At 28.1% G+C, this 230,686-nt stretch carries 228 protein-coding genes, 3 tRNA genes, 2 other RNA genes, 4 pseudogenes and 1 riboswitch (2 of these 238 only partly in view); of the genes and pseudogenes, 184 read left to right on the top strand and 53 right to left on the bottom strand.

Annotation, left to right across the window (positions count from 1 at the left end):
- The 4 genes and pseudogenes from FYJ26_RS01440 to FYJ26_RS01425 all read left to right on the top strand — a co-directional run.
- A pseudogene (locus FYJ26_RS01440) lies at positions 1-399 on the top strand (response regulator transcription factor); its annotated part reaches 3 nt to the left of the window's first position; the annotation flags it as partial.
- A 477-nt stretch (positions 400-876) separates the two neighbouring features.
- A complete protein-coding gene (locus FYJ26_RS01435) occupies positions 877-1,398 on the top strand; it encodes a ClbS/DfsB family four-helix bundle protein (RefSeq protein ID WP_154538948.1) in 522 nt (173 codons plus the stop codon).
- 117 nt (positions 1,399-1,515) lie between these two features.
- Positions 1,516-1,818 carry a DUF3784 domain-containing protein gene (locus FYJ26_RS01430; RefSeq protein WP_326831223.1) on the top strand — a complete coding sequence of 101 codons (303 nt, stop codon included), beginning with the start codon at positions 1,516-1,518 and terminating at the stop codon, positions 1,816-1,818.
- A 500-nt stretch (positions 1,819-2,318) separates the two neighbouring features.
- On the top strand, positions 2,319-3,158 hold the full coding sequence (locus FYJ26_RS01425; protein ID WP_154538947.1) for a PrsW family intramembrane metalloprotease: 840 nt from the start codon (positions 2,319-2,321) through the stop codon (positions 3,156-3,158).
- Positions 3,159-3,624: 466 nt separating this feature from the next.
- Here FYJ26_RS01425 and FYJ26_RS01420 read toward each other — a convergent pair whose 3' ends face one another.
- Entirely contained in the window at positions 3,625-4,083 is a 459-nt protein-coding gene (locus FYJ26_RS01420) for a MaoC/PaaZ C-terminal domain-containing protein (protein ID WP_154538946.1), read from the bottom strand.
- Positions 4,084-4,190: 107 nt separating this feature from the next.
- Here FYJ26_RS01420 and FYJ26_RS10955 point away from each other — a divergent pair, with 107 nt between their 5' ends.
- The 20 genes and pseudogenes from FYJ26_RS10955 (at position 4,191) to FYJ26_RS01340 (ending at position 20,296) form a co-directional block, all read left to right on the top strand.
- Entirely contained in the window at positions 4,191-4,385 is a 195-nt protein-coding gene (locus FYJ26_RS10955; RefSeq protein WP_229771191.1) for a hypothetical protein, read from the top strand.
- Between the two features lie 9 nt (positions 4,386-4,394).
- Entirely contained in the window at positions 4,395-4,964 is a 570-nt protein-coding gene (locus tag FYJ26_RS01415; protein ID WP_229771190.1) for a DODA-type extradiol aromatic ring-opening family dioxygenase, read from the top strand.
- 186 nt (positions 4,965-5,150) lie between these two features.
- Positions 5,151-5,816 (top strand): L-serine ammonia-lyase, iron-sulfur-dependent subunit beta, encoded by a 666-nt coding sequence (gene sdaAB / locus FYJ26_RS01410; RefSeq protein WP_154538945.1) that lies wholly within the window; start codon positions 5,151-5,153, stop codon positions 5,814-5,816.
- Positions 5,816-6,700, top strand: a complete 885-nt coding sequence (gene sdaAA, locus FYJ26_RS01405) for an L-serine ammonia-lyase, iron-sulfur-dependent, subunit alpha (RefSeq protein WP_154538944.1) — start codon at positions 5,816-5,818, stop codon at positions 6,698-6,700. Before sdaAB ends, sdaAA begins: the two co-directional genes overlap by 1 nt.
- A gap of 258 nt (positions 6,701-6,958) precedes the next feature.
- Positions 6,959-7,645, top strand: a complete 687-nt coding sequence (gene gloB / locus FYJ26_RS01400) for a hydroxyacylglutathione hydrolase (protein ID WP_154538943.1) — start codon at positions 6,959-6,961, stop codon at positions 7,643-7,645.
- Positions 7,646-7,828: 183 nt separating this feature from the next.
- Positions 7,829-7,900: riboswitch (Fluoride riboswitch) on the top strand.
- A 46-nt stretch (positions 7,901-7,946) separates the two neighbouring features.
- A complete protein-coding gene (locus FYJ26_RS01395; RefSeq protein ID WP_154538942.1) occupies positions 7,947-9,137 on the top strand; it encodes a cation:proton antiporter in 1,191 nt (396 codons plus the stop codon).
- A gap of 386 nt (positions 9,138-9,523) precedes the next feature.
- Positions 9,524-10,426 (top strand): alpha/beta fold hydrolase, encoded by a 903-nt coding sequence (locus tag FYJ26_RS01390; protein ID WP_154538941.1) that lies wholly within the window; start codon positions 9,524-9,526, stop codon positions 10,424-10,426.
- A 346-nt stretch (positions 10,427-10,772) separates the two neighbouring features.
- A complete protein-coding gene (locus tag FYJ26_RS01385; protein WP_154538940.1) occupies positions 10,773-12,077 on the top strand; it encodes a citrate transporter in 1,305 nt (434 codons plus the stop codon).
- 8 nt (positions 12,078-12,085) lie between these two features.
- The gene (locus FYJ26_RS01380) at positions 12,086-14,215 is read left to right on the top strand and encodes a hydantoinase/oxoprolinase family protein (RefSeq protein WP_154538939.1); all 2,130 of its coding nucleotides are present in this window, start codon (positions 12,086-12,088) and stop codon (positions 14,213-14,215) included.
- Positions 14,215-14,832: a hypothetical protein gene (locus FYJ26_RS01375; protein WP_154538938.1), complete on the top strand. Its 618-nt coding sequence runs from the start codon at positions 14,215-14,217 to the stop codon at positions 14,830-14,832. The genes FYJ26_RS01380 and FYJ26_RS01375 overlap by 1 nt, the downstream gene beginning before the upstream one ends.
- Positions 14,822-15,835 carry a 3-dehydro-L-gulonate 2-dehydrogenase gene (gene yiaK / locus FYJ26_RS01370; protein WP_154538937.1) on the top strand — a complete coding sequence of 338 codons (1,014 nt, stop codon included), beginning with the start codon at positions 14,822-14,824 and terminating at the stop codon, positions 15,833-15,835. Before FYJ26_RS01375 ends, yiaK begins: the two co-directional genes overlap by 11 nt.
- Entirely contained in the window at positions 15,828-16,109 is a 282-nt protein-coding gene (locus FYJ26_RS01365; protein WP_154538936.1) for a DUF1294 domain-containing protein, read from the top strand. The genes yiaK and FYJ26_RS01365 overlap by 8 nt, the downstream gene beginning before the upstream one ends.
- Before the next feature lie 513 nt (positions 16,110-16,622).
- Positions 16,623-16,826 carry a P-loop NTPase family protein gene (locus FYJ26_RS01360; protein ID WP_195837831.1) on the top strand — a complete coding sequence of 68 codons (204 nt, stop codon included), beginning with the start codon at positions 16,623-16,625 and terminating at the stop codon, positions 16,824-16,826.
- Positions 16,819-17,133 carry a hypothetical protein gene (locus FYJ26_RS10950; protein ID WP_229771189.1) on the top strand — a complete coding sequence of 105 codons (315 nt, stop codon included), beginning with the start codon at positions 16,819-16,821 and terminating at the stop codon, positions 17,131-17,133. The genes FYJ26_RS01360 and FYJ26_RS10950 overlap by 8 nt, the downstream gene beginning before the upstream one ends.
- Positions 17,027-17,683: an ABC transporter permease/substrate-binding protein gene (locus FYJ26_RS10945; RefSeq protein WP_229771188.1), complete on the top strand. Its 657-nt coding sequence runs from the start codon at positions 17,027-17,029 to the stop codon at positions 17,681-17,683. Before FYJ26_RS10950 ends, FYJ26_RS10945 begins: the two co-directional genes overlap by 107 nt.
- A gap of 47 nt (positions 17,684-17,730) precedes the next feature.
- Positions 17,731-17,874, top strand: coding sequence for a hypothetical protein (locus FYJ26_RS10940; RefSeq protein WP_229771187.1), 144 nt, complete (start codon positions 17,731-17,733; stop codon positions 17,872-17,874).
- A pseudogene (locus FYJ26_RS10935) lies at positions 17,817-18,326 on the top strand (glycine betaine ABC transporter substrate-binding protein). The gene FYJ26_RS10940 and the pseudogene FYJ26_RS10935 overlap by 58 nt, the downstream one beginning before the upstream one ends.
- A gap of 61 nt (positions 18,327-18,387) precedes the next feature.
- Positions 18,388-18,915 (top strand): NUDIX hydrolase, encoded by a 528-nt coding sequence (locus FYJ26_RS01350; protein ID WP_154538935.1) that lies wholly within the window; start codon positions 18,388-18,390, stop codon positions 18,913-18,915.
- Positions 18,916-18,993: 78 nt separating this feature from the next.
- On the top strand, positions 18,994-19,932 hold the full coding sequence (locus FYJ26_RS01345; RefSeq protein WP_154538934.1) for an L-lactate dehydrogenase: 939 nt from the start codon (positions 18,994-18,996) through the stop codon (positions 19,930-19,932).
- A gap of 61 nt (positions 19,933-19,993) precedes the next feature.
- Positions 19,994-20,296: a DUF4298 domain-containing protein gene (locus FYJ26_RS01340; RefSeq protein ID WP_154538933.1), complete on the top strand. Its 303-nt coding sequence runs from the start codon at positions 19,994-19,996 to the stop codon at positions 20,294-20,296.
- Positions 20,297-20,912: 616 nt separating this feature from the next.
- Here FYJ26_RS01340 and FYJ26_RS01335 read toward each other — a convergent pair.
- The 3 genes from FYJ26_RS01335 to FYJ26_RS01325 form a co-directional block, all read right to left on the bottom strand.
- On the bottom strand, positions 20,913-21,650 hold the full coding sequence (locus tag FYJ26_RS01335; RefSeq protein WP_154538932.1) for an ECF transporter S component: 738 nt from the start codon (positions 21,648-21,650) through the stop codon (positions 20,913-20,915).
- A 297-nt stretch (positions 21,651-21,947) separates the two neighbouring features.
- Positions 21,948-22,023, bottom strand: a tRNA-Lys gene (locus tag FYJ26_RS01330).
- 61 nt (positions 22,024-22,084) lie between these two features.
- A complete protein-coding gene (locus FYJ26_RS01325) occupies positions 22,085-22,975 on the bottom strand; it encodes a C39 family peptidase (protein ID WP_154538931.1) in 891 nt (296 codons plus the stop codon).
- Between the two features lie 630 nt (positions 22,976-23,605).
- Between FYJ26_RS01325 and FYJ26_RS01320 the strand changes: the two genes are divergently transcribed.
- Positions 23,606-24,106, top strand: a complete 501-nt coding sequence (locus FYJ26_RS01320; protein WP_154538930.1) for a QueT transporter family protein — start codon at positions 23,606-23,608, stop codon at positions 24,104-24,106.
- Positions 24,107-24,203: 97 nt separating this feature from the next.
- Here FYJ26_RS01320 and FYJ26_RS01315 read toward each other — a convergent pair whose 3' ends face one another.
- The 3 genes from FYJ26_RS01315 to FYJ26_RS01305 form a co-directional block, all read right to left on the bottom strand.
- Complete coding sequence (locus FYJ26_RS01315) at positions 24,204-24,626, bottom strand: Asp23/Gls24 family envelope stress response protein (protein WP_154538929.1); 423 nt, start codon at positions 24,624-24,626, stop codon at positions 24,204-24,206.
- A 64-nt stretch (positions 24,627-24,690) separates the two neighbouring features.
- A complete protein-coding gene (locus tag FYJ26_RS01310) occupies positions 24,691-24,963 on the bottom strand; it encodes a metal-sensing transcriptional repressor (protein WP_154538928.1) in 273 nt (90 codons plus the stop codon).
- Complete coding sequence (locus tag FYJ26_RS01305; protein WP_154538927.1) at positions 24,963-27,497, bottom strand: heavy metal translocating P-type ATPase; 2,535 nt, start codon at positions 27,495-27,497, stop codon at positions 24,963-24,965. Before FYJ26_RS01305 ends, FYJ26_RS01310 begins: the two co-directional genes overlap by 1 nt.
- Positions 27,498-27,609: 112 nt before the next feature.
- Here FYJ26_RS01305 and FYJ26_RS01300 point away from each other — a divergent pair, with 112 nt between their 5' ends.
- A complete protein-coding gene (locus tag FYJ26_RS01300) occupies positions 27,610-27,876 on the top strand; it encodes an acylphosphatase (RefSeq protein WP_154538926.1) in 267 nt (88 codons plus the stop codon).
- 165 nt (positions 27,877-28,041) lie between these two features.
- On the opposite strand, the gene FYJ26_RS01295 is transcribed toward FYJ26_RS01300, so the two are convergent.
- Complete coding sequence (locus FYJ26_RS01295) at positions 28,042-28,395, bottom strand: phage holin family protein (protein WP_154538925.1); 354 nt, start codon at positions 28,393-28,395, stop codon at positions 28,042-28,044.
- A gap of 120 nt (positions 28,396-28,515) precedes the next feature.
- Between FYJ26_RS01295 and FYJ26_RS01290 the strand changes: the two genes are divergently transcribed.
- From FYJ26_RS01290 to FYJ26_RS01240, 12 genes are all read left to right on the top strand, one after another.
- The gene (locus FYJ26_RS01290) at positions 28,516-29,223 is read left to right on the top strand and encodes a DeoR/GlpR family DNA-binding transcription regulator (protein ID WP_326831222.1); all 708 of its coding nucleotides are present in this window, start codon (positions 28,516-28,518) and stop codon (positions 29,221-29,223) included.
- Positions 29,220-30,134 (top strand): 1-phosphofructokinase, encoded by a 915-nt coding sequence (gene pfkB, locus FYJ26_RS01285; RefSeq protein WP_154538923.1) that lies wholly within the window; start codon positions 29,220-29,222, stop codon positions 30,132-30,134. Before FYJ26_RS01290 ends, pfkB begins: the two co-directional genes overlap by 4 nt.
- Complete coding sequence (locus FYJ26_RS01280) at positions 30,125-32,002, top strand: PTS fructose transporter subunit IIABC (RefSeq protein ID WP_154538922.1); 1,878 nt, start codon at positions 30,125-30,127, stop codon at positions 32,000-32,002. Before pfkB ends, FYJ26_RS01280 begins: the two co-directional genes overlap by 10 nt.
- Before the next feature lie 205 nt (positions 32,003-32,207).
- Entirely contained in the window at positions 32,208-33,002 is a 795-nt protein-coding gene (locus FYJ26_RS11315; RefSeq protein WP_326831221.1) for an aldehyde dehydrogenase family protein, read from the top strand.
- A complete protein-coding gene (locus FYJ26_RS11310) occupies positions 32,999-33,487 on the top strand; it encodes an aldehyde dehydrogenase family protein (protein ID WP_320595165.1) in 489 nt (162 codons plus the stop codon). Before FYJ26_RS11315 ends, FYJ26_RS11310 begins: the two co-directional genes overlap by 4 nt.
- 82 nt (positions 33,488-33,569) lie before the next feature.
- Positions 33,570-35,222, top strand: a complete 1,653-nt coding sequence (gene dnaG / locus FYJ26_RS01270; protein WP_154538921.1) for a DNA primase — start codon at positions 33,570-33,572, stop codon at positions 35,220-35,222.
- 26 nt (positions 35,223-35,248) lie between these two features.
- Positions 35,249-37,111 carry an RNA polymerase sigma factor RpoD gene (rpoD, locus tag FYJ26_RS01265; protein ID WP_154538920.1) on the top strand — a complete coding sequence of 621 codons (1,863 nt, stop codon included), beginning with the start codon at positions 35,249-35,251 and terminating at the stop codon, positions 37,109-37,111.
- Positions 37,112-37,819: a tRNA (adenine(22)-N(1))-methyltransferase gene (locus FYJ26_RS01260; RefSeq protein ID WP_154538919.1), complete on the top strand. Its 708-nt coding sequence runs from the start codon at positions 37,112-37,114 to the stop codon at positions 37,817-37,819.
- Positions 37,785-38,552, top strand: coding sequence for a Nif3-like dinuclear metal center hexameric protein (locus FYJ26_RS01255; RefSeq protein WP_154538918.1), 768 nt, complete (start codon positions 37,785-37,787; stop codon positions 38,550-38,552). Before FYJ26_RS01260 ends, FYJ26_RS01255 begins: the two co-directional genes overlap by 35 nt.
- A 36-nt stretch (positions 38,553-38,588) precedes the next feature.
- An RNA gene (rnpB, locus tag FYJ26_RS01250) (RNase P RNA component class A) lies at positions 38,589-38,922 on the top strand.
- A 265-nt stretch (positions 38,923-39,187) separates the two neighbouring features.
- Complete coding sequence (locus FYJ26_RS01245; protein ID WP_154538917.1) at positions 39,188-40,984, top strand: C40 family peptidase; 1,797 nt, start codon at positions 39,188-39,190, stop codon at positions 40,982-40,984.
- A gap of 47 nt (positions 40,985-41,031) precedes the next feature.
- On the top strand, positions 41,032-41,829 hold the full coding sequence (locus FYJ26_RS01240; protein ID WP_154538916.1) for a bifunctional 5,10-methylenetetrahydrofolate dehydrogenase/5,10-methenyltetrahydrofolate cyclohydrolase: 798 nt from the start codon (positions 41,032-41,034) through the stop codon (positions 41,827-41,829).
- A 284-nt stretch (positions 41,830-42,113) separates the two neighbouring features.
- On the opposite strand, the gene tpx is transcribed toward FYJ26_RS01240, so the two are convergent.
- On the bottom strand, positions 42,114-42,626 hold the full coding sequence (tpx, locus tag FYJ26_RS01235) for a thiol peroxidase (RefSeq protein WP_154538915.1): 513 nt from the start codon (positions 42,624-42,626) through the stop codon (positions 42,114-42,116).
- Between the two features lie 154 nt (positions 42,627-42,780).
- Between tpx and FYJ26_RS01230 the strand changes: the two genes are divergently transcribed.
- The 13 genes from FYJ26_RS01230 to FYJ26_RS01175 all read left to right on the top strand — a co-directional run bounded on the left by FYJ26_RS01230 (position 42,781) and on the right by FYJ26_RS01175 (position 50,984).
- Positions 42,781-43,428, top strand: a complete 648-nt coding sequence (locus tag FYJ26_RS01230) for a 50S ribosomal protein L25 (RefSeq protein ID WP_154538914.1) — start codon at positions 42,781-42,783, stop codon at positions 43,426-43,428.
- A gap of 112 nt (positions 43,429-43,540) precedes the next feature.
- Positions 43,541-44,170, top strand: a complete 630-nt coding sequence (gene tmk / locus FYJ26_RS01225) for a dTMP kinase (protein WP_154538913.1) — start codon at positions 43,541-43,543, stop codon at positions 44,168-44,170.
- The gene (locus FYJ26_RS01220) at positions 44,167-44,496 is read left to right on the top strand and encodes a cyclic-di-AMP receptor (RefSeq protein ID WP_154538912.1); all 330 of its coding nucleotides are present in this window, start codon (positions 44,167-44,169) and stop codon (positions 44,494-44,496) included. The genes tmk and FYJ26_RS01220 overlap by 4 nt, the downstream gene beginning before the upstream one ends.
- 3 nt (positions 44,497-44,499) lie before the next feature.
- Positions 44,500-45,327 carry a DNA polymerase III subunit delta' gene (locus FYJ26_RS01215; RefSeq protein WP_154538911.1) on the top strand — a complete coding sequence of 276 codons (828 nt, stop codon included), beginning with the start codon at positions 44,500-44,502 and terminating at the stop codon, positions 45,325-45,327.
- Positions 45,302-46,114 (top strand): PSP1 domain-containing protein, encoded by an 813-nt coding sequence (locus FYJ26_RS01210; RefSeq protein WP_154538910.1) that lies wholly within the window; start codon positions 45,302-45,304, stop codon positions 46,112-46,114. Before FYJ26_RS01215 ends, FYJ26_RS01210 begins: the two co-directional genes overlap by 26 nt.
- 79 nt (positions 46,115-46,193) lie before the next feature.
- Positions 46,194-46,370 (top strand): indolepyruvate ferredoxin oxidoreductase subunit alpha, encoded by a 177-nt coding sequence (locus FYJ26_RS01205; protein ID WP_154538909.1) that lies wholly within the window; start codon positions 46,194-46,196, stop codon positions 46,368-46,370.
- Positions 46,371-46,474: 104 nt separating this feature from the next.
- On the top strand, positions 46,475-47,752 hold the full coding sequence (gene uraA / locus FYJ26_RS01200; RefSeq protein ID WP_326831226.1) for a uracil permease: 1,278 nt from the start codon (positions 46,475-46,477) through the stop codon (positions 47,750-47,752).
- Between the two features lie 289 nt (positions 47,753-48,041).
- Entirely contained in the window at positions 48,042-48,281 is a 240-nt protein-coding gene (locus tag FYJ26_RS10930; RefSeq protein ID WP_229771186.1) for a hypothetical protein, read from the top strand.
- Complete coding sequence (locus FYJ26_RS01190; RefSeq protein ID WP_154538907.1) at positions 48,274-49,410, top strand: polymorphic toxin type 50 domain-containing protein; 1,137 nt, start codon at positions 48,274-48,276, stop codon at positions 49,408-49,410. Before FYJ26_RS10930 ends, FYJ26_RS01190 begins: the two co-directional genes overlap by 8 nt.
- Entirely contained in the window at positions 49,403-49,609 is a 207-nt protein-coding gene (locus FYJ26_RS01185) for a hypothetical protein (protein ID WP_154538906.1), read from the top strand. Before FYJ26_RS01190 ends, FYJ26_RS01185 begins: the two co-directional genes overlap by 8 nt.
- Positions 49,610-49,683: 74 nt before the next feature.
- Entirely contained in the window at positions 49,684-49,995 is a 312-nt protein-coding gene (locus FYJ26_RS01180; RefSeq protein ID WP_154538905.1) for a DUF6275 family protein, read from the top strand.
- Between the two features lie 24 nt (positions 49,996-50,019).
- Positions 50,020-50,187: a hypothetical protein gene (locus FYJ26_RS10760; RefSeq protein WP_176269269.1), complete on the top strand. Its 168-nt coding sequence runs from the start codon at positions 50,020-50,022 to the stop codon at positions 50,185-50,187.
- Between the two features lie 68 nt (positions 50,188-50,255).
- Entirely contained in the window at positions 50,256-50,984 is a 729-nt protein-coding gene (locus FYJ26_RS01175) for a hypothetical protein (protein ID WP_229771185.1), read from the top strand.
- Between the two features lie 208 nt (positions 50,985-51,192).
- Here FYJ26_RS01175 and FYJ26_RS11490 read toward each other — a convergent pair.
- Positions 51,193-51,485, bottom strand: a pseudogene (locus FYJ26_RS11490) (transposase); the annotation flags it as partial.
- 346 nt (positions 51,486-51,831) lie between these two features.
- Between FYJ26_RS11490 and FYJ26_RS01160 the strand changes: the two are divergent.
- The 7 genes from FYJ26_RS01160 (at position 51,832) to FYJ26_RS01130 (ending at position 59,161) form a co-directional block, all read left to right on the top strand.
- The gene (locus FYJ26_RS01160; RefSeq protein ID WP_154538904.1) at positions 51,832-53,274 is read left to right on the top strand and encodes a PucR family transcriptional regulator; all 1,443 of its coding nucleotides are present in this window, start codon (positions 51,832-51,834) and stop codon (positions 53,272-53,274) included.
- 61 nt (positions 53,275-53,335) lie between these two features.
- The gene (locus FYJ26_RS01155; protein WP_154538903.1) at positions 53,336-54,910 is read left to right on the top strand and encodes an OPT/YSL family transporter; all 1,575 of its coding nucleotides are present in this window, start codon (positions 53,336-53,338) and stop codon (positions 54,908-54,910) included.
- Positions 54,911-54,919: 9 nt separating this feature from the next.
- Positions 54,920-55,585, top strand: a complete 666-nt coding sequence (locus tag FYJ26_RS01150) for an aspartate/glutamate racemase family protein (RefSeq protein WP_154538902.1) — start codon at positions 54,920-54,922, stop codon at positions 55,583-55,585.
- The gene (locus FYJ26_RS01145; protein WP_176269271.1) at positions 55,569-56,618 is read left to right on the top strand and encodes an S-methyl thiohydantoin desulfurase domain-containing protein; all 1,050 of its coding nucleotides are present in this window, start codon (positions 55,569-55,571) and stop codon (positions 56,616-56,618) included. Before FYJ26_RS01150 ends, FYJ26_RS01145 begins: the two co-directional genes overlap by 17 nt.
- Positions 56,619-56,625: 7 nt before the next feature.
- On the top strand, positions 56,626-57,558 hold the full coding sequence (locus tag FYJ26_RS01140; protein WP_154538900.1) for a DUF1177 domain-containing protein: 933 nt from the start codon (positions 56,626-56,628) through the stop codon (positions 57,556-57,558).
- Positions 57,559-58,227, top strand: a complete 669-nt coding sequence (locus FYJ26_RS01135; RefSeq protein ID WP_154538899.1) for an AroM family protein — start codon at positions 57,559-57,561, stop codon at positions 58,225-58,227. It abuts the gene before it with no gap.
- Between the two features lie 4 nt (positions 58,228-58,231).
- A complete protein-coding gene (locus FYJ26_RS01130; RefSeq protein WP_229771184.1) occupies positions 58,232-59,161 on the top strand; it encodes an aminopeptidase in 930 nt (309 codons plus the stop codon).
- Between the two features lie 785 nt (positions 59,162-59,946).
- Here FYJ26_RS01130 and FYJ26_RS01125 read toward each other — a convergent pair.
- A tRNA-Thr gene (locus tag FYJ26_RS01125) sits at positions 59,947-60,022 on the bottom strand.
- 137 nt (positions 60,023-60,159) lie between these two features.
- Here FYJ26_RS01125 and tuf point away from each other — a divergent pair.
- From tuf to FYJ26_RS01110, 3 genes are all read left to right on the top strand, one after another.
- Positions 60,160-61,356, top strand: a complete 1,197-nt coding sequence (gene tuf / locus FYJ26_RS01120) for an elongation factor Tu (protein ID WP_154538898.1) — start codon at positions 60,160-60,162, stop codon at positions 61,354-61,356.
- Positions 61,357-61,418: 62 nt separating this feature from the next.
- Positions 61,419-62,681: a putative glycoside hydrolase gene (locus tag FYJ26_RS01115; RefSeq protein WP_154538897.1), complete on the top strand. Its 1,263-nt coding sequence runs from the start codon at positions 61,419-61,421 to the stop codon at positions 62,679-62,681.
- 9 nt (positions 62,682-62,690) lie between these two features.
- Positions 62,691-63,323: a transporter associated domain-containing protein gene (locus tag FYJ26_RS01110; protein ID WP_154538896.1), complete on the top strand. Its 633-nt coding sequence runs from the start codon at positions 62,691-62,693 to the stop codon at positions 63,321-63,323.
- 41 nt (positions 63,324-63,364) lie between these two features.
- Here FYJ26_RS01110 and FYJ26_RS01105 read toward each other — a convergent pair whose 3' ends face one another.
- Complete coding sequence (locus FYJ26_RS01105) at positions 63,365-64,219, bottom strand: AraC family transcriptional regulator (RefSeq protein ID WP_326831220.1); 855 nt, start codon at positions 64,217-64,219, stop codon at positions 63,365-63,367.
- 136 nt (positions 64,220-64,355) lie between these two features.
- Between FYJ26_RS01105 and FYJ26_RS01100 the strand changes: the two genes are divergently transcribed.
- Positions 64,356-66,008, top strand: coding sequence for a GlgB N-terminal domain-containing protein (locus FYJ26_RS01100; RefSeq protein ID WP_154538894.1), 1,653 nt, complete (start codon positions 64,356-64,358; stop codon positions 66,006-66,008).
- Positions 66,009-66,062: 54 nt separating this feature from the next.
- Here FYJ26_RS01100 and cbpB read toward each other — a convergent pair whose 3' ends face one another.
- The 3 genes from cbpB to FYJ26_RS01085 form a co-directional block, all read right to left on the bottom strand.
- A complete protein-coding gene (gene cbpB / locus FYJ26_RS01095) occupies positions 66,063-66,539 on the bottom strand; it encodes a cyclic-di-AMP-binding protein CbpB (RefSeq protein WP_154538893.1) in 477 nt (158 codons plus the stop codon).
- A 71-nt stretch (positions 66,540-66,610) separates the two neighbouring features.
- Positions 66,611-66,877: signal recognition particle sRNA large type (gene ffs / locus FYJ26_RS01090), an RNA gene on the bottom strand.
- Positions 66,877-66,967, bottom strand: a tRNA-Ser gene (locus FYJ26_RS01085). Before FYJ26_RS01085 ends, ffs begins: the two co-directional genes overlap by 1 nt.
- 111 nt (positions 66,968-67,078) lie before the next feature.
- Here FYJ26_RS01085 and dnaX point away from each other — a divergent pair.
- The 5 genes from dnaX to hydF all read left to right on the top strand — a co-directional run bounded on the left by dnaX (position 67,079) and on the right by hydF (position 72,831).
- Positions 67,079-68,800 carry a DNA polymerase III subunit gamma/tau gene (dnaX, locus tag FYJ26_RS01080; RefSeq protein ID WP_154538892.1) on the top strand — a complete coding sequence of 574 codons (1,722 nt, stop codon included), beginning with the start codon at positions 67,079-67,081 and terminating at the stop codon, positions 68,798-68,800.
- A gap of 11 nt (positions 68,801-68,811) precedes the next feature.
- Positions 68,812-69,147, top strand: coding sequence for a YbaB/EbfC family nucleoid-associated protein (locus FYJ26_RS01075; protein ID WP_154538891.1), 336 nt, complete (start codon positions 68,812-68,814; stop codon positions 69,145-69,147).
- A complete protein-coding gene (gene recR / locus FYJ26_RS01070; RefSeq protein WP_154538890.1) occupies positions 69,147-69,746 on the top strand; it encodes a recombination mediator RecR in 600 nt (199 codons plus the stop codon). The genes FYJ26_RS01075 and recR overlap by 1 nt, the downstream gene beginning before the upstream one ends.
- A 524-nt stretch (positions 69,747-70,270) precedes the next feature.
- Positions 70,271-71,695 (top strand): [FeFe] hydrogenase H-cluster radical SAM maturase HydG, encoded by a 1,425-nt coding sequence (gene hydG, locus FYJ26_RS01065; RefSeq protein WP_154538889.1) that lies wholly within the window; start codon positions 70,271-70,273, stop codon positions 71,693-71,695.
- Entirely contained in the window at positions 71,692-72,831 is a 1,140-nt protein-coding gene (gene hydF, locus FYJ26_RS01060; RefSeq protein ID WP_154538888.1) for a [FeFe] hydrogenase H-cluster maturation GTPase HydF, read from the top strand. Before hydG ends, hydF begins: the two co-directional genes overlap by 4 nt.
- 19 nt (positions 72,832-72,850) lie before the next feature.
- On the opposite strand, the gene FYJ26_RS01055 is transcribed toward hydF, so the two are convergent.
- Positions 72,851-74,659 (bottom strand): ATP-dependent helicase, encoded by a 1,809-nt coding sequence (locus tag FYJ26_RS01055; RefSeq protein ID WP_154538887.1) that lies wholly within the window; start codon positions 74,657-74,659, stop codon positions 72,851-72,853.
- A 99-nt stretch (positions 74,660-74,758) separates the two neighbouring features.
- Here FYJ26_RS01055 and FYJ26_RS01050 point away from each other — a divergent pair, with 99 nt between their 5' ends.
- Together FYJ26_RS01050 and map are read left to right on the top strand one after the other, a co-directional pair.
- A complete protein-coding gene (locus FYJ26_RS01050) occupies positions 74,759-75,556 on the top strand; it encodes a nitroreductase family protein (RefSeq protein WP_154538886.1) in 798 nt (265 codons plus the stop codon).
- Between the two features lie 17 nt (positions 75,557-75,573).
- Positions 75,574-76,374, top strand: coding sequence for a type I methionyl aminopeptidase (map, locus tag FYJ26_RS01045; RefSeq protein WP_154538885.1), 801 nt, complete (start codon positions 75,574-75,576; stop codon positions 76,372-76,374).
- 380 nt (positions 76,375-76,754) lie between these two features.
- Here the strand turns inward: map and FYJ26_RS10925 are convergent, their stop codons facing one another.
- A complete protein-coding gene (locus FYJ26_RS10925) occupies positions 76,755-77,159 on the bottom strand; it encodes a transposase (RefSeq protein WP_229771183.1) in 405 nt (134 codons plus the stop codon).
- Between the two features lie 210 nt (positions 77,160-77,369).
- Positions 77,370-77,924 carry an IS110 family transposase gene (locus FYJ26_RS10920; protein WP_229771182.1) on the bottom strand — a complete coding sequence of 185 codons (555 nt, stop codon included), beginning with the start codon at positions 77,922-77,924 and terminating at the stop codon, positions 77,370-77,372.
- A gap of 245 nt (positions 77,925-78,169) precedes the next feature.
- On the opposite strand from FYJ26_RS10920, the gene brnQ reads away from it, so the two are divergent.
- Both brnQ and FYJ26_RS01030 read left to right on the top strand, forming a co-directional pair.
- Positions 78,170-79,501 carry a branched-chain amino acid transport system II carrier protein gene (gene brnQ / locus FYJ26_RS01035; protein ID WP_154538884.1) on the top strand — a complete coding sequence of 444 codons (1,332 nt, stop codon included), beginning with the start codon at positions 78,170-78,172 and terminating at the stop codon, positions 79,499-79,501.
- Between the two features lie 185 nt (positions 79,502-79,686).
- Entirely contained in the window at positions 79,687-80,868 is a 1,182-nt protein-coding gene (locus FYJ26_RS01030) for an acetyl-CoA C-acetyltransferase (RefSeq protein ID WP_154538883.1), read from the top strand.
- A 34-nt stretch (positions 80,869-80,902) separates the two neighbouring features.
- Here the strand turns inward: FYJ26_RS01030 and FYJ26_RS01025 are convergent, their stop codons facing one another.
- Both FYJ26_RS01025 and ychF read right to left on the bottom strand, forming a co-directional pair.
- The gene (locus FYJ26_RS01025) at positions 80,903-81,520 is read right to left on the bottom strand and encodes a thymidine kinase (RefSeq protein ID WP_154538882.1); all 618 of its coding nucleotides are present in this window, start codon (positions 81,518-81,520) and stop codon (positions 80,903-80,905) included.
- Between the two features lie 7 nt (positions 81,521-81,527).
- Positions 81,528-82,625, bottom strand: a complete 1,098-nt coding sequence (gene ychF, locus FYJ26_RS01020; protein ID WP_154538881.1) for a redox-regulated ATPase YchF — start codon at positions 82,623-82,625, stop codon at positions 81,528-81,530.
- Positions 82,626-82,759: 134 nt separating this feature from the next.
- Here ychF and FYJ26_RS01015 point away from each other — a divergent pair, with 134 nt between their 5' ends.
- From FYJ26_RS01015 to FYJ26_RS11300, 16 genes are all read left to right on the top strand, one after another.
- The gene (locus FYJ26_RS01015; RefSeq protein WP_154538880.1) at positions 82,760-84,529 is read left to right on the top strand and encodes an aminopeptidase P family protein; all 1,770 of its coding nucleotides are present in this window, start codon (positions 82,760-82,762) and stop codon (positions 84,527-84,529) included.
- Positions 84,529-86,376 carry an excinuclease ABC subunit UvrC gene (gene uvrC / locus FYJ26_RS01010; RefSeq protein WP_176269397.1) on the top strand — a complete coding sequence of 616 codons (1,848 nt, stop codon included), beginning with the start codon at positions 84,529-84,531 and terminating at the stop codon, positions 86,374-86,376. The genes FYJ26_RS01015 and uvrC overlap by 1 nt, the downstream gene beginning before the upstream one ends.
- A 9-nt stretch (positions 86,377-86,385) precedes the next feature.
- Entirely contained in the window at positions 86,386-87,312 is a 927-nt protein-coding gene (gene hprK / locus FYJ26_RS01005) for an HPr(Ser) kinase/phosphatase (RefSeq protein ID WP_154538878.1), read from the top strand.
- Positions 87,313-87,414: 102 nt separating this feature from the next.
- The gene (gene nifJ, locus FYJ26_RS01000; RefSeq protein WP_154538877.1) at positions 87,415-90,945 is read left to right on the top strand and encodes a pyruvate:ferredoxin (flavodoxin) oxidoreductase; all 3,531 of its coding nucleotides are present in this window, start codon (positions 87,415-87,417) and stop codon (positions 90,943-90,945) included.
- 496 nt (positions 90,946-91,441) lie between these two features.
- Entirely contained in the window at positions 91,442-91,795 is a 354-nt protein-coding gene (locus FYJ26_RS00995; RefSeq protein ID WP_154538876.1) for an Asp23/Gls24 family envelope stress response protein, read from the top strand.
- Positions 91,796-91,802: 7 nt separating this feature from the next.
- Positions 91,803-93,368: a DAK2 domain-containing protein gene (locus FYJ26_RS00990; RefSeq protein ID WP_154538875.1), complete on the top strand. Its 1,566-nt coding sequence runs from the start codon at positions 91,803-91,805 to the stop codon at positions 93,366-93,368.
- Between the two features lie 3 nt (positions 93,369-93,371).
- A complete protein-coding gene (locus tag FYJ26_RS00985; RefSeq protein WP_154538874.1) occupies positions 93,372-95,351 on the top strand; it encodes an ATP-dependent DNA helicase RecG in 1,980 nt (659 codons plus the stop codon).
- Positions 95,351-95,911 (top strand): 16S rRNA (guanine(966)-N(2))-methyltransferase RsmD, encoded by a 561-nt coding sequence (rsmD, locus tag FYJ26_RS00980; RefSeq protein ID WP_154538873.1) that lies wholly within the window; start codon positions 95,351-95,353, stop codon positions 95,909-95,911. The genes FYJ26_RS00985 and rsmD overlap by 1 nt, the downstream gene beginning before the upstream one ends.
- A complete protein-coding gene (coaD, locus tag FYJ26_RS00975; protein ID WP_154538872.1) occupies positions 95,889-96,380 on the top strand; it encodes a pantetheine-phosphate adenylyltransferase in 492 nt (163 codons plus the stop codon). Before rsmD ends, coaD begins: the two co-directional genes overlap by 23 nt.
- A 2-nt stretch (positions 96,381-96,382) precedes the next feature.
- A complete protein-coding gene (locus FYJ26_RS00970; protein WP_154538871.1) occupies positions 96,383-96,865 on the top strand; it encodes an ATPase in 483 nt (160 codons plus the stop codon).
- 306 nt (positions 96,866-97,171) lie between these two features.
- Positions 97,172-97,540, top strand: a complete 369-nt coding sequence (locus FYJ26_RS00965) for an SPASM domain-containing protein (RefSeq protein WP_154538870.1) — start codon at positions 97,172-97,174, stop codon at positions 97,538-97,540.
- A complete protein-coding gene (locus FYJ26_RS00960; RefSeq protein ID WP_154538869.1) occupies positions 97,537-97,971 on the top strand; it encodes a hypothetical protein in 435 nt (144 codons plus the stop codon). Before FYJ26_RS00965 ends, FYJ26_RS00960 begins: the two co-directional genes overlap by 4 nt.
- A gap of 113 nt (positions 97,972-98,084) precedes the next feature.
- Positions 98,085-98,351, top strand: a complete 267-nt coding sequence (locus FYJ26_RS00955) for a hypothetical protein (RefSeq protein WP_154538868.1) — start codon at positions 98,085-98,087, stop codon at positions 98,349-98,351.
- A 168-nt stretch (positions 98,352-98,519) separates the two neighbouring features.
- On the top strand, positions 98,520-98,729 hold the full coding sequence (locus FYJ26_RS00950) for an ATP-binding cassette domain-containing protein (protein ID WP_326831225.1): 210 nt from the start codon (positions 98,520-98,522) through the stop codon (positions 98,727-98,729).
- A 37-nt stretch (positions 98,730-98,766) separates the two neighbouring features.
- Positions 98,767-98,919 carry a hypothetical protein gene (locus FYJ26_RS11305; protein ID WP_195837830.1) on the top strand — a complete coding sequence of 51 codons (153 nt, stop codon included), beginning with the start codon at positions 98,767-98,769 and terminating at the stop codon, positions 98,917-98,919.
- A complete protein-coding gene (locus FYJ26_RS11300; RefSeq protein WP_154538867.1) occupies positions 98,897-99,097 on the top strand; it encodes a hypothetical protein in 201 nt (66 codons plus the stop codon). The genes FYJ26_RS11305 and FYJ26_RS11300 overlap by 23 nt, the downstream gene beginning before the upstream one ends.
- Positions 99,098-99,188: 91 nt before the next feature.
- On the opposite strand, the gene FYJ26_RS00940 is transcribed toward FYJ26_RS11300, so the two are convergent.
- Positions 99,189-100,355 (bottom strand): nucleotidyltransferase family protein, encoded by a 1,167-nt coding sequence (locus tag FYJ26_RS00940; RefSeq protein WP_154538866.1) that lies wholly within the window; start codon positions 100,353-100,355, stop codon positions 99,189-99,191.
- 142 nt (positions 100,356-100,497) lie between these two features.
- Here FYJ26_RS00940 and efp point away from each other — a divergent pair, with 142 nt between their 5' ends.
- From efp to FYJ26_RS00805, 28 genes are all read left to right on the top strand, one after another.
- Positions 100,498-101,055 (top strand): elongation factor P, encoded by a 558-nt coding sequence (gene efp / locus FYJ26_RS00935; RefSeq protein ID WP_154538865.1) that lies wholly within the window; start codon positions 100,498-100,500, stop codon positions 101,053-101,055.
- Between the two features lie 23 nt (positions 101,056-101,078).
- Complete coding sequence (locus FYJ26_RS00930) at positions 101,079-101,393, top strand: Asp23/Gls24 family envelope stress response protein (RefSeq protein WP_154538864.1); 315 nt, start codon at positions 101,079-101,081, stop codon at positions 101,391-101,393.
- The gene (gene nusB, locus FYJ26_RS00925; RefSeq protein ID WP_154538863.1) at positions 101,393-101,782 is read left to right on the top strand and encodes a transcription antitermination factor NusB; all 390 of its coding nucleotides are present in this window, start codon (positions 101,393-101,395) and stop codon (positions 101,780-101,782) included. Before FYJ26_RS00930 ends, nusB begins: the two co-directional genes overlap by 1 nt.
- Positions 101,783-101,784: 2 nt before the next feature.
- The gene (xseA, locus tag FYJ26_RS00920) at positions 101,785-102,966 is read left to right on the top strand and encodes an exodeoxyribonuclease VII large subunit (RefSeq protein ID WP_154538862.1); all 1,182 of its coding nucleotides are present in this window, start codon (positions 101,785-101,787) and stop codon (positions 102,964-102,966) included.
- Positions 102,959-103,150, top strand: coding sequence for an exodeoxyribonuclease VII small subunit (xseB, locus tag FYJ26_RS00915; RefSeq protein WP_154538861.1), 192 nt, complete (start codon positions 102,959-102,961; stop codon positions 103,148-103,150). The genes xseA and xseB overlap by 8 nt, the downstream gene beginning before the upstream one ends.
- Positions 103,143-103,976 (top strand): polyprenyl synthetase family protein, encoded by an 834-nt coding sequence (locus FYJ26_RS00910; protein WP_154538860.1) that lies wholly within the window; start codon positions 103,143-103,145, stop codon positions 103,974-103,976. Before xseB ends, FYJ26_RS00910 begins: the two co-directional genes overlap by 8 nt.
- Positions 103,973-104,425, top strand: coding sequence for an arginine repressor (locus FYJ26_RS00905; protein WP_154538859.1), 453 nt, complete (start codon positions 103,973-103,975; stop codon positions 104,423-104,425). The genes FYJ26_RS00910 and FYJ26_RS00905 overlap by 4 nt, the downstream gene beginning before the upstream one ends.
- Positions 104,426-106,114 (top strand): DNA repair protein RecN, encoded by a 1,689-nt coding sequence (gene recN, locus FYJ26_RS00900; protein WP_326831219.1) that lies wholly within the window; start codon positions 104,426-104,428, stop codon positions 106,112-106,114.
- 4 nt (positions 106,115-106,118) lie between these two features.
- Positions 106,119-106,658 carry an NUDIX hydrolase gene (locus FYJ26_RS00895; protein ID WP_154538858.1) on the top strand — a complete coding sequence of 180 codons (540 nt, stop codon included), beginning with the start codon at positions 106,119-106,121 and terminating at the stop codon, positions 106,656-106,658.
- The gene (locus FYJ26_RS00890; protein WP_154538857.1) at positions 106,648-107,361 is read left to right on the top strand and encodes a segregation and condensation protein A; all 714 of its coding nucleotides are present in this window, start codon (positions 106,648-106,650) and stop codon (positions 107,359-107,361) included. Before FYJ26_RS00895 ends, FYJ26_RS00890 begins: the two co-directional genes overlap by 11 nt.
- A complete protein-coding gene (scpB, locus tag FYJ26_RS00885) occupies positions 107,361-107,894 on the top strand; it encodes an SMC-Scp complex subunit ScpB (RefSeq protein WP_154538856.1) in 534 nt (177 codons plus the stop codon). Before FYJ26_RS00890 ends, scpB begins: the two co-directional genes overlap by 1 nt.
- The gene (locus FYJ26_RS00880; RefSeq protein ID WP_154538855.1) at positions 107,881-108,570 is read left to right on the top strand and encodes a pseudouridine synthase; all 690 of its coding nucleotides are present in this window, start codon (positions 107,881-107,883) and stop codon (positions 108,568-108,570) included. Before scpB ends, FYJ26_RS00880 begins: the two co-directional genes overlap by 14 nt.
- Positions 108,571-108,578: 8 nt before the next feature.
- Positions 108,579-109,799: a BaiN/RdsA family NAD(P)/FAD-dependent oxidoreductase gene (locus tag FYJ26_RS00875; protein ID WP_154538854.1), complete on the top strand. Its 1,221-nt coding sequence runs from the start codon at positions 108,579-108,581 to the stop codon at positions 109,797-109,799.
- The gene (cmk, locus tag FYJ26_RS00870; protein WP_154538853.1) at positions 109,792-110,442 is read left to right on the top strand and encodes a (d)CMP kinase; all 651 of its coding nucleotides are present in this window, start codon (positions 109,792-109,794) and stop codon (positions 110,440-110,442) included. Before FYJ26_RS00875 ends, cmk begins: the two co-directional genes overlap by 8 nt.
- Complete coding sequence (locus FYJ26_RS00865; RefSeq protein ID WP_154538852.1) at positions 110,432-111,031, top strand: lysophospholipid acyltransferase family protein; 600 nt, start codon at positions 110,432-110,434, stop codon at positions 111,029-111,031. The genes cmk and FYJ26_RS00865 overlap by 11 nt, the downstream gene beginning before the upstream one ends.
- Complete coding sequence (locus tag FYJ26_RS00860; RefSeq protein WP_154538851.1) at positions 111,028-113,103, top strand: bifunctional 4-hydroxy-3-methylbut-2-enyl diphosphate reductase/30S ribosomal protein S1; 2,076 nt, start codon at positions 111,028-111,030, stop codon at positions 113,101-113,103. Before FYJ26_RS00865 ends, FYJ26_RS00860 begins: the two co-directional genes overlap by 4 nt.
- A 70-nt stretch (positions 113,104-113,173) precedes the next feature.
- Positions 113,174-114,529 (top strand): tRNA (N6-isopentenyl adenosine(37)-C2)-methylthiotransferase MiaB, encoded by a 1,356-nt coding sequence (gene miaB, locus FYJ26_RS00855; RefSeq protein WP_154538850.1) that lies wholly within the window; start codon positions 113,174-113,176, stop codon positions 114,527-114,529.
- A gap of 17 nt (positions 114,530-114,546) precedes the next feature.
- The gene (locus tag FYJ26_RS00850) at positions 114,547-115,524 is read left to right on the top strand and encodes a V0D/AC39 family V-type ATPase subunit (protein ID WP_154538849.1); all 978 of its coding nucleotides are present in this window, start codon (positions 114,547-114,549) and stop codon (positions 115,522-115,524) included.
- 3 nt (positions 115,525-115,527) lie between these two features.
- Entirely contained in the window at positions 115,528-116,400 is an 873-nt protein-coding gene (locus FYJ26_RS00845; protein ID WP_154538848.1) for a V-type ATP synthase subunit I domain-containing protein, read from the top strand.
- Positions 116,401-116,412: 12 nt separating this feature from the next.
- Complete coding sequence (locus FYJ26_RS00840) at positions 116,413-117,831, top strand: V-type ATP synthase subunit I (protein ID WP_154538847.1); 1,419 nt, start codon at positions 116,413-116,415, stop codon at positions 117,829-117,831.
- Between the two features lie 10 nt (positions 117,832-117,841).
- A complete protein-coding gene (locus tag FYJ26_RS00835; RefSeq protein ID WP_154538846.1) occupies positions 117,842-118,267 on the top strand; it encodes an ATP synthase subunit C in 426 nt (141 codons plus the stop codon).
- Position 118,268: 1 nt separating this feature from the next.
- The gene (locus tag FYJ26_RS00830; RefSeq protein ID WP_154538845.1) at positions 118,269-118,505 is read left to right on the top strand and encodes a V-type ATP synthase subunit F; all 237 of its coding nucleotides are present in this window, start codon (positions 118,269-118,271) and stop codon (positions 118,503-118,505) included.
- 13 nt (positions 118,506-118,518) lie between these two features.
- Positions 118,519-119,139, top strand: a complete 621-nt coding sequence (locus FYJ26_RS00825) for a hypothetical protein (RefSeq protein WP_154538844.1) — start codon at positions 118,519-118,521, stop codon at positions 119,137-119,139.
- Complete coding sequence (locus FYJ26_RS00820; protein WP_154538843.1) at positions 119,123-120,874, top strand: V-type ATP synthase subunit A; 1,752 nt, start codon at positions 119,123-119,125, stop codon at positions 120,872-120,874. The genes FYJ26_RS00825 and FYJ26_RS00820 overlap by 17 nt, the downstream gene beginning before the upstream one ends.
- Complete coding sequence (locus FYJ26_RS00815; protein WP_154538842.1) at positions 120,871-122,250, top strand: V-type ATP synthase subunit B; 1,380 nt, start codon at positions 120,871-120,873, stop codon at positions 122,248-122,250. Before FYJ26_RS00820 ends, FYJ26_RS00815 begins: the two co-directional genes overlap by 4 nt.
- Positions 122,237-122,863, top strand: a complete 627-nt coding sequence (locus FYJ26_RS00810; RefSeq protein WP_154538841.1) for a V-type ATP synthase subunit D — start codon at positions 122,237-122,239, stop codon at positions 122,861-122,863. Before FYJ26_RS00815 ends, FYJ26_RS00810 begins: the two co-directional genes overlap by 14 nt.
- Before the next feature lie 628 nt (positions 122,864-123,491).
- On the top strand, positions 123,492-123,617 hold the full coding sequence (locus tag FYJ26_RS11195) for a hypothetical protein (RefSeq protein ID WP_268234505.1): 126 nt from the start codon (positions 123,492-123,494) through the stop codon (positions 123,615-123,617).
- A 9-nt stretch (positions 123,618-123,626) separates the two neighbouring features.
- Positions 123,627-123,863 (top strand): hypothetical protein, encoded by a 237-nt coding sequence (locus FYJ26_RS00805; protein WP_154538840.1) that lies wholly within the window; start codon positions 123,627-123,629, stop codon positions 123,861-123,863.
- A gap of 696 nt (positions 123,864-124,559) precedes the next feature.
- Here the strand turns inward: FYJ26_RS00805 and rodA are convergent.
- A complete protein-coding gene (rodA, locus tag FYJ26_RS00800) occupies positions 124,560-125,699 on the bottom strand; it encodes a rod shape-determining protein RodA (protein ID WP_154538839.1) in 1,140 nt (379 codons plus the stop codon).
- Between the two features lie 95 nt (positions 125,700-125,794).
- Between rodA and nth the strand changes: the two genes are divergently transcribed.
- The 26 genes from nth (at position 125,795) to FYJ26_RS00675 (ending at position 151,391) form a co-directional block, all read left to right on the top strand.
- Positions 125,795-126,442: an endonuclease III gene (gene nth / locus FYJ26_RS00795; RefSeq protein WP_320595883.1), complete on the top strand. Its 648-nt coding sequence runs from the start codon at positions 125,795-125,797 to the stop codon at positions 126,440-126,442.
- Entirely contained in the window at positions 126,439-127,278 is an 840-nt protein-coding gene (locus tag FYJ26_RS00790) for an HAD family hydrolase (RefSeq protein ID WP_154538838.1), read from the top strand. The genes nth and FYJ26_RS00790 overlap by 4 nt, the downstream gene beginning before the upstream one ends.
- On the top strand, positions 127,271-127,729 hold the full coding sequence (locus FYJ26_RS00785; RefSeq protein WP_154538837.1) for a tRNA (cytidine(34)-2'-O)-methyltransferase: 459 nt from the start codon (positions 127,271-127,273) through the stop codon (positions 127,727-127,729). Before FYJ26_RS00790 ends, FYJ26_RS00785 begins: the two co-directional genes overlap by 8 nt.
- A gap of 12 nt (positions 127,730-127,741) precedes the next feature.
- Entirely contained in the window at positions 127,742-128,668 is a 927-nt protein-coding gene (gene trxB / locus FYJ26_RS00780) for a thioredoxin-disulfide reductase (RefSeq protein ID WP_154538836.1), read from the top strand.
- A 77-nt stretch (positions 128,669-128,745) separates the two neighbouring features.
- A complete protein-coding gene (gene gap, locus FYJ26_RS00775) occupies positions 128,746-129,753 on the top strand; it encodes a type I glyceraldehyde-3-phosphate dehydrogenase (RefSeq protein ID WP_154538835.1) in 1,008 nt (335 codons plus the stop codon).
- 47 nt (positions 129,754-129,800) lie between these two features.
- A complete protein-coding gene (locus FYJ26_RS00770) occupies positions 129,801-130,997 on the top strand; it encodes a phosphoglycerate kinase (RefSeq protein ID WP_154538834.1) in 1,197 nt (398 codons plus the stop codon).
- 9 nt (positions 130,998-131,006) lie between these two features.
- Positions 131,007-131,759, top strand: coding sequence for a triose-phosphate isomerase (tpiA, locus tag FYJ26_RS00765; protein ID WP_154538833.1), 753 nt, complete (start codon positions 131,007-131,009; stop codon positions 131,757-131,759).
- 21 nt (positions 131,760-131,780) lie between these two features.
- The gene (gene eno, locus FYJ26_RS00760) at positions 131,781-133,076 is read left to right on the top strand and encodes a phosphopyruvate hydratase (RefSeq protein ID WP_154538832.1); all 1,296 of its coding nucleotides are present in this window, start codon (positions 131,781-131,783) and stop codon (positions 133,074-133,076) included.
- Between the two features lie 105 nt (positions 133,077-133,181).
- A complete protein-coding gene (gene secG, locus FYJ26_RS00755; protein WP_154538831.1) occupies positions 133,182-133,409 on the top strand; it encodes a preprotein translocase subunit SecG in 228 nt (75 codons plus the stop codon).
- Between the two features lie 73 nt (positions 133,410-133,482).
- The gene (gene rnr / locus FYJ26_RS00750; RefSeq protein WP_195837829.1) at positions 133,483-135,588 is read left to right on the top strand and encodes a ribonuclease R; all 2,106 of its coding nucleotides are present in this window, start codon (positions 133,483-133,485) and stop codon (positions 135,586-135,588) included.
- Positions 135,589-136,032, top strand: coding sequence for an SsrA-binding protein SmpB (gene smpB, locus FYJ26_RS10750; protein ID WP_176269307.1), 444 nt, complete (start codon positions 135,589-135,591; stop codon positions 136,030-136,032).
- A gap of 1 nt (position 136,033) precedes the next feature.
- Complete coding sequence (locus FYJ26_RS00745; RefSeq protein ID WP_154538830.1) at positions 136,034-136,735, top strand: ABC transporter ATP-binding protein; 702 nt, start codon at positions 136,034-136,036, stop codon at positions 136,733-136,735.
- Position 136,736: 1 nt separating this feature from the next.
- Positions 136,737-140,216, top strand: a complete 3,480-nt coding sequence (locus FYJ26_RS00740; RefSeq protein ID WP_154538829.1) for an FtsX-like permease family protein — start codon at positions 136,737-136,739, stop codon at positions 140,214-140,216.
- A gap of 53 nt (positions 140,217-140,269) precedes the next feature.
- Positions 140,270-140,839: a histidine phosphatase family protein gene (locus tag FYJ26_RS00735; RefSeq protein ID WP_154538828.1), complete on the top strand. Its 570-nt coding sequence runs from the start codon at positions 140,270-140,272 to the stop codon at positions 140,837-140,839.
- Positions 140,836-141,867, top strand: coding sequence for a metallophosphoesterase family protein (locus tag FYJ26_RS00730; RefSeq protein WP_154538827.1), 1,032 nt, complete (start codon positions 140,836-140,838; stop codon positions 141,865-141,867). The genes FYJ26_RS00735 and FYJ26_RS00730 overlap by 4 nt, the downstream gene beginning before the upstream one ends.
- Entirely contained in the window at positions 141,860-143,770 is a 1,911-nt protein-coding gene (locus FYJ26_RS00725) for an ATP-binding protein (RefSeq protein WP_154538826.1), read from the top strand. Before FYJ26_RS00730 ends, FYJ26_RS00725 begins: the two co-directional genes overlap by 8 nt.
- A complete protein-coding gene (locus tag FYJ26_RS00720; RefSeq protein WP_154538825.1) occupies positions 143,767-144,459 on the top strand; it encodes a metallophosphoesterase in 693 nt (230 codons plus the stop codon). The genes FYJ26_RS00725 and FYJ26_RS00720 overlap by 4 nt, the downstream gene beginning before the upstream one ends.
- Complete coding sequence (locus tag FYJ26_RS00715; RefSeq protein WP_154538824.1) at positions 144,449-144,982, top strand: class IV adenylate cyclase; 534 nt, start codon at positions 144,449-144,451, stop codon at positions 144,980-144,982. Before FYJ26_RS00720 ends, FYJ26_RS00715 begins: the two co-directional genes overlap by 11 nt.
- Positions 144,983-145,042: 60 nt before the next feature.
- On the top strand, positions 145,043-145,972 hold the full coding sequence (gene pyrB / locus FYJ26_RS00710; protein ID WP_154538823.1) for an aspartate carbamoyltransferase: 930 nt from the start codon (positions 145,043-145,045) through the stop codon (positions 145,970-145,972).
- The gene (locus FYJ26_RS00705; protein ID WP_154538822.1) at positions 145,965-146,393 is read left to right on the top strand and encodes an aspartate carbamoyltransferase regulatory subunit; all 429 of its coding nucleotides are present in this window, start codon (positions 145,965-145,967) and stop codon (positions 146,391-146,393) included. Before pyrB ends, FYJ26_RS00705 begins: the two co-directional genes overlap by 8 nt.
- A complete protein-coding gene (locus FYJ26_RS00700; protein WP_154538821.1) occupies positions 146,393-147,589 on the top strand; it encodes a dihydroorotase in 1,197 nt (398 codons plus the stop codon). Before FYJ26_RS00705 ends, FYJ26_RS00700 begins: the two co-directional genes overlap by 1 nt.
- Entirely contained in the window at positions 147,564-148,430 is an 867-nt protein-coding gene (gene pyrF / locus FYJ26_RS00695; RefSeq protein WP_154538820.1) for an orotidine-5'-phosphate decarboxylase, read from the top strand. The genes FYJ26_RS00700 and pyrF overlap by 26 nt, the downstream gene beginning before the upstream one ends.
- On the top strand, positions 148,417-149,133 hold the full coding sequence (locus FYJ26_RS00690) for a dihydroorotate dehydrogenase electron transfer subunit (protein ID WP_154538819.1): 717 nt from the start codon (positions 148,417-148,419) through the stop codon (positions 149,131-149,133). Before pyrF ends, FYJ26_RS00690 begins: the two co-directional genes overlap by 14 nt.
- Complete coding sequence (locus FYJ26_RS00685; protein ID WP_154538818.1) at positions 149,133-150,032, top strand: dihydroorotate dehydrogenase; 900 nt, start codon at positions 149,133-149,135, stop codon at positions 150,030-150,032. Before FYJ26_RS00690 ends, FYJ26_RS00685 begins: the two co-directional genes overlap by 1 nt.
- Positions 150,033-150,040: 8 nt before the next feature.
- On the top strand, positions 150,041-150,610 hold the full coding sequence (gene pyrE, locus FYJ26_RS00680; RefSeq protein ID WP_154538817.1) for an orotate phosphoribosyltransferase: 570 nt from the start codon (positions 150,041-150,043) through the stop codon (positions 150,608-150,610).
- A 76-nt stretch (positions 150,611-150,686) separates the two neighbouring features.
- Complete coding sequence (locus FYJ26_RS00675; protein WP_320595876.1) at positions 150,687-151,391, top strand: glucosaminidase domain-containing protein; 705 nt, start codon at positions 150,687-150,689, stop codon at positions 151,389-151,391.
- Between the two features lie 159 nt (positions 151,392-151,550).
- Here FYJ26_RS00675 and thrB read toward each other — a convergent pair whose 3' ends face one another.
- Both thrB and FYJ26_RS00665 read right to left on the bottom strand, forming a co-directional pair.
- Positions 151,551-153,854, bottom strand: a complete 2,304-nt coding sequence (thrB, locus tag FYJ26_RS10745) for a homoserine kinase (protein ID WP_195837828.1) — start codon at positions 153,852-153,854, stop codon at positions 151,551-151,553.
- Positions 153,854-155,053: a homoserine dehydrogenase gene (locus FYJ26_RS00665; protein ID WP_154538816.1), complete on the bottom strand. Its 1,200-nt coding sequence runs from the start codon at positions 155,051-155,053 to the stop codon at positions 153,854-153,856. Before FYJ26_RS00665 ends, thrB begins: the two co-directional genes overlap by 1 nt.
- A 396-nt stretch (positions 155,054-155,449) precedes the next feature.
- Here FYJ26_RS00665 and FYJ26_RS00660 point away from each other — a divergent pair, with 396 nt between their 5' ends.
- From FYJ26_RS00660 to FYJ26_RS00600, 13 genes are all read left to right on the top strand, one after another.
- Positions 155,450-156,781, top strand: a complete 1,332-nt coding sequence (locus FYJ26_RS00660; RefSeq protein WP_154538815.1) for a Mur ligase family protein — start codon at positions 155,450-155,452, stop codon at positions 156,779-156,781.
- Positions 156,778-157,434 (top strand): type 1 glutamine amidotransferase, encoded by a 657-nt coding sequence (locus tag FYJ26_RS00655; protein ID WP_154538814.1) that lies wholly within the window; start codon positions 156,778-156,780, stop codon positions 157,432-157,434. The genes FYJ26_RS00660 and FYJ26_RS00655 overlap by 4 nt, the downstream gene beginning before the upstream one ends.
- Positions 157,435-157,526: 92 nt before the next feature.
- Positions 157,527-159,182 carry a formate--tetrahydrofolate ligase gene (locus FYJ26_RS00650; protein ID WP_154538813.1) on the top strand — a complete coding sequence of 552 codons (1,656 nt, stop codon included), beginning with the start codon at positions 157,527-157,529 and terminating at the stop codon, positions 159,180-159,182.
- 10 nt (positions 159,183-159,192) lie between these two features.
- Positions 159,193-159,516 (top strand): YerC/YecD family TrpR-related protein, encoded by a 324-nt coding sequence (locus FYJ26_RS00645; protein WP_154538812.1) that lies wholly within the window; start codon positions 159,193-159,195, stop codon positions 159,514-159,516.
- Positions 159,517-159,690: 174 nt separating this feature from the next.
- Positions 159,691-161,883 (top strand): ATP-dependent helicase, encoded by a 2,193-nt coding sequence (locus FYJ26_RS00640; protein ID WP_154538811.1) that lies wholly within the window; start codon positions 159,691-159,693, stop codon positions 161,881-161,883.
- 1 nt (position 161,884) lies between these two features.
- Positions 161,885-163,891, top strand: a complete 2,007-nt coding sequence (gene ligA / locus FYJ26_RS00635) for an NAD-dependent DNA ligase LigA (protein ID WP_154538810.1) — start codon at positions 161,885-161,887, stop codon at positions 163,889-163,891.
- Complete coding sequence (gatC, locus tag FYJ26_RS00630) at positions 163,884-164,162, top strand: Asp-tRNA(Asn)/Glu-tRNA(Gln) amidotransferase subunit GatC (protein WP_154538809.1); 279 nt, start codon at positions 163,884-163,886, stop codon at positions 164,160-164,162. The genes ligA and gatC overlap by 8 nt, the downstream gene beginning before the upstream one ends.
- A 10-nt stretch (positions 164,163-164,172) precedes the next feature.
- A complete protein-coding gene (gene gatA, locus FYJ26_RS00625; RefSeq protein WP_154538808.1) occupies positions 164,173-165,582 on the top strand; it encodes an Asp-tRNA(Asn)/Glu-tRNA(Gln) amidotransferase subunit GatA in 1,410 nt (469 codons plus the stop codon).
- Complete coding sequence (gene gatB, locus FYJ26_RS00620) at positions 165,572-166,993, top strand: Asp-tRNA(Asn)/Glu-tRNA(Gln) amidotransferase subunit GatB (protein WP_154538807.1); 1,422 nt, start codon at positions 165,572-165,574, stop codon at positions 166,991-166,993. The genes gatA and gatB overlap by 11 nt, the downstream gene beginning before the upstream one ends.
- A 19-nt stretch (positions 166,994-167,012) precedes the next feature.
- Positions 167,013-168,287 carry an amidohydrolase gene (locus FYJ26_RS00615; RefSeq protein WP_154538806.1) on the top strand — a complete coding sequence of 425 codons (1,275 nt, stop codon included), beginning with the start codon at positions 167,013-167,015 and terminating at the stop codon, positions 168,285-168,287.
- Entirely contained in the window at positions 168,287-169,477 is a 1,191-nt protein-coding gene (locus tag FYJ26_RS00610; RefSeq protein WP_154538805.1) for an NAD(P)H-hydrate dehydratase, read from the top strand. The genes FYJ26_RS00615 and FYJ26_RS00610 overlap by 1 nt, the downstream gene beginning before the upstream one ends.
- Positions 169,478-169,584: 107 nt before the next feature.
- Positions 169,585-169,929: a type II toxin-antitoxin system PemK/MazF family toxin gene (locus tag FYJ26_RS00605; protein WP_154538804.1), complete on the top strand. Its 345-nt coding sequence runs from the start codon at positions 169,585-169,587 to the stop codon at positions 169,927-169,929.
- Positions 169,929-170,780, top strand: coding sequence for a ComEC/Rec2 family competence protein (locus FYJ26_RS00600; RefSeq protein ID WP_154538803.1), 852 nt, complete (start codon positions 169,929-169,931; stop codon positions 170,778-170,780). Before FYJ26_RS00605 ends, FYJ26_RS00600 begins: the two co-directional genes overlap by 1 nt.
- Before the next feature lie 126 nt (positions 170,781-170,906).
- On the opposite strand, the gene murC is transcribed toward FYJ26_RS00600, so the two are convergent.
- Positions 170,907-172,295 (bottom strand): UDP-N-acetylmuramate--L-alanine ligase, encoded by a 1,389-nt coding sequence (gene murC, locus FYJ26_RS00595; RefSeq protein WP_154538802.1) that lies wholly within the window; start codon positions 172,293-172,295, stop codon positions 170,907-170,909.
- A gap of 165 nt (positions 172,296-172,460) precedes the next feature.
- On the opposite strand from murC, the gene rpiB reads away from it, so the two are divergent.
- The 10 genes from rpiB to FYJ26_RS00545 all read left to right on the top strand — a co-directional run bounded on the left by rpiB (position 172,461) and on the right by FYJ26_RS00545 (position 184,455).
- Positions 172,461-172,904 (top strand): ribose 5-phosphate isomerase B, encoded by a 444-nt coding sequence (gene rpiB / locus FYJ26_RS00590; RefSeq protein ID WP_154538801.1) that lies wholly within the window; start codon positions 172,461-172,463, stop codon positions 172,902-172,904.
- Positions 172,904-174,898: a transketolase gene (gene tkt, locus FYJ26_RS00585; protein WP_154538800.1), complete on the top strand. Its 1,995-nt coding sequence runs from the start codon at positions 172,904-172,906 to the stop codon at positions 174,896-174,898. The genes rpiB and tkt overlap by 1 nt, the downstream gene beginning before the upstream one ends.
- A 94-nt stretch (positions 174,899-174,992) precedes the next feature.
- On the top strand, positions 174,993-175,712 hold the full coding sequence (gene deoD / locus FYJ26_RS00580) for a purine-nucleoside phosphorylase (RefSeq protein WP_154538799.1): 720 nt from the start codon (positions 174,993-174,995) through the stop codon (positions 175,710-175,712).
- 9 nt (positions 175,713-175,721) lie between these two features.
- Entirely contained in the window at positions 175,722-177,113 is a 1,392-nt protein-coding gene (gene glmU / locus FYJ26_RS00575) for a bifunctional UDP-N-acetylglucosamine diphosphorylase/glucosamine-1-phosphate N-acetyltransferase GlmU (protein ID WP_154538798.1), read from the top strand.
- Position 177,114: 1 nt separating this feature from the next.
- A complete protein-coding gene (locus tag FYJ26_RS00570; protein WP_154538797.1) occupies positions 177,115-178,101 on the top strand; it encodes a ribose-phosphate diphosphokinase in 987 nt (328 codons plus the stop codon).
- A gap of 1 nt (position 178,102) precedes the next feature.
- Positions 178,103-178,687, top strand: coding sequence for an aminoacyl-tRNA hydrolase (pth, locus tag FYJ26_RS00565; RefSeq protein ID WP_154538796.1), 585 nt, complete (start codon positions 178,103-178,105; stop codon positions 178,685-178,687).
- Positions 178,680-182,177: a transcription-repair coupling factor gene (mfd, locus tag FYJ26_RS00560; protein ID WP_154538795.1), complete on the top strand. Its 3,498-nt coding sequence runs from the start codon at positions 178,680-178,682 to the stop codon at positions 182,175-182,177. The genes pth and mfd overlap by 8 nt, the downstream gene beginning before the upstream one ends.
- Complete coding sequence (locus tag FYJ26_RS00555; protein ID WP_154538794.1) at positions 182,174-183,220, top strand: foldase protein PrsA; 1,047 nt, start codon at positions 182,174-182,176, stop codon at positions 183,218-183,220. Before mfd ends, FYJ26_RS00555 begins: the two co-directional genes overlap by 4 nt.
- Positions 183,171-184,091, top strand: a complete 921-nt coding sequence (locus tag FYJ26_RS00550) for a SurA N-terminal domain-containing protein (RefSeq protein ID WP_154538793.1) — start codon at positions 183,171-183,173, stop codon at positions 184,089-184,091. The genes FYJ26_RS00555 and FYJ26_RS00550 overlap by 50 nt, the downstream gene beginning before the upstream one ends.
- Before the next feature lie 85 nt (positions 184,092-184,176).
- Entirely contained in the window at positions 184,177-184,455 is a 279-nt protein-coding gene (locus FYJ26_RS00545; protein WP_154538792.1) for an HU family DNA-binding protein, read from the top strand.
- Between the two features lie 428 nt (positions 184,456-184,883).
- Here the strand turns inward: FYJ26_RS00545 and FYJ26_RS00540 are convergent, their stop codons facing one another.
- The gene (locus tag FYJ26_RS00540; RefSeq protein ID WP_154538791.1) at positions 184,884-186,629 is read right to left on the bottom strand and encodes an Rqc2 family fibronectin-binding protein; all 1,746 of its coding nucleotides are present in this window, start codon (positions 186,627-186,629) and stop codon (positions 184,884-184,886) included.
- A gap of 89 nt (positions 186,630-186,718) precedes the next feature.
- Here FYJ26_RS00540 and gmk point away from each other — a divergent pair, with 89 nt between their 5' ends.
- The 12 genes from gmk to rny all read left to right on the top strand — a co-directional run bounded on the left by gmk (position 186,719) and on the right by rny (position 200,506).
- The gene (gene gmk / locus FYJ26_RS00535) at positions 186,719-187,315 is read left to right on the top strand and encodes a guanylate kinase (protein WP_154538790.1); all 597 of its coding nucleotides are present in this window, start codon (positions 186,719-186,721) and stop codon (positions 187,313-187,315) included.
- 1 nt (position 187,316) lies between these two features.
- On the top strand, positions 187,317-187,505 hold the full coding sequence (gene rpoZ / locus FYJ26_RS00530; RefSeq protein WP_154538789.1) for a DNA-directed RNA polymerase subunit omega: 189 nt from the start codon (positions 187,317-187,319) through the stop codon (positions 187,503-187,505).
- A complete protein-coding gene (gene coaBC, locus FYJ26_RS00525; RefSeq protein ID WP_154538788.1) occupies positions 187,498-188,670 on the top strand; it encodes a bifunctional phosphopantothenoylcysteine decarboxylase/phosphopantothenate--cysteine ligase CoaBC in 1,173 nt (390 codons plus the stop codon). The genes rpoZ and coaBC overlap by 8 nt, the downstream gene beginning before the upstream one ends.
- Positions 188,671-188,678: 8 nt before the next feature.
- Complete coding sequence (gene priA / locus FYJ26_RS00520) at positions 188,679-191,054, top strand: primosomal protein N' (RefSeq protein WP_154538787.1); 2,376 nt, start codon at positions 188,679-188,681, stop codon at positions 191,052-191,054.
- 9 nt (positions 191,055-191,063) lie between these two features.
- A complete protein-coding gene (gene ftsY, locus FYJ26_RS00515) occupies positions 191,064-192,158 on the top strand; it encodes a signal recognition particle-docking protein FtsY (RefSeq protein WP_154538786.1) in 1,095 nt (364 codons plus the stop codon).
- A gap of 130 nt (positions 192,159-192,288) precedes the next feature.
- On the top strand, positions 192,289-193,056 hold the full coding sequence (rpsB, locus tag FYJ26_RS00510; protein ID WP_154538785.1) for a 30S ribosomal protein S2: 768 nt from the start codon (positions 192,289-192,291) through the stop codon (positions 193,054-193,056).
- Between the two features lie 13 nt (positions 193,057-193,069).
- Positions 193,070-193,741, top strand: a complete 672-nt coding sequence (tsf, locus tag FYJ26_RS00505) for a translation elongation factor Ts (protein WP_176269322.1) — start codon at positions 193,070-193,072, stop codon at positions 193,739-193,741.
- 154 nt (positions 193,742-193,895) lie between these two features.
- Complete coding sequence (gene cysK, locus FYJ26_RS00500) at positions 193,896-194,807, top strand: cysteine synthase A (RefSeq protein WP_154538783.1); 912 nt, start codon at positions 193,896-193,898, stop codon at positions 194,805-194,807.
- The gene (epsC, locus tag FYJ26_RS00495) at positions 194,807-195,340 is read left to right on the top strand and encodes a serine O-acetyltransferase EpsC (RefSeq protein ID WP_154538782.1); all 534 of its coding nucleotides are present in this window, start codon (positions 194,807-194,809) and stop codon (positions 195,338-195,340) included. Before cysK ends, epsC begins: the two co-directional genes overlap by 1 nt.
- A gap of 78 nt (positions 195,341-195,418) precedes the next feature.
- The gene (locus tag FYJ26_RS00490; protein ID WP_154538781.1) at positions 195,419-197,167 is read left to right on the top strand and encodes an ABC transporter ATP-binding protein; all 1,749 of its coding nucleotides are present in this window, start codon (positions 195,419-195,421) and stop codon (positions 197,165-197,167) included.
- Positions 197,139-198,884, top strand: a complete 1,746-nt coding sequence (locus FYJ26_RS00485; RefSeq protein ID WP_154538780.1) for an ABC transporter ATP-binding protein — start codon at positions 197,139-197,141, stop codon at positions 198,882-198,884. The genes FYJ26_RS00490 and FYJ26_RS00485 overlap by 29 nt, the downstream gene beginning before the upstream one ends.
- An 83-nt stretch (positions 198,885-198,967) precedes the next feature.
- The gene (gene rny, locus FYJ26_RS00480; protein ID WP_154538779.1) at positions 198,968-200,506 is read left to right on the top strand and encodes a ribonuclease Y; all 1,539 of its coding nucleotides are present in this window, start codon (positions 198,968-198,970) and stop codon (positions 200,504-200,506) included.
- A 23-nt stretch (positions 200,507-200,529) separates the two neighbouring features.
- On the opposite strand, the gene FYJ26_RS11395 is transcribed toward rny, so the two are convergent.
- Positions 200,530-200,730 carry a transposase gene (locus FYJ26_RS11395; protein WP_176269399.1) on the bottom strand — a complete coding sequence of 67 codons (201 nt, stop codon included), beginning with the start codon at positions 200,728-200,730 and terminating at the stop codon, positions 200,530-200,532.
- A 379-nt stretch (positions 200,731-201,109) separates the two neighbouring features.
- Here FYJ26_RS11395 and FYJ26_RS00470 point away from each other — a divergent pair, with 379 nt between their 5' ends.
- The 6 genes from FYJ26_RS00470 (at position 201,110) to FYJ26_RS00445 (ending at position 206,058) form a co-directional block, all read left to right on the top strand.
- The gene (locus FYJ26_RS00470; protein ID WP_154538778.1) at positions 201,110-201,457 is read left to right on the top strand and encodes a hypothetical protein; all 348 of its coding nucleotides are present in this window, start codon (positions 201,110-201,112) and stop codon (positions 201,455-201,457) included.
- A 79-nt stretch (positions 201,458-201,536) separates the two neighbouring features.
- The gene (locus FYJ26_RS00465; protein WP_154538777.1) at positions 201,537-201,791 is read left to right on the top strand and encodes a hypothetical protein; all 255 of its coding nucleotides are present in this window, start codon (positions 201,537-201,539) and stop codon (positions 201,789-201,791) included.
- Complete coding sequence (locus tag FYJ26_RS00460) at positions 201,791-202,765, top strand: glucosaminidase domain-containing protein (RefSeq protein WP_154538776.1); 975 nt, start codon at positions 201,791-201,793, stop codon at positions 202,763-202,765. The genes FYJ26_RS00465 and FYJ26_RS00460 overlap by 1 nt, the downstream gene beginning before the upstream one ends.
- A 59-nt stretch (positions 202,766-202,824) precedes the next feature.
- Positions 202,825-204,027 carry a hypothetical protein gene (locus FYJ26_RS00455; RefSeq protein ID WP_154538775.1) on the top strand — a complete coding sequence of 401 codons (1,203 nt, stop codon included), beginning with the start codon at positions 202,825-202,827 and terminating at the stop codon, positions 204,025-204,027.
- Between the two features lie 48 nt (positions 204,028-204,075).
- Entirely contained in the window at positions 204,076-204,699 is a 624-nt protein-coding gene (locus tag FYJ26_RS00450) for a peptidoglycan amidohydrolase family protein (protein WP_154538774.1), read from the top strand.
- A gap of 366 nt (positions 204,700-205,065) precedes the next feature.
- The gene (locus FYJ26_RS00445; protein WP_154538773.1) at positions 205,066-206,058 is read left to right on the top strand and encodes a tyrosine recombinase XerC; all 993 of its coding nucleotides are present in this window, start codon (positions 205,066-205,068) and stop codon (positions 206,056-206,058) included.
- A 163-nt stretch (positions 206,059-206,221) separates the two neighbouring features.
- Here the strand turns inward: FYJ26_RS00445 and FYJ26_RS00440 are convergent, their stop codons facing one another.
- The 6 genes from FYJ26_RS00440 to dut all read right to left on the bottom strand — a co-directional run bounded on the left by FYJ26_RS00440 (position 206,222) and on the right by dut (position 213,902).
- On the bottom strand, positions 206,222-207,511 hold the full coding sequence (locus FYJ26_RS00440) for a methionine gamma-lyase family protein (protein WP_154538772.1): 1,290 nt from the start codon (positions 207,509-207,511) through the stop codon (positions 206,222-206,224).
- Positions 207,501-208,442: a tRNA (adenosine(37)-N6)-dimethylallyltransferase MiaA gene (gene miaA, locus FYJ26_RS00435; RefSeq protein ID WP_154538771.1), complete on the bottom strand. Its 942-nt coding sequence runs from the start codon at positions 208,440-208,442 to the stop codon at positions 207,501-207,503. Before miaA ends, FYJ26_RS00440 begins: the two co-directional genes overlap by 11 nt.
- Positions 208,432-210,243, bottom strand: coding sequence for a DNA mismatch repair endonuclease MutL (gene mutL / locus FYJ26_RS00430; RefSeq protein WP_154538770.1), 1,812 nt, complete (start codon positions 210,241-210,243; stop codon positions 208,432-208,434). Before mutL ends, miaA begins: the two co-directional genes overlap by 11 nt.
- Positions 210,243-212,861, bottom strand: a complete 2,619-nt coding sequence (gene mutS / locus FYJ26_RS00425) for a DNA mismatch repair protein MutS (protein ID WP_154538769.1) — start codon at positions 212,859-212,861, stop codon at positions 210,243-210,245. Before mutS ends, mutL begins: the two co-directional genes overlap by 1 nt.
- 73 nt (positions 212,862-212,934) lie before the next feature.
- A complete protein-coding gene (locus FYJ26_RS00420) occupies positions 212,935-213,474 on the bottom strand; it encodes an oxidoreductase (protein WP_154538768.1) in 540 nt (179 codons plus the stop codon).
- Positions 213,474-213,902: a dUTP diphosphatase gene (gene dut / locus FYJ26_RS00415; protein ID WP_154538767.1), complete on the bottom strand. Its 429-nt coding sequence runs from the start codon at positions 213,900-213,902 to the stop codon at positions 213,474-213,476. Before dut ends, FYJ26_RS00420 begins: the two co-directional genes overlap by 1 nt.
- Before the next feature lie 159 nt (positions 213,903-214,061).
- On the opposite strand from dut, the gene pepT reads away from it, so the two are divergent.
- Complete coding sequence (pepT, locus tag FYJ26_RS00410; protein WP_154538766.1) at positions 214,062-215,291, top strand: peptidase T; 1,230 nt, start codon at positions 214,062-214,064, stop codon at positions 215,289-215,291.
- Positions 215,292-215,357: 66 nt separating this feature from the next.
- Complete coding sequence (locus FYJ26_RS00405; RefSeq protein ID WP_154538765.1) at positions 215,358-215,594, top strand: elastin-binding protein EbpS; 237 nt, start codon at positions 215,358-215,360, stop codon at positions 215,592-215,594.
- Positions 215,595-215,848: 254 nt separating this feature from the next.
- On the opposite strand, the gene FYJ26_RS00400 is transcribed toward FYJ26_RS00405, so the two are convergent.
- The 20 genes and pseudogenes from FYJ26_RS00400 to FYJ26_RS00310 all read right to left on the bottom strand — a co-directional run.
- A complete protein-coding gene (locus FYJ26_RS00400; protein ID WP_154538764.1) occupies positions 215,849-217,075 on the bottom strand; it encodes a peptidase U32 family protein in 1,227 nt (408 codons plus the stop codon).
- Positions 217,068-217,700 (bottom strand): O-methyltransferase, encoded by a 633-nt coding sequence (locus tag FYJ26_RS00395; protein WP_154538763.1) that lies wholly within the window; start codon positions 217,698-217,700, stop codon positions 217,068-217,070. The genes FYJ26_RS00400 and FYJ26_RS00395 overlap by 8 nt, the downstream gene beginning before the upstream one ends.
- A complete protein-coding gene (locus FYJ26_RS00390; protein WP_154538762.1) occupies positions 217,690-219,366 on the bottom strand; it encodes a ribonuclease J in 1,677 nt (558 codons plus the stop codon). Before FYJ26_RS00390 ends, FYJ26_RS00395 begins: the two co-directional genes overlap by 11 nt.
- Positions 219,350-219,808, bottom strand: a complete 459-nt coding sequence (locus FYJ26_RS00385) for a Fur family transcriptional regulator (RefSeq protein WP_154538761.1) — start codon at positions 219,806-219,808, stop codon at positions 219,350-219,352. The genes FYJ26_RS00390 and FYJ26_RS00385 overlap by 17 nt, the downstream gene beginning before the upstream one ends.
- Position 219,809: 1 nt before the next feature.
- Positions 219,810-220,040, bottom strand: coding sequence for a DUF1292 domain-containing protein (locus FYJ26_RS10910; RefSeq protein WP_176269327.1), 231 nt, complete (start codon positions 220,038-220,040; stop codon positions 219,810-219,812).
- A gap of 3 nt (positions 220,041-220,043) precedes the next feature.
- A pseudogene (ruvX, locus tag FYJ26_RS10905) lies at positions 220,044-220,451 on the bottom strand (Holliday junction resolvase RuvX); the annotation flags it as partial.
- Positions 220,444-220,701, bottom strand: coding sequence for an IreB family regulatory phosphoprotein (locus tag FYJ26_RS00375; protein WP_154538760.1), 258 nt, complete (start codon positions 220,699-220,701; stop codon positions 220,444-220,446). The gene FYJ26_RS00375 and the pseudogene ruvX, both read right to left, overlap by 8 nt.
- Positions 220,702-220,710: 9 nt before the next feature.
- Complete coding sequence (gene alaS / locus FYJ26_RS00370; protein ID WP_154538759.1) at positions 220,711-223,323, bottom strand: alanine--tRNA ligase; 2,613 nt, start codon at positions 223,321-223,323, stop codon at positions 220,711-220,713.
- A gap of 16 nt (positions 223,324-223,339) precedes the next feature.
- Positions 223,340-223,747 carry an RrF2 family transcriptional regulator gene (locus FYJ26_RS00365; RefSeq protein ID WP_154538758.1) on the bottom strand — a complete coding sequence of 136 codons (408 nt, stop codon included), beginning with the start codon at positions 223,745-223,747 and terminating at the stop codon, positions 223,340-223,342.
- An 8-nt stretch (positions 223,748-223,755) separates the two neighbouring features.
- On the bottom strand, positions 223,756-224,403 hold the full coding sequence (locus tag FYJ26_RS00360; RefSeq protein ID WP_154538757.1) for a helix-hairpin-helix domain-containing protein: 648 nt from the start codon (positions 224,401-224,403) through the stop codon (positions 223,756-223,758).
- Between the two features lie 18 nt (positions 224,404-224,421).
- Positions 224,422-224,733, bottom strand: coding sequence for a ribosome silencing factor (rsfS, locus tag FYJ26_RS00355; RefSeq protein ID WP_154538756.1), 312 nt, complete (start codon positions 224,731-224,733; stop codon positions 224,422-224,424).
- Complete coding sequence (yqeK, locus tag FYJ26_RS00350) at positions 224,726-225,286, bottom strand: bis(5'-nucleosyl)-tetraphosphatase (symmetrical) YqeK (RefSeq protein ID WP_154538755.1); 561 nt, start codon at positions 225,284-225,286, stop codon at positions 224,726-224,728. The genes rsfS and yqeK overlap by 8 nt, the downstream gene beginning before the upstream one ends.
- Positions 225,279-225,872 carry a nicotinate (nicotinamide) nucleotide adenylyltransferase gene (gene nadD, locus FYJ26_RS00345; RefSeq protein WP_154538754.1) on the bottom strand — a complete coding sequence of 198 codons (594 nt, stop codon included), beginning with the start codon at positions 225,870-225,872 and terminating at the stop codon, positions 225,279-225,281. The genes yqeK and nadD overlap by 8 nt, the downstream gene beginning before the upstream one ends.
- A complete protein-coding gene (yhbY, locus tag FYJ26_RS00340) occupies positions 225,872-226,159 on the bottom strand; it encodes a ribosome assembly RNA-binding protein YhbY (RefSeq protein ID WP_154538753.1) in 288 nt (95 codons plus the stop codon). The genes nadD and yhbY overlap by 1 nt, the downstream gene beginning before the upstream one ends.
- Positions 226,160-226,168: 9 nt before the next feature.
- Complete coding sequence (gene obgE / locus FYJ26_RS00335; RefSeq protein WP_154538752.1) at positions 226,169-227,452, bottom strand: GTPase ObgE; 1,284 nt, start codon at positions 227,450-227,452, stop codon at positions 226,169-226,171.
- Between the two features lie 54 nt (positions 227,453-227,506).
- Positions 227,507-227,800: a 50S ribosomal protein L27 gene (gene rpmA / locus FYJ26_RS00330; RefSeq protein WP_154538751.1), complete on the bottom strand. Its 294-nt coding sequence runs from the start codon at positions 227,798-227,800 to the stop codon at positions 227,507-227,509.
- 1 nt (position 227,801) lies between these two features.
- Positions 227,802-228,113 carry a ribosomal-processing cysteine protease Prp gene (locus FYJ26_RS00325; RefSeq protein ID WP_154538750.1) on the bottom strand — a complete coding sequence of 104 codons (312 nt, stop codon included), beginning with the start codon at positions 228,111-228,113 and terminating at the stop codon, positions 227,802-227,804.
- The gene (gene rplU / locus FYJ26_RS00320; RefSeq protein ID WP_154538749.1) at positions 228,113-228,424 is read right to left on the bottom strand and encodes a 50S ribosomal protein L21; all 312 of its coding nucleotides are present in this window, start codon (positions 228,422-228,424) and stop codon (positions 228,113-228,115) included. The genes FYJ26_RS00325 and rplU overlap by 1 nt, the downstream gene beginning before the upstream one ends.
- 99 nt (positions 228,425-228,523) lie before the next feature.
- The gene (thiI, locus tag FYJ26_RS00315; RefSeq protein WP_154538748.1) at positions 228,524-229,690 is read right to left on the bottom strand and encodes a tRNA uracil 4-sulfurtransferase ThiI; all 1,167 of its coding nucleotides are present in this window, start codon (positions 229,688-229,690) and stop codon (positions 228,524-228,526) included.
- Positions 229,690-230,686: the 3' portion of a cysteine desulfurase family protein gene (locus FYJ26_RS00310; protein WP_154538747.1), read on the bottom strand. 122 nt of this gene lie beyond the right edge of the window; the window shows 997 of its 1,119 coding nt (coding positions 123-1,119); its start codon lies off the right edge, out of view — the gene reads right to left on this strand; its stop codon occupies positions 229,690-229,692. Before FYJ26_RS00310 ends, thiI begins: the two co-directional genes overlap by 1 nt.

Below are 230,686 nucleotides of genomic sequence, written 5' to 3'. Positions count from 1 at the left end.
AAAAGTATTTTAATTATAGAAGATAATAGAGAAATTGCTTTAGAAATGAAAAAATATTTAATGAATAATGGCTATGATGTGAATATTGCATCTTCATATTACGAAGCAATCTATAAGATGAATGTCGACATAGATGTAGCTCTTTTAGATATCAATCTTCCAGATAAAGATGGGTATAAGTTGATAGAAAAATTAAAGAAAAAGGATATTAGAGTAATAGTTACTACAGTAAAAAATGATGAAGACTTTATTATTCATTCCCTTGACCAAGGAGCAGATGATTATTTAGTCAAGCCCTTTTCTTTAGCTATACTTAGGGCAAGAATTGATGCTGTTCTTAGGACTATTGTCTTGGCTGAAGATAAAACTATTACATATAAAGACATAAAAATAGATTTAATTAGAATAATTTAATTTTAGAAAGCCTTAGGTTAGATATTGATTTGAAAGTATTATTAGTTAGTAAATTTTATCATATTCAGCCAATTAAGATAATTAAAGAAAGAAATACAAATCAAATTTTAGTTTTATAGATAAATCTAAAATCAAAAAGTGTGGAAATTATAATGATATATTGAAATATGAAAGTTTATATAATGATTAATTAAAATTAAATAAAAAATTTTCTTTAGTGCTGTCAAATATATAATAAGGCATTTCACACAATATATTTGACACTAAATCATAAATTACATGTCTACTTAATATATAAATAATAAGTCATCATAGATGTCTTATTACATTTAAATTGGGATAAGAGAATGGTATAATATTAATAATATGAATATTATTTTTTACAATTAGTTTAGGTATTGATATTAAGAATTGTATTTAATTTATATAAAAACTAATAATTAAAATTATGGAGGTGATTTTTTGAGAGTATATGAGAATAAAGATGAACTTAAAAATGAAATAAGTAAAGCATTTGAGAAATATATTTTAGAATTTGATAATATTCCAGAAACATTAAAAGATAAGAGAGTAAATGGAGTTGATAGAACTCCAGCAGAAAATCTTGCTTATCAGGTAGGATGGACAAGCTTAGTTCTTAAATGGGAGGAAGATGAAAAAAGGGGACTCCAAGTGAAAACACCATCAGATGAATTTAAATGGAATCAGCTTGGTGAATTATATCAGTACTTCACAGATACATATGCACATAAATCACTAAAAGAGTTGAAGGAACAACTGACAAATAATATTGAGGGTATTTATTTAATGATTGATTCATTGAGTGAGGAAGAATTATTTAAACCACATATGAGAAAATGGGCTGATGAAGCAACTAAAACAGTGGTATGGGAAGTATATAAATTTATTCATATAAATACTGTTGCACCATTTGGAACATTTAGAACAAAAATTAGAAAGTGGAAAAAGAATGCTCTAGCTTAGATTTTTAACTTATTGATAATAAAGGCGTTAGTTGAGGTGTTTTATAGTAAAATGTATACAAATATATCTATAAACAATCTGAGAGATAAAGTCATTTTATAACAAAGAAGCAGCTGTATGATATTTGCTTGTACCAATAATTCACTTAGTAGAAATGTAACATTTTTAAGAAATAAATTAGAATTTGGAGATATGTTTATGACAATATTAAAAATTATTATAATAATGCTAGGGGTTACTTTTTCAATATTCGGATATTTAATTTTTTTTAAGAAAAATTATAAGTTAATTAATAATTTTGAAGTTGACTATAAAGCAGGCAGAAAAACAGAATCCTATGCAAAAAAAGTTGGTATTATCGAATTAATAATTGGCATAGTTTTAACTTTAGTTGGTCTTTTTATTATCATAATTAAATAGATAAATTCAATATTGTACAATAAAAATAAAGGATTTTATAAATTTTTATTAAAGATGACAGAGAAAGAACTGTCGTCTTTTTCTTTGAAATTTTATATAAAACATGTAAATTATTGATTCTAACTATTTCTATTGGAAATAATAATTATCATATATTTTATTCTGCTTATAAGGAATAAGAATTTCCTTTAGGAATAAATCAAAAATAAGAAAAGCAGAATATTATTATTTGATAATTTAGTAAATTCTAAAATTAAGGATGTTTTTTAAACAACACTAAATAATTTAGTCATTTTAAATATCAAAAATAAGATGTAGGTTTAGAAGACAAATCTTATTTAGATGGTTGAAATAATATCTAAAAAATGATATAATTATCACGAAAATTTTATTATTTTAATGAATAATATAATTCTAAATAATATATTTTTTTACTATGAAATAAATTATATTATATTAAAAAATAATTCAATTATATTATTAAATATGGAGGATGATATATGAAAAAATTTATTAGTAAATATGGGCGTAATTTGTTAGTCGCGATAACTTTAGCATTAGTATTTGTGAGTTTTCGTGATTTTTTTATTCAGTTTTCAGAAAAAGATAAAGATGTAGCTTTATTTCCTAGCTTTTTAATTGCATCAAGTATAGTTTTATTATATGCTATACCAATTGCATTTTTAATATACTATTTAGTAAAAAAATTAAATGTTTCATGTAAAGTAGTTATGTTGAGCTTTATACTTGGATTTACATTGCCATTATATTTAGGAAGTCTAGGAAATTCCTTGATTTCAATGTTCTTATTTTTTATAAAAGCACCACAGACATTACTTGATGAGTGGGGAGCTGCTTTAACTGCTCCTTTTGCAGAAGAGATAGCTAAAGGTATAGTTGTACTTTTAGTATATTTATTGTGTAAAGGAATTTCATTGAAAGAAGCTTTTATATCTGGAATGATTTCAGGATTTGGATTTCAGGTTTTTGAAGATTGGGCATATATTTTTCAAAGTACTTTTGGGGAGACAAATAGTGGATTTACAATAGCTTTTGAGAGGGTTTCTAATGCCCTTGGTAGTCATATGGCTTTTGCAATAGTTTTTGGAGTTGGACTTATAGCTCTTATAAAAAAGAGTTCTGTAATTTCTAGACCTAAAGCTTTATGTTTTATTATAGCTCCAGTTATCTTGCATTTCATTTGGAATTCTCCACTTGAAGGTGATTGGGTATTTCTTTTGATTGGAAGTATAAATTTAAATCTTGCTTATTATGTATTTACAAATGTTAATAATTTAGATAATAATGATAAGCTAGCTAGGAATGTGTTGGTTGAATAAAATTGCAATTTAATTACAATTAATAACATAAGTATTATATTTATAATAATTATAGAAATAATAAAATGATTATTGATTATATATTAATAAATATATTTAATTAAGCAGATATCAATTTGATAAATGCTTATTCAAGAAACAGTAAATCAGATTAGTTTTACTGTTTTTTGTTGCTTAAAATTAACAAGATAGGAGAAGAAAATAGACATATTGTCAAAAATTAAATCTTTCAAAGACTATTTTATAAAGATAATAAATTTATAAAAGATTAATTTATTAACTTAGCACATTTTAAAAACTATAAAATGAGTAAATCTAAGATAGTTAAATCTTGAAATAGTAAGTATTGATGATAAGATTTCTAAGTTAAGGTTAGATAATTATTAAGATAATAATTATCTAGCTTATCTTAGATAAAATATGGATGGAATTTTAATAATATAATGACTTACCAAAATATTGATTTTTAAATAGAATCTTGATTATTTGTAGAAGTTTTACTTTTAACTAAAATATTTGCCTCAAAGTATAAAACTTTCTGATTATTTTGGTTTGTGGTAAGATAAGATAAATTTACTATACCTTGCTTCTTTGTCTTAGATTTTCTCTTATCTAAAACTGTAAGAATAGACTTTAGTCTATCATTTGCATAAACAGGATTATACCATACAAGATTATTTAATCCAGCACCTGCAATCATTCCCTCTTCGTCTTTTTTTGTCTTAACCCACTTAGACCAAGAAAAGGCTAATGTAAAAAAACCTGATGCAATTATATCATTAAATCTGGTTTCTTTTGCACTATTTTTATTAAGGTGAAATGGCCTAGGGTCATATTTTTTTGCAAAGTCAATCATTTCATCAAAGTCTACTATTTCTTCATCTAGTAGATATTTATCACCTATTTTATAATCTTCAAAATACATAATAACTCCTTTTAACTCTTATAACATTATTATCCATTTATAGATAATTTAAACATTTATATAATAATTTGATTTTAGGGTATCTATATTTTTGTAAAGGAGATTTTATGAAATTACCAACATTATTTGTAGGTCATGGCTCACCTATGATCGCACTTGAAAACACAGAGATAACAAAGAATTTTAAAAAAATAGGAAATTATATAATAGATGAATATGAAAGGCCTAAGGCAATATTAGCTATATCTGCACATTGGTTTACAAGAGGGAATTTTACTCAAAATGAAGATAATCCTAGATAGATTTATGATATGTATGGATTTCCAAAAGAATTATATGAGGTCAAATACCATGTAAATGGAGACCATGTATTGACAGATAAGATTCTTAATCTTTTAAAAAATGATGATATAAAACTAAATCAACAATGGGGGATAGATCATGGTACTTGGACAGTTTTAGTTCATATGTTTCCAGAAGCTGATATTCCTGTTGTTCAATTATCAGTAAATGCTAGTATAGGAGAAAGAGAAGTATTTAAGATTGGAAAAAAATTAAAAGATTTAAGAGATGAAGGATATCTAATACTTGGAAGTGGAAATATTGTCCACAATCTTAGGTATGTTGATTGGGAAAAAAAAGATGCAAGTTTAGAAAATAGGGAGTTTGATAAGTTCATAGTAGAAAATGTCTTATCTAAAAACTTTGAGAATGTCATAAACTATGATAAAAACCCTTATTCATCCTATGCAGTACCAAGCAAAGATCACTTTTATCCTCTTATTTATGTATTGGGAGCAAGTGATAATGATAAGGTAGAAGTTTTTAATCAAGTTGGAAGTTTAGCTTCTATTTCAATGACTTCTTTTATATTTAAATGATGATAAGTAAGACTTTTGTGCTTACTTTTTAAGTTATCTTAATTAGTCAAGTAAAGGTATGAATTAATAATATATCAATATTTAATTATAAAAATATAAGAGTATTATAATATTGTAGATGTATTAAAATGATAAGCTTGAAAAGGTTTTATTTATATTTAAATTATAGTAAATAAAGGAGAAAATATGAAAGAATATGGAGTATTTGACATAATAGGACCTGTTATGATAGGTCCATCGTCATCTCATACTGCAGGAGCTGCAAGAATTGCTCAAGTAGCTATATCTATTGTGAAAAAAGGCTTCTATAGAGTGGACTTTCATTTACATGGCTCTTTTGCCAAAACTTATAAGGGTCATGGTACTGATAAGGCACTTTTGGCTGGTGTTTTAGGTTTTAAACCAAATGATAAAAGGCTTAGGGATTCTTTTGCAATAGCTAAAAAAGAAGGTTTAGAATTTCACTTTATTAAAGATGACTTAGGTACTGTTCATCCAAATACAGCCAAGCTTGTATTTTATTATAAGGATGGAACTACATCATCTGTTACAGGATCATCAATTGGTGGTGGTAATATTGAAATTATTGAAATAAATGACGTATTAATCTCCTATAACGGAAAATTTCCTACAATTATACTTAAATATGGGGAACAGAAGGGTGTTATCTATGAAGTGTCTAAACTTCTTGCAACCAATAATTACAATATAGAAAGTATAAAGACCGTTAAACAAGATGAGGAAGTAACATTGATTGTCGAGCTTAATGAAAGGCTTAAAAAAGATTTGATTGATAAAATTATAAATGATAAAAGATATGACTATGCAAACTATATAGAAGGGGTTAAATAATGTTTAGAAAGGCTAAAGACGTAATTAAAGAATGTGAGGAAAGAGGACTTCACATCCACGATTTAGTATTGGAAGAAGAATTAAAATCATCGCAAATTGACAAAGATGATATTTTAAATAAATTAAGAAAAATGTTTAAGGTAATGGAAAGATCAGCTCAAGGCAATCTAAATAATGAAACTAAGACCACCATGGGTATGATTGATGGATTTGCAAAAAAAATGAATGCATATTCTAAAGAAGGCAAGTCAATTACAGGTGATTTTATAACAGAAGCTATGGCTATGGCTTTTTCAACTCTTGAAATATCAGCCGCTATGGGTGAGATTGTTGCAAGCCCTACAGCAGGTTCTTCAGGTATTCTACCTGCGATTTTATATTCTTTAAAGAAGAGAGAAGGATTTTCAGATGAAAAAATTGTAGAAGCAATGCTTACAGCAATAGGCATAGGTAAAATGATTGGTTATTATGGATCATTTGCTGGAGCTGAAGGTGGTTGTCAGGCTGAAACTGGCTCAGGCTCTGCAATGGGAGCAGCAGCCGCATGCTATCTCTATGACCAATCTCCAGAAGTATGTTTTCATGCTGCAAGTTTTGCTTTTCTTCATGTTTTAGGACTGGTTTGTGACCCCATAGCAGGACTTGTAGAGTATCCTTGTACTTTTAGAAATGCATCTGGTGTTGTAAATGCTTTTATTTCTGCTGATATGGCCATGGCAGGAATTACATCTATTGTACCATTTGATGAAGTTTGTAGGGCTGCTGGTGAAGTTGGATCAACACTTCCGGAAGCGTTAAGAGAAACAGGAATAGGTGGAATAGCAGGTACAGAAACAGGAAGAAGAATAAGAGAAAAATTCTTTGCACTTGGAAATGATGAATAAAAAATAAGACCTAGTTATATTTCTTACCTGTTACATTACTATATTAATAATATATTTTTGTAGACTTTATAGTACTAATATAAAAGTATTCTAAATATCGATTGTGATTTTTAGAATTTAGAAATGAAGAAAAAAAGACAATTAGCTATATTAAAACTTTAAAAACAAAATCCAAATGTATAAAAATACCTTTTTCTTTATTAAATAATTAAATTTGTGGTATAAATAATAATAACTACTAATAAGAAGGGATTGTGTATGAAAATTAAATATATAAAAGCTTTAAAAGATAATTATATATGGGCTATAGAAAAAGCTAATGATATTATTATAATAGATCCAGGGGAAACAAGACCTGTTTTAGAATATATCAAAGGTAAAAATCTTGTAGGAATTTTAATAACTCACAAGCATATGGATCATATTGGTGGAGTTTCGAGCTTGAAAGAAAAATATAAGAACTCTATTGTAATAGGACCAATTGAAACTGAAGATTTAAACGATAAGACAGTAAAAGATGGGGACGAGTTTGAGCTTTTGGGATTTAAATTTAAGGTAATAGAGACAGATGGGCACACTGAAGAGCATATATCATATCTTACTGAAAATAACCTATTTTGTGGAGATACTATTTTTTCATCAGGCTGTGGCAGGGTATTTACTAAAAAATATGATAGAGCATTTAATTCTGTTAAAAAAATTAAAAATCTAAGCATGGATACTCTAATATATCCTGCTCATGAATATACCATAGATTGTCTAAAATCATCAAAGAAAATTATAAAAGATAAGATTATTGATGATGCTATAAATGAAGCTCAAGAAAAAATTGATAAAGGACTTCCAAGCTTACCTACAAGTGTAGAAAAAGAATATCGTATTAATCCATTTTTTATGGCTAAAGATCTTAATGAGTTTAAAGAATATATTAGGATAAAGAATTAGTTAAGGATTTAAATAATGATTATGATAGTGAAGATATAAATATTTCTAAAATAATTATAAGTGGTAAAAATAAAAACAAAGCTAGTATTATTTTGATAAGGGCTTATTTTATATAAGAGCTATCAGTATATATTCTTAAATATAGACTTTAACTTCTTGACTTAAATTATAAATTTATATATAATAAATTTAGGGAATGAAGTTCTCCCTAAGATTAATCTTAAACCGCATTATGCTGATGACTTCTGTCTATATAAGGGACAGGATTCATCAGTTTTTTTGTCCCAAAAGGAGGATATATATGTTATTATCACTAGGCCTCATTATACTTATAGGTCTTTTTCTTGGGGAGATTTTAAAAAAATTAAAGCTTCCCTCTCTTATTGGAATGCTTCTTACAGGTATTATACTAGGAACTTTTGGACTAAACATACTAGACGATAAAATTCTTTTGATTTCAGAAGATTTAAGACAAATTGCTCTAATAATAATTTTATTAAAAGCAGGATTTTCCTTAGATATATCAGATTTAAAAAGGGTGGGAAAATCTGCCATTCTTTTATCTTTTCTACCTGCAAGCTTTGAAATTCTAGCTTATTTTTTATTTGCAAGATTATTTTTTAATATAAGTCCTATTGATTCGCTTTTAATGGGGTCAGTTCTTGCCGCAGTATCTCCTGCTGTTGTAGTACCTAGGATGGTTAAGTTAATAGAAGAAAAGAGGGGAGTAGGAAAGTCTATTCCACAAATGATTATGGCTGGCTCGTCTTGTGATGATATATTTGTTTTAGTTTTATTTTCGATTTTTCTATCTATGGCTAAGGGAGAAGGTACAAATTTCATATCTTTGCTAAATGTTCCTGTGTCTATTATTTTAGGAATATTACTTGGGTGTATAATAGGATATTTACTTGATAGGATATTTGAGTTTTTTTATAGTAGAGATTATCTAATAAGAAATTCTATTAAGTTACTTATATTTTTGGGTATTTCCTTTCTTCTAGTATCTTTTGAAAATATTTTGAAGGGAAAAATTCCAATATCTGGACTTTTGGCAATAATATCTATGGCAAGTTTTTATAGGCTTAAAGCAAAGGAAATTGTATCTAATAGGCTTTCAGAAAAGTTTGGAAAAATTTGGATTTTTGCAGAGATTCTTTTATTTGTTCTAGTAGGTGCAGAAGTTGATATAAGATATTTGTCAAATATTGGACTTTTAGGGATAGTTATGATATTTATTGCTCTTTTATTTAGATCTTTTGCTACTTTAATAGCTGTAAAAGATGCAAAACTTAATAAGAAAGAAAAGATATTTACTATTGTATCATATATGCCAAAGGCAACAGTTCAAGCGGCTATTGGTTCAATTCCCATGGCAAATGGATTATCATCTGGAAATGTAATTTTGTCTATTGCAGTCTTAGGTATTTTAATAACAGCACCTTTAGGAGCAATATTTATTGATAATCTTTATAATAAGTTATTGGATTAATTATAGTCTAAATAAAAAACTCGTATAAATCATTGGATTGCTTATACGAGTTTTTATATTTGAGAGAAATCTTTGCCTAGTATTTTATTTAAAAATTTTACATATGTATTTTCTTAAATTTATATCTATTGAATCTTAATATATCATTATAGATAACTTTTTATCTATTTTTTTAATATACAACAACTATAGGTTTTTATTAGTAAGAATACTACATTTATTATATTAAATAAGTTTTTTTCTTAATTGCTTTCTATATGAAAAAATATCTGTTTTTCTAAAATTTTTTATTAGATATAAATTAATAGACTTATCTATATAAATATATTATTTTTAGTATATAATAGAATTGTATAATTATATAAGAGTGAGATAGAAGGTGCAAAATGAAAGAAATTGAATTTAGTAAAATTAAATTAGAAAATGGCGAAATAATGGCTTATAGACATGTTGGTAACGGAGACAATGTGCTTATTCTTGTACATGGTTTTCAATCTTCATCTAGTTTTTTTGAAGATTTGCTAGAATCATTTGATCAAGATATAAATGTCTATGCACCTGATTTGATAGGTTATGGAGACTCAACATATAAAATTAAACATAAAGAGATGAAAGATTGGGCTTTTGATTTATATTATTTTTTAAATGCTTTAAAGATTAATAGGATAAGTCTTGCAGGTTGGTCTTTGGGAGGATTAGTCTGTATGGATTTTGCAGGATTATACCCAGATTTTGTTAAAAATCTTATCTTAATAGCATCTGTTGGAAATGAAGGTTTTATTATGCCTGATAAGAAAGAAAAAAAAGATGATCACTTTAAATTAAAGCTTCCAAACTTTTTAAAAGATTTTAGCTTAAGGCATGATGAATCTTTTACTATTCCAATTTTAAATGGGATAAAGGATAAGGATATTGACTTTTTTAAAGACCTTTTAAGTCAAACTATATTTAATGTTAATGATCCTGATCCTAATGATTTAAGAAAAATGGCAGAAGACTTTATAAAACAAAAATGTTTTCTAGAAGCCTTGCTTGCCATGGTTAAATATGATAATACTAAAAATGGTTCTGGTTTGATTAATAATATTATCATGCCAACAACTTGGATGCATGGGGATAAGGATATGGTTATTCCGATTGATAATGCTTATAAAAGTATAGAAAATTTTCCAAAAAAAGTTAATTTTATAGAGTTTAAAGATTCAGGTCATGCGATTTTTGTTGATGAAAAGGACAAATTTTTATTATCTTTATATAAAATTTTGGGAAAAGAGAATAAAAATAATTGACGAATTTTAAAATTAAGAATTCTATCTTTGCATAATACTCTAATATAATTATCTATTTTGCTTTGATAGATATGGGTAATAAATGGTTGTATTTTATTATAATCTATATTAGGATTTTTTAATGTAAAAGATTAGTAGCTAATTAATAATTTCATTTATCTTATATATTTTGATTAAGCTCTTATCATTCAATTTACTTAATGGTGTATAAAGTTTTATTTATAATAATTCTTATATTTAATTTATAAATAAAAATATTTTAATTGACTTTAGTAAAAAGTTTTCATATAATAGATCTTATGAATGTAAGCGATTACATTTTATTTTTTAAAATTAGGAGGTTAGTATGGAACTTGCTATTGGAATAGCACTTATTATTTCCTATATAGGTCTTGCGATTTATGCGGCAAGAGGAGGAAACCTAATGACTGGATTTTTTGTTATGGCAGTTATTTGGCTATTCTTTTGTATCTTAGGTGGTAAGCTTACTTGGGAAGATGGAATGAAAGATATTTTACAAGGTGGACCCGAATCATGGGGTGCCACAGCAGTTAATGTAATTTTTGGTTCTTGGTTTGGGAAAATCCTTGTTGATACAGGAATTGCATCAAAACTTATAAAATCTGTAACAGAGCTTGGTGGAGATGATCCTTTTATAGTTACTCTTTTACTTTCTATTGTTACAGGAATAATTTTCACAGCAACATTTGGAGCAGGAGCTGTAGTTGCTATAGGGGTAATTGTTTTACCTATATTATTATCACTAGGTGTACCTAAGTATTTAGCAGTAACTTCATATTTGATGAGTGTTGCAAGTGGTATGTATTTAAATCCTGTTTTATTTTCACAAATGCAAGCAATTTTTGAAGATATGACTTATAATAGTGAATATTTAAATTGGGCTTTTATTGCCATGGCTGTTCAACTTATAATTATTGGAATTATGCTTTTTGTTCATATGAAAGTTTTAAATAAAACAAAAAGAAGAAAATCTTGGGATCTTAATTTAAATGAAGAAAATGTGTCTTTAGATAATGTACCAGCTATAGCATTAATAACACCAATTATACCTACAACCTTATCAATAGCATTTTCGTGGGCATCTATTCCTGCTTTTATTGTAGGTTCAGTATTTGGTTTAGGAGTTTGTGGTAAATTAAAAGGTGGTTGGAATAATATTTCAAGAGTAGTATCCCAAACATTTTATGATGGGGTAATAGATGTAGCAAGCCTTTTAGGTTTCTTATTTATTCTACCTATGTTTAATAAAATAAGTGGTGTAGCAGCACCTTTCTTCGATCCTATTTTAGGAGATTTATTGCCAAAAACTACTTTGGGTTTAACAATTGCTTTTGTAATAATTGCTCCTTTGGGATTATTTAGAGGACCACTTACAATATTTGGTGCTGGTGCTGCAACTGTGGGTGTACTTTCACAACTTGGATCATATTCTACACCATTTTTATTTACTCTTATGTACGTACCAACTATAGCAATGAACCTTGCAGCTTGTCCTACTCAATCTTGGAATTTATGGGCTTTAAATTACAGTAAGGTTAGTGTAAAAAGTTTTATGAAAACTGGAGTTGTATGGGCATGGCTTATATCAGCCATTAATTTATTCTTAGTTTTCGTATTTTTTGGATCATAGGAGGTATTATGTCAAGAAAAATTCGCGTAGGTATAGATGTTGGCGGAACAAATACGAAGGCAGTAGCCATTGATAATGAAACATATGAAATAGTCGGAGTAGGAATTATACCAACAACTCACGATCATGAACTTGGTGTAAGCCAAGGGGTAATAGATTCGTTTAAAAAATGTTTAACTGAAAATAATATTTCACCAGATGAGGTTACATTTATTGCACACTCAACTACTCAAGCTACAAATGCTCTTGTAGAAGGTGATGTTGCAAAAGTTGGAGTAATAGCTGTATCAGATGGTGGAATTGTTGGATTTTTATCAAAAATTCAAGCTAAAATTAAAGATATAGATCTTGATGAAGAGGGTAAAAGAAAGATAACTACTGCTTTTAGATATATCAATAAAAAAAATTTTAATGAAAAAAATATATCAGATGCGATTGATAGTCTTATAAGTGAAGGATGTGGGGTTATAGCAGCTAGTAAAACTTTTGGTGTTGATGATATAGAAGAAGAACTTTTAATCAAAAAGATTGGCAAAGAAAAGAATATTGAAGTATGTGCTGCATCTGAAATTTCAAAATTATATGGTCTTACAAGAAGGACAAGAACTGCGGTTATAAACGGTTCAATTCTTCCTAGAATGATTCAAACAGCAAATTCAACTGAATCTGCCGTTAAAGCTGCTGGCATTAAGGCACCTCTTATGATAATGAGAGGTGATGGTGGAGTAATGGATATAGAAGAAATGAGAAATAGACCAGTTCTTACTATGCTTTCAGGCCCTGCCGCATCTACAGTAGGTGCTTTGATGTATCTTAAGGTTTCAAATGGTATATTTTTTGAAGTAGGTGGCACAACAACGGATATTGGAGTTATAAAAAATGGTAGACCTATGATAGATTATGCGGTTGTAGGTGGACAAAGAACGATGGTAAATTCTATGGACGTTCATACAGTAGGAGTTGCTGGAGGTTCTATGATTAGGGCAAATAATGGTAAAATTATAAAAGTAGGGCCTAGATCATGCCATATTGCAAATCTTGAATATGTTGTTTTTAATAAACCAGATTTATTCGATGGTGCAAAAATCAAGCAAATATCTCCAATAAAAAATGATCCAGAAGATTATATAGTTATTACTGCAAATAATGGCAAGGACTATGCATTAACAACTACTTGTGCAGCAAATGCCTTGGGAATTATAGAAGAAGGAGACTACTCATTTGGTTATGTAGAAAGTGCAAAAAAATGTTTTAATCTTCTAGGGGAATTCTTAAATATGTCTGGAAAAGATGCAGCCCAAGCTGTTCTTGATGATGCGGCCAATACAACTAATGAAGTTATTTATGAGCTAATGGATAAGTATAAAGTTGAAAAATCACAAACTACCATAGTAGGAGGTGGAGGAGGGGCAAAGGTGCTCCTACCAAATGCTAGCCGTAAGATGGATGTTAAATATAAATTAGCTGATAAGGCAGAGATAATTTCATCAATAGGGGTTGCACTTGCAATGGTAAGAGATGTTGTGGAAAGGGTAATACCACAACCAACTAATGATGATATAAGATTATTAAGAAATGAGGCAACAGATCAAGTAATAAAATCTGGTGCTACAGCTGAATCTGTAGAAATACAAATTGAAATTGACCAACAAACTTCAAAGGTTCGTGCTATAGCAACAGGATCTACAGAAATCGCAACTCAAGAACTATCAAAACATATAAGTGATGATGAGGCAAAAGAATTAGTAATAGATAGTTTTTCTGATACTAAGGGTGAGATAAAACTTGAAGCTAAAAATGATTATTTTAGAGTTTATACAAAAGAAGTAAATGGTAAGTCAGAGCTTAGGGCTATTGATAATAAAGGTTTTATAAAACTACAACGAGCTGATGCAAAGGCTTTAAAAACTTCTAGTGCAAGTATAAGATCTCTTGCAGATAAAATTTGGGAAAATTTATCAGTATTTAAATCAGATATTAAGCTAAACCCAGATCTTTATTTGTGTATTGGTGCAAAAATAGCAGATTTTGAAGGACTTACAAGTTTAGAACAGTTAAATATGTTGATAGATTCAGAACTATCAGTAAGGGATACAAATGAAGAGGTAATCTTAATTGGAGCTAAAAATGATTTATAATGGATATAATAAAAGATATTTTACTAATAGATGATAAAACTTTTGCATTATTTTTATTAGATCAAGATTTCTTATCAAGAAAAATTAAAAATAAAAAGGAAATCATAAGAAAATCCATGGAATGTGGGTTTTCTTTTGCTAATAAATATAAGAGTTATAGTATTAAAGATCTGTTAGAAAGATTTAATCTAAAAGTAGTTGAAGATTGTGGAAGTGAAAATTTTTCCTATTATGAGTTAGCCTTTTTTGAGAAACCTAACCAAATTCATCTATGCAAAAACAATATTAAAAAGGTAGAAGATAAGATTATATCTTTAGGCTTAAATATTAATGTAGAGGATATTGTGCTTGCTCATGAAATATTTCATAAAATAGAACAGGAAAATAAGTATGTATATACTGATAATATTTATATTGAAAGTTTTAAACTTGGTCCCATTAAGAAAAAAAATAAATTAAAATCATCAAGTGAGATAGGTGCAATGGCATTTTCAAAAGAATTTTTATCACTTTCTTTTAATCCAGTACTGATAGATTATTTTCTTTCCTTAGCATTTAATAAAGAAAATGTATTCTTAAAAAAAATTAATTATTACAGGAGTAAGAATGAAAGTTAAATATGATATTTTAAAAAATACTATAAAATTAGCCCTATTAAAAAATTGTGTATCAGAAGAAGATGCTGAAATAATGGCTAAAGTTCATGCAGATTCAACACTAATAGGAGTAAATTCACATGGTTTAAATAGGATTCCTAGACTTATTAATTTTATAAATGATGGTTTAATTAATATAAATGGAAAACTCAAACTCATTAAAAAATTTGGAGCTATAGAAAATTATGATGCAAACTTGGGTTTTGGAGTTATAAATTCTATAAAAGCTTCTAAAAGAGCTGCAGAACTAGCAATAGAAAATGGAATAGGAATGGTTAGCGTTAAAAACTCCACTCATTGGATGAGAGCTGGAACTTATGGTGAGCTTATAGCAGAAAGAGGGATGATTGCTTTATGCTTTACTAATACTGAATCACTTATGCCTTTATGGGGTTCGGATGAAAAATCCATAGGAAATAACCCAATGTGTATAGCAATACCATCAAAAAGTGGAAATATAATCCTTGATATGGCTATAAGCCAATATTCATATGGTAAACTTGATTCGTCAAAAATAAAAAATGAGTATCTTCCATATCCTGGTGGCTTTGATAGTGAAGGCAATCTAACTAATGATCCTAATAAAATCATTGAATCTCAAAGACTTCTTCCAATAGGTTATTGGAAAGGCTCAGGTCTAAGTTTATGTCTTGACGCTATGGCATCATTGTTATCAACCGGAAAGTCAACTTACGATATGGATGAAGACAAAGCTTTTAACTGTACAGGATGTTCCCAAATATTTATTGCTATGAATCCAGAAGTTTTCTCCACTGAGCAAGAAAATGAAAAAGTAATCGAGAAAATAAAACAAAAAGTTCACTCTGTAAGAACTCTTGAAGAAAATTCATCTGTACGTTTTCCTGGGGAAGGAAGCATAAAAAGAAAAGATAAGAATCTAAAAGAAGGAATTGAAGTTGATGACTTCTACTATGAGAAAGTTAAATCTTTTATAAATGTTTAATTTAGGAATTTTAATTTACCTATTGATAATAAATCTTTTTTCTATAAATTTAACTTGCTATGATAAAATAGCTTCAAAAAAAATAAAAAGAAAAAGAATTAAGGAAAGCAAGCTTTTAACAATAGCTTTTTTAGGTGGAGCTTTAAGTATGTATATTTTAATGAGACTAATTCATCATAAAACAAAGCATAAAAATTTTATGATACTTCTTCCTATATTTACGCTTATACATTTATTTATAATATTGATATTAAAAACCAATCATATATTATAAATAATATCATTATGGATAAAAAACATTACAGATATTTGAACTTATTTTGCCAAAAAGTTAAATAAGCCTGTGAGAGAAAGAACATTTACTCGAATTTAGTCCGATTAAATATATTCTAGATTAATTCTTGCAGGTATTTTTAACTATCATAAATAAAAATATTTTATTATATCAAATTGCTTATAATTATAAATTTTTAACTAATAAAGCTGTCTTTGTAGTTATGGCTTCTTATGTAGTTTATTTCAAAAGAAGAACATGTAATATCAAGATTATTTTTTAATTTGATTCAGTTAAGATAGGAATTATGGCTAAAAATTCATATATGAAAGTAAATTTTAATACCAAGAAGTACTAGAAATTATTTAGAAAAGTTTGGAGAAGATTGTATAAAAGAATTTTACAAAAAATAGATGGGGTATACTTAAGGCAGTTATTATTAAACCCAAAATACTTCTAAAGGATGAGCCGTTCTCTGCATTTGATCCAATTTCTAGAAATCAATTACAAGATTTGGTTAAAGATATTCATAAGGAGCTTTCCTTAACAACTATATTTGTAACTCATGATATGGATGAAGCACTTAAGCTAAGAGATAGGATATGTATAATGAAAGATGGAAAGATTGTTCAAATAGGTTCTCCTGAAGAGATTAAAAATAATCCTGAAAATAATTTTGTTAAGTTGTTTTTTAAAAAGGGGGAAGTAAATGAATAATTTCATTAATGTCCTTATAGAGAAAAAAGAAGATTTGATAAAGGCGATTTTTGAGCATTTACAAATATCCCTTATTGCCTTATTTATAGCTATGATTATAGCAATCCCTTTTGCTATATCCATAGCTAAAAACAAGAAAACGCCTGAATTTACACTCCAAGTAACAGGAAATATTACAAACTATACCATCTTTAGCCTTCTTGGGGCTTTTTATTCCAATTCTTGGTATAGGAAATATTCCTTATATTGTTGTCTTAGTAATTTATGGACTTTTTCAAATTCTACAATCTACTATTACAGGACTTAGGTCAATAGATCCTATTTTAAATGAAGCAGCTACAGCCTTTGGGATGACAAAGTGGGAGAAGTTAAAGAAGTTTGAACTTGCTATGCCTTCTATTGTAGGTGGCATAAGAACTTCATCAGTAATGCTGATTGGAACGGCAACTCTTGCAGTGTTTGTAGGTGCTGGAGGTCTGGGTTCTTTTATACTATTGGGCATAGATAGGAACGATTCTTCTTTAATTTTAATAGGAGCTATAGCATCTTCACTATTGGCAGTTATGATTAATGCTTTAATTAAATTACTTGAATATAAGAAGTTAAAGACTATTATTTTAAGTTTTTTAGCAATTTTATTCATACTTTTACTATCTCTTTTTAATTTTGGAAATAGTAGATCTGAAAAATTAATACTTGCAGGAGAGCCTGGTTCAGAACCAGAAATTTTAATAAATATGTACAAAGAAGTAATAGAGCACAACACAAACTTAGATGTTGAACTAAAACCTAGTTTTGGAAAGACTAGTTTCTTATATGAGGCTTTAAAATCAGGTTTTATAGATATATATCCTTAATTTACAGGGACTATTACTTCAGCACTTCTAGAAAAAAATCCGATTTCTTGTCAAATTATGAAAAAGAGGTTTATAAATTTGCAAGAGATGAGATAAAAAAGCAAGATAGATTAAGTTTTCTTAAACCAATGAAATTTCAAAATACTTATGCTCTTGCAGTAAAAAATACTTTGCAAATGAGTATAGTTTAAAAACAATTTCTGATTTAAGGAAAATTGAAGACAAAATAGTTGTAGGATTTTCTCTCGAGTTTAATGACAGACTTGATGGAAATAGGGGACTCAAATCTATATATAATCTTAATTTAGATGTTAAGACTATGGAGCCATCTTTAAAATATCAGGCAATTGAAAGTTGAGAGGTTAACTTAATTGAAGTTTATTCGACAGATTCTGAGATTATTTCACACAACCTAGTTTTACTAGAAGATAATTTAAATCTTTTTCCACCTTATCAGGCAATAGCCTTTATGAGGGAGGATACATCAAAAAAATATCCTGATTTAGTTAAATCTTTGGAAAAACTTTCATATAAAATCACAAATGAACAGATGCAGGAGATGAATTATAGAGTTGATGTAAAAAGAGAAAGAGCAAGTGATGTCTCAAAAGAATTTTTAGAGGAAAATAATATTTTAGATTAGCGGGTTTTAGTCCCGCTTTTTATTATTAATAGGGTATAAAAATAGATAAGAAGGAGTTTATATGATAGAATATGTAGATTTATATGATAATTTTAGAAATAAAACAGGAGATATTATTGAAAGAAGACAGAGGGTTCCAAATGGTTTATATAGACTTATAATCCATGTTTGTATATTTGATACAAAGGGTAAGATGTTAATTCAACAAAGAACCTCTAATAAAAGTTCTTGGGCGAATATGTGGGATTTGACCATATCAGGTGCAGTATCAAGTGGAGAAACATCTCAAATCGCAGCAAATAGGGAACTCTTTGAAGAACTTGGGATAGAATATGATTTCTCAAAAGATTATCCAAACCTTTCAGTTAAGACTAAGTTTAGAATAGATGATATATTTATAATAAATAATATGAAACTTGGACTTGATAGTCTGATTTTACAAAAAGAAGAAGTAAAGGATGCTTCATTTAAAACTCTTGATGAAATTCTTAGTTTGATAGATAAAAAAGAATTTGTACCTTATCAAAAAGATTACATAAAACTTTTGTTTTACTTAAAGGACAATAATAATTTATTTGATATGCGATAATATTTATCATTTCTCCTAAAAGTAGTATAATAAAATTAAAGTATAGTAAATTACTATAGATTAAATAGAGGAGGAAAGATGAAAGATAGTAAAGTTATTTTAGTTGGTGATGGTGCAGTTGGCTCATCATTTGCTTATGCCTCTACAATTCTCGGTATAGGAAGAGAATTGGGAATTATAGATATAAATGAGAAAAAGGCAGAAGGAGATGCGATGGATCTTTCAGATGTCTTATCTTTTACTAATCCAAAACAAATATATAAGGCTGATTACTCTGATTGTGAGGATGCTGAAGTTGTTGTAATAACAGCTGGTATGCCACAAAAACAAGGGGAGACTAGGCTTGATTTAATAGAAAAAAACCTTAAAATCTTTAAGGATATGATAGGACAAATTGTAGATAGTGGTTTTGATGGAATCTTTTTAGTAGCATCAAATCCTGTAGATGTCCTAACCTATGCAACATGGAAATATTCAGGTTTTCCTGCAAATAAGGTTATAGGAACTGGTACAACCCTAGATTCATCAAGGTTTAAAAAAGAAATAGCTTCTCTTATAGGAATTGACCCTAGAAGTGTAGATGCTTTTATTATGGGAGAGCATGGAGATAGCGAATTTGCAGTATGGTCCCACACAAATGTTGGTGGTCTTCCTTTGTATGAATGGGTTAAAAACCACTCAGACACTGATGAAGAAGCCCTATTAAATACATTTGATAAGGTTAAAAATGCAGCTTATGAAATAATAGATAAAAAGGGAGCTACATTTTATGGTATAGGAATGGCTTTAGCAAGACTAGTAGAAGCTATTATAAATGATACTAATAGTGTATTTTCAACTTCATCATACTTAAATGGGGAATATGGGCTTAAGGATATTTTCATAGGTGTACCGAGTGTTATTGGAAAAGATGGAGTGAAATGGGTTATTGAAGTACCTCTTACAGATACTGAAAACGAAAGAATGCAAAAAAGTGCTGAAATTCTTAAAGATATAATAAATAAATCAAAGCTGTAAAATAATCCTAGGTTTTAAAGCCTAGGTTTTTCTGTAGTAAGATTAAAAGGAGATTGTAATTATGAATATAAAAAAAATAAAGGATATGGAAGAAATTTTAGTTAGCCACAGAAAGATCATTGATGATTTTAATGATGCTTTAGATAAATTCAAAGAAAGTCAAAAATATTATGAAAAGCTTAGTAATTACTACTCATCTAGTGCCTATATGGATGATTTAGAAGAGTCAAACCAAACTGAAATTTCTCCTAATATAAGTCAGGGTATATATTCTGAAGACTTAGTATTTGACTTAATTGGAGACAATTATCAAACAGCAGTAAAAATGCTTGAGATTGGACTTGACATTATTAAAAAACATTAAAATAAAAATCCAAAAATTTACAAAATTAAAGTATACCAATTAAAATTCAATAATATTAATTTATTAGAACTGAACGCTATCCTACATTATTTAGGAGCTATCATTTTGTTTTTGATTGATTTTTTTCTCTATTATAATAATATATAGTCATATATTACTTGTGAGAGTCCATAAAAATATAGATTTATAATAGAATTCATTCTTTAATCTTGAAAATTAAGATCTAAGTTTTATTAACTTTTCTCTTTAAGATTAATTAAATTTTTTATCTTATGGCTATTATCATTTTTCATTCTTGCTTTTTCAATCTTACAGACTTAATCAAGTTGCCTATAATTATATTAGGCGTCATTAATAATTTTTACTTGGAACTTAAATTAATGTTGTTGACATACTTTAAAATCTCATGTATATTAAGTTCTTTAAACTATGCTCTAATCTAAAAATCTTATAAAAGCTCCCTTCCTAGACTCATTTAAGGGTTTACATTTCTATATAGTTTTATCCAATTTTTTGAACCCATAACTATATTTTATTAAAATACCCTCCTTACTGCTTATACAGTAAAGAGGGTATACATCGAAATAGAGTAACTTTTAGTAACTCTTTGGTTTTTTTATTTTTTCTTATAAGCTTTTATTATAGCTGATACCATAACTATTGACATAATAGCTTCAGGTAATCCATTTGTAATAATTGCTCCAAATATAGTACTTCTTGCTAGATCAGTTGAAATTCCTAAGGAAGTAACATATTTTTCTGCATAAAATAGGTATATAAGACCCATTACAAAAAGTGTATTGGTCATAGTACCAACAAATGATGTTATTGCTACTGAAAGGTTAGAATTTTTATTTTTAAAGGTTAAATATAGCATAATTATGGCTATTATTTCAAAAATAATAGATAAAACTATTTGTAAGATATTAGCCTTATTACTAATGTTACTGTAAACTAAGTAAAATAAAAAAACTGTAAGTAATATCCATAATCCTAAGGATACGTATCTTATATTTGAAGTTTTCTTATTTTTTAAATATCTAAAAGTAAGTCCTGAAAAAACACCTATTAATATTCTTGGAAAGATTGATATTAAAGGATTATAAAATACAAAAGATATAGGACCTGGTCTTAACATAGCGTTGGCAAGTGAAGATAGACCGAAAATAAGTCCAACTAGTCCTCCAACCACTGGACCTTCTAATATTGCTGCTATAATTACTGGTATGTGCATGGTAGTTATATTGATTAAACCAAGGGGGATATATCCCATAGGAGTCAATCCTAAAACTATAGTAATAGCTCCTAACATAGACACAGTAACCATTTGTCTTGTTTTTTCTTTGTTATTCATTTTTACCTCCTGATGCAACTTCTTTTATGAATGTCGCTCAATTTAATAATATTATATACCTATTTTATAAAAAGTAAAAAAATAATAAAAATTCGAAAATAATTATAGGAGAATAAAAGAGGATAAAGTTCAAATTATTTATTTACAAGATAATTTTTAAAAATCAAATTCTTTGTTAGTAAATTTTTCACATTGTTATTAAAATTTGTATGATTTTTATGTATTATAGAAATTAATAAAGCGTGGATTGTTGAAATCCACGCTTTAGACACCTTATAGATGTTTTTAAATATTCTATGGTGCGCCATCAGGGATTCGAACCCTGGACACCCTGATTAAGAGTCAGGTGCTCTACCAACTGAGCTAATGGCACTAACTTGCTGACTTAATTATAATACCATGAAATTATAATTAAGTCAACACTTTAAAAAAAATTATTTAGAAATAGCCCAAATCTTTAAAATTTGGCCAGAAATATCATCAAAAGACCAGGTAATATTAGTATTTTTTATAGAATTTGGATCATTTATTAAGAATTTATCACCATCATATGAATCTATTACTAAAATATGACCACTTGTTGTGAAATATCCTGGAGTTACCGAAACTATTAGGGGTCCTTTATCCAAGGCTTTTATTAAATCATCCTTATTATTAGCAATTTCATTTATACTTAACTTATATTTATTGGCTTCATGGAAAAAAAACTCCCAAGCAATACCATTTTCTGTCATAAATTCATTGGCATCATTTGCTATAGTTTTTGGGTTTATAGAATCATCATCTATGAATCTTCTTATAGCCATAGACATAGAAGTTGGACCACAGCCAGCTATAGCTATGCAAGTATCAGATAAATTATTATAGGCCCATCTATTATCCCATTGAAGAAAAAATGGCGTTTTTCTATTTAACTTTATACTTTCTCCATCTTTCATCTTAAAATCAGTCTTATTATTGTGCCTATTGTAAATAAATTCTCCAGTGTCAGTATCATTTCCAACGAGCCTTTGCTCAATTTCATCAATTTTATCGAAATTTTCATATATCCAATTTAGTTTAAGATCATTTTTCATATTTTCTTTAAGATAATTCTTTAGCTCTGTATAATCACTAGACTTGATTTTTGGTTTATATTCTTCATCTTGATAAGTTATATTTAAAATATCAGATTTAGCATTTGTATCATAATTTATGTATTTTTTTGTAATATATTCAATATCTTTTAAGGTAGTAGGTAAGTCTTTATCATCTATAGATTTTTTATCTTTTCCACATCCAGTAAGACTTAAACTTAAAAGAATTAAAACTAATATTTTTGTCATAATCCACCTTTATTCTCATATAATTATAGCAGAAATTTATAAAATAATTTAAAGCAAATAAGTATTTTTAAAATTTTGATAAAATAAAAAATCACCTTACCTTTACCTAACATCAATAAGAGAGAAAAATTAAAGGATAATGTAAGTCAGTTATGACCGTAAAGAACTTAATCTATTTGACTTGTTTTGAAAATATATTTTAACTATTCATATTATAAAATAGGAACTTTACTAGAAATGATTAAATTATACAAATTTAAACTTGAAAATTCTAATACATTAAATAGTTTATAAGTGTAAAAATTAATATGCTATTTTAATTATTGTTTGAGTACCTATATTAAGAAAAAGATGTGAATAATAAAGCAATCGAAAAACTTTTAGCTTTGTTCAATAGTTATATGTAATGGTAAGAAAGAGTTAAGTTTTTCTTTTATATTACAAAAAGTATTAAAAAGAGAGTTAAATAATTAAGCGAGAAGTTACAAACTCTTTATTTTATCCTTAATAAATCGTGTGATATTTTGTCTATTTTTAATTTTTGGATATTGCCACAAATGGCTAAATATGCTACAATAAGTAAAGGATGTTTACTTGGGACCCATCCTAAAAAATATCAAGGGGGTATATATGTCAAATCAAACATATAATTTTAAAGATACAAATTTTTTAGTTAAGTCATCTGCTATAGCTGCCATTTATGCAGTTATAACTCTAATATATCCGGCACTAGCATATGGACCTATACAGCTGAGATTTAGTGAAATCTTGGTACTTTTAGTTTTTTATAATAAAAGATTTATACCTGGTCTTGTCTTAGGATGCTTTTTGGCAAACCTTGCTTCGGATATGGTTGTTTTTGATCTTATTTTTGGTACACTTGCATCATATTTAGCGTTTTCATTGATTAGAAAGCAAAATAATTTATTTATTGCTTCATTATTTCCAGTGCTTTTTATGTTTATACCTGCCATAGGAACCTACATATTACTTGACTCATCAACTGCATTTTTTATAATTCTAATTCAGTTTATGATATCTGAGTTTATAGTGGTAAGTATAATAGGTGTAATTATTTTTAAGATTTTGGAAAAAAATGAAGGTCTTATGAAAATAATTAAAAATTTTTAAAAAAAAGAGCTATTGTAAAATGAACTAATTGTTAAATATCATATAAGCAATGATAGACAAAATAATTCATTATATTGCAATAACTCTTTTAAAATTTTTATTTTTCTTCTTTTTTGTTTTCGTTTTTAGCTTTCTTTTCTCTATACTCATCTTTTGTAAGGATATCAACGATTTCAGCTTTAACTGCTTTTACATTAATTCCTGTAAGATCATTTACTTCTTTCTTTATATTTCTATCTAATGAAGCAAATACTTCTTGAGCTTTTTTACCATATTCAATAATAATTTTAGTATTTACTACTGCATTTTTAGCATCATCAATGTCGATTGTAATGCCTGCTGTATTTTCTCCATCAGAAAAATTATCAGCAAATGAACTTAGGATATTGCCCTTAAGTGCTAATACTCCATCTGTATTGTTTAAAACTTTTTTGGCAATTTTAGCTATTACATTATCATTAATTTTGTATTCACTTACTTCATTGGCAAATTCGCTTTGTACTTGATTTTTTTCTGTCATTATTCCTCCTTGTTTTATATCTATACAGTATAATTAATACCCATAGATCAAGTTGGTAAACAAATCACTTTGAGAGCTTCTTTATTACTTGTTCGATTTCTTCAATCTTTTCTATCCCATCTTTTGTTGAACCTTTGTTTACAGCATCATATACACAGTGTTCAAGATGGGATGAGAGGACTTCAGTATTTATATTTTTAAGTATTGATATTGAAGCCATAATTTGGTTTGAAATATCTATGCAGTATCTATCGTCTTCGACCATCTTGATTATTCCATCAAGTTGTCCTCTAACAGTTTTTAATTTTCTTAAAGTTTTATCTTTATTAGCTTGCATTATTTATGTTCGATACCAACAAATTCGTATCCAGCATCTTCAATTGCTCTTTTTATTTCATCTTCATCAATAGAACCAAAGTAAGCAACGTTAGCTAACTTTTCATCTAAGTTTACTTCTGCCTTTTCAATTCCTGCTATTTTTTTGAGTGCTTCTTCTACATGATTTTTGCAGTGATTACAACTCATTCCATTTACCTTTACAATCATTTTATTTAAATCTGACATTTTATTCTCCTTTATATTTTCTTTGTTTTTTATTTCTTCTATTTTTTTACTATTTTTAAATTCTGGTTTAAATCCTCTTAACCTAAGTGAGTTTAAGCATACAAAGACTGATGAAAAACTCATTGCAAAGGCTCCAAACATCGGAGAAAGCTTAATACCAAAGAAAGGATATAATAAACCTGCAGCAAGAGGTATACCAATTATATTATAAAAGAAAGCCCAAAATAGGTTTTCTTTAATTGTTTTGATGGTTTTACTAGATAGCTTTATAGCACTTACGATATCAAGAATATTGTTTTTTATTAAGACAATATCGGCAGATTCAATGGCTACGTCTGTACCATTTCCTATAGCCATTGATACATTACTTCTTGCAAGAGCTGGAGCATCATTTATACCATCTCCAACCATCAATACTTTTTTACCCATATTTTGGAGGTTTTTAACTTCTTTTTCTTTATCTTGTGGCAACACTTCTGCATACTTTTCATCTATACCAAGTTTTTTTCTAATAGCTTCTGCAGTTTTTTCATTATCTCCAGTAATCATTATTACTTCATAGCCTAGACTTTTCATTTCATCTATAGCAATTTTAGATAAAGCTTTTGGTTTATCTTGTACTGCTATAAGTCCTATAACTTCATTTTCATCTGCAAAATACATTGAAGTTTTACCTTCATTAGATAAAATATCAGCTTTTTGATCATATTCTTTTAAGTTGATATTTAACTCTTTCATAAGTCTTGAATTTCCAGCATAATATGTCTTGTCATTAAATTTTGCCTTAATTCCTTTTCCGCTCAAGGCTTCAAAATCACTTACATTAATTGGATTGATTCCATTTTCTTTAGCATATTCATTAATAGCATTTGATAATGGATGCTCGCTTGCCATCTCCATAGAAGTAGATATTTTTATAAATTCATTTTTTTCTATTTCTGTAAAAATATCAGTTACTCTTGGTTTACCTTCAGTAATAGTACCTGTCTTATCAAGTAAGATTGTATCCACTTTGTGTAGGTTTTCTAAACTTTCTGCATTTTTAAATAGAAGACCGTACTCAGCACTTTTTCCAGTAGAAACCATTATTGCCATTGGTGTGGCAAGACCTAAGGCACATGGACAAGATATTACTAGAACTGAAATAGCAAGGTTTAGTGCGAATTCAAATCCATATCCTAAAATCATCCATATAATAAAAGTTATTATAGCTATGATAATAACAGCAGGTACAAATATAGAAGAAATTTTATCAGCCATTTTCGCTATTGGAGCTTTTGTTTCATTTGCCTCATTAACAAGTTCAATAATTTTGGCAAGGGTTGTATCTTCACCAACTTTAGTTGCTTTAAAAGTGAAAGTTCCTTGATTGTTTATTGTAGCTGAAATAACCTCATCACCAACCCCTTTATTAACTGGCATTGATTCGCCAGTTATAGCTGACTCATCAACTAAAGATGAACCTTTTTTTATAATTCCATCAACAGGGATTGATTCTCCTGGACGAACTATAATTAAATCTCCCTTGTTTAATTCATCTACTGAAACTTCTCTTTCTACTCCATTTACTATGACCCTTGCAGTTTTAGGAGCAAGATTCATAAGAGATTCTAAGGATTTTTTAGTTTCACCCTTTGATCTTTTTTCAAAGTATTTACCCAAAGTAATAAGAGTCAAAATCATTGCAGCTGATTCAAAGTAGAGATTATGTCTATACATTTCAACTATTTCTAAATTATCAAAACCTAATCCGTAAGACATTCTCATTATAGCAAATATACCATATGACAAAGCTGCACTTGAACCTAAAGCAACTAAAGAGTCCATATTGGGAGCCTTATTTATAAGACCCTTAAATCCTGATACATAAAATATTCTATTTACAAAAATTACCGGAATAGTCAGTAAAAATTGAATAAAAGCAAAGTTTACACTACCCTCAGCACCGTCTAAAAAATGTGGTAGGGGAAGATTTATCATATGTCCCATAGAAACGTACATAAGTGGAATCATAAATAAAAATGATACTATAAGTCTAAATCTTACACTTTTTTCTTCATCCTCATATTTATCTTCTAGAACGGAAGTTTTTGCTTTTTTATCCTTAAGCCTTGCTCCGTAACCAACTTTCTCTACAGCTTTTATAATATCATCTTCGGAAATTTTATCTTTATCAAAATCAACATTCATTGTTTCTGATACAAGATTTACATTAACATCATTTACACCTAGATTTTTAACGGCTCTAGTAACATTAGCTTGGCATGAAGCACAAGTCATTCCAGTAATATCAAATCGTTCTTTCATTATACCTCCTTACTAACACCGGGTGGGGGTGTATATTTATATTATAATACAAATTTTAAATATGTAAAGGAAAATCAATTGGGTATTAATATAAAAAGTTAGGAGTTAAAATATGAAAAGATATAATTTGATTTTTAAAGGAAGAGTCCAAGCGGTTGGTTTTAGATATAAGGCCTTGATGCTTGCAAATGAATTAAACTTAACAGGAAATGTCCATAATATGTACGATGGTGATGTTGAAGTAAATATTCAAGGAAGTAAGCAATATATAAATGTTTTTATAGAAAAACTTAATAAGGATAAGTTTATTAGAATTGATGATATATTAATAAAAGAAATTGATCTTATAGAGGGTGAAGAAGAATTTAATGTAATATAGGGGATTTTGCAAAATGAGTTAATCTTTGCAAGGTCATTACAAGTTTTCAAAATTTTATATGCTAATTCCCTATAAAAATCTATCCCAACGATATTAAGATGTGTTTTTAAAATGTTTAGGAATAACTTGTAATGATGCAAAGAAATACATAATTTGAAATAATACCTAATTTTTTTTGAATGAATTATCTAGTATTGGATTTATTATTGAAAGAATTATAGATGCAAAAATTGCTGTAGTAAATGAATCAATAAAAGCTCCACTAGATAGAGAAAAAGCTAGTTTTAATACAAATGCATTAACTATAAAAGAAAATAATCCAAAAGTTATTATAGTTAATGGCAAAGATAAGAGCTTTAAGATTGGTTTAATAAAGCTATTTACAATCATTAACATAAGAGCAGTGATAGCTAGTGATTTAATTTCTATAAATGATATGCCAGTAAATAATAAATCTATTATATATAGGCTTATGCTATTTGTTATCCAACTTAGAAATAATCGACCTATAAAAAACATGTTTTACTCCCCTTTCTTTTTGTTACATTATCTTTTATATTATATAAAAAAGCAAGTTTTAAGTCTTTTTGATTAAAAATGATAGATTTTGAAAGAAAATGATTGACTTTATTTTATTATGTGTTAAAATATATACAAATGATATTTGAAAAAAGGTTAGAGATTATTTTAGATACTCTAAAAGAGTTTAGACAAGTTTCTAATAAGATTTTGATAGATAAGCTTGATATAAGTGAATCCACCTTAAGAAGGGATTTAGATTTTCTTGAACAAAGAGGTGAGATTAAAAGGGTTCATGGTGGTGCGATTTTAACAAATGTAGAGTTTGAAGAAAAATCTTATGATAAAAATATTATATTAAATATTGATAAAAAGTGCAATATAGCCAAAAAAGCTTCAAATTTAATAGGTAATTCAAAATATATATTTCTTGATGCAGGAACTACAACTAATTTACTAATAGATTATCTAGATAAGGATATTAATGTTGTAACTAATGGAATTATGCATATAGATAAGCTAAATAAGAAAAAAATAAAAACCATATTATTAGGTGGATTAGTTAAGTCAAAGACAAATGTGACCATTGGAGAGAAAACTATTTTAGAGCTTTCGAGTTTTAACTTTGATATAGCTTTTATTGGAGCAAATGGTTATGCAAATGGTGAATTTACTACTCATGATCCAAGTGAGGCGAAAATAAAAAGGTTAGCTATAGAAAGATCCAGAAAAGCATATATTTTAGCTGATAGTTCTAAAAAAAATAGAATATACTTTTCAAAAATATGTAGTATAAACGAAGTTGACTTAATAAGGGAGGACTTATGATTTACACTTTAACTTTAAATCCGTCAATAGACTATATATTAGGTATTGATAAATTTGTTGATGGGGAAACTTTAAGGAGTACCTATGAAGAAAAATATCCAGGTGGGAAGGGAATTATGGTTTCTAAGCTTCTTAAAAATCTTGGAGAAAGTTCAATTAATATTGGATTTTTAGGAGGCTTTACAGGAGATTATATTAAAAAAGAGCTTGATAAATTAGATATATTTCACAACTTTACAGAAGTTTCAGATGATTCGAGAATAAATGTTAAATTAAAATATGGACAAGAAACTGAAATAAATGCCAAGGGTCCTAATATTAGTGAAGCTGAAATAGTTAGCTTCTTAGACTTTATAGATGAACTTAATGAAGATGATTTTGTAATTATTTCAGGTTCTATACCAAAGAGCTTGGGAGATGATTTTTATAGGATAATTATTAATATCTTAGATATAAACAATGTAAGGTTTGCACTTGACACTAGTGGGAAGAAACTTTATGAACTTTCAAGCTATAAACCATTCTTAGTAAAACCAAATAAAGATGAGCTAGCAGATGTTTTTGATACATCTATCGATAATGAAGAAGATATAATAAGGTATGCTAGAAAGCTTTCAGATAGAGGAGCTGAAAATGTAATAGTGTCTCTTGGTGCAAATGGATCAATTTTTATTGATGAAAATTTTGCTTATAAGGCAAATCCTATAAAAGGAAAGCTTATTAATTCAGTTGGTAGTGGAGATTCTATGGTTGGAGCCTATATTTATGGATATATGAGTGGACTTTCAAAAATAGATTCTTATAAGCTTGCAGTTGCAGCAGGCTCTGCTACAGCCTTTAGCCAAGATATAGCTGATAAAAAATTAATATATGAAATTTTAGACAAAGTTGAGGTGAAAGAATGGAAATAAAAGATTTATTAAAAAGAAATCTTATGATTATGGAGCTTAAAGCTTCTAATAAGATGGATGTTATTGATGAAATATCTCAAAAGTTTTTTGACGAAGGGATAGTTGAAAGTAAGGAAGAATTCAAGCAAGGACTTATAAAAAGAGAAGAGGAAACATCAACTGCCTTAGGTGAGGGAATTGCCATGCCTCACTCAAAAAATGATACTGTAAAAGAGCCTGCAGTTTTGTTTGCTAAAAAAGAAGAGGGGCTTGATTATGAGGCTCTTGATGGAGAAAAATCATATATATTCTTCTCAATAGCAGTACCAAATGGAGAAAACAATCTTCATGTTGAGACTTTGGCGCAATTATCTAAGATGATTCTTAAAGAAGGATTTATTGATAAATTAAAAGAAGCCAAAACTCCAGAAGATGTTTATAATGTAATTGACTGTTATAAAGAAAATATAAAAGAAGAAATAGAAGAAGATAAAGAAGAAAAAATAAAAACAGACCAGAAATTTATAATTGGAGTTACAGCTTGTCCTAATGGTGTAGCTCATACTTATATGGCTCAAGAAGCTTTAGAAAAAGCAGGCAAGATCAATAATGTAAGAGTAAAAATTGAAACTAATGGTTCTGATGGTGTTAAGAATAGACTTACAGATGAAGATATTAAAAATGCAGATGCTGTAATTATAGCTGCTGATAAAAAGGTAGAAATGAGTAGATTTGATGCTAAGAAACTAATCCAAAGGCCAGTATCTGATGGAATTAGAAAAAGTGATGAACTTATAAAAGAAGCTATATCAGGTTCTTTTCCAATTTATTATGCAGATAATCATGAAAAAGAATCAAATACCTCTTATAGTGAGAAAACAAATCTAAGATCTGAAATTTACAAAGATCTTATGAATGGAGTAAGTCATATGCTTCCGTTTGTCATTGGCGGTGGTATTTTAATGGCTATATCTTTTTTATTTGAAAGATTTTTTGGCGATTCATCAATTGCTTTCATCTTTTTAAATAAAATAGGAATAAGTGCATTTAACTTTCTCATTCCTGTTCTTGCAGGATATATTGCCTACTCAATAGCCGACAGACCAGCTTTAATGCCTGGTATGGTTGCAGGTCTTTTAGCTAGTGAGGGAGCTGGATTTTTAGGAGGACTTTTGGGAGGCTTTATAGCTGGTCTTGTGGTAAATATGCTTAAAAAAGTATGTAGAAACATGCCAAAGTCACTAGATTCTGTTAAACCAATGCTTATTTATCCTGTATTTGGTCTATTAATTACAGGAGTTATAATGTTCTTTATTGTAGATCCAATATTTACAGGAATTAACAACGGACTAAATAGCTGGCTTATGAATATGGGTACTACTAATAAGGTATTGATTGGTTCTCTTCTTGGAGCTATGATGGCAGCTGATATGGGTGGTCCTATAAATAAGGCGGCATATACTTTTGCAACAGGAGCTTTCATCGGAACAAATGATGGAGCCTTCATGGCAGCTGTTATGGCAGGCGGAATGGTTCCACCAATAGCAATAGCTTTAGCTTCAACATTATTTAAAAACAAATTCAATGAAAATGAAAGAAAGTCAGCCTTATCAAACTACCTACTTGGATTATCTTTCATAACAGAGGGAGCAATTCCATTTGCAGCAGCAAAACCACAACTTATAATTCCAATATCAGTTATAGGAGCTGGTATAGCTGGAGGATTAACTCAATTATTTAATGTATCAGTACCAGCACCACATGGTGGGGTATTTGTACTTCCAGCAATGAGCTCTTTAAATCAGGCTATATTTTTTATTCTATCCTTTGTAATAGGCTCAATAGTTTCTGCTATACTCCTTGGTATATTTAAGAAAAAAGAAGATTAGTTAAAATATTAATTATTTAACTGAACCCCCAAATCTAAAATACAGATTTAGGGGTTTTTTTAATTTCTAAAATTGGGTATTAATATCTTAAGGTATAAAGGAGAAAGTTATGAATGAATTTAAAAATATAATAAATGAACAAAAGATATTATTTAAATCTGATAGAACAAAAAATGAATAATTTAGGATAAATACACTAAAAATTTTGAAAAAATCCATTAAAAATAATGAAAGTGAAATTATTCTTGCTTTAAAAAAAGATTTAAGTAAATCAGAAACTGAATCATATATATCTGAGATAGGCCCTGTGTATAGTGAAATAAATTTTGCTATAGATAATTTAAAAAATCGGATAAAAAAGGAAAGAGTTCAGACAAATTCTATATCTATGCCTGCAAAAAGTTATATTATATATGAGCCTTTGGGACTTACTCTTATTATATCTCCTTGGAACTATCCTTTTATGCTTTCAATGGGACCTATTATTTTGGCTATATCTAGTGGAAATACTGTAATCTTAAAAACATCTAGAAAATCCAATCATACATCTTATATAATCAGAAAAATTATTAATGAAAGCTTCGATAGATCGTTTATATATTGTATTGATAATGAAAAAATAGATTATGATGAACTTTTAAGTTATAAATATTACCATATATTTTTTACGGGTTCATCAAAAGTTGGTAGGACTATAATGAAAAAAGCAAGTGAAAATCTTGCAAAAGTCACCTTAGAGCTTGGTGGAAAGAGTCCTTGCATAGTAGATGAAACAAGCAATCTAAGGCTTGTAGCTAAAAGGATAATTTGGGGGAAATTATTAAATGCAGGACAAACTTGTGTTGCACCAGACTACTTACTTGTGCATAAAGATGTTAAAGAAAAGCTTTTAATGTTAATGAAAGCTTATATTATAGAATTTTTTGGCGATTTTCCTTTAAATAATCCTGACTATCCCAAAATTATAGATACATATCTTTGGAAAGACTTGTTTCATTGATAAAAAATCAATATATTTATAGTGGTGGTTTATATGATTTAAATCTTTTAAAGATTGAACCTACTATTATAGAAAATGTAGATTTTAATAATAAAATAATGAAAGAAGAAATTTTTGGATCTATATTACCTGTGATAGCATATGAAGATATGTTCGATATTATAAATAAAGTAAAGAATATGGATAAGCCACTTAGTATGTATATTTTCTCTGAGGATAATGAACATATAAATAGTTTTGTAAATGGTATTTCAGCAGGTGGTGTCTGTATAAATGATACTATTATGCATATAACAAATCCTAATCTAGAATTTGGTGGAGTAGGAGAGTCTGGTATGGGAGGATATCATGGGAAATTTGGATTTATAAACTTTTCTAATAGAAAAGCTCTTATGCAGAGGTCAATAAATATTGATATTAAGGTAAAATATCCTCCATATTCTAATGGACAAAAAATTTTACTTAAGAAAATATTTGATAATTAGGATAACTACCTTATCCTTTTATTTTAATTATTGAAGAAAAAAATTATAAAAGTATAATAACTTAATATCAAGGGGTGGTTTAATGGTATTTATATCTGATGAAAAGAAGAATGAAATTTTAGACAATTCGGATATTGTAGCTATAATAGGAGAATATGTCGATTTAAAAAAAGCTGGTTCTTCCTATAAGGGTTTATGCCCGTTTCATCATGAAAAAACTCCATCTTTTATAGTTGATGACAAGAAACAATTATTTCATTGCTTCGGTTGCGGCCAAGGAGGAGATGTTGTTTCTTTTATTATGCAAAAAGAAGGTCTTTCTTATATTGATTCAATGAAATACTTGGCTAATAAGGCAGGTATTAAGATAGATAATAATGTTTCTTCTAAAAAGAACGCTATTTTGAATTCTTATTATGATATAAATAAAGAAATCATGATGTTTTTTTATAAAAATCTTTTAACAAATAAAGAAGCTCAAATTTATCTTAAAAATAGGGGATTTTCTTCTAGTGTCGTTAATACCTTTATGCTTGGATATGCCAAAAATTCTTGGGATGATTTATTAAATTTTGTAAAAAAGAAGGATTACCTACTTGAAGATATTCAAAAGCTAGGTTTAATAAAGAAAACTGAAAATGGAAGATATTATGATAAGTATAGAAATAGACTTATTTTTCCAATAATAAATCATTATGGGAAGGTAATAGGTTTTGGTGGAAGAAGTATAGATAATTCTATGCCTAAGTATCTTAATTCACCTGAAAGTGAGGTCTTTAAGAAAAGATATAATCTATATGGATTAAATATCTATAAAAAGCAAAATATTAAAGATATAATTTTAGTAGAAGGCTATATGGATGTTATGGGACTTAATAACCAAGGTATAGATATTGCAGTGGCAAGCCTAGGTACAGCTTTAACTCATGATCAAGCGAAGCTTTTGAAAAGATATGCTGATAATGTCTATATCTGCTATGATCAAGATAGTGCTGGAATAAAAGCTACAGATAGAGCTATTGAAATACTTTTAGATGAGGATATTAAGGCGAGGGTAATAAAACTTGAAGATGGTCTAGATCCTGATGATTTTGTAAAAAAATATGGAAAAGATGTTTTTAAAGAAAGAATGGAAGAAGCTGATGATGTATACAACTATAAGTATAATAAAATACTTGATATTTATGCTTCAAGTAACAAAAATGAAAAATTTGATAAATTAAACTTATTTATTGAGTTTTTGGCATCAATAAGATCTGATTTAACTAGAGAAATATTTATAAATAATGTTAGTAAGCTTTTTAATATTGAAAAACAAACTTTAAAACAATCCATATTAAAGTATAATGAGAACTACACAAATAAAACAAATTCTAGAAACTTGAAAGAAAAATCTTTCAAGAAAAATAGAATTATTGACTATAAAAAATATACCATATCTACAAATGAACTTGAAACACTTAGGTTATTTTTAAACCAAAGAGATGATTACAATGATGATGCGGAATTTTTTGATAAGGTTTTAAAGGATGAAAGAGTAGAAAAGCTGAAAGACTACATCAAAAGTCATGATGATATAGTAAATATAAGAGATGATTTTACAAAAGATTACTATTTTATAATAGATTATATAGAAAACAAAGCAAATAAAATTGAATCCTTCGAGTTAAAGGAAAAAATAAAACTTGAAAATAAAAGAAAATTACTTAAAAAACTTAGATCAAAGAAAGATTAATCACTTCAGAGCTGGAGGGGAGACTTATGACTAGTGATAATGATAAGATGCTGGAAGATGATCTTCTAAAGGAAATTATAGATGAATTTAAATCTATAAGTGAATCACAAGATGGAGTTGTAACTTATAAACAAATTTACACTTTTGAATCTATTAGTGAAATGGAAGATGAAGGCAAAAAGTATGTTATAGGCCAGATAATTTCTAATGGTATTGAGATTGTAGAAGAACAAAGAACTATACTAGATGAAGATGAAGATACAGAAGATGATTTGGAAGATGACTTAGATGATGATTTAGAAGATGAATTAGATGAAGATGAAGATTTTTCAGATGAGTTATTAGAAGATCATATGAAAAGGGCTAATGTAAAGGAAAAAATAGATAAAAAGGCTAGTCAAAATGATGTCGTCGGAATAAAGACTGATGATCCAGTTAAGATGTATTTAAAGGAAATTGGCAAGGTTAAGCTTTTGGATGCAAGAGAAGAAATTTATCTTGCTAAAAAAATGGAGTTAGGGGACATAGCTTTAAGATCAAAAGCTGGGAAAAAGCTAACTAAACAAAACAAAACAAAGCTTGCTCTAGATATATTTTATGGAGATTTATCTATAACTTTGCTCAAGGCAAATAGCCTTACAAAAGAGGGAAAAGAGCTTGATGAAGATACAAGGGTAAATATATTATCCTTAATAGATATTGGCAGTCAATTTCAGAATATGCTTAATCAAGAGCTTACAGAAGATCAACGTGATGCAATAAAATCAAAGATTTTAATATGTGATATAGCTCAAAAGTCGATTTTAGATAAGGAATTAAGTGAAAAAGAAGCTAATATCTTGTGTGATTTATTTGATAATTTTGGTAAACTTGTTGCGACTAAAGAATCAGATGATATAGTATCATTGATTTATCTTGCTTTTTCAGATCTTTATAAAAAAGGTGTAGAAGATCAATCATTGAAAACAAATGATAGACTTTTAATTAATGATTTAATTAATTTTGGGAATAAGGCTAAACAAATTCTAGATAAAAAGACATTATCAGAAGATTCTATAAAAGATTTAGAAAGATTTAAAGCTATCAAATCTCTTTGTAATAAAATTTTCAGTGATAAGGGATTTGATTCAGAAGATGTAAAAAAACTTAATAAGGCAATATTTGATGCCAATAGAGCTAAACAAAAACTTGCTGAAACGAACTTAAGATTAGTAGTATCAATTGCGAAAAAATATGTAGGTCGTGGAATGAGTTTTTTGGATCTTATTCAAGAAGGAAATATGGGTCTTATGAAAGCTGTTGATAAATATGATTATAATAGAGGGTTTAAATTTTCAACTTATGCTACATGGTGGATAAGACAAGCTATAACTCGAGCTATAGCAGATCAAGCAAGAACTATTAGAATACCTGTTCATATGGTAGAAACTATTAATAAACTTGTAAGGATTCAAAGGCAATTAGTTCAAGATTTGGGTCGTGATCCTTCTAATGAAGAAATAGCTGAGCAAATGGGAATAGAGGTAGAAAAGGTTCAAGAAATTAGAAAAATCGCACAAGAACCAGTTAGTTTAGAGACACCTATAGGTGAGGAAGAGGACAGCCACTTAGGAGATTTTATAGAAGATGATACAGCCATAAATCCTGATGATGCTGCAAATTATTCGATGCTTAGAGACCAATTAAATGAAGTTTTATCGTGTCTTGGTGCAAGAGAGAAAAGAGTATTACAACTTAGATTCGGACTTATAGATGGTACACCTAGGACACTTGAAGAAGTTGGTAAAGAATTTGATGTTACACGTGAAAGAATAAGACAAATTGAGGCAAAAGCACTTAGGAAGTTAAAATCTCCTAATAAGAGTGAATTATTGAGAGACTTTTTATAAATGAAGATTACAAAAAGATTAAAAGAGATAGTAAATATTGTAGACTGTGGAAAGAAAGTTATAGATATAGGGACTGATCATGGATTGGTCCCTTTATATTTAGCAAAAACTGGTAAATCATGTGATATACTCGCAACAGATATATCAAAAGCGAGTCTAAAAAAACTTGAAGATGAACTAAATGATGATTTAAGAAAGATAATAAAAACAAAAGTGTGTGATGGTTTTGAAGGAATAGATATAAAAGAAAATCAAATAGCGATAATAGCTGGTATGGGAGCTGTAAGTATAATTGAGATTTTAAAGGCTAATATAGATAAGGTAAGAAAGCTTGATTATGTAATTTGTGAGGGAAATATTGGTAACGAAAAGCTTAGGGAATTTCTTAATAATAATAATTTCTATATAGATAAAGACTTTCTAATTAAAGATGGTAGAAAACATTATGATATAATTAGATTTAAAAATGGAGCTGACAGAGTTTTAAAGCTTTCGGAAATTTATTTTGGTAAGTTTATATATGAGGAAGAAAATCCTTTACTAATGCCAAGACTTTTTAAAATTGAGAAAAAGAACTTAGCTTTTAAAAAGCAGATTGAGAACAATTCTATTAATAAGGAAGGGCTTGATTTAGTTGAACAAAGACTTAGAGCAATAAAAGAGGTAAAAGAATATGAAAATAAGAGAAGTAATAGAATTTCTAAATGAAAAATTTCCAGAAGATTTACAAGAAGATTGGGATAATTCTGGTCTTCAAATTGGAAATCTAGAAAAAGAACTTACAGGAATACTAGTATCCATGGACTTAAGTTATGAAACTATAATAAATGCTAAAATAAACAAATGTAATCTTATTATAAACCATCACCCGATGTTTTTTATCCCACTTAAATCAATAGATTTATCTACAAAATATAATAAAAATATAGAACTACTTATAAAAGAAGATATAAGTGTCTATGCTATGCATACTAATCTTGATAAGGCTGAAGGTGGAGTAAATGATAATCTTGCAAAAATATTAAGCCTTAAAGATGTCAAAAAATTGGATGATTACAATGAATACCCTATTGCTAGATTTGGAAATGTAGAAAAAATTAAAGCTAGAGATTTTGCACAGATTGTTAAAGAAAAACTAGAATGTAAGGGAATAATTCTTTATGGAGATCCAGATAAAGAAATATCAAAAGTTGCCTTATGTGGAGGAGCAGGAAGTGATTTTATAGAAGATGCCATTAAAAAAGAATGTGATCTTATAATAACAAGTGATGTAAAATATCATGAAGCTTTAGATAACTATAAGGATATAGTTATACTTGATCCAGGGCATTTTGCAAGTGAGAATCATGTGATATGGATGCTTAGAAAACTTTTATTAGATAATTTTGATACCAATATAGTATATTTTTCTTTTAATGAAAAATTTAGAGAGTTTATTTAATTTTGAAATTTATAAAAATATGGTAAAATACTAAATAGAGTAAATCGAATAATCGCGTCTTAGACGAGGAAAGTCCGTGCACCACAGAGCAAGGATGCTAGATAACGTCTAGTAAGGGTGACCTTCAGGCAAGTGCAACAGAAAGTATACCGCCAATTTATTTGGTAAGGGTGGAATGGTGAGGTAAGAGCTCACCAGGTGATTAGTGATAATTACGCTGTGTAAACCCCATCCGGTGCAAGAACAAAAGGGACAGTAGGATTGCTGCTCGTAACGGTCCAGTATGGTAGTTCGCTTGAGCTAATTGGTGACAATTAGCCTAGATAGATGATTATTTTAACAGAACACGGCTTATAGATTTACTCTTTTTTTATATATAATTTTATTAAAATAATTTTTAATAGTTACAAATGTTTCGTAAAAGTGAATAAAAAATTACGAAATTTATTTTTTTATTTTTTAATAATTTAAATTTATTGGGAATTATCATTCTAAATTATAAATATACATAAAAAAAGCTGCTAAAAGTGTAATTTTTTTGTAACTAATTGTTGACTATTTTATCAAAAAGATATATTATTATTCTAGATTTCATAACAGAATTTCATAACAGATAATAATAGACGGAGGATACAATGAGTAAGAAAAATATAGGATCGACAATTGGAGTATTAGCAGCAGTAACTATCGGGGCAACTGCTTATGCTTCTACAATGAATAATCTAGATAAAGAAGATCAATCAAAAAAGGTACTTGATAGCAACGTATCTTATGTGGACAGTAATCTTGCTTCAAAAGTAGAAACTGTAAAAAAAGACTATGCTAATGAAGTTAAGAATACTAAGTTTGCTGAAAAGGATAATAAAAGCAATAGAAAAAATGAAAAGATTGAAACATCTAGAAACTTAGCTGATCCTTCAATTCTTGAATCTTCAAGTGAACAAGCAATCGTAAAAGCTGTTGACAAAAAAATCAAAGAAAACGATGTAAAAAAAATTGAAGAAGATACAATTTCAAATGTAGTTGAAAAAAAGAATGATAAAGTAGATGAATCTGTAGTAGAAAAATATGTAAGTGTTGATTCTCTTAATATTAGATCATCAAAAACAGACCAAGAAAATAACATAGTAGGTGTTTTAAATAAAAATGATAAAGTTTCAGGTATTATAGAAGATGGTTGGCTAAAAACTGAAAAGGGATACATAAACTTAAACTTTTTATCTGACCAAATAGTTGAAGAAAAAGAGCCTGAAGAAGCTCAAAAGGTAGAAGCTGAGAAAAAAGCCGAAGAAGAGGCTCAAAAAGTAGAAGCCGAGAAAAAGGCTGAAGAAGAGGCTCAAAAAGTAGAAGCTGAGAAAAAGGCTGAAGAAGAGGCTCAAAGAAAAGAAGCTGAGAAAAAAGCTGAAGAAGAGGCTCAAAGAAAAGAAGCTGAGAAAAAGGCTGAAGAAGAGGCTCAAAGAAAAGAAGCTGAGAAAAAGGCTGAAGAAGAGGCTCAAAGAAAAGAAGCTGAGAAAAAGGCTGAAGAAGAAGCTCAAAAGCCAATTGCTTACACAGGATGGGTAAATATTGAAGCACTTAATGTAAGAAGTGGTGCAGGTACTAGTTCAAACTTGTTAGGAGCCGTAACTAAAGGTGATAAGTTAAGTGGAGAGCTTAAAGATGGTTGGCTAAAGATTTCTTACAATGGACAAACAGGTTTTGTAAGTGCTGATTATCTGTCAGATACAGAAGTAGCAAAACCAGCTCCAGTTGTAGAAGAAAAAGAAGTAAATGAAGAAAAAGAAGAAGCTAAGGCTGTTTATTATACAGGTTGGGTAAATACACCATCATTAAGAGTAAGAAGTCAAGCGAACACTTATTCTAATACTATAGGTAATATAAGTAAAGGAGATAAGGTAGAAGGACAACTTGCTAATGGCTGGTTACAAATTTCATATAATGGACAAACAGCTTATATAAATGCAAGCTATCTTTCAGATACAGAAGTAGCAAAACCTGCTCCAATAGTTGAAGAAAAAACAAATAATATAGTAGCAGAAAAAGCTTCATACCAAAATAACCAAGTTTCTGGAAGTGGGCAACAAGCTGCAAACATTGCCGCATCATTTGTAGGATATCCTTATGTGTGGGGTGGCTCAACACCAAGTGGATTTGATTGTTCAGGATTAGTTTATTATGCTTATAGACAAGTAGGAGTGAATTTAAATAGAAGTTCTAAAACTCAGTTTTATAATGGATATTCAGTAACTAATCTTCAAGCAGGTGACCTAGTATTCTTCTCATCTGATGGAGTTATAGATCATGTAGGAATGATTATTAATTCTAATGGAGATTTTGTACATGCATCTACACCATCAAGAGGAGTAGTTATAGATAATATCTATAGTTCATGGTATCAAAATTCATATGTTGGAGCTAAAAGAATATTTTAATATAAGTAAAGTACAAAACGTCCTTAGGGACGTTTTTTATAAATAATATGAAAATTATAAATTCAGATAAAATAATAGAAAATCTAATTAAAAAAATAAAAAAAAATAAATACAAAAAGAAACTTTTAATAATTTCTCAGATTAATAAGGGGCCTGTTTTAGCATATAAAAAGGCTATTTTAAAAAGATGTGAGGAATTTGAAATTGATGTAGTTGATAAGCTCTTTAGTAATGATCAAAATCATATAGATATAATTGAATATTGTAATAAGCTTAGTAATATTGATGGCTTTATAATCCTTCAACCTTTAGATTCAAATACTGATTTGAAATATCTTAGAAATAATATGCCTTTTAACGATTTAGATGGGTTTACTTATGAATCTTTAGGAGAAATTATGGATAAGGATTTCTCGCATATGCCTCAAACTGCAAGGTCTGTTATAAAGTTTATTGAATATATGAACATAGATTTAAGGGGCAAAGATGTAATTGTAGCTAATTCTAATAATGTTATTGGAAAGCCATTATTTATGTATCTAAATTCAAAAAAAGCTACGGTGACAATGTTTAATTCCAAGAGTGAGAATCAAATAGAAAAAGTAAAAAATGCTGATATATTTATAAGTGCTATTGGTATAGCTAATTACTATGATAAAAAATATTTTAAAGATGGGCAAATACTTATAGATGTTGGAACAAGTTATATTGATGGTGTTTTATATGGAGATATAGATTATGAAAGTATATCTCCACTAAATATTGATTTGGTAAGTTCTAAGAAAGGGGTTGCCTCTATAACAACCCTATCTTTAATTGAGAGTTTGCTTTATAAGAATAGTTAACTTAGATAATTAGAAAATATATTTTTGTGTATCATTCAATTATAGTGATTTTAAAACATATGAATAATATGTGATAAAGTTGCTATAATCTGACTTTTTGAAAGCTAATAAATTGTATTAATGATTTTTTAGCTTAAGAAAATGTAGATATAGATTAACTATTAGATTAGAGCATTATAAATAAAATTCAAATAGTTTTTAATATTACTTTAGAGTATTTAAAGGTATTAAGAATTTATATCTATCTAAAAAACATCCCGTTGGGATGTTTTTTGAATAGATATTTAAATTAAATTTTTAGCAGCTTCTATAGCAGCTTTATAATCAGGTAGAGATGTATTTTGTTCAAGATATTCAATATGAACTAATTTATTATCTTTATCTATTACAAAAACTGCTCTATTTTGTAATTTTAGCTCTTTAATTAAAGTTCCATATTTATCAGCAAAGTCAAGATAGTTATAGTCGGATACTGTTTTTACTTGGTCAATACCTTTAGCTGAGCAGAATCTTTCTTGAGCAAAAGGTAGATCGTTTGATATAGTAACTATAACTACATCTGGGCTTATATCAGCAGCAGCTTGGTTAAATTTAGTAGTTTGTATTTCACAAACTGATGTATCAAGTGAAGGAACTACTGATATAATTTTTATTTTTCCTTCTTCTTCTTTATAAAAGTCATATTCTGATAAGTCATTGTTTATAGCTTTAAAATTTGGAGCTGTATCACCAATATTAAGCTCATCACCAATAACGGTAACTATTTCTTCACCAAATTTTTTCTTTCTTTCTGTCATATATACCTCCTAAAATAAATCTTATCTATAATAATATACCCCAAATTTATGTTGTTATTATAAAAAATATAAATTTGATATTTAAATTGTCAAAATAAGTAAAATAAGGTATAATAAGTCAGTATGAAGTGATTATGAAAATAAGGAGGACACAATGGCAGATATAGTATTAGAAGCGAAAAAAAGAGATGCTGTTGGAAAAAATAAAGTTAATAAACTTAGACAACAAGCTATTGTACCAGGTGTTGTATATGCTAAAGATAAAGACAATGTAAATGTACAATTTACATCAAGAGATTTTGAAAAAGTACTTAGCCAAGCAGGAACATCTACAATTATTGATTTAAACATTGATGGAGAAAAAGTAGCGGTTTTAATTAAGGATTATCAAATGCATCCTTTTAAATCACAATTTTTCCACGTAGACTTTCAAGCAATCAATGCTAAGGAATCTATCAGAGTAAATGTACCTGTTTACCTAAATGGAAGAGATGATATAAGAGTAGAGCCTTCAGTTCTTGTTCAAAATATTGACACTGTAGAAGTTGAATGTTTACCTATGTATATACCACAATATGCCGAATTAGAAGTAGCTGAAATGCAAATAGGTGATTCATTCACAGTAGCTGATCTTGATATAGCTAAAGATAATAACATTACAATATTATTAGAAGATGATGAAGTTATATGCTCACTTCAAGAACCTCAAGAAGAAGTTATTGAAGATGAAGAAGAAGCTAATAGTGATGCAGCTGATGTTCCTACAGTTAATGAAACTGAAGAGAAAGAGAACGAAGAATAAAATTAAGGCCGAGTAAGGTCTTTTTTTTATACAAATTTATGATTAAAGTTTATAGATATTTTATATATAACATCTTGTTTTAATCTTTCCTAAATTAATGTATAATAAGGATATGAATGGTAAATTAATTGTATTTGAAGGTCCAGATGGTTCTGGAAAAACTACTGTCTTAGAAAAAATATATGAAAAATTATCTAAAAATGGGTATGAAGTATATAAGTTCAGAGAACCAGGTGGAACGCAAATTTCAGAAAAAATTAGAGAAATAATATTGGATAATGAAAATATTAATATGTCTGATAAGTGTGAAGCTTTGTTGTATGCATCTAGTAGAGCACAACTAGTTGATGAGAAACTAAGACCACTCTTAAAAAAGGGAAGTTTAATCTTATGTGATAGATATGTCTTAAGTTCAATGCTTTATCAAGGTATAGGAAGAAACTTAGGTATAGATGAAATAAAGAAAATTAATGATTTTGCTATAGGAGATGTCAGTGCAGATTTGACAATTTTTCTAAATATAGATTATAAGACTGCTCTTGATAGAAAGAGGAAAAACTTTGTTTCTGATAGGTTAGAGAATGAAGATTACACTTTTCATAAAAAAATATATGATGGATATATTAAACTTTCTAAGATGTATGAAGATGAAATTATATCAGTTGATGCTAATAAAGATGTTAATACTGTTATTAATTCATGTTTGAAAATTATTAATGATTATTTAAAGGAGATAAAATGAAACTTTTAATAGCTATAGTTCAAGATGCAGATGCAAACTTTTTGATGGACTCATTAACAGATAAAAGATATAGAGTAACTAAACTTGCAACTACTGGAGGTTTTTTAAGAGAAGGAAACACAACCTTACTTATAGGTATAGAGGAAGAAAAACTTGAAGAAGTTAAGAAAATTATAGAAGATAATTGTAGAAAAAGAACAACCCAATCTTCAGTTATAAATCCTACAGCTGATTCTCCACTTCTTGCTGCAAGTGCACCAGTAGATGTGAATGTAGGTGGAGCAACAATATTCATTTTAGATGTAGACCAATATATTAGAATCTAATTTATGGAAATATTAGGAAATCAATTAAAAAATAATAAAATTTTTAATGCTTACATCTTTGAAAGCATAAACAAAAAGTACACTTTAGAGAAGGCAATAGAGTTTTCAGAAAAAATTTTTAATAATTATGGTGTTGATATAATAGGTAATGAGAATCCTGATCTTGACATAATTAATAAGGACTTTGATCTTAAAAATATTCCTATAACTATTATTAGAGATATGATCAGAGATATGTATCTAAGACCATATAATGGAAAAATTAAAATCTATATAATAAATGATAGTCAAAATCTCACTTTAGAAAGCTCTAATGCCTTATTAAAGAGTATAGAAGATTCTAAAGATTATGTGGTAACTATATTTACGACAAATAATTCTTATAATTTACTTAAAACCATTAGGTCAAGATGCCAAATTATTAGTTTTGAAAGTAAAAACGAAAATGAATCAGTAGATTATGATGAACTTTGTAATATTTTAACAGGTATTATTAAGGGAAATCTTTCAATATTTTATAAAAACAAGGAATTCTTTAATAAGCTAAAGGATAAAAGAGAAGATTTGTTTGATCAAATATCAGTTTTTTTTAATAATTTATTAAGATATAAGTATTTTAGTAAAGATATGATAGAAGATAAGAATTCCATATTCTACTTTAAAAGAATAGAGGATTTGCCTTTTGACTCTATTGAAAGGATAGTAAAAAAAATAGAAGAGATTAAAAAAGGCTTTAAAAATAATGTTAATTTTGACATTTCTGTTGAAAATTTCATTTTTTTTATATATAGAGAGGGGAAAGAGTTTGAAAGTAGTAGGAATAAGCTTTAAAAAAGCAGGGAAAATATATTACTTTGATCCTTGTGATCTAGACCTTAATTTTAATGATCAAGTTATAGTTAACTCTAACTCATGCCTTGAAATAGGAATGGTAAAAGTGGTAAATAAGGAAATAAATCCAAAAGAATTTGATAAAGAATTAAGTAAAGTAATTAGAAAAGCTAATGAAGAAGATTTAATTAAAGACTACAAAAACAAAAAAGAAGCTAAAGAAGCAGTTCAAATTTGTCAAGAAAAGGCAGATAGACTAGGTCTTAATCTTCATGCCATAGATGGAGAATTTACATTTGATAGGAAAAAACTAATGATTTATTTTTCTTCAAATACTAGGGTTGACTTTAGAAAGCTTGTCAAAGAGCTAGCATCAATTTATAAAAATAGGATTGAGCTTAGGCAAATTGGAGTTAGAGACCATGCAAAACTTATTGCAAGTGTTGGAATATGTGGTCAAAAGTGCTGCTGTTCTAGATTCTTAAATGACTTTCAACCTCTTTCTATAAAAATGGCCAAACAACAAGAAATAACTCTCGATCCTAATAAAATTTCAGGTTTATGTGGAAGACTAATGTGTTGCCTTGCTTACGAAGATGAAAATTATAAAATTGCTAAAAAAAGTATGCCAAAACCAGGTCAAAAAGTAAAAACAGAAGATGGCATTGGTATAGTTTTAGAAAATAACTATGTAAAGAAAAAATGTAAGGTGAGAGTTAAACTAGAAGATGATGATTCTGAAATTATAAGAACATATTGCTCTAAAGAAATAAGTGAAATTAGTTAAAGTTGTTGATACTTACTATCATTTGACATAAATAAAGCTAACTACTATAATATAAATATAATAAATTAGGAGGTAAATTATGGCTTATAGAATAGATGAAAATACATGTATTTCATGTGGTTCTTGTGAAGGAGAATGTCCAGTTCAAGCTATTGAACAAGGAGATGCAGCTTATGTTATAGATGAAGATACTTGTATCGACTGTGGATCATGTTCAGCAGTATGTCCAGTAGAAGCAATCTCACCAGCAGAATAAGATAATACATAATTTAGCCCAGATTCTCTGGGCTTTTCATATGCCTATTTTTAAGATTATTATTGACAATATAATCTATATTTGTTAACATAACTCTTAGTAAAATATGGAGGTATTATGAAAAATTCAAAAAAATTTACCAAGTCGAAGATAGAGTACCCTTTAAATTATTATTGCCCTTGTCAATCCAACATACCTTTGCAATGTTTGGAGCAAGTGTACTAGTTCCTATTTTATTTAAAATAAATCCAGGAATTGTGCTATTTATGAATGGTATAGGAACTTTATTATTTATATTAATTACAAAGAAAAAGGCACCAGCTTATTTAGGTTCTTCATTTGCATTTTTAGCACCAGGTACAGCTATAATTGCAAAAGATGGGTTTGAATATGCTCAAGGTGCTTTTATTGTTGTCGGACTTCTAGGTTGTTTATTAGCTTATTTTATTTATAAATTTGGTATAGGATGGATAGATTTAGTACTACCGCCTGCCGCAATGGGAGCAGTAGTAGCCCTTATAGGTTTTGAACTTGCTGGAAATACAGTAACAGGTGGTTCAATTGGTGCCAATCTAATGACAAACACAGCTACCACTAGTGACTTTTTTGTATTTGCCATAACATTATTTACTGCCATAATTGGCTCTGTTGCTTTTAAGGGATTCTTTTCAACAATCCCTATTTTAATAGCTATAATAGTAGGTTATATTTCTGCTATATTTTTTGGCATGGTAGATTTCACACCAGTAATAGATGCAAAAATTTTTACTATACCAAACTTCTCTTCACCTAAATTTTCAGCAGAGGCAATTCTATCAATGATTCCAGTAATACTTGTAATAACAAGCGAGCATGTATCTCATCAAGTTGTCACAAGTAATATTATAGGAAGAAATTTACTTGAAGACCCAGGACTTCATAGGTCAATATTTGCTGATAACTTTTCATCTGCGCTTTCTGGTCTTGTAGGAGGGGTACCAACCACAACCTATGGTGAAAATATTGGAGTAATGGCTATAACTGGAGTATATTCTGTTCAAGTTATAGGCGCTGCTGCAATTATATCAATCATTATGGCATTTTTTGGACCACTAGCTGCCTTAATTCAAACCATACCGGGCAATGTAATTGGTGGAGTTACATTTCTACTTTATGGAATGATTGGAACAAGCGGAATAAGACTTCTAGTTGATCAAAAGGTTGACTATTCTAAATCTGTTAACCTAATTCTAACTTCTGTAATTTTTATAGCGGGATTATCTGGATTAAAAATTAAATTAGCATCAATTGAACTTTCTGGAATGGTATTAGCATCAGTTGTAGCAGTACTTCTTTCCTTATTTATGACAATATTAAGAAAATTGAACTTAATAAATGAATAAGATGAAATTGAGACTTTCTTTAAGTCTCTTTTTTTGTAAGAAGAAAAATGATTCTTAAATCTTTAAATAGTATTAGTTATTATTAGTGATTCGTCAAAATATAGATTACCATAAATTCTGAAATTACTTCAGTCTAAAATGAAAATTATTATATACTATCGATGAACTAGGTTTTATTACTGACAATCCATCATCTGCTGAGGCTATTAAGGCAAGTCATGAGACTTTAAGGATTACTGCTAGAAAGGCTCAAAGATGTTTTGGAGCTGGGTTTTTAAATGTTGGCTATGTGGCAAGGTGTCTTGAAGATAAGCATCCATATTTAAGGAATCAGTTTTATTCTATTAAGCCTAAGTGGCAACCTGTGTTCGAGCCTGATGTGGCTACTCTTTCTGGGATTGGAGATGCATCTATTAAGATTAATCAGGCTATACCTGGATTTTTTGGCAAGGATAATCTCTCTGACCTTACTGGTTTTAATGCAAGTGAGAATCCTCCTGAAATAGATAAGGGCGATTTAAATGGATAAGGATATAGTTCCTGAATTAGCTAAGGCTATAGATGAATCTTTTAAGCTTAAGACTAAGGAATCTAGGGTATTAAAAGATAAGCTTTTGAGGTTAAAAAAGAAGATGGCCAATCATGAGGATTCATCTCAATTTGCTAAGGAGCTTGGAGATATTTTAGCTGATGCTTTTAAAGACAATTTGAAAGATGGAGTTCTTCCTGATGGAAAGATGTATTATAATATAGCTGATAGACTTATTAATCCTAGGCTAAAGGAAAACTATAATATTATTAATGATTATGGAAAGGAAGTTCAAACTAGGCTAAATAAGGATGCAGGCATTAGCATAAAGGCTATAGACAGTGGGTATAACGAAGATAAGGTTCGTGGTATTGTAAATTATGTATCTAATAGTGATAAATATGAGGATGCAGCTGATACCTTTTATTCTTCTATAGAAAACTTCTCTATGTCTGTTATAGATAATCTTATTAGGTCTAATGCAGATTTTCACTATAAGGCAGGTCTTTCCCCTAAGATTATAAGAAAGAGTAATGGACATTGTTGTGATTGGTGTTCAAGTCTTGTTTGTGTATATGATTATAAAGATGTCAAAGATAATGGTAATGCAGTCTTTAGACGTCATAGACATTGTGATTGTACTGTTATATATGACCCTAGAGATGGGGGTAAGAAGAGGAATGTTCATACTCATAAAGAATGGACTGATTCTAATAAAGATAAGAGGTTAGCTATAACTGCCAGATCTTCATCTATCTATATAGCTAAGGAAGTAAGAAAAGGAAATTTAAAATTAAACTTTAATAAAGATCATTATGAAAAACACATAGAAGGGACTAAAAGATTTGACGATTATTATAAATCAAGAATAAATAAGGGCTATGGAATGCAAAGTATTTTATCTATAGATTATGATATTGCACAAAGACTTATAAATGATAATTTTGGGAAAGGCATTGTGACAGTTACCAAATCTGGCAAACCTAGGAATGAAGAAAATATAAATTTTAATAGGTTTATTGGGTATTATGTATATAGAAATAAGAGATATCCAACTACAAAAGGAAAGATAATATATTCGAAAAAAGGTAGTCATATAGTTCCAATTAAAGGAGAAGATTTTGATTGATTTAGAAAAGGCACAATGGGCAGATTATATAAAAGTAATATTAAAAAATGGTAAAGTTTTTGAAGGCTCAGGAGATGGCATATTAATGGCAGAAGATTTTGATGACAAGGATTATAAGTTCGATACATTCTATATATCTACAAAAGATGAAAATATTGCTATAAAAATTGATGAAATAAAGGATATAAAATTCGAATAAGCACAACTAATAGCTTACAGGTATAAGATATTAGAGGTGCTTTTTTAATGTTAATTTAAAGAAAGGAAAACAAAATGAAACATGAAGATTTTATAGAAATAGCAAAAAGAGAAGTGGTAAGTTTTGAGGCTTGTAGAGTTGAAATACCGCTTGATATTAGCGAACAGTTTGATGTGAAAGATGTGTTTGTTGTTTGGTCTTGTAAGACTTTACAAAATTCAAAGGCTCTATTGTCTATGCCACATAAGGGGGCCTTATATTATGAATTTACTTTGAATGGAGATAAAGAAGAAATATATATGAATGCATATAGGAAATTAGTTAATAAGAAATTAGATAAAAACTATATAAAATCAAATCATAAAGATATTTATGAGAGAACTTAAGGTTCTTTTTTTATTGGAGGTATTATGGAAACGAAGAGTAAAGGGGTTAATTTTTATGAGCTACTAACTTTGCTTTTTATAGGGTTAAAACTTACAGGCTTTATTGATTGGTCCTGGTTTTTGGTTTGGTTGCCTTACATTGTGGATCTTGTAGGTAGTGTTTTGGCTCTATATATAGATATTAATTTTTAAATTCGATTGACCTTAGTATGTCGTTAAACTGCTTTTTTTATTTGCAATTTTTTAAGGGGGTTTGTTATATGAATAGATTAGGTAAGCAGACTCCTACCCATAAAATAAGTCATAGTTATAGTAAGTCGGATTATAAAGAGGCTATTAAGCTTTATGAAGGATCTAAGAGAAAGACAATGGAGTGGCAGAGGTTACTTTTAAAGGATATCTTGGCCATTAATAAGGATGGGCTTTGGACTCATACTAAGTGTGGATATTCTTTGCCAAGAAGAAATGGTAAGAGTGAAATCTTAGTGATGAGGGAGATATATTCCCTTCTTAATGGTGAAGTTGTAAACCATACTGCCCATAGGACCAATACTTCTCATGCATCATGGGAGAAACTTTGTAGAGTGCTTGATGATGCTGGGATTGAGTATGAATCTCTTAGGGCTACTGGTCGTGAGAGAGTGGAGATTCCAGAAACTGGGGGAAGAGTTGAGTTTAGGACTAGGACTACCACTGGTGGTCTTGGAGAAGGCTTTGACCTTTTAATTATAGATGAGGCTCAAGAGTATACAGATGATCAAGAGTCGGCTTTAAAGTATACAGTTACCTCATCTAAAAATCCTCAGACTATAATGTGTGGGACTCCTCCAACTCCTGTATCATCAGGTATGGTTTTTGTTAATTTCAGGAAACAATGTCTTTCTTCTCATCCTAATAATGCTTATTGGGCTGAGTGGTCAGTTCCTGAAATGAGTGATATACATGATATGGAGTATCTTGATTATGCTACTAATAAGATAATAATATAAGAAATTATTATTCTTTCTCAAGGTTTATTTCCAAAAAAGGATACAGGGAATTCATATATTTAAAGATAAGAATACCAATAAGTTAAATTTAATAAAAAATAGTCAAAGCCAAAATTTCGTGTAAAATTTACTAGTCCTTTATGAGTATATTATATTATCATTTAAGCACAGATAGGGCTTTAGCTTTTATATATTTGAAGAAATTTTACCATGAATACTTGCTTTCACTATAACTTAGGTCTAATCCTATGATTTTTCTATTTTCTTTTTCGTTTATTCTTATTGTAATATTGCAAGTTTTTGACACCACTCTATGATTTTGTCTTAACTTTATGTAAACCACGTCTAAAAGTAATTATGGATATTTTATTATACTTAAGTTACTATTCTCTATAGTTTAACTTCTTTATCAAGATTCTTGCTTAGTGTTGATATAAAAGATTTAGAATATGTTTTTGTGTACATATTCTCTATTACTTTAGATACTTTCTTAGTAGATACGTGCCCTATAGTTATGCAAAGAGTTCGACTAATGAAGATCTAGTTGGAAAGTAAAAATAGAAAAGTTTCAATAAAAAGAATTACATAGGCTATAGTCATGGAGCTCAAAGGATAATGAAAGGTATGTTTTGTGTAGTAATGGAACCAGCTTGTAGTTGATAAAAATTTTTTGTGTTAAATAGTCTGTGTTTCAGCTTATTCATGGTTGATGCAAACTGATATTTTTTGTTTAATTAAAAAGCAATCATCAATAGGTTTTTTAATTTATTCTTTTGAAAATTAGTGTTATTTGCATTTTTAGATGATAGTAAGTTAAAATATAGAAAACTTAAGAAGAGGTGATTTTTTGGAAAACTATTTAACTGTTAGAGAATTGGTTGATAAAAATTATATAAATAAGAGTACTTTAATAGCTGGACGAGATGGTTTAGAAAATAAAGCAAAGAATATTTTAATATTGGAAACTCCCGATGGAATGGATTGGCTAAAAGGAAATGAGTTAGTTCTTACTGCAGGATATGCATTTACTAGTAACGAGCAATATAAAGAAAATTTAATAAAAACTGCGCACGAAAAAAATGTTGCGGCAATAGGTATAAAAGTTGGGAGATATTTCGGCTCTATATCTGACGAATTAATAAATGAGGCAAATAAATATTGTATTCCTGTTTTTTTGTTAGAGCGAGAAACTGTTTACTCAGATCTTGTTAATAGATTTTATGATTTATTATTTAATAAAGTAAATGATAATATTCTAAATATATTAAAATCTTACTATAAATTATTAAGCAAGCAGACTGATGGAGTCTGCATGGAAGAAATAATAAGTGAAGTACGAAAATTAACAGGTCTAGATGTATGCTATGAGAAGTTTAGTGAGCTACTTGGTAATTCAATGATAAAAAGTAATTACTATATTCCTCTTAAACATAGGGGATATATATTTGCTTATCTAATAGTTAAGGGGAAAAACAAAGAAGATCTGACGGATTTTCAAGAAAGCTGTATTAATTATGCGATTTCACTATTGAAAAATATAGTGATTTCTGAACAAAATATTCTTTTAGCACAAAGTGCTAATAATAGAATCATTACGGAAATACTTTTGAGTGGACAAAAACTAGATGAACGTTTCAGAGATAGCATTTTGTCATATATGGGTTGGTATGAAGAAAGTTATTACGCTATATATTTCAAATGGTTAAATTCTAGAGAATCTAATTCTAGAATACGCCAAATAATGGAATTTTCTCTAAATGAAAAATTTCTATTTACGGAAGATGGAAATAATATGGTAACATTTGTATTTTCCAAAAATGATCCTATTTCAGATTTGATAAAAAGAATTGCAGCCACTTACAAAGATTTAAAAATTGGAGTATCAACTCTAAAAAATAGATTAGAGAATATTAATCAAGCATACAAAGAGGCTTGTAATATTTGCAATATTTCAAAAGAGCAAGTTGATACCTTAGATAACTCTGTAAACTTTAAAATATTACTAGAAATTCTAGAAAACGAAGAAATGAAGCTTTATCTTTTTGATATCTTAGAAAAACTTAAAAACTATGATGATGAGCACAACGCTGAATTGTTAAATACACTTTCGACATACATAAGAAATAATTTGAGCAAAAAAGAAAGTTCTGAAAAACTTCATATACATGTAGAAACTTTAAGATATAGACTGTTGAGAATAAGTAAGATAACAGGATTAGATACTTCAAGACTTGACGATTTGTTCATTCTTAAATTGATATCCCATTTGAGTATTTATGACTTTTCATAAAATATAACTTTAATATTCTTGTTTTTATATATATTAAAATTAAACAAAATGATTTATTATTATGTTTAAGGAGGGTAGTATGAAAAAACAAAGAATTAGTGCATTTGAACCTAAGGTGTTCATTTTAGGAATTATTCTATCTGTATTTTCTGCAATAATATGCATGCAGATAATTGCGAAAGTTGGTTTCACGCCAAATACTTCAATTATTGGGGCAATAGTAGCGATGGTATTAGCAAAAATACCTTTACAATACTTAAGCGGATTTAAATCCCTTGAGAGACAAAATTTGATACAAACGACAGTATCGGCTGCTGGTTTCTCTTCAGCTAATTGTACCTTTCTAGCATGTGCGATATTTTTTGTATTAGGAAAAGAAGAAATGATATTTCCAATGGCAATAGGAAGTGCTATAGGAGTAGTAGTTTCAATAGTAATAGTTGGAAAATTGTATGATACGCCTGTTTTTCCAGCTAGCGCAGCATGGCCTCCAGGAGTTGCTACTGCCGACGCTATAATTGCTGGCGACCAAGGTGGAGATAAAGGAAAAAGATTACTTGAAGGGTTAATTGTAGGGGCTGTTGCTAGTCATTTTGGTTTACCTGCAGCAGGTATAGGAATTGTATTTATTTCAAATATATTTTCCATGGTAGCATTAGGAGTTGGATTGTTAATAAGAGGATATTCTGAACAACTTTTCGGATTTAATTTAGGAAATACTTATATTCCACATGGAGTGATGATTGGTGCAGGATTAATGGCGCTTATTCAATCTATTTTAATTATAAGCAAATCTGATAAAAAGACTAAAACAGAAAATAATGAAAATATTAAAACAACAGTCAGTGCGTCTCAAACAAAGAAAGTAATTTTAGTGGCAATAATTGTATATTTAATATCTTCATTAGCACTTGCGGCGGTTTCTGGAATAATTACTAATATGGGAGTTTCTCAGTTGATATTATGGGTATTGTGGACAACATTTTCTGCTGTTGTTGCTATGATTCTGGTAGGGATGGCTGCTATGCACTCGGGATGGTTTCCGGCGTTTGCAATTACAACTATATTTATGACCATAGGTATGTTCATGGGATTTGAAGTAGTTCCTTTGGCATTATTGACAGGATTTGTTTCATCAGTAGGTCCATGTTTTGCAGATATGGGATATGATTTAAAAACTGGATGGATATTAAGAGGAAAAAGCGAAGATATAGAATATGAATTATATGGAAGAAAGCAACAAGTTATAATAGAAGCAGTTGGTGGATTAATCGGTGTGGTGGTTGTAGCTTTAACCATGTCGGTATATTTCAATCAAGATTTAATGCCACCTGTAAGTAGAGTTTTTGCAACTACTGTTCAGGCTCAAGCTGATACTGAATTGATCAAAACGTTGTTGATTTGGGCAATACCAGGCTTTATTATACAAGCTATTTCTGGAAGCTCAAGAATGGTTGGAGTATTGTTTGCAACGGGTCTTTTAATAAATAATCCAGTGTATGGAATAGGAGTAATTTTAGCTGTTATTGTCAGATTGGCAATAGGAACTGAATTTATGGAAACTAGGGATGCAGGATTAATCGCAGGAGACGGTATTTATGGATTCATTGCAGGATTAATTAATTCGATATTTTAGGAATTTATTATGTATAAAATAGGATTGGTAAGAGTTTTATCAAACTTTGACAAAAATTTTATGAACTCACACGGAAGAATTATAGAAAAAAATTTCCCTAATATTGAAGTTGAATCTATGGCTATCAAAGATCAGTCAGAAGGTATACATGACGAAGAAACCGAAATAATTGCTATACCAAAAATAATTGAACTTGTAAAAGAAAATTACACTGACAAAGATGCAGTGATTATTAGTTGTGCTGGAGATCCTGCTTTACAAGAGTTAAGAAAAGAGGTTAAAGTTCCGGTAATTGGTGCGGGAGAAAGTGCTTCATTGGTTAGTAAAATTTATGGAAAAAAAGTTGGCGTTGTTGGAATTACAAAAAAAGTTCCAAAGTCTTATAAAATGATTATTGGTGATGACATTGTGGGTAAGCCATATATCGAAGGAATTGAAAACACACTAGATTTAATGAAAGACTTTGGTAGAGAAAGAGCATTGAAACATTGTCATAATCTAAAGTCTTTAGGTGCAGAAGTTTTGGTTTTTGCCTGCACAGGACTTTCAACAATAAAGATTGCTCCGTATATAGAAAAAGAAATTGGGTTAAAGGTTGTCGATTGTGTTTACGCTGAAGGGTTAATGGCTTATGGTGCTTGTATTAGGAGGAATTTTTATGAAAAAATTAAATGAAATTGATGTTGAAAAAGCAATCATAGGTGGTAGTGTCTTAGGAGGCGGTGGAGGAGGATCAAAAATTCAAGGTAAAAAAATCGGACTTTTGGCTCTTGAAAAGGGTGAAGTAAGGTTATCTGACATAAATGAATTTGATGATGAAGATATAATTGTTTGTACATCACTTGTAGGAGCTCCATCTTCAAAAGAGCAATATGTAAGTCAAGATGATTATCTATACACAATCAGCAAAATGAGTGAAGAATTAGGAAAAGATATAAAAGGTGTAATAACAATAGAAAATGGTGGTGGTGCTACAGTGAACGGATGGATGCAAAGCGTTATTTCAAACGTTCCTGTTGTAGATGCACCAGCTAATGGAAGAGCTCATCCTACTGGAATAATGGGTAGCCTTAATCTCCATAAAGTTGAAGGTTATGAAAGTATTCAGGTTTATGCTGGTGGAAATCCAGAGAAGAAAATGAATATTAGAGGAGTTGTTAGAGGGGATATTAATAACTGTGCAAAACTTGTAAGAGAGGCTGCGGTTCATGCGGGTGGCTTAGTTGTTGTTGCTAGAAATTCAGTAAAAGCAAGTTATTTGAAGAAAAACGGAGCTATTGGTGCCATATCTAAAGCATTAAGTCTAGGAGAAAAGATGCTTGAAGTAAAAGAAACGAATGGAAACCCTATTGAAACAGCAGTTGAATTTTTAGGAGGTGAGATAATTACTGAAGGAAAAATCGAAAACTTTAAATTGGATATGAAAGAAGGATTTGATATTGGTTCCTTTAATGTTGGTGATTATCAACTAACGTTTTGGAATGAATATATGACTATTGATAAAAAAGAAAAAAGACTTTACAGTTTCCCAGATTTAATAATGACTTTCAATAAAAAGAATTATGATACAGTAACAACTGCTGAGGTCGAAGAAAATATGAAAGTGGTTATTATAGGCGTAAAAGCAGATAAGTTAATTTTGGGTTCGCCAATGCATGAAAGAACACTGCTCGATGAAGTATCAAAAATAATTGGGAAGGAGATATGAACAAGATATGCTAATTAAACAAATAATCGATGTGTATAATTTAGTAGATTCATCAGATATAACAGGAGAAAAGGTTGCGGAATATTTAAAATCAATAAGAGATACTGAAATAGAAGTACATACGATTTCAGGAGAAGAAGGCTCAACCGATTTTATTAGGATAAAAATTAAAGGTAAAAATGGAAAGTCAGAAGGGGGAAACGCGCCAACTTTAGGCGTTTTAGGAAGACTTGGAGGTATCGGAGCTAGACCAGAAAGATTGGGAATAGTTTCTGATGGAGATGGTGCACTTGTTGCTTTATCAGTTGCTGCAAAATTACTTGATATGCAAAACAAGGGTGACTTTTTAAATGGAGATATTATAGTTTCAACCCATATTTGCCCTGACGCACCTACTCAACCACATGAACCAGTTCCTTTTATGGGTTCTCCAGTCGATATGCAAGTGGTAAATGAAGAAGAAGTAAGAGGAGATTTTGATGCTGTTTTATCCATTGATACTACAAAAGGAAATAGGATAATTAACTATAATGGGTTCGCAATTTCTCCAACAGTTAAAGAAGGATATATCTTAAAAGTTAGTGATGATTTGCTAGATTTAATGGAGATAACCACAGGACAACTTCCAAAAGTATTTGCATTGTCTGAACAAGACATTACACCTTATGGAAATGACTTATATCATTTGAACAGCATTTTACAACCTGCTACAGCTACTGAAGCACCTGTTGTTGGTGTCGCAATTACAACAGAAACAGTGGTTCCAGGATGTGCCACAGGCGCATCACATCCGAGTGTGTTGGAAACTTGCGGAAGATTTGTAGTCGAAGTTGCAAAAGCCTATGGTAAAGGAAAAATAAATTTTTACGACAAAATAGAATATGAAAAAATTTTACAAAAATATGGTTCAATGAAAAAGTTTCAAACACTAGGTGATTAAATGAAGACGTTGTTATGTATAACGATAGGTCAAGCGCCAAGGAATGACATTATATCTTCAATGGGCAAATACCTGAAAGAATTTAATATTATTCAGCGAGGCGCATTAGACGGTTTGTCAAAAGACTATATTGAGAAAAACTTTTCTCCCAAAGATAGTGATTATGTTTTAGAGTCAAAACTTAAATCTGATGAATATGTTCAGTTTGCAGAAAAATATATTTTGGAAAAAATACAAGATATAATTTACAAAGAAGAAAAAAATGCCGATTTAATTCTAATGCTTTGCACAGGAGTTTTTGAACATAAATTTATTACAGAGAAAAATATTATTTTTCCACAAAGATTAATTTTTCCAGTAGTTAAAGAATTGGTTGGAAATGGTTCGCTATTGATTTTAGTTCCGGATGAATTACAAATTCCACAATCAAAGGAGAAGTGGGGAGCGATAATTGAAAAATTATATTGCATAAACGTATCTCCATATGCAAAAAATCAAAAAGAATTTTCAAACGCAGTAGAATATATTGAAAAAATAAATCCAGATGTTGTTTTTATGGATTGTATGGGTTATTCAAAGGAAATGAGAGAGTTTTTTGTTGAGAAAACAGGAAAAAGTGTTGTATTGGGTAATAACTTGATTGGCAAAATAATAAGTGAAATGGGGTGATTTTTTGAACAGTTACAAAAAGGTTTTAATTGATGCAATGGGTATAAAAGAACAAGAAAAAGTTTTAATACTCACTGATGACAACAAAATTAATATAGCAAATAAATTGTATGAAGAAGCAAAAAACATAGCGAAAGAATCTTATCTATTTGTTATGAAACCAAGAAGAGTAAGTGGGGAACAATTACCTTTAGAAGTTGAAGAACTAATGAAATCGGTAGATGTCGTTATTGCAGCTACTACAGTTTCAATGACGCATACAAATGCAAAAGTAAATGCATTAAAATCAGGTACAAGAGTTGCAAGCATGCCTGGAATTACTGAAGATATGTTCGAAAACGGTGCAATAAATGCCAATTATGATGAAGTTATCAAGTTAACTGAGGTAATTACAGAAAAACTTACAAAGGCAAAATATGCAAGAATAGAAAAAGATGGCTATACTTTAAATTTAAACCTAGACGGAAGGTCTGGTGTTTCTTCCCCTGGCGTATATAAAAATAAAGGCGAAGGCGGAAATTTGCCTTCTGGAGAAGCGTATATAGCGCCTATTGAGACTGGTGTAAATGGAAAAATGTTAATTGATGGTTCAATGGTTGGAATAGGCCTTTTGAAAAAACCATTGCTTGTTGAAATAGAAAATGGCAAGATAGTCAAATTAGAGGGTGATGATGACAATAAGCTTTCAATTCTCTTTGTAAGTGAAGAAAATCACACTATAGCAGAACTTGGAATTGGAACAAATTCTGCCGCAAGACTTACTGGAGTGATTCTTGAAGACGAAAAAATATATGGAACTGTTCATATAGCTTTTGGTACAAATACATCATTTGGCGGGAAAAACCAAGCAAGTTGCCACCTTGATGGGATAATTCTTAATCCGACGCTGTATCTAGATGATGAAAAACTTTTAGAAAACGGGAGATTTTTATAATTATTTTTTCTAAGTTTAAAAAAGTGGTTCAATATCTGAACTCAATTCTGTAAATATTGAATCTAATAATCTATTTTGAGCGGAATGTAGTCTGTAATTTACAGAAGATTTCGCTTGATTTTTTAGTGAAAAAAAGGCATATTTAATTATTTACCTTACAATTAATTAACCACAACTTAAAAAGGAGACTAAATATGTCTATTGATTATTTTATTACAAATTTACTAAATATTAAAGTGGATAATATATCTTTTTTGGGTGATATTCATCATGAATTTATTAAGGGTGTTAAGAGACATTTAATGTATTTTAATGATAAGATTTATCTTAAGATGCATGTGTCTATTAATATTTATTTTGAGTATTTAGATTTTATTGAGAATTCTTTTATTTATAAATATCCTAATGATTCTATTGAAGGGATTAACAATTTTATTAAGCTATTAAGCATATTTATTTTAGATCATTTGTTAATTTTAGGACTAGAGTTTTTGTAAGTAGGAATCTAGTTTTAAGAAATTAAAAACCAAGAAGTAGTATGTTCTACTTTCTTACTTCCTTGGAAATAATTGTGTTTATTTTATCTACCAACACTATTTAACAAAGAATAAAAAAAGAAGAAAGCAGATCACTTTCTTCTTGATTCTCTATATTGTACCATTAGTTATTTTTTTATTGTGTTACCAACCAGTTACCAACGTGTTACCAAACCAGTCGGATTTCTCCAAATTTCTTAGCATTTTTATCAATACAAACGTTGAAATTCCGTAAAAATGGGCATAAAATGGAGCCACTTCCCAGAATCGAACTGAGGACCTCATCCTTACCATGGATGCGCTCTACCTACTGAGCTAAAGTGGCACTTAATTAAGTATACTACCTGTTTTAAAAAATTGCAAATTTTTTATTTATTCAATAAAAAACGGTATAATGTTCTTAATTCTAGTAAAATTATTAAATTTATGGTATAGTAAAATTATAATATTTAGGAGGATGAAATGAGTAAAGAAACATTTGAAAGAAGTAAACCACATATTAATATTGGTACAATAGGACACGTTGACCATGGTAAAACAACAACAACAGCAGCAATTACATTAGTATTAAATAAAAAATACGGAACAGGTGAATCAATTGATTATGATAAAATCGATAAAGCTCCAGAAGAGAGAGAAAGAGGAATCACAATCAACACATCTGTAGTAGAATATGAAACACCAAACAGACACTATGCACATATTGACGCACCAGGTCACGCTGACTACGTTAAAAACATGATAACAGGAGCAGCCCAAATGGACGGAGCAATCATAGTAGTATCAGCAGCAGACGGTCCAATGCCACAAACAAGAGAACACATTCTACTAGCAAGACAAGTAGGAGTACCAAAAATCGCAGTATTCTTAAACAAAGAAGACCAAGTAGATGATCCAGAATTAATCGAACTAGTAGAAATGGAAGTAAGAGATTTACTAAACGAATACGACTTCGATGGAGATGGAGCACCAGTAGTAGTAGGATCAGCATTAAAAGCAATCCAAGAAGGTGGAGAAGGACCATGGTCAGATAAAATCCTAAACCTAATGGAACAAGTAGATGAATACTTTGACATACCAGAAAGAGACAATGACCAACCATTCCTAATGCCAGTAGAAGACGTAATGACAATCTCAGGACGTGGAACAGTAGCAACAGGAAGAGTAGAAAGAGGAACTCTAAAACTAGGCTCAACAGTAGAAATCGTAGGATTAACTGACAAAACAAGAGAAGTAGTAGTAACAGGAATAGAAATGTTCCACAAATCACTAGAAGTAACAGAATCAGGAGATAACTGTGCGTTACTACTAAGAGGAGTTCAAAGAAACGAAATCCAAAGAGGGCAAGTAATAGCAGCACCAGGTTCAGTACACCCACACACAGAATTTGAAGGCCAAGTATACGTACTAACCAAAGAAGAAGGTGGACGTCATACACCATTCTTCTCAGGCTATAGACCACAATTCTTCTTTAGAACAACAGACGTAACAGGAGACATCCAACTAGAAGAAGGAACAGAAATGGTAATGCCAGGAGACAATGCAACATTCAAAATCACATTACAAAAACCAATAGCTCTTGAAGAAGGACTAAGATTCGCAGTAAGAGAAGGTGGAAGAACAGTTGCTTCAGGAGTTGTAACAAAAGTTATCCAATAAAAAATATAGAGTGGGTCTTTTTGACTTGCTCTTTTTTTATTTTAAACAAGCTAGGAGTTTTTATGAAGCATAGAAATTTTTTATTAGCTCTAATTGTTTCTCTTATTTTCATGTTTACTTCTTGTGTCAGTAAGGATAATAAAGGTAATGATTTATCAAATGATGTAAGTTCCAATAAAAAATTAAGTGATAAAAGAGAAAAAAAGCCTATAGGTGAGCCTTATGAAGTAGGGATAACTCCTGATGACTATAATATGGATTATGATACATCTAGGCTAAAATCATTAGACGAAAAAAAATCTAAATATTATCCTAAGGACGGAGTTAAGGGTTTATACTTTAATACCTATGCTATAGCAAATCCAAAAACATATGATAAAATTATAAATTTATTAGATTCTACCAAGCTAAATTCAGTCGTGATAGATATTAAGGATGATTGGGGAAATATCACTTGCGAATTTAAAACAGATAATGAAGATATAAAATATGCAACAAGTAAGGTTATAGATGTAGAAAAATTTATCAAGGATATGCATTCAAAAGGTATTTATGTTATAGGAAGAATAACCACTTTCAAAGATTCTGTTATAACTAAAAAACATCCTGAATGGGGTTTTACATTAAAAGATGGGTCTTTATGGACTAATGCTAATGGAGAAGCTTTTATGAATCCATTTATGGATGAGGTTAGAAAATATGATTTAGAGATTGCAGAACTTGCGGCAAAATCAGGATTTGATGAAATCCAATTTGATTATATAAGATTTGCTGAAGGATTTGAAACTTTCCAGGGAGAACTTAATTATCCAATGGGTAGGTGGCAAGATTTAAAAATGAAAGATGGAGAAAAAAGAATAGATGCTATAACTTCGTTTGTGAAAGATGCAAGAGAAATGCTTCAAGCCTACGATATGCCTTGTGGAATAGATGTTTTTGGTTATGCAATGCAAGTTGGAAGAGCTGAGGGAATTGGTCAGGATTTTAAGGAAATGGCTAATGAAGCTGATGTAATGAGTTCAATGATATACCCATCCCATTGGAGTTCTTTTTCGTTTGACCTAGAAAAACCAGATCTTGAACCATATGAATTAGTTAGAAGGTATCTAAAAGAAGAGCAAAAAGAATTTAAAGAAATTAACCATAAACCTAAGTCTAGACCATGGATTCAAGATTTTACAGCATCATGGATAGGACAGGGCAATTATATGGAATATGATGCTGGTGCAGTTCAAGCTCAAGTTGATGCTATCTATGATAGTGGACAAGATGAATTCTTAATATGGAATTCATCTGCAGAATATACTGAGGGTGTTAAATATTAGTGAGGTTTTATGGAGAAATTGATTAGAGAATTTATAGATAAGGCTATAAAATTTATAGAAGTTTTAATATGTATTGCCATATTAATATCTGTCCTATTGTCAGTTCCAAATCTTTTAAGATATGGGATTGATATCGTTTCATCTTCTAATGTAAGAAGTAACTATGAGCTTTTAAATGAGTTTTTAAAGCATGCACTTTTATTGGTGGTGGGTATTGAGCTTTTGGAGATGATAATCACTAAAAGTCATGAATCTGTTCTTACTCTAATTCTTTTTGTAATAGCAAGAAAAATGTTGGTTTATTCTGTAGGTTTAGTTGATATACTTATTGGTTCAATATCTATTGGACTTATATTTGCAATAATAAAATTTGTAATAAATGATGACAAACTTATGGCAACGATTGATAATACTTTTTCTGCCGCAATGACTGTAGAAAAGATAAAAAAAGAATTTGCTCTAGATATACCTCAAGATATGTCAAATACTCTTGGCGGTTTAGTTTATGAGATTGCAAAGCTAGAAGATGTAAAAGAAATTAAAGAAAAAACAAAACTTATATATGGAAAGTATATGTATAAGGTGGTTTCAATTGAAGATAATGTTATACAAAGAGTAAGAATTGAAGAGTTAAAAAACTAAAAAAGGGTTGTTGCAAAATTACATTTGCAACAACTCCTTTTTTAAATTCTATGATTTTTTCTAAATTGTGAAGGTGTTATACCGACCTTCTTTTTAAAAACCTGATTAAAATAAGACTGAGAATTAAAACCCACTATAGAAGAAATTTCTTCCATAGAGTGATTAGTACTTATTAATAAGTTTTTAGTTACCTCGATTCTTTTAAGAATAAGGTATTCTATAGGGGTTACCCTATAATTTTGCTTGAATTCTGAAATTAAATGGAACTTATTCATATAAGCCATTTTAGATAAGTTTTCAAGTCTTATATCTTCTGAGTAATTGTTATCAATAAAATTTTTGATATAATCAATTTGTTTGTTGATTTTTATATCGTTTGTTATCTTAAACTCATCGCTTAAATTTCTAAGTAAAGTTATTACAAATTCGCTTGCTTTAGCATTTGCCATAGACTTAGAATAAGGATCTTTTGAATTAAATTCATTGTTGATGTCATTGAAAGAATTTAAAAAGTAATCTTTCATCTCATCTATAGAGTTGTAGTAATATTTATCCTCTTCTAAATTTTCGTTATTATCTACTGATTTGACAAAAATACTATCAACTCCGAATGAAACATAAATAAGATTCTCATCATCTTTCGATGAATATATACTGTGACCAACATTTGAATTTATTATCAAAAAGTCATCTTTTTTTACATCAATCATTTTATCTTCAATAGAAAATTTTCCATTGCCATCAATAATAAAATAAAACTCAGTAAAAGGATGAAAATGAATCCTAGAGCTTATTTTATTCGATGAAGAATTTTTCTTAGCATAAAGTACATTTAAGTATATACTTTGCATTGCTGTGTTATCGTTTTCGTTATTATCTATCATTACCATAATCATCGTCCCTTTTTGCTTGATTCATATACCATTATACAGAAAATGACAAGTTAAAACAAGTGAATTTTACAGTACTAAGCAAGAAATTTGTGATATAATGTACTATAGTTAATAATATTAATAAAAGAAAGGAATATTTATGGATACAAGGAACTACTTAGAAGGAAAATCAAATGAAGGTTTTAAATTTTTTGGTAATCATAAAAAAGGAAATAAATCTTATATATTTAGGCTCCTTGCACCGAATGCTGAAAATGTTTATATAAAGGGAGATTTCAATAATTGGAAAAGTGAAAAACTCAGAAAATACAACACAGGTGTATTTTCAAAAACAATAAAAAATTCTAAGGTTAATGATGAATATATCTATATAATAGAAGATAAAAATGGAAATAAGATTTATAAGCTTGATCCATATGCAAAAATTCAAAATAAAGATTTTTCTAATTCAATAGTCTATGATGATTCTTATAAATTCTCTTATAAATATAAAAATAAGAAAAATCTTAATTTATATCAAGTAAATTTAAGATATTTAAATGAAATTGGTGTTTTTGATGATGATAAATCAATGACAAAATATATTGAATATATTAAAAATTTAAACTTTAGCCATATTTTATTTATGCCTATAACTTCATATAAAGATGTAGAATCCCTAGGTTATAGCCCATTTAGTTTTTTTTCTTTGGATGTAAATTTAGACATTTACAAGATAAAAAGATTTATAGATTTAAGTCATAGGGATGGCCTAGGAGTTTTAGTAGAATTTTCCCTAAATGAGTTTGATAATAGCGAAAAGTCCCTAATAAATTTTGATTTTTCTAATATGTATAACTATGATTATGAAGATATACTTTATAATTATAAGAGAAATATTAATCTAGATATAGGTAAAGATATAGTTAAGTCTTTTGTTAAATCTATTATATTTTATTGGATTAAAGAGTTTAATTTAGATGGTGTATTCATATCAAATCTAGAAGATGTTATTTTTTGGCAAGGAGATATTAGTAGAGGAATCAACGAAAAATGGCTTAATTTTTTAAAAGATTTAAATGAAGAAATAAAAAATGAATCAAAAATTTCTATTGGAAATTATAATTCTATATATAATAATGATATAAACAAAGATTTAGGTTTTTCTTATATTTTTGATAGGTCGTTTTCTAATATTATTAAACTATTTCAAAAGATTCCTTTTTATAGAGATAATTACAAGGAAATGGTTAAAAAATATTTTGAAAGAGATTTAAATAACTTTATTTTAGGTTTTAATTATTATGATAGCTTAAGTGAAGGGTGTTCTCTTTTAATGAAGATGTATTCTGAAGATTTTAAATATGACCAATTAAAAACTCTTTTTACTTTTTTATATAGTATAGAATCTAATAAAATTATTTTTATGGGAGATGAATTTGGATCAATTGAGAAATTTGATTTAAGAAAATTATCAAGAATTAAGATAAATAAAGATGAGGAAGAAGATTTTTTAGAGTTTTTCAAGGATTTATCTTATATATATAATAACATATTTAATAATTTTTCTGGAAAAATAAAGGATGAAATTTTAGAAATAGAAGGTTATAGTTTATATGCTATTAAAAGATTATACAAGAAGAAAAATTATTTACTTTTATTTAACTTTACAGACCTAAGCTACAATCTTAAATCTCCATATTTCTTAGATACACTTATTTCTACAAAAAATAATAAAAAGAGTATTGAAAAGGATGAAATAATTAATATAAAACCTTTTGAATCTTTTATATTTCAAATATATAAGCCATAATATAGTTATAACCCAAAAGTTGATTTTAGTTCCAACTTTTGGGTTATTAACTTACTACAGCTTATTTAATCTTTTTATAAGTTTATATTCATTTTCAATATTGTGAGCTATATTAGTAAATCTCTCTAAAACTGTCTTTCTTGTAATTATACCTAAAAAATAACCATTTTTATGTGTAATACAAATAAAATTATTATTAATAATTAATCTTAAAACATCCTCAAGGTCAGAGTCATCAAATAGTATAGGAACTATTTGGTCCATAACTTCGTATACTTTCGTTTCAGTTAACTTTTTTTCATTAAAAAAACTTACATTTTCGCATGAAATAACAATTTTTGATATAGAAATTAAACCTCTTACTCTATCTTTAGTATCAAGAACAGGAATTGTTTGATAGCCTCTATTAGATAGGACTAAAATAGCATGTAGTAAGGAGTCATCTTCTCTTAAAACTGCAACTTCACTTGCTGGAGTTATAATATTTGCAGTTGGTTCATTAAACAAATCTTTGATTTTTTTACCGATCATATCTACTCCTATTAGCTATAAAAATAGCCCTTTGTAAAACAAATAACAAAAGGCTAAATTATATAATATGTAAGCACACCCAAGCTCGTGCGATAGAATCTATACGTTACTTAGACAGCCAGCTCATGATAGGTGACCTTACGGCACATAGAAAAATCTGCTTAATGCTGCTACGTTCCCGTCCTGACATGGTTCACAGTTTTCTATTGCGTAAGACCCATCAATCAACACTACTTTTCTAAGGCAGGCTATATATTTTAAAACCCTAACTTGGGAATTCAACCCTGCTATAGCGGATTGCAGGTTATAGGGCACCGCTAACTCCCCATCTAGTGCATGGCGGAGAGCAAGGGATTTGAACCCTTGATACACTATCAATGTATACACGATTTCCAATCGTGCTCCTTAAGCCACTCGGACAGCTCTCCATGATGCTTACAAAAATGAATTATACTTTAAATACTCAGAATTTCAAATTAATTTTTAAAATTATAAATATTTACCTACTATGGTATAATTTTATAAGGAAAGGAATGATTATGGCAAAAGCTTTATATAGAGAATATAGACCACAAAATTTTGATAATGTTTTGGGGCAAGATAGGGTTGTAAATGTATTGAAAAATCAAGTAAAATCATCTCAGATATCCCATGCTTATCTATTTGCTGGGGAGAGAGGTTGTGGTAAGACCACCTGTGCAAAAATATTTGCTAAGGCGATAAATTGTTTAAATCCTAGAAATGGTTCTCCTTGTGGAGAATGTGAAAATTGCAAGTCTATTGATGAAGAATCGACAATGGATATTGTAGAAATGGATGCAGCAAGTAATAGAAGAATAGATGATATTAGAAGTTTAAAAGAAACAGTTATATATCTACCAAATAACTTAAGATATAAGGTCTACATAATAGATGAAGCTCACATGATTACACGAGAGGCCTTTAATGCTTTATTAAAGATAATGGAAGAACCTCCTAGTCATTTAGTATTTATATTAGCTACAACAGAGATAGATAAAATACCAAAGACCATTCTATCTAGAGTTCAAAAGTTTGAATTTAATAAGATTGGAAAGACTGATATAATAAAACAGATAGATACTATTTTAAGAGATAAAAATATAAGCATGGACAATGAGGCGAAAGAGCTTGTTGTAGCAAAGGCTAGTGGAGCTATGAGAGATGCTTTATCAATACTTGACCAAGTTTTATCTATTAATAAAAAGAATTTTACACTTGCTGATGTACAATCTATTCTGGGAGTTGTAGAATCTAAGAATATAGATCTATTACTTGATAAGATAATTGGCTTAAATCAAAAAGGTGCTTTAGATATTTTATTTACTTTAAGAGAAAACAAAAAGGATGATATGGATATTCTTGATTCACTTACTATTTATCTAAGAGATATCATGATATATAAGACAAGTGCTAGCGAAAAACATATAAATTCTTTAGATTTTCTAGATAATATAAAAGAAAAATCAGAAAAAATTTCTAATAATCAAATTATCTCTTACCTTGAAATCATAAATGACTATTCAAATAGAATGAAAAATTCTTTTAATACATCACTTTTAATGGAAATGCTTTTGTTAAGACTTATCAATTTAAAAGATGAGAAAAATATTGAATCTAGGATAGAGAGTTTGGAGAAAAATAATCCAAGTAATAATATAGATCTTATAAATAAGATAGTCGAAGAAAAACTTGCTGATATTGATGTATTGTCTATAAAAACTAGACAAAATAACAATTTTAAAATCAATGATGAGTCCACTGAAAGAGATGATTCATTGAAGAAAGACATAAATGAAGAAATTAAAGATAATAATTTAGAAGTTTTATCTTCTAAAATAGAAGAAAGAAACAATGAAGAAAGGATTTTAAGAGAAGATAAAACTCTAAGCAAAAAAGATGAGGAAAATATTAAAAAGGCTCTCAAAAATAACTGTTCACCATTGATTAGAACTTTTATAGATAAAGAAGGCTTAAATTATGATATAATTAAGAACAAGCTTGTTGTTTATTACGAAAGCTCTTTTTATTATCAATCTTTAGAGGCAGCAAAAGATAATATAAAATCTATAATTAAGACTATTACTGGTATAGATTTCAATATTGATATTGAAAATATTGACAAAAAAAATTATAAAAAGAATAATAATATAGAAGAATCTAATAATATGAAAATAGACTCAGAAAATATAATAGATAAATTAGAAAAAGTCTTTGGAAAAGACATAACAATTGAAGAATAAAGGAGATTAACATGGTAAGAGGCGGATTCCCAGGCGGTGGAAATATGAATAATATGATGAAAAAAGTACAAAAAATGCAACAAGATATGGCTAAGGCTCAAGCTGAGATAGAAGAAAAAGAATTTACTTCAACAGCTGGAGGCGGAGTTATTGAAGCAACTGTTAATGGAAAAAAAGAGCTTATAAAAGTAAAAATTGACGAAGATGTTGTTGATCCAGAAGATACTGAAATGCTTGAAGATCTAGTGGTTGCTGCTATTAATGATGCACTTAAAAAGGCTGATGAATATAGTCAAAAAGAAATGGGCAAATTAACAGGAAATCTAAATATTCCTGGATTAATGTAATGAGTTTATATCCTGAAAGTTTAACTAATCTAATAGAACAATTTCAAAAGCTTCCAACTATTGGTAAAAAAAGCGCTGAAAGATTAGCCATGAGTATAGTTGATAAAGATTCAAAGTCTGTAGAGGACTTCTCAAATGCCTTAAAAGAAGTTAAAGATAAAATTCATCCTTGCAAGATTTGTGGTAATCTTACTGAAGATGATATATGTAATATATGTAAAGATGTTTCAAGAGATGAAACAACTATTTGCGTCATAGAAGATGTAAGAAACCTCATAGCGATTGAGAAATCTTCGGTCTATCATGGAAGATATCATATACTTGGAGGACTGATATCACCATCTGATAATGTCAAAGCAGAAGACTTATCAATAGATAAACTTTTAGAAAGAATTGATAAGGAAGGAATAAAAGAGATTATACTTGCCATATCATCAACTATAGAAGGTGAAACAACTTCTCTGTTTTTGGCTCATCTTCTAGAAAATAAAGATGTAAGAGTATCAAAAATAGCATCAGGAATACCCGTAGGTTCAAATCTCGAATATTTTGATCAACTTACCTTAGAAAGAGCTTTGGAAGATAGAAGAGAAATATGAAATTTATAGAAAATATAGGTTAGAATTTAGTTTTTTTATTTAAAAATTTTGTGAAAATAATAGCAAAAATAAAGTAAGTGAATATCGACAAGTCTAGCAATTAAGTTCAGAATAAGCGTTAGATATAGTTAACAATTAAATTAGAATTTGTTATAAAAATCAAAGAGTTGATATAAACTTATCTTAAATAACATAAAATTTAGTATGGCTCAAAAAAATAGAAGTTAATAAAGCATATCTTTAGAAATCATGTAATAAACTTATAAATAATATAAGTCCTAGTGATATGAGTAAAGCTTATGATATAATTAAAGAAGAATTATATAGTAAGTGATAAAGAAATTGACTATATTATTAATAATGTTAATTTTATGATTTTAAGTCAATTTAAATAAAAATTTGTCATAAGACAATGTTTATATTATATAAAATTACAATTTATATGATAAACTTTATTATAATTCAAATTGAATCTGAACAAGACCATCCTTAATGGGATGGTTTTTAAACTTAAAGGAGTAGCAATGTCTGTTTATGATGTAAAATCAAAATATGCAGAAGAATTTATTAATCACGAAGAGATTATGGAATCTCTTGATTATGGAAAAAGAAATAGTAAAAATGATAAATTAATAAGAGAAATTCTTGAAAAGGCAAGAAAAGCTAAGGGATTAAGTCACAGAGAAGCATTTGTCTTACTTTCCTGTGAACTTGATGATTTTAATGAGGAGATATTTAAACTTGCAAAAGAATTAAAACTTAAATTCTATGGAAATAGGATAGTTTTATTTGCACCTCTATATCTTTCAAATTATTGTGTAAATGGATGCTTATATTGCCCATACCATGCTAAAAACAAGACCATACCAAGAAGAAAACTTAATCAAGATGAAATCAGGAAAGAAGTTATTGCTCTTCAAGATATGGGTCATAAAAGATTAGCTCTTGAAACTGGAGAAGATCCTATTAATAATCCTATTGATTATGTTTTAGAATCTATAAAAACTATTTACTCTATAAAACATAAAAATGGATCTATAAGAAGGGTTAATGTAAATATAGCAGCAACAACAATTGAAAATTATAAAAAACTTTTAGATGCAGAAATTGGAACCTACATATTATTTCAAGAAACCTATCACAAAAAAAATTACGAAACCTTGCATCCATCAGGACCAAAACACGACTATAATTATCATACAGAAGCTATGGATAGGGCAATGGAGGCAGGAATAAATGATGTTGGATGTGGTGTTTTATTTGGACTTCAAAATTATGAATATGAGTTTGTTGGACTTCTAATGCATGCAGAACACTTAGAGGCAAAATTTAATTGTGGTCCTCACACTATATCTGTTCCTAGAATCCAACCAGCAGATGATATAGATCCTGATGAATTTGATAATTCCTTAAGTGATAGAATGTTTGAAAAAATAATAGCATGTCTTAGAATTGCAGTTCCTTATACAGGTATGATTATATCAACTAGAGAATCCAAAGAAGTAAGAGAGAAAGTCTTAGACTTAGGTATAAGCCAAATTTCAGGTGGCTCAAAAACTACTGTTGGTGGATATTCTAAAGACATAGGTGATGTATCAGGCTCAAATCAATTTGAATTATCTGATAATAGAACTTTGGACGATGTTGTAAATTGGTTAATAGGTATGGATTATATACCTTCATTTTGTACAGCTTGTTATAGGGAAGGAAGAGTTGGAGAAAAGTTCATGTCCATAGTAAAAGATCATGGTATAGGACAGATGTGCCAACCTAATGCTCTCTTGACCCTAGATGAGTATTTAACTGACTATGCAAGTGATGATACAAGAAATATTGGACAAATTTTAATTAAAAAAGAAATAGATAAAATTGAAAATCCAAATCTTAGAGAAAATGCAAAAGAATGGCTTAAAGAAATCAAAGATGGAAAAAGAGATATACACGTATGATTCAATATAATTCAGAAAGACTTACCATGGTCTTGGTTGGAAAGACTAATTCTGGTAAGTCTTCCTTTTTAAATTTTATAACAGGAGAAGATACTTCTATAGTTTCAGAAGAAAGAGGTACTACAACTGATCCTATTAAAAAATCTATGGAAATTCATGATCTAGGACCTGTATTGTTTTATGATACGGCAGGATTTGACGATGGGTCAAGTCTTTATGAGAAAAGGTTAGAAAAAACAAAAAATTCTATAAAAAAGGCTGATATTATTCTTTACTTCCTATCTATAGAAGATAATTTAGATGATTTAATATCTATAAAAAACAATCACAAAAATATTATTTATATAGCAACAAAACAGGATATTTCAGATGGAATTAAGCTTATAGAGAAATTTAAAATTCTTGATCCTCTTGCGATTGATATAAAAAACAAAAAAAGTAAGGAGCAATTTTTTTTAAAGATAAAATCTTTATATGAATTTGAAGATAATACAATAACAAAGAAATTAGTAAAAGAAAAAAACCTAGTCTTACTTGTAATTCCTCAAGATAGTGAAGCTCCTAAGTTTAGGCTGATAAAACCACAGGTTATGACTATAAGAGAGATTATAGATAAAAATGCGAGTGTGGTTTGTACTAATCTAATAAACTTAGAAAATACACTTAGTTTTTTTAATAAGAAGCCTGATCTTGTTATTACTGATTCTCAGTATTTTAAAGAAGTTTATAAAATATTAGACAAGGATATAAAATTAACTTCATTTTCTGTACTTTTTTCAGCTTTTAAAGGTGATATTAATTATTATATTGAGTCTGTTAAAAAACTTAAAGATGGTAATAAAATTCTAATTACTGAAGCCTGTTCTCATCCACCTTTAACCGAAGATATAGGGACTGTTAAAATTCCAAAACTTCTAAGAAATAAATATAAGAATATAAGTATTGATTTTAAAAGAGGAGATGATTTTAAGGATATAGAAAAATATGATTTAATTATTCAATGTGGGGCTTGTATGTTTAATAAAAAATATGTAAGTGAAAGAATTAGAAAAGCCAAAGCTAAAAATATTCCTATGACAAATTATGGAATTTTAATAGCTTATCTTAACGGAATACTAGATAAGATAGAAAAATAAAAAGATAGACTGAGAGATCCTATCTTTTATTTTTTAATATTTCATAACTTTCCTTATAAAAGATTGATTGCTTAACCTTTTTTTTATTTCTTTTAGATAGGCTTAAGATATAAAGGCTATTTTTAGCTCTTGTAATAGCAACATAGAAAATCCTCCTTTCTTCTTCTAATCTTTGTTTTCTATCCTCATCACTAAATATAAGAGGAAATTCATTTTCAATAAGGTCTATTACAAATACTTTGTCATATTCTAGACCTTTTGAAGAATGTATAGTTGAAAGATAAAGTTTAGATTTTATTAAAGATTTGGATTTTTTCTGAAGTTTTTCAATCTTTTCTAACAATTCTTCTTTTGTTTTAATTCCTTTGGTAAAATTTATAGCACTTTCTATATATAAATCTTTATTTACTGTTTCTTGCATATATTTTCTACTTATCATATTTATGTAAGACTTATATGAGAGACTATTATAAATAAAGGATATTTTTTTATCATATGAAAGTTTTCTTATATGCTTAAGTTTTTTTTCAATATTAAACAAAGAATCAATTTTATAATCTTCTAATTCAATTCTATAAAAATAATCAAATATGTCTTCATTTATGGCCTTATAACTTAATTTTTCTATATCTTCTTTGCTTAAGTAGCTACTAACTTTATAATAAATTTCCTTAAAGAGTTCAACATTATTAAAATCATTAGAAAAATCTATTATTGATAAGAGATCTTTAAAAATCTTGCTTTCAAAAAAATCCAATACATTAATATTTACATTAAAATCAATATCATTATCAAAAAAATACGCTATAAGTGATATGGCTGAAATATTATTTCTAAAAAGAATTGCAGTTTTTTCATCACTTTTAAGATTTTTTCTTATAAATTGATATTCTTTAGATGAGTCAGCAAAAGTTTTTATAATTATATCATCTTTTTTATCTCTTTTTGCTATAAAGTTTTTATCATACCTTAACTTGTTATTTTGGATTAAGTATTTTGATAAATTAACAATATTTGATCCAGATCTGTGATTAGTATCAAGCCACATTATTTTAGAATTTTCAAATTTATTTTTAAAATTTAATAAATAAGATGGATTGGCTGCCCTGAATGAATAAATAGATTGATCATCATCTGCAACTATTAAAATATTATTCTCAGGATATATTATCTCTTCTAAAATCTTAAACTGTAATAAAGATGCATCTTGTCCTTCGTCAAGTTGATAATACTTATATTTACTCTTTATGGACATTAAGATAGATTTATCGTTTTTAAGTATCTCTAAAGCTTTTACTTGCATATCATCAAAATCTAGGAGGTGCTTTTTGTTTTTTATTTCTTCATATATTTCATAAATTTTACTTATATTTTTTATTTCTATATTTTTTAAGTAAGACTTATCTAAAATAGAGTTTTTCATAAAAGAAACTTCCCTAAAAAACAAAGCCAAATCTTCTTTAGAAATAGGGTAATGATTTACCTTCTCATAAATTTCACCGACCAAATTATATTTGTTGTAAATTTTTTCATCTTCTATAAGTCTTATTTCTCTATTGTATTTTCTTAAATAATTTCTAATTATTAAGTAGCAAAATGCATGGATTGTCATAAAATTAGACTTTAAGTCCTTAGATCTTTCTTTCATATCTTCAGCTTGAATTTTTGAAAATGTTAGAGAAAGTATTCTTGTCTTATCAATAATTCTTGAAAGTATTTTTATTCTTTCTAAAAGCATTGTTGTCTTACCACTTCCAGGTATGGCTAATACTAATAAGGGTCCCTCTTTATGATTTGCTGCTTTTTCTTGTTTACTTGTCAATATCATATTTATATTTTATCATATAAGTATGGAAATTTACTATATAAAGCTTTTCATTATTACTTTGGCTTAATTTAAGGTATAGTATAAAAAACGGGAGGAATTATGTTAACTACAAATTTTTTAAAAACAAGAACATCTACTAGAGAATTTAAAGAATCTAAAGTAGAGGAATCAAAAATCGAGAAAATATATGAATATGTAACAGATATTAAAGCAGGACTTTATGAAGAAGATTTATTCTTTGAAATTTCTAAAGATGGAGAAGGTCTTTATGAAAAGTTAAATGGAAAGGCTGGATACAAAGGAGTAATGATAAAAGCTCCTATATATGTAGGTCTTGATGTTAAAAATCATAATCAAAAAGCCCTTGTTAAGGGGGCATATGGTCTAGAAGAATTGATTACAAAATTAAGCGAAATAGGACTTGCTTCATGTTGGATTTCAGTAGCAGATGCAAGTGAAGATGATTTAAATAGTGCTTTTTTAGATAGTAAAGGTAATATCAAATCTATTCTAGCTGTAGGTGAAGCTCTTAATGAAGAGGTAAGAGAGCATAGATTTGATGATAGAAAAGGAATTAATGAATTTGTATTTATAGATGATTTAAACCATAAGGCAAGTGTTGAGGAACTCGAACAAAGAGGCATGGATGATTTGTTTTCTTATTTAAGATTTGCACCATCTTCATATAACTCACAACCTTGGAGGTTTGTTCTTGTAGATAATCTTGTAAAACTTTATTTAGAAGATTATAAGGATGAATCAAACTTAGTTGATGCAGGAATAGTAATGTATTATTTCGACCAACTCACAAAAGACTTATCCATTAATTCTTCATGGGATGTTAAACCTAATCTTGATGGTTCAAAACAAGTATTTATAGCTCAAAAAGAATTATAAATTAAAGAAGGATATTAATGATAACTTTAAAGACAAGTAAGGATATAGAAAAGATGTATAAGGCTTCAGAAGTACTTTGCAAAACTCATCTAGCTATTAAAGAAATCATAAGACCAGGTATAACCACTTTATTTCTTGATGATTTCGCTAATAAATTCATCAAATTTCATAAGGCTATACCAGCTCAATTAGGCTATCAAGGATTTCCATATACACTGTGTATTTCTGTAAATGATGAGATATGTCATGGATTTCCTTCGGATTATGTTCTAAAAGAAGGGGATGTCGTGTCAATAGATAATGTAATAGATTTAGATGGAGGACTTGCTGACTCTTGTTGGACTTATAAAATAGGTAAACTATCAAAAGAAAATGAAAAATTAGTTGATGTTAACTTAAAAGCCCTATACAAAGGAATAGAAGAGGCAATACCAGGAAATAGGATTGGCGATATAGGAGCTGCTATCCAAGAATATGTAGAAAAAGAAAATGGTTTTTCTGTAATAAGAGATTTTATAGGACATGGCATAGGAAAAGAAATGCATGAAGATCCACAAGTCCCTCACTATGGAAAAAGAGGTTTTGGACCAAGGATTCAAGAAAATATGGTCTTTACTATAGAACCTATGATTTGTATAGGCGATTGGAAGTCAAAAATAGATTCGAATGGATGGACAGCGAGAACTAGTGATGGCTCTGTTTGTTCTCAATTTGAACATCAATTAGTAATAAGAAAAAATAAGGCTGAGATTATTACAGACCAAGATAAGTTTGAACTTAGTGACAAAGATTTAAAATTTATTGAAAATTACAAATAAAGGGGGGGTACCCCTTTATTTTTATGAAAAAACCAAAATATATAAATTTAATCTATTATTATTCTTCTTTTGAATATGCCTTAATAAATTTTAATTTACAAACGCTTTTATAAAGGAATTTTTAAATATATACAAAACTGATGTTTACTTATGCAATTCATTATTCAAAAATTTAAGATATATTTGTAATTTTATTTCAAATATATTAATTGTTGCTATATATTTTTTTAAAACACTTAATAAGTAACCAAAAAACTGGTAAAATATAAAAGTACGTTTAGACTAACTAAGGAGAAAATTAGAAAATATGTAAAATAATTTATGAATAGAAACGCTTTTAAAAACAATAAAAATAAGCATAGGAAATAAAGCTAGTTAATCTAGCTTAAAAAATTAATTTGTGGTTCAAACTTGCAGTTATCTTTAAGAAGTTTAAAAATAACTCTAATAAGCTTTCTAGCAGTATTGGTAAGTACAACATAATGATGTTTACCCTCAGATTTCTTTTTCTGATAATATAAAGCAAAAGTTTCATCCCTCATAGCTACTAGCCTTGCAGCATTTAAAAGAGCCCACCTAAGATAAGGTGACCCTCGTTTAACCATAGACACACCTGTAGCAACAAACTTACCTGATTGGTGAGTACAAGGATCTAGACCAACAAAAGCAAGGAGTTGACCATCATTATCAAACTTATTGATATCAACAATTTCAGCTAAAATGATAGAAGCTAAGGTATAAGAAATCCCAGGAATAGACATCAGTGGTGACTGAATCTGATCCATAATCATATTGATTTTATCCTCTAACTCTTTAATTTTAGAAGAATAGAAATCAATTAAATCAATAGTTTGGATAAGTTCAAAACTAATAGCATCAGAATCAGAACCAATAGAATTCTCTGCGGCTATCTTTATACAAATAGCCTTATCCTTATAGAATTAGACTTAAGAACATTAGTAAGTTTTGTAAGATGAGCATATGCAATGAGCTTTTTAGAAGGGAAACTCTAAACTCTTAAGCATAGCTAAAGTAGACTTCTGATTAATAGAATAGACACAAGACTCAAGCTCAGGAAAAATGATATTGACAATCCTGGAAATTGAAATCTTAAGCTTAGATAATTGCTCTTTAAGTTTAAATCTGTATCTAGTAAGTGACTTAAGCTCCAAAATATAATAAGATAAACCCAAGTGGGGTTTAGCATTACTGGCAGATAACATAAGAGCAAGTAACTTAGCATCAATTTTATCAGTTTTAGTCTTTCTAAGCGTATGAGCTTTTCTAAAAAGATTAATTTGAAGTGGATTGAAGATAACAGGATTAAAACCATTCTCAACTAAGAAATTGATCAAGTTTAAAGAATAATGTCCAGTAGCTTCAAGCCCCACTTTTACATTTTCAGAAGAATCAGGCAAAAAAGACAAAAGCAAATCAAAGCCAACCCTATTGTTATCAAAAGAAAAAGAATCTTTAATAACAGTTCCATTTGAATGACAAATATAGCAATCATGCTTATCCTTAGCAACATCGATACCAACTAAAATCATAAAATATCCTTTCAAATAAAATGGCTGTGATATCCACAAAAAAATATGTATCGTATCCTTGCTCGAGATAAAACGTCAAGCGTTATCTAACTCATAAACAAATAAACATAGAATTGTGGTTGCACCCTAAATAAAATAGTCAAAAGCTATAGGAGGAAACAACAATCCACAAGCCTATGATTATCATATAGTAAAAATGAAATTTGAACACTATTTACTATGTGTTCATTATACAAGGAGGAAATATGGATATAATAGTAATAGGTTTTGCATTATTTGCAATGTTTTTTGGAGCAGGAAATTTGATATTTCCACCAATGCTCGGTTATACATATGGAAATAATTGGCTCTATGCAGGCATTGGTTTTACGATAGTAGGGGTTGGTCTAACTTTAATTGCAGTTATAAGTGTTGCAAAAAGTCATGGTAATATATTTTCATTTACTTCACTTGCAGGAAACAAGTTGTCTAAAGTTATAATTTTTATTATCGCTCTTTGTATAGGACCTTTGGGAGCTATACCAAGAACAGCAGCTACAAGCTCTGAAATGCTAACATCTAGTGGATTTAATATATCGCCTTTAGTGTTTTCTATAATTTTTTTCTTTATATCTTTATGTTTAGCCTTAGGAGAAAGTTCAGTTGTAGATTTTATAGGTAAGTTTTTAACACCTCTTTTACTAATTTCCTTGTTTATAATGATTATAGTTGGTGTTATAAACCCTATAGGAGAAATGAAAGATGTAAATATGCATACTGGAAAAATTTTATCAAATTCTATGCTTGAAGGATATAATACAATGGATGCACTAGCAGCTTTAGCTTTTACTCCGATTATAGTAAAGAGTATTGTAAAGAAGGGCTATAAAAATGAAATTCTTAAAAAAACAATAGAGGCTTCCTTTGTAGCTGTGATTGGTTTAGCGTTAGTATATATGTCACTTGCATATTTAGGAGCAAGTGTATCTAAAAGTGTTGATGGTCTGTCAAGGGTAGAGCTATTAAACTTTATTTCAAAAGAAATATTAGGCAGTAAGGGGAGGTATATACTACTCATAGCATTAATATTAGCATGTTTTACAACAGCCACTGGTCTTATATCATCAATATCAGAAATATTTGTTAAGTATTCAAATAATAGACTTTCATATAAGTTTAATGCATGTCTAATAACATTAACTTCCTTAGTTTTATCGGTATTGGGAGTGGATAGTATAGTTGAATTTACAGGTCCATTTTTACAATTTGCTTATCCATTAGCTATTTTATTAGTTATTTTTAATCTATATGGTAAGAATAAGTTGGATAAAATTTTGGTAAGAAATTCATTTATAACTGTTTCCATTGTCTCTTTTATAGATGCTATAATAAGTTTTATAAGTGTAATTGAAAAGTTGCTAAATATTAATTTTGAATTATTTGATGCTATACAAGAAGCTTTAAGTAATATTCTTAAAATTATTTCAATCAATAATAAAGATTTTCCTTGGGTATATCCCTTTATAATTGTTTTCATATTAACTTTAATCTACGTAAATAAATTCAATTCAAAAACTAACATTGATCTGTCTAAGTAAAATTAGGCAGTTTTATTTTAAGAAATAGTTTGCAAATATATTTATTTCCTGTATATTTTTATTAGCTAGTAAAATAGTTTTAATAAAGAATTTCATAAAAATCAAAAAATGTTTGATAAATTTTTAACCACGTGTTATAATCTACATATAAGTTAATTATTTATCAAATATTGAAAGGGGAAAATATGACAAGAAAAGTAGTTATTGCAAGTGCAGCAAGAACACCAGTAGGAAGCTTCGGAGGCAGTTTAAAATCAAAAAGTGCAGTTGATTTAGGGGTTGTTGCTGCAAAAGCAGCAATTGAAAGAGCAGGAATTAAACCAGAAGATATAGAAGAGACAGTATTAGGTTGTGTATTACAAGCAGGATTAGGTCAAAATGTTGCTAGACAAGTTTCTTTAGGGGCAGGAGTTCCAGAAACAGTTCCAGCAATGACAATTAATAAGGTTTGTGGTTCAGGTCTTAGAACAGTATCACTAGCAGCTCAAATGATTTTAGCAGGTGATGTAGATGTAGTTTTAGCAGGAGGAACCGAATCTATGTCTAATGCTCCATTCTTAATCGATGAAGCTAGATGGGGAGCTAGAATGGGTGATAAAAAACTTGTTGATGAAATGATTATTGATGGACTTTGGGATATTTATAATAACTATCATATGGGAGTTACAGCTGAAAATGTAGCTGAAAAATATGGTATTACAAGAGAAATGCAAGATGATCTTGCAGCAGTAAGTCAACAAAGAGCAAGTAAAGCTCGTGCTGAAGGAAGGTTTAAAGATGAAATAGTTCCTGTAGAAATTACTGACAGAAAAGGTAATGTTACAGTTGTTGAAGATGATGAATATATAAGAGATGGAGTTACTAAAGAAAATATTTCTAAACTTAGATCAGCTTTTATCAAAGATGGTACAGTAACAGCAGCCAACGCATCAGGAATCAATGATGGTGCAGCATGTCTTGTAATTATGAGTGAAGAAAAAGCTAAAGAATTGGGAGTAAAACCTCTTGCAACAATTATAGGATATGCATCAGCAGGTGTTGATCCAAAAATTATGGGAACAGGTCCAATCCCATCAAGTAAAAAAGCTTTAGAAAAAGCCGGTGTTACAGTTGATGAACTTGATTTGATTGAATCCAATGAAGCTTTTGCAGCTCAATCTTATGCAGTAAGAAATGAAATGGGATTTGATCCTGAAAAAACAAATGTAAATGGTGGAGCGATTGCTATAGGCCATCCAATAGGAGGATCTGGAGCAAGAATTCTTACAACACTTTTATATGAAATGGAAAAAAGAGATTCTAAAAAGGGTCTAGCAACACTCTGTATAGGTGGAGGAATGGGAACTGCCCTAGTTGTAGAAAGATAATATAAACACAAAAATACTGTAAGATTTTAAAATCTTACAGTGTTTTTTTATATTTTTCAATTGATATTTGGTTCTTAGATTTTTCTCTATCTTTCATCTTTTTTGTGTAGCAAGATCTACATAAAGGTTCATATGAACCCTGAGCTCCTATTTCTATTCTCTCTTCATTATATGATTTTCTAAATGATACCCAGGCATCTTCTCCACATGATGCACAGATAGCATGGTGTTTGATAAGTTCATCTGCAATAGGCATAAGTTCCTTCACTATCTCAAAAGGTCTTGCTTTATAGTCCATATCAAGTCCAGATACTACAATTGTTATGTGGGACTTCATAAGTTTTAGAAAACACTCTACGATTTCTGTTGGATTATCTGGGAAAAATTGAACTTCATCTATTCCAATAGCATCAACTTCATTTCTTGAACTATATTCTAAAATGTCATTAATAGAATCTATTTTCAAAGCATCAAGTTCAAGATTATCGTGGCTTATAATTTTTTCATCTTCATGTCTTGAATCTACTGAAGGTTTAAAGGCAACAGTTTTATACCCTGCAATCTTCATTCTATATAGTTCTCTCCAAAGTGAAGTTGTCTTTCCTGAAAACATTGAACCTGTGTGAACAATAAGTTTAGCTTGTTTCTTCATATTACACCTAAACATTAAATTTAAAGTTCGTAATATCGCCGTCTTTCATAACATAGTCTTTTCCTTCCATTCGAAGTTGACCATGTTCTTTAACTTTTGCCATATTACCATATTCTTTAAGGATATCAAAGCTTACAATCTCGGCTTTTATAAATCCTCTTTGGATATCAGTATGAATTTTTCCAGCAGCATCAACTGCCTTTGTCCCCTTAGTAATTGTCCAAGCTCTAGTTTCATCTTCTCCCGTAGTTAAAAATGAAATTAAGTTAAGTGTTTTATATGAATCTCTTATAACTTGGTCACATCCTGACTCTTGAAGACCGATCATTGCTAAGAATTCCTTTTTCTCTTCATCTGTATCAAGGTTTGAAATCTCCTCCTCAATCTTAGCACTTACTACTGATACTTGGGAGTTTTCCTCTTTTGCAAACTCTCTTACTTGATTTACATATTTATTTGAATTTCCATTATCAATTACATCGCTTTCGTCTACATTACATACATATATTATAGGTTTAGTTGATAGAAGTTGATAGGATTTAAGAAGTGACATATCATCATCATTAAGATTTAATACTCTAGCTGATTTTCCTTCTTCTAAAATTTCTTTAATTTTTTTTAAAAGCTCTACTTCATTTCTCACACTTTTATCAGACTTTGCAATCTTTTCCCTTTTAACCAATACCTTATCAACAAGTTCTAAATCAGCAAGGATTAACTCGAGATTTATGGTTTCTATATCTCTTAATGGGTCAATAGATCCGTCTACATGGGTTACATTTGGATCGTTAAAGCAACGCAAAACTTCTACTATTGCATCTGTTTCCCTAATGTTTGATAAAAATTTATTTCCTAAACCCTCACCTTTACTAGCACCTTTTACAAGACCTGCAATATCATAAAATTCTATTGCAGCAGGAACTATTTTTTTTGAATTATGCATTTTTGCAAGGTAGTCTAACCTTTCATCTGGTACATTTACAAGACCTACATTTGGGTCTATCGTACAGAATGGGTAGTTTGCAATTTCTGCTCCTGCCTTTGTTATGGCATTAAATAGTGTTGACTTGCCTACGTTTGGTAGACCAACAATTCCTAATTTCATTTAATCACTCTCTCTTTTTTTATTCTTTCATTAGCCTTAATTATTATATGCAAAGGGGATTAAAAAATCAATTTTTATATTATTTAACAATGGTATAATAATAGAAAGATAAGATTTAATATAAAGGAGCTTTTATGAATATAGATGAAAAACTAAGAAAGTTACGAGAATTGATGGCAAGTCGTCAAATTGACGCCTATATAGTAAATACATCTGATCCTCATCAATCAGAATATATTAGTAATTATTATAAAACCCGTGAGTTTATTTCTGGATTTACTGGTTCAGCAGGTACTTGTGTTATAACTATGGACAAAGCAAGGCTTTGGACGGATTCTAGATATTTTCTTCAAGCAGAGAAAGAACTAGAATTTACTGAGTTTGAGTTTTATAAGCTTGGCTTTGAGGAAGATCCAAGCATAGAAGAGTTTTTATTGGAAGAAGTTAGTGAGTTTGGGAAAATCGGCTTTGATGGTAATTGTTTTTCCGTAAAAGACTACAAAAATTTAAGTGAGAATATGGGTTCACGTGCTTTGGTTTATGATATAGATTATATATCAAAAATATGGAATGACAGACCAAGTCTTCCTAAAGAAAAAGTTTGGGTATATGATTTAGAATATGTAGGGGAAAGTTTAGAGTCAAAGATTAAAAGGTTAAGAACTGAACTTAAAGATAAAAATTGTGATTATAATTTTATAGGTTCACCTGAAGATATATGCTATCTGCTAAATATTAGGGGAAATGATATAGAGTATAATCCAGTGTTTTTATCATATCTTTTAATATCTATGGATGAGATTCATCTTTGTGTTGACCTTGATAAAATAGATGATAAGGTAGAGGAATATTTAAAAGAAAATAATGTTAAGCTACATTCATATGACTATATTTATACATTACTTAAAGATATAAGGGGAAAAAATAGAATTTATCTAGATCCCGAAAGAACTAATGTATTAATTTATGATTCAATAAATTCAAATGTAAGAATAATGACAGGAATCAATTTATCTACAAAGATGAAGGCAATCAAAAATGATGTAGAACTTGAAAATGAAAAAAAAGCTTATTTAATAGATGCTTTAACTCTTGTTAAGTTCTTTAATTGGGTTGAAGTTGGAACTAAAACAGGTTCTTTGACAGAGCTTATAGCTAGTAAAAAACTTCATGACTTAAGGAGTGAGAATGAATCTTATATTGAAGATTCTTTTGAAACTATAGCAGGTTACAAGGAAAATGGGGCTATAGTTCATTATTCATCAAATTCATTATCTTCAAAGACTTTAGAAGAAAGATCTCTTTTACTAGTTGATTCTGGAGCTCACTATATGGAAGGAACTACTGATATAACAAGAACAATTTCCTTAGGAAAACTTACTGAAGAAGAAAAAGAAAACTATACTTTGGTATTAAAGTCTCATATTGCATTAATGAGCGCTAAATTTAAAGAAAAAACAAATGGACAAAGACTTGATGCTATTGCAAAATATCCATTATGGAAGGCTGGAAAAGACTTTTTCCATGGTACAGGTCATGGGGTGGGTTTTACACTCACAGTTCATGAAGGACCAAATAGGATATCAGCCTTTGATAATACAGAATTTATAGAAAATATGACTACATCTATAGAACCTGGTCTCTATATAGCAAATAGGCATGGAATAAGAATTGAAAGTGAAGTATATGTAAAGGAAGATTTTACAAATGAATTCGGAAAATTTATGAAATTTGAATGTTTAACCTTTGTTCCAATAGATACAAGACCTGTTAATATAGATATGTTAGAAAGATGGGAAATAGACTGGCTTAACTCATATAATAAGAAATGTGAAGAAATTCTTTCTCCATATCTTGAAGGAAGTGATTTAGAATATTTGAAAGAGAGTTGTAGGGAAATTTGATAAATAATCAAATAAAAGCTAAATTAAAAGACTTACCAGATTTACCTGGTGTTTATATAATGAGGGATAAAAATGACGAAATAATATATGTAGGCAAAGCGATTAATTTAAAAAAACGTGTCAGACAGTACTTTGACAATAACGCCAATAAGGGTAGAAAAGTACTTGCTATGGTAAGTCATGTAAAAATATTTGAATATATAATTGTTGAAAATGAAGTTGAGGCCCTTGTTCTAGAGTCGAATTTAATTAAAAAAAATAGACCAAAATACAATATAGTACTAAGAGATGATAAGCAATATCCTTATATAAAAATTACAAATGAAAAATATCCTAGAATAGAAAAGGTAAGAAATGTAAAAAGGGATAAGGGACATTATTATGGACCTTATCCTGATGCCTATGCTGTCAACGATGTTATAGAATTATTTCACATACTTTTTCCTTTTAGGACTTGTAATATTAATTTTGACAAGGGACAACAATTAGATAGACCTTGTCTTAATTACTATATAAAAAGATGCAATGGACCTTGTATAGGTAAAGAAAAAGAAAAATCCTATATGGAAAATATAAAAACAATTAGAGAATTTTTAGAAAATAAGTCTAATGAAATACCGAAGCTTGTAATAGATAAAATGAATTATGCAAGTAAGAATCTTGATTTTGAAAATGCAGCTAAGTATAGAGACTATCATAGGGCACTTTCTACAATTTCTCAAAAACAAAAGGTTACAAATACAAATCAAGAAGATATTGATATTATAGCTATGAGCAAGGGATTATTTTATGTAACTATGCAGGTATTTTTCATGAGAGATGGAAAAATTGTGGATAGGGAACATTTTATATTAAAAGATGATTATAGAGAAAAAGAAGAAGATATTATGGCATCTTTTATGAAACAATTTTATTTAAATCTTATGTATATTCCTAAAGAAATTTTGGTAGCTATTCTACCCTCAGATCTTGGTGCATTAACCTCATTTATTGAAAAGAAAAAAGGCTCCAAGGTTTCTATAATTCAACCTAAATTAGGTAGAAAAAAAGATTTGATTAAAATGGCTGAAAGAAATGCTAGTGATATGATGAAAAAATATGAAAAAAGACTCGAAGAAAAGGAGAGGAAAAAACATAGGGGACTTAATGGTCTTAAGCAGGTTTTAAATCTTAAGTCCATTAAAAGAATTGAAGCTTATGATATTTCCAATACTGCTGGTGTTCAAACAGTAGGGTCTATGGTAGTATTTGAAGATGGATTACCTGAGAGAAAAGAATATAGGAAATTTAAGATAAAAACAGTAGAAGGACCAGATGATTATGCTTCATTAGAAGAAGTATTAACAAGAAGATTTAAAAGAGGAGAAAAAGAAATAAAGGAAAATAATACATCTACAGGATTTGGTAAACTTCCAGACTTGATTTTGATGGATGGTGGTAAGGGGCAAGTAAAGATTGCAAAAACAGTACTTAAAAAATTTAATTTAAATATAGAAGTAGCAGGACTTGTAAAAGATAATAAACATACGACAAGGGCTATTATTTATGAAAATCAGGAAATAAGTATAAAAAGAAGAGATCCAGTCTATAAACTCATATATGAAATTCAAGAAGAGGCCCATAGGTTTGCAATAAATTATCATAGAAAACTTATGACAAATGCAATGAAAAAGTCAGAGCTTGATAATATAAAGGGCATAGGCAAAAAAAAGAAAGAAAATTTATTTAATCACTTTAAAACGATTAATAATATAAAAAATGCAAATTTAGAAGAGTTGATGGAGGTTGATTTAATTAGTAAAAATCAAGCTCTTGATATAATTAAGTACTTTAAACTAAATAGTTAAGGGGAGAATATGACTAGAAGAACTAGTGTAAAATTAAGGGATGTAGTAAATAATTTAAAGCTTGAAATAGTTCATAAGTCAAGTGACTTTGATGAAGTTGAGATTACAAGTCCTGATATCAATAGACCAGGATTACAACTTACAGGTTTTTTGGAAGAATTTCCTTATAGACGTTTGCAAATAATAGGAAGTGTCGAGTATAACTACCTAACAAGTCTTGATAATAGAATGCAATATGAAAGATTTAGAGGTATTTTATCATATAATATGCCCGCAATAATTTTCTCATACAATGCAGGACTACCCAAAGATATGCTAGACTTAGCTGACTATTATGATATAAGTATATTAAGAAGTAAACTTCCTACAACAAGGCTTACTTCACTTATATCCCAAGAGTTAGAATATGTATTTGCTCAAAGAACTCAAGTTCATGGAGAGTTACTTGAAGTATACGGTGTAGGTGTACTTATATTAGGGGAAAGTTCAGTAGGGAAAAGTGAAACGGCACTTGATCTTGTATCAAGAGGTCATAGACTTGTTGCTGATGATTTAGTGGAAATTGCATCCTATGATAATAAAGTTGTAGGTCAGGCTCCAAAAAATATAAGACACTATACAGAAATAAGAGGTCTTGGGATATTAGATATTAGAAGGCTTTATGGTACAGGTTCAGTTAAGGTATATACAGATATTGATATGGTAATTGAGCTTGAACATTGGAGAGAAGATTATGAATATGATAGGTTAGGATTAGATGATCATTATACAGACCTTTTAGGAGTTCAACTTCCTAAAATTCTTGTTCCTGTGAGAGCTGGAAGAAATATTGCTATGATTGTAGAAGTGGCAGCAATGAACCAAAGAGAAAAGTCTATGGGATATAACGCAGCAAAGGTAATGACCGAAAACTTATTTAATGATTTAGAAGACTAGACATTTTTTAAATCATTAATTACTTGACTTAAATAAGGATATTTATTATACTCATAATAGTGTTAACGATAATTGATTCATATAATTTTTAGGAGGTCTTAAATGACAATTAAAAGAGCTATGAAGACTATGGATGGTAATACAGCAGCAGCTCACGTATCATATGCGTTTACTGATGTTGCAACAATCTATCCTATAACACCTTCATCACCAATGCCTGAATCAGTAGATGTATGGGCAGCAAACGGTAGAAAGAATGTATTCGGAAGACCAGTAGAAGTTAAAGAAATGCAATCAGAAGCAGGTGCAGCAGGAGCTGTACACGGTGCATTAGCAGCAGGAGCACTTACTACTACATATACAGCAAGTCAAGGATTATTATTAATGATTCCTAATATGTATAAAATTGCTGGAGAAAGATTACCAGGTGTATTCCATGTTGCAGCTAGAACTTTAGCTACTCACGCACTTTCAATTTATGGAGATCATTCTGATGTTATGGCAGCAAGACAAACAGGATTTGCTATGCTATGCTCAGGCTCAGTTCAAGAAGTAATGGACTTATCTCCAGTAGCTCACTTATCAGCTATAGAAGGAAGAATTCCATTTTGCAACTTCTTTGATGGTTTCAGAACAAGTCATGAAATTCAAAAAATAGAAGTTTGGGATTATGATGATTTAGCTCCATTAGTAGATTATGAAGCAGTTGATAAATTTAAAAATGAATCATTAAATCCAGAAAGACCAAAAACAATTGGTACATCTGAAAAGAATATTTTCTTCCAAAGAATGGAAGCTTCTAATCCAGCTTATACAGACATCGTTGGAATCACAGAAAATTACATGCACAAGATAAATGAATTAATCGGAACAAATTATGAATTATTCAATTTCTATGGTGCAGATGATGCTGAAGAAATTATTATAGCTATGGGTTCAGTTTGTCAAGCAGCTGAAGAAGCAATTGATAAGTTAATAGAAGACGGAAGAAAAGTTGGTATGATAGAAGTTCATCTTTACAGACCATTCTCTAAAGATCACTTATTAAAAGCTATACCAAAAACAGTTAAGAAAATAGCTGTACTTGATAGAACAAAAGAAAAAGGCTCAATTGGCGAACCATTATTATTAGATGTTAAATCAGCATACTATGATGTTGAAGATAAACCACAAATAATTGGTGGTAGATATGGACTTTCATCTAAAGATACAATACCTGCAGATATTGAAGCAGTGTTTAACAATCTTGAAGGTGAAATGAAAGATGACTTTACACTTTCAATTACTGATGATTTAACATATAAATCACTTGAAAGAACTGACTTAAGAATTAGACAAGAGGGAACTCACAGATGTAAATTCTGGGGATTTGGATCTGATGGAACAGTTGGTGCTAACAAACAAGCAATAAAAATCATTGGTGATAATACAGAAATGTATGCTCAAGGCTACTTTGACTATGACTCTAAAAAATCAGGTGGTTTAACAGTATCTCACTTAAGATTTGGTTCAAACCCTATTAAATCAACTTACCTACTAGATGAAGCTGACTTTATTTCATGTTCAAAACCAGCTTATGTTAATCAATATGACTTACTTGAAGGTCTTAAAGATGGAGGAACTTTCTTACTTAACTGTTCATGGTCAGTAGATGAACTTGAAGAACACCTTCCAGCAAAAATGAAGAGATATTTAGCTAAACACAATATAGAGTTCTATATTATTGATGCATCTCACATAGCTGAAAGAGTAGGATTAGGTTCAAGAACAAATATGATAATGCAATCAGCATTCTTTAACTTATCACAAGTAATTCCTATAGATGAAGCTGTTAAATACTTAAAAGATTCTATAGTTAAATCATATGGTCACAAAGGTGACGACATAGTAAATATGAACTACAAAGCAGTAGATGAAGGAATTGATGCAGTAGTTAAAGTTGAAGTTCCTGAATCTTGGGCTGATGCAAAAGATGAAGAAAAAGAAGAAAAAGAACTTCCAGAATTCATTAAAAATATCGTTAAACCAATGATTGAGCAAAAAGAAGATGAACTACCAGTATCAGCTTTCAAAGATAGTACTAATGGAGACTTTGAACCAGGTACAACTAAATATGAAAAAAGAGGAATTGCTCTTAATGTACCTGAATGGCAAATAGATAATTGTATACAATGTAACCAATGCTCATATGTTTGTCCTCATGCTGTAATTAGACCATTCTTAGTAACAGAAGAAGAAAAAGCAAATGCACCGGAAGGATTTGAAACAAAGAAAGCAATTGGTAAGGGAATGGATGGTTATGAATTCAGAATTCAAGTTTCACCACTTGATTGTACAGGTTGTGGAAATTGTGCTGATGTATGTCCAGCTCCAAAAAAAGCCTTGCTAATGAAACCTTTCGAACAACAAGTTGAACTTGAAAAAGATCATTGGGAATATGCACATGAAGTAGTAGGATATAAAGAAGATGTTATGGATCCAATGACACTTAAAGGATCTCAATTTAAACAACCACTTCTTGAATTCTCAGGTGCTTGTGCTGGTTGTGGTGAAACACCATATGCCAAGCTTGTAACTCAACTATTTGGTGATAGAATGTACATTGCAAATGCTACAGGATGTTCATCAATCTGGGGAGCTTCATCACCAGCTACACCATATACAACAAATGCTTGCGGTAAGGGTCCAGCTTGGGGTAACTCTCTATTTGAAGATGCAGCAGAATATGGATATGGTATGAAACTTGCAGCTGACTCAAATAAATTACTCCTTGAAACATATATGAATGAATTTAATGAACTTAATATTGATTCTGAATTAAGTGAAGCATTTAATGCATGGCTTGAGGGAAAAGAAGATGTTAAGGCTTCTAAAGAAGCAACAGCTAAGATTATAAACCTTGAAGATAAAGCTAGATCAGTATCAGATGAAAAGGCTAAAGACTTATTACACAAAATCTATACATTAAAAGATTATATGATTAAAAAATCAGTATGGATTTTTGGTGGTGATGGATGGAGCTATGATATAGGATTTGGTGGACTAGACCATGTACTTGCTAGTGGAGAAAATATAAACATACTAGTATTTGATACAGAAGTTTACTCAAATACAGGTGGACAATCATCTAAGGCTACACCATTATCAGCAGTTGCACAATTTGCTGCAAGTGGTAAGAAGGTTAAAAAGAAAGATCTTGGCTTGATGATGACTTCATATGGTTATGTTTATGTAGCACAAGTAGCTATGGGAGCTAATCAAAATCAAACAATAAAAGCTATGAAAGAAGCTGAAAGTTATGATGGACCATCTCTAATTATTTGTTATGCTCCATGTATCAACCACGGTATCAGAATTGGTATGGGTAAATCTCAATTTAGAGAAAAACAAGCAGTTGATGCAGGTTACTGGCACTTATGGAGATTTGATCCAAGACTTGCTGATGAAGGAAAGAATCCATTCCAATTAGATTCTAAAGAACCTAAAGAATCATTCCAAGAATTTATTCAAGGGGAAGTAAGATATTCTTCACTTAAGAGATCATTCCCAGAAACTGCTGATCAGTTGTATCAAGAAGCAGAAAAAGCTGCTAACGATAGATATCAAACATACAAGAGATTAGCTGGAAAATAGGAAAATCATTTAAATTAGAACTTGCTAATATTTTTCTAGACAATAATTGTTTTTAAAAGTGCTTACATGATAGGTTTAAATTGATTAAATAAAACGACTAAAACTATATTATATCGCTTCAGACTCATAATTAGCTTGTTTCTTAAAATTAAATATTAACTCTAAGATAACCTTAAATTTGATTTTTAACAAATTTAAGGTTATTTTTATTGTTTGATAAATTGTAAAACTAATGCAACACTTATATTAAGTAAAATTCATAGTAATTTTATGGAAAATGTTAATAAATATAAAAATACACATAGATTAATATAAATTACAAACAACTTACAATAAATTATAGACAGTTATAGGGTATTGAAGCTTACTTTTTTCTAGGATTATTACATATGTTTGACAATCTTAGAAATTACTATATATAATACTTTTATACAATTATACTAGGAGACTAATTAATGGTATAATGATAATTAGAAGAAAATTAATGGAGGAGTATATGGCAATTAAATATAAAAACAATTACGGTAAAGTAAGTATATCAGAAACAGTAATTGCAAATATTGCTGCATCTTCTGTTATAGAGTCTTATGGAGTGGTAGGACTTGCAAGCAGAAGTACAAAAGATGGAATATATAAACTTTTAGGTCTAGATAATATGAATATGGGTGTGAAAGTTTCAAGGAATATAGACGGTTCAGTAACAGTAGAAATATCTTTGATACTAAATTATGGTGTTAGAATCGCAGTGGTATGTCAAAATATTATAGAAAATGTTAAATATAATATTGAACACTCTCTAAATGTTAGTGTAAATCATGTGAATATATTAGTTCAAGGAATTAAAAATTAGGTGAATTATGAAGAAAATTGATAGTTCTAAGTTCAAAATCCTTATTGTGAAGGCTTTCGAACTTTTAAATGAGAAAAGAGATATTGTGGATAGTTTAAATGTATTTCCAGTGCCAGATGGAGACACTGGTACAAATATGACTATGACAATGAAGTCTGGAGTAGACAAAGTTAAGAGCATTGATACAAGTTCTTGCTATGAGATAGCAAAGCTTCTAAGCCAAGGTACCTTAATGGGGGCTCGTGGAAATTCAGGAGTTATCCTATCCCAACTTTGTAGGGGTATGGCTAAGGCTATTAAGGGAAAAGATACAATTAGTGCATTAGAGATTAAGGAGATTTTTAAAGTTGCCAATGAAACAGCATATAAGGCTGTAATGAAACCTACTGAAGGCACTATTCTTACAGTATCAAGATTGATGGCTGAAGAAGCAGAAAACTCTTATATAGATAATATTGATATAGATAAGTATCTTTTAAAAATTATTAATAAAGGTCAAAAGGCCTTATTAGATACACCTAATCTGCTACCAGTATTGAAAGAAGCAAAAGTAGTAGATTCAGGTGGTCAAGGACTTATGTTTTTATTAGAAGGTGCTCTCAAAGCCCTTAATTCTGATATTGATATTGAAACAGACTTATCTAAACTTGAAATAAAAGATATTCCTTCAAAATCCTATAATGTTGATTTAATTTTATTAATAGATGAGGATTATAAAATTTTAGAAGAAAAATTTTATAACATATCATCATCTTTAAGCACAAACATTGATAATGGGTTACTTGATGTGTCTTTTGATTGTGATAGCTTAAATGACCTATATGATATAATCAAAGATTATGATGTGATTAAGTTAAATATAGAAAATACAAATCCAGGTGTTTTAGCAAATATTAATATTAATAAAAAACCTTCTAAAAAATATGGTTTTATTGCTATATCCAGAGGAGAGGGATATGATAAGGTATTTGAAAGCCTAAATGTGGATAAAATTATCTCAGGCGGACAAACTATGAATCCATCTACTGAAGATATCTATAAGGCCATTGAAAAAATTGATAGTGAAAATGTTATAATTTTTCCAAATAATAAAAATATAATAATGAGTGCTAAACAAGCTTGTGATTTATCCGAAAAAAATTGTAGAGTGGTTGAAACTAAATCAATACCAGAATCATTTTCTGCACTTTTATCATTTGATGAGTCTCAGTCATTAGATAAAAATATGGAGAATTTCAATGAAGCTATTGAAGATGTCAAAGTATGCGAAGTGACTATAGCAGTCAGGGATACCAATGTAAATAATATTTCGATTAAAAAGAATGAATATATAGGAATTGTTGATAATAAGATTGTAACAAGCAAAAAAACTATAGATAGGACTGCCAAGGATACTTTAGTCAAGGCTGTCGATGAAGATACTTCTTTAATTACCATATACTATGGTGAGGATGTTGATGATAAGGAAGCTAAGAAATTTTCAAAATCTATTGAAAAGAAATTTAAGGATGTTGATGTAGAATTGATTTATGGAGGTCAACCTCTTTATTATTACACAATTACCTTGGAGTAAATAATGGATCTTACTGATATTAAGGGTATTGGTAAAAAGAAGAAAGAATGTTTGCAAAGATTATCAATAAATTCAGTTAGTGACTTATATAATTATTATCCAAAAGAGTATGAGGATAGGTCAAAAAAATTTATGTTATCTTCAAATATTGATGAAAACAAGCACTATTTTGAATGGACTATCGAATCAAAAATTTATATGAAGTATTCAAGAAAATCTACCATATCTTATCTTTATGCTAGTGAAAATGAAAAAAAAATAAAATTAATATGGTTTAATGATAAGTTTTCACCAAGAAAACTGAAGATAGGTGAGACATATAAGTTTTATACCAAAGTTAAAACTGATGGGCAAAATTTTGAATGTTATAACCCGATGTTTACAAATCTTAAAGATTTAAGTATTGGAAGTATCATTCCAATCTATTCTTTAACTAGATCTATAACAAATAATAACCTACGAAATTTTATCAATGAGGCCTTAAAATACTACAATATGGATGAAAATTTTTTAGGTAACAAGCTAATAAGAAAGTTTGAATTTTCTAGTAAATTATCAAATTTAAAGGAAATTCATAGCCCAAGTTCAATTATTAAATTAAAAAAAGCAAAGTCTGAAATAAAAATTGTAGATTTCTTAAAAGAATTGATTTTTATATATCTGATGAATAAGGAGAACTACTATCAAAAATTAGATTTAGAGTATAATCTTGATGAAATTTTAGGAAAACTTGATTTTGAGCTAACCTCAAGTCAGTATAAGTCATTGGTCGACATTTTAAATGATATAAATAGCAATAGTCCTATGAATAGACTACTCTGTGGGGATGTTGGAAGTGGAAAAACAATTATAGCAATCATAAGTATGATTATTTTTGGTTTAAATAAATACCAATCTGCAATGATGGTACCAACAGAGGTGCTAGCAAGTCAACAATATGAGAAAAACAAAGATTTTATTGAATCTTTTGGCCTTAAAGTTTCTCTTCTTACATCATCGACTAAAAATAAAGATAAGATTAAAATGGATCTTAAAAAAGGTAAAATTGACATTCTTATAGGTACCCATGCCTTAATAGTTGATGATGTAGATTTTAATAATCTGAAATTTATAGTAGCTGATGAACAACATAGATTTGGTGTAAGACAAAGACAAAGTCTCTATCAAAAGGGAAGTAATGCTAATTATCTTACAATGACTGCTACACCTATACCTAGAACACTTTATCTAAAAATTTCGAAATTGTTGAATTTATCACAAATAACAGAGCTACCTAAGGGAAGAGGAGAAATAAGAACAGAAATAATTCTTGAATCTATGAGAAACTCAATTGATAATAAGTTAAAAAAAGTATTAGCTGAGGGTAGGCAAGTTTATATAGTAAGTGATTCTATAGATAGTGATGATAAGAATTCTGTTGAAAACTTATATTCTTATTATAAGAGTAACTTTAGAGAATATAAGGTTAAAAAGCTTCATGGAAAATTAAAATCAATTGAAAAAGAAGATATACTTAAAGAATTTTCAAAGGGAAATATAGATATACTTATATCCACAACTGTAATTGAGGTTGGTATAGATATTAAAAATGCTAATACTATGCTTATATACAACGCCAATAATTTTGGTCTATCTTCTCTTCACCAACTTAGAGGAAGAATAGGTAGGGGTAGGTATGAGTCTTATTGCTATTTAATATGTGAAAAATTCAATGAAAAGAGTAAGCTTAATATTATAAAAAACTCTAACGATGGTTTTGAAATTGCTAGAAAAGATCTAAAGCTTAGAGGTGCTGGAAAAATATTATCTACAATTCAGCATGGTAAAAACTTAAATGACATAGACTATTTTAACTTAAAAGAAAATGAGATTAATTTGTGTTTTGAAATTTTCGAATTTTCAAAAGAGGAAAATTTCAAAAATATAAACCTAAAATATCTAGAAAATTATTTTAACATTGATAAGGGAATTGTACTAAACTAATGAGAGTAATATCAGGAATCTATAAGGGATTTAATCTTAAATCTCCAAAAGCAAAAAACTCAAGACCAACAGATAATAAAGTAAAAGAGGCAATATTTACTATACTATATCCTTATAAGGAAAGTTTTACAGCACTTGACTTATTTGCTTGCACTGGTCAAATGGGTATAGAATTTCTGTCCCATGGAGCAAGTTTTGTTGTATTTGGAGAATTAAACAGGTCTAATTATCAGATACTTAAAGAAAATTTAGAAAAAATTTCTAACAAAAAGAATGAAACTATAAAAGGAGATTTTAGAAAAACTTTAGAAATTTGTAGGGATAAGTCTTATAAATTTGATTACATATTCTTAGATCCTCCCTACAAAGAAGATTATCTTAAAATTAGTCTAGAGCTTATATTAAACTATCATTTATTGAAGAATAATGGTATAATAATAAGCGAATCAGATAGAAATTTAGATTTTTCTGACATGGATTATTTAAGACTAATCAAAGAAAAAAAATATGGAAGGAAAATCGTGAAATTTTATTGCTATGAAAGTGATATATCCAGGTAGCTTTGACCCAATTACTATTGGACATTTAGATATAATTGAAAGACTTAGTAAAATGTTTGATGAAGTTGTGGTAGCTATATTAATAAATGAAGTCAAACACACTCTTTTTTCAATTGAAGAGAGAATAGAATTAATTAAGCAAGACATAAAAGAATACAAGTTAGATAATGTTGTTGTAAAAGAATTTGATGGTTTGCTAGTAGATTTTGCAAAAAAAGAAAATTCAAAGACAATTGTCAGAGGTATAAGGGCTGTGACTGATTATGAATATGAAATTAATATTGCACAATTTAACTCTAGCCTTTATCCAGGTTTTGAAACTATATTTTTGCTATCAGACCCAAGATACTCCTTTATAAGTTCAAGCGGAGTAAGAGAGCTAGCAAGTTTTGGTGGAGATGTATCCAAATTTGTATCAAAAAATGTAAAAAAAGCTATAGAAGATAAGGTTGATATAGGAGGAAGGTAATTATGGCAAATATTAATGAATTAATTGATGAAATAGAAGATATAATGGATAATGCTAGTTCTGTTCCATTTTCAAGAAAGGTTTCAGTAGACCCAGATGAAATATTTGAAATTGTAAGAGAAATGAGAGATTCATTACCAGCAGAAATTAAAAATGCTCAATGGATTAATGATGAAAAGGATAGAATTTTACAAGAAGCAGAAAATGAAGCTAAGTCAAAAATAGAAAATGCTAATAGTCAAATTAATAATTTCAAAGAACAAGCTAAAAACCAATATCAAAAGATGATTTCGGAACATCAAATAACAACTCAGGCCAAAGATGAAGCTAGAAGAATAATTGAAGAAGCAAACAATCAAGCAAATAGTATTAAAAAACAATCTTATCAATATGTAGATCAATTATTTTCTAAATCTAGTGACAATTTTAATAAACTAGCTCAATCTCTAGAAAAAAACAGGCAACATATATTAAATCAAAAATAAGAATTAAAAAATGAATTCTTTATCATAGAACGCATAGTTTTTATGATTTAGAGTTTATTTTTTATCTAAAATATTACAATACTAATATTCTAAGCAATAATATTAATTATCTTATATATAATAAATTCAATTATAATTAATTTAATATAATATGTTATATTCTATTAAAATCAAATTTTTAAAAATATTGCTTAAATAAATACAAAGACACTTATTGTAGATTGTTATGGTGATGATACTTTAGAATTTAAAGATATAGATAAAGAAAATAATTTAGATATTGAAAATAATATAGCTAATAAATTAATGTTAGACAAATCGTTTTCAAGCTCTTATTATGATGATATATTTTGTGATGCAGGAATCCATTCTTTTGCAATTGATCCATTTCTAAATATTATACCTTGTCATATGTTTTTAGGACATGGTGATTACAAATTAGGAGAATATAATAAGGGACATATTTTTAATTCTAAACTCAGAAAGATAACAAATATTTTACAATCTATTAGGAAATTTAAAAGATGTAAAGAGTGTATAAATAAAAATTCTTGCTCTGTATGTCCAGCATCTATTTTGTTTTATAAACAATCTAAACATGGAAGATTATGTGAATTTAAAAGAAAAATTAAAGATAAATATATAAAGGAAAAAATCAAGGAATCAAGATCATGATTAAAGAATATATTTTTAAAAATAAAAAATCTCTTATAATATCTCTAATTGCTAGTTGGTTTGCTATATGTTTTTTTAGTATTGCTTCTTTAGACCTATCCAATATTACAAGACTTATGTTAGATGGGGAATTTATAGAATCTACATATTATATAGGGATATCTATCTCTTTTTTTCTAATTTATCTTTTGTGTATGTATATAAGTCAAAAATATGCTAATGATTTCACTATAAACATTAGTGATGATATAAGAGTAGATTATATGAAATCTTTATATAAGATGAAAACTTCAAAATATAAATTTGATACTAGCTATTATATAAATATTATTGATAAAGATGTAGATCAATTTAGATTAAATTATTTATTAAATTTAGTTTACTCATGTATGTATCTTGGTCAAGTTTTAATATTTTTGTTTTTTTGGTAAGAATACATGTAGCAATAATGTTAACAGTTATATTTGTATCCTTTATTTGTAGGAAAAAATTTTGCCAAAAAAATTTTTTACAAATGGAATATTCTAATAATAATGAGATTTATTTGAATAAATTATATGAATCTTTAGATGGATATTTACAAGTAAAACAATCAAAAAATAGCAAATCATTTGTAGATTTTTTTCTAAAAGTGATAAAAAAAGCATTAGAATCAATTAAAAAATTGAATATAAGTAAAAGAATGTTAATGGAAACAATGACTACTTTAAGTGGGATAACTTTAATTATTAATGTATCTATATGTTCTTTACTTATTTCTTTTAATAGTTTAGATTCAACTATGATACTTTCTGCAATTACAATTGTATGAACATCATCAAATGCTATAGCAGATGGATTCAGACACTTTGTAGAACTCAATACATCTAAAAGCATAAAAATAAGATTTTTTCTGGGATAATCATAAGTGAAAATGTTAAATTTAAAAAAATAATTACACCAAAGCAAGAAATTACTATAAATAATTTAAGTTTCAAATATAAAAAAAACACTGGTTTTTTCTGACCTTAATTTTAAATTTGATAAATACAAGTCATATGCTATTATAGGTTCTAGTGGCTCAGGAAAATCAACTCTTGCAAAGATATTAATGAAAATAGAAAAAGATTATAGTGGTAATATATTTTTTGAAAATACACCATTAAAGCAATTTAAAGAAGAAGATATATTATTATATACCTCAAGATAATTTTATACTTAAGGATAGTTTATATAACAATATAAGCATGTATAAAGATATAGATGTAAGTCTTTATAATAAAGTTATAGATTTAGTTGGATTAAAAATTTTATCTAATAAGGTCAAAAATAATATTCTTAATAAGAATACTATTTCTGGAGGAGAAAAGAATAGAATTGGCAAGAGATTTAGTAAATAAGGTAAAGATAATAATCTTTGATGAACCAACTTCAGGATTAGACCCAAAATCAGCACAAGTAATCGAAAATCTGATTTTTATCTTAAATGATTTAACAAGAATAGTAATAACGCATAATCAAGATGAAAATTATCTTGAAAGACTTGATGGAATATTAAATATTGAGAATTTCAAGTAAAAAATTAAGAATTTTATAAAAATATTATAATAGACTCTATAATAACTTGTAGTTTTGTAGAAACAAATTATTATAGAGTCTTATTTTATTTTCATTCAGTAATTTTTATATGTCTAGTAAAATCATAGTTTAATTCTCTACCTATGATAAGAGAGTATAGATTAGAAGAATCAACCATTTTATCATAGATTTTTTTATTATCTAAATTTAAAGAGTTGGCATCTTTTTTTCTAATTACAAAATTTATATTTTTATTTTTTAATAAAACTTTAGAATCTTCGCTAAAGGATAGGACTTTTAAAAAGTTAATGTTTATATTATTCAACTCTGTAAAATTATCTAAGCAATAGTTTAAAATTAGTCTTCTAATTCTAGATTTTGTAAATCTTTGACTTATTGCTTTTTCTAAAAAGTCTTTATAATTGTTATTATTTTCAGCTAGTTTTCTTAGCAGATTATCTATTCCATTTTCATAACATAGACACTTATTCATTGGAGCTTTTTCTACAAGAATTTTATATCTAAAAATATTATATATATAATCATCTTTTGGAAAATTTTTATATTCATCTTTAAAAGCAAGGATTTTTTCATAAGAATATTTAGGTAAGTATGTATTTATATTTTCATTTTCTATATTATTTCTTATAGATGTTGATGATGAGAAAATATCTTTTCCTAAAGATAAATCTCTATTGTTTGCTCCAATTCTTTTTATTGCTATAGGCTTTATATTTGAGTTTATTTTTTTGATAGCCCTTATATATTCTAGGGCAAGAATATTATTGGATGTTAAAAATAAAGTATCATCTATTATTTCATTGCTTGCTAAGTAAGAAGCTTTTGTATATGAGTATCCGTTATCCATAAATTCCCTGATCTTGAAATTTATCTTATCTTCATTATCGATAATTTCATTAGCATAATCAAAAAATTGACTTTCTTCAATATTTTCAATTCCAAATGCTAAGTAGTCTATGTTAATCTTATTTAATAATTCTATATTTTTATAAGCAAAAAAGTTTGCAGATTGTAAACTTATAAATGTAGGCATTTCAACAATGAGGTCAGAATATTTAATTGCACAATTAGCTCTTTTATATTTATCAATAATACTTGCTTGACCTCTTTGGACAAAATCGCCACTCATTATACTTACAAGAATATCAGCTTGAGATATTTTTCTAGCTTCTTTTAATATGTATTCATGACCATTGTGAAATGGGTTAAATTCTGATATAATTCCTATTTTTTTCATTTTAATCACCACTTATATTATATCAGATTTATGTTTTACTATATGAAAAAATATAGGTTAATTTTACATAAATTTGCATATCAATTTAAAAAAGTTTCTATAAGTGGTATAATAAGATAAAAAGAGTCAATCAGGAGGAATTATGATATCAGCAAATGATTTAAGAAAAGGAATAACTTTTGAATATAATGGGGATGTTTATCAAGTAATAGATTTCCAACATGTTAAGCCAGGCAAGGGAGCAGCATTTGTAAGAGCTAAAATAAAATCTGTTATGCATGGTGGAAATAAAGATGTAACATTTAATCCAAATGAAAAGTTTGAACAAGCTATAATAAGTACAAAAGATATGCAATATTTGTACAATGATGGTGAATTATATTATTTTATGGATCCAGAAACTTTTGAACAAATTCCAGTGGATCATGATGCAGTAGAAGAGGCTATATCATATATTAGAGAAAATGATACAGCAACAATGAGATTTTATAAGAATAAACCTTTTTCTATTGAAGCACCAAACTTTGTAGAGTTAAAAGTAGTTAAAACTGAGCCAGCAATAAAAGGTGATACAGCCACTAACGTTACAAAACCTGCAGAGGTTGAAACTGGAGCAATTATAAATGTACCAGTATTTGTTAATGAAGGTGACACTATTAAAATCGATACAAGAAATGGAGAATATTTATCTAGAGTTTAACTTTTAGGTAAAAAGGAGTAAAGATGGCTAGAGAGTTTAAATACGGTAGTGTAAAAATCGCTAATGAAACTATTGAAACAATAGCAAAAACCGCGGCAGAAGAAATAAATGGAGTTGTTGAATTAGAAGAACTCGATAGTAAAGAGCTTAAAAAAGCATCTAATATTTCAGTGTTTGAAGGCTTTGTAACTATAGATTTAAATTTAGTACTTAGGGCAGATGTTAATGTTAGAAAAACTATCAAACACGTTCAAGAAAATGTAAAAAGGCAAGTTGAAACTATGACAGGACTTCTTGTAAAAAGAGTTAATGTCCAAGTAAACAGTTTGAAGATATAATGAATAGAAAAAAACAAAGAGAATGGATTTTTAAGATAATATTTGAAAATCAAATAAATGAAGTAAGTAATATTAAAGATTCGTTTTATAATCATGAAATAGACTTAGGAGAAGATTCATTTTGCTACTTATCTTTAAAATCATATCTAGAAAATTATAACGATATAAATGAAATAATACTAAATCAAATTGGAAAGTCTTCTTTTAATAGATTATCTAAGGCTGATAAATCTATTTTGTTTTTAAGTATAAATGAAATTTTCTACTTAGAGATTCCAGTAAGTGTTTCTATAAATGAAGCTGTTAACTTATCAAAAAAATATTCTACAAGTGATGGATATAAATTTATTAACAGTGTACTTGGTAAAATTTCTAAAAAGAGATTATAGTTTTGAAGTCTTTAAGTGTAAAACAATTTAATCAGTATGTAAAGACATCTATTAAGCATGATCCTTTATTTCAAAATGTAAGTATTGAAGGGGAAATAGCTAATTTAAAAGTATCGCATGAGCATATTTTCTTTTCTTTAAAAGAGGATAATGATATAGTAGATTGTGCTATTTTTTTCTATAAAAATGAGGACTTTGAAAATATAAATAATGGAGATATGGTAGTAATAATTGGAAATCTTACTTATTCTACATACTCTTCAAGGTTAACTATTGCGATAAAAGATATTAAAGTTTCAGGTCTATCTGACGAATATTTACGTTTTTTAAAGCTAAAAGAAGATTTTTACAAAAAAGGTTATTTTGATTTAAATAGAAAAAAGAAAGTCAAAGATTATCCTAAAAATATTGGACTTATAACATCTAGTAAGTCGGCTGCAATAGTTGATTTTATTTCAGTAATAAATAAGGAAATGCAAGATATTGAGATTTTCCTTTATCCAGTAAAAGTTCAAGGAAGTAGTGCAAAAGATGAAATAATTAAAGCACTTAATAGACTTGAAGATATGGACTTAGACTGCATTGTACTAACTCGTGGTGGTGGTAGTAAGGAAGATTTAAAAGTTTTCAATGAAAAAGATTTAGTAGAGATGATTTATAATTTAAATACACCAATAGTTTCTGCTATTGGACATAAAATAGATAATTCACTTACAGATTTAGTAAGTGATATATCTTTACAAACTCCAACTGAGGCTGGCTCTTATCTTGTAAGAAATTATAAAAGACTTAGAGAAGATTTTAAAGATTCTTTTATTGAGATAAAAAAAGTTTTCTCGAGAAATTTAGAACTTAAGGAGATAGAAGTTTCATATTTAAAACAAAGGTTAGATTTATTTAGTCCTAACAGCCTTATCGAAAAGAAAAAAAATGAAATAGATATATATTTTAAAAGCATAAAAGATATTTTAAACGATAGAATAGGACAGAAAGAGTCTTTGATTGAAAATTTAAATATAAAGCTTTCTTCAATCAAGGAAATATTAGATATAAGAAGAAAATCTATATCCATTAAAAGTTTAGATGGTTATGATATTTATTCTAAATTTTCTTTGAAAGATTATGATTTTGTTAAGATAGTTTTTAGTGATGGAGAAGTGAAAGCACAGATAAAATATGAATAATACATTTGAAGATAATTATAAAAAGATGAAGTCTTTACTTAATCAGCTTGAAGAAAATAAGGATAATTTAGACAAAAGTATAGACTTATACAAAGAAGCTATGGATATATATAATAATTTAAATAAGCAAATTGATGAGTATAAGGCTAAGATAAAAATTATAGATAGTGGTAATGATGAATAAAGAAGATTTTAAAACAATTTTAAAAAAAGATAAGAAAATAATTGATAGGGCATTTGAAGAAAAATTTAAGGATGATAATCCTTTAAACGAAGCCTTAAGGTATGCAACAGATTCGGGAAAAAGGATTAGACCAATACTATTTTTAGAATCCTATAAGATGCTAACTAAAAAAAGTTATCTAAATGATGAGATTATTGAAATGGCATTAAATATTGAAATGATACATGCTTATTCTCTAGTCCATGATGATCTTCCATCAATGGATAATGATGATCTAAGAAGAGGAAAGCCGACGGTTCATAAGAAGTTTGGTGAAGATATTGCAATTCTTATAGGTGATAGTTTATTAAATTTGGCTTTTGAAAATTCATTAAATTTGGCTAAAAATGGGCAACGTTTTCTAGATGCATCGCTTTATCTCTCAAAAGCTAGTGGAATAGATGGTATGATAAAAGGTCAGGTATATGACCTAAGAAGAAACTTGGAAATTGATTTATCCTATATATTAGAAGTTTATAAAAATAAAACTTCTAGATTATTTATGGCGGCGTGTGTCATGGCTGGATTATTAAATGGACTAAGTGAAGATAAATTAAAAGCTTTGGAAAATTACGCTTATTATTTAGGTTTATCATTTCAAATTCAGGATGATTTATTAGATAAGAATGAAAAAAATGAACTTAATATACTATCATGTAAATCGTTAGATGAAGCTAATAGCTTATTATTAGATTTTAACAATAAGGCTAAGGAAAATATTAATAAATTCAAAAATAATGATTTTCATATTTACTTAATTGATTATTTAACTGAGAGGACTAAATGAAAAAATATACTAGACAAAGATTAATTTTAGATATTATTCAGAATAACGAAGTAAAGACACAAAGTCAATTATCAAGATTGTTAAAGGAACAAGGTGTAGATGCTACTCAAGCAACAATTTCTAGAGATATCAAAGAGCTTAGGATTTCAAAAGTACAAACAGATGACTATGAATATAAATATACAGTGATTGATACTGTTTATGATTCTTTAAATGAGAGAATGGAAAAAATATTTAAAGAATCTGTTCTTGCTGTTGAAAGAAGTTATCAACTTGTAGTTATTAAAACTATATCTTATACAGCTACAGTTTGTGGGCTTTATATAACTAATGCTAAGCTTGAAAATATAGGTGGAATTGTTACTGGTCTTGATACAATATTTATTACACCTAAAAATCTTGATGAAATAGATGAATTGATTGAAACTTTAAGAAGTATGGTGAAGTAGGTGTTAGCAGAGCTTTTTATAAATAATTTTGTTATTATCAAGAGAGATCATATATTCTTTGATAAGGGCTTTAATGTCATAACAGGAGAGACTGGCTCTGGAAAATCACTTATCTTAGATGCAATAAATATCGTATTAGGAAAGAGAGCTAATAAGGATATTATAGGAAAATTTGATAATAAAACAATTATAGAAGCTGTTTTTTTACTTGATGATAGGCTTATAAATATATTAGAGCAAATGGATGTTGTTTTTGATGATAATAAATTAATCATTACAAGAACAATAAGTGATAAGTCATCATCAATAAGGATAAATGGTAGGATTACTAATTTAAATCTTGTAAAAGATATGTCTAAATTTCTTATTGACGTATATAAACAAGGTGATACAAATATATTTATGTATAAAAATAATTACCTGGACATAATTGATTCTTATAAAAATGATACGGAAAGTAATAGTATTAGAAAAAAATTAGAATCCTTGTATATTGAAAAAAATAATTTTTTAAAAAAATATCAAGAATTTGATCTATCTCAAGAGGAAATATCAAGAGAAAAAGAATTGATTTCATATCAATTAGATGATATAGAGCAAGTTGACTTAAAAAATATTAATGAAGAGAAATTAGACCAAGAGTATAAGAGATTAAATTCAGTTACTGAGCTTATAGAATGCATAGAAAAATGCGAAGAGCACTTATCTTCATATGACTATGATAGTCCATCAATTAGTTCAATGCTTGCAAGTCTTTCATCGAGTCTTTCTTCTTTTTCGAATATTGATGATAATATAAAAGAAATAAACTCAAAAGTGGATGAGCTTATAGATTCTGTAAATGAAATATACTCTGAATTAGATTTTTATAAGGATAGCCTTGATCAAAACCCTGAAAGATTATATGAACTTGAGATGATAAATCAAAAAATATTTGATTTAAAGAGAAAATATGGTAATAATATAGAAGAAATCTTAACTTACAAAGATAAAATAAAAAAAAGATATGACGAACTTGATAAAATTGATAATTATAAAGATAAAATTTCAAATTCTATTAAAAATATAGATGAAAGTCTAAAAAGTATGGCAAAGAATTTGTCATATATTAGAAAAAATAAGGCTAAAGAACTCGAAGAAAAGATAATTATCGAAATCAAATCTCTTAATATAAAAAATGCTGATTTTAGGATAGATTTTAGTAAAAAGTTGAGAATTGACCCAAATGGTTTTGATAACATTGATTTTTTGATTAAAACTAATAAGGGAGAAGAGCTAAAAAGTTTGTCGAAAACTGCATCAGGTGGTGAAATATCAAGAATTGTTCTTGCTTTTAAAAAAGTTTTTTCTACATTTGACAATATAGATACTATGATTTTTGATGAGATAGATCAAGGTATAAGTGGAAGGACTGCTCAAATTGTAGGTGAGAAGATATTGGATTTATCCAAAGAAAGGCAAATTTTAGCCATAAGCCACCTTCCTCAAATAGCTTCTTTATCTAATAATCATATACTTATAGAAAAACATGACGAAAAATCTTTGACAATAAGCTCCTCTACAAATTTAAAAGGTGAAGAGAGAGTTAATGAGATAGCAAGACTTATAGGTGGAGTCGATATAACAGATAAAACAAAAGATTCTGCTAAGGAAATGCTAGATATGGCTGAGAGATTAAGAAAAGGATGATTTTATGGATAACTATGAAAAAACTATAAAAGTAGATAACATTTATGAAGGTAAAATACTATCATTAAGAGTAGAAACAGTTGAAATGCCAGATAAAAAATATTCAAAAAGAGAAATAGTAGACCACATGAAAGGTGTTGGGATTATTGCTTATGATGGGGAAGACTCACTTTATTTTGTACGACAATATAGAAAAGCAATAGATGAATTTAGCTTAGAAATACCTGCTGGCCTTGTAGAGTCTAATGAAAAACCAATTGAAACTGCAAAAAGAGAGCTTCAAGAAGAAATTGGATATAAACCTTTAGATATAGAATATCTTTTTGATATGCACGCATCTCCAGGATTTACAAATGATAAACTATCATTTTTTATAGCAAAAGACTTAGAAGAGTCTAAATTAGAACTTGATGAGGATGAATTTTTGGAAGTTGAAAGTATAAAAATTGAAGATGCTTATAATATGGTTATAAATTGTGAGATAACAGATGCTAAAACAATAATAGCAATAATGTATGCAAAAAAAATATTAGATGAAAGATAATAGTTTAAATATTGACTTAGAGGTCTATACAGGACCTTTTGATGTCTTATTAAGTCTAATTGAGAAACAAAAAGTTGATATTTATGATATTAAGATAGAAGATATTACAAACCCTTATATGGAAACTATTAAAAATATGGAAATTCCAATAGACCAATTAAGTGAGTTTATATATATATCTTCTATTTTGTTGTATATTAAATCATCAAAACTTATGCCAAAAGAGGGTAGTGATAAGGTAGAAGAAGATTTCCTTGAATATTTAATAGAATATAAAAAAATAAAAAGTGTTGAAGATGATATGAAAGTTCTTGAAAATAAAGGTCTTTTATATTATTACAAATTTCAAGAAGATTTGTCAAAATACAGTGAAAAAGAGGAGGTTATCAGCCAAGACGTAGAAATTCTTTCAAAAGAATTTAGAAAAATAATGGATAAATTTAAGGAAAAAAATAGACAAAAACCAGATATAATAAATACTATAAGAAAACTTGATGTAAATGATTATGTTCTTAAGGTTAGAAATACTTTAAAATTTACAAAAAAAATAAGACTTGAGTCCATAATTAATGAAATTAAATCTAAGGATGCATGTATAGGAACATTTTTAGCCTTATTAGAACTAGTTAAGACTAAGGAAATTTATTTAAAACAAGATTATGTAAATAAGTTTTTGATTTTAAAAAGGGAAGTTAATAGCTAATGGATAGAGAATATTTAAAAGGAATAATTGAAGAAATACTCTATATATGGGGAGAAGCGATTGATATAGACGACCTTGCTAAGATTATTGATGATTCAAAAAAATCTGAGATAAAAGATGCACTAAAAGATATGGAAAATGAGAGAAACATTAAGACTAGTGGACTACTTATAAGAAACTTCGATGGTAAATTTCAATTTTCAACAAGAAGTGAACATGAAAAATATATATCAAAGCTTGTAAAAAAATCAAGCAGTAAACTTTCTAACTCATCTCTTGAAACTTTATCAATTATTGCCTATAAACAACCTATAACAAGAGCGGAGATTGACAAAATTAGAGGACTTAATTCTCAATCAACTATTGATTCTCTTTTATCTAAGAATTTAATAAAAGAAAATGGAAGGCTTGATAAAATAGGTAAGCCAATTATATATGTAACTACTGAAAATTTCTTAAAACATTTTAATATAGAAAGTTTAGAAGAATTACCTAAGATAGATATTAAGGAAGAATCTGATGAGAATAAATAAATTTATTGCAAAATCTGGTATTTCTTCAAGAAGAAAGGCAGAAGAACTTGTAAAAAATGGACAAGTTTATATAAATGGTAAAGTGGTAGAAGATTTATCTTATATGGTAAAAGATAACGATGAAGTTGTAGTAAATCGAAAAATTTTAGAAATAAAAGATAAGTTTTACCTAAAATTAAATAAACCTATAGGTTATATTTCGTCAAATTTCGATCCATACAATAAAAAAGATTTAAATGATTTAATAGATATAGATGAAAGATTTTTTTGTGCAGGTAGGCTTGATAAAGACAGTCATGGTCTTATGCTTATAACAAATGATGGAGCTATAACAAATAAATTAATTCATCCAAGCAAAGTTATAGACAAAATATATATAGTTAAAGTGAATAAAAAACTTTCAGAAACTGAATTATCGAGTTTTAAAAATCCTATAAAATTATCTAGTAAGGAAATTACTTCAAAATCCGATATAGAATATTTGTCAGATAATACATATAAAGTTGTAATTCATCAAGGCTTTAACAGGCAAATTAGAAGAATGTTTGCATATTTTGGAGTGAAAGTATTAGATTTAAAAAGGATTAAAATTGGAAAAATAAAGCTGGGTAATCTAAAAAGCGGAGATTATGCCAAACTTAGCAATGAAGAGATTAATTATTTAAGGTGTTTGTAGGAATAGGTATGGAAAAAATAGGAATAATAGGTGCAGGGGCAAGTGGTGTATTTACTGCAATAAATGCAAAAACTGAAAATAACGAAATTACCTTAATTGAAAAAAATGATAAGATAGGTAAAAAACTTTTTATAACAGGCAAGGGTAGATGTAATATTACAAACGCCAAATTTTTTGATGAATTTTTAGAAAATATAGTGGTTAATAAGAAATTTATGTATTCATCATTTACAAACTTTGATAATTATGCCCTTATGGATTATATGGAAAAGAATAATCTAAAACTATCTATACAAAGAGGAGATAGGGTATTTCCAAAAAGTGAGAAGTCAAATGATGTTATAAAACTATTTGAAAAACAAATTAGAAAAAAAAATATAAACTTAAGACTTAATGAGAATGTAATAGATTTGTATAAAGATGATAAATTCAAGGTTAAAACAAGTCAAAGTGCTTATGAATTTGATAAACTCGTTATAGCTACTGGAGGACTTTCATATCCTTTGACAGGTTCGACTGGAGACGGCTATAAGTTTGCTAAAAAATTTTCACATAAAATAATACATCAAGTTCCGGGATTATGTCCTATTATTTTTAAAGACAAAAACTTAAATGTATTAAATGGCATAAGTTTAAAAAATGTAAGTCTTAATATAGAAACAAATAGAGGGGATTTTAAAGAATTTGGTGATATGCTTTTTGCTAAAGACTTTATAACAGGTCCAATTGTATTAACACTCTCATCTTTAATTAATAGGAGTAGAGTAATTAGAATGTATATAGATCTTAAGCCTGCTTTAGATTTTGAAAAGATTGATAATAGACTTCTTAGAGAGTTTGATAAAAATCCTAATAAAGATATATCAAATATCCTAAAAAAATTACTTTTAAACGCCTTTATAGATATAATATTAGAAAGATCTGAAATAAATAATCGGATAAAGGCTAATCAAATTACAAAAGAAGAAAGACATAGATTAATTAAAGAAATCAAATTTTTTCACTTAAGTTTTGATGGACTAAAAGATATAAATTCCGCCATAATAACAAGCGGTGGGATTGACTGTAATGAAATTAATCCAAAAACTATGGAGTCCAAGTTAGTTCCAAATCTTTATTTTGTAGGCGAGGTAATTGATGTAGATTGTTTAACTGGAGGATATAATTTACAAGTGGCATTTTCCCAAGGATATGCTTGTGCAAATGATATAAGGAGGAAAAATGAATAATTATATAATTGCAATTGATGGACCTAGTGGATCTGGTAAGTCAACTATTGCAAATGAATTATCAAAAAAATTAGAAATATCTTATCTTAATACAGGCTCAATGTATAGAGCCCTTACTCTTTATTTTCTAGAAAACAATATTAAGAAAGATGAAAATATAAATAAATCATTACTCGAGAAAATAAATATTGATATAAAAAATAATAAAGTATATTTAAATAATAAAAATGTAAGCTTAGAAATAAGGGATAGCTTTGTAACAGAAAATGTATCTTGGGTATCTTCAATCATGGCTGTAAGGGAATATTTAGTAAAACTTCAACGAAAAATCGCCTCAAATAAGTCCATTATATTAGATGGAAGAGATATAGGTACAGTTGTATTTCCTAATGCAAAATACAAATTTTATCTTGATGCAAGTCCTGAAATAAGGGCTAGACGACGTTTTGAGCAAAAAGAGATAAACAAAAGTATAGATGAAATAAAAGACGATATTATAAAAAGAGATTACATTGATTCTCATCGAGAGATATCTCCTTTAAAAAAAGCAGATGATGCATATGTAATAGATTCTTCAAATTTAAGTATAGAAGAAGTAGTCAGTAAAATTATAAGTTATATGGATAAAGAAGATGTTTTATAGATTTTTTTATATTTTAATAAAATTTATTATAATTCCTTTATATAGGATAAATGTTCATGGCATAGAAAATCTTCCAAAAGATAATAAATTTATAGTATGTGCTAATCACAAAAGCATGTTAGATCCCATCTTTGTTGCTGTATCATTAAATAGACAAATACACTTCTTAGCCAAAAAAGAACTTTTTAAAAATCCATTTTTGAGAAAATTTTTAGACTTGCTTGGGGCATATCCTGTTGAAAGGGATGGCAAGGATTTAGGGGTTTTAAGAAATTCTATTAAGGTATTGAAAAAAGGACAAATTTTAGGTATATTTCCTGAGGGTACTAGGGTAAAAGAAATAAAAAGAGAAAATGTGAAAGACGGAGCAGGCTTTATTGCTCTTAAATCAAATACAAATATATTACCAATAGAGATAATATCAGAATACAAAATATTAAAAAAAACTAACTTATATATAAAAAAACCTATAGAAATATCTGATTTTAAAGAACTTAAATCAAAAGATGCTATGAGCAAGATTATGGATGAAACTTATGAGAAAATATATGAAAATCATAATTTATTATACAAAAGGAAGGTTAAATGAAAGTAATAGTAGCTGAAAATTCGGGATTTTGTGGTGGAGTAAGAAGAAGTGTGGAACTTGCAAACAATGAAAGTAATAAAGAAAATAAGTCATATACACTAGGACCTTTAGTTCATAACCCAACTCAAGTTAAGATGCTAGAAGATAAGGGAGTAGAGGTAATTGATGAGAATAAAGTAAGAGAAATTTCAAATGCTAATATTATTATACGAAGTCATGGCATAAGTCAAAAACTTAAGGATGAGCTAAAAAAAAATTCAAACAATGTTGTTGATGCTACCTGTCCTGTATTAATAAATATATATAAGAAAATCAAAAGAAAAGAAGATGATGGATATCAAATAGTAATTGTTGGAGATAAGGAACATCCTGAAATAAAAGCTATGGCATCTTATGTAAATAATGGTATAATAGTAAAAGATGAGACTGAAGCAAAAAATATTACAAATATATCAAAACTATATGTTGTTAGTCAAACAACAAACAGAATTGATTTTTTTGAGAATATTGCTCATGAGTTAGAGAAGACGAATGATGATGTAGTAATAGAAAACACAATCTGCAACGCTACAAGACTTAGACAAGAAGCATGTCTTAGTCTTTCTAAGAAGGTTGATTGTATGATTGTTATCGGTGGTTTTAATAGTTCAAATACAAACAAACTTTATCAAATTGCACAAAAGTATTGTAAAAATGTTCTTAGAATTGAAACTGTTAAAGATCTACCTTTGCAAAAGCTCTCAAAATTTAATATAATAGGGGTAATCGCTGGTGCGTCCACACCAGATTCGGTTATCGAGGAGGTAGTAAATAGGATGGATGATTTAACAAATGAAGAATTAATGAACAGCATTGATGACAGTATGAAAAAAATATACCCAAGGGATGTTGTTACAGGTACAATTATTGATGTAAAAGATGATGAAGTTTTTGTCGACATTCAATATCGTGCAGATGGTATTGTAAAGCTTGATGAAATGACTGAAGAAGAAAGAGAAAATCCAAAAAATCATTTTGAAGTAGGTCAAGAAGTAGAAGTTTATGTTATTAAGCTTGATGATGGTGAGGGTAATGTAGCCTTATCTACAAGAAGAGTTGAAGGAATGAAAAACTGGAAGGCCCTTAGAGATGCGTACGAAAACAAAGAAACTGTTAAAGGTGATGTGGTAGGCTCTAACAAAGGCGGACTAACAGTTAAAGTTATGGGTATCAATGGCTTTGTTCCAGCAAGTCAAATAGCCCCATATTTTGTTAAAAACTTTAAAAAGTTTGTTGGGGAACATTGGGATCTTAAAATAATATCAATTGATGAAAGAAAGAATCGTTTAGTTCTTTCAAGAAAAGATATTGTTGAAGAGAAATTAGACGAACAATGGGATGAGCTTGAAGAAGGACAAGTAATTACAGGTAAAGTAGCAAGATTAACAGATTTTGGTGCATTTATAGAAATAGGAAGCCTTGATGGTTTACTTCATGTATCTGATATTGCTTGGACAAGGGTAGAGTATCCAAGAGATGTATTAAATATCGGTGATGATATAGAAGTTAAAATATTAAAATTAAACAAAGAAAAGAATAGAATTTCCCTTGGTAGAAAACAACTACTCGAAAAGCCATTTACAGAATTTGTAAATACACATGAAGTAGGAGATGTTATAACAGGTAAGGTGGTTAATTTATTAGACTTTGGTGCTTTTGTAGAAGTACAAGATGGAGTTGAAGGATTAATTCACGTATCTGAAATATCATGGGACCACGTTGAAAAACCATCTGATGAGTTAAATGTTGGAGATGAAGTTGAAGTTAAAATCTTAAGCATTGATCCAGAAGAAGAAAAAATTGGTTTATCAATCAAAGCTTTAAAAGAAGCTCCAGAAAGAAGTGAAAGAAAACCAAGAAGACGTGATAACAATGATAATAAAAACAGATTTAATGCAAAAGCTAAAAGAAAATCAGCTCAAAAGGAATCAAGTGATGACTTTGGGGATAATGATTTAAATAACAACATTGGATTTGCTATTGAAGAAATGCTATCAGGTATTGAGATTGATGAAGAATCTTCAGATGAATAATATTTGATAAAATACAATTGTACAAGAAAGAGGTGATTTTATCATCTCTTTTTTGCCTGTAAGGAGAAATATGCAATTAAAAACTAATGAAATTTATAAAGACCATTTTAAAGGCAAGACATATAATATAACTACTTTTGGGTGTCAGATGAATGAACATGATTCTGAAAGAATTTCATACTTATTGGAAGACATAGGATATAAAAAAACTGAAAATAGAGATGAAGCTGACTTAATTTTATTTAATACTTGTTTGGTTCGTGAAAATGCGGAATTGAAATTATATGGTCAAGTTGGGAGTTTAAAAAAATTAAAGGAAGAAAATCCAGAAAAAATTATTGTAGTATCAGGTTGTATGATGCAAACCAGTGTTGCAAGAGAAGTTATAGAAAAAAAACATAAAGAAGTTGATATAATCTTTGGTACTAAAAATATAAATTCTCTACCAGATTTATTATTTAGGTATTTAGAAAGCGGAGAAAGAGTCATAGATATATCTGAAGATAATGTTAAAGATGACTATGTAAATTACAACTCAAAAAATAATTTCCAAGCTTATGTAAATATAATGAGAGGCTGTGATAACTTCTGTTCATATTGTATTGTTCCACAATCAAGAGGAAGAGAAGAAAGTAGAAGACCTTCTCATATAATTGAAGAAATAGAAAATCTTGTGAGAGAAGGATATAAGGAAGTAACACTTCTTGGACAAAATGTAAACTCTTATGGAAATAAGTCCGATTTTAATGTGACTTTCCCTGAACTACTAGAAAAATGTGCTCAAATTGATGGTTTAAAAAGATTAAGATTCACAACAAGTCACCCAAAAGATTTATCAGATGATTTAATTAAAGTAATTAAAAAATATGATAATATTTGTAATTATTTTCACTTACCTATGCAAAGTGGATCTAATAAAGTTCTTAAAGATATGAATAGAAAATATACAAAAGAGAAATACCTTGAAAGAGCATTAAAATTAAAAGAAGAAATACCAGGTATATCTATATCTACGGATATAATTGTGGGCTATCCTACAGAAGATGAAGAAGATTTTATAGAAACACTTGATGTATGTAAGAAAGTTGGTTTTGATTCAGCATTTACCTTTAAATACTCGCCTAGACCAAACACTAAGGCAAGTAAGCTTACACCAATAAACGATATGATTGTCCAAGATAGGTTTGACAGACTACTTGATACCTTATATCCTATTTTTAATGAGAAAAATAAAGAATACTTAGGAAAAACAGTTGAAGTTCTTCTTGAGTCTGAAAGTAAGAATAACAGAGAAGTGCTGACCGGTAGGACAGATACCTTTAAATTAGTTCATGTTAAGGCTGATAATAGCCTTATAGGAAAATTTGTAAAGGTAAAGATTACAGATCACACATCATTTACTATATCTGGAGATTTAATAAGCTAGATAGAAAGAAGGAGAACATGAAGTCTTATGTAGTTAAAGCAAAGGCAAAACTAGGTAAATTACCGGATAAGACCATTAGAAGAGATTTATTATACGAAGATGATACAGATAGAAAACTTGATATTATCAAATCATTTTATCCGGAAATATCTTCTTTAACAAGTAAAAGTGATTTAGAAATCGGTCTTGAAAATCATTTATACGATAACCTTTATTCTTTTTTGAAATTTATAAAGGGTGAAGAAAAAGAATTTTTCATTAAATATATTTCTAGATATGAAATTTCAATTCTACAGCTTATAATACAAGCTTTGCTAAATAATCATATAAAAGATAGCTTGGAAATTATAAAAGAAAATAAGTTTTCAAAAGCCTTTGATATAAAAGAAGACTATGATTTTGAAGATTTTGTTTTAAAAAGTAACAATACTAGATATTATAGGAGCTTATTCCCATTTTTAAATGAAAATGTGGATAGAAGCTCATTAATATTTTTGTCTTCAAATTCTTTGAATAAATTCTATTATAGGGACCTCTTAGAAGAAATTTCTAAATTTTCTAAAAATGAAAGAGATGAGTTAAGAGACTTTATAGGAAAAAAAATAGATATATTTAATATAGAGATGCTTTATAGACTTATAAGATTCTTTGATATAAATAGTAATGAAATGTTTAACTATTTAATTGAAGGAGGTAAATATCTTAAGTCTGATGACTTGATAAAATTATCTAATATGAATTTAATTAATTTCAAAGACTTTATAATAGGAAGTCAATATAAAGATTTATTTTTAACTAGTAAAACTTTTTATAAGGCAAAAGAAGATTATTTATCAAAACTTTCAAAAAAATTAGCTAATTCTAAATATGATTTATTAAAACTAATCTATATTGTTGATATGATAGACATATCTAATAGAAATCTAATTAGTCTTTTGGAACTTGACGAAAGTTTTGATAAAGATGAGAAGAAAAAATATATAATAGAGAGGTGAATTATGGCTGTAGAAAAAATGCATCTAGTCAATATAATGGCAAGGTTAGATAATCTAGATAGTTTTTTAGAAGATTTAATAGAAATTGATGAATTTGACCAAGTTGATGCTTTAAGACAGATTCAAAATAGGGAATTTTCAATAACTTCAAATGAAGCAAATATTGAAAAAACTGAAGATTTCAATAATATTGAATCTTTTGAAAAATTAGACCCTAATTTTTTAAAGAAACTTGAAGATATGAAAGAGTTTCTTAACTTAAAAGATTCTACTCATGGGAAAAAAATTGATAATGAAAAACTTGAATATCTTTATAATATATTAGATGAAAAGATTAATGAAAAGAAAAAGTTAGAAGAAAGAAATATAAAACTTGAAGAATACATTAGAAATTTAAGAGCATTAGAAAATGAAGATATTGATATAAATAAGGTACAAAAACTTAATTATTTTTCGTATAGACTTGGTGAAGTAAGCAAGGACGGTAGATTTATATTAAAAAATAATTATGAATCAATACCATCATTAATTATTCACTTAAAAGAAAATGATCCTGATATTGAAATAAATAAGCAGGCTCTTGGAGATATCTATAATATTGATAAAGAAACTAAAAAACTTAGGGATGATACGGATAAAATTTTAGAAAATGAGAAGGCCAATGTTAATAAAATCAGCATAGAACTTAATGAGGAGTATGATAAAAAGACAAAAAATGATTCGTCTAAATTGTATGATGATATTCTAAGTAAGGCAAATGTAGAATCTAAAAATATAGAAGAATTTTATAAACAACAAAAGTCTGAAACTGAAAAAATTTATAAAGATAAGAAAGATAGCATTATAAAAGACTTCTTCCAAAAGATAATTAAATAGAAAGGAGGTTATATGAAATTATTAGAAAAATTAGGTTTTAAAGATAAATATAAAAATAGTCCAAAAAGTAAGAATATAGATCAGTCAAATGAGGATTATCTTTTAGTATATCCTAAAAATGTTGAGGATGAAGTAAATAGAACAATATCTTCCTTGGGTTTTATTGATAAAGAGATAGAAAATGGGACAGATATGGAAAGTCTTAGAAAAGAGTATGAAGAGAATAAAAGGAAACTAAAAGAATTAGATAAGAGCCTCAGTAAGATAAAAAATGATAATTTAGCTGATTTGGAAAATATCCCAAAAACAATAGATTATTATAAAAAATCTTCAAAACTTAAAGAAAAGATGCTTAGAGGAAATAAATATTTTTACCTTTCAGGCTGGGTTCCTGAATCAAAATTTAAGATATTAAAAGATACAGTCGATAAGTATGAAGACAGCTTGATCGACCAAAAAAAAAATAAGGAAACAATAGCCAATCCACCTACTAAGCTGAAGAATAATAAAATATTTAAGCCATTTGAATTTTTAGTAAATATGTATGGTGCTCCAAATTATAATGAAGTAGATCCTACAGGATTTTTTGCCATTACATATATGCTTTTATATGGAATGATGTTCGGTGATCTAGGACAAGGTTTAGTTTTTATATTAGCTAGCTTCTTTATAGGAAAGAAAAATGAAGTTTTTGGTCAACTTATTAGAAGGATTGGAATATCAGCATCAATTTTTGGTCTTATGTATGGTTCATTCTTTGGAATTGAAACTTTGATACCAACTCTGCTTATAAAACCATTTGATAATATAATAAAAGTTTTAGCAGCATCTGTAGGATTTGGTATTATTTTATTAATAATATCATATCTTATCGGAATATATAATAAGTTAGTCAAACAAAAAGATTTAGAAGAGGGTATTTTTGGTAAAGAGGGAATAGCAGGACTCATAATGATGATATCATTTATTATGATAATACTTAATATAGTAAATATTAATCCACTACCAATGATAATATCATTAATACTTTTAATCTTATCTATAGTTATGATGATATTTAAGCAACCTATCACTAGAATATTACTTAGTGTTAGTCCTTTATATGATCAATCAGGTTCAGATTATTACGTAGAAAGTTCTTTTTCTATAATAGAAGCACTTTTATCAGTATTTTCAAATCTTGTTTCTTTTACAAGGGTTGGAGCCTTTGCAATAAACCACGTAGGTTTATATATGGCATTTGAAGTTATTAGTAAGCTTGTCGGTGGAGGCTTTATAGGAATAATTATATTGATTTTAGGTAATATTCTAATTATAGGTCTAGAGGGAATGATAGTATTTATCCAAGGCTTAAGGCTTGAATTTTACGAAATGTTTAGTAAATATTACAAGGGAGATGGACATAAATTTAGTCCAATAAGTAAATTATAAGGAGAAAAATATGATTTTAGTAACAATTTTAGCACTTTTATGTGTAACAATGACAATTTATTCAGGTTTATACTTAATGAAAAACAATGAGGACCCATCAAAGGAAAAAATAAAAAAAGCCTTAAAAATTAATTTATCAACATTTGTTCCAATCATGGTTATGATTTTAGTCTTGATTTTACCAGATGGAGTTAAGGCTGCAGCAAATGGAAATGAAGCAATGGCTGCAAGTGGTCTTAAATATATAGGTGCTGCTTTATCAACAGGTCTTGCAACTATAGGAACTGGATATGCTGTAGGTCAAGTAGGTTCAGCCGCTTTAGGAGCTATTTCAGAAGATGCATCTATTTTGGGTAGAACAATAATCTTTGTTGGACTTGCTGAAGGTATTGCTATCTTTGGTGTAATTATTTCTATATTAATTCTTTACGCATAAAATGAAAGCAAATATTATAACTAAGGATATGTCACTACTTCTAGGGTTTAGACTCGGAGGTATAGATGGCTGCCTTATCGACAAAAATGATCAAATATTAAAAAATTTCAATCAATATTCTAGAAATAAGGAAACAGCATTAATAATATTTTCAAAAGATTGTTATGAACTTATTAAAGATGAGGTTGAATCTTTTAGACAAATCAAGGACAAACCCTTGATAGTAGTTTTAGATTAGTAAGGAATATAATATGCTAGATTTAAGTTCAAAGATATCAAGCTTTAGAAAGATGGTTTGGTCTAATGAAAAGAAAAAAAGCGAGAAACAGCTTTATAATTCTACAGAAAATTCATCTAAAGCTTTAAGTGAAATAAAAATAAAGCTAGAAAATGAATATAATAAGTACATGGAAAAAAGAGAAGAATTTGCTAATTCAAGAAAAAATGAAAAAATAGCAAATATATCTCAGCACGAAAAAACACTTTATAATAAATTTAAGGAAGAACTCTTAAATAAACTAATTGATGAAATTAGATTAGAGCTTATTGACTATAGTAAAAGTGATGAATACAAAGAAAAATTAAAAATAGAGGCTACAAAAATATTTGAAAGCTTATCTAAGGATGATGATTCTCTGATTTTAGCGGTTAGAGAATCTGACAAAGAACTATTTGATTTTGATACCGAAACTATGGATGATAGTAAGATTGGTGGCTTTATTATAAGAAATAAAGATTTTACCTATCAATATAATTTTTCTTTAGAAAAGAAACTAGACAATTATAAGTATGAAATTGGTAGCGAATTTTATAAAGAAATTGCTGAAAATTTCAAAAAAGAAATGGAGGAATTATATGACTCCAAGAATTAAATCTATAAATGGACCTGTAATAGTAGCAAAAGATGCTAGTAAACTTAAAGTTAGAGAAATGGTTAATGTAGGTTCTTTAAAACTTATAGGTGAAGTAGTATCTATAGATGGCAATATGGGTGTAATACAAGTTTATGAAGATAGTTCAGGTCTTAAGGTAGGTGATGAAATAGTCCCTACACATAGACCTTTATCAGTAAGGCTTGGACCTGGTATGATTGGAAATATGTTTGATGGTATTCAAAGACCATTAGATAGGATTGCTGCAAAAAATGGAGCTTTTATTCCTTCTGGTTTAGGTTTATCAAATCTTGATGAAGAAAAACTGTGGGATATAAAAATTAAAGTCAAAATAGGCGACTTAATTAAAATAGGCGATATTTATGCAACTTGTAAAGAAAGTCCAATAATAGAGCATAGAATAATGTCAAATGTTAATGGTGAAGTTATAGAGATATCAGATGATGGTTTTTATAAACTAGAAGATACTATTGTAAAGGTTAAAACAAATGACGGTATAGAAGAATTAAAACTTTATCAATATTGGCCTGTAAGAGTTCAAAGACCTGTTAAAGAGTCAAAAGCTTTAAATAAGCTTTTAGTGACAGGACAAAGAGTTTTAGATATTTTCTTTCCAGTTGCAAAGGGAGGAACTGTAGCAATTCCAGGAGGATTTGGTACAGGAAAAACAATGCTTCAACACCAATTGGCCCAATATTCAGACGCTGATATAATTATATATATAGGTTGTGGTGAACGTGGAAATGAAATGACCCAAGTACTTGAAGACTTTCCAGATCTAATAGATCCAAATACTGGAAGAGGTCTAATGGAAAGGACTATTCTTATAGCAAATACCTCAAATATGCCAGTAGCAGCAAGAGAGGCTAGTATTTATACTGGAATAACCATGGCGGAATATTTTAGGGATATGGGCTATGATGTAGCTCTTATGGCAGATTCAACATCAAGATGGGCAGAGGCCTTAAGAGAAATATCTGCAAGACTTGAAGAAATTCCCGCTGAAGAGGGATACCCAGCTTATCTAGGTTCAAGACTTTCTCAATTTTATGAAAGGGCAGGAGATTTTATAAATTTAAATGGTAGTGAGGGCTCAGTTACTCTAATTGGTGCTGTATCTCCAACAGGAGGAGATTTCTCGGAGCCAGTAACTGAAAATACAAAAAGAAGTGTAAATGTATTTTTAGGTCTGGATAAAAATCTTGCTTACTCAAGACACTACCCTGCTATAAATTGGCTTACTTCTTATTCTAATTACCTTGACCAAATGGGAGATTATTATGAAAACTTGACAGGTGAAGATATTATAGGGTTAAGAAATAGGATGATGACAATACTTACTGAAGAAGATAAGCTTCAATCTATAGTAATGCTTGTTGGAAAAGATGCTTTAAGTGATAAGCAAAAAAATCTATTAGATGTGGCAAGTATTATAAAAATTGCCTATCTTCAACAAAATGCTTTTAATGATATAGATAAGTATGTGCCATTAGAAAAGCAAGTTTTAATGCTAAAGGCTATAGAAGCTTATTATAACTATTCCCTTGAAGCTATTGATAGGGGAATATCTTATAAGGACATTTACAATAAAGACTTAATTTCAGAGCTTAATGGCATGAAATATAATATTAAAAATGATGAAACAGATAAATTTATTGAGTTAAATAACAATATCCGTTCTTATTTTCAAAGTCTAAAAGAGGGTGAACTATGATAAAAGAATATACAAGAATTAAAAAAATAGAAGCATCAATTATAGAGTTAGAAAAAGTTTCAGATATTGCTTATAGTGCTGTGGTAAAGATAAATACACTTGGTCAAGAATTTATAGGACAAGTTGTAAAAATAGATGAAGACACAGTAACAGTTGAAGTTTTTGGTGATACTCAAAATTTCTCAATTTATGATATAGTTGTTGAATTTAATGAAAAACCCTTAGAGATTCCATTAAATGAGTCAATATTAGGCAGAACTTTTAATGGTGTAGCAAGACCAATTGATAATGGTGGAGAAATCTACTCTGATAAGTTTTATTCTGTAGAAGGTAAACCTTTAAATCCTGTATCAAGACAATATCCAAGAAATTTTATCCAAACAGGTATATCATCAATTGATATACTAACAACATTAATACGTGGTCAAAAACTACCTATATTTTCAGGATCTGGAATGCCACATAACGAAATAGCTGCCCAAATTGTACGACAAGCAAAACTTAAGACCGATGAAGACTTTTGTTTTGTATTTGCGGCAATGGGGATAAAAAAGGATGAAGCAATGTTCTTTGATGATGCCTTTACCAAGGCAGGTGTAAAAAATAAGGTAGTTATGTATGAAAATCTTGCGGATGATCCAATAATGGAAAGACTTATAACACCAAAATGTGCTCTAACAGCTGCAGAATACTTAGCATTTGAAAAAAATAAACATGTTTTAGTAATAATAACTGATATTACATCATATGCAGAAGCTTTACGTGAAGTGTCATCTATTAGGCAAGAGGTGCCATCACGTAAGGGTTATCCAGGATATCTTTACTCAGATTTAGCCTCTTTATATGAAAGAGCTGGTATGATAAAAGGGATAAATGGATCAGTAACCTTAATCCCTATACTAACTATGCCAAATGACGATATAACCCATCCTATTCCAGATTTGACTGGATATATCACAGAAGGTCAAATTGTAGTAGATAGGGGACTTAATCAAAAAGGGATATATCCTCCAATAAATGTTCTTCCATCTTTATCAAGACTTATGAAAGATGGGATAGGAGAAGGATATACAAGGGATGATCATGATGATTTGATGAATCAGTTATATGAATCTTATTCTAAGGTTCAAGAAATTAGAAATATTTCACAAATAGTTGGTGAGGATGATCTTTCAGATGTTGATAAGAAATTTTTGAAATTTGGTAAGATATTTGAAAATAAGTTCTTAAGCCAAGATCAATACGAAAATAGGTCTATAGAAGAATCATTAGATTTAGGTTGGGATATTCTTAAAATACTTCCTCTAGATCAACTTCATAGAGTAAGTGATAAAAATAAAGCAAAATTCTTGGGTGGAAATAATGACAGAGACTAAGCTTGCACCAACCAAAGCCAATCTAATGAAAGCTAAAGCCCAGCTTGACCTTATCAATGAGGGCTATGATATTTTAGATAAGAAGAGAAAGGCTCTTATTAGTCAGTATAATGCTAAAATTGATCAAAGAAACGAGTTGAATGATATAGTAAATTCATCAATTAAAGATGTAAAAAAAGCAATTAAAAAAGCAAGTGCAACTATAGGGGAGGATAAGCTTAAATCAATAGCTTTATCAGTACCATTAGATAATTCAATATCTTTAATAAATAGAAAATTTATGCAAACGAAAATTTATGAGATAAGTTTTGAAGAAAAAAAGCTTGATTTATCTTATTCATTAAGTTTAACAAACTCTTTATTTGACCTAGCCTTAATTTCATTAAATGAATTAAAGAGTAAGGTGTATAAGTTAGCTGAGCTTGATACAACTATTAATAATCTTGATAAAGAGATTAAAAAAACCTCAAAAAAGGTTAATAGTCTTGAAAAAGTTCAAATACCAAATTATAACAAAACAATTAAATCTATTTCTAGTCAAATTGAAGAAAAAGAAAGAGAAGAATTTTCTAAAACAAAAATGATAAAAGATAGAAAAGTTGATAATAAGTAAGTCTTATGCAAACGTCTTGTTTACATAAGACTTTTTTACATTATGGATAAATAAGAAAAGTACATGAACAATATCAAAAATTAGTAATAGGTGCTAGCATAAATTCTATAATATTATAGATAAAAAGTGGTAAAATAATTGTCTGAAAAATGATATTGATATAGAATAAATATATAATATAATTTGAAAGGGAAAAGCCTAAATTCAGCTAATTATGATGGTATATACTAATTAAAAATGATTAAAATAAAGCCAGTTCTATTCCAAAATCCTTCCAAGGATTTTAAAAAAAACGTAGTCTTTATCAAAACGTCTTTTACAAATTTAATTGTAAAGGGCGTGTTTTTTATATAGAGTTTAAGTAAATTGTAGGCAAATTTTAATATAGAAATTCTTGGATGAATTTTGAATTGAATTTTATCGTAAATATTTTTAATTATTTTTTAATAGATTTGTTTTTAGAATATACTTTTATTTAATTTAGAAATATTATTCAACTTGACAATATATATAATGTAGACATAATTAGGATTGCTAAAGGATAAATTTATATGAAAAAGAAAATAATAACACCAGCATTAATCCTATCATTAGGACTATTAGCAGCACCCCAAGCACACGCACAAGAGTGCAAACTACCCTATCTAAGCCATCAAAAGAAGAAAAGAACGATAACAAAAAAGAAGAAGCAAAAGAGCTTCCACTAGGTGAATATGAACTAATAGAAAAAGCCGAATCCATAAAAAACAGATGATACATTATTATGTCAAAGCCATTCCACTTTAACATACTCGGCAATAAGACAGGCTCTGAATGGGCTTCATATCAATATGAAAAAAACCATCTAGACATAATTTCAGTAGAAAACGTAGAAGAAAACAATGAATTCAAAATCAAAATAACCTTAGGAAATATACATCAAAAAGGACAACTAGAATTAGTCAAAATAGGAAAACTTCTTACAGGAACAACAACAGAAGATAAATTAGTTATAAAATAACCAAACCAACAATCACATTAGATAGACTTCAAAATTGTTTTCTTGATTAAAATATTTTATTCTATAAAGTCTAAATCATTTATTTTTTGTAAAAGATAAAAATATTTTTTACTATCTTCATTTATTACTATTTCTTCAAAAGAATTGAGATTATAGCTATGAACGTATTCTACACTATCCTTAATATTATCATAATTTATATTTATTCCTATATTTTTTAAGATTTAAGAATTGTTTTTAAAGTAATTTCTGTTATTCTTTTTTCTATATAATCGTAGTTTAAATGATTTTCATTTGAATTGAAAGAATCTCAAATAGTTATTTCTACTATAATATAATAGAATTGGGAAGTTAAAAATAATATTGTTTACTAGAAGTATTTATAATTTAGAAATCATAATTAGAGGTATAAATAATAGTAAAATTATTCTTGAGATTAAATACTAAAAACATTGGGAAAGTGAACTAACTGTTTTAAGAATCAAGGCATAAGTTAATAATATTAGATAATGGTTCATGTAAAAATTGCTTGTTTAAAATTAATTAATTTAGCAAATCATTACAATATTTTAAATTACTTATAACTAATTTTATATAACAAATTAGTTTTCTAAGCTTGCTATATAGTCTTCAAGTTGTTTAGAATAGATTGTAATGACTTGCTAAAGATAGGAAATAATAATTTTTTAATAATTCCTATCTAATAAATTTAATAGTTTCGTATTCGCTTGCATCTTCTATGTCATATGATGATTTTTGCATGGATGCAGATAAAGCTAGTCCTACATTTGCAAAACATATAAGTAAGAATGTTCCTCCCGATGAGAAAAATGGTAAGGGAATTCCAGTAACAGGCATAAGACCTATTGTCATTCCTACATTTTCAAATATATGGATAAAAAACATAGCTGAAATACCAGAAACTAATAGGCTCACAAAAGTATTTTTTGAATTTTTACTTATAGCTATAAACCTATAAATCATTATAACAAAGGCTATTAGCATAAGTATTGCACCTATAAATCCAAGTTCTTCTGCAAGCACTGAGAAAATATAATCTGTTTCCTTTTCAGGGATATAACCATATTGAGCTTGGGTTCCTTTCATATATCCACGTCCTGTAAGCATACCACTTCCTATGGCTATTAAACCTTGTTGTTGTTGCCAACCACTACCAGATGTATCTCTTGATGGGTCCAAAAAGTCATGAATTCTATCGGCTCTATAGCCTTTAAGATTAAGTAATAAAATTAAAAATCCAACTATAGCGATGGCTAATAGAGCAATGATCCATTTCCATGAAAGTCCAGCCATAAAAAACATTACAGCTATAAAAAATATATAAACCATGGCTGTTCCAAAGTCAGGTTGTAATAATATTAAAATTACAGGAACTAGGGCAAAGGCCATACTTATAAGTAGACCACTTGGTTTATTTATATTTGATTTGTATTTATCAAAATAAGCTGCTAAAGCAAATATTATACCAACTTTAGTTACCTCAGATGGTTGAATTTGAATAGGACCGAGAATTAACCAAGAATTAGAACCCCACTCTTGTTCACCTTGTCCAAAAAGTATGGTTAATAGTAACAAAATTAAAGATATTACATAAACTGGCATCCATGCTTTTTTTATAACATCCATATCCATGGTGCATAATACAAATATAAGTATAAATCCCAATACAGTTGCAACTATTTGGCTTTTTATATTGCTAATCTTTCCAGAAAAAGCAGAATAAAGTATAAATAGTCCATATAAACTTAAAAAAGCCACACTTATAAATAGCAGCCAATCGAATCTTTTTAAATCTTTTTTCTTTAAATTAAACATTTAATCACTCCAATACTAGTAATAATTATATAATAAGCATCTTAAATCTTCAATCTTTATTTTTCCCAAAAGATAAGGGTATAATAAATTAAGAGGTGAGAATTATTTTAGAAAAAGAAGAAATTTCAAAAGTAATAGATATACTAAATCAACTTTATCCAAATCTTGATAAAAGTTTTCTAGATTTTACAACACCATTTGAACTCTTAGTAGCTACAATTCTATCAGCTCAATGTACCGATGTAAGAGTAAATAAAGTTACAAAATATATGTTTAAAATTGCTAATAAAGCAGAAGACTTTGCAAATATGAATATTAAAGATATTGAAGACTTGATAAAAACATGTGGACTTTATAAGAATAAAGCAAAAAATATTAAAAATGCATCTATAATGTTGTTAAGGGAATTTGATGGAAAAGTACCTGATACCATGGAAGATTTGATTAAACTTCCAGGAGTTGGTAGAAAAACAGCAAATGTTGTAATGGCAAATGCTTTTAATAAAGACACCATAGCAGTAGATACTCATGTACAAAGGGTTTCAAATAGGATAGGTCTTGCTAATAGTAAGAATGTGTTAAATACTGAAAAAGATTTGATGAAAAACTTACCAAAAGACAGATGGTCAATTTTACACCATCAGATTATAGCACATGGAAGAAAAATTTGTAAGGCTAGAAATCCACTTTGCCATGAATGTGATATAAGAGTTTTATGTGAGTACTATAAGGAGAAAAAATGATAAAATTATTTGCTATTGACTTAGATGGGACAACTTTAGATAATCAGTCAAGGCTTGATAATAAAGTTATAGAGGCTTTAAAAAAATTAGATGAAAATGGTATAAAATTCGTATTTACTTCTGGAAGAGCAAAGCCATCCGTAGATTATTTAACATCTCTTACAGGTTTCGATAACCCAACTGTAGCTAATAATGGAGCTATAGCATCTATAAATAGAGAAAACATAATATACGAAAATTATCTAACTTATAAAAATATAGAAAAGCTTATTGAATTTTGTGAAAATTATAAACTTTTGTATCAATTTTATGACCATGATACTTATTATTCTAATAGAGTATGTCCTGAAAGATTTAGCCATCTAAAAAAGAAAAGTGATTATGGAATGAATTATCAGGTCAATTTTTCTTTTTCAGCAAATCCCTTAAATGAAATAAAAAACAGAAATAGTAATGTACTTAAATTTCAAATATTTCCAAAGGAATATAATAAATTAAGTAAAGATAGGATTATTGAAGAAATTAGAAAGTTCAATAAAAATCTTTATATAACATCATCAAATGATAAAGTTATAGAAATAATGCAAAAAAATGTAAGTAAATATCAAGCTATATGTGAAGTTTCAGATTATTTGGGTATAAATAGAGATGAAATAGCTGCAATTGGAGATCAAGATAATGATATACCAATGTTAAAGTTAGCGAAGCTTTCTTTTGCAGTTGAAAATGCTATAGATGAGGTAAAAGAAATTGCAGATGTAATTGTAGGATCTAATGATGAATTTGGTATTGTTGAAGCTATTGATATAGTAATAAAAAGGAATAAAGATGTTTAATATAGTATTGATTTCTCCACAACATCCTGGAAATGTTGGCAATATATCAAGAACTTGTGTACAGACTGATTCAACTCTTCATCTAATAAGACCATTTAAATTTGACCTATCAAATAAATCTTTAAGAAAAGCTGGCATTGACTATTGGGATGATTTGAAGCTAGTAATTCATAATAGTGTTGATGATTTTTTTGAATATGTAAAAGATAAAAATATATATTTTATCGAAACAGGAAGTAATAGGACTTATTGTGATATTTGCTTTAAAGTAGATGATTATCTAATTTTTGGCAGAGAAAAAGAAGGTATAGATCAAAAACTATTAGATGAACATAAGGATAAAATTTTTAGTATACCAATGACTAATAAGATAGATAGGTCATTAAATTTAGCTAATTCAGTTGCAATAGTTTTATATGAAGGATTAAGACAAAATAATTTTTTTAAATAATAGAGGTGAAATATGTTTGATGTAATAATAATTGGAGCAGGACCTGCAGGACTTACAGCAGGTCTTTACGCTGGTAGGGCTAAGCTTAAAACATTAATTTTAGAAAAAGATATAGCAGGTGGGCAAATTGCAACAACAGAGCATGTAGAAAACTATCCTGGTTCTGAAAAAGGAGCAGGAGGTCTTGCCATATCAGATAGGATGGAAGAGCAAGCAAGAGAGTTTTGTGAAATAAAATATAAAGAGGTTAAGAAAGTAGAGCTTAAAGGTGAAGTTAAAAAAGTGTATACGACAGATGAAGTTTATGAAAGCAAGGTGGTTATTATCTCAACTGGGGCAAGTCATAGGAAATTGAATGTTCCAGGTGAAAAAGAATTTGCAAATCTTGGAGTTTCATACTGTTCAACCTGCGATGGTCCATTTTATCAAGGTTTAGATATATTTGTAATTGGTGGAGGTGAGGCAGCACTAGAGGAAGCACTCTATCTTACTAAATTTGGCAAGTCTGTAAATATAATTCATAGAAGAGAAGGTTTTAGAGCAAGTCAAACTATAGTTGATAGATGTAAGGAAAATGAAAAAATCAATTTCTTATTAAATTATACAGTTGAAGAGATAAAAGGAGAAAGTGAAGTAAATGAACTTATACTAAAAAATACTCAAACAAATGAATTAAAAACAATAAAAAATGATGATAATAGTCCATTTGGGGTATTTATATATATAGGTAATATACCACAAACTGATTTATTTAAAGATCAAATTGAACTTATAGATGGCTATATTCCTACAGATGAGGACATGAAAACTAATTTAAAGGGAGTTTTTGCTATTGGTGATACCAGAGTTAAAAAAATAAGACAAATGGTAACAGCAACAAGTGATGGATGTATAGCTAGCGAGATGGCTAATAAATATATCGATAATGGTGAGTGGTAATATACACTTGACAAAAAATCGTCAATTAGTAAAATAATTATTGTAAAGCACATTGAAAAAGCACTTAGGAGGAAATAATGACAACAAAAGTAGCTATTAATGGATTTGGAAGAATAGGACGTCTTACACTTAGAAGAATTGCTGAAGTTGAAGACAATATAGAAGTAGTAGCAATCAATGATCTTATTGATAAAAAAGGCTTATTATATGCATTTAAATATGATACTGCTCAAGGAAGATTCAACGGGGAAGCTGAACTTACAGATGATGGATTTAAAATAAATGGAAAAGATATAAAAGTATTTGCTGAAAGAAATCCAGAAGACCTTCCATGGAAAGACTTAGATGTTGATATAGTACTTGAATGTACAGGATTCTTTACAGAAAAAGAAAAAGCAGAAGCTCATATTAAAGCAGGAGCAAAGAAAGTGTTAATTTCAGCACCAGGTAAAGGTGATATGAAAACAATAGTTTATGGTGTTAACCATGAAACACTTGATGGATCAGAAACAGTGGTTTCAGGTGCTTCATGTACAACAAACTGTTTGGCACCAATGGTTAATGTATTGGTAAAAGAATTTGGTTTTGTATCAGGACAAATGTCAACAATCCATGCTTATACAGCTACTCAAGCTATCCAAGATACTCCAGCTAGTAAAAAAGACCTTAGAGGTGGAAGAGCAGCAGCTCAAAATACAATTCCAGCATCAACAGGTGCAGCTAAAGCGGTTGGTAAAGTACTTCCAGAAGTAGAAGGAAAAATAGATGGATCAGCTCTAAGAGTTCCAACAATAACAGGTTCTATTACAGAACTTTACTCAGTACTTGAAAATAAAGTTACTGTGGAAGATGTTAATGCTGCAATGAAAAAATATGAATCAGATGCTTTTGCTTACACAGAAGATGATATAGTATCAAGTGATATTGTTGGATATCCAGCAGGAAGTGTATTTGATTCACAATTAACCAAAATAGTTGAAGGTACAGATGGAACACAAGTTGTTAAAACTGTAGCATGGTATGATAACGAAATGGGATATGTATCTAACCTAGTTAGAACACTAGATTACTTGGCAAATCTTTAAGATTTTAATTGGCGGGATATAGTCTCGCCTTTTTTTAGAGGTGAATAATGAATAAAAAAACAGTAAAAGATTTAAATGTATCTGGAAAAAAGGTGTTAGTTAGAGTTGACTTTAATGTTCCTTTATCAAAGGAAGAAAAGGGAGTTATAGCTGATGATGCTAGAATAAGAGCGGCTCTACCTACTATTGATTACCTATCAGAAAATGGTGCAAAGGTAATATTAATTAGTCATTTAGGAAGACCAAAGGGAGAAGCTAATCCAGAATTTACTTTAAAACCAGTAGCAGATTGGCTTAAGAATAAGTATGGAGAAAAGTTTCATTTTATACCATCACCTAGGGTAATTGATCAAAATGTAAAAGATAAGGTAAATGAATTAAAAGATGGTGAGATTGCTCTCTTAGAAAATACAAGATTTAGACCAGAAGAAACCAAAAATGGTGAAGAATTTGCAAAAGAACTTTCTGAAATTTCTAATTTATATGTAAATGATGCTTTTGGTACAAGTCATAGAGCTCATGCATCCAATGTCGGAGTTGCAAGTATACTTCCATCTGCAGTTGGACTATTAATTGAAAAAGAAATAGATGTTATGGGTAAGGCTCTTGAAACACCAGAACATCCTTTTGTTTCAATTTTAGGTGGAGCAAAAGTATCAGATAAAATTGGTGTTATAGAAAATCTTATAACAAAAGTAGATACAATTCTAATTGGAGGAGGAATGGCTTATACTTTCCTTAAAGCACAAGGAAAAGAGATTGGTAAGTCATTACTTGAAGAAGATAAGATGGATTTATCTCTTGAGCTAATCAAAAAAGCTAAGAATAAAGGAGTTGAAATACTTCTACCTATAGATGTAGTTATTGCTGATGAAATAAAATCAGGTGTTGAGACTGCAATAGTTGATATTGATAATATTCCAGAAGATAAGGAAGCTTTGGATATAGGTCCAAAAACAATAGAACTTTTTGCAAGTAAAATTAAAGATGCAAAAACAGTTGTTTGGAATGGACCAATGGGAGTTTTTGAAATAAAAGAGTTCTCAAATGGTACAAATGAAGTTGCTAAAGCTTTAGCTGACTCAGATGCTGTGACTATAGTAGGTGGTGGAGATAGTGCCCTTGCTATTGAGAAAGCTGGATTTAAGGATAAAATAACACATGTATCAACTGGTGGTGGAGCAAGTCTTGAATTCTTGGAAGGAAAGACTCTACCAGGTATTGCTTGTATTGATGAAAAATAAGGAGTAGATATGCGTACACCTGTAATAATAGGAAATTGGAAAATGAATTTAGCTCCTAGTGAAGCAAAAGCTTTGTTAAGAGAGCTTAGAGAATTAGACCTTGATCAAAGTGTTGAAAAGGGAGTTTGTGTACCAGCTATAGATTTATTAATAGCTGAAGATATTTTAAAAGACAGTGATATTAAGTTTGGTGCTCAAAATATGTACTTTGAAGAAAGTGGTGCTTATACTGGAGAAATTTCTCCAACTATGCTTAATGATATTAAAGCAGATTATGTTATATTAGGTCATTCCGAAAGAAGAGAGTACTTTAAGGAAGATGATGAATTAATTAATAAAAAAGTCTTATCAGCACTTGAGCATGATATAATTCCAATTCTTTGTGTAGGTGAAACTTTAGAAGAAAGAGAATCTAATAAAGAAGAAGAAAAAGTAAGAAATCAATTAGAAAAAGATTTAAAAGATGTTAAAGATTCTGATATAGAAAAGGTAATTATTGCCTATGAACCAATTTGGGCTATAGGAACTGGAAAAACTGCATCATCAGATGATGCTGACTGTATGTGTAAGTTTATTAGAGACTATATAAAAAAGGTCTATGGTGAAGATTATAGCGAAAAAATTAGGATTCAATATGGTGGATCTATGAAGCCTAAAAATGTCAAAGAACTTTTAGCTAAAGAAAATATAGACGGTGGACTTATAGGTGGAGCAAGCCTTAAAGCAAGTGACTTTGAGCAATTAATAAATTATAAAAAATAATAAATAATAAGGAGAAATATAATGAGTGTAATTTCAAGTGTATATGCAAGACAAATTCTTGATTCAAGAGGAAATCCAACAGTAGAAGTTGAAGTTGTTACAGAAGATGGTGGATTTGGTAGAGCAAGTGTTCCATCTGGAGCATCAACTGGTGAATGGGAAGCTGTTGAGCTTAGAGATGGTGACAAAGATTACTATCTTGGAAAATCTGTCCTTCAAGCAGTTAAAAATGTAAATGAGATAATTGCTGAAGAATTAGAATTCACATATGATGTATCAGATCAAGTTGGTATTGATAAAGCAATGATTGAACTTGATGGAACTGAAAATAAGGGTAAACTAGGTGCTAACGCAATCCTTGGCGTATCTCTTGCAGTAGCTAAGGCTGCAGCTGATGAACTTGGCGTTCCTTTATATAACTATCTTGGGGGAACAAATGCTAAACTTCTTCCAACACCAATGATGAATATCCTAAATGGTGGAGAGCACGCAGATAATTCTGTTGATATTCAAGAGTTTATGATTTTCCCACTAGGTGCAGAAAGTTTCTCACACGCTCTTCAAATGGGTACAGAAGTATTTCATAGTCTTAAAAATGTACTATCATCAAAAGGATATAATACATCAGTAGGAGATGAGGGTGGATTTGCTCCAAATCTTAAATCAAATGAGGAAGCTTTAGAAATTATATGTGAAGCTATTAAGGCTGCAGGATATGAACCAGGAAAAGATGTTTATATAGCTATGGACTGTGCATCTAGTGAATTCTATAATAAAGAAGATGGTAAATATCACCTTAATGGAGAGGGAACAGTTAAAACTGAAGATGAAATGATTGATTGGTTAGAAGAATTAGTTGGCAAATATCCAATTATCTCAATTGAAGATGGTCTTGATGAAAATGACTGGGAAGGTTGGAAAAAACTTACTGATAGACTTGGAAATAAGGTTCAATTAGTAGGAGATGACTTATTTGTAACAAACACTAAAAAACTTGAAAAAGGAATTAAAGAAGGTGTTGCAAATTCAATTCTTATAAAAGTTAATCAAATAGGTTCTCTAACAGAAACTCTAAATGCTATTGAAATGGCTAAAGAAGCTGGCTATACAGCAATAGTATCACATAGATCTGGTGAAACAGAAGATACAACAATATCAGATTTAGTAGTTGCTGTGAATGCAGGTCAAATTAAAACTGGTGCACCTTCAAGAACTGACAGGGTTGCTAAATACAATCAATTATTAAGGATTGAAGATGAACTATTTGATACAGCACAATTTAAAGGTTTAAAGGCGTTTTACAATATCAATAAATAGTTAAAAAATATAGATAGAGGGGTAAATATATACAAAACCCCTCTTTTTATTGATATATATAATAATTTATGTTATCATTATATAGTATGAAAATGGAGGTGTCTTATGACAACAGTATTATCAATCTTATTGATGATTGCTTCTCTTGTACTAGTTATTGCTGTAACTCTGCAAGAACCAAAAACTGATGGACTTGGAACATTAGCTGGACAAGAAACTAATGTGTTTGGTAGAAGCGCACATAGATCAAAGAATGAAATGTTAGATAAAGTTGTAATAGCTGCAGGTATTGTATTATTTGTATTGAGTATAGTACTTTTAGCAATAAACTAAGGGGTTGAGTATAACTATAATTTGCCAAGCAAGTTAATAGGCTATACTAGCCTCTTTTTTAATAGGAGTAAAAATGAATTTCAAGGATTTAATTTTAAATATAGTAAATGGTGAAAATTATAGACCTATGACAATGAAACATATGTTAAAGTTTCTAGATTGTGATAAGTATATAAGAAAAGATGTAGTAAAAGAAATTCAAAAATTACATAATGAAGGAGAACTCAATATTACAAAAAAGGGAAAGATTATGCCTTTAAGCAAGGAAGATAAGGCACTTATAGGTATAATTTCTACAGCTCAGGGCGGCTATGGATTCTTTATATCTGATGATGAAGACTTTGATGATGTTTTTATTTCTAATGCTAATCTTAATAAAGCTATAAATGGTGACAGAGTTAAAATAAAAATCTTAAAAGAAAAAGAATATGGAAAGAATGCTGAAGGTGTAGTTGTTGATATCTTAGAAAGAAAACAAAATAAGATAGTTGGACTTTATCAAAAAAATAAGAAATTTGGATTTGTTATAGCTGATGATAAGAGTATATTTGATGATATTTATATAGATAATGAAGACTCAAAAAACGCAAAAAATAATGATAAGGTAGTAGTAAAGATATTAAGATACCCTGAACATGGTAATCCAGAAGGAAAAATTACTGAAGTATTAGGCAACAAAGATGATGCAAATATAGATGTATTGTCTATAGTAAGAAGCCATGGGATAAAAGATAATTTTTCAAAAAAGGCAAAAAGTGAATGTTTATACATAAAAAAGGAAATTACTGATAAAGATATAGAAGATAGGATGGATTTTAGAAAGCTTTTTACGGTAACTATAGATGGTAGAGATTCTAAGGACTTTGATGATGCAATCTCAATTGAAATAGATAAAGATGATTATATACTCTATGTTCATATAGCTGATGTAAGTCACTATGTTAAAGAATCTACTGCAATTGATAAGGATGCTTATGAAAGAGGTAATTCAACTTATTTATTTAATATAGTTATACCAATGCTTCCTGAGGTTTTATCAAATGGTATATGTTCACTTAACCCAAATGAAGATAGGCTTGCTGTAAGTATTAAAATGAGAATCGACAAGAATGGAAATGTTATAGAAAATGATTTTTATAAATCTGTAATAAAATCAGACTATAGACTTATTTATGATGATGTAAATGCTCTCTTAGATGAAAATGATCAATCAGTTTATAATGATAAATTAACTATTGAAAAATTAAACTTGTTTAAAAAACTATATAAAATATTAAAGGATAAAAGAAGCAAAAGAGGATCAATTGATTTTAACTTTACAGAAAGTCAAATTGATGTGTCAGAAGATGGAGAAGTTTTAAATATATCTCGTTATGAAAGAGGTACTGGAAATAAGATGATTGAAGAGTTTATGATTGCTTCTAATGAAACTGTAGCAAGTTTATTTGCTTATATGGACTTTCCATCAATTTATAGAATTCATGAAAAACCAAAAGAAGAAAAAGTAGAGTCATTTAATAAAATTTTAAATACTCTTGGGCACAATATTAAGGGAAATAGCCTCCACTCAAAAGATTTCCAAGAAATCTTAAAAGAAGTAAAGGGTGAAGATGATGAAGGCTTAATAAATATTTTGATGTTAAGAACCATGCAAAAAGCCAAATATACAAATTATAGGGATATTCATTTTGGACTTGCAACAAAATTTTACACCCATTTTACATCACCTATTAGAAGATATCCAGATTTAATAGTCCATAGACTTATAAAACTTTATATAGAAAATAAACTTACAAAGCTTAACCAATCTAAATTAAGTAAGGATTTAGGTAAGAAGGCTGAACATTTATCAATTACTGAAAGAAATAGTGAAGAATGTGAAAGAGATGTAGAAGACTTAAACAAATGTAAGTATATGAAAAAATATATTGGGAAGGAATTTGAAGGTATAATTTCATCAATTACAGATTTTGGAATATTTATAGAGCTTGAAAATACTGTTGAGGGTTTATTTATGTATAAATTTTCCGAAGATAGATTCGAGTATATTGAAGATATGATGTATACTGTAAATACTGATAATAATAAAAGATATAAGATTGGAGATAGAGTAAGGATTTGTGTTATTAATGTAGATATTGAAAAAAGAAATATAGATTTTGATTTATTGGAGGAATAAGTGAAAGTAATTGCTAATAATAAAAAAGCAAAACATGATTATTTTTTAGAGGAAAAATATGAGGCAGGAATTGAACTTAAGGGAAATGAAGTAAAGAGTATTAAGGAAGGAAAAGTATCAATAAAAGAATCCCATGTAGGTGAGTATAAAGGTGAGATGTATATATACAATATGAATGTAACTCCTTATAAACAATCTTATGATAAAAATATAGACCCTATTAGGACAAGAAAACTTTTACTTCATAAAAAAGAAATTAATAAGTTAATAGGTAAGGTATCACAAGCAGGCTATACTATTGTTATAACAAAGATTTATTTAAAAGATGGTCTTATAAAAGCGGAAGTGGCTTTAGCAAAAGGGAAAAAGGTATTTGATAAGAGAGAAACTATTAAGAGAAAAGATGCAGATAGAAAAATTGAAAGAGCGTTAAAAAATTATTGATATGGCCTATATAGAATTAAAAAATGTGTATAAATATTTTAATGTAGCTGGAAATAAGATAATTGCAAATGATAATATTAACTTATCCATAGACAAAGGTCAGCTTGTAATAATAGTTGGAGCAAGTGGTGCAGGTAAAACAACCCTTTTAAACCTTATAGGAGGAATGGATAAGTTAAGTGAAGGGGAAATTATAGTTGATGATAAAAACTTATCGGATATGAATGAAAAAGAGCTTACAAAATATAGAAGAGATGATGTTGGGTTTGTTTTTCAATTTTATAATCTTATACCAAATCTTACAAGTATAGAAAATGTAGAACTTGCATCAGAGATTGCAAAAGATAATATGGATGCTTATAAAGCTCTTGATGAGGTGGGACTTTCAAATAGAAAAGACTCTTTTCCTTCTCAGCTTTCTGGAGGAGAACAACAAAGAGTTGCTATTGCAAGGGCTATTGCTAAAAGCCCTAAACTTTTACTTTGTGATGAGCCTACAGGAGCTCTTGATTATAGAACAGGTAAGTCTATACTAAAATTATTACAAGATACAGCCAAGAATCTAAATACTACTGTAATTATAATAACACACAATACAGCTATAAAAGATATTGCTGATAAGGTATTTGAACTTAAAGATGGTAAAATAGTAAATGAGTATGAAAATAAAAATCCTGAAAATGTAGAAAATATTGAGTGGTAAAATGAGAAAAAGTAATTATTATAAAAGTATATTTAGGGATATGAAAAATACCAAGGGTAAGATTTTTTCTATCTTTATAATGATAATGCTTGCCTCAATGATTGTAGTAGCTTTATTTCTAACAGGACCTACTATGAGAAACACCTTAAATAATACTTTAAAAAATGCTAATCATCCAGATATGATTATAAGCTCAACTTATGGACTTAAAGATGAAGATAAAGTAATTATAGAAAAAGACAAGGGTATTGAGAATGTATCCTACCAAAAAGGAACAGACCTATATTATAAAGACTTACTATTAAGTATAGATTCTAAAGATGAAATTTTCCCAAAATATAATATAAAAAAAGGTAGGGACTTAAAAAACAATAATGAAATAATCATTGATGAAGTATTGAAAGATGAGTTTAAAATTGGAGATACTATAGAATTTGATGAATCTTTAAATAAAAATATTGATGATAAATTAAAAAATAAAAAATTTAAAATAGTGGGCTTTGCCAATTCGACAGAAAATCTCATGAATGATATACGAGATTATTCAATTGAAGGCAAAAAAATGGTAGATGGCTTTGCTATAATATCTTATGATAATTTTAAAACAGATGATATAAAAAAAGCAAATATACTATATAAAGATACCAAAAATCTTCATAAATTTGATGAAACTTACATATCATATGTTGACAAAAAGAAGAAAGATTTAGAAGATGACTTTAAGTATAGGCCAAGTGAAGTTTTAAAAAAACTTAAAGATGAAAGTAATAAAAAATTAGATGAGAACGAAAAAGAATTAGATGATGCGAAAAAAAAGCTTGGTGATGAGCAAGAGAAACTCTACAATGCTAATGAAAAATTACTTAATGGTATAAATAAATACTATGCCAATGAAAAAGAATTTCAAAATAAAATTACTGAATCTGAAGAAAAGCTTAAATTATCAAAGGCTAAAATTGACAATGGATATATTAAGCTCGATAAGGCAAAGAAGCAATATGAGAGTGGTTTAAATGAATATAATACTAAATTTAGTAATGCAGAAAAAAGACTTAAAGATTTAGAGCTTGAAATTAATAAGGCTTACAAAATAATTAATGACAGTAGTAAGGAAATTGAAGAAGATAAAAATAAAATTGAAAGCTCTTTTAAATCCCAAAAGGATAAATTAGTTGAACTTAATAACAATAAAAGTAAACTTGAACTTGAAATTTCAAAAATCAATGAAAGTAAAAAATCTATAGAAGAAAATATTAAAATTATTGAAAAAAAAATAGAAAATTTAGATGATAGTGAAGAGAATAAAGAAGAGATTGATAAGTTAAGTAAATCCAGAGAAGATCTCTCAAATAAGTTTAATGAATTAGATTCGAAAAATAAAGAGCTTATAGAAAAAAAAGAAGAAATAGATTTGTCTTTTAAGGAATTTAAAAATAAGTATGATTTAGCCTATAATGAAGCTATGGCTCCAATTTTAGAAAAAGAAGATGTACTTAATAAGAAAAAAAATAATTTAGGTAAAAAAAATACTATCTTACAAGAATCTATTAGAAAAATAAATATAGAGAAAGATAGTGCAAGAAATAAGTTAAATGAATCTAAATCCATGATAGCTTCTAATGAAGCAAGTTTAAATGAAGCTTTAAATCTTTATAATTTATCTTACGAAAGGTTTAAAAATGAAAAAGAAAATGGAAGATTTAAACTTGATAAAGCATATGAAGAACTTTTAGAAAATCAAAGAAAATTAGAAGAAACCAATAAAAAATTTTTCGAAGAAAAAGATAAATCATTAAAGAAAATTAACGATGGTTATGATGAAATTGAGGATGCTAGAGAAAATCTTGTAAGACTTCCAGATCCAAAATATAGTATAGGGAATATATTATCAAATAAAGCTATTGACACTTACTATAAGAATTCTAAGAACATGGATGAACTTTCTAAAGTATTTCCAACATTTTTCTATTTTATAGCTCTTTTAGTATCATTGACTACAATAAAAAGATATATTGAAGAACAAAGAATTCAAAATGGTACTTTGAAATCTCTAGGATATGCTAATAAGGATATCGCAAATAAATTTTATATATATGCACTTTCACCTACTATATTGGGATCAATAATAGGGGTTATTTTAGGAAAGTATCTAATAAGTAAGATTATATTTAAGGCTTATTCATCAGGATTTGATATATTTGAGATGGATTTTCCTAATAGTTTTTTACTTGTTGTTACAACTATTATCCTTTCTATAATTCTTATAACGCTTACTGTATTTTTTACATCAAACAGTGAGGTAAAAGAACAAACTGCAGACTTACTAAGGCCAAAACCACCAAGGGGTGGATCAAGGATATTTCTAGAAAAAATTGACTTTTTATGGAAAAGATTGTCTTTTATGACAAAAATTACTTTTAGAAATTTATTTAGATATAAGTCACGTATGCTGATGACAATTTTTGGTATTGGAGGATGTACTGCCTTGTTATTTTTTGGATTTGCAATGACAGACTCTATAAAAGATACATCAAATATCCAAAGACAAGAAATTAGCAAATATGATTATATAAATATATTTGATAATAGAGCTGATGTGAAAGATAAAAATGAATATGAAGATATAATAAATGATGAGATGACAAAAAGAATCTATTATAAGAGTGTAGAAATTGATCTTAAAGATGATATCAAAGCTAATTTAATAGTCTTTGAAAATCAAGATAGGCTTAATGAATTTATTGATATAAGAAATAAATCCAAAAATCCTATTAAGTTAGGTGAAGATTCTTTGGTAGTAACTACAAATCTTTATAATAAACTTAATGAAAAAGACGAGCTTAAGTTTTTAGACAAAAAAGTTAAAATTAAAGATGTGGCAGAAAATTATATAGATGATTATATCTATATGTCAAAAGAAGCTTATGAAAATAATTTTAATGATAAATTAGAATTTAATGCTGATATAATAAATACAGAAAATAAAGGTTTGAAAGATAAAATATTAAAAAATAAAGCTAGTCTATCACTAATTGAACCTAATAAATCATATGAAACAATTGATTCATTGATGGCAAATCTTAACTTGGTTATAGGAATAATCACTCTGGTTTCTGCAATATTGGCCATAGTTGTTTTATATAATCTTACCAATATAAATGTTAGTGAAAGAAAAAAGGAACTAGCAACAACAAAAGTTTTAGGATTTTTCCCAAGAGAGACGACAGCTTATATATATAGAGAAACTTGTATTTTAACAATTTTAGGAATAATGTTAGGCTATATGTTAGGATATATTATGCTAAAGTATGTACTTTTAGTTGTAGCACCTGATGGTATATATTTATCAGCAAAAACACATCCACTATCTTATATAATATCAGCTATAGTAACCTTATTTATTTCATTTATTATAATGATAATCGTCCATTTAAGATTGAAAAGGATAAATATGGCTGAAGCTATGAAGGCAGGAGAATAAAGCAGTTTAGTCTGCTTTATTTTATTGTGATATAATAGAAAAAGGTGATTAGTATGAAGATAATATTTTTAAGACATGGTCTTACTGAATCAAATAAGAGTAAGAGATTTTCTACAGCAGATACGAAAATATCTAAAGATGCTTATAAAGATCTTGATAAAAGTAAGTTTAATTTAAGAGATTATAATGTAGATAAGGTATACACATCCAAGCTATTGAGAAGCAAAGAAACTGCAGAATATTTAGGCTTTAATGAGTATACAGAAGATAAAAGATTAAATGAAATGGATTTTGGTGACTTTAAGGGAAAAAGGATTTCTGACACTTTAATAGAATACGAAAACTTTTATAAGGAAAGGAAATTAAATCCATATGATATAAGATATCCTGGTGGAGAGAGCGTAAAAGATCTTATAAAAAGGCTTGATGATTTTATTGAAGATAAAAAAACATCTCATAATACAATACTTTGTGTAAGTCATGGTATAGCAATAAGGGCAGCTATTTTTACAATATTGAATGATTTATCAAATTTTGAAAATTTTTGGATTGATAATGGCTCATTAACTATTATTAATATTGAAAATAACAAAAAAATTCTAGAGTGTGTAAATAAGATATGAAATTTATTAATTTATCAGATGTACATCTATCAGATAGTTTTGATTTTGAAAGCTCATATTCTAATATAATTAGAAGAAGTAAATGGGATAGTTTTAAGGACATATTAGAAAGTAATAAGGATGTAGATTTTGCCCTTATTTCTGGGGATCTTTATGAGCGAGATTATTTTATGTCTAAAGATTATGACAGATTGTTTAGGATAATAGAAAATTTTGGTAAAAATATTTATTATGTTACAGGAAATCATGACTATATAGATAGAAAAAATGATTTTTTCTTTGAAAATAAACCTCAAAACTTATATATATTTGGGAGTGAAAGAATTGAGTTTTATGAATATAAAAATGTAAGGATATATGGAATATCTTATGATGATAGGATATTTTCAAAAAGATTTAATTATAGTATAAATCTAAATAAGAATTATTATAATATAGGTATATTTCATGGCGAAATTACTAATATTAACTCAACTTATTTAAGTCTTGATTTAGAAAGACTTAAAAAAATAGGATTCAACTATGTAGGGTTAGGTCACATTCACAAAAAAACAAACTTTAATAATAATATTTACTACGTAGGAAGTATAGAGCCTCAATCTTTTAAGGACAAAGGAAAATTTGGATATATTAAGTATGATAATGGAGATTTTTTCTTTAAAGAATCTTCTAAGCTTGAATTTTTAGAATTAAATGAAGATCTATCAGACTATAGAAATATGGACCATATGATAGATTCTATAAGAGATATGTTTAAAGGGGATTATGTTTTTTTGAGATTAAAACTTGATAATTATGATTTATTTGATATTAATGAAAAAAAATTAAGAAAAGAACTTGATTTAATTTATATTGAACTTGTTTACAAAAAATCATTATCATATTATAATGATTTAATTAAAAAATATCCAAATACAATATTGCAGGATTTCTATGATTCTTTGTTAAGTCTTGATGAAGATGAAAAAGTAAAAGAAAGAGCATTAGAAATAGGTATAGATGCAATACTTAGGAGTAGAGATGTCTAATTTATATATAAAAGAAATCAACTTATTATCTTTTGGACATTTTCAAAATAAAAATATAAAATTCAATGAAGGATTTAACCTAATTTATGGAGAAAATGAAAGTGGTAAATCTACAATTCTTGACTTTATAGAGGGTGTTTTTTATGGATTTGACCAAGGTAAAAATAAGATTAATTTTTCATATAAAAGAGAAAAATACAGACCAATTGGTTCTTTTAAATATATGGGTTCATTAATTCTTTCGAAAAATAATAAGGATTATAGAGTAGATAGAAATTTTGATGATGGAAGCTATAAGATATATGATTTAAAAGAAAATATAGAGATAGAAAATAAAAAATCAAGACTAAATTATCCGGGTGAGTATTTCTTAAATATTAGTTATAGTATTTATCGAAATATAATAAATAATCAACAATTACAAGATATTGATCAAGATTCTAAAAAAAAGATTATAGATTTTTTAAAAAATCCATCATCGGATTTAGAATTTTCATCCCTAAAAGCAAAAGAAAATATAGAGGACAGAATTAATAAGCTCGGAAGTAAAAGAGCTTATACAAAACCCTATGCAAAAAATCTTAAACTTTTAGAAAATAAAAATGATGCGCTTAGACGTATAAATAAGTTAAATGACCAATATTATAATGATTTATTAAAATTAAAAAATCAAAGGCATAAAATTATACAATTTTTAGAAAAAATCAAAGAATTAAAAAATGAAAGAGATCAGTATAGGAAAGCAAAAGCTAATAGTAATTACTTAGAAGAGAAAGCAAGAAAAGAATCTTTAAATATTATTGAGAGAAAACTTAAAGATTACAGTGAGTTTTATGATATTGATAGGATTTATTTTGAAAAGTTGGATGAACTCTTAGATGAAAGTAAAGACTTTTATAAGAATAATAAAAGTCGTGATATTAAATTTCTTTATTTTATTATAATTTTAATGATTACAATTTTTATTATCTTAAAAAGAGCTTATATTATATTAGCCTTTATTATACCAATAATTTATTTTTTATATAAAAAGGTTAAAAATGATTATAAAAAAAGAAATAATCTAATTAATTTAAATATTAGAATAAATAATGAATTATTAAAAGTTGGGGCCAAAAACAAATATCAATACGAAAAAAAGAAAGAAAAATTTATAGAGTATGAAAAATTAAAAATTGAAAAAGAAAAGATAATAGAGATTCTTAATATTCTTGATAAGCAAGAGAAATATGATAAAGAAATAGATATTAACTATAAAAAAAATATAGATATTTTAAAAATTGATAAAGAAATTGAAGAAAATGAAAATGAGCTTAATAAACTTAGGGATTTAAATTTAAAACTTGAAAAGAAATTAGCACTTGTTGAAGATGAATTAGGAAAGAAAAATGATCTTATTGAAGATATAAAAGCTATTAAGAGAAAGCTTGATGAAATAGAACTCGAATTAAGAGCATCCAATTTAGCGATAAAACTTATAGAATCTAATAAAGATAAGTTAGGGAAAAATAAAATAAAGCTTGAAAATAAGATTTCAAAGTTAATAGCTGATATATCTAATTGTAAGTATAAAGATTTATCCTATGATGATAAACTAAATCCATTAATAAGGACAAAAAATAATGAATTTATTGATCTAAATAAATTATCAGTAGGTTTTTTTGATCAGATTAATTTCGCTTTAAGACTAAGTCTTACTGAAAATTTATATAATAATATGTTTTTGATTTTCGATGATGCTTTTATTAATTATGATAGTTTTAGACTTAGAATGGCCTTGTTACATTTATTAGATATTTCTAATAACTTTCAAATTATTTACTTTTCATGTCATAAAAGAGAAGAGGATATACTTAAAGCAGAGGGAATTGATATAGATATAAAATACATGGAGAAAATATGATTTATGCACTAGCAGATTTACATCTTGATTACACGGAAGAGAAGTCTATGGAAATTTTTGGCGAAGCTTGGGATGGATATCAAGAAAAAATATTTAAAAATTGGCAAAATATTATAAATGATGAGGATTCAGTTTTGATAGCTGGAGATATTTCCTGGGCTATGACAGAAAAAAATGCTTATAATGATCTTAAGAGAATAGATAATTTGAAGGGAAAAAAAATCCTTCTTAAAGGAAATCACGATTATTGGCGGCAGTCATTAAAAAAGTTAAATGATTTAAATCTTAGAAGTATAAGTTTTTTACAAAATAATTCTTTTGAAGTCGAAGGATATGATATATGTGGAACAAGAGGTTGGATTAGTAGAGATTTTAAAGACTTTGATGAACATGACGAAAAAATTTTTAAAAGAGAACTTCAGAGATTAAGGAATTCATTAGAATATAATAAGAAAGGAAATAAGAAAATTGTAATGCTTCATTACCCACCATTAAATTCAGACAAATCTTTAAATGAATTTTTTAGAATTTGTAAGGGTTATAAGGTAGAATCAATAGTGTATGGACATCTTCATGGACCAGGACATAAACAAATTGTTGAAGGAATATTTGATGGCATTAAGCTTAAATGTATTTCTGGAGATTATGTAGATTTTAAAGCAGAGAGGATAAGTTTAAATGGATCGTGAATTAGAATTAAAAATTTTAAATATTGACTTGAATGAAATGGAAAAGAAGTTGATTTCTAAAGGAGCTAAAAAACTAGGTGTTGAGATACAAAAAAATCATACTTTTTCACCACAGAATAGGAGTGAATTTCCAAATGGATATCTTAGAATTAGGGAAAAAACTATTGATGGGAAAAGATTAGATACAGAGTTGACCTTTAAGGAATCTGTAGATTCAAAAGATGATGTTAGAGTTAATAACGAATATACTACAAATATCACCTCTACTTCAAACATGATAAAGATTCTTGAAGAAATTGGACTTGTGGAAAGATATGTAGGTGAGAAAAAAAGAGTTTCTTATGAATATAAAGAACAAAGATTTGACCTTGATACATGGTCAAAGGATGTATATCCAGACCCTTATATGGAAATTGAGTTTACAAATGTTAATTTGATTGAAGAAATTTTAGATGAATTTGATATTGATAGAGATAATGTTACAAGTGAGTCTATAAATGAGCTTATACAAAAATTAAAGTAATTTATTGACTTAGCAAGACACTTTTGATATAATTAAAAAAACTTAAAAAGGAGTGTCTAAATGCTAAAAATTAAAAATTTACTAAGTGCAGAAGATTTGTATAAAGATGATTTACTTGAAGTAATTGACTTAGCAGAAGACATAGTAAAGAGTCCTAGTGATTTTTCAGATTATTGTAATGGAAAACTATTAGGGACTCTTTTTTTTGAGCCTTCTACTAGGACTAGACTTTCTTTTGAATCAGCAATGTTAAGGTTGGGTGGTTCTGTTGTAGGATTTTCAAATGCAGCATCTTCTAGCCAAAGTAAGGGTGAAAGTTTACAAGATACAATTAAGACAGTTAGTCAATATGCGGATATAATTGCCATGCGCCATCCCCAAGAGGGAGCTGCAAAACTTGCAAGTGAAGTAAGTGATTGTCCAATTATTAATGCGGGAGATGGCGGACATCAACATCCTACTCAAACTTTGACTGATATTTTAACTATAAAAACTTACAAAAATAAGTTAGAAGGACTTAGGATAGGTCTATGTGGAGACTTAAAATATGGCAGGACAGTCCATTCATTATTAAAGGTACTAACCATGTTTGATAATAATGAATATGTCCTAATTTCTCCAGAAGAGTTAAAACTTCCAAACTATATTAAAAAATCAGTTTTTGAAAAACATAATATAGAATTTGAGGAAAGAAGGTCTTTAGATGATTCTATAAATGATTTAGATATCTTATATATGACTAGAATCCAAAAAGAAAGATTTTTCTCAGATAATCAATATACTAGACTCAAGGATTCTTATGTTTTAAATAAGGAAAAACTTAAAGATGTCAAGAAAGATTTGGCTATACTTCATCCACTTCCAAGAGTTAATGAAATTGATACTGATGTAGATAATGATCCTAGAGCCCTTTATTTTAAACAAGTTAAATGTGGTATGTATGCAAGAATGGCACTTATTATTAAATTATTGGAGGGAAGAGATGCTTGAGATTACTTCACTAAAAGATGGAATAGTTATAGATCATATTAAAAGTGGTTTAGGAATTAAAATATTTAACCTTTTAAGTTTAGATGAATTATCAGAAGAAGTTGCACTTATTTTAAATGCAAAATCATCATCCCAAGGCAGAAAAGATATAGTTAAAATTGCAGGAAATCTTGATATTAACTTAGATGCAGTAGCAATTATCGACCCAAATGCTACAATAAACTTTATTAAAAATGAAGAAGTTGTAGAAAAGAAAACATTGGATTTACCTAAAGAAACTAGGGGAATATTAAAATGTCAAAATCCAACTTGCATAACAACAAGTGAAAGAAATATTGAAAGTAAATTTATCCTTATAGATAGGAAGGAAAAGATGTATAAATGTGCTTATTGTGACCATATTTATGATGTGGAGGAATAATGAGACAAGTATTTAAAAACCTTGTTGGGATTGATGATGTAAATATATCTAGAAAGAATATTTTTGTTGAAAATGGATTTATTACAGATGAATTTGACTTAGATGATGATGTAGAAATTATAGATTGTGAAGGTCTGATTTTAGTTCCTTCATTTATAGATATGCACACTCATTTTAGAGACCCAGGATTTATCTATAAAGAAGATTTAGAATCTGGCTCTAAGACGGCTCTTAAAGGTGGATATACTACGGTAAATCTCATGCCTAACACAAATCCAATTGTATCAAGCAAAGATGTTTATGATGATATAATGAAAAGAGGAAGAGATTTAAATCTTATTGATATATTTCAAGTTTATTCAATAACTAAAGATTTTGAAACAGATGATTTATCACATCTTAAAGACCTACCTGAAGATTTACTATTTCTTTCAAACGATGGAAAGGGTGTGGATGATGATTTTGCTATGTATAAAGCTATAAAAATAGCTAAAGAGAATAAACTTAAATTCACTTTACATGAAGAATGTAAAGAAATATCTAAATATGATTATGAAATAGCAGAAGATTTGATGACTATAAGAGATGCATACCTTTCTTATAAAATGGATGTACCAATTCATTTTTCTCATGTATCTACTAAGGGAGCTATTGAAGCTATTGCATATTTTAAAGATAAAGGTGCAAATATTACTTGTGAAGTTACACCTCATCATATTTATTTTACAAATAGGGTTGATTTAAAAGTTAATCCTCCTATTAGAAAAGATAAGGATAAAGAAGCTTTACTTTCTATGATAAAAAGAGGATATGTAGACTGTATAGCAACCGACCATGCTCCTCATACTAAAAAAGAAAAAAATGAAGGAAAACCTGGTTTTATAGGACTTGAAACTGCTTTTTCAACTTCTTATGAGGTTTTGGTTTTATCTGGTCTAATATCTTTAAATGACTTAATTAGGATGATGAGCACAAATCCAGCTAAGCTTCTTGAGATTAAAAAAGGAAAACTAAAAAAAGGATACTTGGCTGATTTTACCATTATTGACTTAGATAAAGAATATATATATGAAGAAGAAGATATTTTATCAAAATCAAAAAATTCTTTATTTATAGGTAAGACACTAAAGGGACAGATTAAAAAAGTTTACAAAAAAGGAGTACTAAAATATGACCTTGATGGAAAGATTATATAATAAAGTAAGTCAAAATGGCTTTGTTTGTGTAGGTTTAGATACATCTATAGACTATATACCAAAAACTCACAAAGAAAATAAGTCTATTGATCAAGCTCTATTTGATTTTAATAGGGAAATAATAGATAGTACAAAAGATGTCTGTGCTATATATAAGATTCAAATTGCTTATTATGAATCATATGGATTATTGGGAATGAAAGCCTATAGCAAAACTCTATCCTATATTAGAAAAAATAATCTTTTAAGCATAGCAGATGTAAAAAGGTCTGATATTGCTCAGAGTGCAAAACAATATGCAAAAGCTCATTTTTCTGGAGATTTTGAAGCAGACTTTATCACTCTTAATCCATATATGGGAATGGATTCGATTTCACCTTATTTAGATTTTATTGAAAAAAAAGATAAAGGTGTTTTTGTACTTTTAAGAACTTCAAATCCTGGAGCAAGTGATTTTGAGTGTTTAAAGCTTAAAGATAATAGTGAATTTTTTTATACAGTAGGTGACAAGCTTAAAGAGTTGAATAATAAATTATTAGATAAAACAGGCTATGGCCCAATAGGATTGGTCGTTGGTGCAACACACAAAGATGAGGTGGAGAAAATTAGAAAAAGATATGATAATATGTTTTTCTTAATACCTGGTTTTGGTGCTCAGATGGCAGAGTCTATGAATGTATATAAACTTCTCAACAATCTTAATGGAGGAGTAGTAAATTCATCTAGGGCTATCCTAAAAAATTATCTCAATTTTGATGATGGTGAAGATAAAATTGGTTATTATGCAAGGCTTAAGTGTATAGAAACAAGAAAGGAAATTGAGAATAATGGAAGGCTATAGAAAAGCAGATGTGGTTTTTAATAAAAAAATTAGTGATAATATCTATTTTTGTAAGTTAAAAACCAAAATTAATGCAAAGCCTGGTCAATTTTTTATGCTTAGAACAGATAGCTTTAGAGAATCTCCACTATTATCAAGACCTTTTGGTGTGTGTGATCAAGATGAAGAAACTATGTCATTTTTATATCAAGTTAAGGGTGTAGGTACAAATATAATAAAAGACTTAAAAAAGGGATCAGAAGTAAGTATTCTTGGTCCTCTTGGAAATGGATTTAAGATAAGAGAAGGTAGAAAATCAGCAATAGTTGCTGGTGGTATAGGGATAGCTCCTTTATTATTTTTGGCAAAAATGCTTGATAAAAAGGCTGATTTTTATGTTGGATTTTCTGATTTTGAGTATTTTACAGATTATTTTAAAGACTATGTGAATAATACAACTGTAACTATAGATAAAATAGATAAAATATTTATTACAGATAAAATAAATACTAATGATTACGATGTAATCTATGCTTGTGGACCAAATCCAATGCTAGAGACACTATCTAAGAAAAATACTACTACTGAAATCCAAATATCTATGGAAGCACACATGGCTTGTGGAATAGGAGCATGTCTTGGTTGCACTATTGAAAATATCAATGGAGATTTTATTAGAGTATGTAAAGACGGACCGGTTTTTGATTCAAAGGAGATATTTTAATGACTTTAAAAGTAAATATCTGTGGAATAGAATTTAACAATCCTGTAATAGCGGCAAGTGGTACTTTTGGTTTTGGCAAAGAATTTGCAAATTATATAGATATAAATAAGCTTGGTGGAATATCTTCAAAAGGTCTAACCCTACATAAAAATTTAGGTAATAAGGGGGTTAGAATTTATGAAACACAATCTGGAATTATGAATTCAATTGGACTTCAAAATCCAGGCATAGATTATTTCATTAAAGAAGAACTTCCTTTCTTAGAAAGTAAAAATCCAGTAATTATTGCAAATTTAGGTGGACATAGTATTGATGAGTATGTAAAAGGTGCAATATTACTAGATGATACATCTATCCCTATAATTGAGTTAAATATTTCTTGCCCTAACGTTAAAGAAGGTGGAATGGCCTTTGGTACTGATCCTAATAAGGCTTGTGAAGTTATAGAAGAAGTAAGAAAAGTCACTAAAAAAGTTTTAATGGTAAAATTGTCTCCAAATGTAGGAAGCATAAGTGAGTTTGTAAAAATTGCAGAGAATTCAGGTGCTGATTGTATATCCTTAGTAAATACTTTTAATGCTTTAGCAATAGATGTTGATAAGAAAAAGGCGATTTTTGAAAATAAGACTGCTGGTTTATCTGGACCTTGTATAAAACCAATAGCATTAAGAATGGTATATGAGGCAAGTATGGCTACAAAGCTACCTATAATTGGAATGGGTGGTATAAGAAATTATAGAGACTGCCTTGAGTTCATTATGGCAGGAGCAACGGCAGTCCAAGTTGGGACTAGTAACTTTGTTGATTTTAATACAATGATAAATATTATTGATGATTTAAAATCATATATAGATAGAGAAAATATAAAATCTTTAGATGAAATAAGAAATATTATATAGGAGATATTATGGATAGAACAGTTGAATTATTAAAAAAATCTAATGCTTTACTTGAAGGACATTTCTTACTTTCAAGTGGAAGACATTCTAGAAAATATATACAATGCGCTAAATTAATAGAAAATCCAGTATATTGCGAAGAGATTGCGAAAATTATAGCTAAAAAAATTAAGGAAGCTGGAATTAAAGTTGATTTATGTGTAGGTCCCGCTATGGGAGGGATAATTATAGCCTATGAAGTAGCAAGAGCTCTAGGGGTAAATGCTATCTTTACTGAAAGGGTTGATAATATAATGACTCTAAGAAGAGGCTTTGAAATAAAAAAAGATATGAATGTTATTATAGTTGAAGATGTAATAACAACTGGAAAATCTTCATTTGAAACAGTAGATGTTATTGAAAAAGAGGGAGCAAATACTGTGGCTTTGACATCAATTGTGAATAGGTCAGGTCTTGATCAGATAAGGGGACTTAAGTTAATATCAGCTACAAAAATTCAAATTAATAGCTTTGATCCTGATAATTTACCAGATGATTTAAAGGATACTCCTGCAGTAAAACCTGGTTCTAGAAAATAAAGTTGAAATATAGCATAAGTTATGATAGAATATTTGTAACAATTCTGTAACATTTAAAATAATAAGGGAGATATGTGTGTTTAAATATAAAAAATTAAAAATATCTATGTTTTCTTTTTTATCTATTGTTCTTGTGCTAATTATTTCATCTGGAATTGAAAGTTCATCATTTGCATCAAATTCAAGTCAAAGAAGAAATAAGATTATTAGGGGAATAGAAAAAATTGACAAAGAGGCACTGAGTTTAGAGCAGTCTAAAATTAAAAGATATGAAAAATTAGAGAATGATTTAAAAGAGTTTAGGGAAAAGGGGTCTGAGAATATAAGTGAGAATTCTTATTTATATTTAACCAATAAGACTGATTTTACAGCTGATGAATTAGAAACAGGTCTTAAAAATACAGAACTTTTAGGCCTTGGTAAAGACTTTAAAAATGCAGAAGAAAAGTATGGAGTAAATGCAATACTTTTAATGGCTATGGCTAAGCATGAAACAGGTAATGGAAATTCATATCTTGCAAAAGAAAAAAATAATCTTTTTGGATTCAATGCTATAGATCAAGATCCTATTAATAAAGCAAATCATTTTAAAACTAAGGGTGAATCAATAGACTATGTAGCTAAATTCTTAAAAGAAAATTATTTGAGTAAAGATGGTAAGTTTTATAATGGAATATCTACTGCATCTATAGGAAAATTATATGCTTCAGATCCATATTGGTCAGAAAAAGTAGATTATATGATTAGAGAAGTTTCTGTAAATATATTAGAAAATAAATAAAATTAAGGTTAAAAGGGGCCGTTGCAAAATGATAGAAATTAATAATTTTGCAACAGTCTCTTTTTGTTCTAAACTTAATAATTAACTAAGGGTGCACGCCTTAATGAAAAATTAATTTTTATAAGACATAAAGATAAGAGAAACTTTATGCTTATTGGATTATGAAATTATTTTAGCCCCATCAAGATCCACATTAAGTTTTTTTACATCCCAATCTTTAAGATTGTTATTAATATAGTCTTTAAGCATCGCATATGTTTTGGAGTTTTTTTCTGAAAGTACCATTATTGTTGGGCCTGCACCACTAAGATAAGTAGCAATTGCATCAAATTCTAAAGATTTTTCTTTAAGTAAATCAAAATCTTTTATAAGTCTCTTTCTGTAAGGTTGGTGAAATCTATCATCAAGGCATACTTTAATAAGATTTTTATCAAGATTTACAAGAGCAGGAGTAAGTAAAGCAGCTCTTGAAACATTATGTACTCCATCTTTTAGACTAATCATTTTTGGAAGTATATTCCTTGAATCCTTGGTGCTTAATGAAAAATTAGGAATTAAAGCTAGAAATTCTAGATTTTTATTAAGTTCAAACCTTCTATAGTGTATGTGTTCATTGTGTTTAAGCGAAATTACAAAGCTTCCCATAATGGCTGGAGCTACATTATCAGGATGTCCTTCAATTTCTGTTGCTATGTCAAGAGCAAGTTCCTTATTTATGGTTTTATTCATCATGAAAAGAGCAGAATATACTCCTGCAACTATGCAAGTTGATGATGAGCCTAGTCCTCTAGTATATGGAACTTGTGATTTTATCTTTACTGATATTGGAATAATATCCTCATCTAAATATTTAAAAGTTTTTTTATATGAATCAATCACAAGGTTATCTTCCATGAAGGTTTCAGATTTTTTAAATGTAAACGTATTAAATAAATTTAAAGAAACGCCAAAAGTATCAAAGCCTACTCCAATATTAGCACTTGTTGCTGGAACTTTAACACTAAATTTGCAATTTAAGATTTCTAATACTTCTTTTTTCATATTTTTAGGATCAATTATCCTATGATGTATAATCTTCTTATTTTCTAATTCCTTAATATTTTTTGGAACATCAACCTTCATTAGTTTAGCTAAATCTTCAAGCTTTTTAAAATCATCTTCTGATTTAAAAATACCTATTGAATTCAAGACCTTGTCTGGAAATTTAAAAGGGCTTGCTGTAGATGCTATTAATGTCAGAGTATTATCAGATGTTCGATTTTTATAGCTTTTGTAGACACTATATGAAACAGCTGTATGAGAATCTATTACATAATTGTAATTATCGTAGCAAGTTTTTATAGCATTTGAAATATCTTCTTCTGTTGCAAAACCAGCTTCTATAAGGCTCTTATCTAAGTCTTTCCACTTGTACGATTTTTTGTTTTTAAGATCTTCCATAGCTATTTTGACTTTTTTTGTATCCCCATCTACTAGGTGGAAAAGTAAACGTTCAAGGTTAGAAGAAATTAGTATATCCATTGACGGAGATGATGTAATAATAAGATTTCTATTAGAATTATATATACCACTATTAAAAAAATCTGTAAGTACATTATTTTCATTTGATGCTACTATTAACTTGTTTATAGGCAGTCCCATCCTTTTTGCATAGTATGCAGCTAAAATATTGCCAAAATTTCCTGTAGGAACACATATATTAATTTTTTGACCTATATTGAGTTTTCCTATTTTTACTAACTTGAGATAGGAATAGACATAGTAGACTATTTGGGGTATAAGTCTACCTATATTTATTGAATTAGCAGAAGAAAGTTCATATCCCCTTTTTAAAAGTAGATTTTTGTAATTTTGATCAATAAAAATTTTTTTAACAGCACTTTGGGCATTATCAAAATTTCCATTTATAGCAATTACATCAAGATTATCTCCCTCTTGGGTTAGCATTTGGAGTTCTTGAATTTTTGATACCCCTCCCTTTGGATAAAATACCATGCAACGAACACCATCAATATTTTTAAAACCTTCTAGACTAGCCTTACCAGTATCCCCTGATGTTGCAACAAGAATTAGTATATTTTTATTGTCCTTATTGACCTCCAATGATGCTTTAAGAAGGTGTGGAAGGACAGAGAGGGCCATATCTTTAAAGGCATGAGTTCTTCCGTGATAAAGTTCAAGAAAGACAGCATCATTTTCTTTTAAAGCTACAACTTCATTAGGAAATTTTGAATCATAAGCTTTGTAAGCAATATCTTTTACCTTATCACCTAAATCATCAAAATATAAACCTAAAATATAAGCTGCAAGATCTTTATAGTTATAATCAATTAGACTATCAAGTTTTTTTATCTTTGGAAAATACTCTGGCACAAAAAGACCACCATCTGGTGCTATACCTTTAATTATTGCCATAGAACCATTCATTTTAATATTTTTATTTCTAGTCGAAAGAAATTTCATCAATAATCCTCACTTTCAAGTCTTATTATTATAGAATTTGAATCTTTTTTAAGAGCTCTTTTAAGTTTTTCATATTGACAATTTTTAATCAAGTAACTTTCATTTGTTAATTTTTTTCTTTTAAAACTATCAAGACTTATAATTTCAGAATTATATCTAACATAAAAATCCCCCTTGATTTCATCTTTTGCAATTTGTCTATTAAGTCCCTCACCAAGTCTTACCTTAGACTGTCTATCAAATAATATATCTATAATATCATTTGTAACTGCGTTAGCTGTAGGAAGCATACCTGCTCCAGCTCCATAAAACTTTAATTCTCCAACCATATCACCATATACTGTTACACTATTATAGGCTTCCCTTACAGATGCAAAGTAGGAGTTAGAGTAAACTGCTACTGGTTGGACAATTGCTTTAATTTTTTCATCTTCTACCCACGCATCACCTATGAGCTTTATGGTTCTATTTAATTTTGCAAGATTTTTAATATCACAAGCTTTTATATTTGATATACCTTCCAAGAGTATATCATTTTCATCAACATCTTGTCTAAAAGCCATTGTTGATAGAATTCTAAGTTTTCTGAGAGTGTCAAGACCATCGACATCACTAGATGGGTCAGCTTCTGCATAGCCTAATTCCTGAGCTTTTTTTAGTACATTTTCGTAATCCTCACCTTCTTCTGTCATTTTTGATAAAATAAAATTACAGGTTCCATTCAGAATACCTCTTACTCTTGTAATATCATTTTCCATAACTAAATCTCCAAGAGGTTTTAGAACAGGAATACCACCTGCAACAGCTGCCTCATGAAGAAAATGAAGATTGTTATCCCTTGCAAGGTCATTAAGTTCATTAAAATACTTACTAATAGCAGCCTTATTTGCGGATACAATATCTTTTCCCTTATTCATTGCCATCACCATCATGTCTTTTGCTTGATCAATTGATGAGGTTACTTCTACAATAATATCTATAGCGTCATCATTTAGGATTTCTTCAAAGTTATTTGTTAAAAGATTTCTATCTATTTCGACTTTATATTCTTTATTAAAATTTCTAACTAAGATTTTTTTTATGTCAATTTCTGCATTTGTATAGTACATAATAGAGTCATGTTTTTCTTTAATAATTTTATAAACGCCTTGACCAACAGTTCCAAATCCTAATATCGCTATTCCTACAATTCTTTTCATTATTTACTCCTTATTACAACAGTTTTTTATAAATTAATAATTTTTATTATTAAGCAAATATTTACTTTTTATAAAAATAATAGTATAAAATGTATTTATAATATGCAATACAAGCATTTAACTTATAAATTTTTAATATTAAGTTTTAGATATTTTTTATGATTTTATTACTTTAAAAGATAAAAGTCAAGAAGATTATGAAAATTATGATTTATACAAATAGTCAATTAAACATAGATAGTATATTTAAGTTTGGCTTAAATATTATTTCTAAGACTTAAATTATATGATTATTAACAAAAAAATATTATTTGTATTTACATGTATTATAAAATAAAAAAAGATAGTTTTGTTTTATGATTTTGAAAATCAAAATTTTTGTAATATACTAATGTCATGAGTATAAAAGATAATTTAACTATAAGTACAGCGAAATTAATTCGCTTTTTATTGAAATTGACAAAACACAAGGCTACAAGTCTTCCAGGTAAAATTGCTTATAAGATGGATAAAGATATACTTAAGTCACTTAGTAAAAATACTAAATTTATTTTTATTACAGGGACGAATGGTAAGACTATGACTACACACTTTGTGACAAGTATTCTTAAAAATCATTATAATAAAGTTTTTACAAATGAATCTGGATCAAATATGATTCAAGGAATAATTACAAGTCTTCTAGATAATCCTAAAAATGAAAATACAGTTGCCGTTTTGGAGGTAGATGAGGCGAATCTTGTTAGGGTTTCTGAATTTATAAAACCGGATTATGTTGTTTTGACAAATATATTTAGAGATCAAATGGACAGGTTTGGTGAAATTTATAATGTTTATAACAAGATTTTAGAGGGATTTAAAAAATGTGATGATGTAAAAATTATAGCAAATGGTGATTTACCAATATTTTCATATGATTCATTAAAAAAATATAATCCAATATATTATGGTATTAGAGAGGATAAAAAAGATAGTCAATTATATGACTTAGATGCTGAGTTTAATAGTGATGGCATACTTTGTCCAAATTGTAAGTCTATTTTAAAATATAGAATTATAAATTATTCATCCCTAGGAGATTTTTCATGTCCAAACTGTGATTTCCATTCTCCAAAAATAGATTATAATATTGAAAATATTTTATCTATGGAAGCAAATTATTCAAAATTTCTTATAGATAATGAAGAGTATGAAATTCAAATTGGAGGATTTTATAATATTTACAACGCCCTTGCGGCCATATCTCTTTCAAAAGAATTGGAACTTACTTATGAAGAAATATATGATGGATTAAAAAATCAGGAACACGTTTTTGGTCGTCAAGAAAATCTTAATATTGAGGGCAAAGAAGTAATTATAAATTTAGTTAAAAATCCAACTGGTTTAAATCAAATTATTAATCTTATGCTTTTAGAAGATGATCCTATAAGTTTATTTTGCTTTTTAAATGATAATTATGCTGATGGAACAGATGTATCTTGGATTTACGACTCCTATTATGAAAGACTAAAAAAACTAAATATAAAAGAAGTAAAAGTTTCAGGTAAGAGAAAAAAAGATATGAAGAGAAGACTAGAAATCGCAGATATATTTGATGGGGAAATTATAGAATTTGACTATGAAAAAGATATTTTAAAAGCTATCAGTACATCAAAAACAAATAAAATTTATATACTTTCAACCTATACTGCCATGTTAAGATTAAGGGAGGTTTTAAACTTACAATGATAATAAATATATGCCATCTTTATGGAAATCTTTTAAATACCTATGGAGATGTAGGAAATGTTATGGCTATTAAATATTTAGCAGAAAAAAAGGGCTATAAAGTAAATGTAGATGTTATTAGTATTAATGATGATTTTTATTATAAAAAATATGATTTTGTTTTCTTTGGTGGAGGACAAGACTACGAACAGTCAATAGTCGAAAAAGACTTAGAAAATAAAAAAGATAACATAATAAAATATATTGAAAATGATGGATTATTTCTTGCGATTTGTGGAGGATATCAACTTTTAGGTAAATATTATTATGATGCTTATAATAATAAAATAGAAGGTCTTAACATTTTTGACTATTATACAAAAAATCAAGAAGATTCTAAAAGATTTGTTGGGAATGTAAAGGTTAAGGATAATAAAAGCGGACAAATTTATGAAGGATTTGAAAATCATGGTGGAGTAACTTATCTTTCAGATAAACATTGTGCATTTTCAACCATTATTGAAGGATATGGAAATAATGGCCAAGATAAAACTGAAGGATTTAGATATAAAAATACTTTTGCAAGTTATCTCCATGGTCCTTTGTTAGCTCGCAATGATAATTTGTGTGATACATTTTTACAAATCATAGAAGATAATAAAAAACAGTATTAACCTAATTCACTTTAATAAGCTATTGAATTGATAAGTTTTTATTGATATAATGTACTATGAAAAGCAAATCATAAAGTTTTATAGGAGTTTAAATGAAAAAAGATATTGAAATTGCTAGAGAAGCTCAAATTAAGGATATTGATGAAATAGCACATTTTCTCAATATTGAAAAGTATGAGAAATATGGAAATTATAAGGCTAAAATCGATCTTTCTTATTCTGAAAATCAAAATAAAGATTCAAAGCTAGTATTAGTAACTGCTATTAGTCCAACACCTTATGGAGAAGGTAAGACTACTATGAATATAGCCTTGTCTATGGGGCTTAATAAACTAGGAAAGAAAGCTATTTCAGCTTTAAGGGAACCATCTTTAGGACCATCTTTTGGTATTAAAGGAGGAGCCTGTGGTGCAGGATATTCTCAAGTTATACCAATGGAAGATATTAATCTTCACTTCACTGGAGATTTTCATGCTATAACTAGTGCTGTTAATCTTGTAGCTGCAATGATTGATAATCATATTTACCAAGGTAACGAAAAAAATATAGATTTAAGTAATATTCTATGGAAAAGATGTGTTGATCTTAATGATAGGGCCTTAAGAGAAGTAGTAGTTGGTTTAGGTAAAAAAACGAATGGAATAGCTAGACAAGATGGATATGATATTACTGTTGCTACAGAAATGATGGCAGTATTTTGTTTAAGTAATAACTTAAATGATTTTAGAGAAAAAGTATCCAGAATGATAGTTGCCTATGACTATGATAACAATCCAGTTACAGTAGATGATATTAAAGCTACAGGACCTGTAGTAGTTCTCATGAAAGACGCACTTAAACCAAACCTTGTTCAAACCTTAGAAAATACGCCAGCTATTATACATGGTGGACCTTTTGCAAATATTGCTCACGGCTGTAACTCTATTATAGCCACTAAAACGGCACTTGCCTTATCGGAATATACAGTAACAGAAGCAGGCTTTGGAGCAGACTTGGGAGCCGAAAAATTCTATGATATTAAGTGTAGAAAGGCATCTATAAAGCCAAATATTACTGTAATAGTTGCAAGTGTTAGAGCACTAAAATATCATGGTGGTGTTAGCCTTGAAGATATTAATTGTGAAAATCTTGAGGGTTTGAAAAGTGGCTTTAAAAATCTTAAAGTTCATCTAGAAAATTTGAAGAAATTTTCTAATAATGTGGTAGTAGCAATTAATAAGTTTGACCAAGATACTAAAGCTGAACTAAGTTTATTAAAAGAACTAGTTAATAATTTAGGTATAGAGGCCTTTGAATGTGATGTATATCATAAGGGCTCAGAAGGTTGTCTAGATATATGCAAGTATATTATTGAAAAATCAAATAAAGATAATGATTTTAAATTATTATATGATGAATCCTTATCTATTAAAGAGAAAATTGATGTTATTTGTAAAGAAATATACAGAGCTAATGGAGTAAAATATGCAAAAAAAGCCCTTGATGAAATAGAAAGAATTGAAAATTTAAACTCAGATAAATTACCTGTATGTATTGCTAAAACTCAATATTCATTTTCTGATGATCCAAAGAATCTTAATCCTGAAAGTGAATATGAAATTACTATCAATGATATAAGATTAAATCAAGGAGCAGGTTTCATAGTTGCTATTACACAAAATATTATGACGATGCCAGGCCTTGGCAAAAAACCTGCTGCTTATGAGATTGACATTGATGAAAATGGGAATATCGTTGGACTATTTTAGGGAGATATGTATGACAGAATCAAAATTAAAAAGTAAAGAATTAGATGAATTTTTTGATGCTATATTGATGCTAAAAAATCGAAAAGAGTGTTATATGTTTTTTGAGGATGCTTGCACAGCAAGAGAGCTTCAATCTATATCACAAAGGCTTCAAGTAGCTAAATTATTAAAGATAAGAAAAACCTATAGTGAAATAGAGGAGCAAACTGGTGCATCAACTGCTACAATTTCCAGGGTAAATAGGTCGCTTCACTATGGAACTGATGGATATGATTTGGTTTTAGAAAATCTTATAGCAAATAATCTAAAAGAAGAAAAAGAAAATAATAGATAAGTAAAAACTTATAACGGATTTATCTTAATGATGTATAGACATAAAACTGGACAAAGAGCGGTAAGGATGGTACACATCAATCAAGGTGAATCCGTTTTTTAGTTAGTCTAATTTGATTAATCTTTTTTACAAACTAGTTTGTGGTATAATTGTAAGGATGAAAGGATGTGAAAAATGGACTTATCTAATTTAAATGATAAACAGAAAGAGGCTGTTTTACATAATAAAGGTCCTTTGTTAGTGGTAGCAGGTGCAGGTAGCGGTAAGACTCGAGTTCTAACTACAAGCATCGCTTATCTAATTAAAGAAAAAAATGTGGATCCAGTAAATATTTTAGCCATAACTTTTACCAACAAAGCTGCTAATGAAATGAAAGAAAGAGTTGCTAATTTATTGGGTAAAGATGTATCTTATCTTTGGATTGGGACATTCCACTCCATATGCGCAAGAATTCTTAGGATGAATATTGATAAGTTAGGCTATGATAATAACTTCACAATATATGACACAAATGATCAGAAAACTTTAGTAAAAGAAATAATAAAAGACTTAGGATATAAGGATGAAATAAGCCCAAAAGAAGCCTTAAATATAATCTCATATTGTAAAAATAAATCAATATACCCAGATGAATTCTTAAAATTAAATACATTCTATGTAAAACAAGAAGAGTATTATAAAATATATAAAAATTATGAAAAAAGAAAGTTTGAATATAATTCCTTAGATTTTGATGATTTAATACTTAAAACTTTGGACTTGTTTGCAGAAAGTCCTGATACTCTAACTTACTATCAAAATAAGTTTGAGTATATTTATGTAGATGAATATCAAGATACAAATAAAAGTCAATATGAATTGATTAAATTCATAGGAAAACTACATAATAATATTACTGTTGTAGGAGATGCTGATCAATCTATTTATAGCTTTAGGGGAGCTGATATAAATAATATTTTAGATTTTGAAAAGGACTTTAAAGATGCTAAGACTATAAAACTTGAGCAAAATTATAGGTCGACTTCAAAAATCATAAATGCTGCAAATAAATTGATAGAAAACAATACCGAAAGAAAAGATAAGGTTCTTTGGACATCAAAAAAAGATGGTGCAGAAGTCTTATATAAAAAATCTTCTCTTGAAACAGAAGAGGCAAGCTTTGTAGTTAATGAAGTTACATCACTTTTAAAAGATGGCTATAAATTAAGTGATATTGCAATCTTATATAGGACCAATGCTCAATCGAGAATATTTGAAGAAGTTTTCATGAAAAAACTTATAGATTATAAGGTTATAGGTGGTTTAAAGTTTTACGACAGAAAGGAAATAAAAGACCTTGTAGCTTATCTTAAAGTTTTAGTAAATCCTAAGGATGATATTTCATTAAAAAGAATTATTAATGAACCTAAAAAAGGAATAGGTCAAAAAACCATAGAAGGACTAGAAAAAGAGGCTTCTAAATTAGGTTTTTCTTTGACAGAACTTGTAACAGACCCAAGTCTTTTCAATGGCCTTACTGAAAAGTACAAAAATACTTGTAGAAAATTTTATGATCCTTTAAAAGATATTTTTGAACATTATAGTGATTATCTAATAGTTGATTTAATTGAAAATGTTTTGGATAAGAGTGGTTATTTAAAATCTCTTGAAGAAAGTTATTCAATAGAAAATAGATCAAGGATTGACAACTTAAATGAGTTTATGTCTTCTGCAGCTGAATATCAGTCAAATAATCCTGAAGACAATATATATGACTACTTAGAAAATCTATCTCTTTTATCAGATCTTGATAAGACGGAAGAAAGTAATGAGGCTATATCTTTAATGACTGTTCATTCTTCGAAGGGTTTAGAATTTAAAGTCTGTTTTATTGTTGGTATGGATGAAGGTTTATTTCCATCAAAAAGAAGTATTGATGAAGGAAATATTGAAGAAGAGAGAAGACTATGCTATGTTGCAATAACACGTGCTATGGAAAAATTATATATAACCTCAGCAGAAATTAGAAGACAATATGGTCAGCCAGTATATTATAAACCATCAAGATTTTTAAATGAATTAGACGGTTCAATAAAAAAGCTAGATCAAGATAAGACTCAAACCTTCTCCAATCACGAGTTAAGAGTTAAGACAAATGAAGATTACATGAGAGATAAGGCCAGAGAAAGTGTTCTAAAGAAAAAAACCATAAAGGAATCATCAAAAGAAGAATTTAAAATAGGTGATAATATTCTCCACTCTAAATGGGGAAAGGGTATGATAGTACAAATAAAATTATCTACTGATGGAAATGAACTAGTTGTAGCATTTGATAAAAAAGGTCTTAAAAAATTAAATCAAGACTATGCTCCTATAAAGAAGGTTTAATATGGACAAAAAAGAAAGAATTAGAGATTTAATAGATCAAATTAATGAATTAAATTATCACTACTATACCTTAGATAAACCTTTAATATCAGATGGTGAGTATGATAAGCTATATGATGAGCTTAAAAATCTTGAAGAGGAAACAGGTATAGTGGATAAATTCTCACCCACTCAAAGAGTTGGAGGAGTAATACTCGATAAGTTTGAAAAGCATTACCATATTTCAAGGTTATATTCTCAAGATAAGTCACAAAATTACGAAGATCTAAAAGAGTGGATTAATAGATGTGAGAGGTTAAGACAAAATTATAATAATACTCATGAAGATAAATTAAAAAAGTTAGAATTTATAACTGAGTATAAGTTTGATGGACTAACAATAAATCTAACCTATAATGATGGAGTGCTTCAAACTGCAGCTACGAGAGGTAATGGAATAGTTGGAGAAAATGTTCTAGAACAAGTTCTTACTATTTCTTCTATCCCAACAAAAATTGATGAAAAATCTTTGATAGAAGTCCAAGCAGAGGCTGTAATGCCGCTTTCTTCATTAAAAAAATACAATGAAGAAAATGAAGTTCCTTTAAAGAATGCTAGAAATGCAGCAGCTGGAGCAATTAGAAATCTAGATACAAGTCAAACAAAAAAAAGAAATCTTAAGGCATATTTTTATCAAATTCCTACAAATGAATTATCATTTGAAACTGAAGAAGAAATGCTTAAGTTTTTAGAAAAGCAAAAACTTCCAGTATATCCTTATTACAATTTAATTGATAATTTTGATGACTTAGTTAAAGAGATAGAAAGAATTAAAGTTCAAAGACATAAAATAGACATATTAACTGATGGCGTAGTAATTAAAATAAATGATATAAAAACTCAAAAAGTACTTGGATATACTAATAAATTCCCTAGATGGTCAATAGCCTTTAAATATGATCCTGAAGAATACACTACAATTTTAGAAGATGTTTTGTGGAATGTGGGAAGAACTGGAAAAGTTACACCATCTGCAATAGTCAAACCTGTAGATTTTTCTGGGGTTACTGTAAGACGTGCTACCTTAAACAATTATGATGATATTGAAAGAAAAAAACTTAGAATTGGTTCCAAGGTGTTCATAAGAAGATCTAATGATGTAATTCCAGAAATTTTGGGCGTAGTTGATGAAAATCAAAAAAATACAAAAAAGATAGAAAAACCATCAAGATGTCCTTTTTGTAACTCAGAACTTATTGAAGGGAATGTTCATATATACTGTCCAAATTCTATATCATGTACACCTCAACTCAAAGCAAGACTTGTTCATTTTGCTTCAAGAGAGGCCATGGATATAGATGGTTTGAGTGAGAGAACTGCTGAATTATTTATAAAAAATTTAAATATTAATGAAATTTATGACTTATATGATATAGGATATGAGGATTTGATAAAACTTGAATCATTTAAAGAAAAAAAGACTAATAATCTATTAAATGCTATTGAAAATAGTAAGGAATGTGATTTATCAAATTTCACTTATGCTATAGGAATTCCAAATGTTGGAGTAAAGACTGCAAATGACCTGGCTAATAAGTTTAGGACTTTTAATAATCTTAGAAATGCAAAAGAAGATGAGTTAATAGAAATTGAAGATATTGGTGAAAAAACTGCAAGTTATATAATAGATTTCTTTAATGACCATAATATTAGTAAATCAATTGATATACTTTTATCAAAAGGCATAAAAATTAAAGAAATAGATAAAGGTATTAAGTCTGACTTATTAAAAAATAAAAATATTGTTATAACGGGTTCTATTGATAATTATAAAAGAAATGATTTGAAAAAATTAATAGAGAATAACTTAGGTAATGTAACAAGTTCTGTTTCTAAAAATACAGACCTAGTCTTGTGTGGTCAAAAACCTGGCTCAAAAAGAGATAAAGCTATTGAATTGGGAATTGAAATATTAGAAAGTGAAGATCTACTCGATTTTATAGAAAAATTGGAGGAAAACTATGAATAAAAATGAAGTTGAAAGAGTTTATAGACTTGCTAACTTAGATCTTTCAAATGAAGATATAGATATAATAACAAATAAATATAATATAATACTTGATTTTATAGATCATATATTTGAGGTAGATTGTGAAAATGTCGAAATGACAGAAATGTTAGAAAATCATAAGGCTATATTAAGAGAGGATGAAGCTCAAGAATCTCTTGATAGAGAAGATGCCTTAAAAAATGCTAAAGATACTCAATTTGGATACTTTAGATTAGATTGGAAACTTTAAGGAGATATTGATGAATATAAACAAAACTATTGAAAAATATAAAAATAAAGAGATTTCAGTCTATGATCATACTAAAAAAGTTTTAGAAAAGATAAAAAATGATAAAACAAATGCTTATATATCATTTAATGAAGAAGATTCTCTTGAAAGAGCAAAATATCTTGATCAAAAACTTAAAAGTGGTGAGAATTTAGGAAAATTATTTGGAATACCTGTAAGTGTTAAGGATAATATTTCATATAAGAATATGAAATTGACCTGTGCTTCAAAGATGCTTGAAGATTTCACACCTTTATATAATGCTACAGTAGTTGAAAATATTTTAGATGAAGATGGTATAATTATAGGGAAAACAAATATGGATGAGTTTGCTATGGGTGGGTCTGGTGAAACATCTTATTTTGGTCCAGTTTTAAATCCGCTTGATGAAAATTTGATTCCGGGTGGATCATCATCAGGTTCTGCAGTTAGTGTTGCAAAAGGTGATGTATTAGTTTCTTTAGGTACTGATACTGGCGGGTCAGTAAGGCAACCTGCTTCTTATTGTAATATAATTGGCTATAAGCCAACTTATTCTATGATGAGTAGGTATGGAGTTGTAGCTATGGCAAATACCTTAGATCAAGTATCTTTATTTGCAAACAATGTAAAAGACTTAAGAATTTTAGCAAGTGCAGTTCAAAGTCCTGATCAAATGGATATGACAGCAAGCTTAGAAAAATATAAATTTTCTGACGATGATTTTAGCTTTGAAGGTAAAAAAGTTGCAATTATAAAAAATGATAACAATGAATTTAACATTACAGACTCTGTATATGAAGATTATAAAAATGCCATAGACTTAATTAAAAACAAGGGTGCTATAATAGAGGAGGTTGACCTAAAATACTCAAAGTATGCTAATGAAGTTTATAGTGTAGTAATGAGCTCTGAAGTAAGCTCAAATCTTTCTAGATTTGATGGCATCAGGTATGGTTACCAAACAGAAGATTATAAAGATGTTGAAGAACTATTTATAAAAAATAGATCTGAAGGTTTTGGAGAAAATGTTCAAAGAAGAATAGCACTGGGAACTATGTATTTATCAAGTGAAGATAATCAAAGGATATACAAGCAAGGGTTAAAAATCAGGAGTCTAATTATTGAAGAATTAAAAGAAATATTTGATAAATATCATTTCTTAATTACACCTACAACTGTAGATTTGCCATCTAAACTTGGAATTTATACAGATAATCCATTGAAAGACTTCTCATCAGATATATTTAATGTAATAGTTAATTTAGCAGGATTATGTGGAGTTTCAGTACCTGTTAGAAAGGGTATATCAGGAAGTATTCAAATAATTGGTGATAGATTCAAGGATAAAGAGATTATAAATGCTTGTGAAGAGTTTGAAAGGATAAAAAATGAAGACTAGAACAATAATAGGATTAGAAATTCACGTTGAACTGTCAACTAAAACAAAAATGTTTTGTTCATGCAAAAATGAATTTGGTGCTATCCCTAATACAAATACTTGTCCAACTTGCTTAGGTCATCCTGGTACTCTTCCAAGAATTAATAAAGAAGCAGTAAGATATGCAATTATGGCTGGACTTGCTTTTAACTGTGATATAAAGACAGAAATGAAAATGGACAGAAAGAAGTATTTCTATCCAGACCTTGTAAAGGGATATCAAATAACACAACAAGATGAACCTTATGCTGTTGGTGGATATATAAAGCTTAAAAATGGAGATAAAATAAGACTAAACCACATCCATATGGAAGAAGATACTGCAAAATCAAATCATGATGAAAATAATAGGACATTAATGGACTATAACAGAGCAGGACTTCCATTAATAGAAATAGTATCAGAGCCAGATTTGAAATCTGCTAAAGAAGCTAGAGAATTTGTAGAAAAGCTTGCCCAAACATTGAGATTTTTGGATGTTTCAGATTGCGTAATGGCTGAAGGATCAATGCGTTGTGATGTTAATATAAACCTTGAAAATCTTGAAAATGGGAAAAGAACTGCCATATCTGAAATAAAAAATCTTAACTCAATGAAAGCTATAGAAGATGCCTTAAATTTTGAAACTAATAGACATAAAAAAATGCTAGAAGATGGTAATCTAGGTATAAAAGAAACTAGAAGATGGGATGATTTAAGTCAAAGCACTATATCTATGAGAACAAAGGAAACTACAAATGACTATAGATTTTCCATAGAGGGTGATATCCCAAGAATTAAGCTTGAAAAAAGTTTCATAGAAGATATAAAAAATAATTTACCTGAACTTCCTGAGAAAAAAGAGCAAAGATATATAGAAGAATATAAACTATCTTCATATGATGCTAACCTTTTATCAAATGATAGAAAACTTTCAGAACTTTTTGAAAGCACAAATGAAATTGTAGATAATCCAAAAGAAGTTTCTAATTGGATTTTAACAGAGCTTTCAAGAAGATTAAATGAATTTAAAATAGAATCTGACCAAATGAATTTATCTGTAAAAAACTTTGCGAAACTTATAAACTTGGTTATTTCAAATAAAATCAACAATAATGTTGGTAAAAAACTTTTAAGAGAAATCTTTGAAAGTAATGATGATCCAGAGAAACTAGCTAAAGAGAGAAATCTTCTACAAATAAGTGATGAAAATTTCCTAGAAGACATAGTAAATGAAGTTTTGAGAGAAAATCCTCAATCTATTGAAGATATAAAAAATGGTAAGGATAGGGCTTTTGGATTCTTAGTAGGTCAAGCTATGAAAAAGACCAAGGGTAAGGCAAATCCACAACAAGTAAATGCTTTGCTTAAAGATAAAATAGCCAAATTCTAATTCTAAGAATTGATTTATTATGAATATATTAATAGAAAATGCTAACATACTCTCAATGGCAGATGGTGAAAAAATTTATAAATCTAATATCTGTATTGAAGATGGTAATATTACAAAAATTTCAGATAACACACAATATTTTAATTATGATAAAAAGATTGATGGAAGTGAAAAACTTGTCATGCCAGGGTTTATAAATGCCCATACTCATGTTGGCATGAGTTTTTTTAGAAATTATTCTGATGATGTGAGTCTTATGACATGGTTAAATGAAAAAATTTGGCCACTTGAAGATAAACTATTAAAAGACGATGTTTATTGGGCTTCACTTTTATCACAAATAGAAATGATTATGACTGGCACTACAACATTTGCTGACATGTATTACTTTGAAGAGCAAACCATAAAAGCACTTGATAAGTCAAAAATGAGAGCACAAATATCAAGAGGTCTAACCTTAGAAGATAAGGATAATAAAAAAATAAAAGAAAATCTAGCTCTTTATGAAAAATTTGATGGAAAAGATGGAAAAATAAATATAGCGTTGGGTCCTCATGCTGTTTATACGACTGACAAGGACTATCTTAAAGAAATATCCAAAATATCATCAAAAAAAAATATTCCAATCCATATTCACCTATCAGAAACAAAGGCAGAAAACATTGAATGTCAAAAAAAATTTGGTCAAAGTCCAACTGAAGTGTTTAATGAGTGTGGAATATTTGATAATAGGACTATAGCAGCCCATGGATTGTACTTATCTGAAAAAGACATTGAAATATTAAAAAATAAAAATGTTTCTATAGTTCATAATCCATCATCAAATTTAAAACTTTCATCTGGTTTTTTAGATGTTTCTAAATTATTATCTATGGGAATCAATGTTGCAATGGGGACTGACTCAGCAGCTAGCAATAATAATTTATCAATGATTAAAGAAATCTCTTTGGCTTCCTTAGTTTCAAAATACTATGATCCAAAGAATTTAAGAGCTTATGATATTTTAAAACTTGCTACTATAAATGGTGCTATGGCTTTAGGACTTTTTGATAAGATTGGAAGTCTTGAAGAGGGGAAAAGAGCTGATTTAATTTTAATAGACTTAGACAATCCAAATCATACTCCAAAAAATAATCTTATATCATCAGTTTGTTATTCAACATATGATAAGGATGTAGAAACAGTAATAATAGATGGTGATATTGTTTATGAAAATTATGAGTTTACAAATTTGGATATTGAAGAAGTGATGGCAAAATCAGAAGAAGCATTTAAAAGATTAAGGATGAGATAATGCTAGGTATAGATTTAGTTGATATAAATAAATTTAGGATGAAATGTAAAAATCCTAAATTTATTTATAAAATATTTACTGATAATGAAATTCATTATGGAAATAAAAAAGGTAATAGAATAGAAACTTTTGCTGGTCTATTTGCTGCAAAAGAGGCCGTTATAAAAGCTTTAAATCTTAATTTAGCTTATATTTTAAGAAAAAAAATAGAGATTTTACATATAAATAATAAACCATATGCAGTAGTTGATAATAAAATAGAGCTTGAAATAAGTATAAGTCATCAATCAGATTATGCTGTTGCTATATGTAATAATAAAAGTCTATTTAATGAAATTATTATTGATAAAAATATAAAAAAATTATTAGTAGATAGAAATGAAAATTCTCATAAAGGGGATTTTGGCAGAGTTGCAATATTAGGCGGAAGTAATGGAATGAGTGGCTCTGTTTATTTGTCATCTCTTGCTTCACTTAGATCAGGATGCGGACTAAGTCATATTATTTGTCCGTCATCTATTTCAAATATTTTACAAATAAAGTCAACTGAAAGTATAATAGAAGAAGTAAAATGTGATAATTTTCATTATAGTGATGAGATATATAATAAGATTCTCATATATTTAAAAAATAAGGATAGTCTAGCTATAGGCCCTGGCATGGGAAGAGCTAATGGCTTAAATAAGCTTTTATTCTCAGTTATAAAAGAATATAAAAAAAATATTGTTATAGATGCTGATGGATTAAATGCTTTATCTGATGATATTAGTATACTTAAAAATCATGAAAATATAATTCTAACTCCACATGTAATGGAATTTCATAGGTTATCTAAGCTTCCTTTAGAGTACATAAATAAAAATAGAATGGAAGTTGCAAAGAAATTTGCAAAAGAAAATAAAATTATTTTAGTTTTAAAGGGTCAAAAAACTATTGTGACAGATGGAGATTACTCTTATATAAATAATACAGGAAATTCCGGCATGGCTACTGCTGGAAGTGGCGATGTTTTAACAGGTATTATTTTGGCAAATCTATCAATAATGAAACCTCTAAATGCTGCCATATTATCAGTTTATATACATGGATTGGCAGGAGATATTGCTAAAATAAAGTTAGGGGCTGATTCAATGATTGCAAGTGATATAGTTAATAATATAAGTGAAGCTTATAAATTAATGAGGAAGTAAAATGATAAAAAACTTTAATTTAGTCTATATACATAATGATTTTTATAAATTGAAAATATTTGATAAATATATTAAAAAAATAAATATTAAGCTAATAGGAGATATAAATGAAGGTTAAAAGAGGTGACTTATTTTATGCTGATCTTTCTCCAGTAGTTGGTAGTGAGCAAGGGGGCGTTAGGCCCGTTATAGTAGTTCAAAATGATATGGGGAATAAATACTCTCCAACTATAATTGTGGTTCCTGTCACAAGCCAGATAAAAAAATCAAAACTCCCTACTCACGTCTCACTTAGTGCTAATAAATTTGGTTTACCTAAAAATAGTGTAGCCTTATTGGAGCAGTTAAGAACTATTGATAAAAGAAGATTAAGAGATAAATTGGGAAGTTTCGACAAATCAGTTATGATAAAAATTGACCAAGCTATAGCAGTTTCTGTTGGAATTGATTGATGAAATCAATTATTAAAAATATACTAATAGTAGTTTTACTAATAGTTCTTTCAATAGTTAGCTATTATACATATACCAATAAGAAAATAGATACAAATTTAGAAATTGACTATATAGATGTAGGTCAAGGTAATGCTGTATTAGTAAAAGAAAACAAAAAAGTTTTATTGATAGATGGAGGAGGTAGGTCTAGTAGTAGAAAATATTATTCTTATATTGATAATAAAAATATAGATACTATTGATTATCTTCTAGTTAGTCATTATGATGAAGACCATATAGCGGGTCTTATATCCATATTGGATAATAAAAAGGTTATCAATGTAATTTGTCCTAACTATAAAAAGAATAGTAAAATTTATAAATCTTTTATGAAATCCTTAAAAAATTCTAGTGCTCATATAATTCATCCACAAGTCGGAGATGAATTTATTTTAGGTAAGGCAAAATTTAAAATCTTATGGCCTAAATCTTTTGAAGATAGTTTAGATAATGAAAATTCCATAGTTTTAAGACTTAGTCATGGCAATAATTCGTTCTTATTTCCTCAAGATGTTGATACGAAAATAGAAGACCAGCTAATATATAGTGGTTATAATCTAAAAAGTGATGTACTAATGCTAGGACACCATGGGAGTAAATTTTCTACTTCAAAAGAGTTTATTAAAGAAGTTAGACCAAAGCTTGCTATACTTTCAGTTGGAAAAAATAATAGGTATAATCATCCCGCTAAACGTGTAATTGATTTACTTATAAACGAGAATATAAAACTTTTAAGAACAGACATTGATGGTAATATATCCTTAGAAAGTAATGGGAATGAAATAAAAGTATATACTGATAAAGAATAAAAATCCCTCTTTAAAGTGAAACTTAATATAGGTTGAACCGACCTCCCAAATTGGTTTTTTATCTTCAACTTTTGTGGTTCAGTCCATAGATATAGTTTCACTAAATTTAGAGGGATTTTATTATTATTATTTACTTTTTACTATCATTTTAGCTAACTCATCTGGATTTCCACACCCAGTAGTTATTACTAGATCATCTTTCTTAATTTCTTTAAGTATATAATCACGAGCACTTTCGAAATCTGGAATATAAATTGCATTTCTTCCAGTCTTTACCATAGCATCAACTACATCCTTGCTATTTATAGTAGGATCAAATGCTTCTCTTGCTGCATATATATCAGTAATTATAACTTCATCTGCATCATCAAAACTTTCAACAAAATCATTAAATAGAGTTTTGGTTCTTGAATATGTATGAGGTTGCCATACACATATTAACCTACCCTTTGTATGCTCCTTAAGAGCGTTTAGAGTCACTTTAATTTCTGAAGGGTGATGTCCATAGTCTGTCATAATATCGCATCCGTTTACATTACCTATTACTTGCATTCTTCTATCAAGCCCTTTATACTCTTTTAAATATTTTCTTATAGTTTCAATATCTACACCATTTTCATGAGTTGATATGATTGCTGCACAAGCATTATTTATATTGTGTCTTCCTATTATAGACAATTCGAAATGTTCAACACTACCATCTTTCATAATCAAATCAAATCTCGGCTTGCCAAGTTCATCAAATGTTATATTAGTAGCGTTATAATCAGCATCTTTATTATCTTGACCATATGTTATAAGCTCACCTTGAACAGCATCTAAAATAAGTTTATTATTTTCTTCATTAAGATTTAGTATAGTTTTAGAATCTTTATCTTGGTTTCTTAAATAGGTTTTGAATGTTTCAATTATTTGATTTAAATCCTTATAAAAATCTAGATGGTCCTCATCTATATTTAGGATGATTACAGTTGAAGGATAATAATACTTTATATTTCCTTTGTATTCACATGCCTCAGTTACTAAAAAATCTTTGTCACCTACGTGTACATTTCCATCAATTTCATCTAATTCTCCACCTAATAAAATTGAAGGATTTTTTGAAGAATGCATAAGAATTTTTGAAATCATACTTGTTGTGGTACTTTTTCCGTGAGAACCAGAAATAGCAATTGAGTTTTTATAGTTTCTCATAAGGGCTCCTAGAAAAACACCCCTTGTAACAACTGGTACATCTAGCTTACGTGCTGCTATTAGTTCCTCATTAGAATCTGCTATAGCATCAGTATATATTACTAAATCTGGATTTTTAATATTTTCTTTTTTTTGTCCAATTAGGACATCTATCCCATTATTAATTAGGTTTTTACTTGTTTCGGAAAGCTGTCTATCAGAACCTGTAATATTGTAACCATTTTCTTTTAGTAAAATGGCGATTCCACTCATTGAAATACCACCTATTCCAATCATGTGAATATTTTTATACTTGTAATCATTTATATTAAATTCAAACATTATTACTCCTTTAAAAGCTTTTTTTTATTTTAACTTATGTTATTATACCATAAGTTAAATAATTACTCCATTTCTCAATATTTATCTTTATATTTTGAAAATTGACACAAATTCTATTAAATGATAATCTTTTATTATATAAAGTTAATGAATTGAGAGGTAAAAATGAGATATATTATAGGTAACGATCACGGAGGTATAGATCTTGTTGATAGTGTAGAAGAAATTCTTCTTGATTTAGGTCAAGAAGTTGAAAAAGTAGGCACTTATAATAAGGATTCTTGTGATTACTCTGATTTTGCAAAAAAGGCATGTGAAAAAATCATAAATAATGAAGCGGATTTTGCAATACTAATATGTGGAACAGGAATTGGTATGAGTCTTTCTGCTAATAAAGTTAAAGGAATAAGAGCTGCTTGCGTATCTGATGTTTATTCTGCAAAGATGTCTAGAGCACACAACAATTGTAATGTTTTATGTATTGGTGCAAGAGTAATTGGATCAGAAGTTGCAAAGATAATTGTAGAAACTTTTGTAAAAACTAAATTCGAAGGTGGAAGGCATCAAAGAAGAATAGAAAAAATCACTGAAATTGAGGAGAATAATTAATGTTTAATGAAAAAGATATCAATGCTATAAATGCAATTAGAACTTTATCAATTGCTCAAATAGAAAGTGCAAATAGTGGACATCCTGGTCTTCCAATGGGTGCAAGCCCAATGGCATATGTATTATGGAATAAGGTTTTAAATGTAAATCCAGAAAAAAGTGATTGGCATAATAGGGATAGGTTTGTTTTATCAGCAGGTCATGGATCAGCAATGCTTTATTCATTACTTCACCTAAGTGGATTTGATTTATCTATTGAGGACTTAAAAAACTTTAGACAAATAGGTTCTAAGACTCCAGGACATCCTGAAAGAAAACATACTGATGGAGTTGAGGTAACCACAGGACCATTAGGTCAAGGAATTGCAAATGCAGTTGGATTTGCTATAGCTGAAAAGCATCTTGCAGCTTTATATAATAAAGAAGACTTAAAGATTGTAGATCACTATACTTATGCCATATGTGGAGATGGTGATCTTATGGAAGGTATTTCATATGAATCTATGAGTCTTGCTGGACACTTAAATTTAAATAAACTTATAATTTTACATGATTCTAATGATATATGCTTAGATGGAGATTTAAAAACTTCATTTTCTGAAAATATTGAAGGAAGAGTTAAGGCTCAAAATTGGAATTATCTTAAAGTTGATGATGGTAATGATTTAGATGCTATATATGAAGCAATAAATAAAGCTAAAGAAAGTAAGGATAGACCTAGTTTCATAGAGATTAAAACTATTATAGGTTATGGTTCTTTAAACCAGGGTACCAATAAAGTTCATGGTGCTCCTATAGGTTTTGATGATTATAAAAGAGTAAAAAAATTCTATAATTGGTCCTATGACGACTTTGAAATACCTGAAAATATATACGAAACCTTTAGGGAAAATATATTGAAAAATGGTAAAGAAAAATATCAAAAATGGCTTGAAAAATTTAAAGAATATAAAGAAAAATACCCAGAAGACGCAAAAAATTATATAAGTGGATTTGAAAGAAAACTTGATGAAAATTGGATTGATCAAGTTAAAAAATATTCACACGAAGATGCACCGATTGCCACAAGAGCTTCAAGTGGCGATATAATTCAAGATATAGCAAAAATAAATAAAAACTTTTGGGGAGGAAGTGCCGATTTATTTTCTTCAAATAAGACAGATATAAAATCAAGTGATAGGTTCAAAAAATCAAATCCTGAAGGAAGAAACTTATGGTATGGAGTAAGAGAATTTGCAATGTCTGCTATTGCTAATGCAATTGTAGCACATGGTGGATCTTTCCATCATATATCTACATTCTTCGTATTTTCAGACTACCTTAAGGCTGGTTTAAGGCTTTCTGCTCTATCTCATATACCTGTAACTTATGTGTTTACTCATGATTCGGTAGCAGTAGGTGAAGATGGACCAACACACCAACCTATAGAACAATTAGCAATGATTAGAGCAATTCCTAATACTATAGTGCTTAGACCATGTGATGCTAATGAGGTTAGGCTTTCATGGAAGATAGCACTTGAGAGTAAAGAATCTCCAGTAGTTATAGCCCTAACTCGTCAAAATGTGTCTAACTTAGAAGAAACTGAAAAATTGGATGATATATCTATGGGGGCCTATATAATTAAAGATTCAAATAAAGATAAACCTGATGGAATTATAATAGCAACAGGAAGTGAAGTAGAGCTTGCTATAGAAACTAGAGAAGAACTGTTAAAAGATAATATTGATATTAGGGTAGTATCAATGCCTTCTTTTGAATTATTTAGAAAACAAAGTGAAAAATATAAAGAGAAAATTTTACCAAAAGATGTAAGAAATAGAGTATCTATTGAAATGGGAACTTCTTTTGGTTGGAGCGAGTTTACAGGTAATGAAGGTTTAAATATAGCTGTAGATAGCTTTGGTATATCAGGTAATTTTAAGGATGTTAAAGAAGAATTAGGTTTTGATAAAACTATAATAGCTAAGAAATATAAAGAAAAATTCAATTGATTAAGGTGGCAAGCTTACTACTTGCCTTCTTTATTTTAAAAAAATACTAAAAAGTGATATATTATAATTATAAGAATAATAAAAAGGAGTGAATATGAGTATACCAACACCACATATTTCAGCAAAAAGTAAAGATGAGATTGCTAATACTGTATTAATGCCTGGAGATCCTTTAAGGGCAAAGTATATAGCCGAAAATTTTTTAGATGATTATAAACAATTTACAAATACTAGAGGAATGTTAGGATTTACAGGCTTTTATAAGGGTAAAAGGGTATCTGTAATGGGTAGTGGAATGGGAATTCCATCATCAATGATATATTTTAATGAACTATATAAATTCTATGATGTAGAAACTATAATAAGAGTTGGAAGTGCTGGAAGCATGCAAGAAAATGTGAAATTGCATGACATTGTTCTTGCAACAAGTGCTTGTAGTGAGTCCTCAATAAATGATAATTTATTTGGAAATATACATTTTTCACCAACACCAGATTTTGATTTACTTTTGACAGCTTATAATAAATCAAAAGAGTTAGGTTATATAACTCATTGTGGACAAGTGCACTCTTCAGATCAATTCTATAGTAATATTGATGAGAAAGTATTTAAAAACTTACAACAATATGATGTTTTATGTGTTGAAATGGAATCTTATGGTCTATTTACAACCGCTAGAAAATACGGAAAGAAAGCTTTAGCAATATTTACCATTAGTGATTCTTTAGTGTCAAATGAAGCTGATAGTGCTGAAAACAGACAAAATTCTTATACTCAAATGATGGAATTAGCACTAGAAGTTGCACCTAAATAAGGGGTTAAAATGCTTAAAAATATAATACTTGCAGCAGGAGAAGGTACTAGAATGAAATCTAATACCTCTAAAGTTATGACCAAAATTCTAAATAGAGAAATTATATCATATATAATTGATGCGTGTGATATAGAAAATTCTAAAACCATACTAATAGCTGGGAAAAATAAAGCACTTATAGAAGAAAAATTTCCTAATCTTGAAATAAGAGAACAAAAAATAGGAGAAGATTATCCTTATGGCACAGCATATGCGGTAAGTATGGCCTTAGATCTTTTAGAAGATGAAGACGATATTATAATATTAAATGGTGATATCCCACTAATAACTAAAAATTCACTTAATAGTTTTTATAATTTCCACAAAGAAAATAATAACAATTTGAGTGTAATGTCTACTGAAATTGACAATCCAACAGGATATGGAAGGATTATTAGAGAAAATGGGAAATTCAAAAAAATAGTAGAACAAAAAGATGCTAATAAGGATGAACTTAAAGTAAAAGAAATAAATGTAGGTATATATGCTTTTAAGGCAATAGATTTAAAAGAATCACTAAAAAAAATCAATACTGATAACAAGTCAAATGAGTATTACCTAACAGACTGTATTGAGATTTTAAATAATGAAAATAAAAAAGTTGAAAGCTATGTAGCTAGTAATCCTGATCAATTTTATGGAATAAATAATAAAAAAGAGCTTGCAGAAGCTGGTTCAATTTTAAGAAAAAGAATAAATGAATATCATATGTTAAATGGTGTAATCATTGAAAATCCAGACATAGTAACAATAGAAAAAGATGTAAAAATAGGAAAAGATACTCTTATATCAGGTCCTTGTAAAATTTTGGGAAAAACATCTATAGGTGAAAATTGCATTATTGAAGGCAGTTCAAGAATTGAAGATTCTGAGATAAAAGATAAAGTTAAAATTGATAATTCAGTAATAGAAAAATCTTTTGTAGATGAAGGAACAGATATTGGACCATTTTCTCATTTAAGACCAAAATCAAAATTAGGTAAAAATGTTCATATTGGAAACTTTGTTGAAGTTAAAAACTCAAACATAGATGATGGGACTAAAGCTGGACACCTTGCCTATATAGGAGATGCCGATTTAGGAAAAAACATAAATGTTGGTTGTGGAGTTATTTTTGTTAACTACGATGGTAAGTTTAAGCATAGATCAATTATAGAAGATGATGCCTTTATAGGATCAAATTCAAACTTAGTAGCACCAGTCCATATAGAAAAAGAAGGATATATAGCGGCAGGATCAACTATAACAAAAAATGTAGAAGAAGGAAATCTTTCAGTAGAAAGAGCAAAACAAGTGAATATACCTGGATATGTTGAAAAAAAGAAAAAAAGAGATTTAAAAAAATTAAAGGAGCAAAATTAAGATGACAGAGTGTGTAAATCCATCTAATATTTGTAGGGGAGAGCTTATAGTAATTGCTGGTAATTCAAATCCAAAACTAGCACAAGATGTCGTTAATTCACTAGGAATAGAATTAGGGGAAGCTGAAGTTAAACACTTTGCTGATGGTGAAATTAATGTAAAAATAAATGATACTGTAAGGGGAAAGGATGTATATATAATTCAACCAACTTCATATCCCACCAATGATAATTTAATGGAATTATTGATATTGACTGATGCTTGCAGAAGAGCTTCTGCAGGTCATGTCAATGTAGTAGTACCATACTATGGATACGCAAGACAAGATAGGAAAACAAGAGGTAGAGAACCAATAAGTGCAAAATTAGTTGCAAATTTGATTACAGTTTCTGGTGCAGATAGGGTAATTACTATGGACCTACATGCAGGTCAAATTCAAGGATATTTTGATATTCCTTTAGATCATTTTTCTGCAATTAGACTTTTATCTTCATACTTTAAAAAAGAAGCTTTTGGAAAAAGTGATGATTATGTAGTAGTAAGTCCTGATTTAGGTGGGGTAACTAGGGCTAGAAACTTTGCCGATTATTTGAAATTAACAATAGCCATTATTGAAAAAAGAAGACCAAAACCAAATGTTTCAGAAGTTATGAATGTCATAGGAGATTTTAAGGGAAAACACTGTATTCTAGTTGACGATATGATAGATACTGCTGGTACAATATGCAATGCTGCAAATTATTTAATGGAAAATGGAGCAAAGGATGTATCAATGGCTGCAACTCATGGAGTTTTAAGTGGACCAGCTATAGAAAGATTAGAAGAATCTTGTCTTAAAGAAATAGTAATTACAGATACAATTCAATTGCCAGAAGAAAAAAAGATAGATAAAATAAAAATCATGTCTATAGCACCACTGCTTGCTGAAGCAATAAAAAGAATAAATAGTTATGAATCTATAAGTGGTTTATTCGAGGATGCTAAGTAAAATGTATTATATCGTAGGGTTAGGAAATCCTGGTTTAAAATATGAAAATACAAGACACAATGTTGGCTTTTTAACAATAGATTATCTAGCAAGAAAGTACAATATTGACGTACGAAAAATAAAATTTAAGTCTTTAATTGGTCAGGGAGTAATTTCTGACCAAAAAGTCATGCTTATAAAACCTCAAACTTATATGAACAATTCAGGAGAAGCCTTAAGAGAAATATATAATTATTTTGATTTTAAACATGATAAGTTAATTGTTATCTTTGATGATATAGATATAGATTTTGGTAGTATTAGAATAAGAAAAAAGGGCTCTGCTGGGACCCATAATGGCATGAAATCTATAATCTACAACCTTGAATTTGATGACTTTCCAAGAATTAAATTAGCAGTAGGCAAGAAACCTGAATATATGGATCTTGCAAATTTTGTATTAAGTGGATTTTCTAAAGATGAAGCAAAAATAATAGAAGATGAAATTAAGTTTACTAGTAATGCAATAAGTATGATATTAACTGAAGGAATCGATAAGGCTATGAGTTTGTTTAATTCAAAAAGGTTGATAGAAAATAATGAATAGTATTACTAATCAACTATCATCTATCGAAAAAATATCAAAAATATTAAATAATTATAAGGATTTATCCCCAATATTTTTACACGGTATTACCAGAGAGCTTTTATCACATTTATCTCTAACTTTCTTTCAAATTCTTAATAAGAATATAATAGTAATATGTGAAAATGAAAAAAAAGCAATGGAATTTGCACAAGAAGTAAATTTCTTAGAAGAAAATGAGTGTCTATATTTTCCTTCTACCGAAGTTAATTTTTACAATATTAAAAGTCTTGAAAGATCAGATGAAATTAAAAGGTTAGAGCTCTTAAACTGCTTATCAAAAGGTAAAAAATGTATTATAGCTACAACACTTGAAGCCTTATCCAATAAACTTACTCCTTTAGAGATTTATAAAGATAAATCTTTCATGATTGATTTTAATTCAAAAATAGATATAAACGATTTAAAGAAAAAATTTCTCAATCTAAATTATGAATATAATAAATTGGTAGAATCTAAAGGAAATTTTTCGATAAGGGGGTCTATAATAGACTTTTGGCCTATAGAATATGATAATCCTGTAAGATTAGAGCTCTTTGATAATGAAGTAGATTCTATAAGATTTTTTGACAGTAACACTCAACGTTCATTGGGAAATATAGAAAGTGTTGAAATAAGACCTACAAAAGAATTAATCTATGACAAAGAAGACTATAAAAAAGTAATTCTTAATATAGAAGAGCAATTGGATAAGTTAAATAATACTAGTGATTTTATAAAGCTTAAAGATAAATATAGACAAATCATTTCATATATTAAGGATAGTCTATATATAGCTAATGATGATTTGATTACTTATTTTAGAGATGAAAATTATGAAAGTATTTTTGATTATATTAATGATGAGCCAATCATTATATTTGACGATTTAAATAGGGTTGAAGAGGAATATAAAGATAGAAGGGATAAATTTTCATTAGATTTAGGTTTACAAATAGAAAATGAAGAAGTATTTTCATCTTTTTCTAATATAAAAATACCTATCAAAGATGTGTTTATAAATATCAAATCTTTTCCTATAATAAATGCATCTAGTTTGTTGAAAAATACGTCAAATATTAAAGCAAAAAAAATTATAGAATTAAGAACTATAGAACAAGAAAACTTTAATAATGATATAGATTCTTTTATAGCAAATATTAAAAACTTAATATATAAAGATGAAAAGATTCTAATATTAGGTGCAACCAAAAAGACTCAAGAAAATTTAGCAGACCTTTTTATAAAAAATGGTATTAATAATTTTACTTATGATTTTTATAGTAATTTTGAAAATAATAATATAATAATTACTGACAGAAATACATCTAGAGGTTATATAATAATTGACTCAGCAATAAATGTATATAGTTATAGGGATATTTTTGGTAAGGATAAAAAAAGAAAGAAAAAGAAAAAAAAATCAAAGATTTTAAATGCTAATGATATCCTAAACTATTCTGATATTGAAGTTGGTGATTATGTAGTACACGAAAATAATGGTATTGGTATATATAAAGGTTTATCCCAAATAGAAGTCAATAATATAAAAAAAGATTATTTCCTTATTGAATATATGGGAAAAGACAAGGTCTTTGTGCCAGTAGATCAAATGGACTTAGTTAGTAAGTATATTGGTAATAAGGGTGATAAACCTAAATTATCATCTCTAGGCTCAAATCAGTGGAAAAAAGCAAAACAAAAAGCAAAAAAAGCTGTAGATGAAATAGCTGAAGACTTAGTAGAATTATATGCTAAAAGATCAAAATTAAAGGGTCATGCCTTTAGTAAGGATACAGCTTGGCAAAAAGAGTTTGAAGATTCATTTATATATGAAGAAACTGAAAGTCAGTTAAGAGCCATAAATGAAATAAAAAAAGACATGGAAAAGGATAAACCCATGGACAGACTCTTATGCGGTGATGTTGGTTATGGAAAAACTGAGGTTGCTCTAAGAGCAGCATTTAAAGCTATAATGGATGGATATCAAGTTTGCTTTCTAGTTCCAACTACAATTCTTGCAAGACAGCATTATGAAACTATGCTTGAAAGGTTTAAAGATTTTCCAATTGATTGTAGGATGCTTTCAAGATTTGTTTCAAAAAAAGACCAAGATAATACCATTAAAAACTTAAAATCAGGAAAAGTTGATATAATAATTGGAACCCATAGACTTTTATCATCAGATATTGTATTTAAAAACTTAGGATTACTAATTATAGATGAAGAGCAAAGATTTGGCGTAAGACATAAAGATAAAATGAAAAAATTAAAAGAAAATCTCGATGTTCTTACATTATCAGCAACTCCAATTCCTAGAACTTTACAAATGTCTTTAACTGGAATAAGAGATATGTCAACCTTAGATAAGCCGCCAGAAAGAAGAATGCCAGTAAACACTTATGTAATAGAATATGATTTTATAATAATAAAAAGAGCAATAGAAAAAGAATTAGATAGGAATGGTCAAGTATATTTTGTTTATAATAGGGTTGGAAATATAGAAAAAATTTATAATCATCTTAAACAATTAGTTCCTGATGCAAATATAGCCATTGCTCATGGTCAAATGACTCCAAAAAGTTTAGAAAAGGTGATGGAAGACTTTATAAAGGGTGAAATTGATATATTACTTTCTACAACAATCATTGAAACTGGAATGGATATACAAAATGTAAACACAATTATAGTTTATGATTCTGACATGATGGGGTTGAGTCAACTTTATCAATTAAAGGGCCGCATCGGTAGGTCCTCTAGATCCTCATATGCATATTTTACTTATAAAAAAGGTAAAGTTTTAACAGAAATAGGAGAAAAAAGACTGAAATCAATTAAGGATTTTTCAGATTTTGGATCTGGCTATAAAATTGCTATGAGAGATTTAGAGCTAAGAGGAGCAGGTAATATTTTAGGTGAAAGTCAGAGCGGACAAGTAGAAGCTATTGGGTATGACTTATATGTTAAATTTTTACAACAAGCTATTAATAAGGCAAGTGGTAAAGAGATTAAAGATTATAAATTTAATAATGTATATATTGATATAAAAATTGATGCATATATACCTGAAACATATATAGAGGATCCTGGTCAAAAAATTGAAATGTATACTAGAATTTCTAAGATTGATAATCTAGAAGATTATAGCCTAATTGTAGAAGACTTAATAGATAGATATGGAGATGTGCCAATTATGGTGGATAATATAATGTATGTATCTTTAATAAAGTCTTTAGCTGATAGATTAGGTTTTGATGAAATTAGAGAAGTTAAAGATCAGATTAAAATATCATATAGTGATAGAAATAAATTTACATTTAAAGAACTCTCACAAATTAATGAAAAATATAAAAGTAAACTATCATTAGACTTATCTCATAATCCATCATTTAATATACCAAACACAAGTACCAAGTTATTAGACTGCTATGAACTTTTAAAATTAATAAAAGAAATTAAGGAGACAGAATGAATAAAAAAATATTAGCTTTAGTATTAGCTACAGGATTTGTATTAGGGGCTTGTTCAAATAATAATACAAATAACAATGCCTCAAGCAACAAAAAAGAGACAACTGCTACAGAAAGTTCTAATCAAGAAAAAGATAAAACTAATAAAGATGTAAAATTAGAAGATGATGCTGTTGCAATGGTAGCGAATGAAAAAATTCCTAAAGATGCATATAAAGATGAAATGAGTTTTTATTCTGCAATGCTTGCAAGCCAACAACAATTAAAATCTTCAATTGTAAATATGATGATTCAAGATAAACTTATATCGAATGATATGAAAAAAAACAATGTTAAAGTTGATGATAAGGAAGTAAACGAAAAATTTCTTAAATACATCCAACAATTTGGAGGAGAAGAAAAATTCGATAAGATGCTTGATGATTATAATATGAGCAGTGACAAATTTAAAGAAACCATCAAAAAAGACCAAATTTATCAAAAACATAGAGCATGGTTTGAAGAAAATAATCCTGTTTCGGATGATGAAATAAAAAAATATTTTGATGAAAATAAAGATAACCTAATTCAAGTTAAAGCCAGTCATATTTTAGTTGAAGATGAAGCTACAGCCAAAGAATTAAAAGAAAAATTAGATAAGGGTGAAGATTTTGCAAAACTAGCTAAGGAATATTCTAAAGATACTGCTAATGCAGCCAAGGGCGGTGACTTAGGCTACTTTAACAAGTCTCAAATGGCTAAAGAATTCTCAGACAAGGCTTTTTCTATGAACAAAGGTGAAATATCCGATCCAGTAAAGACATCTTATGGCTATCATATTATAAAAGTTGAAGACAAGAAAGATAGTGCTGAGGACTTAAAAGAAGATATTTCTAAAGCACTTAATGATAAAAAATATTCTGAATATCTAACTAAATTATTTAATGATGCAAAAGTTGTAACAGAAGATGGACCTCAAACAAAAAACTCTGAGACAGATATAAAGCAAAAAAATAATGATAGTTCAAACAAAGAAAACAAAGAAAATTCTAATAGTAATAATTAGTCTTATTTCTTTTTTAATTACATCTTGTTCGACAAATAATATAGACAAAAACAACTGTGTAGCAATAGTTGATAATAAACCAATATTTAAAGAAAAATTTGAAAAAGAACTTAGCTTTTATCAAAAATTTTATATAAAAAAATATGGGGAATCATACCTTGATGATAAAAATAAGAATGGAGATTCTAATTTTAAAAAGTTAGAGTCTGAACTTCTTGATTCATTAATAAAAGATCAGATATTTTTAAATGATTTAGATAGAAATAATATTAAAGTTAGTAAGAATGATTCTCAAAATTTATTAAAAGAACTATCTGATAAAATAGGTGATGAAGCATCTCTTTTGGCAAATGTTGAAGCCTTTGGTTCTGATCAAAGTGAAATTAACGAGATTTTATTTAATGATTCAATCAGGAAAAAACATTGGGAATTCTTTGTGAATAATAATAAGATTAAAGATAAGGATGTAAGAGAATTTTATAAAAATAATAAAAAATTACAGAAAATGTATAAATATGATGTTCTTATTTTTGATGATAAATTAGAAGCTCAGAAAGTTAAAGAACAAATTAATAATAGTAATGATTTTAGGAAATTTTTAGAATCTGATATTAGAAATTATGAAATATTTAGGTCTGATTTTGTATATAATGATGATAAACTTCTATCTTTAGCAAATATTTATGAAAAAGATAAAGTTAGTAAAATCTTCGAGAATGAGGATTCATACTTTATACTAATGGTAAATTCATTAAATACAAAAGAAAATGATTTATTAGTTAGAGCTAAGGAAATTTATTTAAAAAATGAGTATGATAAATATATAAAAAATCTAATAAAAAACTCAAATATCAATCTTTTTATTAGATAAATGCTTGAAAAATATTATATATTTATGTATAATCTAACTTAGAGTTAAGCAGAATAAGATTAAGATTGATTTATAAGGAGGAAATATGAATAAATCAGAATTATTAGTTAATATTTCAGAAAAAAGTGGACTTAAAAAAGTTGAAGCAGAAAGAGCTTTAAATGCTTTTATCGAAACTGTAACAGAAGCTTTAGCAAAAGAAGAAAAAGTACAATTAGTTGGATTTGGAACTTTTGAAACAAGGGATAGAAAAGCTAGGGAAGGTAGAAATCCTAGAAAACCAGATGAAGTTATAAAAATTCCAGCTTCTAAAGCTCCAGTATTTAAAGCAGGAAAAACACTTAAAGAAGCAGTTAATAAATAAATAAATAATTCAAAACTACTAGCTATATGTTAGTTTGCACAAAAGTGCATAAGACATGAATACAGGCACGCCCCTATTGGGGCTGTCGAGTATTCTAAATATAAAATACTATATCAACTATTATATAACCTCAAAATCCGAAATATAGATTGAGGTTTTTTTATGCCAAAATATTTTTAAGGCTCTTGTCGAATCGTGTTGATAGATAAAAATAAACACAATTATTTACCAGGAAGTAGAACATACTACCACCTGGTTTTTAATTTCTTAAAACTAAATTTCTAATAATAAAAATTTTAGTCCTAAAATTAACAAATAATCTAAAAGTAAAAATAATGCTTTTAATAGTCTTGATAAATTGTTAATCTCTTTAATCACTATATTAGAGTATTTATATAATTGATTTAGTTTAATTATCTTAATCTTTTTTATTGTATTCTTTTATATAAATCTTTTGGCTTGTCGCTTAAATCTACAGTTATAGTATTAAAATTTTCATAATATACCATACCAAGCTTAGAACCCTTGGCCTTATTTACATTCTTTTTTTCAGTGTAGTCTACATCCACTTTTAATGAATTAGAAAGAGAAGAATTACTAGCAGCAAGATAGGATGCAGATATTAAATCATTTTCATTAAAATTATCTGTCTTTAAAATAACATGACTTCCAGGTGCATTTCTAACATGGAAAAAGTAATCATGTTTTCCAGCTAATTTTAAAGTAATATAATCATTTTGCCTAGAATTTTTACCCACATATATATGACTATTATTTATAGTTATATAATGTTTAGGTTTTGACTTTTCTTTATTTGATTTTTTATTTCTACTAGAATCTTTGATTATTTTATTAGATATAAGTTCGGATTTTATATCATCTAAATCGTTTATACTATCACTTCTTTCTACAAAATCTAGAAGTTGAAGGAGATAATTTAGATATTCTATTTGATTTGGATAATCTTTTTTAGCATAGCTAATAGAATTTTTTAATTTTTTATATCTCTTATAATAATTATCTACATTTTCCCAAGGATTTTTTAATGGATCAATTATAATTTTTATTTCTTTATTTTCATCATAAAAATTATTTACTCTTATTGAATTCATTCCTTTACTTATTTTATTTATATTAGCTGCTAGCAAATCTCCACTTTTCCTATAAAGTTCCATAGAATTTTCTTTACTAAGATTTTTATCTAGTATTGTAATTTTCTTTTTAGTAGACTTTATATGGCTATTTATCTTTCTTTCAAGATCATTTTTAATTTGTCTTAGCCTATCGTTTGACTTATTAACTTTATAAAATTCTTCTATAGCTTCGCTTATAAAGTCATATTTTTTATATTCATATTGTAGATGTCTAAGTCTAAAAGAATAAAATTCTTTAAATTTATTATTTTCTTTATATAATGTAGGAGTGTAATCATTTTCTAATAATTTTGATCTTAATTTAATTATATTTTTATTTAAAGCTTTTTTCTCGTCTTCGCTAACTAATCCCCAATTAACCCTAGTATCTATACCTGCTCTATAACATAGTTCATTAGCTATTGTAGGTGAAAATCCTAAGTATGTAGAATATAGTAATTCTTTTGGATTTGCATTATCTGGAGTTTTTTTATCTATATAATATATATCCTTATCAAAGTTTTCAAGTATATTAAATTTATCACTTTTTATAAAATTATAATTCTTGCCTGGCAAAATTTCTCTTACAGATGACATCTTGTTGTTAACTCTCTTTATAGAATCAATGATTTTGAAATTATCATCAGTAAGAATAATATTTGAGTATTTACCCATAATTTCAACTATTAATTTATTTGATACATCAAATCCCATTTCATCAATAGAAGATATATGAAAAATAATTACCCTATCTAATTTATACTGTTCAATGTCAATGATTTTACTTTGGTTAAGATATTTTCTTAAAACCATACAGAAATTTGGTGGATTTTGTGGATTTTCAAATTTTTCATTTGAAAAACTAACTCTTCCTTCGTTATTATTTGCACTTATCATTAACTTATAGCTTTTTCCTAAAGAGTATATACTTAATACAATATCATTTTTAGAAGGTTGGCTGATTTTTTGAATTTTTCCTCCTATTACTTTATTCTTAAGTTCATAAGTGACAGCTCTGGTTACTAGACCATCAAAACTCATATTATCACCTCTTTTAATTGATACTAATCATTATACAGACTTGAAGTAAATTTTTCCATAAAGTAAAATAGAAGTAATAAGGAGGCGCAATGAAAAAAGGATTTTTATTAGTAATTTCTGGACCTTCAGGAGTTGGTAAGGGTACAGTACTACATGATCTTATGAATACACAAAAAAACTTAGTTTATTCTGTATCTGTTACTACCAGGAAGCAAAGACCTGGGGAGATAGAAGGGGTAAGCTATTTTTTTAAGAGCCATGATGAATTTGAAAAAATGATAAATGAAGATAAGTTTTTGGAATATGCTAAAGTACATAATAATTATTATGGAACTCCTAAAGACTTTGTAGAAGAAAAAATTAATGAAGGTAAAATAGTTATTTTGGAGATTGATGTTCAAGGAGCATTAAATGTAAAGAAAAATACTGATAATGGAGTTTTTATTTTTCTAGCGCCTCCTAGTCTAAGTGAATTGAAAAATAGAATTGTAAATAGGGGAACTGAAACTACTAAAGATATTAAACTTAGGATGAATAATGCTAAAAAGGAATTATCCTATATCAATGAATATGATTATTTAGTAGTTAATGATCATCTAAATTCAGCAATAAATTTAGTTAATGAAATAATAAACGCTGAGAAACATAGGGTATTTAGAGAGGAAATAAATTTCGAAAGGGAGTAAAATGAATAATCCATCATTTAAAGAATTATCAAATATTAGTTCAAGTAGGTATGAAATTTGCATGATGTGTGCAAAAAGAGCAAGAAGAATTGTAAATGGTTCAGATCTTTTGACTAAGGATAAAGAAGCGAAACCAGTAACTCAAGCATTACATGAAATAATGGAAGGAAAAGTTAGAAAGTATGATTAAAGGAAAGAATATACTTCTTGGAGTTTCAGGAGGTATAGCTACTTATAAGGTTCTAGACTTATGCTCTAGGCTAAAAAAAGAAGGGGCGAACCTTAAAATAATAATGACAGAGGGAGCTTGTAAATTTGTAACCCCATTGTCATTTGAAACCATGGGAAAATGCAAAGTATATTCTGATATGTTTGAAGGTCATCATGATAAGGTCCATCATATAGAACTTCCTAAATGGGCAGATGTTTTTCTAATAGCACCACTTACAGCTAATACCTTAGCTAAAATGACTTATGGTATAGCAGATAATATGCTAACAGCAAGTATACTTGCTTGTGATAAGGATATAATTGTAGCACCGACAATGAATACAAACATGCTAAATCATCCCGCTACTCAAAAAAATTTAAAAACTATAGAAGATAGGGGTGTTTACATAATAAATCCTTTATTAGGTATGCTTGCTTGTAATACACGCGGTGATGGCAGAATGCAAGAACCTGTAAATATAGTAAAATATTTAGATTATTACTTTACCAAAAAAGACCTAAATGGGAAAAAAATTATAGTAACAGCTGGTCCTACTGTAGAAAAGATTGATTATGTTAGATATATTACTAACAAATCAAGTGGTAAAATGGGATATAATATTGCATATGAAGCTTTTAAGCGAGGTGCAGATGTAAAGCTTATTTCTGGTCCTGTTAGTCCATTTGAAGTTGATTGTGTTGATAAAGTGAATGTCAATACTAATAAAGAATTAAAGGATGAAATAGATAAAGAATTTGATGATGCAGACGCCCTAATAATGGCGGCTGCACCTACTGATTATAAAGTTGAAAAACCAAGTGATGTCAAAATAAAAAAGGATGGAAATAACTTAAATTTAGAATTAATTGAAAATATTGATATTTTAAAGTACTTTGGTGATAAAAAAAATCAACAAACTCTTATAGGTTTTGCAGCAGAAACAGATGATTTGATTAATAATGCACAAAAAAAATTAGAAGCTAAAAAGGTTGATTATATTATAGCAAATGATCTTAAGAAAAAAGGTGCAGGTTTTGACGTAGATACTAATATAGCTTCAATTCTATCTCATAAGAGTATTGAAAAGCTTAATATGATGACAAAAAGAGAATTGGCTAATAAGATTTTGGATTTATTGGTTTAGGTGATTTTTTGTATTGTTATGTGATTCTTGATAGTAAAAGTAGATTTTTAGATAGATCATTTACATATCATATTCCAGTAAAGTTTAAAAATAGTTTAAAAAAAGGAATGAGAGTAATAGTACCGTTTGGAAAAGCAAACAAGCGTACTATTGCTTTTGTTTATGAGATAAAAAAAGATATTGAAGAGGAAATTGAAACAAAAGATATCATAGAAATTATTGATAGTGAAGCTATAATTAATGAGGAATTAATTGATATAGCTTTTTTTATGCATAAAAGATACTTGGCACCTTTAAGATCATGTATTAAACAAGTTATGCCTCCGGGAAATATAAAAGAAATAAGAGAGTATTTTTATAAGTGTAATCATAAAAATTCTGATAAACTTTTAGATTTTTTGGATGAGAAAAAAAGTTATGAAGAAATAAAAGAAAAGTTTAATATTAACTATGATATTTTAGAATCATATAAAAATGATGGGTTAATTAAATCGAAATTTGAATTAATAGGTAATCAAAAAATAAACTATATTTATTATATTAGTCTTAATAAAGAAGTAAATTATAATATAATAAGTAAAAACGCTAAAAAACAAAAAGAAATATTAACTTATTTAGAAAAAAATAATATAACAGAATATAAGAAATTACTAACTACAACAAAGTCTAGTAAAAGTTCTTTAGATTCATTAATAAAAAAAGGGTTAGTAAAAGTTCTAAAAAAAGAAAAAAATGAATCAGTTGAAAATTTTATGGAGTCATATGACAAATTTAAACTTAATGATGAGCAGGAAAAAGCTTATAAAGAAGTTATAAATAATCCAAATAGACCCTATCTACTTAAAGGAGTTACTGGTAGTGGAAAAACCGAGGTGTTTCTACAAATTGTAGAAGAAAATCTTAAAAATAATAAAGATGCCATAATATTGGTTCCTGAAATATCACTTACACCACAAACTATTGAGAGATTTCAAGGAAGATTTAAACAAAAGATAGCTGTAATGCATTCAAAGCTTACTATAAAAGAAAGATTTCAACAGTGGAGAATGATAAAAAATGGAGAGGTAAAAATTGTAATAGGTGCAAGAAGTGCAATCTTTGCTCCTTTTAAAAACTTGGGCATAATTATAATTGACGAAGAACATGATAAGAGCTATCTATCTGGAAAAGACCCTAAATACCATACTGATGAGATAGCCTTATTAAGAAGAAAGTTTCACAATGCTAGTTTAATATTTGCATCAGCTACTCCATCTTTAAAGACAATGTTAAAAGCTAAATCTGGTGAATATGGATTGCTTGAGTTAAAAGAAAGAATAAACAAGACTTTTCCAAAAATTGAAATTGTCGATATGAGAAAAGAGCTCAAAAATTCAAATTACTCAATGATTAGTGCTAATCTTTATGGAAAAATCATAGATAGGCTTAAGAAAAAAGAACAGATTATTTTATTTTTAAACAAGGTAGGGCATAACTCTTTTACATTTTGTAGATCATGTGGTCACGTAATAAAATGTGAAGCTTGTGACGTAGCAATGACCTATCATAAGCATGTATCAAAACTTGTGTGTCATTATTGTGGAAGAACTAAAAATCAACCTAAAATTTGTCCATCTTGTGGGTCTAAAAAAATAAAAGAATATGGAGCCGGAACTGAAAAACTTGAAGAAGAAGTAAGAGATATGTTTAAAGGTGCAAAAATTTTAAGAATGGATTCGATTACTGTTAAAAATAGAGATTCTTACCTGAAAATGTATAAGCTTATGAAAGAAAATAAGGTAGATATTTTAATAGGAACTCAAATGATAGCGAAAGGGCTTGATTTTGATAATGTTACTTTAGTTGGTGTAATAAATGCTGATATAAATTTAAATGTTGATGATTACACAGCTTTCGAATCTAGCTTTCAAATTCTCACCCAAGTTTCAGGAAGAGCCGGAAGATCTAATAAAAATGGAGAAGTAGTTATTCAAACTTATAAACCCGATAATTTTGTAATAAATACGGTAAGTAATAATGACTACAAAACATTTTATGAAAATGAAATAGCCATAAGGAAGGCATTCTCTTATCCTCCTTTTATTAATTTACTTACTATAAAAATTTTAAATGCCTCAAGACTTAAGTGCATAGATATTTCAAATAGAATAAAGAAATATCTAGATTTGGAGTTTTCTCAAAATATTTATGTCGAGATTATAGGTCCTAACCCATGTAAAATTAGTAGAATTAATAATAAATATAGATATAATATCATTATAAAGTGTAATGATAATAATTTAAATTATCTTTTTGATTTTTTAGTGAGATTAAGAAATCACTTTATAAATAAGTCTAAGGATTCTAGTATTATTATATCATTAAATCCAAATGACATTAATTAAGGAGTATAAATGTTTGATTTTTTTAGAAAGAAAAAAGCTGATGAATGTAAAGAAGAAAAGTATATAGAAAAAGAAAATGTATATAAGAATGATAAGCTAAATGAAGAAGAAAATAAAGAAAAGTTAGAAAAAGACTTAATATTAAATCAAAAAAATATTGAAAATACATCAGATGATGTCGAAGAAAATCTGGGCTTTTTTGCAAAAATATCAAAAGGTCTTTCAAAAACCCGTGAACAATTTTCATCACAATTAAAAAATATATTTACTGCAAATGTAAAAATAGATGATGATTTATATGAAGAATTAGAAGAGATTCTTATATCTTCTGATATAGGAATGAAATCTACTATTGAAATAGTAGACAATCTTAAGTTTGAAATAAAGGCTAGATCTATTAAAGAACCTGAAAAAATATTTCCTCTACTAAAAGAAATTATGATAGCAAAACTTGATGAAAAAAATCTTGATAATTCATTAAATATTAAGGATAATGAGTTGACCGTGATATTAGTTATAGGAGTTAATGGAGTTGGAAAAACAACTACAATAGGTAAGCTTGCTAATAATCTTGAAAAACAAGGCAAGAAAGTAATCCTGGCAGCTGCAGATACCTTTAGGGCCGCAGCAATTGAACAATTAGATTCATGGGCAAAAGAGTCTAACACTCCTATGATATCTCATAAAGAAGGATCAGACCCATCAGCTGTAATTTTTGACGCAATTCAGTCTGCAAAGTCAAATAAATATGATGTTTTGATATGCGATACAGCTGGAAGACTTCATAATAAGAAAAACCTTATGAATGAATTAGAAAAAATTAATAGAACAATATCAACCCATGCTAATAAAGCCAATAAGGAAACTTTACTAATTTTAGATGCTACTACAGGTCAAAATGCTATTAGTCAACTTAGAGAATTTAAAAATGTATGCGATATAACTGGTTTAATACTTACAAAACTTGATGGAACTGCCAAGGGTGGAGTAATATTTCCGCTTCAAGTTGAACTTGAGGTTCCTGTTAAGTATATAGGATTAGGTGAGGGAATTAATAACCTAGAAAAATTTGATTCTAAGTCTTTTGTTGAAAGTATGTTCTAAATGCTTGTTTTTTAAAAAAACTTGTAGTATACTAAATAAGTACTATGCACATCTTTTGATAGATCTACGTTGCCAAATAGGTTTATGGTCTAGTTGAAAAAGATGGAAGATAATAAACGGAGGTAATAATATGACAGTAGTATCAATGAAAAAATTATTAGAAGCTGGTGTACACTTTGGACATCAAACAAGAAGATGGAATCCTAAGATGAAAAAATTCATCTTCACTGAAAGAAATGGAATCTACATTATAGATTTACAAAAAACAGCTGTTCAAATTGAAAAAGCTTATAAAATTATTAGAGATACAGCAGCTGAAGGTGGAAATATACTATTTGTAGGTACAAAAAAACAAGCACAAGACTCAATTGAACAAGAAGCTAAAAGATGTGGTCAATTTTATGTATCTAACAGATGGTTAGGTGGCATGCTAACTAATTTCAATACTATTAGAAATAGTGTAAATAAACTTAAAAAATATGAAATGATGGAAGAAGATGGAACTTTTGATCTTTTACCAAAAAAAGAAGTTTTACAATTCAATAAAGAAATGGATAAACTAGAGAAAAATCTTGGTGGTATCAAAGAAATGGAAGAACTACCAGATGTATTATTTGTAGTCGATCCATCAAATGAGCAAATAGCTGTTCATGAGGCGAAAATTTTAGGAATCCCTGTTATTTCAATTGTAGACACAAATTGTGATCCAGATGTTGTTGATTTAGCAATTCCTGGAAATGATGATGCAATTAGGGCAGTTAAACTTATCACATCACTTATGGCGGATGCAGTTATCGAAGGAAATCAAGGTAACGAATTTGAAATAAATGAAGAAGATTTCGAAGAATTAGATGATGAAATCGAAGATAATGAAGAAGCTGAATCTGAAGAAGAATAATTAATAGGAGGATATGATGGCAGTAACTGCAAAATTAGTAAAAGAATTAAGAGATAAAACAGGCGCTGGAATGATGGATTGTAAGAAAGCTTTAACTGAAACAGATGGTGATATAGATAAGGCGATAAAATTACTTAAAGAAAAAGGACAAGCTACTTTAGATAAAAAAGCTGATAGAATAGCTGCTGAGGGGGTTATTGGTTCTTATATCCATAATAATAAAATTGGTGTTATAGTTGAAATTAATACTGAAACAGACTTTTCTGCTAATACCGATTCTGTAAAAGAATTTGCTAGAAATATAGCTATGCATATAGCTGCTTTAAATCCTTTATATGTTTCAGAAGAAGATGCCGATGAAAAAGATGTTGCAGAGCAAAAAGAAATACTTATCAACCAAGCTTTGAATGAGGCTAATGATAATATGCCACAAGATAAAAAAGAAATGATAGCTCATAAAAAGGTTGAAGGAAGACTTAAAAAATATTTCAAAGATGTTTGCTTACTAGATCAACAATATATAAAAAATCCCGATTTAACAGTAGAGCAATATCTAAGAGATACAGCTAATAATGTAGGGGAAAATATTAAAATCAGAAGATTTGCAAGATTTGAAGTTGGCGAAGGTTTAGAGAAAAAAGAAGAAAACTTTGCAGACGAAGTTCAAAGTCAAATCAAGGGTTAATAAATTTCTTTAAAGAAGGCAAATGCCTTCTTTTTTTAAAAAAATTAATCTCTAGTAAAATACTATGAATATTGTTTTCTAATTGAAAAGGAATAATATTATAATATAATACTAACAAGTGTCAAATAATTAAATAAAATAATAAGGAGTTTATATGACGATTTATAAAAATAGCAAAGCATTAATAGGGAAAACTCCCTTACTAAAGCTTAAATCTCTTGAAAAAGAGGGAAGAGCTGATATATATGTAAAAGTTGAAAAAAACAATTTGGCTGGATCTATTAAAGATAGGATTGCTCTTTATATGATAGAAGAGGCTGAAAAGTTAGGAAAGCTTAGAGAAGGTTATACAATTGTAGAACCAACAAGTGGAAATACAGGCGTTGCACTAGCTGCTCTTGCTGCAACTAAGGGATATAAGTGTATTTTAACAATGCCTGCTTCGATGAGTGAAGAAAGATCTAAACTTGCAGAAGCTTATGGAGCTGAAGTTATAAGAACGACAGAAGGAGCTCTTCAAGGTGCTGTTAATAAGGCTAAGGAACTATCTAAAAAAGACGGGTATTTTATGCCAGATCAATTTTCAAATCCTGCAAATATAAAAGCTCATTATGAAACAACAGCAGTTGAGATTTTAGATGAATTAACACCTGATGCATTTATTGCTGGAGTAGGTACAGGTGGAACTGTATCAGGTGTAGGAAAAAGACTTAAGGAAGTAAATGAAAATGCACAAGTTTATGCAATTGAACCTGCAGAAAGTCCATTACTTTCTGGAGGAAAAGCTTCAGCACATAAGATTCAAGGAATAGGTGGTAATTTTATTCCTAAAAATTTAAATTATGATATCCTAGATGGAATTGTTGATGTTAAAAGTGATGAAGCTATAAATATGTCAAGACAACTTGCAAAAGATGAGGCTTTAGCTGTAGGCATTTCTTCAGGAGCAAATGTTGTAGGTGCTATAAAAATAGCTGACAAGTTAGGTGAAGGAAAAAAAGTTGTAACTGTATTACCTGATACAGGTGAAAGATATTTATCAACTAAATTATATGAATTAAAATAATGACATTTGAAGATTACAAAAATGAATTAATTAAAACTGCTTTAGCTAAAGATCCTGCTTTAAAATCTGAGGATGAGGCAATTAATTTTTCTCCTGGAATAAGAGCTTTATTAGCACATTACAAGGCTCATAATCTATATATGAGTGGAGAATTTGCTAAAGCAGATGAAATTAGCTTGAAATCTAGGATGGAAACAGGAATAGAAATCCATCCTGGTGCTAAAATTGGTAGAAGATGTTACATCGATCATGGAATGGGTGTAGTTATTGGCGAGACTGCTGAGATAGGTGATGATGTATTGATGTATCACGGTGTAACTTTAGGAGGTTTAGTCAATAAAAGAGTAAAAAGACATCCAAGTGTCGGAAATAATGTTTTAATTGGTGCAGGAGCAGTTATTTTAGGGAATATAAAAATTGGAAATAACTGTAAGATTGGTGCTAATGCAGTTGTATTAGAAGATGTGCCTGATGATTGCACAGCGGTTGGAGTACCAGCCCAAATTATAAAACATAAAAAATATAATAAATGATAGGCTGCTGCTAAATAAAATTATATGGTTTAACTTTTAATCCATGTGTATTTGCGGCAGCTTTTTTAAGGAGAATATATGTTTAAAAAATTCAAGTGGTTTATAGATTATTATAAAAAAAATTATATAATAGGCATAATATTTCTTTTGTTAAGTGATGTAGTATCACTATTTTTACCTTATATTATAGGCAAATTAATAGATTTAATTTATAATAAGGGCATAGATTTTGATAAATTTATAAAAATTGTTATATTCACATTTTTTGTAGTAATTATAAAGTATTTTCTAGCAATGGGATGGTCATACAATGTTTTTAAAGCTAGCGGAAGTATTGAATACTTAACTCGAAATAAATTAATGAACAAATTTTTACGTCAATCACAAGAATTTTTTGAGAATAATTCAACTGGTTCATTAATGGGAAAATCTACAAATGATATACAACAAATTTCCATTATGGCAGGTTATGGTACTTTGTCATTAATTGATTCTACAATTCTTCCTTTAAGCGTAATTATAGTTATGATAGTAACCGTCGATTTAAAGCTTACAATATTTTCTATATTACCCATACCTTTTATAGCTTTTGCATATTTTAAAATTGGAAAGAGAATTTATGATAAGTCAATTAAAGTAAATAAGTCGTTTGATAAACTTAACGATAATGTATTAGAAGATGCTGAAGGTATTAGAATTATTAAGGTTTTTAACTTGGAAGATAAGAGAAGAAAAATGTTTTATAAAAATGCGGATAAATTAGCTGAAAACAATATAAATCTTGCTAAGTACCAGGCTTTACTTGCTCCTGTAGAAAGAATAATTACTTCTATAACTTTCATAATAGCTATATCCTATGGATCATATATGATATATACATCAAAGTTAAGTATTGGGCAAATTGTATCTTTTACTTATTATTTAAATATGCTTGTTTGGCCAATGTATGCCTTAGGAGATTTTATAAACTTAAAGCAACAAGCCAGTGCATCAATGGATAGAATAGAAGAAACTTTAAATTACAAAGAGGAAATTTCAGATTCATCTAATAAAATAGATGCTGGTGAAAACATAGATATATTGTTCGACGAGCATAATTTTAAATATCCTAGCTCAAAAGATTATATTTTAAATAGAATAAATTTAAGTATTAAAAATAATAAATCCTTAGGAATACTTGGAAAAACTTCTTCTGGTAAAACCACATTAATAAAACAACTATTAGACCTATATAAAGTAGATAAAACTAGTATTTATATAGGTAAATATACAGCTTCAGATACTTCTTTTAAACTATTAAAAGAAAAAATTGGATATGTACCACAACAACATATGATTTTTTCGGATACTTTAAAAAATAATATTTTATTTTCAAATGAAAAAGCTAGTGAAAAAGACTTAAATAAAGCAATAGAGATGGCTGACTTTAAAAAGGATATAGAGGAATTTCCTGAAGGGTTAGAAACAATGACAGGAGAAAATGGCATCTCTTTATCAGGTGGTCAAAAGCAAAGATTATCTATAGCAAGAGCTATTCTTAAAAATCCTGAAATTCTAATATTAGATGATGCTATGAGTGCTGTAGATGCTAATACCGAGAAAAACATATTGGCTAATTTAAAAAAATACAGAAATAATAAAACCACAATAATTATTGCACATAGGATAAGTCAAGTACAAGACTGTGATAATATAATAGTTTTAGAAAATGGAAAGATAGTAGAACAAGGTAATCATGAACATTTAATAAAAGATAATACATGGTATAAAAGACAGTATTTAAAACAAATTATGGGTGATGAAATTGAAGAATATAGTAAAAAATAAAAGCATAAATAAGCTTAAAGATTATGCCCTATTAGAGAAAAAATATTTATTTATAGGCTTTATATTTTCGTTTTTGAGGACATTTTTAGAAATACTAGGTCCTATGATTATAGCCTATATAATAAATAATATATTTATCTCTAATATAACAAAAAATGATTTTAAAACTATAGCCTTATTATTGAATATTTATCTTATTATATTTGTATTATCGGGAATTCTATTAAATAGATCTAAAGTTTATTTTCAAATAAGCGCTAATAAAATTGCAGCAAGAGTTCAAAAAGATGTTTATGACAAAGTTTCAAACTTTCCTATTTCTTATTTTGATAATCTTCCTGCGGGTAAAATAGCATCTCGTGTAACTAATGATACAAATAAATTAAAAACTATGTTTCAACTATTGTTTTCTGATATAGCAAATGCATTTATATTAGCTGTTGGTTTATATATAACCTTATTTTTTACTGATACTATTGCAGCTTTAATGCTTTTAATACTAGTTCCTTTTGTGTACATCATTTTTAAAACATATTTAAATAAAACATATGTATATACAAAGAAAATAAAAAAGTATACAGCAGATATAAATGCTAAAATAAATGAATATATCCATAACATGGAAATAATTCAAGTTTTTAATAAAGAAAAATATATGTATGACAAATTTGAAAATGTTAATAAATCAATATTTGATATTAACATAAAATTATCAAAATTAAGATCTTATTCTGGTTATAGAGCAATGGATGTTATACAATATCTGGCTATTATTATAGTTATGCTTTATTTTGGTATAGGTTCAATTACCAATATATATACAGTAACAATAGGCTCATTATATATGGCAATAGATTATACAACAAAAATATTTAATAATATTAATACTATAATAATGAGGTTTGGCGATATAGAAGATGCCTTATCTTCAGCTAACCATATTTTTGAATTATTGGATAGGAAATCTTTAAAAAAACTTGGAAAACATAAAATTGATTTAAATAAAGATATAGAATTCAAAAATATATACTTTGCCTATAAAGAAAATGATATTATAAAAAATCTATCTTTAAAAGTCAAAAGTGGAACTTCTATTGCATTTATTGGTCAAACCGGATCTGGAAAGTCTACTATAATAAATCTTTTACTAAATTTTTATTCTCCAAGAAAAGGAACAATTGAAATAGGTGGTGTAAATATATCTAGTATAAATAGAGATGATTTGAGAAAGGATATGGCTGTCGTTCTTCAAGATTCATTCTTATTTAAAGATACAATCAGAGAAAATATAAGTATGGGAGATGATTTTTCAACATCAGAAATAATAAAAGCTTTAAAAACTGTTGGTGGTGAAAAAATTATAAAGCGAGGAATTGACAGTGAAATACTCGAAAATGGTTCTAATTTAAGTCAAGGTGAAAAACAGCTTATATCTTTTGCGAGGGCCTATATAAGAGATCCTAAGCTATTGATTCTTGATGAAGCAACTTCAAATATAGATACTGAGACTGAGCAAATAATTCAAAATGGAATAAATAAGCTCAAAAAAGATAGAACCACTTTTATTATCGCACATAGGCTTTCAACTATTAAAGACGTAGATAAAATCATAGTTTTATATAATGGTCAAATTCTAGAAGAAGGAAATCATAATGAGTTAATGAGAAGAAATGGCTATTATAAGAAAATGTATCTACAACAAATGAAAGATGAGTAATCTAAAAAAACTTTTTCGAATAATTATAAATTTATGATATAATAAATACCAGGATGAGAATCCAAAATTTAGGAGGTGATTAAATGGATTTTTTAAAAATTATTCTATCTGTCGCCTTCATTATGTTAGCTTTTTTTATAGGCTATCTTTATCGTAAAAAAATAGGTGAATCAAAAATTTCTTCGGCAGAAGAATTATCTCAAAGAATTATAAATGATGCAAATAGAGATGCTGAGTCCCTAAAAAACAAGGCACTGATGAGTGCAAAAGATGAAATTTCAAAAATAAAATTGCAAGCTGAAAAAGAAATTAATAAAAAAAATAATGAGCTAGCAGTTAAAGAAAGTCATCTTTTAAAAAAGGAAGAAAGTCTAGATAGCAGATCCTTATTAATTGATAAGAAATCTGATGAAATCTCTAGCGACCAAAAAAAGTTAAAGCAAAAAGAAGACAGAATTGAAAAACTAATTGAAGAGCAAGAGGTAAAGTTACAAGATATAGCTGGACTTACTATAAGTGAAGCTAAAGAAATTTTACTTCAAAGCTTAAAAGAAGATGTAGTTCATGAATCAGCAAAAATCATTAAAGAGTATGAAGAAAAGACCAAAAATGAAAGTAAAAAAATAGCTGCTGATATAATTGCAACTACTATTCAAAGATATGCGGCTGACGAGATAGCAGAAAATACTGTTACAGTTGTTTCCTTACCAAACGATGAAATGAAAGGCCGTATAATCGGTAGAGAAGGTAGAAATATTAGAGCGTTTGAACAATTATCTGGAACAGATCTTATTATAGATGATACTCCAGAAGCTGTTGTTATCTCTGCCTTTGAACCAATAAGAAGAGAAATAGCTAAAGTAGCATTAGAAAGATTAATACTTGATGGTAGGATAAATCCATCTAGGATTGAAGAGATGCTAATAAAAGCTGAAGATGAAGTTGAACAAAGAATAATTGAAGATGGACAAGCTGCTATAGAGGAGGTTGGAATTCATAACCTACATCCTCAACTTGTAAGACTACTAGGAAAGCTAAAATTCAGAACTTCATATGGACAAAATGTGTTAAAGCATTCCATAGAAGTTGCAAAAATAGCCGGAATGCTTGCTACAGAACTAGGTATAGATCCTAGAGATTCTATAAGAGGTGGATTACTACATGATATAGGAAAAGCAATTGATCATGAAGTAGAAGGAACTCATATATCTATAGGTGTCGAAGCTGCTAAAAAATATGGTGAAAATAAGAATGTTATAAATTGTATAGAATCTCATCATGGAGATGTAGAAGCATTTTGTATAGAGGCTATACTAGTTCAAGCATCTGATACAATTTCAGCAGCAAGACCAGGAGCAAGAAGGGAAAGTTTAGAAAATTACATTAAGAGACTTGAAAACTTAGAAGAAATAGCTAATTCATTTGATGGTATAGAAAAATCATTTGCTGTACAAGCAGGTAGAGAATTAAGAGTTATGATTCAACCAGAAAAAATTTCTGATGATTCTATGGTTGTAATTGCTAGAGAAATTGCACAAAAAATAGAAAATGAATTAGAATATCCAGGTCAAATAAAGGTTAATGTAATTAGAGAATCAAAAGCAATTGAATATGCAAAATAAAAAAGGTTCTTTGTCAAATAGTGTTAGTAGATAAAATAAACACAATCAAAAACCGGGAAGTAGAATATACTACTTCCCGGTTTTTGATTTCTTAAAACTAAATTCATAATTACAAAAATTCTAATCCTAAAATTGACAAAAGATCTAAAACCAAAAGCAATACGCTTAATAGCCTTAATAAAATTTTTAATTACCTCAATAGCATTATCAGAATATTCATAAATAAATACATCTTAAAAAATATTATCTTTAATATAAATAATTAAATATACTTATTTTTTTCATTAATAAATTGTATTAGTAAAATTATCATTTACTTTAACCAGCACGATTTATTATAGAGCTAACAAAAATGGATATAGCTATCTTTTTTAATTTATATAGTTTACAAAAAAGTAATAAAAATATACAATATGCTCAAATATCTTTGAAAAATGCCGACTTTATGGCTTGACTAAATTAATAAATATATATAATTATAATAATAGTAATATAAGGAGAAGTAAATGAGACAAAATAAGAACAAAAATATTACAAAGATAATAAGTGGTGCCTTAGTATTATTATTAGCTAGTGGTGGATTAGAATTTAATTCTCAAGCGAGTGGGTGAGAATGTAATCGCTGAAGGTGACAATATTATAGTTGATAATAGAGAAACGGAAAGCACAAAAGTTGAAGATATTAATAGTGTATTAGATAATACCGGAAATATAGATAAAATTAAAACAGAAGAAAAAAAAGATAATAGTAAAGTTAATGATTTATTAAAAAATTTTAATAGTAAAATTTCGGAAGTTAAAGCTATTACTGATCCAGAAGCTGGATTTAACGAAGAGTTTAAAAATAGAGCGAGAGCATTATTAAATAAATATGAAAGTTCCATTGGTACAAACTCTAGTGAAAGCGAAATAAATGCTACAATTGATGAACTTCAACTTACTATAAGTTAAGAAGGCAGCAATTTTATAAATATTCAAGATACTAAAGAAAAAGTAGTTGACGAGGAAGAAAATAATAGTCAAGCTGTTAATGAAAAAGATAATACTGAAACAAACGACGAAAAAAACTAACGAGTCATTAACTGAAGATAAAAAGGCTGAGTTAAAAGAAGAAAAAACTGAAAAAAATGAACAAGTAGAAAGTAAGAAAGAAGAAAAGGTTGAAGATAAAAAAGAAAATACCGAAAATAAACTTCCTTACTCTAATAAAACAGAATTTATTGACTTTTTATCTAAATTAAATATTCAGATAAGGCCAAGAATAAAAATATCTTCCCTAGCGTAATGATAGGTCAAGCTATACTTGAGTCAGCAAATGGTACTTCAAAACTAGCTACTGAAGACTATAATATTTTCGGGATAAAATCCACAGATAAGACTGAAGGTAAAAGCTATAAAACAGAAGAATTTAAAGATGGAAAACTAATAAAAACTACTGATAAGTTTAAACAGTATGATTCTTTTGAAGATGCAATAAATTATTACCTAGATCTTCTAAATAGGGGAACTTATGCTAAACATAAAGTAGCTGAAGCAAAAACTGCTAAAGAACAATTGGAACGCATAAAGGTAGCAGGTTATGCTACTGATCCAAATTATGTAACAAAAGTTTTGAATAGAATTAAAGAAGAAAATCTAGAAAAATTTGATATTGGGTTTAAAGAAAATCTTGATGATAAAAAGGCTGAAACTGAAAAAACAGAAAAGCCTAATAAATTTCAAGAAATTATAGATAAAAACGATGATTTAAAAAATAATCAAACAAAGTTAGAAAAAACTGAAACTTTTAAAGAAGAACCTGAGAGAGATGATAAAAACACTAAAACAGATCAAGAAGAGAAAAACTTAGTAAATAAAGATAAATTAGCTGATGAAATTAATAAAATTAAAATTTTATTAAAAGATGGATCTTGGACAAAAGAATCAGGTCAAAATGCAGAAAAAATTATTAAAGAAGTTGAAGAAGCTTTATTAAAAGAAAATTTAACATCTAAAGAATATGATAAGCTTAAGGATGAATTAAATAATATTCAAATTAATATTTTGAAAAAAGCCAATGATGCTGATGATAGATATATGGCTAAAGACAATAAAAAAGTTAATAAGATACTTATTAAAGTAGATAATAAAGCATCTGAAAAGACAGAAATTAAAAAAGAATCTACAAATGTAAAAACTGGAGTAGGTTCATTAAGTTCGATATTATTAACTCTTATTACAACCGGAAGTGTTTTATTTGCTAGTAAAAAAAGAAAATAATTTTGATCTAGCTAATAATATAATTATATATAGTTATCTATTTTTTGATAAGGAGAATTATGAAAAAACAAAATAAATTAATATTATCTACTTTTATAGTGTTCTCTTCCGTGATTGCTTTAAATTCAACTTCTTTGGCAGATGATGACATTGAATATAAAAATCAAATTTCATCAGTAAATGAAGAATACGAGGAAAGCTTAGTAGAAAATCCTTTAAAAGAGGATAATAAGATAAATTATAATTTAGCTAATGATGATAAAACTGAAGAAATCAACAAAAAAGATAGTATTGATAATTCAAAAAAATATAACGAAGAGTTAGAAAAAACAAATACTAATTATGCTAATTGTAATATAGTTGAAAAAATACCAGGAGATAAACTTAAAGAAAAAGATTTAGACAATTTGACTAATGATAAATATAATCTAGAAAATAAGAACCATGAAGAGCTAAAAAATAATAATGATAAAGAAAATCTAACCTCAGATCATATAGAAGTAAAATCTTATAATAATAAGACTGTAGAAGATTTAAATTTAAAGGGAAAAGAAAGCCAAAATACAGATAAGTCTTCCAAATTTACTTTTTATAGTGCTAATTCAAATTCTAGATTTTTTCACTATTCTAATTCAGATAATTCTTATATAATTGAGAAAGATTTAGCTTATAGATATGATAATCGTGGTAGAAAAATTACTGTAAGTAACTCTTGGTTTAATATTGGAAAAGATAAATACTTTGCTAATTCAAAAGGTGAAATTGTCAAGGGGATTCAAAGAATTGGTTTTGATAGATTTTATTTTGCTAATAATGGTGTAGTTAAAACTAATACTAAGGTTATTACAAATATAGGTGCATATATAATTGGTGAATCAGGAATTATGAACCCTCTTGAAAATAAATGGCTTGAGGTGAATTCTAATAAATATCATACAGGATATGATGGAAAACTAGATAAAGGATTCAATCTTATAGAAAATAATCTATATTCTTTCGATGATAATGGGAAACTCGAAAAAAATAAATTGTTCTTATATAATAAGTCAATTATTGCAATAGATAATAATGGTATAGTAGATAAAAAACGCGATACAAAAATAGTTATTGATAATTTAGAGTATACTAGTGATAAAAATGGAAACGTAGTTTCTATTAAAGACTTAAGTAAGAAACCTGAAGTAGTTACCTATTATATGCAAGGAAACAAGGCTTATAAAAAATATAATAATAACAAGACAGAGCTTGCAAAAAATGAATAGTTAAAAATAGGCGGGAAAGATTATAGAGCTAATTCAAATGGAAACCTTATGTTTGGTGTTCATAAAATTGGCAACTACTATTATAACCTTACTGAAAATGGTTTAGCTAAAGATTATAAAACATTTTTTGCTCACAACGGATATGATGGAGCTGGTAGGCTGTATAGTTTCGATAAATCTGGAAAGGGTGAACTTATTTCGAATAGTTATATACCTAAAAAAGATTTAGATGTGACAATTGGCTGGATGCTACAAGGAATGAACTTTAATTATGAATATGATATGAGTTATCCTAATAGAGACAAGATTGGATATGCAGACTGTTCGTCAGCTGTTTATAGAGCTATGAAACATGGCGGCTTCATTTCGAAAAATACTCCTAACGGAAATACAGAAACTTTGTTTGAGTTAGGAAGACGCGGGCAAGTTTTAAGACAAATTTCAGAAAATCAAATAAGGTATGGTGATATATTTGTTGCGGGTGTACCAGGAAGATCACTAGGTGCTGGCGGACATACAGGATTTATCTTAGATAAGAATACAATAATTCACTGTAACTGGGCTGACAGAGGTATATCTATAACTCCTAGAAAAGGAAGAATGGGAGATAATAAGTATCCTGTTAGATACTATAGATTAGTAGGTGGAAAATCTACAAAGTATAATATATAAACTTAAACTCAACCATAATTTTGTTTGGTTGAGTTGTTTTTTTAAAAAAATAAAGGCGTATAATTAGTATGGATTAAAATATAAAATCGCTTAAAACGCAAAATAGAGCTTCGAAAATCAGCTGATTTATAAGTTGAGTAATAATAATAATTAGAAAATACAAAACAGTAAGAAAAAATAAAGTAGAATTTATAATCAAAATATAAAGATCATATATAAATAAGTTAAAAATATTTGAAAAGGGGATAGATTTATAGATGAAATTTATTGCACAAAATAATAATTTTGTGCAATAAATTGAAAAATGCTTAATTTTATGTTATAATTACTATTATAATAGAATAAAATCAAGAACGGAGTTTTAAAATGAAAATAAATTCACCCCTTATACTTACGGATTATTTAAACTATTTAAAATCAATAAGAGGTTTATCAAATAAAACTATAAGTGAATATAATTATGACCTTATCAACTTTATTTCATTTGTGATTTTAAGAAAAAGCTATTTTGGAAATAAAGAAAAATTTGAAAAAGATTTATCAAATAATAAAGTTGATTCTAATAAGATATTTACAGCGGAATTTATAAGTTCTATAACAGTTCAAGATATGTATTCTTATATTAGCTTTCTTGACAACATACTCGATGACAATGCTTCAACAAGATCGAGAAAGATTTCTGCTCTCAGGTCATTCTATAAATATTTAAGTCAAGAAATCGAAATTATTGACAATAATATAACAGAAAAACTCAGAAACCCAAAGATTCAAAAAAGGCAGCCTGTCTACCTCACTTTAAACGAAACAGAGAAGTTGCTTGAAGTTGTAGGCAAAGAAAAAAATGAATTTCTCAAAAATAGAGATTTGGCAATTGTTTTTACTTTTCTAACAACTGGTATGCGTCTATCAGAACTTGTTAGTATTAATTTAAGTGATATAAAAGATGATCATTTTAATATAGTTGGGAAAGGAAATAAAGAAAGAACAATATATTTAACAAATAATTGTATAGATTTAATAGAAAATTATATAATGATACGTAACAATTATTTAAAAAATATTAAGACTGATGCCTTGTTCATATCAACACGAAAAAAAAGAATATCCAATAGAGCTGTCCAATCTACAATAGATAAATATCTTAAAAAAGCTGGTTTTGATACTAATATTTATTCTACACATAAATTAAGGCATACTGCAGCAACCTTAATGTATAAATATGGTAATGTTGATATCCGAGCTTTAAAAGACATTCTAGGACATGAAAGTGTATCAACTACACAAATATATACCCACCTTGATGATGAAGACTTAAAAAAAGCTGTTAATAAAAATCCCTTGTCGAATCTTGAGATATAAAATTCTAATAATCTTTATATATTTTACATAAAGAAGTTTTAGAGTATTAGTAAATAGAATAAATTTCTCAATTTAATCTACTTTTAATAGCTAACAATCCCATCCTAATATATAATTTTATCTAGTTTAGCATATTTTAAATTATTAATACTCTGAAATATCTTTATAAACTTATTTCTTTTTTATTTAATAAATTATTTTTAAGAAATTTATCTAGTACATTCATCAAGGCTAATTTACCATGATATTTATTAAGCCCACCTTGTAAGTAAACTATATACGGTTCTCTTAAAGGCCCATCACAAGATAGCTCTGATGTGGCTCCTTCTATAAATCCTCCTGACGACATTATTACAGGATCTTGGTATCCAGGCATATCATCTGGTATTGGAGTTAAATTAGCATCAACGCTGCATGATTCTTGAATTGCTTTTGCAAATAACTTTAGTTTATCACTATCATTGAGTATTATAGACTGAACAATATCGCTTCTCGGGTCATTTACCTTTGGTATAACTTCATAAGAAAGGTTTGTGAAAGATTTGGCAAATAATAAATTTACTTTTATTGACTCTATTGTTGTATGAGGAGAAAAGTATAAACCTTGTAATACACTTCTAGTAGTTCCAAAACTCAATCCTTCATCTTTTCCTATCCCAGGTGCTGTAAGAGTATTTGAGCAATATTCAATCAAGTTTTTTTTGCCAGATATGTATCCTCCAGTTAAAGCTATACCACCCCCCATATTCTTAATAAGAGAACCTGCAATTATATCAGCTCCTACTTCTATTGGTTCCTTAATTTCTGTAAATTCTCCATAACAGTTATCTATAAATATAATTACATTATTATTTACTTCACGTATTATACTTATAGCTTTCTTAATTTCACCTATTGTGAAAGCTCTTCTATTCGTATATCCTGTAGATCTTTGAATCATGACTATTTTTGTATCATAATCTAGCTTATCTTTTATCTTCTCATATTGAATACTTGTTCCATTTTTTAAATCTATTTTGTCATATTTAATTCCTTTAGATAAGAGATTTCCCTTTTTATTTCCCTTTATTCCAATAACTTGTTGTAAAGTATCATAAGGGTCACCAGTAATGGACAATAATTTATCATTATAATTTAAAAGTGCATATAAAACTATAGATATAGCATGAGTGCCTGAAACTATATTTGGTCTTACCAATGAATCTTCTGCTTTAAATATTGTAGAAAAGATATCCTCACATTTCTCTCTTCCTATGTCTGCATATCCATAACCTGTAGCAGAATTAAAATCCATAGTAGATAAGTTATTTTCTTTAAAAGAATTTAAGACTTTAATTTGATTGAATTCACTAATTTTATTTAAATCATCAAACTTCCCATTGAGAGATTTATCTATATTATCTACATATTTTACTATAAAATTATCTATATTATAAAAATTACTATAAATCATATTTCTCCTTAATATATTCATATATTTTTCCAATGTTTAAATTTTCCTTATAAATCAAATCAGAAAAATCATAATTTAAATATTTTTTCATCCAAGTTATTTGCCTTTTCGCGTAATGTCTAGTATTCTTTTGTATTTCATCTATTAGCCTATTTTTATCTATTTCTTTACTTAAATAAGGAAAGAATTCCTTATATCCGATAGCTTGTAGTGATTTTGAATTCCTATTAAGGTTATAATATTTTAAAATCCTCATAAATTCATCTTCTAGACCTTCATCAAACATTTTTAAAACTCTAGCATTTATTTTTTTATAAAGAACATTTCTATCTTTATAGTTTAAAAAAATCAATAGAGGATCTATATCTTCATTTAGTTTTCTAGATCCTTTCCTAATTTGACTAGGTTTTTTTCCAGATAATTTATATGTTTCGAGAGCCCTTATTATTCTATTTTTCTCATTTGGATGATATTTTATAGATTCATTAGGATCTATTTCTTTTAATTTTTCATAAATATAATTATTTCCTTTTTCTTCAGCTAATTTGTTATAATATTTCCTTATACTTTCATCTTTTTTTGCAATTCCATAGTTCATATTAAATAATATTGAGTCAATATAAAATCCTGTTCCTCCAACAACTATGGGTATCTTATTTTCTTTATTAATTTTTCTTATTAACTTTCTTGCACTTTCTTTGAATTCATTTACGGAATATTCTTCATTAGGTTCTCTAATATCCAAAAAATAATGGTTAATACTATCCATATCATGTTTATTAATTTTATTAGTACCAATATTCATTTTCTTATATATTTGTTGACTATCTGCCGATATTATTTCGCCATTAAATTTTTTTGCAATCTTTATAGCTAAATCACTTTTCCCACTCGCTGTAGGTCCAGTAATTATGATTACCTTATCTTTCAAAATATTTCTCCATTTCACTTTCAGATATACTGATTAATATAGTCTTACCATCAAATGTTTTATAAGGATTATCAAGCTTATTTAAACCATTAATGAGTTCATTAGCCTCATCTTCATTAATCCTATCACCTTTCTTAAAACTTATATTATTTATTATTTTTGATATTTTATCATAAAATAAATCTTCATCATTAAAGTTTAAATCTAAAAGTTCATAGAAAAAGTTGATTTTTTCAGGTATATCAAAAATCAGAGGTAAAGATCTTATAATAAGCTTATCTGATGAAAATTCCTCAATATCAAAACCTAATTTTTTAAATAAATCTTTATTTTCTATATATTTACTATAATCATTTATATTTATTTTCATAATAATAGGATCTAATAACTGTTGAGAAACTATTTCTTGATTTTTAAAATCTTTTATATATTTTTCAAATTTTAGCCTTTGCTCAGCACGCCTATGATTTAATAATAAGAGTTTATCATTATATTCAAATAAAGAATATTTTCCAAATAATGAAGATTTATAGATTATTTTACTTATATCAAAAATATTTTGTTTTACTAATTTGCTTTCTTCGTGACTATTAATACTTTCTTGGATATAATTATCTTCCATATTAGTAATATTATTTTCTGATTCTACATCCTTTTTATTAAAGAAATTATAAAAATATTGACTGTTATAATTATCTTCTTTAACTATACTAGAATCATTGATTTTATTATAAGCATTTAAGATGTCACTATAATCTTCATAGAAATTTAGTTCTTTAGATTTTTCATTTTTAATTTTTATTTCTTTACTTGATACATTTTCTATGACTTTTTTTCCTATATTTTCTTTTATTAGAGAAAGAAGCTCATCTTCGTATGAAAGTTTTATTTCTCTTTTATTAGGGTGAATATTGACATCTACATTATTAGAGTTTGTATTTATAAAGATAAAAAATGCTGGATATCTTGAATTTGGTATAAGTCCACTGTAGGTATCTTCAATAGAATTGCTTATTTTTTTGTATTCAACCAATCTATTATTAATAAAGATATATTGTAATGATCTATTTCCCCTATAGTAATTAATGCTTGAAGTGTATCCACTTATCTCATATAAGTTATTTTTTATTTCTAAATGAATTAACTCATCTTTTAGATTTTCATCAATTAAATTATAGATTTTACTTATTAAATTTTGATTTTCTAATGTATGAAAGATAAATCTATCATCTTTTATAAATTTAAAAGAAATACCATCATAACCCAAAGCAAAAGCATGGATAAGCCTACTTATCCTATTTGATTCTCTTATATCACTTGCTAAAAATTTTCTCCTTACAGGAATATTCTTAAATAAATTATATACTTCAATACTGGTACCTATATTGGTTGCTATAGATGATTTATGAATAAGCTTATTGTTTTTATAGACTACTTTTTTACCAACCTTGCTATTTTTTGTACATGATATTAAAGTAAGATCAGCACAAGCTAAAATAGAAGAAAGAGCCTCACCCCTAAATCCTAAAGTAAATATATTATATAAATCATCAAATGTATTTATTTTTGACGTAGCATGCCTTTTAAATGCAAGTTCTAATTCATATTCTTCAATACCTGTGCCATCATCGGTGACTCTGATATAAGATTTACCACCATTCTTAATTTCAACAACTATATTCTTTGCCTTGGCATCAATTGAGTTTTCAACCAATTCTTTTACAATTGATAGTGGAGATTCAATTACTTCTCCTGCTGCAATTTTTTCGATTGTATTTTTATCAAGTTGAACTATTGCCATTATAGCTCCCTAACCTTTATAATTAATTTATTTAAAATATTTATAGCCTCTAGTGGGGTTAAATCATTTATATTAATATTTTTGCAAAAAGATTTGATATCATTAATTTTCCTATTTTTTATATTACTTAAAGTTTCTTTTATATTTTCTTTTGAATTTCTACTTATATTAGAAATAGACTTATTATCATCAATTTTTGCCATAAATATTTTAGCATTTTCTATTACTTCTTCTGGTAGACCCGACATTTTAGCCACTTCAATACCATAAGACCTATCTGACTTGCCTCTTGAAATCTTTCTTAAAAAAACTAGGGAATTATTCTCTTCAAGTATATCAATTTTAAGATTAACTACATTTCTAAGCTCGTTTTCTAGAATTGTCAATTCATGAAAATGAGTCGCAAATACTGTCTTTATTCTTTTTTTCTTACTTAAGTACTCTACAAGACTCATTGCAATTGATAAACCATCATCAGAACTTGTTCCCCTTCCTACTTCATCTAAAATAATAAATGAGCTCTCAGTTGCATTTTTTAATATATTACTTACCTCATTCATTTCTAACATAAAGGTAGATTCACCTTTAGAGATATTGTCACTTGCCCCAATTCTTGTAAATACTTTATCACATATAGATATCTCAGCTTTGTCACATGGTACAAAGGAACCTATTTGAGCAAGTATAATAATTATAGCCATCTGCCTCATATAGGTAGATTTACCTGCCATATTAGGTCCTGTTATAATTTGGATTAAGTTATCTTCTTCTCCTATATCTGTATCATTTGCAATAAATTCATTTTCTTTAAGATTTTTTTCTATGACTGGATGGCGACCATTTATAATCTTAATGATATTATCATTTCTCATTATAGGCTTAGTGTAATTATTTTCCCTTGCAAGCTTACTCAAAGAGTTTAATGCGTCTATAATTGCTATTAACTTAGACAAGTATTGGAGTTTTTTCGTATTTTCTAAAATAAAATCTCTAAGTTCATTAAAAATTTCATATTCAAGCTCATTTATCATATCGCTTGAGCTTAATATCAAATTAGATAATTCTTCTAATCTTTCAGTTGTATATCTTTCTTGATTTTTTAGGGTTTGTTTTCTTATATAGCTTTTTGGAACCATATTTATAAAAGACTTAGTTACTTCAATAGAATAACCACTATTTTTATTGTAGTTAATTTTTAATTTTTTAATACCCGTTTTTTCTCTTTCACTTACCTCATATTCAAGGAGATCTTTTTCAGCAGATTCTGATTCAAGCTTTAACTTATCTAGCTTATCATTAAAATTATCCTTTATGATGCCTCCGTCAGTTATAGATATAGGAGGATTATTAACTACAGCTTTTTCTAAAATTTCATAAATATTTCCAATATCTGGTATTATATTAGCTAAGTCCTTATATGCCTTATTATTTAGATTAGATAAATATATTTTAAATTCCGGTATATTCCTTAATGACGATTTTAATGAAATCATATCTCTAGCATTTGCTCTTTGATAGGAAATTTTTCCCACAATTCTTTCTAAATCATATATATCATCTAAAAAATAAGTGATTTTTTCTGAAACATCTCTATTTGAGAAAAGATATTCAACCATATCAAGCCTTTTTTCAATCTTTTCTTTTTCAATTAATGGTCTTTCAAGCCATTCATTTAAAAGTCTTGAACCCATTACTGTATCCGCCTTGTCAATAAGCTTTATTATAGAGTTTTCCTTGCCTTTTTTATCTATATTATTGTGAAGTTCTAAGTTACGTCTAGTATTTGCATCAAGCTCCATATATGAATCAATTTCAAGAAGCTCTATTTCATTTAAGTGAGCTAGATTTTCATTATGAAATTTGTAAATATAGCTTAAAAGATTTGAACAAGCTACAAGTGCGATTCTTAAGTTATTAATTTTACTATAATTAATATCACCAAGATGTTCTCTTACATTTTGGATAAAGTCTTCAAAGTTATTATTATCATCTATTTTATTTATTAGAATACTAGGATTTAAATCCAAATATTCTCTGAATTTTTTGTTTTTAAAATTTGAATTTATAAGTATTTCTGAAGGAGAAATTTTTTCGACTTCATCTATAAGCTTGTTTCCAGTAATATTAATTTTATTTCTTATTTCAAAGCATACTAATTTTCCTGTTGATATATCAGAAAAGCATGCTCCAATACCAAATTTATTTTCATATAACGAAAGAAGATAGTTATTTTCTTTTTTATTAAGAGAGTCTAGATCAACTATGGTACCGGGACTAATAACTCTTGTTATAGCCCTTTTTACTAACCCTTTTGCTTTTTTGGGATCTTCAACTTGATCACATAAGGCCACTTTATGTCCTTTTTTTACTAATTTATTTACATAAGTATCAATTACATGATGGGGTACTCCACACATTGGTGCTCTTTTATCATGACCACATTCTTTTCCTGTTAGTGCTAATTGAAGTACTTTGCTAATAGTAATGGCATCATCAAAAAAAGCTTCATAGAAATCACCAACCCTATATAATAGGACTGAATCATTAAAGTTTTTTTTGACATCTACATAGTGTTTGAGCATAGGAGTTAGTTTTTCGTATTTAAACTCATTATTCATATTATCACATCCTTAATCAATTATATCATATTGATCTATCTTCTAAAATAAATAACCCATGACTAGTCATGAGTTATTTTATATTAATTATTTTTACATTTTTAATCCATTTATTGGCATCTTTTTGCTGTTTATCTACTACATAGAATACACCTAATTTTTTATCAAAATCTATATTAGCTTTATTAATAGTTTTATAAACAAGATAAACTCTATCAACTTCAAGTGCACTTTCTAGAGCTATACTAGTTTTGTTTCCCTTACCATCTATAAATTCAATAATATTATTTAAATTAGGATCTATATCTACTTTGTTTATTAGTCTATCAAGTGACAGCCCTTCAATATCTATAACTACATCACTATGTTGATTTATTTTTGAATTTTGACCACCCATTTTTCTTATATCTCTAAGGCTAAGTGAAGTGATTTCATTATCTTTATTTTTTATTACTATCATTTCATTGTCATATTTGGATAAGTTTTTATTAGAAATATTATCTATTATATTTGCTAGAAGAAAAACTGCAAATATTATGGCAATTATAATTAAGATAATGTTATACTTATTTTTATTAAAATTTTTTTTGATTGAATTTTTCTTCTTTCTCATTATTTCCCTGTTGAGCCTATTCCTCTTTCTCCCCTACTTGTTTCACTTAATTGGTCAACCTTATTTATTCTAACTCTTTCATAAGGTTGAATTATTAATTGAGCAAGCCTTTCTCCCTTTTTTATAACTTGAGTTTCTTTGCCAAAGTTATAGAAAAATAACTTAATCTCTCCTCTATAATCACTATCTATTATACCAGTAGAATTTGCAAGCATTAAGTTTCTTTTTACACCAGTTGAAGATCTTGGATATATCGCTGCAAAATATCCCTCAGGTATTTCTATCTTTAGACCTGTATCTATACATTTTGTTTCACCGCTTTTAATGATTACATCCTCATCATTAAATCCATATATATCCATACCAGCTGAGGATGCTGTTTTATATTCTGGTAATTTATTTTCAGTTTTAATATTCAAATCTTTCATTTAATCAACCCCTATAATCATAATCTATAATTAATTTTACCATAAATCCCAATTTTTAAAAAATAAGAAAAATCAAGAATTTTCAAGTTATAAAGCATTTAGAAACTGCTTTTATCAAATTATAAATTAGTAGTATAATTAGTATTGAAAGGAGTTAATATGACAGATATTTGTAATAGGTTTTTAAAATATATAGCTATTGATACTAAGAGCAATCCGGAAAAAGCTTCAGAGATTAAACCTACAAGTGAGGGTCAACTTGAATTAGCAAAAGTTTTAAAAGATGAATTAAGAGATTTGGGACTTGAATCTACTATAAATGAGGAGGGGTTTCTTTTTTCGACTTTAAAAGCTAATATTGATAAAGACTTACCAAAAGTTGGATTCATTGCCCATATGGACACTTCACCAGAAATGGATGGGAAAATTGTAGATCCGCAAATTATCAAATATAAAGGTGGAGATATTAAACTAAATGATAATATTTACCTAAAGACTAGTGAATTCCCTGTATTAGATAATTTAGTAGGTAAAACCTTAATAACAACTAGAGGTAAATCGCTCCTAGGTGCTGATGATAAAGCTGGTATAGCTGCAATTATGAACGCATTAGAATTTTTAGTAAATAATCCAGAGATTAAGCATGGAGATATAAAAATTGCCTTTACACCCGATGAAGAGATTGGAACAGGTTGTGATAGCTTTGATGTATGTAGTTTTGGAGCTGATTTTGCTTATACTATAGACGGAGGTAGATTGGGTGAATTGGAATATGAATCGTTTAATGCTGCCGATGCAAAAATTTATATTAAAGGTAAGTCAGTGCATCCTGGTACTGCAAAAAACACTATGATAAATTCTATCAGCCTTGCGAAAGAATTAGATGATATGTTAGGTCAAGTACAAAGACCTGAGCATACAGAAGGATATGAAGGATTTTATCATATGGTCTCTATAAAAGGTAGTGTAGAAGATACTCAATTAAACTATATAATAAGAGATTTTAATAAAGACGAATTTCAAATTAAGAAAGCTTTTTTATCAGATTGTATAGAATTTTTAAACAAAAAATATAACAATAATATAAAACTTGATTTAAGTGATACTTATTATAATATGGGAGATATTTTAAAAGACAAACAAGAAATAATAGATTATGCAAGAAAAGCTATGGAAAATCTTGGAATAGAAGTTATCTGTCAACCTATAAGGGGTGGTACTGATGGCTCAAAATTATCTTTTATGGGTCTACCATGTCCTAATATTTTTACAGGAGGATATAATTTTCATGGTATATATGAATTTATTCCAATAGAAGATATGGAGATGGCAAGTAAAGTTATTGTAGAAATTACAAAAGAAATTAGTAAAAATAATAAAGTGATATAAATCTCACCTTAATGGGTATAAATGTAATATTGAAGATTCTAATTAATATTTATAAAGGAGATTTTTATGACAGATAAAAAAGTAACAAATGCCAATCAATATAAAGGTGATGAAGAACTTGATAAAAAAGTTAGAGAAGAAAATAAAGAACAAGGTGGAGAATCATTAGATAAAAAACATAATGCAGACCAAGAAAATCTTAGAACTATATCAGATGAAGCTGATGAAAACTCTAACGTTGGAGTAGAAGCTAGAAGAACAAGATCAGATTTTTCTGAAAATCCATCTAAAGACAAAGAATAAGCATTAAAATAAGCAACAATTCTTTAAAAATGGCTTGTTGCAAAGACGCCAAAATTAAAGGTAATGAAAAAGAATAGATATTGAAGTGTATCCATAAAACTGGACGTAATATTTAATTAATTCGTTGTAGTGGATGTGGGTCTGTAAATAGTTTTGTGTATCAACCTAAATCCTGAAATGATATGTACCCTCTTTACCGGACAAACCAGTAAGGATGGTACATATCATATTCTATTCTGTTTTCACTACTTTTTTTATTTTATTTCTCGTCTAACAATATCACCTTTTTGGAGTTCATGGTCTATTTTAATATATACTATTTGTTTTGCCTTATTTGCAGTATCAATATCATTTCCGTTAGAATCTTTCATATTATTTATTTTAAATTCTATATATTCAGAATTATTTCCGAATATTTCAACCTTGTCGCCTAATATAAATTTATTTCTTTCCTCAAGTTTTGCTATTTTTTGATTTTTATCATAATCTAGAACTACGGCAATAAAATCATAATTTCTAATATATGATGAATTTTCATAAATTTGTGCATCTTTGCCAGGTCTTCCATAGAAAAATCCCTTAGTAAAATGTCTATGACTAGCTTTTTTTATTTCATCAAAATATTTTTGTGCAATTTTTTCATTAAATGTACCCTTATAATATGCATTAATTGCTTGCCTATAGCTCCTTATTACAGTTGCTACATAAAATACCGTCTTCATTCTTCCTTCTATTTTAAAAGAATCTATTCCTGCTTCAATTAACTTATCAATTTCATCTATTAAACATAGGTCTTTAGAATTCATAATAAAAGTTCCGTTTTCATCTTCTTCTATAGGATAGTATTCACCTGGTCTTTTTTCTTCTTGAATACTATATTTCCACCTGCAAGCGTGAGCGCAATCTCCCCTATTAGAATCTCTCCCTGTCATATAATTGCTCAATAAGCAACGTCCAGAGTATGAAATACACATAGCACCATGAATAAAACATTCTATTTCTAAATCTTTAGGCACATTTTTTCTAATTTCAATAATCTCATCTAAAGACAGTTCACGTGCAAGTATTACTCTTTTTGCTCCTAAATTATACCAAAAATTAATAGTATGAGAATTCGTAACAGAAGCTTGAGTAGAAATATGTAAATCTATATTTGAGTTTTCTTTAGCTATCATGAAAATACCAGGATCTGATATTATTAATGCATCAACTCCAATTTTATCTAAAAACTTTATATAGTCAACAATACCATCTAAATCATTATCATGTGGTACAATATTCATAGTAATATGACATCTTACATTATGATTATGTGCATAGTCAACAGCTGCTTTTAATTCTTCAGAATCAAAGTTCTTTGAATTTTTTCTTAATCCAAAACTATTTCCAGCCATATAAACCGCATTTGCTCCAAATTTTATTGCTGCTTTTAATTTTTCAAAATCTCCTGCAGGTGCTAATAATTCAACTTCTTTATTCATTAAGCCTCCTTGTGCTTATACTTATTCCATCTCCTATAGGAATTATACTTGTATCAAATTCTTCTAAATTAGTTATATATGATAAAAATTTTCTTAATTTTTTTACTATGGTAATACTTCTTCTTATTATAAGATCATCATTGGATACTTCGCCTCTAAATAAAATATTATCACATACAATAATGCCATCTTTATTTAACAATTTAGAAGCCTTATCAAAATAATATTTGTATTTTGCTTTGTTTGCATCTATGAAAACAAAATCAAAGCCTTGATTTATTTCATTCAAGGCTTTTTTTGCATCCATGTTTATAATATTAATTTGTTTGTTGTATTTAGAAAAGTTTTTTTTAGCTATTTTTGCCATTTCTTCTGATTTTTCAATAGTAGTTATTCTTGCTCTACTATATTTAGAAAAAATTAAAGAAGAGTAGCCTATAGCTGTACCTATTTCAAGAATAGATTTAGGTTTTTTTATATATATTAAGCTTTTAATAAACTCTTTAGTTTCTAACTTCATAATAGGTATATTATTTTCCAAGGCATATTTTCTTTCAAAAATATAATCATCATCTAAATATATATCTTTTAAATATTCGCTTATATAATCATAATTAATATTCATTTTCACTTACTTCTGTTAGTACTGGCAAAATCATAGGATCTCTTCCAGTTTGGTTATATATATATGACTTTAGAGCTTCTCTTATTTGATATTTTATCTGACTAATAGCGTGTATATCCTTATTTTGACACTTATTCATAGTTCTTAAAACTACATCTTTTGAATTTTCAATTAAATCTTGATTTTCTTTAACATAAATAAAGCCTCTTGACACAATTTCAGGATTTGATAAAACTTTTTGAGTATGTTTCTCTATAGTTAAGGATACTACAAGTAGACCATCTTCAGATAAGTGCTTTCTGTCTTTTAATACAATATTACCTACATCCCCTATTCCAGATCCATCCACTAATACATTCCCCGCTTGAACTTTACCATTGATTCGTGCAGATTTTTTAGTAAATTCAAAAATATCTCCATTTTCACCTACTAGTATATTAGAGCTATTCATACCCATATCCATAGCAATTTCTTTATGTTTTTTTAGTTGTCTTGGCTCTCCATGGGCAGGAATAAAGTACTTTGGCGTAGTTAGTTGATGCATTAATTTTATTTCTTCTTGACAAGCATGGCCAGAAGCATGAACTTTAGCTAAAGAATCATATATAATATCACATCCTATTTTAGTCAAGTTATTAATGGTATTATTAATTGACATCTCATTACCTGGGATAGCAGAAGATGATAATATAACTGTATCAGACTCATTTAAATGTATTTGTCTATGCTCATTATTTGCCATTCTTGTCAAAGCAGATAAAGGTTCACCTTGTGTACCTGTAGATAAAATTACGATTTGATCATCTGAATATTGTTTTATATTTTTTATATCAATTAGAGTATTACTCCTAACCTTTAAATATCCTAAATTACCAGCTATTTTTACATTATTTAACATTGAACGTCCAGATAAAACCACTTTTTTATTATACTTTTCAGCAGCATATATTACTTGTTGAACTCTATGAAGATTTGAAGCAAAAGTTGCTACTATAATTCTACCCTTAGCTTGACCAAAAATATTTATAAAGGTTTGTCCAACCTCACTTTCACTCATAGAACTTCCTTCTATTTCTACATTAGTCGAATCAGAAAATAGGCATAAAATACCTTTTTTGCCAAGTTCTGCTAATTTTTGAATATCAGTTGGTTCTCCGTCTATTGGTGTGAAATCCATTTTAAAGTCACCTGTAAATAAAACTGTTCCTATTGGAGTTCTAACAGCTATAGCACATGAGTCCGGTATAGAATGACTTACTCTAATAAATTCACAACTAAGATTTCCTAATTTAACTGTATTATTAACATTAACCATCTTAATCTTATTTGGGTTAAGACCATGTTCTTTAAATTTATTTTCTAATAGACCTTTAGTTAACTTGGAGCAGTATACATTTGTATCTATATTTTTTAATAGGTAAGTTATTCCACCAATATGGTCTTCATGTCCATGAGTGATAAATATACCCTTAAGTTTTTCTTTGTTTTCTTCAATATAAGTAAAATCTGGAATAACTATATCTACTCCTAACATATCTTCATCTGGAAATGTTAATCCACAATCAATAAGAATCATTTCATTTTTATATTCTACTACAGTACAGTTTTTCCCAATTTCACCCAATCCCCCAAGGGGGATAACTTTCAATTTATTTTGCGTTCTCATTTTTACTCCTTATTTCATTTTGACAATCGGAGCAAATCCCATAAATTCTTAAGGAATAATAGTCTAAATCAAAATCATATTTATCTCTAAGTATTTCTGCTAGTTCATCATTTTCTAATATTTTTTCTTCAACTATTTTCCCGCAATTAGTGCAAATTAGATGATCATGATGCTCATCATTTTGCCCAATAAGCTCATAAGTATTAACAGAATCTGTAAATTCTTGTTTGTTTACTATACCTAATTCTTCGAAAATATTTAAAGTTCTATAAACTGTGGCTATTCCAACTTGTTTATTTTCTTGATGAACTATTGAAAAAAGTTCCTCAGGTGTCAAATGTTTTGAATTAGCATTATTTAGAGCATTGAAAATTATTTGTCTTTGCTTAGTGAATTTATGGCCATTTTTTTCAAAAATCTTTTTCAATTGTTCGTTATTCATACTAATCTTCTTTCATATCTTCATATATATTAATAATCTCGTCTAATTCCTTATCATTTTCAATAAACTTAAAACTTACGGAATCTTTTTCTTCAATAACTTCAAAAATAACAATAAAATCCTCATCTAAAGGTTCTAATGCCGCATAAGTTTTTTCATCCACTCCGAATGTGTCGATTATATTAAATTCGACTTCTTTATTATCTTTGTCTTTTAAAACAATTTTATCCATAGATCTCCTATCTAAATAGGTTTGTAAAATAAAGGTTGCTGCAATCTGATCTATGTATTTTTTTCTATTTTCTCGTCTTACAGACATATCCATTAATACTTTGTTAGATTGCAAGCTTGTCATTCTTTCATCTTGATATTTAATTTCAATATCAGTCGTGCTTTTTAATAAGCTTACAAAAGAAATCACCTTCATAGCCTGTGGGCCTAAGGTGTCATTCATATTTTTAGGAAGTCCAATTACTATTAAATCAACTTCTTTTTCTTCTATTATTTCTAATAGTTTTTCTATATCCAAGCTAGCTTTTTGTCTTTTTATTGTAATATAAGCTTGTGCAGTAATAAATAAAGGATCGCTAAGTGCGACCCCTATAGTTTTATCGCCCAAGTCTAGTCCCATTATCCTACTCATTTATATAATAATTAATAATTTCTTCCAATATTGTATCTCTATCAACTTGCCTTATAAGCTTTCTAGCATTATTATGGCCTGTTATATAAGTAGGATCTCCACTCATTAGATAACCTATTATTTGATTTGTTGGTTTATAACCCTTATCTTCTAAAGCCTTATAAACTTCAGTAAGAATTTCCCTTATATTTACTTCTTTTTCTTCTTGTGGTTTAAAACGCATAGTTTCATTGAAATTATTATCTGACATTTTTACTCCTTATATTAATTGATAAACTGCATTTAAAGCCTCATCTAGCTTTGAAATATCTTTACCACCAGCTTGAGCAAAGTTTCTTTTGCCGCCCCCATTTCCACCTGTTATTTTACTTATAATTCTAACAATTTGTCCTGCATTGTATCTATCCACTAAAGAGTCAGAAATTGAAGCAGTGAAAATAATTTTCCCATTATTTACAGTTGCAAAAACAATAATCAAATCTTTATAATTATTTTTCATCCTATCTTCAAAGTTTCTTAAAGTTTCCATATCTATGTTGTCAAACTTATGAACTAAAAGATTTATTCCATTAATATTTTCTACGCGATTAGCTATATCATTAAATACATCTTCATCATTAAGTCTTTTTAATTTTTGGACTTTTTCCTTTAGCGATTTTACTTCATTTTCCAACGAATCAATTCTATCTAAAATATTTTTAGGATTAGTTTTTAATTTATTAGCTATTTTTTCAATCTTATCAATATTAGAATTAGTCAATTCATATACTTTTTTCCCAGTATAGGCTTCAATCCTTCTAATACCTGCTGCTGCAGAAGATTCTTGAATTATTTTAAATATTAAAACTTCTGATGAATTATTTACATGACATCCACCACATAGCTCTTTCGAATAATCACCAATGGAGACAACTCTTACCATGTCCTTATATTTATCTTCAAATAATCCAATAGCTCCTATTTTTTCTGACTCTTCATATGGCATTATCTGTTTTTTTACAGGTAGTTGTTCTCTTATTTTTTTATTAACTTCATCTTCTATTTTTCTTATCTCTTCCTTTGTAAGAGCTTTAGAATAAGTAAAATCAAATCTTAGCTTATCTGCATCTACTAATGAGCCTGCTTGATTGACATCTTCCTTTAATACATTTCTTAAAGCTTGATCTAGCAAGTGAGTAGCTGAGTGATTTCTTGTTATGTCTAGTCTTCTATCCTTATCAACTATAAATTTAGCTGAAGTTTTAGATAAATTCCCTTCTATAACTTCTATATAGTGAACAATTACATCTTTTTTCTTTTGTACATCATATACTCTAGCTTTTGTATCTTCTGTTACTATAAAACCTGAATCTGCAACTTGTCCACCACCTTCGGCATAAAAAGAAGTCTTATCACTTATTACTATACCCTTTTTACCCTCTTTTATAAAGTTTAAATCCTTGTTTTGATCAAATAAACCTATAATATTAGCTTCTACACTGAGCTTATCATATCCAACGAAATCTGTTTTATCGAAACTATCGATGTTTATTGATTCAAGCGACCAACCAGAATCTGACTTTCTGGCACTTCTTGCAAGTTCTTTTTGTTTTTCCATAAGCTTATTAAATTCGTTGATATCTACACTTAAATTATTTTCTTCTAAAATTTCTCTAGTTAAATCAAGTGGAAATCCATAAGTATCATATAATTTGAAAGCATCAGCACCATTTAATACGCTTTCGTTATGATCTTTTAAATTTTTTATATATGAGTTTAATATATCAAGGCCACTATCAATTGTTTTTTGGAAGTTCTCTTCTTCCTTACTTACTATTGAAAGAATTCTATCCTTGTTTTCTATTAATTCATTATATTCAATTTTATAAGTATCTATTATCTTTTCAATTACAGATTTCAAAAACTCATTCTTTATACCTAGTAATTTACCATGTCTATAGGCTCTTCTTATAAGTCTTCTTAAAACATAACCTCTCTTTTCATTAGAAGGTAATATTCCATCACTGACCATAAAGGTAATGGCTTTTGCATGATCGGCAATAACTCTAATAGAAATATCATCTTTTTCATCTTCCTTATATTTTTTATTTGAAAGATTCTCTATTTCTTTAATAATACTTTGATTTACATCAACCTCAAATATATTATCTTTACCTTGAAGGACCATGGCTATTCTTTCAAGTCCCATACCTGTATCTATATTAGGATGAGATAGGGGAATATACTCTTTGTTTGCATTTTTATTAAATTGGGTGAAAACCAAATTCCAAACTTCCATAAATCTATCAGAATCATCATTTCCAGGCTTATTATCATTTTCATCAATCGCCTTATCTATTCCTCTATCAACAAAAATTTCTGAATCAGGTCCACAAGGTCCTACTTCAAGCTCCCAAAAGTTATCTTCTTTTCCAAATTTTAATATTCTTTCGCTATCTAAACCTATTTCATCATGCCATATATCATAGGCTTCATCATCATCTTCAAATACTGACACCCAAAGGAGATTTTTATCTATTTCAAGATTCACAGTTAAGAATTCATATGCCCAATGTATAGCCTCTCTTTTAAAATAATCACCGAAGGAAAAATTTCCAAGCATTTCAAAAAAAGTTCCATGCCTTTCAGTCATTCCTACCCTATCTATATCTCCTGTTCTTATACATCTTTGAGATGAAGTGGCTCTATTATTTTTCATTTTTTTCTCACCAGTAAAATATTTTTTCAACGGTGCCATACCAGCATTTATTAATAATAAGGATTCATCATCTTCTGGGATAAGTGGAAAAGATTTTAAAACTGTATGATTTTTTTTCTTTCCAAAAAAATCTAAGTATTCTCTTCTAACTTCATTCATTCCTAATTTCTTCATCTATTGTATCTCCTAATTAATCAAATTTTTCATTCACCATATCTTGTATGGTTATTGAGTTAACAGCATTATTAATTGCTTTATCTATTTTTGTAAATACGTAATAGGCTTCACATTCTTCATTATCGCAATTTGTCCTATTAGCAACACACTGACTTGAAGTCATCTCACCTTCTAAAACTCTTAATACATCTCCAACAGTTATTTCACTAGAGTTTCTTGATAATTTGTATCCACCTCTAGCTCCTCTTGCTGAAACTACTATATTATTATTTTTTAAAATTCTTATTAATTGTTCTAAATAATTATCAGGTAATTTTAAGGCATTTGAAATATCAGAAACTGAAATATAACCTTTATCCTCGTTCTCTGCCAAGTAATGAACAGCTCTTAACCCATATCTTCCTCTTGTTGATAATTTCATAAACAACCTCAATCTACAACTATCATATCTTTCATTGCTTCAAAATATTTATCACCAATACCAGAAACATTTTTAATATCTTCTATTTTATTAAACTTATTACCTTCTCTATATTCAATTATTGCTAAGGCTCTTTTCTCACCTATATTAGGTAATGTCATTAATGTAGCTTTATCGGCAGTGTTTATATTTACCTTATGCTTATTTTTATTTGCATCAGTTACAAGAACATCAGCCTGATTTATTTGTTCTTGATCACTTTTTTTGTCATTTATATTTGGAATAATGATTCTCATTTGATCTTCTAGCCTTAAGGCTAAGTTAATCCTATTGATATCAGCATCATCAGATAAACCACCTGCATTTTTGACTAAGTTGTCTAACCTATCATTTTTATTTACCGTATATACACCAGGGTTTTTTATCTCACCACTAATATGTACTTTTATTGAAGAGTCATCATTACTTTTGCTATTCGTAGTAAAAGTATCTTTATTATCATTGCTTTTATAATTAGTTAAAGAAGAAATAGAATCCTTATTTCTATTTATGACAAGTTCTTCATTATCTTTTCTATTAACAAAATTATAAGATAAGGTTAATACTATTAAAATAGCTAAGGCAATAATTATCTTATCTTTTTTATCATTATCCATTTTTAATCTCTACATTAATTAAGACTCCCACAGATCTTCAATATTATAAAAGCTTCTTTGAGATGAAGTGAATATATGGACTACTACATCTCCACAATCAATTAATATCCAGTTTCCATCTCTAAGTCCCTCTACTGAAAGTATATCATAGTTTTCCTTTTTTAAATTCTCTTCAATATATTCTAAAAGTGCTTTATTTTGATTTATTGAATTACCAGTAGCTATAATAAAATAATCAGCTATTGATGATTTGTTCTCTAAATCAATTACTTTTATATTACTTGCTTGCTTATTTTCTAACGTTTTAATTATTATATCTAATTTACCCATTTTTCTCCTTTAATAAGTAATTCCTAGCCAAAATTGTTAATGGAAAAATAATTAATCCCCTATCAATTAAAGATTTAATATTACCATCTAGGGTTTTTAATACAGCTTTATCTAAATCTTTGAAGGCTAAATTTCTTATTTCTTCTACTCCTTGATAATTTCTTTTTTCCTCACATGCATCAGCTAAAAAAATGATTTTTTCAAGCTCCGTCATATTAACTCTTCCCGTTGTATGATATTTTATTGCATTTAGAATTTCTTCATCATTAATATTATACTCTTTCTCAGCAATAATTTTTCCTAAAAACGCATGAATAACAGCCTTGTTTTCTAAGATTTCTTTATCAAAATTACAATAATTTTTGTATTTATCTAGGTAATACTTTTCATTATACTTGGCACAGTCATGTAAAATAGCGGCAGTTTCTATTTTATAATTATCTAGTCTTTTGTTTAATTTTAAAGCAAAGTCTCTAACCCTAAGGCAATGATTAAATCTTTTTATACCAATATTATCTATAAGCTTATCTTTATATTCATCTAAATTAAACATATAAATCCTTCTTTTTTATAATAAGTTCCACATCATCTGTTACTAGGTATTTTATACTTTTTTTATTCATTACAAGTTTTCTAATAAGACTTGATGAAATATCAACGACCAAGTTGTCTATTATAAAAATATTATCTCTAAATTTACTATAATGATTGAGTTTATTTTTAATTTTTTTACCATCATCAGAATATCTCTTGAATACTATAATATTATTTTCTAAAATTCTTTTATAGTTTTTCCATGTTTCAATTTCTAAAAAAGAATCTTCACCCATAATAAAAAATATTTCATCTTCATTATAGGCATTAACAAAGTATTCTATGGTTTGAAATGTATAATGAATATTATTATCTTTATAATCATAATCATTAATTTCTATTCTAGGATTATCTTTTATAGCCTCTTTAACCATTTTTACCCTAATTTCAGTAGAACTTTTATGATTTTTAAGTTTATGAGGAGGATTAGAATTAGGTAGAATAAAAATTTTATCCAGTCCCATTAGATTTATACAATTTTCCATAACAATCAAATGGCCTACATGTATAGGATCAAATGTCCCCCCAAATAATCCGATTTTCATTATAAGCTAATTTTATTATTATTTTTACTTTTTCTATAAATAGTAAAAATATTACCTAAATGAGAAACAAATTCACAATTTAGCTTTTCAATAGCTTCATCAATTATTTCATTATTATCATCTAAGTTATTATTTAAAATTTTAATCTTTATTAGTTCTCTTTTTTCCAAAGCTTCATCTATAGCATCAATAACTTCTACGCTTAGTGAATTTTTGCCTATATTAATAATAGGCTTTAAATCATGTGCTAAGCTTTTTAGCTGTGACCTTTGTTTTCCTGTTAGCATAAATTCTCCTTACTCATAATAATCAAATACTATATCACCTATAGCAACAGAGTCTCCTTCTTCTATACCCATTTCCAAAAATTTATCGAAAACACCCATATCTCTAAGTTTTTTTTCAAAATACATTCTACTATCATAATCATCTAAATTAACTCTTTCTAAAAGCTTATCTATCCTATATCCAGTACAAACGTAAATTCCTTCTTCCTTATAGAATTCGAGATTTCCATTTTCCATATTTTTATTATAGTAGTTTTGTAAATAACTTTCATTTATTTCTTCATCTAGAGTATATTTTTCTTCATCAATTTTAGAAAGAACTTTAGTTACTTCATCAATTAGTTCTTTAATTCCTTGAGTGGTTGCTGCTGATATTTTAAATATTTTATACTTATCTTTAAATTCATTTTCAAATTTTTTATAATTTTCATTATAATCAAGATCTGACTTATTTAGAGCCACTATTTGATATTTGTCAGAAAGTTTCTCATCATAAAGTTTCAATTCTTTATTTATTAATTTAAAATCTTCAATTGGATTTCTTCCTTCTAAACCAGATATATCCACTAAATGAATTAGTATTTTACACCTTTGAATGTGTTTTAAAAAGTCATGTCCAAGCCCTTGTCCTTCATTAGCACCTTCTATTAATCCAGGTATATCCGCAACTATAAAGGATCTTTCTTTATCCACTTTTACTACACCTAAATTTGGGTCAAGTGTTGTAAAATGATAATTAGCAATTTTAGGTTTAGCTTTTGTAATTACTGAAATAAGAGTAGATTTCCCAACATTTGGTAGACCTACTAACCCAACATCGGCTAAAATTTTAAGTTCTAAACTTACTTCTATACTTTGTCCTTTTCTTCCTTTTTGGGCAAATCTTGGTGCCTGTCTGGTTGAAGTTTTGTAATGAACATTACCTTTTCCACCTCGACCACCCTTTGCTATTAGAAATTGCTCACCATTTTTCTTTAAATCTTTAATTATTGTATTACTTGATACTTCTCTAATTATTGTTCCAACTGGTACATATAAAACAAGGTCTTCACCTTTTTTTCCGAACCTCTTTTTACCCATACCATTTTCGCCATTTTCTGCCCTATATTTACTTTTATATCTATATTCTTCAAGAGTTGATAGTGAATTGGTTGCCTTTATGTAAATATTAGCCCCATCTCCTCCATCTCCCCCAGCAGGTCCTCCTGTAGGTTCATATTTTTCTCTTCTAAAAGCTACAGCTCCATCCCCACCATTTCCTGCATGAAGTTCTATTTTAGCATAATCTATCATAGCTATTTTTCCTCTTTATAAAAAAAGCTTGCCATATGGCAAGCTAGTTCTCTATTAAGCAATGTCTTGCTTTGGGTATACAGAAACTTGTTTTCTATTTTTACCTTTTCTTTCAAATTTTACAACACCTTCAATAGATGCAAAAAGAGTATCATCTCCACCAATTTTGACATTTTTACCTGGATGGATTTTTGTTCCTCTTTGTCTAACAATTATTGTTCCTGCATTTACAGTTTGACCATCTGCCCTTTTTACACCTAATCTTTTAGCATTGGAATCTCTACCATTTTTTGAAGAAGAAACCCCTTTTTTACTAGAAAATCTTTGCAAATTAATGTTTAAAAACATCCTAAACCTCCTCATAGTTTAATTTAATATATTCGCTATAATTTGTAAGCAGTGTTTTTATACCTATCTCAAAAGTTTGTAAAATAACATTACTTTGACTACTAGCTTTTTTTACAACTACACACATTATATCATTATCATCATGAAATTCTAGATTATAATTATAAAAATCAAGACTATTAATGCATGTATAAGCTAGCGTTGATACTGCTGCACAAACTATATCAAATCCATGCTCATCGAAATTTGCATGACCTTGGATTTTAAATCCAATTTTTTTTTTATTTTTTAATAATAAAGTAACATCAATCATTAGCAAGAAATTTTGTTAATTTCCACTAAAGTATATGGTTGTCTATGACCTTTTTTAGTCTTAGATGCTTTTTTAGGTCTGTATTTAAATACAACAATTTTTTTGTCTTTTGCTTGGTCTTTTACAGTAGCTTCAACCTTAGCATTTTCTAGTATTGGAGTACCAACTTTTAGGTCCCCCTTATTTTCAACTAAAAGAACTTCTTCAAAGTTGACATTTTCTCCTATTTCAGCATTAAGTTTTTCAATTCTAACTAAATCGCCTTCTGATACTTTATATTGCTTTCCACCTGTCTTAATTATAGCGTACATAGTACACCTCCTGTTTACATTCTCGCCAGTCAAGGTGATCAGAACCCATACTGAGCGGTTTACTTATATATATTACCAATATTTGTATTTTTTGTCAAATTAAATGTCAAATATTTCCATATTCTCAATAGCTTCAGACTCTAATTTCTCTATAGATAATTTTTTTTCACTATCTTTTATATAATTTAATTTAGGTTTTGTTATTGGGTTCGATGGCGCAAATATTGAACAGCAATCGTCATAAGGCTCTATGGATTTCTCATAAGATCCCATATGTATAGCTCTATTAATTATTTCTATCTTATCTAAGGCAACAAGAGGCTTAAATATCTGATAATTTGTAGCATCTCCAATTACGCTCATTGATTCTAATGTTTGACTTGCTACCTGCCCTAAGCTTTCTCCCGTAATTATGGCATCATAATTATTTTTTTGACATATTTTTTCCGATATTCTCATCATAAATCTTCTAGATAAAATAGTAGTTTGATTTCTGTTGCAATTTTTATTTATTGCTTTATATATTTCAGCCATGTTTATTGAAAATACTTTCATTTCACCAGTATACTGAGATAGGATTTTTGCAAGGTCTAGTGCCTTATTTAAAGCTCTTTTTGATGTAAATGGATATGAATGGAAATGAATACAATTGATTTTCATTCCTCTTTTAGCCATCATATACCCTGCAACAGGAGAATCTATGCCTCCTGATAAAAGTAGAAGACCATTACCACTAGAGCCTACAGGAAGACCACCATTTCCCTCTATTCTATCTGCATAAATATAAGCATATTTTTTTATATCAATGAAAACTTTAAAATCAGGATTATGAACATTGACACTAAGGTTATTTTTACTAGCATATTTCTTTAATATATAAGCACCAATTATTCTAGATAGTTCTGGAGATTGTATATCAAAAGACTTATCAACTCTGTTAGTTTCTACTTTAAATGTTTTATCTTTTAAATCCATATTATCTAAAATTTCTGATGTGGCTTCTTCTATCTTGTTTATATCCTTATCACATTTTTTTATTTTTGATATATAAATTATTCCAAATACTTTTTTTATTTCTATAATTAAGCTATCAAATTTCTCCTTATCAGCACTTATGTAAAGTTTTGAACTTTCAAGATACATATCATCATAACCTATATCTTTAATATTTCTTTTTATATTATTGATAGCAGATTTAAAAAATTTATTTCGATTCTTACCCTTTAAAAATAATTCACCAAAACTTACTGATAATAAATCATTCATTAAAATACCATCCTTATTTCTTCTACATGTTTCTTTAAACTTCTTACTACTTTATCTAAATCTTCAAAACTTATATCACTTGAAAATGAAAATCTTATAGAACCATCTTTATATTTATCATCTAATCCTATTGCATCAAGTATTCTATTATCCTTACCCTTGGAACATGCAGAGCCACTTGATATATAAATTTTATCTTCTTCTAGCATATGAAGTAAAATTTCAGATTTGATTTTTTCAAAACTAATATTTAATATATATGGGCTTGAATTCTCTATGCTGGAATTAACATGGATATTTTCAATATTATCCATAACTTTATTTCTTAGGTATAAATTAAGTTTTTTTACATAATCTATATCCTCTTTTTCTTTTGACAAACTAAGTGCTTTATAAAATGCATATATAGCAGGTGCATTAAGTGTGCCTGATGAAACAAGTTCTTGTCTTCCACCAAATAAATAAGTTTTAATTTTACCTAATTTTTTCTTATTTATATATAGCCCACCTATTCCTTTAGGGCCATGTATTTTATGAGACGAGAAGCTTAGGGCATCAACACCTAAATTTTTCACATTACAATCAATTTTACCTAAAGCTTGAGTAGCATCTAAGTGAATGAATACATTCTTATTTTTATTTCTTATCACTTCATTTATTTTTTTAACATTTTGAATTGTGCCTATCTCGTTTTGAACATATATAAGAGAAATAAGATTGGTTTTATCATCAACTAAATTTTCCAAATTTTTTATATCAATAAAACCAAAATTATCATTATCTACTAATTTAACTTCCTTAAATTGGGTATTATTAAATGTATCAATTACAGATGCATGTTCAAGTTTTGATGTTATTGCAGTATTTTCAGAAGATTTAAAGGAATTTATAATAATATTGTTAGACTCTGTAGCTCCTTTAGTAAAAAATATTTCATTCTCGTCTGAACCAATATAGTCTGCAATAAATTTTCTACTTTCCTTAACTTTTTCTTCA

The organism is Anaerococcus porci, from assembly GCF_009696575.1.
GTDB classification, from domain to species: Bacteria; Bacillota; Clostridia; order Tissierellales; family Peptoniphilaceae; genus Anaerococcus; species Anaerococcus porci.
The sequence above is the reverse complement of the archived record's forward strand: the minus strand, read 5'-3'. Positions and strand labels throughout refer to the sequence as shown.

Bases quoted from the DNA above. Each gene is read 5' to 3' on its own strand.
- FYJ26_RS01430 (WP_326831223.1), top strand. From the start codon at position 1,516: ATGATATTTGCTTGTACCAATAATTCACTTAGTAGAAATGTAACATTT.
- FYJ26_RS01425 (WP_154538947.1), top strand. From the start codon at position 2,319: ATGAAAAAATTTATTAGTAAATATGGGCGTAATTTGTTAGTCGCGATA.
- FYJ26_RS01420 (WP_154538946.1), bottom strand. From the start codon at position 4,083: ATGTATTTTGAAGATTATAAAATAGGTGATAAATATCTACTAGATGAA.
- FYJ26_RS10955 (WP_229771191.1), top strand. From the start codon at position 4,191: ATGAAATTACCAACATTATTTGTAGGTCATGGCTCACCTATGATCGCA.
- FYJ26_RS01415 (WP_229771190.1), top strand. From the start codon at position 4,395: ATGTATGGATTTCCAAAAGAATTATATGAGGTCAAATACCATGTAAAT.
- sdaAB (WP_154538945.1), top strand. From the start codon at position 5,151: ATGAAAGAATATGGAGTATTTGACATAATAGGACCTGTTATGATAGGT.
- sdaAA (WP_154538944.1), top strand. From the start codon at position 5,816: ATGTTTAGAAAGGCTAAAGACGTAATTAAAGAATGTGAGGAAAGAGGA.
- gloB (WP_154538943.1), top strand. From the start codon at position 6,959: ATGAAAATTAAATATATAAAAGCTTTAAAAGATAATTATATATGGGCT.
- FYJ26_RS01395 (WP_154538942.1), top strand. From the start codon at position 7,947: ATGTTATTATCACTAGGCCTCATTATACTTATAGGTCTTTTTCTTGGG.
- FYJ26_RS01390 (WP_154538941.1), top strand. From the start codon at position 9,524: ATGAAAGAAATTGAATTTAGTAAAATTAAATTAGAAAATGGCGAAATA.
- FYJ26_RS01385 (WP_154538940.1), top strand. From the start codon at position 10,773: ATGGAACTTGCTATTGGAATAGCACTTATTATTTCCTATATAGGTCTT.
- FYJ26_RS01380 (WP_154538939.1), top strand. From the start codon at position 12,086: ATGTCAAGAAAAATTCGCGTAGGTATAGATGTTGGCGGAACAAATACG.
- FYJ26_RS01375 (WP_154538938.1), top strand. From the start codon at position 14,215: ATGGATATAATAAAAGATATTTTACTAATAGATGATAAAACTTTTGCA.
- yiaK (WP_154538937.1), top strand. From the start codon at position 14,822: ATGAAAGTTAAATATGATATTTTAAAAAATACTATAAAATTAGCCCTA.
- FYJ26_RS01365 (WP_154538936.1), top strand. From the start codon at position 15,828: ATGTTTAATTTAGGAATTTTAATTTACCTATTGATAATAAATCTTTTT.
- FYJ26_RS10950 (WP_229771189.1), top strand. From the start codon at position 16,819: ATGAATAATTTCATTAATGTCCTTATAGAGAAAAAAGAAGATTTGATA.
- FYJ26_RS01350 (WP_154538935.1), top strand. From the start codon at position 18,388: ATGATAGAATATGTAGATTTATATGATAATTTTAGAAATAAAACAGGA.
- FYJ26_RS01345 (WP_154538934.1), top strand. From the start codon at position 18,994: ATGAAAGATAGTAAAGTTATTTTAGTTGGTGATGGTGCAGTTGGCTCA.
- FYJ26_RS01340 (WP_154538933.1), top strand. From the start codon at position 19,994: ATGAATATAAAAAAAATAAAGGATATGGAAGAAATTTTAGTTAGCCAC.
- FYJ26_RS01335 (WP_154538932.1), bottom strand. From the start codon at position 21,650: ATGAATAACAAAGAAAAAACAAGACAAATGGTTACTGTGTCTATGTTA.
- FYJ26_RS01325 (WP_154538931.1), bottom strand. From the start codon at position 22,975: ATGACAAAAATATTAGTTTTAATTCTTTTAAGTTTAAGTCTTACTGGA.
- FYJ26_RS01320 (WP_154538930.1), top strand. From the start codon at position 23,606: ATGTCAAATCAAACATATAATTTTAAAGATACAAATTTTTTAGTTAAG.
- FYJ26_RS01315 (WP_154538929.1), bottom strand. From the start codon at position 24,626: ATGACAGAAAAAAATCAAGTACAAAGCGAATTTGCCAATGAAGTAAGT.
- FYJ26_RS01310 (WP_154538928.1), bottom strand. From the start codon at position 24,963: ATGCAAGCTAATAAAGATAAAACTTTAAGAAAATTAAAAACTGTTAGA.
- FYJ26_RS01305 (WP_154538927.1), bottom strand. From the start codon at position 27,497: ATGAAAGAACGATTTGATATTACTGGAATGACTTGTGCTTCATGCCAA.
- FYJ26_RS01300 (WP_154538926.1), top strand. From the start codon at position 27,610: ATGAAAAGATATAATTTGATTTTTAAAGGAAGAGTCCAAGCGGTTGGT.
- FYJ26_RS01295 (WP_154538925.1), bottom strand. From the start codon at position 28,395: ATGTTTTTTATAGGTCGATTATTTCTAAGTTGGATAACAAATAGCATA.
- pfkB (WP_154538923.1), top strand. From the start codon at position 29,220: ATGATTTACACTTTAACTTTAAATCCGTCAATAGACTATATATTAGGT.
- FYJ26_RS01280 (WP_154538922.1), top strand. From the start codon at position 30,125: ATGGAAATAAAAGATTTATTAAAAAGAAATCTTATGATTATGGAGCTT.
- dnaG (WP_154538921.1), top strand. From the start codon at position 33,570: ATGGTATTTATATCTGATGAAAAGAAGAATGAAATTTTAGACAATTCG.
- rpoD (WP_154538920.1), top strand. From the start codon at position 35,249: ATGACTAGTGATAATGATAAGATGCTGGAAGATGATCTTCTAAAGGAA.
- FYJ26_RS01260 (WP_154538919.1), top strand. From the start codon at position 37,112: ATGAAGATTACAAAAAGATTAAAAGAGATAGTAAATATTGTAGACTGT.
- FYJ26_RS01255 (WP_154538918.1), top strand. From the start codon at position 37,785: ATGAAAATAAGAGAAGTAATAGAATTTCTAAATGAAAAATTTCCAGAA.
- FYJ26_RS01245 (WP_154538917.1), top strand. From the start codon at position 39,188: ATGAGTAAGAAAAATATAGGATCGACAATTGGAGTATTAGCAGCAGTA.
- FYJ26_RS01240 (WP_154538916.1), top strand. From the start codon at position 41,032: ATGAAAATTATAAATTCAGATAAAATAATAGAAAATCTAATTAAAAAA.
- tpx (WP_154538915.1), bottom strand. From the start codon at position 42,626: ATGACAGAAAGAAAGAAAAAATTTGGTGAAGAAATAGTTACCGTTATT.
- FYJ26_RS01230 (WP_154538914.1), top strand. From the start codon at position 42,781: ATGGCAGATATAGTATTAGAAGCGAAAAAAAGAGATGCTGTTGGAAAA.
- tmk (WP_154538913.1), top strand. From the start codon at position 43,541: ATGAATGGTAAATTAATTGTATTTGAAGGTCCAGATGGTTCTGGAAAA.
- FYJ26_RS01220 (WP_154538912.1), top strand. From the start codon at position 44,167: ATGAAACTTTTAATAGCTATAGTTCAAGATGCAGATGCAAACTTTTTG.
- FYJ26_RS01215 (WP_154538911.1), top strand. From the start codon at position 44,500: ATGGAAATATTAGGAAATCAATTAAAAAATAATAAAATTTTTAATGCT.
- FYJ26_RS01205 (WP_154538909.1), top strand. From the start codon at position 46,194: ATGGCTTATAGAATAGATGAAAATACATGTATTTCATGTGGTTCTTGT.
- FYJ26_RS01190 (WP_154538907.1), top strand. From the start codon at position 48,274: ATGGATAAGGATATAGTTCCTGAATTAGCTAAGGCTATAGATGAATCT.
- FYJ26_RS01180 (WP_154538905.1), top strand. From the start codon at position 49,684: ATGAAACATGAAGATTTTATAGAAATAGCAAAAAGAGAAGTGGTAAGT.
- FYJ26_RS10760 (WP_176269269.1), top strand. From the start codon at position 50,020: ATGGAAACGAAGAGTAAAGGGGTTAATTTTTATGAGCTACTAACTTTG.
- FYJ26_RS01175 (WP_229771185.1), top strand. From the start codon at position 50,256: ATGAATAGATTAGGTAAGCAGACTCCTACCCATAAAATAAGTCATAGT.
- FYJ26_RS01155 (WP_154538903.1), top strand. From the start codon at position 53,336: ATGTTTAAGGAGGGTAGTATGAAAAAACAAAGAATTAGTGCATTTGAA.
- FYJ26_RS01150 (WP_154538902.1), top strand. From the start codon at position 54,920: ATGTATAAAATAGGATTGGTAAGAGTTTTATCAAACTTTGACAAAAAT.
- FYJ26_RS01145 (WP_176269271.1), top strand. From the start codon at position 55,569: ATGAAAAAATTAAATGAAATTGATGTTGAAAAAGCAATCATAGGTGGT.
- FYJ26_RS01140 (WP_154538900.1), top strand. From the start codon at position 56,626: ATGCTAATTAAACAAATAATCGATGTGTATAATTTAGTAGATTCATCA.
- FYJ26_RS01135 (WP_154538899.1), top strand. From the start codon at position 57,559: ATGAAGACGTTGTTATGTATAACGATAGGTCAAGCGCCAAGGAATGAC.
- tuf (WP_154538898.1), top strand. From the start codon at position 60,160: ATGAGTAAAGAAACATTTGAAAGAAGTAAACCACATATTAATATTGGT.
- FYJ26_RS01115 (WP_154538897.1), top strand. From the start codon at position 61,419: ATGAAGCATAGAAATTTTTTATTAGCTCTAATTGTTTCTCTTATTTTC.
- FYJ26_RS01110 (WP_154538896.1), top strand. From the start codon at position 62,691: ATGGAGAAATTGATTAGAGAATTTATAGATAAGGCTATAAAATTTATA.
- FYJ26_RS01105 (WP_326831220.1), bottom strand. From the start codon at position 64,219: ATGATTATGGTAATGATAGATAATAACGAAAACGATAACACAGCAATG.
- FYJ26_RS01100 (WP_154538894.1), top strand. From the start codon at position 64,356: ATGGATACAAGGAACTACTTAGAAGGAAAATCAAATGAAGGTTTTAAA.
- cbpB (WP_154538893.1), bottom strand. From the start codon at position 66,539: ATGATCGGTAAAAAAATCAAAGATTTGTTTAATGAACCAACTGCAAAT.
- dnaX (WP_154538892.1), top strand. From the start codon at position 67,079: ATGGCAAAAGCTTTATATAGAGAATATAGACCACAAAATTTTGATAAT.
- FYJ26_RS01075 (WP_154538891.1), top strand. From the start codon at position 68,812: ATGGTAAGAGGCGGATTCCCAGGCGGTGGAAATATGAATAATATGATG.
- recR (WP_154538890.1), top strand. From the start codon at position 69,147: ATGAGTTTATATCCTGAAAGTTTAACTAATCTAATAGAACAATTTCAA.
- hydG (WP_154538889.1), top strand. From the start codon at position 70,271: ATGTCTGTTTATGATGTAAAATCAAAATATGCAGAAGAATTTATTAAT.
- hydF (WP_154538888.1), top strand. From the start codon at position 71,692: ATGATTCAATATAATTCAGAAAGACTTACCATGGTCTTGGTTGGAAAG.
- FYJ26_RS01055 (WP_154538887.1), bottom strand. From the start codon at position 74,659: ATGATATTGACAAGTAAACAAGAAAAAGCAGCAAATCATAAAGAGGGA.
- FYJ26_RS01050 (WP_154538886.1), top strand. From the start codon at position 74,759: ATGTTAACTACAAATTTTTTAAAAACAAGAACATCTACTAGAGAATTT.
- map (WP_154538885.1), top strand. From the start codon at position 75,574: ATGATAACTTTAAAGACAAGTAAGGATATAGAAAAGATGTATAAGGCT.
- FYJ26_RS10925 (WP_229771183.1), bottom strand. From the start codon at position 77,159: ATGGATCAGATTCAGTCACCACTGATGTCTATTCCTGGGATTTCTTAT.
- FYJ26_RS10920 (WP_229771182.1), bottom strand. From the start codon at position 77,924: ATGATTTTAGTTGGTATCGATGTTGCTAAGGATAAGCATGATTGCTAT.
- brnQ (WP_154538884.1), top strand. From the start codon at position 78,170: ATGGATATAATAGTAATAGGTTTTGCATTATTTGCAATGTTTTTTGGA.
- FYJ26_RS01030 (WP_154538883.1), top strand. From the start codon at position 79,687: ATGACAAGAAAAGTAGTTATTGCAAGTGCAGCAAGAACACCAGTAGGA.
- FYJ26_RS01025 (WP_154538882.1), bottom strand. From the start codon at position 81,520: ATGAAGAAACAAGCTAAACTTATTGTTCACACAGGTTCAATGTTTTCA.
- ychF (WP_154538881.1), bottom strand. From the start codon at position 82,625: ATGAAATTAGGAATTGTTGGTCTACCAAACGTAGGCAAGTCAACACTA.
- FYJ26_RS01015 (WP_154538880.1), top strand. From the start codon at position 82,760: ATGAATATAGATGAAAAACTAAGAAAGTTACGAGAATTGATGGCAAGT.
- hprK (WP_154538878.1), top strand. From the start codon at position 86,386: ATGACTAGAAGAACTAGTGTAAAATTAAGGGATGTAGTAAATAATTTA.
- nifJ (WP_154538877.1), top strand. From the start codon at position 87,415: ATGACAATTAAAAGAGCTATGAAGACTATGGATGGTAATACAGCAGCA.
- FYJ26_RS00995 (WP_154538876.1), top strand. From the start codon at position 91,442: ATGGCAATTAAATATAAAAACAATTACGGTAAAGTAAGTATATCAGAA.
- FYJ26_RS00990 (WP_154538875.1), top strand. From the start codon at position 91,803: ATGAAGAAAATTGATAGTTCTAAGTTCAAAATCCTTATTGTGAAGGCT.
- FYJ26_RS00985 (WP_154538874.1), top strand. From the start codon at position 93,372: ATGGATCTTACTGATATTAAGGGTATTGGTAAAAAGAAGAAAGAATGT.
- rsmD (WP_154538873.1), top strand. From the start codon at position 95,351: ATGAGAGTAATATCAGGAATCTATAAGGGATTTAATCTTAAATCTCCA.
- coaD (WP_154538872.1), top strand. From the start codon at position 95,889: ATGAAAGTGATATATCCAGGTAGCTTTGACCCAATTACTATTGGACAT.
- FYJ26_RS00970 (WP_154538871.1), top strand. From the start codon at position 96,383: ATGGCAAATATTAATGAATTAATTGATGAAATAGAAGATATAATGGAT.
- FYJ26_RS00965 (WP_154538870.1), top strand. From the start codon at position 97,172: ATGTTAGACAAATCGTTTTCAAGCTCTTATTATGATGATATATTTTGT.
- FYJ26_RS00960 (WP_154538869.1), top strand. From the start codon at position 97,537: ATGATTAAAGAATATATTTTTAAAAATAAAAAATCTCTTATAATATCT.
- FYJ26_RS11305 (WP_195837830.1), top strand. From the start codon at position 98,767: ATGTATAAAGATATAGATGTAAGTCTTTATAATAAAGTTATAGATTTA.
- FYJ26_RS00940 (WP_154538866.1), bottom strand. From the start codon at position 100,355: ATGAAAAAAATAGGAATTATATCAGAATTTAACCCATTTCACAATGGT.
- efp (WP_154538865.1), top strand. From the start codon at position 100,498: ATGATATCAGCAAATGATTTAAGAAAAGGAATAACTTTTGAATATAAT.
- FYJ26_RS00930 (WP_154538864.1), top strand. From the start codon at position 101,079: ATGGCTAGAGAGTTTAAATACGGTAGTGTAAAAATCGCTAATGAAACT.
- nusB (WP_154538863.1), top strand. From the start codon at position 101,393: ATGAATAGAAAAAAACAAAGAGAATGGATTTTTAAGATAATATTTGAA.
- xseB (WP_154538861.1), top strand. From the start codon at position 102,959: ATGAATAATACATTTGAAGATAATTATAAAAAGATGAAGTCTTTACTT.
- FYJ26_RS00910 (WP_154538860.1), top strand. From the start codon at position 103,143: ATGAATAAAGAAGATTTTAAAACAATTTTAAAAAAAGATAAGAAAATA.
- FYJ26_RS00905 (WP_154538859.1), top strand. From the start codon at position 103,973: ATGAAAAAATATACTAGACAAAGATTAATTTTAGATATTATTCAGAAT.
- FYJ26_RS00895 (WP_154538858.1), top strand. From the start codon at position 106,119: ATGGATAACTATGAAAAAACTATAAAAGTAGATAACATTTATGAAGGT.
- FYJ26_RS00890 (WP_154538857.1), top strand. From the start codon at position 106,648: ATGAAAGATAATAGTTTAAATATTGACTTAGAGGTCTATACAGGACCT.
- scpB (WP_154538856.1), top strand. From the start codon at position 107,361: ATGGATAGAGAATATTTAAAAGGAATAATTGAAGAAATACTCTATATA.
- FYJ26_RS00880 (WP_154538855.1), top strand. From the start codon at position 107,881: ATGAGAATAAATAAATTTATTGCAAAATCTGGTATTTCTTCAAGAAGA.
- FYJ26_RS00875 (WP_154538854.1), top strand. From the start codon at position 108,579: ATGGAAAAAATAGGAATAATAGGTGCAGGGGCAAGTGGTGTATTTACT.
- cmk (WP_154538853.1), top strand. From the start codon at position 109,792: ATGAATAATTATATAATTGCAATTGATGGACCTAGTGGATCTGGTAAG.
- FYJ26_RS00865 (WP_154538852.1), top strand. From the start codon at position 110,432: ATGTTTTATAGATTTTTTTATATTTTAATAAAATTTATTATAATTCCT.
- FYJ26_RS00860 (WP_154538851.1), top strand. From the start codon at position 111,028: ATGAAAGTAATAGTAGCTGAAAATTCGGGATTTTGTGGTGGAGTAAGA.
- miaB (WP_154538850.1), top strand. From the start codon at position 113,174: ATGCAATTAAAAACTAATGAAATTTATAAAGACCATTTTAAAGGCAAG.
- FYJ26_RS00850 (WP_154538849.1), top strand. From the start codon at position 114,547: ATGAAGTCTTATGTAGTTAAAGCAAAGGCAAAACTAGGTAAATTACCG.
- FYJ26_RS00845 (WP_154538848.1), top strand. From the start codon at position 115,528: ATGGCTGTAGAAAAAATGCATCTAGTCAATATAATGGCAAGGTTAGAT.
- FYJ26_RS00840 (WP_154538847.1), top strand. From the start codon at position 116,413: ATGAAATTATTAGAAAAATTAGGTTTTAAAGATAAATATAAAAATAGT.
- FYJ26_RS00835 (WP_154538846.1), top strand. From the start codon at position 117,842: ATGATTTTAGTAACAATTTTAGCACTTTTATGTGTAACAATGACAATT.
- FYJ26_RS00830 (WP_154538845.1), top strand. From the start codon at position 118,269: ATGAAAGCAAATATTATAACTAAGGATATGTCACTACTTCTAGGGTTT.
- FYJ26_RS00825 (WP_154538844.1), top strand. From the start codon at position 118,519: ATGCTAGATTTAAGTTCAAAGATATCAAGCTTTAGAAAGATGGTTTGG.
- FYJ26_RS00820 (WP_154538843.1), top strand. From the start codon at position 119,123: ATGACTCCAAGAATTAAATCTATAAATGGACCTGTAATAGTAGCAAAA.
- FYJ26_RS00815 (WP_154538842.1), top strand. From the start codon at position 120,871: ATGATAAAAGAATATACAAGAATTAAAAAAATAGAAGCATCAATTATA.
- FYJ26_RS00810 (WP_154538841.1), top strand. From the start codon at position 122,237: ATGACAGAGACTAAGCTTGCACCAACCAAAGCCAATCTAATGAAAGCT.
- FYJ26_RS00805 (WP_154538840.1), top strand. From the start codon at position 123,627: ATGTCAAAGCCATTCCACTTTAACATACTCGGCAATAAGACAGGCTCT.
- rodA (WP_154538839.1), bottom strand. From the start codon at position 125,699: ATGTTTAATTTAAAGAAAAAAGATTTAAAAAGATTCGATTGGCTGCTA.
- FYJ26_RS00790 (WP_154538838.1), top strand. From the start codon at position 126,439: ATGATAAAATTATTTGCTATTGACTTAGATGGGACAACTTTAGATAAT.
- FYJ26_RS00785 (WP_154538837.1), top strand. From the start codon at position 127,271: ATGTTTAATATAGTATTGATTTCTCCACAACATCCTGGAAATGTTGGC.
- trxB (WP_154538836.1), top strand. From the start codon at position 127,742: ATGTTTGATGTAATAATAATTGGAGCAGGACCTGCAGGACTTACAGCA.
- gap (WP_154538835.1), top strand. From the start codon at position 128,746: ATGACAACAAAAGTAGCTATTAATGGATTTGGAAGAATAGGACGTCTT.
- FYJ26_RS00770 (WP_154538834.1), top strand. From the start codon at position 129,801: ATGAATAAAAAAACAGTAAAAGATTTAAATGTATCTGGAAAAAAGGTG.
- tpiA (WP_154538833.1), top strand. From the start codon at position 131,007: ATGCGTACACCTGTAATAATAGGAAATTGGAAAATGAATTTAGCTCCT.
- eno (WP_154538832.1), top strand. From the start codon at position 131,781: ATGAGTGTAATTTCAAGTGTATATGCAAGACAAATTCTTGATTCAAGA.
- secG (WP_154538831.1), top strand. From the start codon at position 133,182: ATGACAACAGTATTATCAATCTTATTGATGATTGCTTCTCTTGTACTA.
- rnr (WP_195837829.1), top strand. From the start codon at position 133,483: ATGAATTTCAAGGATTTAATTTTAAATATAGTAAATGGTGAAAATTAT.
- FYJ26_RS00745 (WP_154538830.1), top strand. From the start codon at position 136,034: ATGGCCTATATAGAATTAAAAAATGTGTATAAATATTTTAATGTAGCT.
- FYJ26_RS00740 (WP_154538829.1), top strand. From the start codon at position 136,737: ATGAGAAAAAGTAATTATTATAAAAGTATATTTAGGGATATGAAAAAT.
- FYJ26_RS00735 (WP_154538828.1), top strand. From the start codon at position 140,270: ATGAAGATAATATTTTTAAGACATGGTCTTACTGAATCAAATAAGAGT.
- FYJ26_RS00730 (WP_154538827.1), top strand. From the start codon at position 140,836: ATGAAATTTATTAATTTATCAGATGTACATCTATCAGATAGTTTTGAT.
- FYJ26_RS00725 (WP_154538826.1), top strand. From the start codon at position 141,860: ATGTCTAATTTATATATAAAAGAAATCAACTTATTATCTTTTGGACAT.
- FYJ26_RS00720 (WP_154538825.1), top strand. From the start codon at position 143,767: ATGATTTATGCACTAGCAGATTTACATCTTGATTACACGGAAGAGAAG.
- FYJ26_RS00715 (WP_154538824.1), top strand. From the start codon at position 144,449: ATGGATCGTGAATTAGAATTAAAAATTTTAAATATTGACTTGAATGAA.
- pyrB (WP_154538823.1), top strand. From the start codon at position 145,043: ATGCTAAAAATTAAAAATTTACTAAGTGCAGAAGATTTGTATAAAGAT.
- FYJ26_RS00705 (WP_154538822.1), top strand. From the start codon at position 145,965: ATGCTTGAGATTACTTCACTAAAAGATGGAATAGTTATAGATCATATT.
- FYJ26_RS00700 (WP_154538821.1), top strand. From the start codon at position 146,393: ATGAGACAAGTATTTAAAAACCTTGTTGGGATTGATGATGTAAATATA.
- pyrF (WP_154538820.1), top strand. From the start codon at position 147,564: ATGACCTTGATGGAAAGATTATATAATAAAGTAAGTCAAAATGGCTTT.
- FYJ26_RS00690 (WP_154538819.1), top strand. From the start codon at position 148,417: ATGGAAGGCTATAGAAAAGCAGATGTGGTTTTTAATAAAAAAATTAGT.
- FYJ26_RS00685 (WP_154538818.1), top strand. From the start codon at position 149,133: ATGACTTTAAAAGTAAATATCTGTGGAATAGAATTTAACAATCCTGTA.
- pyrE (WP_154538817.1), top strand. From the start codon at position 150,041: ATGGATAGAACAGTTGAATTATTAAAAAAATCTAATGCTTTACTTGAA.
- thrB (WP_195837828.1), bottom strand. From the start codon at position 153,854: ATGAAATTTCTTTCGACTAGAAATAAAAATATTAAAATGAATGGTTCT.
- FYJ26_RS00665 (WP_154538816.1), bottom strand. From the start codon at position 155,053: ATGAAAAGAATTGTAGGAATAGCGATATTAGGATTTGGAACTGTTGGT.
- FYJ26_RS00660 (WP_154538815.1), top strand. From the start codon at position 155,450: ATGAGTATAAAAGATAATTTAACTATAAGTACAGCGAAATTAATTCGC.
- FYJ26_RS00655 (WP_154538814.1), top strand. From the start codon at position 156,778: ATGATAATAAATATATGCCATCTTTATGGAAATCTTTTAAATACCTAT.
- FYJ26_RS00650 (WP_154538813.1), top strand. From the start codon at position 157,527: ATGAAAAAAGATATTGAAATTGCTAGAGAAGCTCAAATTAAGGATATT.
- FYJ26_RS00645 (WP_154538812.1), top strand. From the start codon at position 159,193: ATGACAGAATCAAAATTAAAAAGTAAAGAATTAGATGAATTTTTTGAT.
- FYJ26_RS00640 (WP_154538811.1), top strand. From the start codon at position 159,691: ATGGACTTATCTAATTTAAATGATAAACAGAAAGAGGCTGTTTTACAT.
- ligA (WP_154538810.1), top strand. From the start codon at position 161,885: ATGGACAAAAAAGAAAGAATTAGAGATTTAATAGATCAAATTAATGAA.
- gatC (WP_154538809.1), top strand. From the start codon at position 163,884: ATGAATAAAAATGAAGTTGAAAGAGTTTATAGACTTGCTAACTTAGAT.
- gatA (WP_154538808.1), top strand. From the start codon at position 164,173: ATGAATATAAACAAAACTATTGAAAAATATAAAAATAAAGAGATTTCA.
- gatB (WP_154538807.1), top strand. From the start codon at position 165,572: ATGAAGACTAGAACAATAATAGGATTAGAAATTCACGTTGAACTGTCA.
- FYJ26_RS00615 (WP_154538806.1), top strand. From the start codon at position 167,013: ATGAATATATTAATAGAAAATGCTAACATACTCTCAATGGCAGATGGT.
- FYJ26_RS00610 (WP_154538805.1), top strand. From the start codon at position 168,287: ATGCTAGGTATAGATTTAGTTGATATAAATAAATTTAGGATGAAATGT.
- FYJ26_RS00605 (WP_154538804.1), top strand. From the start codon at position 169,585: ATGAAGGTTAAAAGAGGTGACTTATTTTATGCTGATCTTTCTCCAGTA.
- FYJ26_RS00600 (WP_154538803.1), top strand. From the start codon at position 169,929: ATGAAATCAATTATTAAAAATATACTAATAGTAGTTTTACTAATAGTT.
- murC (WP_154538802.1), bottom strand. From the start codon at position 172,295: ATGTTTGAATTTAATATAAATGATTACAAGTATAAAAATATTCACATG.
- rpiB (WP_154538801.1), top strand. From the start codon at position 172,461: ATGAGATATATTATAGGTAACGATCACGGAGGTATAGATCTTGTTGAT.
- tkt (WP_154538800.1), top strand. From the start codon at position 172,904: ATGTTTAATGAAAAAGATATCAATGCTATAAATGCAATTAGAACTTTA.
- deoD (WP_154538799.1), top strand. From the start codon at position 174,993: ATGAGTATACCAACACCACATATTTCAGCAAAAAGTAAAGATGAGATT.
- glmU (WP_154538798.1), top strand. From the start codon at position 175,722: ATGCTTAAAAATATAATACTTGCAGCAGGAGAAGGTACTAGAATGAAA.
- FYJ26_RS00570 (WP_154538797.1), top strand. From the start codon at position 177,115: ATGACAGAGTGTGTAAATCCATCTAATATTTGTAGGGGAGAGCTTATA.
- pth (WP_154538796.1), top strand. From the start codon at position 178,103: ATGTATTATATCGTAGGGTTAGGAAATCCTGGTTTAAAATATGAAAAT.
- mfd (WP_154538795.1), top strand. From the start codon at position 178,680: ATGAATAGTATTACTAATCAACTATCATCTATCGAAAAAATATCAAAA.
- FYJ26_RS00555 (WP_154538794.1), top strand. From the start codon at position 182,174: ATGAATAAAAAAATATTAGCTTTAGTATTAGCTACAGGATTTGTATTA.
- FYJ26_RS00550 (WP_154538793.1), top strand. From the start codon at position 183,171: ATGATAGTTCAAACAAAGAAAACAAAGAAAATTCTAATAGTAATAATT.
- FYJ26_RS00545 (WP_154538792.1), top strand. From the start codon at position 184,177: ATGAATAAATCAGAATTATTAGTTAATATTTCAGAAAAAAGTGGACTT.
- FYJ26_RS00540 (WP_154538791.1), bottom strand. From the start codon at position 186,629: ATGAGTTTTGATGGTCTAGTAACCAGAGCTGTCACTTATGAACTTAAG.
- gmk (WP_154538790.1), top strand. From the start codon at position 186,719: ATGAAAAAAGGATTTTTATTAGTAATTTCTGGACCTTCAGGAGTTGGT.
- rpoZ (WP_154538789.1), top strand. From the start codon at position 187,317: ATGAATAATCCATCATTTAAAGAATTATCAAATATTAGTTCAAGTAGG.
- coaBC (WP_154538788.1), top strand. From the start codon at position 187,498: ATGATTAAAGGAAAGAATATACTTCTTGGAGTTTCAGGAGGTATAGCT.
- ftsY (WP_154538786.1), top strand. From the start codon at position 191,064: ATGTTTGATTTTTTTAGAAAGAAAAAAGCTGATGAATGTAAAGAAGAA.
- rpsB (WP_154538785.1), top strand. From the start codon at position 192,289: ATGACAGTAGTATCAATGAAAAAATTATTAGAAGCTGGTGTACACTTT.
- tsf (WP_176269322.1), top strand. From the start codon at position 193,070: ATGATGGCAGTAACTGCAAAATTAGTAAAAGAATTAAGAGATAAAACA.
- cysK (WP_154538783.1), top strand. From the start codon at position 193,896: ATGACGATTTATAAAAATAGCAAAGCATTAATAGGGAAAACTCCCTTA.
- epsC (WP_154538782.1), top strand. From the start codon at position 194,807: ATGACATTTGAAGATTACAAAAATGAATTAATTAAAACTGCTTTAGCT.
- FYJ26_RS00490 (WP_154538781.1), top strand. From the start codon at position 195,419: ATGTTTAAAAAATTCAAGTGGTTTATAGATTATTATAAAAAAAATTAT.
- FYJ26_RS00485 (WP_154538780.1), top strand. From the start codon at position 197,139: ATGAAATTGAAGAATATAGTAAAAAATAAAAGCATAAATAAGCTTAAA.
- rny (WP_154538779.1), top strand. From the start codon at position 198,968: ATGGATTTTTTAAAAATTATTCTATCTGTCGCCTTCATTATGTTAGCT.
- FYJ26_RS00465 (WP_154538777.1), top strand. From the start codon at position 201,537: ATGAAAAAGATAATACTGAAACAAACGACGAAAAAAACTAACGAGTCA.
- FYJ26_RS00460 (WP_154538776.1), top strand. From the start codon at position 201,791: ATGATAGGTCAAGCTATACTTGAGTCAGCAAATGGTACTTCAAAACTA.
- FYJ26_RS00455 (WP_154538775.1), top strand. From the start codon at position 202,825: ATGAAAAAACAAAATAAATTAATATTATCTACTTTTATAGTGTTCTCT.
- FYJ26_RS00450 (WP_154538774.1), top strand. From the start codon at position 204,076: ATGTTTGGTGTTCATAAAATTGGCAACTACTATTATAACCTTACTGAA.
- FYJ26_RS00445 (WP_154538773.1), top strand. From the start codon at position 205,066: ATGAAAATAAATTCACCCCTTATACTTACGGATTATTTAAACTATTTA.
- FYJ26_RS00440 (WP_154538772.1), bottom strand. From the start codon at position 207,511: ATGATTTATAGTAATTTTTATAATATAGATAATTTTATAGTAAAATAT.
- mutL (WP_154538770.1), bottom strand. From the start codon at position 210,243: ATGGCAATAGTTCAACTTGATAAAAATACAATCGAAAAAATTGCAGCA.
- mutS (WP_154538769.1), bottom strand. From the start codon at position 212,861: ATGAATAATGAGTTTAAATACGAAAAACTAACTCCTATGCTCAAACAC.
- FYJ26_RS00420 (WP_154538768.1), bottom strand. From the start codon at position 213,474: ATGAGAAAGAAGAAAAATTCAATCAAAAAAAATTTTAATAAAAATAAG.
- dut (WP_154538767.1), bottom strand. From the start codon at position 213,902: ATGAAAGATTTGAATATTAAAACTGAAAATAAATTACCAGAATATAAA.
- pepT (WP_154538766.1), top strand. From the start codon at position 214,062: ATGACAGATATTTGTAATAGGTTTTTAAAATATATAGCTATTGATACT.
- FYJ26_RS00405 (WP_154538765.1), top strand. From the start codon at position 215,358: ATGACAGATAAAAAAGTAACAAATGCCAATCAATATAAAGGTGATGAA.
- FYJ26_RS00400 (WP_154538764.1), bottom strand. From the start codon at position 217,075: ATGAATAAAGAAGTTGAATTATTAGCACCTGCAGGAGATTTTGAAAAA.
- FYJ26_RS00395 (WP_154538763.1), bottom strand. From the start codon at position 217,700: ATGAATATTAATTATGATTATATAAGCGAATATTTAAAAGATATATAT.
- FYJ26_RS00390 (WP_154538762.1), bottom strand. From the start codon at position 219,366: ATGAGAACGCAAAATAAATTGAAAGTTATCCCCCTTGGGGGATTGGGT.
- FYJ26_RS00385 (WP_154538761.1), bottom strand. From the start codon at position 219,808: ATGAATAACGAACAATTGAAAAAGATTTTTGAAAAAAATGGCCATAAA.
- FYJ26_RS10910 (WP_176269327.1), bottom strand. From the start codon at position 220,040: ATGGATAAAATTGTTTTAAAAGACAAAGATAATAAAGAAGTCGAATTT.
- FYJ26_RS00375 (WP_154538760.1), bottom strand. From the start codon at position 220,701: ATGTCAGATAATAATTTCAATGAAACTATGCGTTTTAAACCACAAGAA.
- alaS (WP_154538759.1), bottom strand. From the start codon at position 223,323: ATGAAGAAATTAGGAATGAATGAAGTTAGAAGAGAATACTTAGATTTT.
- FYJ26_RS00365 (WP_154538758.1), bottom strand. From the start codon at position 223,747: ATGAAATTATCAACAAGAGGAAGATATGGGTTAAGAGCTGTTCATTAC.
- FYJ26_RS00360 (WP_154538757.1), bottom strand. From the start codon at position 224,403: ATGGATAATGATAAAAAAGATAAGATAATTATTGCCTTAGCTATTTTA.
- rsfS (WP_154538756.1), bottom strand. From the start codon at position 224,733: ATGGGTAAATTAGATATAATAATTAAAACGTTAGAAAATAAGCAAGCA.
- yqeK (WP_154538755.1), bottom strand. From the start codon at position 225,286: ATGTTTAATTTAGATGAATATAAAGATAAGCTTATAGATAATATTGGT.
- nadD (WP_154538754.1), bottom strand. From the start codon at position 225,872: ATGAAAATCGGATTATTTGGGGGGACATTTGATCCTATACATGTAGGC.
- yhbY (WP_154538753.1), bottom strand. From the start codon at position 226,159: ATGCTAACAGGAAAACAAAGGTCACAGCTAAAAAGCTTAGCACATGAT.
- obgE (WP_154538752.1), bottom strand. From the start codon at position 227,452: ATGATAGATTATGCTAAAATAGAACTTCATGCAGGAAATGGTGGGGAT.
- rpmA (WP_154538751.1), bottom strand. From the start codon at position 227,800: ATGTTTTTAAACATTAATTTGCAAAGATTTTCTAGTAAAAAAGGGGTT.
- FYJ26_RS00325 (WP_154538750.1), bottom strand. From the start codon at position 228,113: ATGATTGATGTTACTTTATTATTAAAAAATAAAAAAAAAATTGGATTT.
- rplU (WP_154538749.1), bottom strand. From the start codon at position 228,424: ATGTACGCTATAATTAAGACAGGTGGAAAGCAATATAAAGTATCAGAA.
- thiI (WP_154538748.1), bottom strand. From the start codon at position 229,690: ATGAATGATTTATTATCAGTAAGTTTTGGTGAATTATTTTTAAAGGGT.